Raw genomic sequence first — 230686 nt, forward strand, 5'->3', positions numbered from 1 at the left:
TTATATTAATGCTGCACTCATAGTACCGACTGACTACATGTATTTCTATCGCCACCATGCAGTTTGGAGTAAGTTCACTGAGATAAAACATTTAGGGAATGATTCCCATAGGCAAATTAGTGCAACTATTTCGGAGGGAGGACATGTTTTGTCAAAAGCGGAAGAGGATATGTATCCTAATAACACTTTTGATACTGGTAGTTACAATTCTATTTCATACCCAACATCTTCACGTGTAGAGTTTATAGTTGAAATAGACAAAGGATATTCTATCGAATCCATTATCCTAAACGGAGAAGATATTACAAATACACTGGATAACAATAATAAATTCATCATTCCAAATCTAATGGTTGATTCTCACCTGGAGGTCAAATTCAAAAAAGAAGAAGATCCAACTGGCACAGAAACTATACATATCAATAAGCGTATTTATCTTTCCGGTTCTAACCAACTGGTATTTTCCGATTTCAAAATCGGTACTCATGCCATTGTGTTTGATGCCAGCGGACGTATGATTAAACAAATAACAATACGCAATAACATGGAAAGAATCGATTTACCAGGTAGAGGTATTTATTTTGTACGAGTGGAAAATAAATCGACCAAAATCATTCTATAGCTTATAATTTTTCTAATCTCTCTAATAAAAAAAGCAGCCTGTATGTTTACGATCAAAAACATACAGGCTGCTTTTTTCTATAGCTCATAGTCTATACATTATATACTATTTCATAAACACAAAATACACCGCCAGTACCAGACAGACACAAGCCGCCAGATGGTTCCAGTGAAAAGACTCTCCTTTAAATGCAGTGGCACTAAAGATGACGAAGACAATCAGAGTTATAATCTCCTGAATTACTTTTAATTGCATCAAAGTAAACGGACCACCATTGTCTCTGAAACCGATCCTGTTCGCCGGTACCTGCAGGCAATATTCTGCCAAAGCCAATATCCAGCTAAATAAGATCACACCGATAAGAGGCAAATGAGCAAACCAACTGAATTGCTGCTTCATCTTCAAATGACCGTACCAGGCACAAATCATAAAAATATTGGAACCGATCAATAATAGTATTGTATATAACCCTTTCATTTCTTATTTGTTTTTTGAGGTAGATAATCCGTTTGTATATTCGACATGCTGTTCCAAATGCTGTAACGCGCCTCCGGGTTGATAGCCTCCAACCGTGCCAGCACCTCTTTCATATCCGAACGGCTGGAACCCGATTCATAAGGACAGTTCTTGATCTGTTTACGATATCCCTGCCACTCCGCAATACGGATCAGCTCTTTTTCTTCAACCAGGCACATCGGACGAATGATCTCCATATCGAATTTATCCATCTTCAAACGCGGAGGCATCGTCCCGATCGCCCCCTGATGCGTCATGTTCATCAGCAACGTTTCGATGATATCATCCTGATGATGTCCCAAAGCAATCTTGTTACAATTGTGCTTTTTCGCAATATCGAACAAAGCTTTCCGGCGTGTCCAGGAACAAAGGAAACAAGGAGATTTGCGCGTATCGGTAGAAGCATCGAAACTCGTTTCATGAACGACAAAAGGCAATTCATGTTCGTCGGCACAACTTTTCAGATACTCCATATCCGAGCTGTAAGGAATGTTCGTCATGACAATATGCGCCACAACCACCTCAAAACGAGGATGATATATCTTGGAACGCCGTCCCAACAGATCGACAAGAGCCAACGAATCCTTTCCGCCCGACAATCCGATCAGGATACGATCGCCGTTGGCTATCAGGCCATATTCGTAAATAGCCTTTTTCACCTTCTCTTCCACTTTCCTGAACAGGAGCTCTTCTGCAGTCAACTTTGCCATCTCTATTCTTAAATCGGGCACAAAAATAGATATTTATCCAATGAATTGTATGCTTAACTAAAAATATTATTATCTTTGAATCAGTATAATTATATTATAATAAGAGACATGAGCCGGTTATCTAAGAAACTGTTTTACACAATTGGAATTACATTACTTTGCTGCAGCCTGCAAGCACAGAGCCTGGACCAGGCAAAAAAACTATATAATGAAGGTCAATACGCCGAAGCGAAGCCTGCCTTTGAGAAACTGGTGAAACAAGCTCCCAGTAACTCCTCCTATAATCTTTGGTATGGTGTCTGTTGCTATGAGACCGGAGATATTACCGGTGCGGAAAAATATCTGAAAGTAGCAGTCAAACGTAAAGTGCAGGATGCTTACCGTTACCTGGCAGACGTTTATTATCAGACTTACCGTTTCGATGAAGCAGCCGAAATGCTGGAAGATTACATCGACCTGCTGACGAAAAAGAAACAAGATACACAAGCATTCGAAGACAAACTCAGCCTGGCTGAGAATGCCCACCGAATGATGGAAAAAACAGAAAATGTTCAAATCATAGACAGCATTGTTGTCGACAAAGAGGATTTCCTGACAGCCTATACGTTAAGCGAAGAAAGCGGAACACTGGCATCTTTCAAAGACTTCTTTCAAACAAACGAGCCTGTCACCTCCTCTGTGTATATGAACCAGAAAGGCGACAAGATCTATTATGCCCATGCTACGGACAACGACCGCTACTGTCTTTTCACCCAGTCCAAACTGATCGACAAATGGGGAGACGAGAAACAGTTGCCTATGAACATCAACAGCAACGAAGACGACAACTATCCTTTTGTCCTGTCGGATGGCGTTACGATCTATTATGCTTCCAAAGGGAACGGATCGCTCGGAGGGTATGACTTATTCGTGACCCGTTATAACATCAACTCTGACACTTATCTGGCTCCGGAACAGTTGAGCATGCCTTTCAACTCACCGTTCAACGATTACATGATGGTGTATGATGAAACGAAAGAATTGGGATGGTTCGCTTCAGACCGCTTCCAGCCGGAAGACAAAGTTTGCGTCTACCTGTTCATTCCTAACAACGAACACAGCCGCGTGGAAAATGAAGACATCGAAGTGAAACGTGCCCGTGCCGCCATTACCTCCATTCAGGAGTCCTGGAAACCGGGAAGCGATTACACCAGCCTGATCGAACTGGCACATAAAGAAATTCCTTACGGTGAAGCAAAAATCGAAAAAGACTTCGAATTCGTGATAAACAACAGTTTGGTTTATTATAAGCTAGATGAAATAAAAAGTCCCGAAGCGAAAAGCTATTACGAAAAAGTTGTTTCGCTGAACAAACAGATAAAAGAACTGAATGAAAAGCTGGCTGACCTCAGAGCTTCTTATTCTTCCGGGAATAGTGCAAAAAAGGAACAGCTTAAACCTACAATTCTCGAGGCTGAAGAGCAATTGAACAATCTGCTCAGTCAACCTGACGAATTGGAAAAGAAAGCCCGTAACACGGAGATTAATTATTTAAAGAGTAACAGATAACACAACCACAACTATTATGATCTGGGAAATAACCATTATTGTTTTCTTAATGCTGGTAGCCATCGTGCTTATCCTGCTGGAAATATTTTTACTGCCGGGTATAACGATTGCCGGAATCGGAGGATTCCTTTTTGCTGCCGCAGGTGTCATTTACGCTTATTCGGTGGGAGAAATGGCAGGACACATCACTTTATTCCTGTCATTAGTGACTTTCGGTGGTGCATTTGTATGGTTATTACGTTCCCGATCGTTTCACAGGGTAGCCCTGAAAACGGATGTTGACTCGAAGCTGACTTCCAGCCGCGACCTGGGTATCGAACCCGGTGACGAAGGAGTCACACTTTCCCGTCTCGCTCCTATCGGAAAGGCCCGTTTCAAAGGTATTACCGTCGAAGCTAAGTCAATGGACGAACTGATAGACGAGAATACACCGGTTGAAGTTGTCCGTGTCGACGGTTATAATGTTTTGGTTAAGAAAGTAGAACAAACAGATATTCACGCTTAATTATATTTATATGGAAGAATTGAACTATTTGCCTTTTATCCTACTGGGTGCAGCGGTCTTGCTGCTGGCAATTTTCTTTTACTATGTGCCGTTCCTGCTGTGGATCTCGGCCAAAGTTTCGGGTGTAAACATTTCACTGATACAGCTGTTCCTGATGCGTATCCGTAATGTACCTCCTTATGTTATCGCCCGTGCTATGATCGAAGCGCACAAAGCTGGTCTTAAAACGTTGACTCGTGATGAACTGGAAGCGCATTATCTGGCAGGTGGACATGTTGAGAAAGTGGTTCACGCGCTGGTGTCTGCTTCTAAAGCAAACATCGACCTGCCTTTCCAGATGGCTACTGCTATCGACCTGGCCGGTCGTGATGTATTCGAAGCCGTTCAGATGTCGGTTAACCCGAAAGTGATCGACACGCCTCCTGTGACTGCCGTTGCGAAAGATGGTATCCAGCTGATAGCCAAAGCCCGTGTTACCGTTCGCGCCAATATCAAGCAGTTGGTGGGTGGTGCCGGTGAAGAAACGATCCTGGCCCGTGTCGGTGAAGGTATCGTATCATCGATCGGTTCGTCGGAAAGTCATAAGACCGTATTGGAAAATCCGGATTCTATCTCTAAACTGGTATTGCGTAAAGGATTGGATGCCGGTACAGCATTCGAAATCTTGTCTATCGACATCGCGGATATCGATATAGGTAAGAATATCGGTGCCTTCCTGCAGATGGACCAGGCACAGGCTGATAAAAATATCGCCCAGGCTAAGGCAGAGGAACGTCGTGCAATGGCTGTTGCCCTTGAACAGGAAATGAAAGCCAAAGCCCAGGAAGCCCGTGCGAAGGTGATCGAAGCAGAAGCAGAAGTACCAAAAGCTATGGCTGAAGCTTTCCGTTCAGGAAATCTGGGTATTATGGATTATTATAAAATGAAGAACATCGACGCGGACACTTCTATGCGCGAAGCCATAGCAAAGCCTGCCAATGCTCCTTCAAAACCGCTTAAAGACTAAAAAATGAGAGTTATTCCCGAATCCGAATTAATCATAAATGCAGATGGAAGCGCTTTCCATCTGCATCTTAAGCCGGAACAGCTGGCAGACAAAGTGATCCTGGTCGGTGATCCTGACAGGGTTTCAACCGTTGCTTCTTACTTCGACACACAAGAGTGCGAGGTTTCCAGCCGGGAGTTTCATACCATCACAGGAACCTATAAAGGGAAACGTCTTACCGTTGTTTCCCACGGTATCGGTACAGACAATATAGATATCGTACTGAACGAACTGGATGCACTGGCAAACATCGACTTTGCAACACGCACGGTAAAGCCGGCATTCAAACAATTAACCCTGGTACGCGTCGGAACGTCGGGAGGTCTTCAGCCATTCGTTCCTGTGGGTACTTATGTGGCAGCGGAGAAGTCTGTCGGTTTCGACGGGGTTATTTATTTCTATGCAGATACCGAACGTGTCAGGGATACAGCCTTTGAAGCAGCATTGAAAGAACAGCTGGACTGGAAGCTGTCCGGTCTTTCCCCTTATGTCGTTTCAGCCGATCATTCGCTGATAGAACAGATCACCCGCGACGATATCATTCGTGGTGTTACAATTGCAGCCAACGGCTTTTACGGTCCGCAGGGACGTGAGTTGCGTCTGCCGCTTGCCGATCCCAGGTTGAATGAAAAGATTGAAGCTTTCAATTACAACGGACGGCAAATCACCAATTTTGAAATGGAAAGTTCTTCCCTTGCCGGCCTCGCCGCCCTAATGGGACACCGCGCTATGACAGTCTGCTGTATCATAGCAGGCCGTGTGGATAAGAATATGAATACAAACTATAAAGGTTCTTTAACCGGACTGATAGAAACGGTATTGGAACGTATTTGATCCATCAGTCACAACTATTTATCTAAGCGAAAGACGAACGGTATAATTCCGTTTCTTTCGCTTTCTTTATTTGTAACAAACATAAAACAGCTTACGACTGTTTATATAATATAATGTAAAGAATATCATGGAACGGGAGAGAACAATCATTGATACGTTGGAATGGGGTAAAGAGATTTCCAACCGGGAGGAGAAAGAAAAGGTTGCCGATAAGATAGCCTCTATGGTAACAGACAATGATATTATCGGCATAGGCTCAGGGTCGACTGCTTATCTGGCCCTGTTGAAGATTGCCGAACGTATCCGGAACGAGCGACTTCATATCCGGGCAATCCCGACTTCCCAAGAAATAAAAATGACCTGTGCTAAACTCGGCATACCTTTGACTAGCCTTCTGGAGCACAAACCGAACTGGACTTTCGACGGGGCAGACGAAATAGACTTCAATCACAATATGATAAAAGGACGCGGTGGAGCCATGTTCAAAGAAAAACTGCTGATCAGTTCCAGTCCACGGACATTTATTATTGCAGACTCCTCCAAGATGGTTTCGAAATTAGGCTCCCGCTTCCCGGTACCGGTAGAGATATTTCCGGATGCATTGATCCATGTAGATCAGGCATTACGGTCGTTAAGCCCGGTAGAAATAAAACTCCGGATGGCACAAGGCAAAGACGGTCCGGTCATCACCGAAAACGGCAATCTAATACTCGATGTCCGCTTCGACAATATCCCGGACAACCTGGAAAATGCGATCAAATCCATTACCGGCGTGATAGAAAGCGGGCTTTTCATGCATTATGAAGTTCAGATATTAAGTAGCGAGAAACTATAAGCCAGAGTGATCATCTTCCTTTATTCGCCTCGATGAACTCTTTCGGAGTGCAACCATTCTTTTTCAGAAAAGCACGGTAAAAGCTCGTACGGTTAGAAAAGCCTGATTTGAAGACAATCTCATGAATCGTGCATTTAGACTTCAATAGTAAGTTTTCTGCCACCGCGAGTTTTCCGTCATATATAATTTCCTGTAGGCCTTTATCGGTTACCTCTTTTAATTTACGATATAGGCTACGCACGCTCATTCCTAATTCATTGGCGATAAAATCAGGAGATAGCTTCTCGTTCTGTATGTTCTTATTGATAATCGCATGTATTTTCTTTAAAAACTTCCGGTCTTCCGCATGTTGCAGTTTACCCATATCCAATTCATAAGCGCTTAACGGAGAAGCAAAGTAATCTTTCAAATCTTCCTTACGATTCAGATGGCCTCTTATCGTCGTCTTAAGATATTCACTGTCAAAAGGCTTCGTGATATAGAACTCTGCTCCCGCCTGAATCGCTTCTGTCTGTATCTTAATATCGTGTACGGCAGAGATTATGATCAAAGGGATATGGGAGGTACTTTTATCGGATTTCAACAAGGCAGCCAGCGTAATTCCGTCAATTTCTTCCATCATTATATCACATAATATGATATCAGTATGGTTATTAGACAGGATATCAATCGCCTTAGAAGAGTTGTTTATCGGCAATACATTAAAATCAGAAGACAAGAGATCACATATATACCAAAGCATTTCCGGATCATCATCGATTACAGTGACAGTAGGCCGGTCCTCGATATATTTGTATTTTATCGGAGGTAAAACAAATTCAGGAATAAGAGAGTTACTAATCGTACCCATCGCATTATCTTTTTCTGTTTTAGTAACTTGCAACGGAGGCAAATCAACCGTAAAAGTCGTTGTCTCACCGGGAATGCTCCGGGCGTTAATCTTTCCTGAGAGAAGTTTCACCATACCGGCAGTAATGGCTAACCCTAAGCCGTTCCGCTTCCATCCTTTTTGTTTCCCATAGTTATCCAGAACCGTAAATCGGTTAAAGATATGCCCGATATCCTCTTTGCTGATGCCTTTCCCTTTGTTTACTACTAAGATCCTAAGACTTCCGTTCTCCGTTGAAATGTCGACTGTTACCGGTTCTTCATTACTGTATTTTACAGCATTCGATACCAGATTAATCAGAATTGTAGTCAAAAATTTCTCATCGGAATTCCAAAAGATATCCGGTTCATACTGCCTTATCAGACTGATTTCCGAGCCTGACGTGTCGACCTTAAAGGCTTCGATCACCCGGTCTGCAATCTCTGAAACACTCAAGCTGGTTACCTCTGGCCGTTTATAACCAGATTCCATCTGCTTAAAATCCATCAAATCACTGATCAGTAAATTCATACGTTTTGCATTCCGGTTAATGACATGAACGTATTTTATTGTCTGAGGATTTACATTCTTCTGTTCCAGGATCAGTTTACAAGGTCCTGAAATAAGCGTCAGAGGTGTACTGAACTCATGAGCGATATCCGTAAAGAAGTCAAGTTTGGACTCATATAAGCGTTCTCTCAGTTCGGCTTCAGCCTTTGCCGTATTTACTTTTTTCAACTCCAGGATCAAAGACTCAAATTTCCTCTTATTATACTCAGCACGTATAAGTGTATAATAAAACAACAGGATAGGAAGACAAGCTATCACGGAAACCAGATAGTTCATAAAATAATCCGGTGCATTTAACAGCCGATGTGTATAGAAAACATAGACGATTATGCCTAATACGAAATAGAATGTCCACAAAAGATACTCTTTCAAAAGACCGCTGTAAAATTTATCATAATATATTTCCTTCTCTATGTAGGCATGCATCCGCCAGTTTCCATAATAGAATAATGGAATAGCAATGATCAGTTCCTTCAGGTGTTGAATCGGTATCACCTCCATATTACCCAATGAGAAGTCAATCACCCAATGTATCGATTGCTGACAAACAATAGCCAAAAGAGCCGGTAAAATCCATTTCCGTATATCAGGCATAAAGTTGAGTATCATATTTTCTACGCATCATATTTTCTGCAAATGTATATAAATATCAGACTACAAAATGTAACAGGGAGTGACATTTGTGTTACTATTTGCGCCAAGGCATATATCATAAACACTCCTGTTTTTTTTATGTCAAAGACTTAAATACATTTGCATCGTAATCAATATTCAATCATTTCATTTAACAAGCAAAAACAAGAAAAAGATGAGAACTTTAATAAGAAACTTTTTTAGCGTATTACGCCGTTTCAAGATGGCGACTACACTTAATATATTAGGGTTATCGATAGCCTTTGCCGCTTTTATGATTATCCTGATGCAATTGAATTATGACTGGAGTTTCGACAAGTCTCACAAAAACGCCGATTGCATCTACCGTGTGGAAAGAACGTCGGGTGACGGAGCAACCGTTCCTACGAACCGTCCGCTGGCCGATATCTTTTTTCAATCGTCTCCACATATTAAAGCGGGTGCATTGGTTTCTCCCTGGCAAAAGGAAATCTATTTTACTATCGACAAGAATGGAGAGAAGGTCAGCTATCTGGAACCGATGGTCAGGGTTTATCCCGAATACACCGACGTGTTCGAGTTTGAGATGGTTGAAGGAAAAGCCAATGCTTTGTCAGAACCGGAGCATGTGTTAATACCGCAAAGCATAGCGAAGAAATTGTTCGGAAACGAATCGGCTATAAACAAGCAATTGCGCGCTAACGACATCAATTACACGATTGGCGGCGTATACAAAGATTTTCCTTCCAACACTGTGGTGGCGAACAATATTTATTTCCCTATTCCCAAAGATGAAAATGTACATGGATGGAATAATAACAACTATGAGTTATTCATAAGAGTGGATGCCCCGGAAAATAGCAAGGATCTGATAGAAAACTTTAAAAAGAATTTCGACCTATCCACACTGGACAATAATAATGCCTGGATCAGCTCCGTCGGATTACGGCTAACCCCTCTCAGAGAGATTCACTTTACGACAGATACGACATACGATACCACGCCTAAGGCGAGCAAGAATACCCTGGCGGTTTTATTTGCCATAGCCATCATCATTATTGCTATTGCGGCAATCAATTTCACCAACTTCACTATGGCCTTAACACCCACCCGTATCAAAAGCATAAACACGCGGAAAGTATTAGGCGCCGAAGAAAACGCTCTACGCCTGTCGTTATTGACAGAAGCTATTTCCGTTAGTTTTATTGCTTATCTGTTGTCCTTAATCTGGGTATATATTTTGTCACTTACATCCATAACCGCATTGATGGATGCCGACTTATCATTGAATGCTCACCTTCCTTTATTGGGAGTTACCGCGCTGATAGCTGTTGGTACAGGACTCCTCGCGGGGGTATATCCATCGTTTTATGTGACCTCGTTCCCTCCTGCACTCGTGTTGAAAGGTAGCTTCGGATTGTCGCCTAAAGGAAGAAAGTTACGCAATGCACTTATCAGTGTACAGTTTATCACATCGTTTGCTTTGATTATCGCGGCTTTATTCATGTATCTGCAAAACCATTATATGATGAATACTCCGTTAGGATATGAAAAAGACGAATTAATCGTTATGAATCTGAATAATACGGTGCAGAAAAGCCGTGATGCTTTTACGAACCAATTAAAAACGTTCTCAGGTATAGAAGACGTAACGTATGCAGAAGTATTGTTATCCAGTTCCGACCAATACATGGGCTGGACACGTACATATAAAAATAAGAATATTGGATTTCAATGCCTGCCAGTCGATGTATCTTTTCTTAAAGTAATGGGTATTGACGTTTCGGAAGGACGTAACTTCCGAGAAGAAGACAAGAACACGGTAAACGGTGTTTATATATTCAATGAAAAAGCCCGCGGACAATACGAATTGGAGATTGGCGAAAAAGTGGAGAATGGAGAGATTGTAGGGTTTATTCCCGACATCAAGTTTGCTTCTTTCCGCTCTGAAATAGCACCGATGGCTTTTTATATCTGGGGTACAGAGAATTGGGGCATAACACCTCTATATGCTTATATTAAAGTAAAAAGCGGCGCAAACCTGAAGGAATCGATGGAACATATAAAAGAGACCGCTCAATCCTTCGATCCGGCTTATCCTTTTAATATCCGTTTCTTCAACGAGGTATTGAACCTGCTTTACGAGAAAGAACAAAAGACAACGGCTTTGATAACCCTCTTCAGCATGCTGGCAATCTTTATATCCATTGTCGGCGTATTCGGTCTGGTTGTTTTCGACAGTGAATATTGCCGTAAAGAGATAGGAGTAAGAAGGGTTCTAGGTTCCAGCGCATTGCAGATAATAATCATGTTCAACAAAACGTATCTGCATATCCTTTGCCTTTGCTTTATCCTGGCGGTTCCTATTGCTTATCATGTAGTTGTCCGCTGGCTGGATAACTTTGCCTACAAAACACCGATGTACTGGTGGGTATTTCTCATCACGTTCGTTATAGTATCGGTGATTACAATCATGACCGTAACATTCCAGAATTACTGGGTGGCAAACGAAAATCCTGTGAAAAGCTTAAAGACAGACTAATACCGGGCTCTATTTACCTTTGATTATTTTATAAAAGAGAAAGCCTCTTGCTTTTCGAACCATTCGTCAGCAAGAGGCTTCCTTTATCAGATAAAGTATAAATTACTTCATAAATCCCTGGTCTTTCAATACTTTCAACAACACTTCCGAAAAATATTCATTATTCTTCTTTGTGTAACGAACATCAGTAAAGACCTGTGCCAACGTTTCTTTGTTATTCTCTTTTACAAACTGTTTATTGACTTCAAGCGCTTCCTTTTCACTGTACAGTTCATCGATCGATTCCGGAGTATAATCGACATAGCTCTCCTGATGAACCACTGCGGCCAAAGGCAACCGTTCTACCTGTTCCGGCAGCGGTTGAGCCGGATAACCGACTGTCACCGTAACAATAGGAACGACTAAACGCGGCAGCGACAACGCTTCGATAATTTTATCGGCATTATAAGCCGTCGTTCCCAGATAACAGATTCCCAGTCCCTTTTCTTCTGCTGCATCACAGAAAGCCTGGGCAAATAACATCGCATCGATGGTCGAAGCAATGAACGTTTGCAGATTATCAAAACCGGCATCAGCCTTACGCTGTTCAGCCCATTTCACAAAACGGTTAGCATCAGCACAGAAAGTCAGCACAACCGGAGCCGTCATGATCATCGGCTGATTAAAGTGAGCCGGAGACAGTTTCTCCTTATTCGCCCGGTCACGGGTAACAACGACACTGTACAACTGCATATTTCCTGTGTTGGATGCACGAGCAGCAACTTCCAGCAGTTCATTCAACAACTCCTCGGGGATATCCTGCTCTGTATATTTACGGATAGTCCTCCGGTTCTTCATTATATCTATCATATCTATTTTTTTATAACGTATCAATCAATAACAAAGTCCCAACAACCAGATCGGAAGCTTGTTGTTCTGGCTTTTCGGCTGACCGTAAATGGCTGCAAAGGTATTTTCAGCATCCCTGATCCGTTCGTAATCCATTAAAGGATCGCCCACCATGAACGTATATTTGTCATTCACCAAAAAGTCATTATTATCGAGCAATTCCAATGTAGCAAAGTTCGACAACTGATCGACAAAGAAAGTCTCTCCCATCAGGACACGGTCGTTGACATCTTCTTCAAAAGCCATCAATAAATTGGTATTCCCCGAATAAGTTTTCCGGCAACGGTTTTGCACCGGTCCCCTGCCCGATTGATAATGCCTTATGCATACCGCATCTTTCAAATACTCCAAATATCGTTTTACATCCGCTTGTTCCAGTTTCAGGCGTTTCGCCAAATCCGCCATATCTGACAGCTCCGGAAGCTGACCGGAAACCAACATCATCAACCGCTTGATATCATTCAGTTCCTGATAGCCGGTAGGATAAATAGCCGGCAGATCTATCTCAATCGCATCCCTCACCCGATCTTGCAAACGGAACGGATAAGCATCCGGATCATCCCAGTAGAACGGATAGCAGCCATGCTCCAGATAGTTACGGAAAATAGGAGCCACGACAATCTGGTCGTTAACATTCCTCGATACATCTGCATGGTTCTCCAACAGATCGTCCAGCGACATCGGAGGCAAATCCAGCACACACTCATATGATAGATACTCCCGGAAAGACATGGTACTCAGCGTATAGCAAGACACCTGGTTTTTAAATCCTCTCATTACTTTCGAGACCGGAAGTAACGAAGAAGCGGCAAAAACGATATGTAAATCCGGACAACGCTCCAGTAACTTCCTGGTTTCGCTCATCCAATCTGAATAACGGTGTACACTATCGAGGAACAGATGCGTCCCTCCTTCTTTATAAAACTGCATAGCCACATTGACCATCTTTTCCCGTTGAAAAAGAATGCTGTCCAGATCCAGATACAATGCTTTATCGGAATCATCAAAAGCTTGTTTGATCCGTTGCAATAACAAGGTTGTTTTACCGACCCCTTGTGAGCCCAAAATTCCAATCAGACGATCATCCCACTGTATCTGTTTATAAAGATATCGCTGAAAATTGCATCTTATCCCCTTCAGCAATTGCTGATGGTTTACTTGGTATATGTCCATAAACTAAACTATTTGATACAAATGTAACACTTTATAGCAATAATCACGTAAATTTGCATGACAAAAACCAATAAGAGAATGGACAAATCGAAAGTTTACTTTACCAATCTTCGCACGACTCCATCCAGTAATTTGCTGGACAAAATGGAACGTCTTGTAAAACGTGCAGGCATTACAAACATTGATTTCAAGAATCAATTCACAGCGATTAAAATTCACTTCGGAGAGCCTGGAAACCTGGCTTATATCCGTCCTAATTATGCAGCCCGTATGGCTACATTGCTTCGTACTTTAGGAGCGAAACCTTTTCTTACTGATTGTAACACTTTGTATTCCGGACGTCGTTCCAATGCCGTAGACCATTTGGAAAGTGCCATGGAAAACGGTTTCAACCCTATCTCCGCCAAATGTGACGTGATCATTGCCGACGGTCTGAAAGGAACGGAGTGTCGTGAAATAGAAATAAACGGAGAATATTGCAAAGCACCTAAGATCGGATCGGCTATTGCCGACGCTGATATTATTATCAGTATGAATCACTTCAAGGGACATGAACAGACCGGATTTGGAGGTGCACTGAAGAACCTCGGAATGGGATGTGCCAGTGTTGCCGGTAAGTTGGAACTGCACGGAGCCTCCCAACCACGTATCGATCCGGAAAAGTGTAAAGGTTGCAATATCTGTGTAAAACATTGCCGCCACGAAGCTATCCGCCTGGATGAAAACAGGAAAGCAGTAATCGATTATGACAAATGTGTCGGTTGCGGACAATGTGTGGCTCTTTGCCAATATGACGGTGCCGTACTCGGTTCATGGGATACTTCGGTAAACTTAAATTGTAAAATAGCAGAATACACACAAGCCGTATTGCAGGATAAACCTCATTTCCATATCAGTTTCATTATGAATGTATCTCCCGAATGTGACTGTTGGAATCATAATGATGCGGCTATCGTCCCAGACCTGGGTATTGCAGCTTCATTCGATCCGGTCGCACTCGACAAGGCTTGTGCCGATATAGTTATCAAAGCCCCGATCCTTGAAACAGGCAACCGTCTTTCAGAAACGCCTCATCATGATCATTTGGAAGGTTGTGACAAATTCCATATCATGCACCCGGAAACCAACTGGCAAGCCGGACTGGAACATGCTGAAAAAGTTGGAATCGGAACTCAGGAATATGAACTAATAACTGTATAAGGATATAAAATTTATGATCAATCAGGATACTATCTGTGCCGTATCGACAGCCCCCGGAGCCGGAGGCGTAGCTGTCATCCGTGTATCCGGCACTGACGCCATCAGAATTTGTGACACTATCTTCGTTCCTAAAATCGAAGGTAAGAATCTTCAGAGCCAGAAAGCTTACACTTTACGCTACGGTAGTATCCGTCGCGGGGAAGAGTTGATCGACGATGTACTTGTCGCCCTCTTCCGCGCCCCTCATTCGTTTACAGGAGAAGATACCGTCGAAATCACTTGCCACGGTTCGGTTTACATCCAGCAACAGATCCTCCAGTTACTGATCGAAAAGGGTTGTCGTTCCGCTCTTCCTGGCGAATATACGCAGCGTGCCTTCCTAAATGGGAAGATGGACCTGAGCCAGGCCGAAGCTGTAGCCGACCTGATCGCATCCACTTCTGCCGGAATGCACAAACTGGCTATTAATCAGATGCGTGGGGGCTTCAGTAATGAATTGACTAAACTACGCAGCCAACTGCTCGATTTCACCTCTTTGATCGAACTGGAACTCGATTTCAGCGAAGAAGATGTCGAGTTTGCCGACCGTACCAATCTGAAGCAGCTGGCAACAAACATCGAACAGTTGATACACAAACTGGCCGATTCATTCAGTGTAGGAAATGCCATTAAGAACGGTATTCCGGTTGCCATCATCGGCGAGACGAATGCCGGTAAGTCCACTTTACTCAACCTGTTGGTCGGTGAAGAGCGTGCCATCGTTTCCGACATCCACGGAACCACCCGCGATGTGATAGAGGACACAATCAATCTATCAGGCATCACCTTCCGTTTTATCGACACGGCAGGTATCCGAGAAACCAGTGATACGATCGAAAGTCTGGGAATCGAACGTACTTTCCAAAAACTCCGCCAGGCTTCTATCGTCCTTTGGGTGATTGACCTGACCAGTCCGTCAGAGCAGATCGAGGAATTAGCTCAAACAATCATTCCTCAGACAGAGGGTAAAAAAGTGATTCTGGTATTCAATAAATCCGACTTACTCTCACCGGAAGAACTTGCTATCAAGCAAAAGTTGCTTGGCAAAGTTCCTGCTGACCGGTTATATATTTCAGCCAAACAGCAAGCAAATACTGAAACATTAAAACAGCATCTGATCCAGGCAGCTGCCTTACCCGAAGTATCCCAAAACGACGTAATCGTCACCAACGTCCGCCATTACGGGGCCTTAACAAAAGCCCATGAAGCTATACTCCGTGTAATTAATGGACTGGAAATGAATATTTCGGGAGATTTCCTGAGTCAGGATATCAGGGAATGCATGCATTATCTGGGCGAAATTACGGGGCAGATTAGTAATGATGAGATATTGGGAAATATTTTCGAGAAGTTTTGCATCGGCAAATGATGGCTTGTAAACAGCCATAAGCAACCATAACCATTTAGAATAAAGTCGCTGAAATCCAGCGACTTTTATTTTTATACTCATTCCTGTCAATTCTGACAGAGTGCCGATTTTCAGCATCTTTTTGTACCATAATTCTACCGCCGAACAAATAAGCGGGCTTCTCGCACTCATCATAGCGACATCTTGGGCACGATGTGAGACGCTATGAGAATGAGCGGAACCGCTATAGAAGACACAGCGTGAAACGCTGTGAGAAATTGTGAGATGCGTTGAGACGAAATCGACGAAATTAAAGGCGACCAATATATGGAGGTACAGAGAAAATGCCAGTGGTGCGGCAAACCATTTATAGCACACACGATGATAACACGGTTTTGCAGCAAATCGTGTACAGAAAAAGCGTACAAGGACAAGAAGCGCAAGCAGAAATTGCAGGAGTACGAAGTGAGGCAAAGCGAGCGACCAATGCAGGAAGTCGGCATTGTTGGAAGCAAATCGTTCCTCTCCCCTGCCGAAGCCGCTACCCTTTTAGGCATCAGCCGTGCCACCATCTACCGACACATGGCTGCCGGTATCATTCGGGCATTGCAACTTCGCGGGCGCACCATCATACGTAAATCCGACATTGAAAAGATGTTCAACAATGCGCCCGACTACAAGAAACGCAGCTATGGACGGAAACAGACCGTCCTCTATTACACCACGAATGAGATTCTGGAAAAATACCAAATCCAGAAGAAAACCCTGTATCGTCGTTGCAAACTATACAACATCCCAAAGGTTGAAGAAGGTAGCCGTGTATTCTACAACCGCACCCTCATAGACAAGTATTTTGCCGACCTTGCCGAAGAAATCAATCCGGACTGTTATTACACGCCGGAACAGGTCATGGAAAAATACGGTATGAGCCGTAATGCCGTTGTCACCTTTGCCCTGCGGCACAACATTCCCCGAATCAACCGCCACCACGAGGTGTATTATTCCCGTGCCCATATAGACGCTATCAAAGAAAAGCAGGACAAACTGAATCCCGACTATTATACCTATTCGGAAATCACCGAGAAATACGGGCTTACCAAAATTAACATCAGCTATTATGTCAATAAATACGATATAACTAGGTTCAAGCAAGGAAGCCGGACCATGGTATTGCGCACCGAATTTGACAAGGTATATCGTGAGCACCGGGACGGCACATACATCCCCAAGAAGCGCGAAAGCAAATCCGGTCAGCAGGAACAGAAAGAACCCTTTACAATTCCCGATGGCTACTACTCGTCTGAACAAATTGCCGTCACATATCAGATGACCAAGAAAACCATTTGCAGGCTGTGCCGTGAAAACGACATTCCTAAAATCAGTCACGGAGGATTTAACTACTACGAACAACTGGCAGTAAACCGTTTCTTCGCCAAATACAAAGCTGCTGATAATATCAAAGAATGGATTGGCGCAGAGCAGATGGAAGAAATATACGGTATGAGCAAAGATGCCAGATGCTCGTTTGTGCATCGCCACAAAATCCCCTCACGTGTAGTCTATGGCAAGGCTCAATACTCCAAAGACCACATCGACATTATCAAGAACGGTGGTTTCGACCAACGGGAAAAGTATTACAGCGTAGCTGAAGCGATGGAAAGATATGGTTTGCGTAGGGAGGATGTCTATAACTATGCCCGGTATAACAACATCCGAAAGATGCACCACGGCAAATCCATGTTCCTGTTGAAAGAGGATTTTAATAAGGTGATGGCTGAAAAATCCGTCACCTGAAAAATTATTCCATACAGACAGGAAAATTACTCCTGACGATTATAGGTCTGCATTGAACCATTTCGTTGGTTTGCAGCAAATTATTAACAACAATATAATATAGTAGAGTATGCACGAATGTAAAACTGTAACATTGAGGACAAGACCTCTAAAGAACAAAATGTTGTCGTTCTATCTGGATTATTATCCGGGATATAGAGACAAGGAAACAATGAAAGTAATCCGTCACGAATCGCTTGGCATTTATATCTATGCCAACCCGAAGAACAAACGTGAGCAGAATTTCAACGATGTAATGACCGAGAAAGCCGAAGCCATCCGTTGCCGCAGATTTGAATCTGTCGTAAATGAACGGTATGACTTCTTCGACCGGTACAAACTAAAGGGTGATTTCTTGGAATACTATCGTCAGCAACTCCGCAAGCACGACCAGAAATGGGAGTTCGTCTATCTCCATTTCAAGAACTTCGTACACGGCAAATGTACTTTTGAGGAGATAGACATCGACCTGTGCAACAAGTTTCGGGAATACCTTCTGAACGCCAAGAAACTAAGACGCAACGGACGTATCACACGAAACTCTGCATCAGGATACTGGTCTACTTTCAGAGGATTCTTGAAAATACTATATCGTAATGGGATGATAAAGGCCAATGTCAATGACTTCTTGGAAAAGATTGAAACAGAAGACACTATGAAAGAAGCTTTATCTGTTGAAGAATTGTACCAGTTAGCTGAGACGCCATGTAAAAAGCCTATTGTGAAAATCGCATCGCTGTTTTCCTGTATGACCAGCTTGCGCATCAGCGACATCCTCGCCCTACGTTGGGAAGACATAGTGGACTACTCTGCCGGAGGGAAATGTGTACATATCATCACACAGAAAAACAAAGCGGAAGACATCATTCCCATCAGCGAGGAGGCATTAGGGCTGATAGGATACAGTTCTGAGAAGAAAGGTCTGGTATTCAAGGGACTTATGCGTAGTTGGACACAAGTACCAATGAAAGAGTGGATTCGTTCTGCCGGAATAACCAAGAACATAACATTCCATTCATATCGGAGAACATTCGCAACCCTCCAGGGTGCTGCCGGTACAGACATCCGTACCATACAAAGCTTGATGGCGCACAAAAGCATCACCACCACGATGCGTTACATGAAAGTCGTTGACAGCAACAAGCGTGAAGCCAGCAAGAAAATCACTTTGACACGCAAAGGCTGAACTCCCCTATTTTGCCCCATTACATAGGCTTAGAATATGATTTCCGATGGATTATCATACTCTAAGCCTATATTTTCTTAAAAATTAACCGATTTACTGCACTTATTTATAACTATCTGGAAATGTGCTTATAACTTTGCTCCATCATTTCATCCAAACAACAATAGATTATGACAGATAGTATTCAAATTCACAGGAAAAAGGCAAGTTTCATACTTGCGGTAAGCGTTACTTCATACTCGGTAATCGCCACTTATCTTTACAACTGCCATCAAATAAACCTGATGGAATACACCACACCTATTATATTGAGTATCGTACTCTTAACTCTTTCATGCGCGTTCTCTCAAAGATTTTTCTATCGCTACCTTATCAAGAATAACGCATGTATTTCTTTTGGCAAGCAAAAAGAATCCATCCCACTTGAAATCAAGCAGCCAGCTGATACCATTACCCCGGAAGTAGAAGTTATAGAAATGCCGATTGCAAAGAATGATTATACAGATGGTTATGACGAACGCATAGCTGAAATAGAACGGGAAAAGGCAGAGCAGCAAGCTGACATTATGCGTGTCATGCACGAATATACCACATATAGTATGGCTGAATTTCTTTCAAAAAACGACCTTATTACACTTCACGAAAACATAGAGTGCTTTGCCCATGGGCAATGTGATTTATACAAGCCCATACGTTCCAAATTCGACAATCCATTAAACACTCTCGATATACGGCATTTTGTATGGAATATCGGTATAAGGTTGAATATCTCGGTGGAAAAATGCGCAGAATTCATAAAAACCATATTCCCACACGAATTGAAAAATGCCACTCTGTTTTATCTATCAAAAAATCTACGGACTACAGGTATTTGTAAAATTCCACTTGACATTCCCTTAAAAGGAGAGTATTATTTCAATTGCCTCAAAAAAGCAGACGATGAGACAGTGGTTTTGACCGACTGAAATGATTCCGTCGCAGACAGAAAAATTACTCCCTGATGACGAAGGTCTGCATAGTATCATTGTGTTGGTTTGTAACATGTTTAACAAATAAACTATTTGAATCATGTCTAAGAATCAATTCACATTCAATGACCTTCCCGAAGTGATGGGAGAGTTATGCGACCGAATCGCAAGTATGGAAAGTCTGCTGACAGAGAAACTTTCCAAGCAGAACGAAGTCAAGGAGAACACGCACGTTCCCATGACCGTGCAGGAGGCTTGCACCTATCTCAAAATGCCGCTATCGACCTTTTATTACAAGGTTAAAAAGGACGATATTCCTGTTATAAAACAAGGCAAGCACCTCTACATCTATCGTGATGAGCTGGATAAATGGTTGGAATCATCCCGTAAGACCACCGTTCCGCAAAGTTTCGAGGAAGAGAATGATGCGTTGCTCGCTTCCCATCGCCGTAAACCAAACTCTAAAAACTGGTAGGCTATGGAGAAAACGAACAATAACATTCCGACAGCTGAGGAACTGGCTATTTACATAAAGGAGGCTACCGTGAGCGTAAATACCAAATACGAACAGTCGCCTGTGATTCTGATGGTGGATGACTCCATTATCGGAACATTGGGCAACTTCAGTGCATCCATCGGTAAAGCCAAGAGCAAGAAGACTTTCAATGTTTCTGCCATTGCCGCTTCCGCATTGACCAATGGCACAGTACTCCATTACCGTTCATCGTTTCCGGAAAATAAACGGACGATATTGTATATCGACACCGAACAGGGAGAACCTCATTGCCAAAAGGTGCTACAACGCATTCTATGTTTGGCGGGATTACCAAAGGATGCCGATTCTGACAATCTGATTATGTTAGGTCTGCGGAAATATTCTCCCGAAATGAGACTTGCAATAGTCGAACAGGCCATTGGCACAATTCCGAATTTGGGACTGGTCATTATAGATGGCATCAGGGATTTTATGTATGACATCAATTCTCCGAATGAAGCCACCAATATAATCTCCAAATTCATGCAGTGGACTGACGACCGTCAGATTCACATCCACACCATCCTGCATCAGAACAAGAATGATGAACATGCCCGTGGTCACATTGGCACGGAACTCAACAACAAAGCGGAAACCATCATGCAGGTAGAAGTGGATAAAGATGATAAAACTATCAGTTGTGTCGAAGCCATTCATATCCGAGACCGGGAGTTTGAACCTTTCGCTTTCCGCATAAACGAATGTGCCTTGCCTGAACTAGTGGAATCCTATATATCCAAAGAAAAGAAACTCGGACGACCGACCAAAGAACCTTTTGAGCCATACAAGGAAATCCCGGAGAGCGTACATCGTGCTGCGTTGGATGCCACTTTCGCCGATGGCAATATTACCGGTTACGACAACTATCTAGAGCGACTGAAAAACGGCTACGGGTTACAGGGTGTAAAACTCGGTCATAACAAAGCGGTCAAAGTAGCTACCTTTCTCGGCAATAAACGGATGGTGATAAAAGAAGGGAAAGAATACCAATTTAATCCTGATTACCATTATTAAGTTCAACTTTACTTTAGTGTCGGGGCGTACATATAGGAATAAAGCAAAGTAGCCAAGGATTGCAATATGCAGTATTCATTCCCTACCCTTTTATAGTAGGATATGCCAAATCCTGATTCCAATCCATTTGCCGATTCTGTGTGTACATCCTATACAGCTTGCCGGGAAGCATCAACAGGTAACTGTTGCGAGATATGCCAATGTATAACCTCACTGCGTTACGGTTGTACATTGGTACCCTTGCCTGCTCAGATACTTCGCCGGTGCGGTACTCGCAAGCTCGCACCTATTCACTATTATAATAACGATTTATATGGAACAAAATATTGAGGAACAAACACAATCTCCAGAGGAGAAAAAAGAAACAAGATCCGTCTTTATCGGAGCAAAAGTAACTCCCGGTCAGAAAGAGTATATAAAATCACAGGCTGAGCAATGCGGTATGACGGTAAGCGATTACTTGCTTGCCTGTGCATACAACTATCGACCCAGACCGAGGCTCACAAAAGAAGAAACATACCTGTTGCAGAATCTGGACAACTGTCGGTCAGATCTTGTAAAATACACTTCTGCACTTCGTGGAATGTCCACAAAGCAACGAATGATATTGTTCAATCAGGTGCCGTTCATGGTCGGCTGGCTCAAAGAGCTTGGCTATATTGCTGAAAGCGTCTGCCAATTTCTCAATGCCGTAAAAGAGAGAAATAAGATTCCGTCTAACGAAAAATCCGAAGAAGTATGATAGCAAAAGCTAAAGCAATATCGCACGGCATAAACGCCATCCGTTATATTACCGGCGAATCTCTGAACAAAAAACACCCGGAGAAAATCTATCGGGTATTGGACAACCTAATGCCGTCGCAACCGGACACTCTGGGGATATGGAACTCCATGCAACTGACCTTATCACGTTTCAAACCCATCAAGAACTCGGTCATCAGAATCGAGCTAAGCCCCTCTGCCGAACACACCCGTTTCTTCGACATCGAAGACTGGCAAAAGCTCTGGCAGGATTTCGCTGCGGAGTTTGACAAACAAGTGTTTACCGGCAAGGACGGAAAAGTACGTTCCTACCAGACCAATCTGGCTAACAGCAAATACACAGTTTGGCTGCATAAGGAATCCGATGGCAAAGTTCCCCACCTTCATGCTGCTGTCTGCCGTTTGGATGAAGACGGCAACATCAACAACGACCACAACATTCATCTTCGTGCGCAGCGTGCTGCCGAGCGAGTAGCAAAGAAGCGGGGTTGGACTACTGCTATACAAATCCGATACACCAATATCCATCTGGTGAATCGTGATTGCATGGATGCGCTGAGATCAATGTCTGAATGGTCTTGGGAAGAGTATAAAAATGCCCTCACAAGAAAAGGTTACTCTGTACATGAAAGAAAGGATGCACAACACGTTATCAGGAGTTACGCACTTGTAAACGGTAATACCAAATACAAGGCTTCCGAATTGGGAGTTGCCCGGAATCTGATGATTTCAAAACTTCCTAAAACATGGGATAAACTGCATCATAAGCCGCAAGTTGCCGCTGTTAGCAATCAGCCTAAGGAAACTCAAACGGAGCAAAATCTCAAGCCGTCAGCATCCGCAGAACATACCAGATATAGCACTTATCATCCCGATACTATTCCCTATACACTTAATCATAACGATAAGGAACATTGGTTCTATATTCCGGAAAAAGTGCTTGACTGTTTCAACGATGAGTTTGACTACAGAGATACTGAGAACTGTCAGGAACTTACCGATATGGCTGTAGCTATTTTTGTCGGACTGCTTGAAACGCCAAATGTTGCCACCGGAAACGGTGGTGGAGGTTCTCAAAGCGATTTGCCTTGGAGAGATAAGGACGAAGACGATTTGCAATGGGCACGCAGATGCGCTCGTGCCGCTGGTCGCCTGCTCGGAAAGAAACCAAAATCAGGATTAAAACGATAAGCCAATGAAGCCGAACATGAAAATCGTTTGATATTTCACTTGGGTGAAAATATATCAAACGATTTTCATCGTGAGAGAGAACGATAGTGAACGGCTATCAGACTCTCATAAAAATTTTATAAACCATAATTTTTTTTGATAGTATGAAAAAGAAATTCGACTTTTCCGCAGAAATGGCTGAAGCGGAAGCCATAAAATCCAACCCAAAGAATGAGTCTTTGGAGGAAGAAAACCACCTACTCGATATCAATGTACAAGGACTTGCCAAGCTGAATAACAACGTGTTCAAGTTGAGAACAGAGGTCGAAAGTCTGTCCGGCTCTATCCGAGAGTGTAAGCCTATCATTTCTGAAGAAATGCGGAAGTTGGCAGTAGAATTTGGAGCAAGGCTTCTATGTGATTTTCTCAGTCAGATTGAGAGCAAATGCAAAGAAGCCGAGCGAAGAATGAAGAAATCCGGCAATGCCATCAATATTCCGGCTACCACATTTTACATCACTATTGTAATACTGGTAGCCTTATCTTCTTTTTTCGTCAGCATGATTGTGGCCAATGCAGAAATTTTGTATTCAAACCTGATTTGGAAAGCAGTTGCCATCTGTGCCCTTATTGCAATTTCGGGAACTGTCATGGCTATAGTCGTACCGAAGATTTTGGATAAATGGACGTAATTGGACGCTAGCGAATCTTTAGAACGCAATTATCATTGGCGTTTGTTTGGTCATATCAGAGATTATTTGTAATTTTGTAACCACCGTAACAGTTACGGTGGTTACTATAAATAGCAGGGAATTTACTATGAAGTTTTATAATCGTACATCTGAATTGCAGGAGCTGCATCGCATTCAAAAGCTCTCATTTGACAGTCATTCACGCATGACAGTGATTACAGGTCGGCGTCGAATTGGCAAGACATCGCTTGCAGTGGAAGCCACAAAAGGAGACTACCCTACTGTGTATCTGTTTGTAAGCCGCAAGAATGAGGCTGCTCTGTGTGCGGAGTTCTCACAACTGATTGTCTCTGTTTTAGGCTGTTATATACCTGCAGAGATAAAGAGTTTCCGCTCACTTTTCCAGATGATTATGGAACTGGCAAAGGCACAAAAATTCAATCTCATAATCGATGAATTTCAAGAATTCGAAAAAATAAATCCATCTGTTTTCAGCGATGTGCAGAATATTTGGGACCAATATCGTAAGGGAACTCATGTAAATTTGATTCTGATGGGTTCGGTGTTTTCGATGATGCACCGTATTTTTGAAGGAGCAAAAGAACCGCTATTCGGCAGGGCTGATAACATCATCCGTCTTACCGGATTTGGTACTGATACCCTTAAAGAAATAATGAACGACTACCGTCCCGACTATGATAACGATGAACTGCTTGCACTATATTCAATTACTGGCGGTGTCCCGAAATACATAGAATTGTTGTGTGAGAATACCGACTTGTCCATCTCCGGAATGTTTGACTACATCGTGCGTGATAACTCTCCATTCACAGATGAAGGCAAGAATATTCTGATTGAAGAGTTTGGCAAAGACTATGGTATCTACTTCTCAATACTCAGTTGCATTGCCTCTGGCATAAACAATCAGTCTGATATTGAAGTTACGTTGGGAGGAATAAGTATCGGCGGACAACTCCGTCGTCTGATTGATGACTACTCTCTTATCACTCGTCAGCGACCGATAATGTCGAAAGAGCGCACACAAGCCATCCGCTACGAAATCAACGACAATTTCCTAAAATTCAGGTTCAGGTATTACGACAAAAATCAATCCATTGTCGAAATACGGAATTTCGTGCTTCTTCGGCAGATAATAGAATCGGATTACCCTACATTCTCAGGACTAATGCTCGAACGGTATTTCCGTTTGAAGATGATAGAGAGCCATCAATATTCAGCCATCGGCTCGTGGTGGGAACGCAAGAAAGGTAAAGAAGCCAACGAAATAGACATTATAGGCATACGGGCCGAAGGGAAAAAGGCATTGGTAGCCGAGGTTAAGCGTCAACGATGCAACTACGACCACAAACTCTTCACCGAAAAGGTCGAGCATCTCAAAAACGCCATTCTCTCAAATTACGACATCGAGACTTGCCTTTGGACAATGGAGGATATGTAACTTATTGACCACATTTTATCTGCCACCAACCGTTACGGCGACCATTGACACGGACAATAATTGTCGTAGGCAATGCCTTTAAGGATGTTCTCAAGGAAACACTACCGTTCTGTTCCCTGCTTGCTCTGAATTATGCAATTATTTGCAGCGTTCTGACGTAGGGATAAACATTTTCTGCAGAATAAGCCAAGCGTTCTACGACTTATTTTATTGTTCCTCGACAAGTTTTAAGCCATCTGAGATAACTAATCACACTTACTTAATATATCCTCAATCAAAGAATCAAAATCAACGCCTGTAATGAAAGCTGTTTTTGATATATTGGCTCTATAATCTCCGAGTTTTATTCGTCTGCCAGTCGTATCGCTCTCTGCATTCAATACTGGTGTCATTATCTCTTCTAGTTCCTCACCGATTTTCAAATGCACCTTTGTTTGAGCAAAGATTTCAGCCTCATGTTCTTCGATATACTCAATTGATGAATCAGCAGGAATATTCACTTTTTCCGAATCTGATAAATCTACGCAACAGAGTGCATAGCATTCAGGATTGCTTGCAGCCATTCTTACCTGATTCGTACTCATGTGCGCATAATTGTCATACTCAAAATTCCACTTAGCTTTCACTTCCACATAATACACATCCTTACCATTATAGCTGATGATAATGTCTTGACCATTTTGGATGTCATTTACGGTCATGTCGTCATCAATGTGTTCACGAGTCTTAACTTTTAGCAGCTCATGGCCAAGTCTTTCACGTATTCTATCCTCAATAGCTTTGCCTATCCTGTAACAGAAATGGAATGTACTCTGACGCTCATCATCCAATTCTTTCTGACGTTCCATCTGACTGATGAGGGCCGGCAAAGCACCATTCTCATTAAGGGCGGCAAGGCGGATAATATCCTCATCTTCCATATCCATAATTGAGAATATACCTTTCTGAGCGTCACCACTTGCCATATCAAAGGTGTATTTAGCTTTATTATCATCAATACTTGTAAACCATTTATCCCAGCCTTCACCATTATCCAGTTTCAAGATGATTTGTCGAATGATGCCTTCCCATGTCTTGTCCCTAGCACGTTCACCGTTGTTCACCTCTTTCATATACTTTATCAATTCTGTTTGAATAACTGGAGCTATATCATCAGGCGTTTGTGTAGCATAATCCTTATATAAGTTTTCAAAATCAATATCAATCCACTTTTCATGAAGGTCTTTTCCGATGATTGAATTATAGATGTTAGCCAAATCTGGAATGACACCTTCGTTTTTCAATAGTTCCTTCTTTACGCATAAATATCCCTTCTGACAAGGTATCACTCCGTAGTCATCCAGTTTATCTTTTCTGTTGGTTTCATTACTTTTGGCATATTCTGTCAAGAAGCTCAAGAGGAATGACTTATTACTCTTCACCCAATTTTCGTCTTCCATACTTATTCTGCACAAAGTATATTCAAGAAGTAGGTTGAATGGAGAACTATAGAAATCCTCCTCTCTCTCCTCCTGCTTTTGCAAGAAACTCTTGCAGAATGTCTTGTGGTAATAAGTCGGTAACACTGTCATTATCTTGCCTCTAAAATTTGTGAATTCATCCTGGGAGGTAGCCGAACAGAAATCAATCAAAGCCGTTATTTGATCATCCGTCAATGTTTGTTTCTGGGGTTGAACGAGGGTACTTGACCTCCACTTATTCATTGTGACTAGAATCGCGTTATGCAAATCGTTAACCGTATATTGAGTAAAATTTGCAAGCGAGAGATAGGTTGTATCCAGCATCTTTGCTTTATCATCACCCATCAGAAGAGATGCCAGTTTGTATAACTCGTCAGTCATAAAGTCACCATACCTCAGATTTTGTCGCAAGCATAATTTACCGTCACGATTCGGTATGAGTGCATATTTGTCATACAAAGCTTCGTTACCACTGTCTTTAAGGAACTGAAGAAACTCAAGCAGATTGTCAGATTTATCTTTGATAGCCATACATACATCATCGAGAGTCACAAAAAAACCATCGGTATTCTCACAGTCCCAAGTGTCAACAAGTTCCGACCACTTAATCAAATCTGTTGATGGCAATAGGTATCCTTGATTGTTGTCATCCTTTACGAAAGCCGCATACTTAGCCAAAGTACTTTCATAAAGTTTACGTTTCTCCAAATCAAGATTTACATAGAAGTCATGATGCAGCAATCGCACTCTGCTGTCAGTTATACTTTTTCTTCCTTCTGCTGTGGGAATCACCTTCCAATTTCTAACTTGCGTATTCCACATCTTCTGCATCTCGTTGTAGAATCGTTTTTGCTCTTCGTCCTCAGTTTCTTTAACGAAATCCACTTTGCACAAATCACGTATCAAAGTGGAATCATTTCCTTCTATTTGATAGAAATCAAACAAAGCATGCATCATGGATTTCAGTGTATTTTCATTCTTTTCCCCAGATTCCTTTTTGGATGGCACATCCTCTGGGAGCTGAATATTGTTACGCTTCTCCACAGGGTAGAACTTCTTGGAATGGAAAATAAAATTCACACCAAACTGTTCTGTACCCAACAAAGGAAACCACAAGAATAACGAAGGGATCTTATTGACATCATCACATATAAATGGATATGGCGGTATTATTACCAAATCTTCTTTATCTTTTGACAAAAGGTAGTGACAGCCATAAGATACACTTGTATTCTCAGATGATAGTATATCCACACGATTTACAACCGACTCAATCTCATGCCATCCATTTTCACCAAAAGGTTTATCTAAATTGAGAGTTGTTGATTTTCGAAATACATAATGTTCCTTTCTATGATTATCGCAAACTTCAACCTCTTTTATACGTTCATTTATAACCAAAACAAACGGCAACATTCCAGATACTTTCTTTATTTGATCAGAAACAGTATCAACCAATTCGGTTGTCAGATTATATCTGAATACGGTAGGCGAATCACCTTGGCATTCTTCCGTAGATTCACACATATTCTCAACCTGCATCAGCTCACGATTCATCTCTTTGTATGCTTCCAGAGATGCCGTATTGCTTCGGTCAAGAACCATATGCATATTAATATATTTTTCAACCTCAATCTTACTTTTGCGCACCTCGTAAGGACCACTTACATCCACCACACGATTGAAGGCATGAGTAGTCATAAAACCCGTACCATACTGACCAGCTAAATCCTTGGCAGGATCATCCTTCGAACTATCCTGCTTAACCAACGCTAACAAAGAGGAATACGAGAAAGGTTGACCATAATGCCGGAACACAATGCTATCCTCATTGAGTTCAATACAAATATGACAATCTTCACTCATGTCACGAGCATTCTGAACAAGCTCCCAAAGAGCACGTTCTCCGCTGTTGATAGTTAGATTCTCTATGCCAAGTTTCACCTTCTTACAATAGCCTACAATATCAAGATACTCTTTTTCAATATTCTGAAACTGCTTGGCAGTATCACAACCCAAGTTCCTATCATAAAAATAGTCTTCTAATTGTTGTTCTGTCATAATATTAGTGTGTTATAATTTCGTTTATAGGCAATATAGTATTAAATATCGCAATGGCTATATCTATAACCCGAGAGAATTTTTGATATGTACTATAACCCAATGCGGTACACAAATCCCGAGATAAGTGTTACTAACCAAGTGCAATCTAATATTATCTACGGAACAATCAAAAAGCAGTGATATCGCTTTAGATTGTTTCATTTAGGTACATTTACCTGTACACTGCCTTCTTTTCCATTAATTTAAAAAGTTAGAAACTCAGCTGTGCTATTTCGTATATCTTTTTTAGGGGACATAATTTCAGTTTGTTCCTATTGATAATATATAGAACAAGAAGTTAGAGAACTGATTTTCTGACACCTAATTTCTTATTCTGTATAAATATCTATTAAAGCCATTAGAATTTGCAACTATTGTAAAGATTCCGCATACTCACTAAAAATAACCCTCATAATCTTTTTCCAATTTTCTGGTACCATACTCCAATCTGTCCAATCTTTTACAAATTTATATGCGCAATATGGTTTGTCAGAATTTGGAGAATCATAACCCAATTCTTCTTCAACACAATTATGCATCATTATTCTCTTAGTCTCATCGTTATCTAAAGCGTTTAGTATTGGAGCATTCATTTTTGCAGCACCAACGGTATCTGAATCTTCGTCATGGACCACAAATAGGTTGACATTTAATGCCTTTAAATATTTAATAAACGAAATCATTGTTGCCTTACCTGTAGCTTTTACAACTTGATAATTTTCTTTGATGGCTTTTTTGACTTCCATAGGCATAACATTTATGGTATGTTTGAATACAATATCTTCTGTATCCCCCTCGACTATTATCACTTTTTGAGCAAAGAAAACTCTTGAAACATAATTATCAATTTTTTGAATCATTTTTACACGCATACAATCGTCTTCCACTATCTCTTTAAAAGCTTCAGTCAAATTAAATGCAGTAACAGAAACAAAATCATGATCAATATTTCTAAAACTATTAAGCGTTTGTCGATTTCCTTTGGATAAGTCTATCATATATGGAGAATGTGTTGTAGAAACAATTTGATTACTATCAGACGCCAATTCATATATTATGTCTCTCATCTTTTCCGCTGCATTAGGATGCAAAAACAACTCTGGCTCTTCAAAACCTATAATAATACCTCTATACTGATTTTCTGCTTTTTGCTCTTCTCTCTGTTTGTTATAACGAAGAAGAGCAAACACTGTAGCCCTTATTAACCCTGTACCCTGACGTTCAATAGGCGTTTTCACATTACTAGTAAGTGATGCTGAGAATTTGGCCTTTAGATTTTCAGGTTTTGTCAGTTCTGTTTCAACATTGATTGAAGCTTTATGAAAAACTCCATCGACTACCTTATTTAATTCAGACATTAATTTCCCAAATTCAGTATTAGGATCTGTTGTATCCATTTCCCTTTCCAACTCAGACAATGCATCAACTGCTTTCTGATAATTTGGAGATGCTTCCCTTACTTGACTAAATAATATATCCAGTAAATCATGAAGCGTACCAGATTTATCAGCAGCCATTTCATCACTTAAAACATCTGCCTTAATCTTCAAAAATCGTGGTAATTTTGAAAGCACATTACCTGCAATCCCCCCAGGATTTTCAAACCATTCTTCTCCATCATTAACATCAAACGCCTCAGGACAAATACTTTCTAATTCTTTTTTCTGTGAAGCGTTAATTTTCTTTGTCAAATCACGGCCTGCAAAATAAGACATATCTATCCCTTTATCTATCAATGCCTGATAAGTTTGACAATCATTATATTCATTCTTTAGAGTTACAGTGTGCATTAAAATTTCACGATGTTGTTTTTCATCACTTGAAAGACGTACCCTATATTTGAAAGAATAGGTATTATCTTCTTCATTATATTTTAATCGTGAAGCATTAAAACCTCTTTGTTGCACAATCTCTTTAGGCACATCAATAAACAATCCTTCTATAATAACATCATCTTGGTAATTAATTTCCTCATTACCGTCATCCGTAATAAATCTAGATCTACAACTATTATCCAATTTACTTTTTTCAGATGTTAAAATTTCTATTGCATCCAGTGTTGATGATTTGCCTGAATTATTTGCTCCAACTAAAAAGGTTGCATCAGCAAAGTTTATTTCAACATTATTGAGTTTGCGAAAATTTCTAATACACAATTTACTTAATTTCATACACTTACTTATTTAATATCGTAATTCTTTATCATTCACACTCCAATTAAACATTGCCTACAATAAAATCTTTCAACTCATCAAACGTAGTATTAATAAATGTGTTATCTGCCATTTTACTAGTATTGATAGACTGAATTTCACTATATTGCTTACGTACAAAACGGAGGTCAAAGGCAAGTCTAAGATCATCCTTTGCCTCTTTCCCCCTTTCCCCCTCTATTTGCTTAGCATCTTTCGCTGTAATGGTGCGCATTCCTATTATTTCATACACATCACGTATTCCTTTGCCTTTGAAGTATGGCATGAAATAATGAAGATCTTGCAACGGAATAGTTGTCGGGAAGTGGCTACCTGTATAGTAGAGTGTGGCTTCACCATCCATAAAACTTTGTAGATAACCCTTACGACTGCTGTTTGTCACAAGACCTATCAACACGCGATTACCGACACCAACGAAAGAACCTTTCTGTGGTATTACTTTCGATATGGTTTCATGCGATTTATTTTGAATAAGTACTTCTATGAATTGCTCTAAAAGTAGTCGGTTATGAGTATCCTTGGGACGAAGTGGGAATGCTCCAATATTTACCTCATCTATAGTCTTACGGAACTTAGATACGGCAACATCAGTTGGTTCACCATCACCCGGGAACAGGATATAACCGCCTATCACTTCTTTTTTCAAAGCATCCGATTGGCAATCTTTATAATAGATGGCATCACGGTATCTGTGCATCTGGTTGATTGCATCTTCGGGTGGAACATCGACTCCATTTTTATCCTTTCCATCAATGCGATATTTTGCATCAAACAGGTAAGTCATTTTCATTCCTTCTTGCAAATCGTTTTTGGTAAGCTGCAACACAATGTCCGGTTTCTGAGGAACAGTTGGCACTACTAAGTCAGTTATACCGACTGAATTATTTTCATGTTCAGAACTCTTCGGATTATAGATTAACTCCGCCAGTTCTACATTATCTTTCTTGAAAAGGATGCGCGAATGTTCTCCCTTACCCAAATCCCATGTAAACAGACCATTCATTTCCATACGGTTTCTATGGTCTATATCTTTATCAGATAAGTGCAGCTTTTCTTTTACTATATGGCTTACTTCTATGAAACACCAAATTTCATAAAGCGTTGCTATATCTTTGGTCTGCAAGCGATATATACCATCGTTCAGTGAATAGGAACGTTGGAGTAGGTTCCACGTGCGATATACCTGACTATATCCGGTAGCCTTTTGCAGAACCAAACTTTCTTGATTCATTCCTTTGTAGTTTCCTACAGTGCGAAAAAAAGGATTTCGCTGTAGGTGCTTCAGTGTCGTTAACGTGACTTGCATATCGTCCTTCATCACATCGGAAGCATTCTTCACAGCTTCTATACGCTTCTTCAAGCCTTCATACTTATCGGCAATTTGCCCAAGTGCAAATTTCAGGAACCTGTTTTCTTGTGTATCATTTGTCCAAACATGTTCCTCTACACGGTATAAATGAGCACAGTCATTCCTGTGTTCTGCCAATTCGTTTTCTATGTAAGAGGGGATAAATGTCAGCTTGTCTGCACGTTTGTAAGCATCCTTTCCATGTAGTCGATGCCGTGGGCGGTCAATGATATTTTTACAAGCCTTTATGAATTTCTGTTGTTCATTGGCAAATACGCTCCACCAAATTATTTCTGGGGTATTTCCGCTTGTATCGGGCGAAAAGCCATGAAAGGTTCTTCGCATATAATCAAGTGAAAGCATTCTGTACTCTTGCTCAATATCCTCGATAATGGTTTTCCAATGCTCGTGATAGTTGAGCTTTGTGCTTAACACTTCAAATGAGAAAACAAACCTATGGGTCTCTGTCCCTACTTGATATATGAATTGTATTTCACTGTGCCCAACCTCATTGCCATAATTCAGGAAACCGGCTAATATCTGTCTGCGAAAAGAAAATTTCTCATTTTCATTTTGAAGGATGGAACCGAACTGTGCTTTTTTCACATAGTCCTTGAATTCAATCCAAATAGGATAATCGACATTATCAAAAAATACGGCAGGAGCTTTTTGGCTGTTCTCAATCGTAACTCTTTCTCCAATATGGTTGCTTAGAGAAACAGATACTACTCCCTCCGACCAAGAATAAATAGAGTGTAGTCCTTCTTCTCCCACATTGCTCTTGGCCTTACGCCAAATGTCATCGAACTTTGTACATTCGACAATCATTTCGAAATCCTGATGTTTTATGGTAAGCAGTTCCATCGTCTCTTGCAGATATCTGATAGTTTTAGCTCCAGAAACTTGTATAACCGGATGACAATCGTACTTGCATTTCTTTCAGTTTGGCTATGGAAACAGATTCTATTTTCTTGTCTTCTCCAGTCAATGCCAACAACTGCGTTTCGATAGTGGTAATCAACTTTTCAAGAAATGAATGCTTGACTTTTGTATCGTCTCCTTCAATACGCGACAATATTTTCATGCTTGTTATTTCATCCAATGCAGTTGCTATGACTTCATCCTCACTGAACTCATTTCCGTTTTCATCCTTACTGTATGGCAAGTTGTTTACCACATAAAGCAAAAATTCATTTCTTGTACGATAGGCAATCTTGAACGGTGTACCATTAAGGACATCATTTACTGCTTGCAAATAGGTTAGTACCTTGTTGCAAACCTCCTCATTATCGGCATAGACATCCACTCCTTCTACGGCTGTGCCGATAAGCATATCACTATTTAACTTACCAATGCGTTCATATTTGCTGTCCAATCCGGCATACAAATCTACTTCATTCATTTCTATGGTCATGGCACGGTCAAGTACTTTTCGGGAAAAAGAAAAGGTCGTTTCATCCATATTTACTGTACCAACTACGATTAGATTTTGTGGTATGGTTATGCCTTCTTCCAAGAAACGCGTTCTTAATGCATCATTATCTTCTGTCAGTTCAGCGGTCAATACCCGATACCAATCTTCCGTACTTTTCTTTAGGATGGGATCTGTTGTAATCGTACCATCTTCATTACTTTTGCGAGATTCTATTACGCTAAGAAATTCTGCAAAGTATTGTTCTACAGGAGCAAGATTCATTTCATCCAGACAAAGGAAATAAGGTACATCTAAGTTTTCCCAAGCCTGTGTAATAAATCTTAAAAAATCGCCAATCACATATATGGGGCTTCCACTGACACGACTAACATATCCCATGAGTTCGGTCGAATCGTGCCAATTAGGTTTTACTTGAATCATCTCAAAATTCTTAGGCTTTTGGGCTTTGTATTCTGTGGAATCTTCATCCCAACATGCACGAGCAAGTTCACGAACGATGCGGCTCTTGCCTGTTCCTGAAATACCAGCAAGCAAAATAAAGGGCTTAGTCTTGATGGCAGTAATAATATCCCTATATTTGTAGTATTGAGGATTGGAATCGTCATCTTTCTCTTTATCAAACATTTTGAAAATTTCCTTAGGAGAAATTATTGCTTTTTCTTGGGACATTTCCAAACTCCCATATTTTACAACATATTCAGCGAAATCAGAACTTGTAGGCAATAGTTCGTTCAATAATTCAGTAGAATAGTATTTTGACAAGTTGTTCTTAATTTCAGAAATCCCAATCTTTGAGACACTAAAATTATACATTCTACACAGCCATATAGCAAGAGCTATTTTACAATCTTTATTTGTGACATATTTCTTGATGTTTTTATAAAAGGCTCTATTTATAGACAAAACTCCATTTTGAACATTGAATAATGCCGCATCTTTAGTTCTACGTGGAAAATCATGTAAAACCGTAGGATTTGCAATAGACTCTTTGACAACGTTTACTGAAAAGAAATTACTTCCGACTTTGTAATCTTTTTCGTTTTTTATATCTGTGAAAAAGTTCGATGTATAATAAGAGCCGTCTATACTTACAATATCTCCTACATAATTAATAAATAGCTCTCTATCTTCTTTCTCTTTTGTATCGCAATTCTTGTTACCTTTTAAGACAAAACGATCTAATGCAAATAAATATCTGATGGCACTTATAAATTGAGTAGCACCTTGACTCGAAGGACTACTTGTATTGTGTGACAATACTTTATAAGCAGCCAATAGGGATTTTTTATCAATATAAGCCATATCTATTATTCATTAATTGGAAGAAATCTTAACAAAGCTGTTGCTGTAATCCAACCAAGTATTGGAGGAACAGCATTGCCAATAACTTTATATCTAGCAGCTAAAGGTATTGCGTTGAACAAATAGTCATCTGGAAATGACTGAATTCTTGCGCATTCCCTAACAGAATATCTCCTGTTTTCAATAGGGTGTGTGATTCCACATTTGTCAGGTTGTGCAGAAGCTGTAATTGTGCCACAAATTTCTCCAAAAGCAAATCGTCTGAAGAATTTTGGAGCATGGTAACGCTTCGGATTATCATAGATATTTCTAAATCGTGGAGTCAGCATTTCATAAGGTATATCTTTCCATGATCTCCCTTCCATACAAATTGCTGGTAAATGAGCATGAGAATATCCATCATGAAAATATTGAAATCCTTCAATACCATGAGCACAACTTCCGATTAAATCTACTGTTTGTTGTGTCCCTGGACTATATTCCCATACATCATTATCAGGTAAATTCTCCACACCTTGTAATATCCTACCTAATACCAGTTCCTCAATGTTTCCATAATGTTCGGATGGTATATTGTTTTCCCGAACAACTGTCTCCAATAAGTTGAAATTGAAATGCCCAAGATTCAATTCTCGATCTATTCCAACCATTAGAACACGATAACGTTTTTGGGGGACTCCGTAGTCAGAAGCGCAAACTAATTTGTATGATACGTCATACCCCAAATCTCCCATAATTCTAACTATTTCTTCAGGCACGCTATTGCCATTTGCAACGTGAGATGAAAGAATGCCTCTAACATTTTCAAATAAAAAGGCTTGAGGACGATGTCCTGCTTCAATTTTGGCTGCAATTATTCTATGGCATTCTTCAAATAGAGTACCTCTTCCATTTTCATCATCGACCCCTTGTCTTTTGCCTGCGTTGGAAAATGGTTGACATGGGAAACCTGCTAAAAGAATATCAAAATCTGGTATTTCGTTGGCATTAACGTCTCTAATATCGGCCAAAAGACAGTTAACTCCATCATTTGTTAATAATGGATTGGCATTATAACAAGATTGTGCGTCTTGATCAAAATCATTAGCAAACAAAATCTCAGTATTTAATCTATCGTAATTCTGTCCTCTGAATGTAAATCCTCCTGTAAATCCTAAATCAAGACCACCACATCCAGAAAACAGAGATGCTATTATTTTAGGCATTTGTATCTATTTAATTAAATGTTTTTATTGACCACAATAAGTCTTTGATATCTACTTCAAGTACTTTCGCAATTTCAACTAATGTTTCCAAGTTTGGTTGCATGGTATTTGTACACCATTTTGAAACAGTTCCCGGATCTTTTCCTAACTGTTCTGCCAGCCATTTATTGGTGCGTTTCTTTTCTGCTAAGACCACCTTCAAACGATTTATATCTTTATTCATACGTTCTGTGATATATTTTGAATGCAAAGATAATCATTATAATCGAAATCTTGTTCAAATTATAATGATTTCTCAATAAATATATGTCGAAAAACAACCTTATATTGAAATATAATTCAATATTTATTTTGCCATCTTGGATTCATTTTAACAAAAAAACATGATTTTACCTTACTTATCAAAGACGATATGGTATTTCTGAAGAATAAAAAGTTAATGACTTAAAGTCTGAGGCTTTCTCTTTCAATAATTTTGCGACCAACATCATTTGCCTATTTTTATCTGCGGTTGGCCCTATTGCTACTAACTTTAACGCAGTCAAGGGTAATTTTACCTCTATATAAGGCAATAGCAATCCATTTCGATTACGATAATTAACTTTATTATTAAACTCTCTACAACAAAACCTATATTCATCTTCATATTTATAAGCAGGGTTCTTTATATTGCTTGGGACAAAAGCTCGCAATAACATATAATTATCAAGCGCAATTTTAGTATCAACATTCTCTTGAACTTCTGTTTCCATTTTAAAATTTCCAACAATAAAATTCATATTTGTTTTATATACATGTTTTACGTACTCCTTCCATATGTTCATTTCTTCATCTGCTTTTTGCAGACTATCAATATATTCCCCCACTCCATATGTGATTTTCATTAGTGGTTCCTTATTATTTGAATTCAAGAAATCATTCAATTCATTTAAATCAAAACCAAGACAAACACCGCTGCCGTTTTGTCCATACATATTCCACATTGGCAAAGAATCAAAAGATTTTGAAAAAGAAACAGAATACATATTAGTCAAACTATTTTCCTCAATATTTCTATCCCAAATTAATTCATCTAATTCTTTCCTATCTAATTCTGTGATTCTCTGCCCTATTGGTATCGACAATTCCTTTTCTACATCGGGTAAAACTTCCCACATTTTTCCAACACCATATTCTATTTCTTCTGGATCATTCATATAAGAAATATGTGAAGCCCAAAATGTCATAAGAATTTTTTCTTTTGATGTATTATTAAGCATACTAGCCAATGTTCCTGCATTAGTATAGTGAAAAACGCATGAATCTACTATTCGTTGGATTTCTTGCCAATCCTCTCGTAATTTTTCATCTTTTCTTTCTAACACTTTCGCTAATAACTGTCTATCATCACCGTTCATATTATTTTCTATTTATGTGTTTATTTTTAGCTTCTGATTCGATATGATTTCTTTGCTCAAAATTCCTGAAATTACTATATTCTCGCTCACACATACCTAATCGCATCACCAAATCACTCCATCTTTTCACTGTTTCAATCTTTACCTTCCTCGTATAAACAAGCCCAATCTTTAGCCTGAAACTCTTTTTCAAAGGCTTCCAAATCCTCTTTAAGTCTCTCATGCTGGTCGTCTTCCCCATCATCACCACTCATCACCCAATCTATGCGAGTTGCATATATCTCCGCAATGCGAATTTGTTTGTATGCCTCTTTCATAGTCTCTATAGTTTCATCTGATAACTCCAACACATCAGCGTCATCCGGATAACGGTCATAATAACAATGATGGATTGAGTATAATACCGGAATCTGTTCGCCATCACGAATATCGGACATATATCGCTTTGTTGATTGGAACATTACTTTATCATCAAAGAATTGTCGATCTACATATTTTTGTTCTGCCCTAATGATTGTTTTATCTGACAAAAGAAAAGATTCCGCTTCTTCATAGCTTAAAAAAGACAAATAACCCATATAACTATGGAATGAACCAAAGCTATCTTTCTCATAAATAGTCCAATAATCCTTGTGGATTTTCTCCGGTTTTGGCCGTAAAGCTCTTGCAATATCACGCTCTATAGAATCCGCAATCTCACCAATTGCATATACATTCCTATCAAAATATCCTCCGCTCATAATTATAATTTTTCAATTTACTTTAGAATTAACATTACACCTCTTATCCAACACCCCACTAAACATATCCATTTCTCTCTTGGAAATCTCCAATCGTGTTGCCAGTTCTCTCCACCCTTTCACAACATTAGTAACCTCTGAAATAATCTGTTCAGTCGTTTTTCGGTTAAGCATATAATCTCCACAAGCATCAAGCAAAATACTGAGGTCTGCCTTGTTGGATGTTGCAGAAATAAGCAGACTTTGATATTCATTCTGAGTAGGATTCATATCGTATGCAGGAGAAAGCGTCCAGCCTTTTGCAGCCAAAAGAAAACCATGATTGCGGAAATGGTCATCGCTGTTGCCAATACAGATATTGAAAGCCACGCGACGATAGAGTTCCTGCAAATTGCGCTCTACATCCGTACAGTTCTGAATGATAAAATCAACTATATCCAGATAACCATGCCCTGTAGTCGCATTATCACCGTCATTCAGTCCCAATAAAGTCATTGCGGAAGCGAAATGAATCCTTTTTCCATCTTTGGTTCTGTCAAAACGCACCGAAAGCAATGTATGATATTTTTCGTCTGTGGCAAGAACTTTTGTTTTCGCTGCATTGATACCTGCTTTTACTGCAAGCAGATGGCTAAAATATTCCCAAAGCCCGGCATCATAATCATCTTTACGTGATGGAAACTTAGCAATGTACAGCGTTTTATCTGTATCTATCACACTTGCCTTCGGTCTTGCTCCACCCAATGAAGAACCAGGCTGCACAAGTTGCGTAATCCACTTTCTGTCTGGTAACACATTGTCTTCTTCGCTTCTCTCAATCTCCGCACTGGCTGCTCTCAATTCTCTAATATCTGTAAGAGGTGGAATCTTCAAAAACTCTCTCACATTTATAAATTCTCCATCAAGGTTTTCCTTGAAGCGGAAAGCACCCATCCGGGAGAAGTCATCAATACCGGTCAGGAAATCGAATGAAGACAACCTTTGCACAGGTCGTTTTTCTTCCATTGCTGCAATCTGCTCACGTCGCAATAACAGTGTCCGTCCCCAGCGGTCAGGCAAAGCATCAGAAAAACATCCGAATATATCTTTCTCTGGCTGTGTATATTGTTGTCCCGGATAATTGTTCAAATCATCGCTCAAAAACAAATCGCCATGCTTTTTCAACCACTCATTGCTAAACGCAAAACAATAGCTGTCCGAGCCACGAAGTGACTCATAGCCCAACTCGCCAATGAGTTCTATCTCTTTCAGCCAGTCAAAATCGGCATATACATATAGTTTCTTCATAGCCTACTCCTTTTTTGACGCACGTTCCCTTGTCTTCAAACTCAAATCCTGCAATGCTTTCCCCAATTTATCTTCTTTCGCCAGCCACAAAATATCATCGTCAAGCTGTAAGGCATACAGCACACGCAAATATATACCAATCGCTACAGTCGGTGCGCCTTTCTCTATTCTAGCTACAGTCAACGGAGAACAAGTAGCACGTTCCGCCACCTGAGCCACACTCAGATTCCTTCGTAGGCGAGCCAATTTAATCTGCTCACCCACTATTTGCATTTTTTGCTCTAATTTTCGGGGCAATTTAGTACCCATTGTATTCTTTGCCATAGTCAACTCATCATATAATATGCAAAGATAATGCTTTTTCTTTATTTAATGATATATTACATATAAAAAAACACACATCATTGCATAATTAACCATGCATATAATCCATTTTCAAGAAAAAAATCCCCAAAACCAAGTGCTATTATATTGTTTGTTGTCACTATATATACCTATTAACGAACAAAATATTATTTGTTATACAGATACAATCTGCTCCTCATCACACATCACATCAAAGAACAATTCTGCTTGCCAAAAGAAAAACGACTTTACTTTATCCTTTGTATCCATGTATACGTCCATTAAAGTAAAGTCAAAAAGAGGGAGAAAGAAAGGATTGCCTTATTTTTCTTTTGGTCAGCACCATTATAATACACTACATCATCTTCAACCTTGGAGAAACAACCAGCAAAATAACCGCGAATATCACCACCAACAAAATGCGATGCAATATATCCCATACTTTCCACAAACACACCTCCCAATCAGCCCTTCAAAAATGATTTTGCACAAAGTTTTTCACTTGCTTTCATAATCCGAAAAATGCACTAATTTTGTACTCGTTCAGCGAAGAAAAAGAAGTGCAAAACAGACTTTTCTACCATTTTATTTATAAAATATTGGTAGTCAACTGGTCTAATATGCTGCATCGGCAAGTAAGAGGTGATCACTTATGATTAAGGTATATAATCAACACTTATTCAGGAGTTCATATTTTGAGCGCCTTTTTTTAGTTTTATGAGCGATAGCCATCATTTATATGAGCATTTTAAGGAAGTAACGTTCATTTTATACTTGATTAAGATTACTATATTTTTCAATGTCTCAAGATACGGAGTAGATAATTCTCAACAAATCAAAAAATAAATATTCGCTGACCGAATAAAATGCTTCAAATTATCTATCTTCATAACAAATAAGTTTCATTGATTAAAAGCATTATTAATTAAATCATGCAAAGTTGAATATTGAGCATCGTATCTTGTTTTTGAAGTGTAACCTTTTTTGGTAGAACAAAGACTATTACTATCAATTTCATATTCAGTTATGAAATTCACGAGAATATACATCTCGGATGTGTTTACATTTTTATACACATTTTGTTCTATTTCGTCAGCTGATACAACAGAACAAGTACCCCCTATAGAAAACAAGTGCTGGTCAGTATCATTCCTATGATGAAAGAGAAGATATCCCAACTCACTCAAATGTTCTATTATCTCCATTGACTCCTTTGTATATTTTATTCCAATGGCTATTTTTCCAGTAGGCATGAAATTTAAACTCTTTATATTATAATTTTCCATCATAACCATCAAAACGCCACATTTACCCGAAAGCGATAATGATGGTTTTGATCGTTGGCCTACTTCTGTAAGTATAGTATCGGGATCATCTCCAATCGCTACTTTTTCCACAAAGAAATATTGCCTTAACTCAGTTAACAACGTCTCATTTTCGTTTTTATATTTTAAATCTTTATCTAGCGCCAAAGAAAAATAGTCATCCCTGTGGTATGGTTGATAAAGTTTTCCTAATACCATTTGGAAGTTGACTTTGATGTACTCTTCTCCATTTACTCCTTGGCGTGCTGTCATCGCATAAAACTCAAAACGTGTTTTTAGCATTTCTTGAATTTCTTCTCGGAACCTCTTACGAACCTTTTGTTTCCACAGGTTCTTAGAACTATCACAGTCTTGTGCATAGAGCGAAACAACATATAAGAAATTTACGTCGTAGTGGCTGATAAGCAAAGTATCACGATCAAACAACCGGTTTTCAAAGTGACGTGAAATAAACGACTTCTGCTCATTCTCTGTCGTATAAATGTCCTGGGCATACGAAAGTTCATTATCCATCCTTGCACTGATAAAAAAGTTGGGCACAATGTTATATCCCTCGGTTAGCCGGCTGCGATAACATTTTTCCTCTTCTTTATTATCTAGGAATAGATTCATATTCCACTGTATCACATTTCGTGCATAGGTGTATTGCTTGTAGACAGACTCATCTGAAATGGAATTTCCAAGCTTATAATACTTGCTATCGCCAATGTAGTATATGGTTTTATCGTTCGTATTGGTAAGTCCAACATCCGCATAGATATGGTCTACCCGTTTTCCATCTTCTTGATCTTTAAGGCCTCTTGGAAGCATCTCCTTTTTATCACCCACCAATTCATCAATCATAGCCTCAAACACAATGTTGTAGTTTTGAGCTATTAAATACTCTTGTAGCTCACTGGCAACAGAGATATTATGTGACTTATCGAAAAATGCATAACATAGCCCCCACAACTCTAAAGACTTATCAGAGAAATATTTATATTCAATTTGACGGAGCCGAACCTTACCAAAACCATTTAGATAATTATTAAACTTTGCTCCCGTTATCAAATCAAATCCTACGTTCATGGATACAGGAAAACCATATTTGTCATTGATATAACGAAGAATAGAGAAAAAGATAACCAATAATTCTTCATCAAAATTTATTTGTCGTTTCTTATTTACAGGATTCAAATAGAAAGGAACATTATTTTGTACAATAGTCGTGCTATGAGCAATTGTACGTGTCCAATTTATTTTATTATGACCTGAATGAATATTTTTCAAAACAGTCATAAAGAAGCTTTGATTCTTTCGGTTAAACTCAACCAATGCTAATAGCACCTCTAAATAGGTATTAGTCATATGACGGTGGCTTATACCAGCCTGTGCCATCTGTTTATGGTATACTATATCGTTCTTGGGGTTGTATTTATTAAACACACACAATGAGCGATATATCCACACTGCAAACTCATAGATAAATTTTCTTTCCTCTTCTGTTAGTTCTTCTGCCTTTTCCACATGAATGATTGTAGCTGGGGCTAGATGAGAAAATACCATCCCATTCCTATCAATAAGTACCTTCGGCAAAAAGAAGACGCAATCCCTTATATGCGGGTTATATAGATAGCCTACATAATTTACCACGACTTCATGGCTGACATTTTCCAAGAAGTCGAGTCCCTTTAATGCATCTTTTACATCCGAAGCTTGGTAATGGTAGCCTTCAATCAAAATTCTCATTATCTTATTTTTTCGATTGTTATATCCAAGTTTGCAGCATTTACTTTATTAATAAAGTCTTGAATATTTCCACTGCCAATCTGAGTCGATACATAAATTGATTCTCCATTTGATAATATCACCTGCTTAGCTCTTTGATTCGGGTCAGACGAGCCAAATATTCTTGCTTCAAAATCAGACTGAGTTTCAACCAAATGCCTTATTGTACAATTTAAGCTCATCCATCGATTACGCACAGAATCTGCATTCATATCCGAATGATCTCTGCAGAATAATTCTATAGTACGTTTTACTAATTCTCCTTTACCATATTCACCATCTCCGTTTATAGAATACTTTGAATAGTCTCGTTGTGATGTAGGTATCCCTGCTATTTCATCCATTTCTGTTTCATCAGCAATAGAATCCGTATCTTCCGTTGTTAATGGAACTATTCCATTAGCCTCCATGAATGCATGTAATATCGCTTCACGCTGTAAACCAAAAAATTCCGTAAAGACAACTTTCTTCGTGCCATTTCCCTCCTTAATACGGAAGATACTTCTGTTATCGTCAGCATAATCTTTATAAACATCATTCCATAGGTAGAACAACACCTTTGAAACGAATTGGTCACAACTGATTGAAGTGCCGTTTCCTGCAGGTTTTGCAAACCAATAGCCAATCTTTTTATCTTCCGACCCTGTTATTTCATCTATTTTATTATTGATAACCGAGATAAATTGCCACCAATCATATTTACTTGAGCCTATTTCAATAATAAAATCTTTGTTACCTTTTTCGATTGGCATATATTCCCAATCCCAGCGACGCTTAAATGCACTATCAATAGGAAATAATGATTGGTCGCTGGTATTCATTGTCGCCCAAATATATAGATTACTTGGCAAACGCATCTCAACGCCATTCTTTATCTTTTCAGAAAGATTTACAGAGTCTTTAAATTCCCCAGTCAAAAACCTTTTTATATCATCATCTGGACAAATGGCAAACTTTGACTCACCGTTATCTCCACGGTCTAACAACTGGAATAAATCACCAAAAATCTGAGCACAATTACCTCTATTGATTTCTTCAATGATAAGATAATATGGCGAAGCCTCTCCTTCATTGACCAATCTCCATGCATTAACGTATGCTTTAAGAAAAGCTTGTGGTACATATTTATAAACAATGTGGGATTCATTTGATTTTGCAAGATATTCTTCTCCCACGGCCATTCCTTTATCAAACTCTACTGTGTAGCTGTCAGACATACCGCAAGCGCTCAAAATAGCCTTCTTATCTGCGATACTCAGTTGTTTCAATGAATACCAATACTTCGCTCCAAACTTCTGAGATGAATAAGGGACACCATGTTCTTTAAACTCAGTAAGCTTACTTATTAATTCATCTTTAGTATACAATTTTTCCTCATATCCCTCCATGGTGGGCTTATACGCTCCCACAAATGTGGAGTAATCACTATCAGGGTGAAATGTAGTACGGATACGATTAGTGCCGTTTGTGTATTCTTCTATTTTATTGGATTTTCCCGTACCGGGCGCTCCATAGTAAATTACTTGTAAACAGTCAGCAGAATCTTTTATACTCTCAGAGTGATTTTCACCAATATTACATTGAGGAACAACAATATCATTAAAATAATCAAAGAACACTTTTTTATCCAACTTGTCTGTTGGAACTGGAGGCAATGTTTTTTTTTGATAATTCACCTTTAGCGCAATAGTTCCATCAGCCTCCACAGATATATCAGAGAATAAATTTAGCATATTAGCAATTATATCTGCATTACCAAGCTTGATATCAAAGGTACTTTCTAATGCATCCTTTAATGTTGTTTTTTTACCCGCTTGAATTATATCCATTAACAAAGAGTTTAAAACAAAAATCCCATTATTATCCTGAATACTGTCGGTATATGGGTTTGGTATATAATACCTTCTTACCCAACCTTCAATATAAGATTTAGCCTCATCAAAATTTAAAGCATGATCAAATCGAGGATAAAAGTTTTCAGAATCTTCATAATATAATCCTAGTTGAGATGCTAATTGATACGCTGTTCTAAAAAAGTTCTGACTTCCATCCCACATTTTCCAGTGGTTATTGACATATTCACGCGCAGCATCTTTCTTCATTATAAAATAAGGAAGAATAGCTGTAAATTCACATACTTGTTTAATAGTGACATTTCGCCACCTACAAATTGGATCAGCCATAATTATTTGTCAATTAAATTATTGAAACACCATATTTTGTTATATCTAATTGTCTCAAAATAGCCATTAAAACATTCACTACAATGCTATTGCCCGCTTGTTTGTAACAAGCCGCATCTGACACAACTATTTTAAAAGAATCATCAAATCCCATTAAATTTAAACATTCGCGTGGAGATAATTTTCTATATCTACCTAAATGAGGAATGATTTCATTACTTTCACTCATGTTATATCCCCCCTCACAATCTTTTGTAAGTGCGTATTTTTTTACATTATCCGTCAGATAGTATTGTTCTTCAAAGTCAGAAGTATGGAATACATGATTATCAGTCGCATCAATCTTTTCCGATTTTCCTATTGGATGATATATGAAATCTCCATGCCAATTAAATTGCTGATTTCGTTTCTGACATAATGCTATATCACCATTAACTTGAGTGTAACTTTTAATATGATTTATCGTCCTTGTTACAAAGAATGCTCCTTTTTGCTTAAGGAAATATTTTGTATCAACGCATGATTCCAAAAAATCATACATGCTTTTTGTCAATGGGATAGGCTTAGGGTATTTAAAATCACATTCCGTTTTAAAGCCTATACAAAAAATTCTATCTCTACTTTGCGGAATACCGTATTCTTTACTATTCAGAACTTGATAATAGATCTGATAGCCACAATCTTCCTCAAATGTTTTTCTAATAGTTTTCCATGTTCTACCGTTGTCATGATTCAACATACCCTTGACGTTCTCAAAAATGAAAACTTTCGGTCGACATTCAATCACAATTCTAGCAAATTCACTGAATAAAGTACCTCTAGTATCTTCAAATCCACCTCTTTTACCTCTGATTGAGAATGCTTGACATGGAGCGCCACCAACAAATAAATCTACTTTATCTTTAAATGGCTTTGCATCAAAATCATGAATGTCATCATGCCAACGTTCCTCTAGTAGTTTGTAGTTTGCCATGTATGCTTTCTTACAATCAGAATCAATATCTCCTGCAAATTGAATTTGATAATTCAATCCTAATCTTTGAAAAGCATGCTCAATAGCACCAATGCCACTAAATGAAGTTCCGATACGAATAGTTCGTTCAGGAAATTCAAATGCATGATTTAACCAAGTATAATCATTATCAATATTATCTTGGGTGTTTTGTATATTCGCGTATTTATTAGTCATTATCTACTCCATATTTAGTAATATCCAATTGCTTTAGTATAGAAATTAATACGTCCACAACGATACTATTTCCAGCCTCCATATATGCGGCTGTGTTACTAGTGACAATGTTAAATGTATCACGAAATCCCATTAGTCTATGACATTCTCTAGGTGTCAATTTTCGAATTCCGTTTATACCCTTATTTTTATTAAAAGTGACATAATTATCAACTCCTGCTCTGTGCATTTTATGCATAGAATGCAAAAGAGGTCTTGCTACATCTAAATCTGTTTTTGTTGAAGTCTTAAAATTCTTAGTTCCACCTGCTAAAACATATTTGGCAACTTTTTCAGATAAATAATATTTATCTTCGACTTCGCTAACAGGGAAAGTAAAACGATTAAAATCATGTTCCCCTAATTCTTTACATTTACTTTGTACATTATAGAAACAAGAGTCCGACCAATCTTCTAGAAAATCATACATGCGATATTTCAACTCAATTGGTGCAGGAAACTTAAAGTCTGTTTTTTCTCTAAATCCTATACAAAACAAACGTTCTCTATGCTGCGGAATACCGTAATTTTTACTATTTAATAATTGGTAATGAATATCATAACCACAATATTCTTCAAATGTATTTTTTATAACTTCCCATGTTCTCCCATTATCATGAGTTAGAATGCCTTGAACATTTTCAAAAATAAAAATTTTAGGACAGCATTCTTTAACAACACGTGCAAATTCTCTAAATAGAGTTCCTCGTGTATCCTCAAACCCTCTTCTAAAACCTACCATTGAAAATGCCTGACAAGGTGCACCACCGACAAATAAGTCTATTATTCCGTTATATGGTGTTGCATCAAAATTGTGTATATCCGTATGCCAAGCTTCCTCCCTTAAATCATAATTAGCAAAATATGCTTTTTTACAATTTGGCTCAATGTCTCCAGCAAATAAAAGATCTGTATTTAAATTAAGCCTTTGAAATGCATGTTCTATCGCACCAATGCCACTAAAGGTGGTTCCAATACGTATTATACGGTTGGGGTATTCAAATATCTTATCCAACCAATTTGGACCATTCCAATCAATGTTATCTATTGTGTTTTGAATATTCATTCTACTATCTTTCTTTCTCATCAGTTATCAGCTCCTTCATGTTTACTCCAAGCACTTCACTGATGCGTTGTAGCGTGTCAAGGCTAGGTTGAACACGGTTACAACAATAGCCATTAACAGTGCTAAAGCTTTTTCCTATTTTTTCAGCTAATAGTGTTTGAGACATTTCTTTCTCAACCAAAACGACCTTAATTCTATTCAGTTTCATAAACTTTTGGATTGACGACATTAAAACCTTATACAAAAATAGCTAATTTATTCATAGAATAGTGTGTTTAATACGATATTTATATATTTTAGTAAGATAACACAACGTAAAGCTTGGAATAAGTTTTCAAAACTGGTAGAATCTATAAGTTGATATCTGTTCTAACGTATGTATTTTCATGTTCAAAAAAGCTAGTATACAACTACTCTATACTCAGAGAGAGATTCATTTATATACTTGCTCTAAACAGTATATATGTAATTAAGCCAATAACCAAAATAGAAATAGCCATATTACTATATAGCGGACTCTTCTGCTTGACTTTTTCTTTTTTGCTGTTTGCTGGCTTATCTACTCGATTGTTGTCTCACATTGATAAATTAGATTCTGAAGGCTGTTACCTGTGCGACATGGAGAAATACAATGAGGCGGCAATCTCCGGCTGGTGCGTAATACGCGTGTTGCCGGCAGAACTGCTGACGTTTAAGACTGTGCGGCTCGTTATTCGGGCAATAAAAATCATAACTAAAAAAAATAACAATACAGAATGTCATTACAAAACAAGGGGGTAGATTCTTTTTCGTTGAACATCGATTTTTTCGTTATCGAAAAAATTGCTCTGATTGAGGCAGAGCATGGCTGGAAAGGTTCGCTGATAACATTAAAATTACTTTGCAGAATAGCAAGGAAGGATTTTATTGTCGTTGGGATAAAGATATCTGTCTGCTCTTTTGCCGGAAAGCCGGAATAGAGGTCGATATTCAGTTTATGGATACTCTGTTTCAATCTCTTCTAGAAAGAAATTTCTTTGACACAAATTTGTTTCATAAATTTGGTATATTGACTTCCCGCAGCATCCAAATTCGTTTCTTTGAAGCGACAGTCCGCCGCCGAAAAATAAAGGAAAGTATAGTAGAGGAAAATAAATTTACAACAGCAGCAACACGCGTGCGAGGAGCCGGAAAAAGAACCGGAGAATCTGAATGAAGAACGTGAACAATGGAAAGAAGCCTTGCTGGCGGACGAAGACTGGCAGGCAACGCTGCCGGCACCGTATTCTTCCGGAAATTCCGGTCACCCCGAACGTCCTTCAAGAATCCGGGAACTGATTGAAACCGGTCAGCGTGTCACCGAGATAGCCCTGAAAATCTGTAATTCGCAAGCCGTATGAGTTTGGATAACAGATTACGGCTTGCCGTCGAAGAACGCCGGGTATCGACATACCCGCTACAGGAAATTCTGCCCTACGTGAATCGTATTCTCCTGCAGACATATGCCCTGGTCGGTTTCAAACCTCCCAGCGAGCATGATCTGGGGCTTTTGATAGCCAAAGTCGCCACCGACCAGCAAGAGTCTTATCCTTCTCTGACTTTGCAGGAAGTGGAACTCTGCTTTGAGCTGGGTGCAAAAGGCGAGTACGGCGACTTTATGGGACTGAACCTGCGCACCATCACTCGCTGGCTGAAAACATACCAGACAAGCGAATTGCGTTACCGTGCGGTTGTGGAGCGTGAACGGCAGGTGTTGGTGAAACAGCAAGCGATGGCGATTCTTTTGAAAGAGTTTTTTGACAAAGTGATTGAGGAAGAAGGAGAATTGCTTATGATAACGTAAACCGTGATTCAAAGAATATATTTTATTGGGTTACATTACTGTTCATAAAATCAGGAACTATTTATCTATAGCAACAATTATCTAAAATTATGCATAAAAGCCTACAGGCAGGGAGAAAAATCATACCTTTGTATTAACCCAATAATATTGAACAATATGGCTGCAAAACTTGAACAACGTATAACTCAACATAGAAAGTCAAAGATTGACCTGCAAGATGGGGAGAATAATCAACAAAAACGAAACCATTCGGATAACCCTATATTTCTTTTAATATAAACCGGAATATTCATATGGATACCCTTTCGAAAGAACAACGACACAAAAACATGGCTGCCGTACATTCTACCAATACTAAGCCGGAAATAATAGTAAGAAAGTATCTGTTTTCCCGTGGATTCAGATACCGTTTGAATCACCCTAGGTTACCAGGGCACCCCGACATCGTTCTACGCAAGTACCGCACCTGTATCTTTATAAACGGTTGTTTTTGGCACGGCCACGAAGGTTGTAAATATTTTGTTATCCCAAAATCGAATACAGAATTCTGGACCAAGAAAATCAACCGTAATATTGAGCGGGATAAAAAAGTACGGAAAGAACTTATCAAAATGGGATGGTATTGTATTACCATATGGGAATGCGAGCTAAAACCCAAAATACGCGAACAGACTCTTACCTCATTACTGTTCACTCTTAATCATATCTTTCTGAAAGATCACACAGTGAGCTATCCTATTAATGAAGATGAAGAATCGTCTATGGTGGCAGAAAAGGATATAACATTTTATGAAACAAAGAATAAGAATACGTTTAATTCAAATAAAAAATAGGTAAAAGAAAACTAAAAAAACGGGACTGCCATCTTTCCCAAGACACAATCCCGCTTCAAATCTAGAATAAATAATAGAGAAGGTTTACGGTTACTTTTCTCTTCCGCCACCCAGTGCATGATAAAGGTTTACCACACTCTGTATCTCAGAAAAACGGTTGGCCGTTTGTGACAGTTGCGCACTCAGTAAAGATTGGCGGGCGGTCAGGACTTCCAGATAAGTAGAAGTACCGTGCTCCATCAGCAGAGAGGTGCTTTTCAAGGCCTTTTCCAGCGAAACGATCTGCTTGTCGAACAAGATCGTTTTCTCCCGGCTTGTCTGATAAGCAACCAACGCATCGTTCACTTCGCTTCCGGCATTCAGTAAAGTCTGCTGAAAAGCCAGGCTGGCTTCTTCCTGTTGTGCCTGCGCGATGCGGTATTGGGCAATGACCTGTCCACGGTTGAACAAAGGCTGTGTCAACGAGCCGACTGCCGAAGCCAGGAACTTACCCGGATTGACAATCATCGCCCCTGCCGAGTTGGTCCAACCCGCACTCCCGCTCAGCACTACGGAAGGATAAAAAGAGGCGCGGGCCTGATTGGTTCCATAGAACGCTGCTTCCAGTGAACGCTCTGCCGAACGGACGTCAGGACGGTTGGATAACATCTGAACAGGAACACCTACCGACAAGTCCTCCGGAAACTGTTGCTCATCCAATGTGCCCCGTTCAAAATAACGGGGCGTCTCGGCCAGCAGCAAAGCCAGACTGTTCTCCACCTGATTGATCTGCTCTTTCAGATCGAGGGCGGATGCCTGTACCTGATAATAAGCAGCTTCCATCTGTGACACGGCCGCCTCATCAGCCATGCCCGCATTCATCAGTGCACGGGTAGAAGAAACCGTTTCACGCCATGCCTCCTCCGTCTCACACGTGATGGCAAGCTGTTCATCCAGCATCAACAGCGTATAATAGGAATTGGCGATTCCGGCTACCAGCTGGGTCCGCACGGCCTGCCGGTAATCCTCGCTTTGTGCGTAAACCGCTTTTGCCTGCAGTTTAGCGTTGTGCATACGCCCGAATATATCAAGCTCCCAACTGGCAGTGACAGGCAGCGAATAAGTCTGTGTCGCCTTGCGGGTATCAAAACTGCTCACGGTACCTTGCGGAGACAAGGCAAACGAAGGCAGGAATGCCAGACGGGCGGACATCAAAGCCGCTTCGGCCTCCTTCACACGGAGCTGTGCCGACTGATAGTCAGTATTGTTCTGCAGTCCCTGTTCGATAAGGGCCTGCAACTTCGGATCGGAGAAAAGCTCATGCCAGTCTCTGTCACCTATTCCGGCAGTGTCGGCCGTCTCTATCCCTTCTCCGTACAAATTGTCGGGTACGGCCGTTTCCGGTTTATATTTACTGTATATACCACAACTGCTCAACAGAACAGTAACTGCGGATAACAGAATTATCTTCTTCATATTTTATTATTTTAGTTGTTTATATCAGACGTGCCACGCTCCGCATTACTTCTCTCCTGCTCCAGGGCCACCTGCACATCGGCTTCTTCTTCCATCGGCTTACGGATCTTCTCTTGTAAAAACTCGAAGATAATATAGAACACCGGAACTACGAATAACAACGCCAGCGTTCCGACTGCCATACCACCGACAACACCTGTTCCCAACGAACTGTTACCGTTGGCACCGGCACCGGAGGAGAACATCAATGGAAGCATACCGAAGATCATCGTAAGCACCGTCATCAGGATCGGACGCAGACGGACCTGGGCGGCAGAATAAGCCGACTCGACAATACCCATTCCTTTACGGCGGCGCTCTATCGCATATTCCGTGATCAGAATGGCCGTCTTCGCCAGCAAACCGATCAACATGATCACCCCTGTCTGCAGGTAAATATTATTCTCCAGTCCGAATATCTTAGCAAACAGGAAACTACCCATCAAACCGAACGGCACGGAGAGGATAACGGCGAACGGCACCAGGAAGCTCTCATATAAACAAGCCAGGATCAGATAAATAAGCAAAATACAAACCACATAGATAAACAGCGTTTTCGCACCACCGCTATTCGATTCTTCACGGGCCATACCACCATATTCATAACCATATCCCGTAGGCAGCGTCTGGGCTGCCACCTCTTCGATGACCTTCTGCACCTCACCGGAAGAATAACCTTCAGCCGGATTCACATTTGCCGTGATAGCGCTGTACAGGTTGAAACGGTTAGATACTTCCGGACCAAGCACCTTATTCAATGTCACAAACTGGCTTATCGGCGCCATTTCCGTTCCGTTGCGAACAAACATATTATTCAGCGACTGTTCGTCCAGACGATATTCAGGGGAAGCCTGCATCATCACACGGTATACTTTTCCAAACTGATTGTAATTGGATATATATGCACCACCACAATAACTGCCCAAGGCATCGAGTATGGTAGCCGGCGAAATACCTGCACGCTTACATTTGGCGGCATCGATATCGACCGACACCTGCGGGAAGTTCATCGCATAAGAGGTATATGCCATCGCAACTTCCGGACGCTGATTCAAGGCTCCCAGGAACTGCATAGTCGAGTTGTAGAAAGCCGTCATGTCGCCACCGGTCTTGTCCTGCAGGTTCAACTCGATGGAGTTACCCATACCATAACCGGGGATCATCGCCGGTTGGAAACTGAATATCTGTGCTTCCTTTATCGCATAGAACTGGGCATTCAGGCGGCCAACCACGGCATCCGACGAATGCTCTTCCCCTTTTCGTTCGCTCCAGTCTTTTAAACGAATAACGATCGTACCGTAAGAGGTTCCTTGTCCGGACATAAGTCCGTATCCTGCCACCTTTGCATAATGTTCTATTTCAGGAGTATTTTTCAATATATCCTCCAGTTTGTCCATGACCTTTGTCGTTTCACCTAACGTACTACCCGGTGAAGTGCTGACATTTACCATGATCACACCCTGGTCTTCCTGCGGAACGAGCCCTGTCTTGGTGCTCGACATCAGAAATGCCAGCAAAACAATAGCAGCTGCAGTCAACGTCCATACCATCCAGCGGTGATGGATAAAGAACATGACACCTTTCTTATATTTGCCCAATACAGCGTTGAATGAAGCGTTATAGGCTGCACGAACTCGTCCGTTAAGACTTTTCGCACTCTTATTTCCATCCGAAGGACGCATAAGTATGGCACAAAGTGCCGGACACAACGTCAAGGCTGAAATCATGGAAAGACCGACTGAAGTCGCCATCGTAATACCGAACTGCGTATAGAAAATACCGGATGTTCCTCCCATGAATGTCACAGGGATAAATACTGCCATAAACACGCAGGTACAGGAAACGATAGCCATCGTTACATCTCCCATCGCATCCTTAGTGGCAAGATAGGAGGATTTATATCCGGCATCGAACTTCGACTGCACCGCCTCCACCACCACGATCGCATCATCCACAACGGTTCCGATCGCAAGCACAAGAGCAAATAAGGTCAGGATATTGATACTGAACCCGGCAATCATCAGGCAAGCGAATGTTCCGACCAGCGAGACTATGATAGATATGGAAGGAATCAGCGTACTCTTGAAATCCTGCAGGAAGAAATAAACCACGAGGATTACCAGTAAGATGGCAATGACCAACGTTTCCACCACATTATGGATAGAGGCGAACAGGAAGTCGTTCGAACTCATCATCGTCACAAACTCCGTTCCCTTCGGAAGATCCTTCTCCATTATATTCATCTGAGCAGTGATCTTCTCATTCACAGCCGTTGCATTGGAACCTGCCACCTGGAATACCATGAACATAACGGCAGGTTTACCGTCCATCTCACTCTTGAAACTATAGGAAAGTGTTCCCAGTTCCACGTTAGCCACATCTTTCAGACGGAGCACCGAACCGTCGCTCTGCGAACGGACAACCGTGTTCCTGAATTCATCCACACTCTTCAAACGTCCGCGATACTTCATCGTGAACTGGAAAACATTCATCGAGTTCTCGCCCAACGAACCTGTCGGCGCTTCGATATTTTGTTCACCGAGTACGGCTGTTACATCCGACGGAACCAACCCGTATTGTGCCATCAATTCCGGTTTCAGCCAGATACGCATACTATAGGTATCGCCCAGCTCCATGACGTCGCCCACGCCTTCTATACGTTTGATCTGAGGGATCACATTGATGTCCAGATAATTGGCAAGGAATGTCTGGTCATAATTACCATCCGTACAGACAAACGAGTTGATCTGCAGGAAACTGGTCTGACGCTTCTGGGTAGTCACACCGATCTTGGTCACTTCGGCGGGCAACAATCCCTGTGCTTTGGATACGCGGTTCTGTACATTGACCGCCGCCATATCCGGGTCCGTTCCCTGCTTGAAATAAACCTGTATGGTAGCCGAACCGGCATTGGTAGCAGTAGACGTAATATACATCATGTCTTCCACCCCGTTGATACTCTCCTCCAACGGCATGATAACGCTGTTCATTACCGCTTCCGCATCGGCTCCCGTATAATTGGCCGACACATAGACTGTAGGCGGTGCAATATCAGGATACTGCTCCACCGGCAGTGTAAAAAGCGAAATAAGCCCCACAGCGAGGATCAGCACGGAAATGGATATAGCCATCACCGGCCGTTTTATAAATATATTACCTTTCATAGCATTACTTTTATTTTACTTGTGTTCCTTCACGTACCAACCCGGCACCCTCAGATACAATTTCATCACCGGCCTTCAAACCGGTCAGCACAACGTATTCGCGTCCGTCATTTATTCCGGCTACGGTAATTAACGTAGAAGTTGCTTTTCCGTCTACAACTTTATATACAAGGGTCTTATCCTGCATCTGAACGGTCGCCCCCTGCGGGATAACGATGCAGTCTTTATAGGTGCTCGGCATGATCACACTACCGGATGCCCCGCTGTGAAGCAGGCGCGACTCATTCGGGAAGACCGCACGGGCCACAACCGTACCGGTCTGCCGGTCGATCACGCCACTGATAGATTCTATTTTACCTTTCATCCCGTACAACGAGTTATCATTCAACTGAAGATCCACTTCCGGCATATTCGCCAGAGCATCGTCCATCGTCCCGTGCTGCCGGGTCAGAGCCAGAAGCTGGTTCTCGGTCATGGAGAAATAGACATACATATCCGAATTATCAGACACCGTCGTCAACGGCTGCTGGAGGGTCGGTCCGACCAATGCTCCGGCACGGTATGGCAAAGCTCCTACAACACCGTTCGTAGGGCTCTTCACCTCCGTATAAGACAGATTATTGCGGGCATTCACGACCTGTGCTTCCGCCTGCACCAATTGTGCCTTGGCTGTGAGAAACGTATTTTCAGCCGTTTTCAGGCTAAACTCCGAAACAACCTTCTGCGCATATAGTTCCTTCGAACTGTCATACGTCAATTCTGCTGTCCCCAATCCGGCTTTTGCCGCTTCCATATTGGCTATAGCCGTTTGCAAAGCTGCCTTATAAGGAACCTGGTCTATGATAAAAAGTACTTGGCCCCGACGCACTTTCTCCCCTTCCGACACACAGAGCTTCTCAATAGTTCCCGATACTTGCGGATAGATATCGATATCCTGCCGCCCCCGGATAGTCGCCGAGTAGGAAGTTGAAAGCTCTTTATCAGCCAACGCCACTTTCATCACAGAATAAGAAGGTTTCACTTGTACATCCGGTGTTTGCTTACAGGATGTCATCCACATCGTACAACCGACAATCCCTATCAGTCGTATCCAATTCCCATTTACTTTTAGCATACTATATTATTCTTTATAAAAATTGCATCAAAAGTAGACGATGCCGATAGATGTTTAATAACACAAAATTCCCGAATACTGTCCCATTTTCTGTATTACAGTTTTTTAATAGCCTAAACGTCAATCAGTAGACTTTTGGAATAAAAAAGATGAGAAATAGAATATCCCGGTTACTCATTTAATGCTCATCTTTACACCGATAAATGCAAACAGTATGGATAATAATGTAATAACAACGATAGACGTTGAGGATTTCAAGGACTTTAGTCACATGATAGATTATGTAGACGAGGATGTTGTAGCTGCCCGCAATCTGGAAGATATTTCTTACAATAATATTACCATCAGATTGAATTTCTTCCTTATTATTTCCTGTGTAGAAGGATGTATCCAGCTAGACATGAACAATAAGACCTATTTGCTTAACAAAGATGACATTATTATTTGTCTGCCGACCGCGATACTGAGCCAGACAAAATTCAGTTCCGGCCATAAGCTCAGGATTATGGGATTTTCTACCAACTTTTTACATCGTGTCGTAAAAAGAGAAGAAATATCCAACAATATCTTGTCTCATATTCATAAAAATCCTCTGCGGCATATTGAAGAAAAAGACAAATCGCCGGTTAAACTATATGAGGACCTTATTATAAAGAAAATAAACGATCCGTCTATCCATTATAAGAAAGATGTGTTACATTATTTATTTTCAGCCATATTCTGCGAGATGATGGCCGCAATCTATGAATATTCAGACACCGAACTAGAGAATGAAGAGGAACCGGAAACGGGTATAAAGAGGGCTTCTTATGTTTTCAAATGTTTCATTATGGAGGTATCGAAAGACAACGGATTCCACCGGTCGGTTTCCTATTACGCCGACCGTCTCTGCTATTCGCCCAAATACGTATCCTTTGTTGTCAAGCAAGCCAGCGGACGGACCGCTCTGGAGTGGATAAACGACTCTGCCATAGAACAAATAAAGTATCAATTGAAACATTCCGACAAATCGATCAAAGAGATAGCGGACGACTTCAATTTCTCCAACTTATCTTTCTTCGGAAAATATGTAAAGAAACATTTAGGTGTATCGCCTACCAAATATCGGGATGTGCCGGAAGATATAGGCATTTATTGAAAATGAAGAAAAGAGGCCGCCTGGTTAATGTGCGACCTCTTAAAATAAAAGCCGGATTGTCCTAAAATCCCTTTCCAAACAATCCTACAGTTTAATTATGAATAATAAATGCTTCACAAAGTATAGTGCCCTGCATTAATCCCCTAGTGTGTCTTTATAATCTGATACAAAGATAACGGGGAAACATGCCGGCATAGCAACGAATAGTTCCTCATAAATGTTCCATTTTCTTCCATTTACCATTTTTAAGAAATTTATCCGTACCTTTGAAAGGGCAAACAGGCCCTATAAAACAATGAACTTATCCGATAAAAACGATAGACATTATGGCAGATAATTATCTTGAGAAAAAGTATGAAGAGTTTCAGGCGAGAAAAAACGGAGCTGGTAAGAAAAAGACAAATTCCATTCACAAAATGCGGAGGGTATTCGTGACCGGCGGAGCCGATGGCATCGGTAAAGCAATTGTCAAAGCATTCCGAATGGCGGGTAACCGTGTAGCTTTCTGCGATACCAATGAGGTTTTGGGAAAAGAGACTGCCGAAAAAACAGGGACAACCTTTTATCATGCCGACATTTATGATAAAGAAGCACTTGACAACTGCATGCGCCATATCCTGCAAGAATGGGGCGATCTGGATATCCTGATCAACAATGCCGGCACCATCGGATATTCACCGATCACAGAAAGCAGTGTGGAAGATTTTGAGCGGATTCTGTCAATCAATCTACGCTCGACCTTCCTCACATCGCGATTATTGGCAATCCATCGTCAGTCTCAGGCGACTCCCAATCCTTACGGAAGAATTATCAATATCTGCTCTCCACGCAACCAAAATGAATCCGGAAATGAAGGTTATGCAGCCTCCAGAGGGGGTATTTATTCTTTAACCCAGACACTTGCCCTGTCACTTTCCCCCTATCATATTACAGTCAATTCTATTATGCCGGGTTGGATACAAACGTGCGGTTATGAAGATCTTCGCCCTGAAGATCAAGCCCAGCATCCTTTCGGCAGGGTCGGGAAGCCGGAAGACATTGCACGTATATGTTTAACTCTCTGCCAGGAAGAAAACGACTTTATCAATGGGGAAAACATTACAATCGACGGAGGCATGACAAAAAAGTTTACCTACTTTTAAAAAAACAACAAAACCTATTGAGTTACATTGAAAAACAACAAATCTGACGATTTATTATTTAAAACATCGTACCTTTGTCCCCAACACTAAATATTATGTACATATGAGACTGACACGCAAACAAACAATCTGTAACATCCCCATTCTAAAGATCAGGGATTATTTCGATCACATCAGACCCGCCAAGATTTCACCAGATATGATCCGCGAGCATTTTGAATTAAACCAGGAACAAACTGACGAATTGATACAGGAACTGTTAAATAACGAATACATCGAGCCGTCAGAAGGAAAATACCAACTGACAATTAAAGGGCATGCCCTTTGTGTAGCCCGGTATACCTCTCCCCTTAACAAAGCCAAAGCAGACAAACTTTTTAAGGAATTTATGGAGCGGGTTGAAGAGGTCAATACAAATGAATATTATTTGTATAAAGTATCCAAAATAGTCCTGTTCGGCAGTTATATCGATCCGGAAAAGACAGACTATTCAGACATAGACATTGCTTTCGAACTGAGTCCTAAAATAAAAAATCACAAAGAATTCGATAGACTGAACGACCTGCGCCTTGCCGAAGCCGAAGCTGCCGGAAAAACTTTTACATCTTTTATCGACCAGATAGGATATACCGAACGTGTTGTAATACTTAAACTGAAAAACAAAAGCCGATACATCAGTCTCCACCGTATGGACGACGCTATACTGAAGATTACAAAAACCAAGCAAGTTTATCCCTGAAAATCACCTGATATCTGAGATTCCTTTATATATTTGTTTCCTGTAAATAAACAGTATGTATCATATATAAAGTTCGAAGATCATGAAAACGAAAACATTCATAGCACTGGCACTGATCATTTGCTCCATTTCTTTTTGTAGTTGCGGAAGTTACATGACCAGCAAAAGTGCTATCATGAAGATAGAAAAGGGGATGACCAAAAAGGAGGTTGTCAGTTTACTTGGAGAACCGGATTTCCGGCGCTTCGACGAACAAATGGAAGAATGGGAGTATAAAAAGATAAATGCACTCACGTCGGAAACAACCATTGTCATAGTTGACTTTATCAATGAAAGGGTCAGTAATATGAACTCTTTCAATGGTGACAACTATCCTACTCCTCCTGTAGCCGTTTTCCCTCCCAATGACGGCAATTACGGAGAACCATATCCTCCGCACCCGAATGGTCACGGAAGACCTTCGAGAGCCGTAAATGAAAGAGAGTTTCAGCAACTATACAATAAAGTCAAACAGAAACCTTTTAAAGACGACCAGCTGGAACTTCTCGAAATGGGAGTTTCCAATAAATATTTTACTTGTAAGCAGTGTGTACGTCTTATGTCTATTTATACATTCGATGACGACAAACTGGAGGTATTGAATATAGTTGCTCCCCAAATCATCGACTTCGAAAATCAGGAAGAAATCATCAAATCTCTGAGTTTTATTTCCAGCGAAGAGAAAGCTGAAAAAATACTACGCCGGGCAAGAAAATGAATAAATTCCATCTTTTTTCTTCCGCGGTCACGCATGTACCGCTACCGGAGAAGTTCACCTATCCGTTTCATTACACGCCCCATCCATTATGCAGGATGGCTGCAGAAGAAGTACAAAATTACCTGCAATGTAAAAAAGACTGGGAAAGCGATCTGAAGCAAGGCAAGATGTTCGGTGTCCTGATCGTACAAACATCTGCAGGGGAGGTCGGGTACCTGGCTGCTTTTTCCGGTATCCTGGTTGGAAAAAACCTGCATGAGTATTTCGTTCCCCCCATCTATGATCTGCAGCAGCCACAAGGATTCTTCAGTATCGGAGAAGAGCGGATCTCTGCCATAAATAGCCGTATCGAACAGCTTCAGTCTTCCCCTGATCACCTGGCTGCCTGTCAGAAACTGGACGAAGCTGTTGCTTTGGCTGCCAAAGAGATTAATGTTGCCAAAGAGGAACTAAAGAAAGCTCAGCAGAGACGTGAAGAAAGACGCCTCAACAATCCGGACGAGCACGAACTTTCGGCTATGATACATGAAAGCCAGTTTCAGAAAGCGGAGCTAAAACGACTGAAACAACAATGGAATGAGCGTATTGCTGCCATCCGGACAGAAACGGAGACATTCAAATCTGAAATAGAACGACTGAAAACGGAACGTAAAACCCGTTCGGCAGCTTTGCAACAACAACTTTTTGAACAGTTCAAAATACTCAATGCCAAAGGAGAGGTAAGAGATTTATGTGACATTTTTAAAGAGACGGCACAGAAAACTCCGCCTGCCGGGGCCGGAGAGTGTGCTGCTCCCAAGCTTTTACAATATGCTTATCTGAACCGACTGAAACCGATCGCCATGGCTGAATTTTGGTGGGGCGATTCACCCAAAATGGAAATTCGTCATCACGGATATTTCTATCCAGCCTGTAAAGGAAAATGCGAGCCGATACTGAAACATATGTTGCAGGGATTGGATGTGGAGGATAACCCGTTACTGACAGACTTACACCGCCATACGGAACTTGAAATATTGTTTGAAGACGACTGGCTGCTGGCTATCAATAAACCGGCAGGAATGTTATCCGTTCCCGGTAAAACCGATGCCGATTCAGTTTATCAACGATTAAAAACACGGTATCCCGATGCTACCGGCCCCATGATCGTACACAGGCTCGATATGGCTACATCCGGAATCTTATTAGTTGCAAAAACCAAAGAGGTACATCAGAATTTACAGGCGCAGTTCAAAAACCGGACAGTGAAAAAGCGTTATACGGCATTACTCGATGGTGTAATTGCAATTGATAACGGAATTATCGACTTACCTCTTTGCCTCGACCCGTCAGATCGTCCCCGCCAGATCGTTAGCGAAGAATACGGAAAACCTGCCATAACAGAATACCAGGTCCTTTCCTATAATAAGAATCAAACACGCATTGCTTTTTACCCGCTTACAGGCCGTACGCACCAGTTACGTGTACATGCTTCTCATCCGCAAGGTCTTAATACACCTATTGTCGGTGATGAACTATACGGGAAAGGAGCCGACCGTCTCTACCTGCACGCTGAATTTCTGAAATTCCGGCATCCAATCTCCGGAGAAATAATCCGGATCGAAAAGAAAGCTGATTTTTAATCATTAAGTTATTATTGTATTTCGACAAGAACGGTAATTCCCCACATCCACAGGGATAGTGGGGAATTTCCCCCGTATAGGTGGGGATTTTCGCCCATGTATACGGGGAGTTTTCCCCATTGGGATGGGGAAAAATTTCCGCTACAATGGACTTTCTGTCACCTATAGATTAATTTCGTACTTTTGTTCTCCACATATATATATTCAAAACTAATATGATTTCAGCAAAAGATTACGACGAATTACTACAGTTATGGGAAGCTTCCGTAAGGAGCACGCATCACTTCCTGACAGAGGAAGATATACAATATTACAAACCTCTGATACGTAACGAATATTTCCAGGCAGTAGAACTACACATCATCAGAGACGAACAAACACAGCATATCGCCGCGTTTATGGGGTTAAGTGAAGATTTGATTGAAATGCTTTTTGTCCACCCTTCTCAACAAGGCAAAGGATATGGAAAGAAACTGGTTGAATTTGCCGTACGGAAAAAGAATATCCGGCAAGTAGACGTAAACGAACAGAATGAACAGGCTTTGCATTTTTATCTGAACCGAGGGTTTGAGGTTATTTCCCGAGATGCCATCGACGGTCAAGGGAAACCTTATCCGATCCTGCATATGCAATTAAAACCGGTCCGGTTAAGAAAAGCAGAACCCGAAGATCTTCCGGAACTGCAATGTGTATTCGAAGAAAGTGTCAGAACCTCCTGCTGTAAAAATTATTCTCCCGAACAAATAGATGTCTGGATAAACCGTGCATCCCCCGAACGTTGGAAGGAATTATTCAGTAGCGATCTGCAGTTCGTCATTGCAGAAGAAACAGACTCATTTCGGATCACAGGATTTACGTCATTCAATCAGCAGGGATATTTACACAGTATGTTTCTTTTACCTCAATTCCAGAGGAAAGGGATCGCCACATTCTTATTGGATTATGCAGAAGATTTCGCACACCGGAACCAACTCCCATCTCTTTTTGCAGAAGTCAGCCTCACGGCACGCCCTTTCTTTGAAAAACACGGATTCATTGTTGAAGAAGAACAAGTCGTTAAAATAAAGAATATCGAAATGAGTAATTTCAAAATGCGTAAGTTCTTTACTCTAGATTCATAAATACAAAAAAAGGAAAATCAGAAATGATTTTCCTTTTTTTGTAGTCGGGATGAGAAGACTCGAACTTCCGACCTCCACGTCCCGAACGTGGCGCGCTAGCCAACTGTGCTACATCCCGTTTTTGATTACGGCTGCAAAGGTACAACAATTTTTGAACCCACAAACACTTTTGCTGTTTTTTTTCAAAAAAAAGTGCATTCGCCCCTTCAAATTCTTTTAATACATTTTTTTCGACATTTTTTTCATGAAACGTTTGGAGTGTATCATTTTTTCCCTACCTTTGCACCCGTTAAACAAAACAAACGGTACCATAGCTCAGTTGGTAGAGCAAAGGACTGAAAATCCTTGTGTCCCCGGTTCGATTCCTGGTGGTACCACTGAGAATCAAGCAGTTATCCAAAAGATGACTGCTTTTTTTATGTCTATCAGGTTACCTTCCACTTAATACAAGATCAAGCTTTTCTCATTTCGTCAAGTAAAACCCTCCGTTCGTCAGATTAATTTGAAAGCCCCATTGCTTCAGATTAGTTTTGAACCCGAAATCTAAAAGATAAAATTATGAAATACAACAAAATGTATGCCTTGGTTGTATTGCTGATTCAATCGATCAGTATATTAGCACAATCAGTTATATCAGGTAAAATAATAGACAAAAACGGTGAGCCTATAGCCAGTACAACAGTATTATTACTGAACAATGCAGATTCCACCTATATTACGGGCACAGCATCAGATAAAGACGGACGGTTTGAAATTCCGAAAATCAGACCAGACAACTATATCCTTTCATTTTCTATGATAGGATTTAGAAAAATCTACAGGCAACAGCAAGTCGGACAAAACACAAAGAATGACCTGGGCGATGTAGTCCTGGATGAAGAATCTTACGGATTATCTACTATATACGTTACCGGAAAAAGACCTCCTGTTAAAATTGAAGCTGGAAAAATAACTGTCAACCTCTCGTCTGCCTTATTGAGTACAGATGGCAATATACTCGACGCGTTAAGAAAATTACCGGGAGTCATCGTTCAAAATGATGGGACGATTATATTAAACGGCAAATCAGGAGCAAATGTGTTAATCGATGACAAAATAACTTACCTGTCGGGAGAAAACTTGATCAATTATCTGAGTTCTATCCCTGCCAGTTCAATAGAAAATATCGAACTGATAGCCCAGCCGTCATCCAAATACGATGCCTCGGGTAGTTCAGGCATCATCAATATTCAAAAAAAGAAAATAAAAGAACAAGGTATCAATATAGCTGTATCGACCGCTGTGGAAAGAGGAAAGTATGCCAGAGGAAACGAAAGTTTATCCCTGAACATTCGACATAACAAATTGAATATGTATGTCGACTACTCCAATGTTTGGGGAGAAAATCTCATAGTGCTATCAGTCTCCGGACATTATTTGGATCCGGTAACATCAGAACCGCTTGAACTTCGAAAAGATTTTGTAAGTAATATAGCCAGGCAATCCGTAGGACATAATCTAAAAACAGGGATAGATTATGATTTATCGGACAAGATCACTATGGGAGCCTACTTCTCTTCAAATTGGTATAACAGAGATAAAAATGAAGTGACCATATCGGAATTTTTCAACAATAACAAACCTCAAAGCGACTCCACTTTGACAGCTATAAGTGCAATAGATCACAATTACACCAACATCACAGGAGGAGCTGGAATTGTATACAAATTTGCGAAAACAGGAAAATGGGATGCAGCTTTTGATTACCAGCTTTTTGACCAAAAAGATGACCATCTGTTAAAATCTTCTTTTCTGACACATGTTAATCCGGTAAAAGAAGATACATTATCCGGTAAAACAAAGGGAGATATTAGAATATACAGTGGGCAAACAAATCTGAGTTTCGATATATCCGGGAAGTTCGGTGTCGAAGCCGGACTCAAATCCGTTTTCGTAAATACCGGCAGTAATGCTTTGTATAAAAAACTGATTAACGGCAGTTGGTTAAGAGACAATAATCTCAGTAGCAATTTCAAATATAAAGAAAACATTAACGCAGGATATTTTCAATTAAACGCCAAATGGTCTCCTCGATTTTCAACAGCAATTGGCCTACGACTGGAAAACACATACACAAAAAGTCATTATAGCTCAACTGTTCAGGATACAACCTTCAGTAAAAATACCCTGCACCTTTTTCCTACTTTCATGACGCAATATCAGCTCTCCGAAAACTATGATTTGTCCATGATATATGGTCGTCGTATTATCCGCCCCAATTACAGGAATATGAATCCTTTTGTTGAGGTCAGAGATCAGTTCTTATATGAGCAAGGAAACACTGAATTGAAACCCGAATTGATTGACAATATGGAAATTTCTTTGATATTCAGAAAAATATGTTCATTTAATGTTTTCTACTCACATAGGAGCGATCCTATTTCATTAAGTTTTATGGTCGAGGACAATAGCCGTGTCCTGGTTATGCCGCTGAATTTATCGGGCAACAATTCATTTGGATTAAGATTAGGATTAAATGGCATACCCCTTTTCAACTGGTGGACTGCTCACATAAACGGTTCTTTAACTTATAAAAAATTCGATTGGATGATGTCTGGGAAAACCTTTAAAAATGAGGTAATAACACCCATGATCCATATCAACAACCAATTTACATTACCTTGTGGATGGAGAGCTGAGGCTTTCGGATTTTACAGCGGCAAGATGATTGAAGGACAAACCAAAGTAAAACCTTTATGGACAATGTCGCTCGGTATTCGCAAGAACCTGTTGAATGACAAATTAAGTTTGTATATTTACGCACACGACATCTTCCATTCTAATCGTCCCCATGTATCTGTAGATAGTAACTATCTGTATTATACATCGAAAGAAAAAAGCGACACAAGAATGATAGGAATATCGCTCGGTTATCGATTCAATCGAGGCAGGGAAATAAAAAAATCTCAAACAGGAGATCGAATAGAAGAAAGTAAACGAATAGGTTTGTAACATCAAAAATAAAAACACATGAACTTAAAGCATGAATGGGTCATTCCCTTCTTTTTAGCATTAACGCTTTCAGTCTGCTTATTTATTATTGTGGACATCACCTATGATGAAAGAATATGGGAATTCAGTTTTTTTACTTTAAAAGCCCGTGTTCAGGCTTTTGGGGTAACGATGGTCTCATTTTATCTGGGAAGTTATCTTTTTCGGCGAATAGCTCACTTTTTTATAAATAAGAGCAAAGATGAAAAAAGAGCAAACTGGAAAGAGTATGTGTTTGTTTTTTTGATGAATATCATCCTCTTAAATATCATGCATATATTTATTATGGCTTATATCACTCATATGTTTGATGAGGCTTCTTTCAGATGGAGGGAATCTGCTTTGATCAACGTGATGGGATCTGTCCTTTTACTACTTTACTATACGATAATACGCAATGGGGTTTTATTCAAAAGTTTTATTGAACAAAACCATCAATTGGAAAAGGTTAAAGTAGATCAATTAGAAACCGAGCTGAAATTCCTGAAATCGCAATACCACCCACATTTTCTGTTCAATGCTTTAAACACCATTTATTTTCAGGTAGATGATAAAAACGAGGAAGCAAAGCTCAGTATCGAACAGTTATCAGACCTGTTGCGTTATCAACTCTATAGTATAGAACAGGAAGTGACCATGGAGCAGGAAATAAATTACCTGAGGTCGTACATCGCTTTTCAACAGCTACGAATGAGTGAAAGGCTTGTTTTAGATCTATATTTTGATCCGGGATTGAAAGGGCAGAAAATACATCCTCTTTTGTTTCAGCCTTTGATCGAAAATGCGTTTAAATATGTAAGGGGTGAATACAAAATACAGCTTGAAATGAAATTAAAGGGAGATCAAATCCAGTTCGAGATAACAAATTCTATATCTCCATCCCAAAACTCCAGCAATAAAAAGGGTCAAGGGATAGGAATTGAGAATCTGAAGCGACGGCTCGATCTCCTGTATCCCAACAGATATAACTTAAATATTACACAAACAGAAAATCAGTTTACCACTAAATTGACCATAAATACAGATTGATATGAAAATAAAATGTATTATTACAGATGATGAGCCCATGGCTAGAAAAGGCTTACGAGGTTATATCGATAAAATAGAGTTTCTCACATTGATCGGGGAATGCGAAGATGCCATTCAGCTAAACGCCATGTTGAAGACCAGACAGGTTGACCTGATCTTTCTCGATATTGAAATGCCCGAGATGACAGGAATAGAATTATTGTCAAATCTCACTAATTCTCCTAAAGTGATTATTGTATCAGCTTATGAACAATATGCCCTCAAAGGATATGAATTTGATGTAGTGGATTATTTGCTGAAGCCTGTATCTTTTGACCGCTTCCTTAAATCCGTCAATAGGGTTCATGACCTGTTCCAAACGGAACAAAAGGAAGGCGATGATTATATATTTGTGAAAAGCGACAAGCAGTTAAAGAAAATCATGTTCAAAGATATTCTCTTCATTGAAAGCATGGAAAATTATGTTATCATTCAGACAACCTCATCTAAAGAAGTTGTGTATACGACTTTGAAACAAATCTATGAATCATTACCCTCGAACATTTTTTATCAAACCCATCGTTCATATATTGTAAATATCAACCAGATAAATGCCATTGATGGAAATCAGTTGAACATAAATTCATATAAAATACCCGTGGCCCGAAATTTTAAAGATGAAATCTTTCATTTGATACTCAATAACCGATTAATAAGCAAAAACTAAAAACATTTACTCCCCCAAACGACCGGGATAAAAATAACAAAACAAACAAACGCAATCCGGAGAAAAGGAATGTAAAGTAAATTTTTGAATGTGCTTTGCATATTTGAGTTATTTTAATTTTAAACCCTGATTCAGAAATACAGTACAAAGCTATTCCTCTTTACATTCCTATGCTATTTTTTGACAAACGGTCACTTTCTATTGGTGAACTGTAATTATTCCATCTCAAACATTTCTGAATCGTCGCTTCTATCCCTGCTCTTGCTCTTATCTTTCTTTTTGTTCATATTTCCGAAATTGTAAGTCAGGGTAAAGCCGACACGTCTGCCACCACGCCAGTTTTCAGAGTCTTGCCAAAAACCGTCACCGGAAGTAATCGTACGGAATTTACGGGAATCCAAAAGATCACGGGCATTAACACTCAATGTCAGTTTATCGTTCAGGAACGACTTGCGCAAGCCGAGATCAACCGAGTAATTCGGTTTACGATATCCTTGCGCCATCAGACGTTTGGAATTGTAATTACCTGTCCCCTGCAAAGACACTCCCCACGGCAAACTCAAATTAGCGATCATACGAACATCCCAGGCAAAACTCTCGTCCGTCTCTCCGGTAACCGGTATCGATGCTCCTGCCGGAAGATAAGTAAAGCCATCCAATTTAGAATAATAAAGATTGACCGTTGTCGTCAGATCGAGTATCTTAAACAATTTGTCTTTACCGACGATCTCCAGACCGCTTGCCTGCGATTTTGCTACGTTCTCACTGGTCGTATACATCACATTATCTTCTGTATTCAAGAAACGGATACGCTGGATTACATCATCTGTCGAACGATAGTAACCGGAGAGTGATAACGTATGTCCTGATTCCCATGACTTGATATAGTTCAATTCAAAAGAGTGGGAATATTCCGGAGTCAGTTCCGGATTACCGAAAGAGATATTGGAAGCATCGGAGATATTCCGGAACGAATTTAACTGTCCTCCCCAGGGACGACGCAAACGACGCGTATAATTCACTTGTAATTCATTATTTTTAGGTAAAGAATAAGAAATGAAAGCACTTGGGAACAGTTTAAAATAATCCTTTTCAAAGCTCTCAGAGGGTTTACCGTTAAACTCCTGGTCAAAATCCAGCGAACGGGTATCCACACGCCAGTATTCTCCACGCAGACCAGCCTGATAGCTAAGATTCTCCCACTTGCCACCATACGTCATATAAAGGGCATGTACATCCTGATTATACAAGAAACGATTGTATAATGTCTGATCCTGCTGGATATTTCCGGCAGTCGTTCCGGTATAGGTATCTACCGGACTGGCATTACGCTGGAAAGCTCCTTTATAACCGGCTTCGATACGTGACATTTCGGATATTTTATTGCTGTAATCAGCCTGAACTTCCCAGGTTTTATCTTTTATGTCATTCTCCTGGGTCTGATAGATAGGATCCGCAGACTGGGAGGGATCAGTATATGTTGTCGATTGCTGGAAAATGTCCACTCCGTCGCGTTTCCATTGATTATTACTGACTGTCAGGTCAATATTGCTTTTATCTGAGAACTTATGGACGTAATTCAATTCCAGGTTATACATCTTCATATCCGAGTCTCCATTCGTTGTACGGTCGCTGGTATAAAGCGTATTCCTTTGGCTGTCAGTAGAAATATAATGGATCGTTTCACTATTATCGCCTCCTCCGGTCATACCAGTCACATTTAGCGACAAATCATCGCTTTTAGTCATATGCCAGGTAGCACCGAAACGACCGAACCAGTTATTATGCTGCCGCTTGGAATCGTTCGTCTGATCGAGAAAACTACTATTTGTCGTATTCTCCCGGCTAGTGATACCCCCCCCTTTAAATTCACGATTCCGATAGTTCAGGTTTGCATAAGCATCAACCTTGCTACTGCTATAATTGATATTGCCACTCGCCTGATAACCACCATCCGTATCGGCTCCAGCCTTTACACTTCCATAATAACCGGGCTTGCGGTCATCTTTTAAAATGATATTGATAATACCCGCCGTACCCTCCGGGCTGTATTTAGCAGAAGGGTTGGTAATCACTTCTACCTGTTTGATATCCCCTGCAGGCATCATTTCCAAAATATCTGCCTGGTTATCAGATGTCAGCCCGGATGCTTTACCATTGATCCAAATCGTTACGCTGGAATTTCCCCGCAATGAAACAGACCCCTCATTATCAACTTCCACGGAAGGAATATTTGATAAAAGATCACTGACAGAACCACCTTCGGAAGCAATATCCTGCGTAGCATCGAATACTTTCCGGTCGATCTCAAAACGCATCTGAGGTCTTTTGGCAACAATCTCGACTTCATTCAGCTGGTTGGCATCTTCTTCCAGTGTCAACTCCCCCAAATTAAGCACCTGACTATTATCCCCAATGGATATATTCCTGGATATTTCTCCATAACCGATATAAGAAAAGGTAACGACATATTCCCCTTTCTTCAGCCCGCCAATAGTATAATTTCCGTCACTACCGGTGACAGATCCTTGCAAAATTTTATCTGAACCTTTTGCCTTTACCTGGACAGTTACAAACTCCAGGGGACCACCCAGTTCTCCATCTATTACAGTACCTTTAATTCCTCCGTCTATTGTTGCTCCACTCACAGCCGGTGCCATACACATAAGCATACCGGCCAGCAAAAAACTTACCTTCTTTTTCATCATTGTCTAAATCAATCTTTTTCCCGTTTTATCAATTGTTCAGTTTGACTAAAACAAAAAGAAATGGTTTATTCAGAAAATAATAAAATAAGTAAATATTTGCCACCTTTTGATAGCGTTTCTCAAACACAGCTCCAGTTACTCCTTGTTTTTTAAAGCAAAAAACCGAATCTATAAAATCTGTTTTTCTAATAGAAAAAACAACTTTATTTCATATTTCATTTATTACCAATTGGTAAGTTTTGCCGAAATCTAAAGTCCTACCTTTGCGCCCGTCATTATTAAAAACAAATTGATATGCAGAGGGATAGCCTTGATTTTAAAAGAATGGATGTAGGAAAGTTATTCACCAGACTACTCTTTCCTACAATTTTAGGAATGGCCGCATCGGCACTGTTCACTGTAGTCGACGGCATATTCGTAGGGAACGGGATCGGGAGTGATGCCATGGCGGCAGTCAATATCTCAGCCCCTATTTTCATGTTCATCGCCGGGCTCGGTTTGATGTTCGGAATGGGTGGCGGGATACTCACTTCCATCAACTTGTCACAGGGCAAATACAAAGTGGCCAATATCAATATGACCCAATCGGTCATAGCCTTGATAGTTGTCAGTTTAATTATAACACTGCTGCTTACCCTGTTTCCGCATCGGATAGCGACCCTTTTCGGTTCCGACGAATATCTGAAAGATATGGTTGTAGAATACCTGTTCTGGTTCTCTATCAGCCTGCCATTCACTGTACTCGTTGTTGCTTTGCCGTTTTTTACACGGCTTGCCAATCCGAAAATATCCATGTGGGCAATGCTCGCCGCAACAATTGTGAATATCATACTGGACTATCTGTTCATTTTTGTATTTAAATGGGGATTGTTCGGTGCGGCAATAGCCACTGATATCGGTGAGTTCGTAGGGGCAGCGATCATGCTTATTTATCTGTTCGGACGTTCACGTTTGGTAACCGTGAAATTCGTCTGGCTGAAGATGAGTTTCAAGAGTTTATTGCTGACACTACGGAATGTGGGGTATATGGTCAAACTCGGCTTCTCTGTATTCATCAGCGAAATCACATTATCGGTCATGATCATTGCCGGCAATTATGTCTTTATGGATCACCTGGGAGCTGACGGTGTAGCGGCTTACAGTGTTATCTGCTACCTGTTCCCGATCATTTTCATGGTGTTCAATGCGACGGTACAATCGGCACAGCCTATTATCAGCTACAACTACGGATGCGGACAAATGAAACGGTCGGACAATGCATTGCGTTTATCGATGACATTCACGTTGATATTCGCATTGGTCATCACCGGCTTGTTCGCCTGTTTTTCCCGTAACATCGTATCGCTTTTCATACCCGATACGGCAAGCGACGCATGGAGATATGCAGTAACCGGTCTTCCGTTATTCGCTACGGACTATCTGTTTTTCGGTATCAACATCATCATGATCGGGTATTATACGAGTATCGAACGGTTAAGACGGGCTATCTCGCTGACCATTCTGCGAGGGATATTGCCGGTGGTATTCTTTTTCACATTACCTTTGTTGATGGAGGTCAAAGGTATCTGGCTGGCCGTTGCCGCCGGCGATATAGCTACGACACTGGTAATTGTATGTTTATTAATCATGGATAAAGTACGTGACAATGGAAACATTTATAGAAGGAATCAGCAAACAGTGTGAACTGAAGGAAACGGAAATAACATTGCTCCGCCAAGCACTCCGTACGCTGCATTTCCCGAAAGGGAGCACGGTCATCGGAGAAGGAAAGACAGACGATTCGATCTACTTTATACAGAAAGGTGTGTGGAGAGCTTACATCGAACGCGACGGAGAACAGCAAACGCTTTGGTTCTCCATTCCGGGTGAAACTGTATTTTCTTCCTGGAGTTATTTCCGCGGGCATCCATCCCGCTATACCATCAGTTCATCCAGCGACAGCATTGCCATCGAAATGAGGAACAGTACCATACAAAAACTGTCGGATTCATCTCCGGCTTTTCTGAAATGGATGCAGGAGCTTTTAGTGAATATACTTATCAATGAAGACGATTTGCTGATCGACCTGTCGAGCCCCAAAGCAGAAAACCGGTATCTGGCTTTTATTAAGAAGATGCCGGAACTGTTCAATAGTGTGCCGCTGAAAGAGATTGCAGGATATATAGGCGTCACTCCCCAATCACTCAGCCGGATCCGGGCGGGACTGAATAAAAATAAAAAAGCCATCCTTTAACAGGATGGCTTTTTTATTCTATCTTGGGTGAACGATGGGACTCGAACCCACGACCCTCGGAACCACAATCCGATGCTCTAACCAACTGAGCTACGCTCACCATTTCAGTCTCATTGAGTATTTCTCTTTAAGACGGTGCAAAGATAGATGTTTTTTATTATTCTGCAAGCGTTTTTCAAAGAAAAAATACAAATATTTTACTTATAAATCGCTTTCTTCCCGGCTAACAGCGTGTTACGCATCAAAGAAATGATTGTCATAGGACCAACACCTCCCGGAACCGGAGTAATATAAGAACATTTCGGCGCTACTTCGTCAAACTTCACATCGCCTGTCAACTTATATCCGCTCTTAGTCACACTGCTCGGCATACGGGTAGTACCCACGTCGACGATCACTGCACCTACTTTCACCATATCGGCTTTCAGAAATTCAGGAACCCCTAAAGCGACAATAATAATATCCGCACTCAGGCACATTTCTTTCAGGTTGTTTGAACGACTGTGGCAAACCGTTACCGTACAGTTACCCGGATATGACTTCTGCATCATCAGGGTAGCCATCGGCTTACCTACGATATTGCTGCGTCCCAACACGACACAATGCTTACCGCTTGTTTCTATTTCGTAGCGTTTCAGCAATTCCAGGATACCGGCAGGAGTAGCGGAAACAAAACAAGGAAGACCGATCGACATGCGTCCCACATTGATCGGATGGAATCCGTCAACGTCTTTACGATAATCGATCGCCTCAATAATCTTTTGCTCTGAGATATGTTTCGGAAGCGGAAGCTGCACAATGAAACCGTCTACATCCGGATCGTTGTTCAGTTCATCCACACGACGAAGCAATTCTTCTTCGGTCACATCATCTTCATAACGGATCAATGTAGACTTGAAACCGATCTCTTCGCAAGTTTTCACTTTACTGGCCACATAAGTTTCACTACCTCCGTCATGACCTACCAGAATGGCTGCCAAATGAGGGATCTTACCTCCTGCCGCTTTGATCTGGGCGACTTCTTCTGCCATCTCTTTTTTCATCTGAGCAGAGACCGCTTTTCCGTCCAGTAATTGATAATTATTGTCTTCCATACTATATATCTTTAATGTTTATCTCTTGAATGAAGGAAATTTCTTGCTTCCCGGTTTAGCGGCAGTAAGCATACGCATCATCTTACGTGTTTCATCAAACTGTTTAATCAGTTTGTTTACTTCCTGCACCGTCGTACCGCTACCTTTCGCAATACGCGTACGACGTGATCCGTTCAGGATAGCCGGATTGACACGTTCGTCCGGAGTCATTGAATAGATGATCGCTTCGATGCTCTTGAAAGCATTGTCGTCGATATCGATATCTTTCAAGGCTTTACCGACACCCGGAATCATGGATGCCAGTTCTTTCAGGTTACCCATCTTCTTGATCTGCTGGATCTGAGCGATAAAGTCATTGAAGTCGAACTGGTTCTTGGCGATCTTCTTCTGTAAGCGCTTGGCTTCTTCTTCGTCGTATTGTTCCTGTGCACGTTCCACCAAAGAAACGATATCACCCATACCGAGGATACGGTCGGCCATACGTTCCGGATGGAATGTATCGAGTGCATCCATCTTTTCACCGGTTCCGACAAACTTGATCGGTTTGTCAACGACCGTGCGGATAGAAAGGGCGGCACCACCACGGGTATCACCGTCGAGCTTAGTCAGTACAACACCGTCAAAGTTCAGGCGTTCGTTAAATTCTTTTGCTGTATTAACGGCATCCTGTCCGGTCATGGAGTCCACAACGAACAATGTTTCGTCCGGTTGGATGGCGCTCTTGATGGCAGCGATCTCTTTCATCATCTGCTCATCGATAGCCAAACGACCGGCAGTATCGACTATCACGACATCGTTACCCTTTGCACGTGCTTCACGGATCGCGTTCATAGCGATCTCTACCGGATTCTTATTTTCCAGTTCCATATAAACAGGAACGCCTACCTGCTCACCTACCACACGCAACTGTTCGATAGCGGCCGGACGATACACGTCACAAGCTACCAGCAACGGTTTCTTATTTCTTTTGGTTTTCAGCATATTCGCCAACTTTCCGGAGAAAGTGGTCTTACCCGAACCTTGCAAACCAGACATAAGGATGATGGCTGGTGAGCCTGTCAGGTTGATGTCGATAGCTGTCCCCCCCATCAGGCTGGCCAGTTCATCATGTACGATCTTAACCATCAACTGGCTGGGTTTAACGGACGTAAGTACGTTCTGTCCTAACGCTTTTTCTTTTACCGTATCGGTAAATGACTTAGCCACCTTGTAGTTTACGTCGGCATCAAGCAGGGCTTTACGCACATCTTTCAGCGTTTCAGCCACATTGATCTCGGTGATCTTGCCTTCACCTTTCAACAGCTTAAACGATCTGTCTAACCTTTCGCTTAAATTTTCAAACATAATTTGTATGTGTATTTATTTTTTTCTTTCTAATTTCTAACGTAATAGGGTGCAAAGGTAAGAAAAAGGATGTAATCCTCTAAATCTTTTTATTCTGCCACGCTGCTTTTTTCAAATAAATTACACTAGCCAATAACAAACCACTATAATAAATCACCTCGGTCAGGAAACAAATCGCCACCGGAAGGTGTAAACGCATCCCTGCCACATAAATAAAGAGCGTATAAAAGATAAGCGTCACCACCTCCATCGCAAAAGCCGAACGGGTATTCCCCGTACCTGTCACCCCGTTAAATACGATATTGGCGACGGCAGCGATCAACAAGGCGCCGGAAATAACATAAAGAGAAGGAATGGACGCCTGTACCAAAGAGGCATCATTCGTATAAATCGACAATATAGCCGATGGGAAAATACAGGCGATAAAAACACAGACGGCTACAATTCCTAATGATATACCGGCAATCTTGCGAATGATCGGGATAACCTGATCTTTATGTCCGGCACCGATACTATTACTCACAAAAGAGTTGGTTGCCGTAGATAAAGAATTGACAGGAATTAGCAGGACGATATACACACTGCGGACAATATTGGCGACCGCCAGTTCCCGTTGCCCCAAGTGTTCTACGGCTACGAAAAGCAAAAAGTAAGTACTTAACGATATAAAATACTGCAACATAGTGAATATGGATATATCCAACACACGTCTCAACAATTTGACATCGAACGACCGGAATTGATTCAGTGCATACTTCTTTATATCGACCGTCAAACGGGTATAGACCAAAAAGAAAACAATCGACACTCCTTCTGCCGCCACCGAAGCGATAGCCGCTCCCTTAATGCCCATTTCCGGAAAACCTCCCTTCCCGAATATCAACAGGTAGTCGAGCAACACATTGGTCAAAGCCATCACAATGGCATTCAATGTCAGTACCTTTGTCCGGGTAATACCGATGAACAAGGCACGAAACATCACATTCACAAAAGAGAAAAAGAAACCGAACACACGCCAGTCGAGAAACTCTTCCGTTGCCATCAGGATCGTATCGGAAGAGATCATCACCCGCATAATATCACCCGCAAAGAAACGGGACAAAGCAAACATCACGGCAGCCAGTGACAAAAGGAAAAATACACCTTGTATCATGACCGGTCCCACATCTTTATACCGTCGTTCCCCATTCCTTCGTGCCATCACGATCTGCGATCCGGTACTAAAGCCGAATGCAATTGTAAACACACATATATAGTAGAGTCCTCCCATCGCGGAGGCTCCTAACTCAACTTCGCCTACCCTTCCCAGGAAAGCCGTATCGGTCACATTAATAATGTTCTGTGCCAATAAGCTTAGAAAGATAGGGTAACTGACATTCCAGATTTGTTTGTTCGTATACATACTCTATAATAATTTCAATAAGAAAACACAGGGTCACAAAAAAAGCCCGCCGGCATCCGGCGAGCTTTTTTATTCTTGTTTCTAAAACATTTCAATTGCTGCTCCGATGCTCTATATCAGTCTGTTGGTTGCTGTATCAGGAAACACAACAGCCGGTTTAAATGTTTTGGCTTCTTCAAAATCCATCATGGCGTACGACATGATAATAATGATATCCCCAGGCTGGGCCTTTCGGGCTGCTGCGCCGTTCAGACAAATCACGCCTGAGCCTCGCTCGCCTTTAATGATATACGTTTCAAAACGTTCACCGTTATTGTTGTTCACAATAGCCACCTTTTCATTCGGAATCAGATTGGCGGCATCCAGCAGATCTTCATCGATAGTGATACTACCGATATAATTCAGATTGGCTTCCGTTACCGTCACCCGGTGAATCTTTGATTTAACTACCTCTATAAACATACGATATGACTTTTTTTGTTTCAAATCCACAGATATAGAACTACGAGCCATCTTGTTTCAAATGTTTCCTCCGGACAAAACTATATTTTCTCCTAGAAGAAACTATATTTTCTCCCGCACAAAACAATAGTTTCTTCGGGAGGAAACAAAACAAATCCTATATCAACTTTCAATATTTAATATTATCGATCAGACGGACATCCCCGCAATATACAGTGATACATCCTACCGGATAAGTCGTATCTGACCAATTTTTAATCGACTCCATCGTGTATCCGTCTACGATCTCGTAGTATTCAACACGCATAACAGGATCCGCATTGATCGTATTCACTACATAATCAATCACCTCCTGCACGCTTTTTCCGGCTGCAAAGTTAGTACTTTCTTTTAACGTACGTGCAATCAGGGGCGCTTTTTGACGTTGTTCCGGCGTTAATCGGACATTACGGCTGCTCAGGGCCAGCCCGTCGGCTTCACGAAGGATCGGGCAGGCATTAATTTTTACCGGAATGTTCAACTGTTTCACCATCGCACGGATCACGGCGATCTGCTGGAAATCCTTTTCCCCGAAATAAGCATTATCCGGTTCTACGGCATAAAAAAGTTTGCTGACGATTTGGGCAACACCGTTAAAGTGTCCCGGACGGCGAGCTCCTTCCATTACTGCCGATACGGTTCCAAAGTCAAAAGTACGTGTATCCGGTTCAGGATACATTTCCGCTTCCGTCGGAGCAAATACATAATTACAACCGGCCGGTTCCAATAATGCACAGTCATTATCCAACGTACGCGGATAAGTGGCGAGGTCATTTTTGTCATTAAACTGGGTCGGATTCACGAAGATGCTGACAACGCATACATCGTTTTCTTCTACACAACGCTTAACCAGGCTCAAGTGTCCGTTATGTAATGCTCCCATGGTGGGAACAAAGCCTATTTTCCTGTTATGTTGCCTTTCTTCGGCAAGATAACGCTTCAATTCTTGGATGCTGTTTACTATTTTCATCTTTTTTAGATGCTTATTGACGGTGCAAAGCAAATAAATAATTACCGTAAATGAAAGAAATTTATTATCTTTGTGCCGTCTTTATAAAACTAGTTTACAGAATGGATGCAAAAAAAATCTTGTTTATAGCCCAAGAAATAACACCCTACCTTCCCGAATCTGAGATTGCAACGATATGCAGGAATCTGCCGCAAGGCATTCAGGAGCGTGGTCGCGAGATCAGAACTTTCATGCCCAAATTCGGAAATATCAACGAGCGACGCAATCAGTTGCACGAAGTGATCCGCCTGTCGGGTATGAACCTTATCATTGATGATACGGACCATCCGTTGATCATTAAGGTAGCATCCATTCAGGCCGCACGCATGCAAGTGTACTTCATTGATAATGAAGACTTCTTCCAGCGTAAACATACTGTTTGCGATGAAAATGGGAATGATTATGAGGATAACGACGACCGTTCTATCTTCTATGTACGTGGTGTATTGGAAACAGTGAAAAAACTTCGCTGGATCCCGGATGTGATTCATTGTCACGGATGGATGTCTGCGCTGACTGCATTATACATAAAAAGAATGTACGCAGACGATCCATGTCTTAAAAATGCAAAAATAGTCTATTCTATTTATAATGATGACTTTAATTCACCGTTAAGAAAAGAACTGGCTCACAAGCTGAAAACTGACGGTGCAAAAGACAGCGATCTGAAAGGCATCAAAGCTGATACCAGCTTTGTCGGCCTGACTAAACTAGCTATCGATATGGCAGACGGTGTGATACAAGGCAGTGAAACGATCAACCAGGATATTCTGGATTATATCGCCACTAAAAAGGACACTCCGTTCCTTCCTTATCAATCGCCGGAAACTTATATGGATGCATTCAACGAATTTTACGATGTCGTATTAGATTCTAAATAAGTGAGAGAAAAATGATGAATATCAAGCCTTTATTAATTGGCCTGGGCTTGGGAATAACAATCCTGAGTGGGTGTAGTGATGATTTGAATCTGGTTGGCTCGACAATTCAGCCTGACGGAGACCAAATGCCCGTATATGTAGATACCTTTCAGATGCAAGCGACAACCTTGCTGATGGATTCGGTATATGCAAGAACTACTAATGGACTACTCGGCGAGTTTTATGATCCGTTATATGGTAATGTGAAATCTGATTACATCTGCCAGTTCTACTGTCCGGATGATTTCAAATTCCAACAGAAACCAATCAACGGTCAGATTGACTCTGTCGAATTTAATATTATCTATCAAAACGGAGCTTGGGTGGGTGATTCATTAGCTCCTATGCGCGTTCAAATATATGAGATAAACAAAGAACCGGAAAGGGATTTTTATACAAACTTCGATCCGCTGGAATATTGCGATATGCAGAAGTCACTGGGTATGCAGACGTATACGGCATACGACAACTCGGTGCCCGACAGTGTTCGTTATGCTGTGAATTCACAAGGTGATTCTACTTATATTCCGACCATTACAATCCGAATGCCGAAGGACTTTGGTCAGAAGTTCTATGATGAATCAGTCAATAATCCCGGAACATTCTCCAGTCAGGAAAATTTCAATAAATTCTTCCAGGGCTTATATGTAACAAACACATACGGTAGTGGAAATATTCTGCAGATCAGCTATTCTTCGATTTCTATCTATTACAAATATTCATTGAAGGGTAGCCAGGGACAGGATTCCACGGCACGTGCCAGTGAAACGTTCAATGTAACCAAAGAAGTTTTACAGTTGAATCGTTTCAAGAATACAGATTTGACTCCGCTGTTGCAGCCAAATGATTCGATCACCTATCTGAAAACTCCTGCCGGTGTATATACGCAGTTGACTATTCCGGCTAAGGATATTGTAGAGAGAATTGGAGACCGCGTTATCAATAATATACCTTTGACAATAAAAGCGTTGCCTCAGGAAGACTGGCAATGGGCATTGAGTGCTCCGGCTAATTTATTATTGTTGCCTAAAGACTCTTTAGCAACTTTCTTTGTCAATAATAAAATAGAAGACAGCAAAACAGCATTCCGTGCCAGCTATAACTCCAGCAGTCGTTCTTATTCATTTGGAAACGTCTCTAATTTGATGCAGGAACATATAAAGAACAATCCGGATAAAGATATGGTATTGCTTTTGGTGCCTGTTGAACGCATTACAGCTCAAAATGATAGTTACTGGGGAAATTCCCAACCGTACACAACGGCAATAAACAACTATTTATTGCCTTCCGGTGTAAAGTTGCTTAAAACAGAGGATGCTACACGGATCATTATAACAACAACAGATTACAAGTAGTAATTTTAAAGTCATAAAAAAACGGATAATCTAAAAAGATTATCCGTTTTTTTATAGCATAATTTTATTTTTCAGACTTCTTAGCAAGCTTTTTCTTCAGCTTATCAACTTCTTTCTGAAGCGTTTCGATCTCTATTCCCTGATTCTTGATCGTTGTCAGCAGAGAGTTTAATTCTTCATTGTCCACATCGATCGGATACAGAGCATTGACACGACTTATAAAATCACCCAGGATATTCATATAGTTCGTAAATGCATCGTACGGAGAATCATAAATACCGCGATTCAACCAAATACCCGTATTCTTTGTAGTCATGAAACGGAAATTATTACTTGCCTGCAGATAATCCCAATCTTGCTTGATACGACGATCGTCAGACAGATGGACACGTTCTGCTACACTATACAGCTTATTGAATGCTTCACGCTGCATCACGTTACCTAACCAGCAACTAGTATCTCTTTCTTCATCTATCCATGACATTGGATAAGGTACATCGATCTGATCTACTGATTTCAACTTTGTAATGATATCCGTCGGTGTAGAGAATGTAATACCTCTTTCTTTCGCACATGCCGGCAATGCTTTGATAAAGCTCAATATATTAGAAGACAACGGTTGTGCAATACCCAAAGCACCAAGCTCCATAAAAATATTGATCACCTGCTCTTCTTCAGGAAATGCAGCAACCCAATCCATATATTTATCAGCAAATAACGGATACTCACTCCAGTCAGAATTAGAGAAACGCAGACTGATATCATCCGACAACTTGAAATCACGAAGCAGAAGCTTCAGATTAGGATTGTAAGCGCAATGATATAAATAATGAGCGCTCTTCCAGCCTAATACATGCTTAGCACCTTCCGTCAGCATACCTTTAAATCCCATACTGGCAACCAAGGCACCGATGTCATTCGAATAAATCAAGCTTGAATTACGGAATACCTTCGGAGTCTGTCCGAATACCTGTTTGATCTTTTTCTTCATACGGTCTACTTCCTCCCGGAAACACTCCTCGTTAGCCAATGAAGACAAACCATGTGAATAAGGTTCACACAAAAATTCGCAGCAACCGGTTTCATTCAACTGATGCAACAATTCGATCACTCTAGGAGCATACACTTCCAACTGTTCCATTGCCACACCTGAAATTGAAAATGCCACTTTAAATGCTCCGTTATTTTCTTTTGCCATTTCAAGCAAGGTTGTCAGAGCAGGAATATACGAACGTTCTGCAATATCACTGATACTGCGTTCGTTTTCATAATCATCATAATAGTAATGATCGGTACCTATATCAAAGCAGCGATAACGTTTCAGATGAATAATTTGATGTATTTCAAAATAAAGACAGATTGTTTTCATATCTAGTTATTGTTTTATTATTTACCGTAATTCTTTAAAACATCCTCGTAAAGTGCGCGGATTCGCAAACCGACTTTTTCCCATGTAATGCTGTCGACCTCCTTCTTTCCTTCTTCCTGAAGATATTTGAAAAGAGACTCGTTCGTACAAATAGAATAAATAGCATCGGCCATTGCATTGATATCCCAATAATCCGTTTTAATCACTTTATCAAGAATTTCACCGCATCCGGACTGCTTTGAGATAATAGAAGGCGTTCCGCACTGCATAGCTTCCAATGGAGCAATACCAAAAGGTTCGGAAACGGAAGGCATCACGAACACATCACTGTTTTTATACGCTTCATACACCTGGCGTCCGCGCTGGAAACCCGGGAAATGGAAACGGTCGGCAATACCACGTTCGGCAGCCATATTGATCATGGCATTCAGCATATCACCCGAACCCGCCATTACGAAGCGAATGTTGCGTGAACGCTTCAACACTAAAGCCGCTGCTTCAACAAAGTATTCCGGTCCTTTCTGCATGGTAATACGTCCAAGGAACGTAACCACTTTTTCTTTCGGATGCTCCGGACGAGGTATATCCAGCAATTCCTGCGAAAGCGGATAAACCGCATTGTGCATAGCAAAACATTTACGAGGATCCTGGTGATATTCACGGATAACCGTCTGACGAGTCAGTTCCGATACACACATGATACAATCTGCATGATCCATACCGTTCTTCTCCATCGCATATACGGTTGGATTCACCTTTCCGCGTGAACGGTCGAAATCGGTAGCATGAACATGGATACACAAAGGTTTCCCGCTCACTAATTTGGCGTGTACGCCTGCCGGATAGGTCAACCAGTCATGTGCATGAATGATATCGAATTGCTGCTGTCGCGCAATAACACCGGCTATGATAGAAAAATTATTGATCTCGTCATGAAGATTCCCCGGATAACCTCCGGCAAACTCCATACACCCCAGATCATTGACATGCATGTGAGAGAAATCGGCATAAATATGGTCGCGGAAAGCATAATACTGTTCCGGGGTCATATAATGAGGCAGTCGCGACTTGAGATAATTATAATCAACATCACGCCACACAACAGGTACCTGATTCATACCTATGATGTTCAAAAAGCCTTCTTCTTCTCCGGTCGGCTTCGGAAGACAGAAAGTCGTTTCCACATCTCCCTGCAAACTCAATCCTTTAGTGATACCATAAGATGCAACTGCAAGACCACCATATATTTTGGGAGGAAATTCCCATCCAAACATTAATACTTTCATATTGGCTCCTCCTATTAATAATTGTATTTACTCAATAAATATAACACTCGCAATATTTCTGCCACATTCATAGCAAAAGAAACAGCACCGCGTCCTTTGAAAGGAGGATTACCATCAAACAGTTCTGAAATAGAACCGATACAGTGAGATGACATTTCATCTTCATAACCAATCAAATAGCGTTCAATAAAGCCCAGGGCACTCATTTTATAAATACGAAGATAAGCTTCGAAATAAAAACCTGCCAACCAAGGCCATGCAGTACCCTGATGATAAGCATAATCGCGCTGAATCTGAGCACCTACATAATTCGGATTATAACCTCCGCTCTTCGGGCTCAACGAACGAAGACCTTTTGGCGTAAGCAATTCCTTCGTTACAATATCAAGCACTCCTTTTTTCTGACTGGCATTCAAAGGAGAGTAATCAAAAGCTACGGCAAATATCATATTAGGACGTACACTCCAGTCCATCATATTTCCATCCACATAGTCTAATAAATAACCGTACTCGTTCAAAAATGTTTCCACAAACGACTTGCCGCTTCTTTCTGCCAAAGCAGACAATTCTGTGCTTAAATTTTCATTTCCGGCTTCGCCCAGTAATTCACCGGTAAAGCGTAGGGCGTTATACCATAAAGTATTTATTTCTACGACAAAACCAGTTCTCGGTATTACAGGCCGGTCGTTGACGGTAGAGTTCATCCATGTAACGGCCTTCTCCGTTCCGCGAGCATACAGCAAACCGTTGTCGAGTAAAGACAAATTAGGATGTTTGTTGCTGCGAATAAATGCCATGATATCTTCCAACAATACACCATATTTCTCACGACATGCATCACGCGACACCATTTTAGCATACTGCTGGATACACCACACAGCCCAAAGCAAAATGTCAGGATGCTCCATTTCATAGATTCTCAGGTCGCTTGGCTCATTATTCATGAAAGCATACACAGCTTTACGGGCTGTTTCCATCACGACTTCATATTTAGACTTTTCGTCGATAGCCAGCGTCAGTCCCGGCAAAGATATAAACATGTCGCGAGCGCGGCACTTGAACCAGGGATAACCGGCCAGGATATAATATTCACCACCTTGCTTATTCAAAAATTGGTGGGCAGCATTGATCAGACAATGTTTGAATGTGTCGCGCGGAGTACGCTCTTCCATCTCTTCTTCAAATGTCTTTTTCAACGCACGTGTATTCGTCTCGGAAACACCGCCGGAGAAAACGACACTTTCACCTTTCTTTATATCTACTTCAAAATATCCGGGCACATAGAGATCTTCATTAAAATCATATCCTCTCTCCTGCTCTTTCGGATATTCGATACCTCGATACCAGTCCGGTTGAAAATGAAACTCATTCTTTTTATTTAACTGCATATACAATTCGGGATATCCCGGATACATACATGTCTTGATACCGTTTGTGACAACCTGATACTCACGACTGGCCTGGGCATTCTCGTGCGTATACTGACGTACACTGCGAAACGCCAAAAACGGACGTAAGCGCAACGTTGTAGCAGAATGTGCATCCAGCAGCGTATATCGAATCAAAATTCGGTTTTCGTGATGAACAAAAAGCTTTTCTTTTTTCAAAACAACTCCACCTACCCTATAGATAGTGGTCGGCACTTTCTCACATTCAAACTCACGGATGTACTTATGTCCGTTCGGACTATAATTATCACCCTGATACTTATGAAGACCTAAATTAAATTCAGCCCCATGTTGTATAACTGTTTCATCCAACGATGATAACAACACATGGTTTTCATCATCTAGTTCTGGCACCGGAATGACAAGTAATCCATGATACTTTCGCGTGTTACAATCCGCGATAGTTGTGCAGTGATAGGCTCCCGAACGATTCGTACGAAGAATCTCCCTGGGTAGAGACTCCTCCAGGTTTGTCATAAGAGTCTTGTCAAATTTAAGATAACTCATAATTTTATATTTGGTTTTAAGTTTATGCTTATATAATTAAAATGTCATGATATTCCGATCAAATGTATCACATAAAAACTAAAAAAACAAACTCACTTTCATATTTATTTAGAAACTCCTTTTAAAAAAATATCTAGAAACATTGATAAATAACCATTTAGAAATCAAGCCACGACTCTGAATGTGTTATCAAACACATAAATAAATGTTAAAACAAGAAAAGGCTATACTCAATGAATATCTTAGAGTATCGAAAAAAAGAAGCATTAGAGAGACAACCCGCGAATGAGCACGAGAACTCAAGAGCAACAATTCCCCTGGAAAGGATACAAAATAAAGGATCTAAACAATATTTTCTGCTGATATAACTGGTTGTCGATAATTGTGGGCAAGCCTGTCGACAACTGTCAACAAGCCTGCCCACAATTATCGACAACAAATTATATCGAATTATAAATCTATAAATCCATAGATGTTTGTTTCGTCAAAACAGGTATTTTTTTCCATCTTTGTACCCACAAATAAACTATTCATAAGAAGAAACGATTATATAATATATAATGTATAAGAAATATGACACAGACAGTAAATAATCCATTCTTTCAAAGATATAATACCCCTTTCGAAACTCCGCCTTTCAACGAAATAAAGACGGCTCATTACGAACCGGCTTTTGAGGAAGGCATCCGGCAACTGGATCAGGAAATACAGGATATTGCCAATAACAGCCAACCTGCTACTTTTGAAAATACAATTGTAGCCCTGGAACGTAGCGGCAAACTACTGGAAAAAGTGAGTTCGGCCTTTTTTAATATACTCAATGCAGAAGCAGATGACGAAATGATGGATATTTCACAAAGAGTATCCCCAAAGCTGTCGGAAAGCTCCAACAATATATTTCTCAATGAAAAATTATTCGCACGGGTAAAAACTGTTTACGAACAGAAAGAACAACTCGCTCTTTCGCCCGAAGATGCTAAATTACTGGAAGATACTTTCGAATCATTTTCTGTTCGCGGTGCCAACCTGAGCGCGGATGATAAAGAGAAATACCGCAAACTCAGTACAGACCTGAGCGTACTATCCCTGACTTTCGATCAAAACGCGCTAAAAGATAAAAACAGGTATGAATTACTCCTTACCGATGAAAAAGACCTGGCAGGACTGCCCGAAAGCATACGTGAAGCTGCGGCCCACCGGGCAAAAGAGAAAGGGAAAGAAGGTTGGCTGTTTAACCTGACTGCTCCCAGCTACGTTCCATTCATGCGCTACTCGGCTTTACGCCCGTTACGCGAAACGATGTACCGGGAATATATGAGTGTCGGAAACAAAGGCGATGAATATGACAACAAAGAAATCATTCGCCGGATCGTCAATATCCGGCTGGAAATAGCCCGGCTGATGGGACACAGCACATACGCCGAATATTCGCTTAAAAGAACAATGGCTAAAACGCCAGCCAATGTTTACCATTTACTGGAACAATTGCTGGAGGCCTATAAACCGGTTGCCGTCAACGAATACAATGCCGTTCAAGGTTTTGCCATGGGAGCTGAAAAGGAAAACATCACCGTTATGCCCTGGGACTGGAGCTATTATTCCGAAAAACTGAAAGATATCCGTTTCAATGTAAACGATGAGATGACGCGCCCGTACTTCGAACTGAACAATGTTAAAAACGGAGTATTCGGACTTGCCACACAGTTATACGGTATCACTTTCAAGGAAAACAAGGAAATACCCGTTTACCATCCGGAAGTCGATGCCTACGAAGTATATGATGCCGACGGTAAGTTTCTCTCCATCCTGTATACCGACTTCCATCCGCGCGACGGGAAACAATCGGGAGCCTGGATGAACAGCATCAAGGAACAATATAGCGAGGCCGACGGTAATGACAGCCGTCCCCAGATCATCATCGTGATGAACTTCACGCGCCCGACGGAGACCAAACCGTCTCTATTGACTTTCGATGAAGTAAATACACTTTTGCATGAATTCGGACATGCCTTGCACGGAATGCTGGCCAAAGGAAAATATGCCAGCCTTTCCGGAACCAATGTGTACCGTGATTTTGTCGAACTCCCATCCCAGTTGATGGAAAACTGGTTGACGGAAAAAGAATTTCTGGATCAGATCGCCGTACATTACGAAACGGGAGAAAAGATACCGCAGGAACTTATCCGTAAACTGGTCGATGCTTCTAATTTCAACACAGGGTATTTCTGTTGCCGCCAGTTAAGTTTCGGCATGCTCGATATGGCATGGCATACACAGACGGAACCGTTTGAAGGAGATGTGATCGCTTTCGAAAAACAGGCATGGGCACACACCGTTATTGTCCCTGAAGTCCCGGGTACATTGATGAGCAGCAGTTTCGGACATATCTTCTCCGGAGGATACGCTGCCGGGTATTACGGATACAAATGGGCCGAAGTACTGGATGCCGACGCATTCTCCGTCTTCAAGAAAAACGGGATATTCAACCGCGAAACAGCCCGGTCATTCCGGGAAAATATCCTTTCCAAAGGAGGAACGGAAGACCCGGCAGTCTTGTATAAACGTTTCCGCGGACAGGAACCGACCATCGACGCACTGCTTATCAGAAACGGCATCAAACAGGCTGAACCGAAAGCGAATGGCAATTGATATAAAAATAGCTAAACATACAATAGTTAAATCAATTATATTTACCTTTGCCAGCTAAAATAATAAGTACAAAATCAGGTAAACCATGTGCGAAAAAACAGAGAAGCAATATGAACTGGATAAACGTTATCTGAGAATGGCTGCAGTCTGGGCCGAAAATTCATATTGCAAACGGCGACAGGTCGGTGCACTGATAGTTAAGGACCAGATGATTATTTCCGATGGATACAACGGAACACCTGCCGGTTTTGAAAATGTCTGTGAAGATGAAAACAATGTAACCAAACCCTATGTGTTACATGCGGAAGCGAATGCCATTACAAAAGTGGCAGCATCTTCTAACAGCAGCAAAGGAGCTACGATCTACGTGACTTCGGCACCTTGTATAGAATGTGCCAAACTGATCATCCAATCGGGCATTAAGCGTGTTGTATATTCAGAAAAATACCGGATGGAAGACGGATGCAATTTATTGCAGCGCGCTGGTATTAGTATAGATTATATTGATATAAACGAATAAATATACGTTTTTATGGACAAAAACAGAAGGTTAACCATTTGGTTACCTGTTATCATTGCAGCAAGTATTGCCCTCGGTATCTTTATCGGGAACAATTATCTTTCTCTTACTCAACATGGCAAACGCCGGATGTTTTCCAGTGGAAATAAAATAAATGCCATACTCGATATTATCGACGAACAATATGTCGATACAGTCAATATGGGGAAGCTGGTGGAAGGCACAATACCTAAAATATTCAGCGAACTGGATCCTCACTCCGTTTATATTCCTGCCGAAGATGCAACGATCGTAAACGAAGACCTGGAAGGTTCATTCAGCGGTATCGGGGTTTCATTCAATATGCAGACAGATACTATCCTGGTGATCAGCGTCATCCCTAAAGGTCCAGCCGAAAAGGCCGGATTATTGCCGTTTGACCGTATCATCACGATTAACGACTCTATTTATTCCGGCAACAATACCAGCCAGGCGAAAATCATGCGTACCCTGCGCGGTGCGAAGAACAGCACGGTTAAGTTAGGCGTAAAGCGTGGAGGCGTTCCCGACCTGCTTTATTTTGATGTGACACGCGGCGATGTTCCGGTTAATTCCGTGGATGTTTCTTACGAAGTCAGCAAAGGTATCGGGTATATCAAAGTCAGCAAATTCGGACGGACAACCTATAACGAGTTTATCACGGCAATTGCCAAGCTGAAAGAAGCAGGATGCAGCTCCTTCGTTATCGACTTGCGCGGAAACACCGGAGGTTATATGGATGCTGCCATCAATATGGTCAACGAGTTCATGCCGGAAGGACGGCTCATCGTTTACACGGAAGGTAAAGCTTTCCCTAGAAACGACGTATATACCAATGGAACCGGCACCTGCAAGGAAGCTCCGATCGTTGTCCTGACAGACGAGTTCTCGGCTTCCGCCAGCGAAATCTTCTCCGGAGCTATTCAGGATAACGACCGTGGACTGATCGTCGGCCGCCGTACCTATGGAAAAGGCCTGGTTCAATCGCCGATCAAACTCAGCGACGGCTCTGAGATCAGGCTGACCATCGCCCGTTACTATACACCGTCGGGACGAAGCATCCAAAAAGATTATAAATTGGGAGACTCTGCCGACTATGACCAGGATTTGTATAACCGTTTCATTCATGGTGAATTTGATTCTGCCGACAGTATTAAAAATACGCACACAGAAAAGTATCACACCATGATCGGACGAACTGTATACGGCGGCGGCGGTATCATGCCGGATATTTTCATTCCGCGTGACACAAGTGGAATCACAACCTATTTCACCAGCATTGTGAACAGCGGAACACTTTACCTGTATGTTTTGGAATATTCTGATCAGAATCGTGAAAAGTTATCATCATTCAAGACTTATCAGGATCTGTACAAATATTTACAGTCTCAACCCTTGTTGTATGACTTCACGAACTTTGCAGCATCCAAAGGTATCAAGAAACGTCCGAACCTGATCAACATCTCCGGCAAACTGATTGAAAACCAACTGCAGGCCTATATCGTACGGAACTTCTTCGACGAAGCCGGATTCTATCCGATCTTCCTGAAAGACGATCCGACCTTACTTCGTGCCATCCAAATCATAAACGAAGGGAAATCCATTCCTACTTTAGAGAAAAAAGATGCAGACAAAGGAATTGCAAGAATCCAAGCAACACCTTCGAAAATACATAGCCTCGCTAAAGAGCTCGTACGAGAAGACTACACTGCTTGATTTTTCAGATAAAATACAGAAGCGGCTGGAAGAGACTGAACTCTTCCGGCAGGCTCGCTGCATCGCTTTATACAATGCCATTCCCGGAGAAGTGCAGACTGCCGGTTTACTCGAAAAATGGTTTGATAAAAAACAACTTCTCCTGCCGTTAGTTGTCGGTAACGATCTGCGTTTATTACCTTACAAAGGTCTCGATACTTTAAAACCCGGAGCTTTTGGCATTTTGGAACCGATCGATCCGAAAACGACAGTCCCGGAAACGGATATCGATCTGATTATTGTACCCGGCGTGGCATTCGACCGCCAATTGAACCGCATGGGACGCGGCAAAGGATATTACGACCGGCTATTATCGACTTTACAAGTGCCTAAAATTGGAATTTGTTTCGACTTTCAGCTACAGGACATGATTCCAATCGAACCTTTCGACAAGAAAATGGACATGATCATTACAGAAAAGGAAGTTATTACCGGATAATGATATCATGGATAACAGTTGCGCCGGCATATTCATTCAGGCTCTTCACCAGCCGCTCACGGCATAAAGTAAGCTCACTCCTCAATACGGCAGAAGTCAGCGATACATATAATATATGATCGCGTACATATATATTGCGCGTATACTGCATAACCATCGGTCCGAGCACCTCTTTCCAGGCACGTTCAACCCTGATCTCCAGGATCTTTTCATACAGTTCCGTATTATCTTCAAAGAAATCTCTCAGAACTTCACCGATTGCTTGTGTATTCTTCCGCTTCATTCCGCCTCCTCCATAGGTTGCACTTCACCTTGTTCTACTTTGAACAAAGCATAGTCATGATTCATCGCCTGCAATATTTCATCCAGATATTTACGGTTCGTATCCGTAATAAATATTTGCCCGAAACCATCGCCGCTCACCAGCTTAATGATCTCCGCCACACGTGAGGCATCCAGTTTGTCAAAGATATCATCCAGCAACAAGATCGGAGTCGTATTCCCTTTCTGAGCCAGAAAAGCAAACTGAGCCAACTTCAAAGCGATCAGGTACGTCTTATTCTGTCCCTGAGAACCGACCCTGCGAATCAGGTTCTCATCCAAAGTCATTTCCAGCTCATCCTTGTGTATTCCATTGGAAGTATATCCTAAAATCCGGTCACGTTCCCTGTTGGCAGCCAGCGATTCCGACAAATCTTTCTCCTCCAACTGCGAGATATAATGCAAACCGACCCGTTCCGTCGAACGGCAGATCGTCTGGTAATATTCATTAAAGATAGGAATAAAACTCTCGACCAGCAACTGCCTCTTTTCAAAAACCATCCGTCCGTACATTCCCATCTGCATTTCCAACACTTCATACAACGAGGCATCCATACTTTGATTTTTGAGAAGTACATTCCGTTGGAGCAACGCTTTGTTATACTGTATCAGGGCATGCAGGTATTGTTTGTCCTGTTGAGAAATGATCAGGTCCAGAAAGCGGCGGCGTTCATCACTCCCACCCCGGATCAAATCCGAATCCGCCGGTGAAACCATAACCAAAGGCAGCAAGCCGATATGTTCGGACAGTTTATCATATTCCTTTTTATTCCGTTTGAACTGTTTCCGCTGCCGACGACGGATAGCACAGAAGATTTCCTCCGTCCTTCCCTCATAATCATACGCTCCCTGAATGACACACATATCCTGATCGTTGTTGATGATCTGTGTATCAGGCGTATTTATATGGCTCTTGCAAAACGAAAGATAATGGACCACATCCAGCAGGTTCGTCTTCCCCATCCCATTATTTCCAAAGAAACAATTCATTTTGGGTGAGAAAGCGACTTCCGCCTGAAGAATATTTTTATAATTAAGAATAGAAAGCTTTTTGAGTATCATCTGTACCGTATTAATCGTACAAAATTAAAAAATATACTTCTAAGTATAGATTATATCAGTAAAAAAAACTACTTTTGCGCTTTGAATTGCCATTGGCATAAATCAGTAGATAAAAATAATAAATAACTATAACACATTATGGCTACTAAGGAAAAAAACACCAACACGGAGTTAGAAGTAGAAGAAATTGTTTCGAAGTCGGAACAGTTCATTGAAAACAATTCAAAAAAGATCATTTACGGAATTATAGCTATCGCACTCGTTGTTGGAGCTGTTTTAGGAATTAAACACGGTTATTTGATTCCCCAGGAAAAGAAAGCAGCCGCTGCTATGTTTAAAGGAGAACAGTATTTTGCTAAGGACTCTTTCAATTTGGCATTGAACGGTAATGGCGCCGACTTCGACGGTTTTGAAGGAATCATCGACCAATATGGAAGCACGACTTCCGGCAATTTGGCAAAAGCTTATGCAGGTATCTGCTATTTCAAAATGGGTGATACGGAAAAAGCTCTTGACAAACTGAAATCATTCAGCGGAGACGACAACATGATTTCTCCGGCTATCATCGGTCTGATCGGTGACTGTTATGTAAACATGGGTAACATCAAAGAAGGTATCAGTTATTTCGAAAAAGCAGCCAAGAAAGCAGACAACGAAGTGATCAGCCCGGTTTACCTGAAGAAAGCCGGTATCGCTTACGAAAACCAAAAACAGTATAGCGATGCAGTTAAAGCATACACGACTATCAAGGAAAAATATTTCAACTCAATGGAAGCAGCCGATATCGATAAATATATCGCCCGCGCTTCTGCTGCCAAATAATATAATTCACACGATATAAACTATATAAAAGGATGTCCCGTCAAAAAAGGCATCCTTTTATTTTAAATATAGAGTTATGGCTACAGCTTATCAAAATTTATCAGATTACGACTTCAACAGCGTTCCGGACGGCTCAGAAATGACCTTCGGTATTGTAGTCGCAGAGTGGAATAAGCACATCACAGAGAAATTACTGGAAGGTGCCTGCAACACACTGGAAAAACATGGTGTGAAACCGGAGAATATATATGTTAAACGTGTACCGGGTAGTTTTGAACTGACTTTCGGTGCAAAACGTATGGCTGAAACAAAAGATGTGAACGCTGTGATCGTTTTAGGATGCGTCGTGAGAGGCGACACTCCGCATTTTGATTATGTTTGCTCAGGCGTTACCCAAGGTATTACCGAACTGAATCTGATGTATGATATTCCATTCATTTTCGGTCTGTTAACTACCGACAACATGCAGCAATCGGAAGATCGTGCAGGCGGTAAGTACGGAAATAAAGGGGATGAAGCAGCAGTGACAGCATTAAAAATGATACATTTTTCTGACTAAACGCTTGCAGGTTTCAAAAATAATCGTACCTTTGCATCGCAATTGAAAATAATAGGGGCAGTTACCAGAGTGGCCAAATGGGGCTGACTGTAACTCAGCTGTCTTTCGACTTCGGTGGTTCGAATCCATCACTGCCCACAACTAAGGAACAATCTAAAAAGCAGATTGGTTCGTGAAAGAATTAAAATTGCGGAAGTAGCTCAGTTGATAGAGCATTAGCCTTCCAAGCTGAGGGTCGCGGGTTTGAGCCCCGTCTTCCGCTCTCAAGAAAAGGATAATCGAAAGGTTATCCTTTTTTTGTATATAAAAATCCCGACTTTCACAAGCCGGGATTTTCCGATTTAACCAAAATACTTATGAAAAAATACGAAAATCAAGTTGAGCAACCATTATCAAAACGCAAACCTTTCCATAGATCCCACTCTCTTAGAAAAAGTAGTCCGACAAACGTCTTTATCGGACTACCTGAAAGAAGAATCACTTCTTCTTTCTTTCTTCATAGATAAGGTATGCCTATCTATTTAAGATGCGTTATACCTCCTTTTTCGCTTCATCTATTTCTCTGATGCAAATAAAGAGCAAAAAAAGACATCCGCCAAAGAAAAACAAAGCGTGCAAGCGACAAAATCGTTTCATCGATAAGACAAAATCGTTTTTGTCCGTTCCAAGAACAATTTACCAGTCAATCAAATATTCTTTAACCCGTTACGACGACGGTATTCGCTTGGCGTCATATTATACACAGCCTTGAAATTACGCACGAATGTCCGGGAATTATTAAAGCTGGCTTCTGATGCTACGACTTCAATCAACTTATTAGAGGGATCCAATAAAAGAGTGGATGCATAAATAACGCGCTGCCTATTTATGTATCCATGAAAAGCTACATCATCTTTTAGTCGAAGAATTTTATTCAATGACTTCTTTTTGACATCGCATTGACGAACAATAATATTTACATTTATATCTTTATCCAGAAAATGCTTTTCTGTCACCACATATCGATGAATCTTATTATATATTTCTACGTATTCTGTATTGTCTGAAGGCTCAGATATTTTATATTGCGGTATATGCCAGTTCAATATTAGTACACAAAAATAGTTGTCTGAGACTTTAATTCCCCAAAAACGAAATTCTATTTTTTCATTCATATGTTCACCATGTTAATCAGAAAATTTTAAGGGCAGACCCAGTATAGCTTATAGTAAACACTACATACTAATATTAGATTTAGGTTTAGCGATAATAAATTCATACCCTATGACTAAAACAAATATAATATTTAACATCTTTATTTCCAAAGAAAATATCTAAATATCATTCTATCCCATATTTTCGTAGTCATTTTGCTTTTTATTTATAACTTTGGGGCAACATAAATATATTAATAATCTACGGAGATGAACGAACAGATAAAACAGATAGCTGAGCGTCTGGCGGGATTGCGGGACGCACTGGAGATTACTCCTGAAGAGATCGCCAAGGTCTGTAACCTGACCACAGAGCAATACCTGGAACTGGAAAGCGGCACAGTCGATATTTCAGTCAGCCTTTTACATCAGATTTCACAGGCATACGGGGTGGAACTTACTACCTTGATGTTTGGTGACGAACCTAAAATGAGTTCTTATTTTATTACCCGCAAAGGAAAAGGTATCGCTGTTGAACGTACCAAGGCCTACAAATACCAATCGCTGGCCGCCGGATTTGCCGGACGTAAAGCCGACCCGTTCATGGTTACCGTTCATCCGAAACCGGAAAATGAGCCTATCTATCTGAATTCGCATCCCGGGCAGGAATATAATCTGATATTAAAGGGCCGCATGCTCCTGCAGATCAATAACAAAGATTTGATCCTGGAAGAAGGAGACAGTATCTATTTTAATTCCGAACTACCTCATGGTATGAAAGCGTTGGACGGAGAAAAAGTCAGTTTCCTGGCTATCATTTTATAAATACAAAAAGTCATGTTAGAAAGATTCTTAGATCAGACGAGCTTTTCGTCGCAGGAAGATTTTATAAATAACTTCAAAATAAAAGTACCCGAAAACTTCAATTTCGGATATGACGTTGTAGATGCATGGGCCGCAGAAGAGCCAGGAAAAAAAGCTTTGTGCTGGACTAATGACCACGGCGAACATATTGATTTCACTTTCGCTGACCTGAAAAAATATACAGATCAGACGGCTGCTTATTTTCAATCTTTAGGCATCGGACATGGCGATATGGTCATGCTGATCTTGAAACGCCGTTACGAATTTTGGTTTTCGATCATCGCACTACACAAGTTAGGGGCAGTCGTTATCCCGGCCACTCACTTGTTAACAAAAAAAGATATTGTCTATCGCAATAACGCAGCCGATATAAAAATGATCGTTTGTGCCGGCGAAGATATTATCACCAAACATATTATCGATGCACTGCCGGAATCTCCGACTATTGAGAAATTAGTTTCCGTAGGTCCGGAAATACCGGAAGGTTTCGAAGATTTCCATAAAGGGATCGAGAATGCTGCGCCATTCGTTCGCCCGTCTCATCCGAACAGTAATGATGATATTTCATTGATGTATTTTACATCCGGAACGACAGGTAATCCGAAAATGGTAGCACACGATTTCACTTATCCGCTGGGACATATCGTAACCGGTAGTTTCTGGCACAACCTGCATCGTGACAGCCTCCATCTGACTATCGCCGATACCGGTTGGGGAAAAGCCGTTTGGGGAAAACTATACGGACAATGGATTGCCGGAGCGACCGTATTCGTTTACGATCATGAGAAATTCACTCCTGCCGATATGTTGCAGATGATCCAGGATTACAAGATCACCTCTTTGTGTGCACCTCCTACGATCTTCCGCTTTCTGATCCGCGAAGACATGACGAAGTACGATCTGTCTTCCCTGCAATATTGTACAATTGCCGGCGAAGCACTGAACCCTGCCGTATTTGAAGCATTCTATAAACTGACAGGCATCAAATTGATGGAAGGATTCGGACAGACGGAAACGACATTGACAGTTGCTACATTCCCATGGATGGAACCGAAACCCGGTTCTATGGGTGTACCTAATCCACAATATGATGTAGATCTGATCCGACCGGACGGAAGTCGCGCAGAAGACGGCGAGCAGGGACAAATCGTTATCCATACGACCCAGGGCAAACCGATCGGTCTGTTCAAAGAATATTACCGCGATGCCGAACTGACTCACGAAGCCTGGCATGATGGCATGTATTATACAGGCGACGTTGCCTGGCGTGATGAAGATGGTTATCTGTGGTTTGTCGGCCGTGCCGACGATGTGATCAAAAGTTCCGGTTACCGTATCGGACCGTTCGAAGTGGAAAGCGCACTGATGACACACCCGGCTGTTGTCGAATGTGCGATTACAGGGGTACCCGACGAAATTCGCGGACAGGTGGTAAAAGCGACGATTGTACTGGCGAAGGATTACAAGGAAAAGGCAGGCGAAGCATTGATCAAAGAGTTACAGGATCATGTAAAACGTGTTACAGCTCCGTATAAATATCCCCGTGTAGTTGAATTTGTCGAAGAATTGCCTAAAACCATCAGCGGAAAGATCCGTCGTGTGGAAATCAGGGATAAAGATAAGAAATAGAAGATTACACGAAAATGACATATCAGTTTACACGGATAGCAGTAAAGATAGGAAGTAACGTACTGACAAGAAAAGACGGTTCCCTCGATGTCACGCGCATGTCGGCATTAGTCGATCAGGTTGCGGAACTGCATCGACACGGGGTAGAAGTGGTTTTGATTTCTTCCGGAGCAGTAGCCTCCGGAAGAAGCGAAGTGAAACCCGGAAAGAAGCTCGATGCCGTCTCTGCCCGCCAGCTCTATTCAGCAGTAGGACAGGCTAAATTGATCAATCGTTACTTCGAGTTATTCCGCGAACATAAGATCGCTTGCGGCCAGGTTCTCACGACAAAGGAGAACTTTGGCAGCCGCACGCATTACCTCAACCAGAAACATTGCATGGAGGTAATGCTTGACAATAAGGTGATACCCATTGTAAACGAAAACGATACAATATCCGTTACAGAACTGATGTTTACCGATAATGACGAATTGTCCGGCCTGATCGCTACTATGATGGGGATGGATGCGCTTATTATCCTGAGTAATATCGACGGTATCTACAATGGCAATCCGGCTGATCCGACAGCAACGGTTATCCGGGAGATTGACGGTGGCAAACAGGATCTTTCAGAATATGTACAGACCAGCAAGTCTTCTTTCGGACGCGGCGGCATGTTGACCAAATGTTCTATTGCACAGAAAGTAGCTGACGAAGGTATCACTGTGATCATTGCAAACGGCAAAAAGGAGAATATCCTGCCTGCGTTACTGGCCAAAGGTAGTCAGACAGTATGCACACGTTTCATACCGGCAGCCAAACCTGTCAGCAGTGTTAAGAAATGGATCGCCCACTCCGAAGGCTTTGCCAAAGGAGAGATACATATCAATCGGGGAACAGAAGAAGCCCTGACCGGCAGCAAGGCCACCAGCCTGTTACTGGTAGGTGTCACCGCTATCATCGGAGACTTCGAGAAGAATGATATTGTAAAGATCATCAATGAAGCAGGCGTACAGATCGGTGTCGGGTGTGCCGGATACGATAGCCGGGAAGCTACCGGTCTGATCGGTCAACGCGATTTGAAACCGCTTGTTCACTACGATTACTTATATCTGGATTAACAGATTATGACTGAAAGTAACCTTTCCCCTCTTGAGAGGGGGTAGGGGGTGTGTTATTTTCAGGCAAACAAACAAATATTACACACCCCCTTTCCCCTCTCAAGAGGGGAAAAGTTACAACCGGTTAATAAACATGACATGGTAATCAATCACTTATTAAAGCAAAGCGTTACAGCATCCCGTCAACTTATCACGTTAAGTGACGAAGCGATAAACCGTATACTGACTGATACAGCAGACGAGCTGATGAACAGGCAGGCAGAAGTTCTTACGGCAAACGAGAAAGACCTCGCCCGTATGGACCCCACCAACCCAAAATACGACCGTCTGAAACTGACAGCCGACCGTCTGGCCGGCATTGCCGGAGACATGCGGAATGTAGCCTCACTCCCCTCTCCGCTCGGTAAAGTGATTAGTAAAGCTACCCGTCCGAACGGCATGGTGATCCGTAAAGTATCGGTACCATTCGGAGTGATAGGCGTTATCTACGAAGCACGTCCGAACGTCACTTTCGATGTATTCTCTTTATGTTTCAAAAGCGCAAACGCCTGTGTACTAAAAGGTGGTTCGGATGCCGACGACTCCAATCGTGCACTGGTTGCTATCATCCATTCCGTATTGGAACGCCACGGTATCAACCCAGCCGTTTGTACTTTATTGCCTCCCGAACGGGAAGCGACTACGGAATTGTTGAATGCCGTCGGCCTGGTAGACCTTATCATTCCCCGTGGCAGCAGTTCGCTGATCAATTTCGTACGCGACAATGCCCGCGTGCCGGTTATCGAAACAGGGGCCGGTATCTGTCATACCTATTTTGACAAGGACGGAGATAAAGAAAAGGGACAAGCCATCGTAAACAACGCCAAGACCCGCCGGGTAAGCGTTTGCAATGCATTGGATTGTCTGATCATCCATCAGGAACGGCTCAACTATCTTCCCTTTATCTGTGACAAACTGAGAGATAGTAATGTCACGATCTATGCGGATGAGCAGGCTTTCACCGCTTTGTCGGGACAATATCCGTCAGCACTGCTGCAACCGGCCAACAAAGACAGTTTCGGCACCGAGTTCCTCGACTACAAGATGAGTATCCGTACCGTAGCATCGCTTGAAGAAGCACTGGAACATATCGCCCGTTACAGTTCCAAACATAGTGAAAGTATCGTCAGCGAGTCATCCGAAGCTATCCGCCTGTTCCAGCAACAGGTAGATGCAGCCTGTGTCTATGCCAACGTATCGACCGCTTTCACCGACGGCGCGCAGTTCGGTTTCGGGGCCGAAATCGGTATCAGTACGCAGAAGTTACATGCCCGTGGACCGATGGCTTTACCGGAATTGACTACCTATAAGTATATTATTGAAGGGGACGGACAGATAAGGAAATCCTGAACCTAGAAATACCTTTCCTCAGATCAATACGACAACTTCTCCCTTACCCGGACTATTTCCTCTTCCAGCTAAGGGAGATTTACTTTTATCTTACGACTAACATCATATCTCAATTTCTATCCATATATTTGCTATCCCGAGGCACTAGTAAAGATATGGATTATTATATGCAGACATCCCACATGATATTCTACCGGTTCGTCTTGTCCGGTTTATTATTACTTATTTCTTATACGCCGGGATATAGTGAGGAATCTCGTCTGTCACAACCAGTCGACACACTCTCTTTCCACCTACCTGACGTTGTAGTGACCGCCATTGAAGGGAAAGGAGTGGGAAGTGTGTCGTTGTTGCCTCCCTCTGCCATAGAACATGTACAACCTTTCAGCGTCGCTGACCTGATGCAGCTCCTACCGGGAGGACTGACGATCAATTCTTCTTTTGGTCAACCTCAATACTTTGCAATCAGGGAAATTACACTGAACAATGGACTGAATAACCTGTACCCTCAGGATGCTGAACAGGTACAGATCGTGCTTGACGGTTCACCACTACATAGCAATACGGACATTGGAAATCCGTTCAGCGGTGCAGATACCCGTTTCCTTTCCATGAATGAAGTAGAGCAGGCAGAGGTTGTCCGTGGTATTCCCTCGGCCCGTTACGGAAATCTCACCAATGGAATGTTGTTGCTAAAAACCCGTAGTGGTAAAATGCCTCTTACTGCCGGTATACGCTACAACCCAAACATGAAGCAATACACAGCAGGAAAAGGCTTCGTCATTTCTCCTCCCGGACACACGTTGAACCTGCTGGCCGACTATACTGCACAAGGTAATTTCCACACCGGAGGGCTTCGTTTGGCTAATACCTACCACTGGCAACCGGGAGGTCATCCGCTAACAGCACGATTCGATTATTACGTAAGAATAGGTAATCTAAAAAGCTATGCCAGCGAAGAAAACCATATCCGACAAAAATTGCAAAACCACCGGTTGACCTTCAACGGAGAATGGAAACCCGGTAAACCATTACTCGAAAGTCTTTCATTCCGTGCCGACTTCTCTGCCTCTAAAACGGTGGAGGACAAATATTACGTACCGTTTGCCCAGCAAGTCTACACCCGCTCGACCGTCACTGGTGAAAGCGTAGCACAGGTATTGCCTGCCCGTTACATCTGTCGCGAACTACGCGAAGGGCTACCGGTCTATACCGAAATGGAAATACATGCCATCACACAACGTCCTTTGCCTTCATCCGGAAGCCGGATAGAGCTAAGCACCGGAATCACTTGGCGCAGCGAAGGTAACCGAGGTAACGGATTACAATTCGACTTCGAACGCCCGCCGAGCGACTCCCCCCGTCCCCGTTCCTATAAAGAAATACCTTTCTTGCATAGCGGTGCGGCTTTTGCTGAAGCAGTCTTCCACGGACCTTATGCAACGGTACAGGCCGGAATACGTTACCACGGCCTCGGGTGCAAGGATTACGGCTGGCTGGGAAGTGTCGAACCCCGCCTCAACCTATCGTGGACAGCCTTTTCTTCATCCCGCTACCAACTACGACTGAAAGGGGGCGCCGGACTGATGGGATATATGCCAACCAACGAAATGCTCTATCCCTCGCCGGTTTACAACGACCGTACAAGTTTTTACTATAACGATCCAAAGGAAGGCAACTCACTCGCCATTGTCTATACCCATGTATCGGATGATAGAAAAAACACCAGTCTCCGCCCCACGATCAACCGGAAATTCGAGACCGGTTTCATTCTCGGATCTCCCCTAGTAAATCTCGACCTGACAGGTTTCTATGAGCGGAAAACAGGAGGTTTCACCTTTATGACCGATTACCGGCCTTATACGTACCGGGCGTATGAATACCAAAGCGAAACAGGACTTCATCCCGAATACCGTAACGGGCAGGTATGGGTAAACGGGCAACCGGTTCCCTACCGGAACCGACACAGCTTTACAGCCGTCAGCACCCCGGCAAATGCAGAGACAACAACCAAGCATGGTGTCGAAATGACCGCCGACTTCGGTACGTTCCATCCCCTGCTTACCTCTCTGGTTATAGACGCGCAATGGCTCCGTATCAGCAACAAAACCGACCTGTTGACGGCCCATACCGAATCAGGCGAGATTAACGGAGAAAGTTATGCATATGTCGGCTATTATGATAAAGGATACAACTCCAAAGGTAATAAGTTGATCACTGAACAACTCAGCACCAATTGCCGTTTCATTACCCGCATACCCCGTATTGGGCTGGTGACGACACTTACCCTGCAAATGGTTTGGATGCAACGTTCCCGATGGTACTACAACGATGGAAACGAAACAGAAATCTGGCCCGTCTACTGGTGCGGAGCGGACGGTATCCGCCACCCGTTCACCGAAACAGAGAAAGCCGATCCCGATTTCTCTAAATTACTCATAATTGGTAATCCCAATGATTTTTTACAGGATACATACAAACCCTACGGTTTGATCAACCTCCGTGTCAGCAAAGAGTTCAGCCGCTATGTCACCCTGTCTTTCTTCTCCAACAACCTTGGGGATATGCGCCCGGTGCGCCTCGTTGCTAGCACGGGAAATTATCTGCGCCAAAATCCTTCTCCTTTCTTCGGATTGGAAATGCAAATAAAACTATAAATATAGAGATATGACAACACAACTCAAATACATAAAACTATGCCTGCTTTTCCTACTGCTTACAGCAGGATGTTCGGAAGTCCCTTTCGATAGCCGGGTCATACACATCCGCCTCGTGACAACGGACAATACTCCGGAACTTCCGCTCAATAATATCCCGATCGTCATAAAAAACCAAACCATCGGCAACTCATACACGCAAGCGACCGACATTGACGGGAAAGCAGATATTAAGATCTCTCCGGGAATCTGTTCCGTCAGTTTCTCCCACCGATTGACAAAAGGCATGACTACCTATAACCTCAGTGGAGGATTGGCAAGTCTCACGGTAGAGCCTGGAAACCAGGATCTATATCTGGAACTACCAGTTTCTCAGACTACCGCCCCACAGCTGGTGATAGAAGAACTCTATTTCAGCGGTTGTATGCGAATTGACGATAAAACCCATTATACTTCCGATCAGTATCTGGCGATTGCAAATAACTCCGACCAGACCGTTTACCTCGATGGCCTCTGTATCGCTCAGGCCGCTCCTTACACGACAGCAAAACCGTCAAGCTGGATGCAATTGACTGACATGAAGGAGATTCCTCTCGCGATGATGTGCTGGCAGTTCCCCGGCAACGGTACCGACAATCCGCTCGAACCCGGTCAGCGACAAATTATCGCTACAAATGCAGTCGACCATACTTCCGGTCCGGCAGGTGTTGCCGCATCACTGGACCTCTCGCATGTAGAATGGGCCTTTTGGAACGCTGCCTTGACCTCGAGCCAAATCACCGCCGGTGTACGCCCTCTGAATCTAGTCTGGCATGGCAGTGCAAAAGTATATGCCCTGACAGTCAGTGGTCCGACCGTACTGCTCTTCCTGCCCCAAAGTGATATGACCGCCTGGGTTGCCGACAACAGTCACATAGGAACTGAGCCGGAGACTACCTCCAAGTTACAATATTTATATATCCCAGCCGAATGGGTAATCGATGTCGCCAACTTCGTCACCTCTGCGGTACAGACAGCCAACAGTCGTATCCCCCTCACGATGGACCCGTCCCCCGGCTTGGCCGGCCCTACCGGTAGCGGTTTTGCCTGGCGAAGAGAGCACCGGAAAGAGGGAAACCGTACCGTTTGGGAAACGGGAAGAGGAACCTCTCGTGACTTCAGTCGGCAACAACCAAGTATGAAAGACAATTCCGGTACAAACTAAGTAACAACTTTTTACGATGACGACCAGACAACTACATAAACTACTATTTTATTGCCTGCTTACTATAGCCTCACTATTTACGGCAAGAGGACAGGACAATTCGACCGAACAATCTGAATTATCTGAAATTACTTGCACAGGCATCAGCTACCGCAAACATTTCAACTCCTGGGAAAGCTCTCTCAACCCGGCAGGAATCCAGTATACACCCATCGACAGTTTGTTGGAAACCCGGATCATATACAGCAATCGACATCATGTACTTGCAGCTGTCGATCAACCAGACAAGACCATGCAATACGGTGGAACGGCAGAAGGTTACAAACGATTAGGCAAGTTACAACTCTGTGGAGGTATGGGTTGGCAACAAGATCGCCTGAAAGGACAAAGCTGGAACTACCTCGTATACCCCGGCAGCTTGGTTACGGCAGGCGACTCCTTGAGTGTTCCACACCACTTCGAGCAATACAGCATCTACGGAAAGGCAGCTTATGCCTTCTCCTCCCGACTCCTGGCTGGGCTGAGCGGTGCCTACACTGCAACCAAGAACAAAGATGCCTCACCGGAAGGACGATACAGCGGCAATGCATATATAACCACCTTCTCGATCGGCCTGATCTATACCGTGCAATCCGTCCGTACCGGTCTTTCAGCCTCTTTTGAACACCGGACAGAATCATTCAGCTCCGGTAGTGACAACAATAAACGCCTCTACACTTTCCCGTCGGGTTATTTCATTCCTATGACAGAATTCAGTTTCGGAACCAAGGGAACATCCGGAAGTTCTACAAAGAGCACAGGTCAATATCGCAGCATAACCAATGGAGGGCAAGCTGCTTTACAAGCGGAATGGATACAAGCCAATCGGAAATGGTTCAACGAGCTGAATGCCGGATATGAATGCCGCAGTATAAGTCCTGATTATACGTCCTTCCTGTACGGTTGGAAAGAGCAGGCCATTACATTTGGTTACCACAGCAGACTGGCGATACCTCACGGACGATGGATCCATCTCCTTACCCCTGCTCTTTCCCTGCAACGTACCCGATCTGATCGTATCCTGCAATCATCGACCCTGCTTCGTTTCGCCGCACGCCATACGGCAAAAGTATCGGTCGGTTATGAACTGGCACACGATTACACTCCGGACGGTCCTTCCCGCGCCTGGCAACTGACAGCCTCCCTGATGGATCTCCGTGACAAATATTACAGTTATCCTTACACGATCGCCCAACTTACCGGCACCATCCGGATCGAAACAGCCTTCCTCCGCCATCTCGACCTGCCGCATGCAAGACATCTGATGGTACGCCCATCCGTATCCTTACAGACAGGCTACGGTACAGAAGAACACATCACCCGAGAAGAAAATAAAGCCGAAGTTGAAATGGGAACCCTCCGCAATTACGAACGTGTCAGTTCCCGTTTCGCCGCCCTCACCGCTACACGTTTACAACTAGGTATGTTGATGGAATACCGTCGCCCACTGATAGACAAAACAGACGGAGGATTACGCATACAGGCGGAGATTGAACAGATCATCCGAAATAAAACCAATTACCGGACGGATAAAACTGGTGGAGGCATTACTTTTTCGCTTATCGTCTGGATCTGACACTTCCCCTCCCGGCACAGAAGTACCACATCGTTCATAATTAGTTCCATATCGTCCGTATCTCACAGACACCTTAGGAAACTTGCTTCGGGTGTTCATACCTTTGAAGAGTGAAATTTGTATGATACATTGATAAGCACTTAATAAACTATGGACAAAAAGACGAATTCACTCTTTGTGATGCAACGCTTGTATGCACATATATTAAATGTTATGGAAAATGAAAAGCCATACCTCGACCCTGGGTTGACCTTAAGGAAACTGGTACGTCTTATCGGAACAAACCGCACGCTCCTCTCAACGACTCTGAATAGCCAATCGCAGATGAATTTCAATAAATGGCTAGCAACTTACCGGGTAAACCACCTGTTGGAAACAATTCGTTGTACCCCTGATAAAAGTATTGACGAACTATATCCAAAGTCAGGATTTACCTCCCGAACGTCCTTTTATCGCCAATTTCATCTTGTTACCGGACTGACACCTAGAGAATATCTCAAAATGCAAGAAGAAAGAACGCCCCCAAATCATTTATAATCTATACTACATTGTATACATATCATTTCCTGTTGCTTTTTATATGTTTCTTTTCACCACGCACTCTTCTCCGAATATCTATATATTGTAGTCTGCTCCTCCTTACCCTACCGTCGCAGGCCAAACAGATAAGAGAAAGTAACCGTGCCGATTCCGTTATGCATCTCGTAATAGCCAATGCCACCGCTTACGAAAATGCGGTGGCATCCTATGAAACCGAAGTATATGTGAAAGGGTACACAGCGGTACAAAAAAAGAATATCCTTATCCACTTTTCCAACCTGATCTTTCCGGTCGAATCTAACCCAAAAGAGACAGTTTTCGAAATGGTGAGCAACTTCCGGTACGATGCTCCCAATAATTACCGTCATAATATCGAGGCGATGAACAGTAACCGTCCGGTCAGAACTGCCAAACAAAAGGAGGTACTGTCGTTCATCAACATGAACATTTACTCGCCTACCATTTATAATAAAGGGATCATCATGCCTGTTGCCCGGGAAGCTTTCCGTTACTACAACTTCAGCCTGGAGAATGTGGAGGATACGGCCGGCATCCGCATTTATACCATTCGTTTCACCCCGAAGCAGTGGAGTCAGAAACTGCTGGACGGACATCTCTACATCGTAGACGGAAGCTGGACAATAGACCGGGCGGAGATGAACGGACACTCCACCCTCTCGGAGTTCACCCTCCGGATGCGTTTCAACCGTGACCGTCGCTACTTCCTCCTACCGGAAGAAGCGAACCTGAAAGTCCGTTTCCACGCAGTGGGTAACAAGCTGGCAAACTACTACCATGCGACTTACCGTTACAAATCGGTCACCTGGATAGAGGAGAACAACGAACCACCTCAGCGGAAACCGCTTGACCAAACACGCTACTTCAGCCTGTCGTCCGACACGATACCTGTCATCCACGATACGGCTTACTGGCAGGCCAAACGCAATACAGGTCTTACACCCGATGAATTACAGGTCTACCACCTTACACCCCAACAGCCTGTGACCAACACCAACAACTTCACTCCTTACCTGAAAATCACCGAACGGCTGACAAATACTATGAACCTCGACTACAAAACCACTCGTGTCAAATACTCGGGTCTGCTCAACCCTTTCCAGCTGGGGTATTCGGGAAACAACGGCTTCACCTACCATCAACGATTACGTATCAGCAAGACCTTCGACCGTGACCGCCAACTGCGCTTCCGTCCCGAACTGGGTTATCTGTTCAAGCGACGACAGCTATTCTTCAAACTGGCGGGGGATTGGGAGTACCTTCCCGAGCGGCAAGGTATTCTCAGCCTGACCGCCGCCAACGACAACCCGAGTTACCCTGCCGGCGTGATACAACGGATCGGGCAACAACTACAGGACAGCTCTTTTCTGACCACCGAAAACCTACACAACAAATTCAGGCATTATTACATAGAGCTCAGGAATAATATCGAGCTGGCAAACGGGCTGAAACTGGCTGCCGGTCTCTCCTTTCACCGGAGAATACCGGCGGAGAAAAATAAGCATGCCTTTCACGACTTCACACCGGCGGTCGGTCTGACGTATACCCCCCGGCAATATTACTGGATGGATGGTTATCGGAAAGAGTATCTCTACTCTCGTTACCCGACCTTCTCCATCGAGGTGGTGCAGGCCATCCCCGGGACAGGTCGCAACGCGGGTAATTACGGACGGGTAGAAGCCGATATGCACCAAAGTATCCGTATCGGCCTGTCGCAACGATTCAACTATCACCTGAGCGGCGGGGGATACTTCAACCGGAAAGCACTCTATTTCGCGGACTTCCGGTACTTCACCCGGCATTATTTTCCCGAGTCGTGGAACGATAGCTTCGGTGGTGTATTCTATCAATTGCCAGGCATACACTACAATATATCCGACAGCTATGCCCAGTGTCACCTGATGTTCGAAAGTCCGTTGCTCCTGTTTCAGCTGATAAAAACCAGACATGTCCGGTATGTCGTTTCCGAACACCTCTATTTCAGTCAACTCTGGACACCGGATCTTCCCTGCTACACCGAGCTGGGATACGGTGTGGGCAGCGACCTGTTTAATGCAGGTCTCTTTGCCGGATTCGAACGGGGGCACTACCACAGTATAGGGGTGAAGTTCACCCTGGAGCTATTCCACTAAAGAAAAAGACAACCGAATACCGCCCTATACCAAATCATCCGAACAAAGTACCAGATCGTTCAAACTTCACCTCCTCTATTGCTTATCAATCTCTTCTGTAATACATTTACTGCAAAATCAGACAAACACCCAGCATTAGTATGAATACACATTACCCGGACAAAATCCGCCGAAAATTACCGTTACTGGCAATTACCGTCCTTTCACTCCTTCAGATGCCCTGCTTCGCATGGGATTTCGCCGAACACCGTAAGATAGGCGACCGTGCCATGAGCCTGTTGCCCGCACGACTGGCCGAAGAAGGTATTTTTGCCAATGAAGCGGAAGCAGACAAGGCTATACTTTCCATATTGAACATGTCGCACATGGAAGGAACGAATGCCTATGCCATGAACGAGCTGACACAGTTACCCAACATCGTAACCTACGGTACGCTGTGCGGACTGGCAGGCGACCATGTTGAAAACCCTCTCTTGCTCGAAACCGGTCTGCAAACCCATTTCTCCAAGACGAACCGGACATTGGCTCTTGAGTTCAAGGCCATGAACGAGTTCCTGACCGGTGCTTCCAGCAAAGAATTACTCGATATCAACCTGGCTTACGGCCTGCTTGCCATTAAAGACCTCTCTCATTTCTACGCGTATGGGAAAGGGCTGAACGAACACCTCCGTATGATAGACCCGGAACTGATCCGCCGATTACGGAAACCTTCGGAGGTGAACGATGTCTTCTCCAGGCTAAACCATCTACCTTCGCTCTCGAAGTACTTCTGCATACATATCTTTGCCGCTTACCTCGCAGAAGAAGCAGGCAAACAGTTATACGCAGGCAACCGAACAGCCTCGAACGACCTTATGTTCTATGCCACCCTCTATGAAGCCTTTGCCGAACACTTCCTACAGGACTCGTTCGCATCGGGCCACCAGATGGTGCGCCGCGGCTTCTCGGCATCGGCTGTCTCCAATAATAAGAGCTTGCACGACTTCTACAATACAATTCCCGTACAAACTGCCAATATGAAGGGTGAAACCTGGTCGGCCTACGGTGATAAGCGACTGAACCAGAATCCTATGAACTATAGGAATGCGGATGACTACCTGAATATCCGCGTTACCAAACGGCATGCCTATACGCTGGATAAGGGTGACAGCTATGAACGTGAAACACAAGTGTTCTATCAGGTAGTTACCGCTACCTGCCAGTCGTTGACGGAAGTATGGATGGCATATCATAAAGCATCTTCGGGGAATAGCTATAACATACTGGAAAAACTACCCGCAAACGGTAAAGAGCTGCCCGATTTTATATATACCAACTTCCCGGTTGTGCGCCAGTTCCCACTCCCGTTCGGTACGGATATCAACAGCCTTCCGATAAACGATCTGACAGACCAACGCAAAGAGGAATTGCAACTGATAGTACAAGAGCCTTTCACCCGTAACTTCATCCGCTCCAGGGTAGCCAACTCATTCATGTTCCTTATCGGTGTGCCAATCCATGTAAACCGACAGGGGGTAATGGCGTACGGAGCACGCCTGAACGCCAGTATGTTCAACTGGCACAAATTCGGGAACGGAACAACGATGGTCATGAAACCAGGCGATGTCGCCCAATGGATCAACCCAACAATATCCGGCTATTATATGCATGCCCCCACTGGCTCTTATATGATGAAAAACTGGAACATCAAGGCGGGTGTAAACTATGCCGCTGATATATTTGTTTCTCCCCGCCGTTTCCTCGGTCTATATGGCTATATGGAAATGGGTGCCGACCGTCGTAATAATGAAACTCGTTTTCTGGTAGCGCCCTCTGCCGGTATACAGTTAGGATCGTTGATAGGACTACATGAATTCAATATGCCGGGATGGCTACGTATCCCTTTGGGGATCATTCTACCTTTGAAATTCGCCGTCACCTGCAACAAAGCAGCAGGGCGTCCTGTGGAATGGATCAGTAATATGGAGGTCGATATTCTGTTTTAAGCGGCAGGCATTTTATAATGTTACGTTATATAGCACGCCTGTGTTCCCTCTGTTAACACAGGCGTGCTGATTTAGATATAATGCTTATATTTGCGATGATGAAATACGGTCACTGCATATTACTCCTGCTGCTTATAAGCCTTCTTTGTGCCTGCCACCCACGACGATCGGCAGAAGAAGGGGAACGTTTTCTTCAAAAAGAAGAAAACTATAATTCCCGTAATAAATATCCCGCAGATACTTTCCTTATCAGCCGTTATTCCAATCTTCTGGAAGCTGAACAGCTTTACAACTTCACTCCTACTCAACAACTACGGCTCAAACTATTGCAACTATATCTATTTAATGGATATAATATTCCGCAAGCAACACGAATAGCTGACAAAGTAGATGATTTAGCTCTCCGTATAGGTAATGATACGCTTTTATGCACTGCCCGGATACAGATCTTCCTGCTGGCTCAGGGCAACGGAGATACGACCCGCATGCTCCATGTCATCAGGCAACAAGAGCAATTGCCTCCTTCCCTCCACCACCTCAAAGATATGGGATTTTATTATATGGGTATGGCTGTCTACTACCAGAAACAAGGCGAATGGCAACAGGCTCTTTACTGGCTCAAGAAAGCTCGCCCGCATGTAAAGTCGGTATATGCCTGGTATTTACAGATGTGCCAGTCGCTTCTGAAGGTGAAAGCCTACTCCGAAGCGCAGCTATACACGGACAGTATCCGGATCGTATTCCCTGAAAAAGTAACGAAAAGTAACACGCCCTATTTCGACTTCCACGGTCAGGTACTCATTCATACCAACCGCAAGAAGGAGGCACTCGACTGGTATGCCAAAGCAACTGAACAAATAGAAACCGTCCATAAACAAAAAGGCTCCGCAACATACAGCAAACAACAAATACAGACAATCTACCATGCCGCTCTTTTGCATCATCAACAAGGACAAACAGACTGGGCGATCAGACATCTGGAAGAGTTACAACCGCACAAGTACCCAATATTATATACTTCTAAAAACAATCTATACAACGATACATTATTGTTACCAAACTGTTTACACCTCTTAAGCGAATGCTATGAGGCAACAGGACAATTGCAGGCTGCCACCCGCTGTCTACAAACACTCGATTCTATTCAACATACAGAAATCAAACGGGGTAGTATATCTTTTATAAACTATAAGCACGAATTACGACGAAACACCATGCTCAGCAGTAACCTGGTAGAGCTGGAAAAGGCAGCCGTCCATACCCGGCAAATACAATATCTGCTTTATGCTATCATAAGTTGCCTGCTGATAGTGATCATTGCCGGTCTGCTGGCATGGCAGCGCCATCAGCGACGGCTTCGCCAGTTATACGAGGTATTGATGGAACAGCATACTATCTGGTTGCAGGCGCATGAAACCGAGGATATTCTCTCCCCCGGCATACTACCCCTACCCGTTGAACCGACCTCGGAGAAAAGTAAAGAACCGGAAGCACCGGAAATACCTGTTATAGATGTAAGGCAGCCATCCCAGCTCTTCCTCAGCATCCTCCATCTGATGGATACCCGGAAACCTTACCGCGATCCGTCATTCGACCTGGTAACTCTGGCACAACTAGCCGCAACAAACCGTTCCCAGCTATCCTCTTTAATCAACCGGGAAACACCCAACGGTTTCAGCTACTGGTTAGCCGAATACCGTGTGAACGACCTAATCCAACAAACTGAACTTTTCCCGGACAAAAGTATGGATGAACTATACGTGCTTTCCGGCTTCCCCTCACGAACCACCTTTTTCCGCCAGTTCCGCCTGGTAACCGGACTTACCCCCAGGCAATACAAGACACAACGGAATCGCCCTTGTTTCATAAAGTCCGAATAGAGTACCAAATCGTCAATATTTGAGTCCACCCATTGCAGAACTATCAACGGATTGATACATTTGCCACTTAAACAATCATAATCAAGGCACAATGAAGAATCGGACACAACCGGGATGGCTATGGCTGTTCCTATGCTTTCTCCTATATATGGGAACTGCATGTCAAGACAAAAATGAAGCAGAAGATGAACAACTTACCAGTGGGTCTTACTATGACGGAGAGCTGCGATTCGTAGATTTCCACAGGAAGATGGCACCGGGAGCCTATGAATGTTACTTCACCAACCAGGAAGATAAATCAGAACTGGTAGTAGCTGCTATAGTCTATTCCGAAGAAGGAGAAGTGGTCTTTATCCCCGAGTCGCCTGTACGTACCGGCGATTATTACTTCAACCGAGCCGTATTGGTAAAAAGCGACTTGCCGGCTAATGAAACGGAAATTGGATTTGATGTTCCCCTGGGATGCCAGGTTAGTATAACCAATGAATCCTGCATCCTCAAGGAAGAGACGGTAGATGAAAACCTGGAATGTTTTGGTTCAGGGACAAAAGATGATCCTTACCGTATATCTTCTTATGTGCATTTGGAGAACCTGATGACTATGATCAACTCCACAGAGGAAAATAATAAGAAGTATGGTGATAAATACTATATACAAACAGCCAACCTCTCGTTGAAGGTGCCTTGTGCCAACCTCAACAACGGCTGGAACTCGATCGGTAACCATATCACCCGACCTTTTGCCGGGCATTATGACGGGCAGGGTTACAAGATTAAGAATATGACGGTCAAACGTACGGGCGACATCGTGCCCCAGCCGGCCGGATTGTTCGGCATCATCATCAACAGCAGTATCTGTAATGTGAAGTTGGAAAGCTCGACGATCGAAAGCGATTTTGCCGTAGCAGGTATGCTGGTCGGTGCCGTAGTGTCGACAGGCGATATGCGCCTGACCTCCGGACTGAGAAACTGTAGCGTATCGAAAGATTGTAAGATACAGGCACCTTACCTGGTAGGCGGACTAGTAGGCGGTGTCAACCAAAATGCGCGTTTGGTAATGAGCGAGTGCACGAACAATATGCCGGTATCAGCGGCTCACCAGGGAGTAGGCGGGCTGGTCGGAGCCGCATTCTTTGCCTCTTCCGTTACACTCGACGGTTGTTCCAATACGGCAGCCATCAGTGGAACTTCAGGAATCGTAGGCGGACTGGTCGGATCGGCTGACACACTTCTGATCAATGACTGTAAAAACTCAGGAAAGATAACCGGCGGATACAGCTCTATCGGCACCGGCGGACTGGTCGGCGGCGGTCTGAATGTCATAACGAGTTTCAGTGAAAACCGAGGTATTGTAGAAGGCGATCGCGAGGTAGGAGGCATTATCGGCTCGACCGCTCGTAACTCATCGCAAAAGGTATATGGCGACACGCATATCTATGCGTCCGGTAATTATGGAACGATAACAGGGAACAGCGAAGTTGGTGGTCTGGCGGGAGCCGCCCAGATATTGATTTCAGGCAGTTACAACTTTGCAACCGTACAGGCGTCTCAAAAGAATGTCGGCGGACTGGCAGGACTGGGTCCGATGGCAATCATCATCGGTTCGAGTAACGATGGCGATGTTACATGCTCCGGATCGGACAAAGATGGTTTTACGGGAGGTGTACTGGGTTCAGCTCAAGACTACGTGATTACCGGTTCCAACAACTTCGGGACTGTCAGCAACCCCAACGGAAAAGGTACGGTTGGCGGTATCCTGGGCGGATGCGACCTGCTGGGTATCGTTTCTTATTGCGGTAACTTCGGGACCATCAAGGCGAAGGAAGGTTCGGCTGGTGGTATTATCGGTCGCGCCGGTAAACCGAAGAATATGACAGACAAGATGATTGCAGACATGGTACTGGGTACAGCCTTAAGCGTGGCTTCCATAGGCATGTCGGCCTCTGAAATACCCGGCGAAACCGGTAAAAAGAAAAAAACAGCCAAGATGGAAGCCCAAAGTTTGCGGATAGGCAATGCCAGCAAAGTACTCAACACTTTTGTCTCGGTCAACGACCTGAGTTGGACGATCGCCAATGGCGTCATGAAAGAAGCCGACCTCTCACCGGAAGCATTAAAGCAGTTGGAATATAAATCAAGTCAAGCACTCGAAAACCACCACTACAGCAGGATACAGACCATGCAGTTGGGACGAAGCGAAACGTTGAATCTCTTCAATACCATGGAACAACAACAGAGGCAACAAAAAGACTTCCTCACACGCATCAGCGGCGAAAAGAGCCCATACCAGGATAATCTGAACGAATGGCGTAATGATGTGGAAGACAAGATGCACAGCCGTGAAGAAATGCGCGAAGTGGCAGGACATGTCGGTGAAACGATCGCTTTCATCGGTGATATCATCGGATTCTGCAAGGTACCCAACCCAGTAAGCATAGTAGTGACCGCTATAGTAGCCATCTACAACCTAGTGATGAACTTGACGGACTATAGCTACAACCGCGTCGGCATCCTCCAGTCATACAATTACGGTGAAGTGCAGGGAGGAGACAGTTACTACTCAGGAGGTATCGCTGGCGAGTTGCACGACTACGCCCGTATCCTCGATGCAGCAAACTTGGGTACGATCAAAGGGAAACAGGCCGGAAGCCTCTTCGGCAAAGGAGGACACCTCCCTGCCGTAGAACATTCCGTCAATCTGCAAACACAGAGTATCCCTTTCTATAAAGAATGTATCTTCCATGACACGGTAAAGAACAACCTCGACATCTCCGGCAACGACAAAGAATTGAACACTCAAAGCACATACAATATGCTTGACTTCAATAATCGTTGGACCTGGAACACCAGCGTCCGACTGCCCCTCTTAAACAAATCGCAATTCGAATGAACGGAGAAAATAACAAATGTTCAACCCATAAACAGTCTATCAAATATGAAAGTAATCAATAGCAATATAGAGAAACTTCTCACCTTTACCCTCCTTTCAGGATGCCTGCTATTAAGCGGATGCAGCAAGGACGACGACGATACGGATATCCCCGGCCAACCGAACGAAAAAAACGAGATTGTGCTGACCCGCAATGTATCCGCCTCCATCCCACTCTTCTCGGCAACCAGTGCGACACCTCCGGGCGACTGGCTGTTCTGCTTGGCTGACGAGGATGACAACGAATATCTGATTCCCGGATCGGCCGGTGAAAAAAAAGACGGTACCTACCTTCACCTGGATTTTTCAGAAGGCGACAAATGCATCACCTATACCGTCAAGTACGTCACCAATCCGGAACAGACGGAAAGCTATGATCTGGGGTTCACTATCACACTGGATGCCAGCGGAACCATCACTTGTGAAGATGTATGGGACGAAGATCTGGAACTGTTCGGTAAAGGAACCAAAGAGTGGCCCTATAAGATCAGTTCGCTGAAAGACATAGCGACAATCTCCGGTTTCTGTGATGATACGAAATGGGAAGACACCTGGTTTATCCAGATATGTGACATCAAATGTGACGAAGGCATAAACAAAACATATAATGAGAAGAACGGAGGGATCAAACCGATCGGGTTCTCATCTTCTTTCAAAGGGCATTACAACGGGAAAGGTTACACGATCAACAAACTCAAGTTCATCGCTTCCGGCACGACAGACAATATCGGAATGTTCAGTGTAATCGACGGCAACGCAACAATCGACAGTCTACGGATAGATGCGGTCACTATAGAGAAAGCACATGAGAATATAGCTGCCCTGGTCGCTGTAATGCGAGGCAATGCTTCTGTTACAAACTGCTCCGTCACAAATGGCAGGATCAGTGGCATTAAGAATGTCGGCGGACTGATCGGACGGATGGAAAGCGGCACTGTGACTAACTGTGAGAGTGACGATTGCGATGTGATGTCGAACATGCAGAACAACCCTTACACCGACTGTATCGGCGGTATGATCGGAGCCGTACAAGTACCCCAGGGAGCAACGATACATATAAAAGATATCCGAAGCAATTCCAAAGTTATTGGGAATGAGAATATAGGAGGTGTGATCGGCTTCATCAGTTCCTCCGATGCTTCCTATTCACTGACGTTGGAAAATCTGGCGATGGGACTGATGAATATAACCGGAGAAAGAAGCGTTGGCGGTATCATCGGCGGATGTACCCTGCCACTCACATTGAAGAATTCAAGTAACCGCTCTATCATCGATACACAAGGAAACGACCGAAGGGATTTCGGAGGTATCGTGGGAGCCATCTCCACCACAGGGGCTGTCCTTCTCGATAATTGCCAGTCGGGTAAAAACAAAGCAGGTACCCAACCCGACCCATCGCAGAAATATATAGACGGCGGCTCGCATACGGGAGGACTGATCGGCTACGTACGTGCCGGACAAGGTGTCAAGCTAATCAACTGCAGTCTCACTTCCAACACGTATGGCTTCGACCAGGTAGGCGGTCTGATCGGTCTCTGTGCATCTGAAGTAACCATTGAAAACTGCAGGAATGAAGGCGGTAATATTCAGGCATCGGGCATGTGTGCCGGTGGATTGATCGGGCAGGCTACCGAAAGCGTCAGCTTCAACAGCAGCTGTGTGAACCAAGGGAACGTAACGGCTACCGGCAGCTATGCCGGCGGCTTCATCGGACAGGCTAGCAAGATCAAGTTGTCAGGCGGACGTAGCCAGGCAAACGTGACAGCCGGTAAGAAATACAGTGGCGGATACATCGGGTATGCAGCTGACCTGACGGCCCAACTAATTGACCAGCCCACCATTGCCGGTACCGTATCCGGCAACGAGGCGATAGGCGGACTGACCGGATATGCTGTCAAGGCCTCGGTGAGCGACGTAAAACTAGGGTATATCGTAGGAGAAGCGGCTGCGACGACTAAATATACGGGTGGTCTGATTGGTTTGCTCGACAATGGCGAATTCAGTCAATGTACCTTCACCGGTTCCGTACAGGGAGGCGAAAAGACAGGCGGCATCGTCGGTTATCAGAAAGGGGGCAAAATCGAGAACTGTACAACCCGTTCGGAAAACCGCATACTCTGTAACGAAACTGGAGAAGTAGGTGGCATAGCCGGCAGCATCACCCATACGTCCATCACCGGATGCAATAACTATACGACCGTGACCAATACCCAACAAGCACACCTGACAGGCGGCATTGTCGGTTACGTAGACAAGCAGCCGGACGACCTGCAGATAAGCGGCTGTAACAATCACGCATTAGTAACCGGCGGCGACCAGACAGGCGGTATCATCGGAGGCCACCGCAGCGACAAAGACTCGAATATCCAGGTTGCCAACTGTCATAATACCGCGAATATAACCGGAAAAGACGAGGTGGGTGGTATCGTCGGCAGCCTCATCCAGGGACAGATTTACCGCTGTTCCAACAAGGCAACCATCACCGGAACTCGTAGCGCAGGCGGTATTTCCGGTTGTATATACGGTACGGAATCTTATTATCCCAACGGACTCGTCAACGAATGTTTCAACACCGGGCGGATAAATGCGCCGGATAAAGTGGGTGGGATTGTCGGACGCTTCTTTGGCTGGAGCCATGCCACGGTTAAAAATTCGTATAACAAGGGAGAAATCGGACACGACGGATCCACAAGTTGTGCCGGCATCGTCGGATGTATCGATAACAATGCATACAGTCGTATCGAATACTGCTACAGCGGCGGGACACAGCGTACCGGCTGGGGTATTGCCGGACGCTATTTCACGATGGTAGGTTCGGAAGTGACCTTCGTTAAATGCCATTACTCAAAGGAAAGTGCCACCACCGACAAGCTGGATAACTCGGACTGCACGAAAAACTCCAATGCCGGCCTGGGTACGCAAAGTAACTTCAAAGGCTGGGATTTCACCAGCACATGGGTGATGAAGTCGATGCCTGAGCTTCAAGAAAATAGGGAGACGAATCAGTAATTAACAGAAAGACTAATAGTATGAAAGACTGTATCACGAAGAATATGATCCGGGAAGAAGCCAACCGTTGCTGGATGTGTCATGCTCCGGTTTGCTCTGCTGCCTGCAAAAGCGGAATGCAACCGGCACGCATGCTCCGCTCCCTTCGTCTGGAGAATGAAGCCGGTGCCACCCGTCATGCCCGGCAGATGGAGGGCTGCCTGACTTGCACGGCCCGTGCCTGTGAAAAAGCCTGCCTGCGCGGACGTAACGGGCAAGCGGTGAAGATACACGATATATTCAGTTACCTGTATAAACAGGGAGAGAGTTCATCCGAACAAAAAGCGACCGACTCTCTTCCTACCGGAAAACACTCTCTGCCCGATCTGTCTCTCGACTTCTGCGGTATCCGTTGTGAGAATCCGTTTATTCTCGCCTCCTCCCCAATAGCACACAACTACGAAATGTGTGCCCGTGCGCTCGATGCAGGCTGGGGCGGTATCTGTTTCAAAACCATATCCTATTATCCGGTGGAAGAAGTTTCACCACGCTTCGACCAGGTGCAACAGGGAGGAGTCCCTTTTATCGGCTTCAAGAATATGGAACAACTGTCGGAAGCACCAATCCGCACAAACTTCGACATACTCTATCGTTTAAAGCAGCACTATCCCGACAAACTGATCATCTCATCCATCATGGGACGGACGGAAGAAGAATGGACTCACCTGGCTCATTTCTCCACATTGGCCGGAGCGGATATCATAGAGTGTAACTTTTCCTGTCCTCAAATGACCAGCGAAGGGATGGGATGCGACGTGGGGCAAAACCCGTCGCTGGTACGCAGCTTCACAGCCGCCGCCTGTCGGGGAACACATTTACCCGTGATCGCCAAAATGACACCCAATCTGACTCATATCGTACCGGTAGCCCGGGCCGCCTGCGAAGGTGGAGCAACCGGTATTGCCGCGATTAACACGATCAAAAGTATTACCCGTATCGATGAAGAGGCGATGACCGCCTTACCCGTTATCAATGGAAAAAGCAGTGTGTCGGGTTATTCAGGAAAAGCAATACGCCCTATCGCCCTCCGCTTTATACACGAACTTGCGTCCGACCCAATTATCGGACAAGCACCTTTAAGCGGGATCGGAGGAATCGAAACATGGCGCGATGCGCTCGATTTTCTGTTACTGGGCTGCACGAACCTTCAAATATGTACTTCGGTCATGCAATACGGCTATCGTATCATAGACGACCTACGTGAAGGATTACAACTCTACATGCAACGGAAAGGCTATACCAACCTGTCACAACTGACCGGGCTGGCGGTATCGAACATCGTACCACCCGAATCGCTCGACCGCACGACAATCTGCCGTCCCGTGATCGACCGGGAACTTTGCATTGGTTGCGGCCGATGCTACATTTCCTGCCAGGACGGAGGACACCAGGCGATCGTTTTTCCTCCCTCCCGCCGTCCGGCTATCGATGAAGCACAATGTGTAGGTTGTTTATTATGTAGCTTGGTCTGCCCTACAGGAGCGATCCGACAGGGAGAGCGGATAGGGAAAGTTCATTCATAACAGTTACATTCTCTTCCCGAAATAGGTATAAATCCGTCGCGAGTCGCTATCTTTGTCCGGTCAAACAATAACGCGACAATTATGAGACATTTCACTTGTGTACAGGATTTAGGCGACCTGAAACAGGCGCTTAACGAAGCTTTCGAGATCAAGAAAGACCGCTTTCAGTTCACAGAACTTGGCAAGAACAAGACGCTGTTAATGATATTCTTCAACTCCAGCCTGCGTACGCGCCTCTCTACCCAGAAAGCCGCGATGAACCTGGGGATGAACACGATGGTTCTCGACGTGAACCAGGGAGCATGGAAACTGGAAACCGAACGCGGCGTCATCATGGATGGAGACAAACCGGAACACCTGCTGGAAGCTATTCCGGTCATGGGTTGCTACTGCGACATCATCGGTGTACGTTCTTTCGCCCGCTTCGAAAACAAGGAAGACGATTACAACGAAAAGATCATCTCTGAATTTATCAAGTACTCCGGTCGTCCGGTATTCAGTATGGAAGCGGCTACCCGCCATCCGCTGCAAAGTTTCGCCGACCTGATCACAATCGAGGAATATAAGAAAACAGCTCGCCCGAAGGTGGTTATGACCTGGGCACCGCATCCCAAGTCTCTTCCGCAGGCAGTTCCCAACAGTTTTGCCGAATGGATGAATGCCACGGATTATGAATTTGTGATTACCCATCCGGAGGGCTATGAACTGGATCCTAAATTCGTAGGCAATGCCCGTGTGGAATACGATCAGAAGAAAGCCTTCGAAGGTGCAGACTTTATCTATGCCAAAAACTGGGCCGCTTATACCGATCCGAACTACGGCCAGGTATTAAGCAAAGATCGCGCCTGGACTGTCGATACGGAAAAGATGGCACTGACCAACAATGCTTATTTCATGCACTGTCTGCCGGTTCGCCGTAACATGATCGTTACCGACGACGTGATCGAAAGCCCGCAAAGCATCGTGATCCCGGAAGCCGCCAATCGTGAAATTTCGGCACAGACGGTACTGAAAAAGATATTGATGGGATTATAATATCTATGGTTCTACCAGACTCATTTTCAATATCAACTATCATACCATCATAAACCGACACAAACATCACTTATACAATATGTTAGACTATGACAGTTACTATTTTGAACCATCATTCATCTATCATAGAACTATCATAACCTGCGATAAAAACAGGAAATATACTGCCTTTTCTCACTAAGTATATTACTAAAACTCAAGAAGATAAGGAATAAAGATGTTTACCACCCGGGTCTCGAAGACCTCGACACCCGGGTGTGAGTATCGTCGGGACCCGGGTATAAAACCGATCAATACGGGCATGTCGGCAACAAAAAGTAAGCATTCCCACGAAGTTAAGTCATAGTTTTCTGAAAAAAAGGTAGGCAGGAAACGATTAAATTGAGCGATACCTATCGGTTACAGCCCCTTTTTAACGGATAAAGCAGTTCTATTTTCGTTCAAAAAAGAGGTAAATGAGGATTTATGATAGTTCTATGATAGATGAATGATAGTTCAAAACGTCAACTATCATAGCCATACACATTGATATACATGATATACGAGCGAATAATGATAGTATGATAGTATATTTTAAATTATTTCAATAGGATAAGAAACACTCAAAGTAAGAGCTACTACCGAACTTCCATAAACCTCTTTATTATGACGCCTTACCTTCAAACTTATCTGTTTATGAATTGTTTTATAAGAAAAGTGATTCATAAAACAATAACATCATGGGCTTCAACATTGCAAAAACAGATAAGAAACGGGTTGTTATTATTGGTGGTGGTTTTGGGGGATTAAAGCTGGCCAATAAACTGAAAGGAAGCAACTTCCAGGTAGTCTTGATAGACAAGAACAATTTCCATCAGTTCCCGCCCTTATTGTATCAGGTAGCATCATCCGGTCTGGAGCCGGGATCAATCATATTTCCTTTCCGAAAGATATTCCAAAAACAGAAAGACTTCTACTTCCGAATGGCAGAAGTGAAAGCCGTTATCGCCGAACGGAACCTGATCGAGACATCGATCGGTGAACTGAGCTACGACTATCTGGTGATAGCCTCCGGTACCATCACCAACTTCTTCGGTAACAAGACTATTGAAGAAAAAGCATTACCGATGAAAACGATCCAGGAAGCTCTCGAACTAAGGAACACCCTGCTTTCAAACTTTGAAAAGGCTACAATCTCTACCGATCCGGAAGAAAAACAAGCACTGATGAATGTGGTCATCGTTGGTGGTGGAGCCACTGGCGTAGAGGTTTCCGGAGTACTGGCTGAAATGAAAAGATTCGTTATGCCGAAGGATTATCCGGACCTGAAACAGTCGGATATGAATATCTATTTGATAGAAGGTTCTCCCAGGTTACTCGGAGTAATGTCTACCGAAGCATCCGAGAACGCAGAGAAATTCCTGAAAGAGATGGGCGTAAACATCATACTGAATAAACGGGTAACAGACTATCAGAGTTCAAAACGTCAACTATCATAGCCATACACATTGATATACATGCTATACGAGCGAATAATGATAGTATGATAGTATATTTTAAATTATTTCAATAGGATAAGAAACACTCAAAGTAAGAGCTACTACCGAACTTCCATAAACCTCTTTATTATGACGCCTTACCTTCAAACTTATCTGTTTATGAATTGTTTTATAATAAAAAGAATTCATAAACAATAACATCATGGGCTTCAACATTGCAAAAACAGATAAGAAACGGGTTGTTATTATTGGTGGTGGTTTTGGGGGATTAAAGCTGGCCAATAAACTGAAAGGAAGCAACTTCCAGGTAGTCTTGATAGACAAGAACAATTTCCATCAGTTCCCGCCCTTATTGTATCAGGTAGCATCATCCGGTCTGGAGCCGGGATCAATCATATTTCCTTTCCGAAAGATATTCCAAAAACAGAAAGACTTCTACTTCCGAATGGCAGAAGTGAAAGCCGTTATCGCCGAACGGAACCTGATCGAGACATCGATCGGTGAACTGAGCTACGACTATCTGGTGATAGCCTCCGGTACCATCACCAACTTCTTCGGTAACAAGACTATTGAAGAAAAAGCATTACCGATGAAAACGATCCAGGAAGCTCTCGAACTAAGGAACACCCTGCTTTCAAACTTTGAAAAGGCTACAATCTCTACCGATCCGGAAGAAAAACAAGCACTGATGAATGTGGTCATCGTTGGTGGTGGAGCCACTGGCGTAGAGGTTTCCGGAGTACTGGCTGAAATGAAAAGATTCGTTATGCCGAAGGATTATCCGGACCTGAAACAGTCGGATATGAATATCTATTTGATAGAAGGTTCTCCCAGGTTACTCGGAGTAATGTCTACCGAAGCATCCGAGAACGCAGAGAAATTCCTGAAAGAGATGGGCGTAAACATCATACTGAATAAACGGGTAACAGACTATCAGGATGGGAAAGTCATACTGGACGACAACTCCACTATCACAACCAAAACCCTCGTTTGGGTCAGTGGTGTAACCGCCACGCATTTTGATCATATCGATAAAGAAGCATTGAACCGGGGTGGCCGGATCACAGTCAATGAATTTAACCAAATGCCAGGGATGACAAACGTATTTGCTATCGGCGATGTTTGTTTCCAGACAGAAGAAGAATACCCGAACGGCCATCCGCAAGTAGCCCAGGTAGCTATCCAACAGGGAAGTCTGCTTGCAGATAACCTCAAACGCCTGGAATCGGGGAAAACATTGAAAGCCTTCCATTACATAAATCTCGGAACACTGGCTACCGTAGGACGCAACAAAGCTGTCGCCGATCTGAAAAAACTGAAGTTACAAGGGTTTATTGCCTGGATGGTGTGGATGCTGGTTCATTTACGTTCTATCCTGGGGATCAAGAATAAGTTGATGGTACTGATAGAATGGGTATGGAGCTACTTTACTTACGACCAATCTATTCGCCTGATACTTTATATACCCAAAAAGAAAAAGGATACGATATAAAATGAGGACAAGAAAGTGTGTCAAAAGACGATATTTACCAGACGCAAATCTCGCAGACGATAAATATCGTCTTTTGACACATCTTCGATTATAAACTATAGGTAAGCGTTAACCATGTAACCCGTGCATCCCGATTACGGATTTGCTCCATATGCATTTTACTCGTATCGATAATCGTTGTCTCCTCCAAACCGTCGAAGATATTATTGATACTTAAGTTAGCACGCAATTTACGATTCATAAAATACTGTGAGAGTCCGGCATTCACACTGCTATGGCTCTTTATTTTTCCCTGCGGTGTCAACTGATCTGAAATAAAGAAACCATCCAACTGAAACTCGGTGGTCGGTGTTATGGCAATGCTTACACTCCCCTTCCAATCCGTGCAAACCATCGATTTCTTTTCATCATAGCCGACCGTACGCCCGTCGATCTCATCTTTATAGACATTTCCGGAAAAGCCGATATTCAGTATACGGATAGGATTCCAGTTGCCGGACAGTTCAAAACCGAATGACTGGCTGTGTCCGATATTCTCTTTCTGCCAGACAGACTCATCATTCACCACTTCCATGATCCGGTTCGATTTATTCCGGTAATAAATAGCCGGAGAGAAACGGAAACGATCCGCCACCAATAAATAAGACAACTCCAAAGAATGAATGAACTCATCTTTCAGGTCAGGATTTCCCTGTGTCAAATGCGTCGGGTCGCCATACTGAATGAAAGGATTCAGATCCGCTCCGTAAGGACGGATCACCCGTTGCAGATAACTCAACGACAGGCTACTGGATTTACTGGTTTGCAAAGATAGTTTCACGCGTGGATAGAGATGGAAACGAGTATGACTTCTTTCCGAATCCGAAGTCTCCGACTTATCCACTTCCGGGACATAAGTCTTAAACTCCTGTGCATTTATCTCCGCCTGTAAACCAGCCTCGGCAGAAAAACGATTCCATCGCTTATCTACAGAAGCATACAACAAATGAGTATTCCGGTTGAAAGAATAATCGTATGTCTTATTATCTACCGGAGTCCAGATACCGTCATCCAAACTGATATCATTCGTCTCAGTCCTGTACTTTTCATCTTTTATACGTCCGATATAACCGGCTTTGAAATACCAGTCGTTTGTAAACAATTTACTGAATGCGGCAGATAAATAATAATTATGTTTGTCCTGATTGGCGAACATATTATCTTTCTTCAGGATATTTCCAGTGCCCGGCTTTTCATTCTCATACTGATTATCCTCGTCGTAACTAAAATCATTGTAATTGAATGTCACACTTAACTGGTCCAGCGGATTGGCAAAACGATGATTCCATCTCGCTTCCACAGCATAAGCATCTTGCCGCTGGTCGTTGTAACGGTGGCGCGTCATCTGATTCTTCACAGTCCCGTCCGGATTCAATACCTTATTATTGATCCCGCCATAACGGCTGTAATCCATTAAATGATACAGTCCATATACCGTCAGCAAGTCATTTGAAGTCAGATCGTAACCAACGCTCAAATCCGCCAGATGAACATCGGGACGTGCCTTCGCATTGTTGTTCATCAAGGTCGTACCCGCCTCCGTCCATGTAGTCTTATCGAATGAACGTTCACGGTACTCCTTACGATAATTATATTTTCCGACGATATGGAATTTACCCGGATGCAGATTTACGACCGCACCGACATTATACCGTTCCTGTAACCCGGCCCCCAATGTAACCGTCAAAGGAGAATCGGATTTCGTATAGTTGGCAGAAGAAAGATTCAGTACACCGGCATCACCGTCGGGAACCAGCGAGATGTCGGGCAGGGCAGACATGGAGATACGGTTGAAGAACAAAGCAGGCAACTGGATCAGGACATCTCCGCTATATTCTTCCAGCAATCCGTAAGGAATACCGTTGATCAGCATCCCCGCCTTACTGGAACCGCGATAAGTCACTCCCCCTTCAATATCAGTGACCAGCGAAGGCATCTGGCGAAAGGCTTCCGAGACAGTCCCCGTCACACTACTCAGGTTCTTATCGACCTGCAGACGTTTGACCTCTCCCCCGTTCAAGCCGGAAAAACGCTTTCCCTGTATTTCTACATTTTGTAACAACAGATTCATGTCGACCGGATTCTGTGCTGACATCGCATGGCTGAACAACGCGACAACTGGGATAATGAGTAGATTTCTTTTCATATTGATATACCGTTATAAACAAAAAAAGTCTGTATGTGTAAGCATACAGACTGTCCTTCTAACTGTTTACTGAATATTATTCAGCAGGAGCAGCTTCTGTTTCAGTAGCAACAGCAGTTGAATCACCTTCAGCAGGAGCAACTTCTTCTGTTACTGTTTCTTCTTCAACAACTGCAGGAGTTTCTTCTACTGTAGTTTCTGTTTCAGCAACTTCAGCATTTGATTCTGCAGATTTGTTACCACAAGATGTGAAAGAAACGGCTGCAACGATAGCAGCAAATGCAACTAACTTTTTCATTTTGTCTTTAATTTAAACGGTCTATAATATCTTCTTGTCTTAAAACGATGCAAATGTATGTATTAATCAAATATGTTGTACAACATAAGAGACTTTTTTTTCAACTATTTTTTAGTATAGCCGCAATTAACTGTGTTTCAATACAAATTCCATAGCTATTTTATTCATATGTACCTTAACCTAAATTCTACGGAATACTTAATGGCTCCACTGTATATAAGGCTATATTCATCGACTTGATTTGTGTTTTGATATTTGATGGAATATTATTATCAGTCACAACTGTATGGATTTTGTTTACGGGAGCTATAAATACAAAATTACGTTTATTGAATTTACTTGAGTCTAATACAGCAATGACCTCTTTTGACATAGAAAACATAGTCTGGTTAATATTAGCTTCTTCAATATCATGTGTAGATAACCCAAATTCAATGTTAAAACTATCCACTCCCAAAAAGAGTTTGTCACAATAAAAAACTTTCAGGTTTGATTCAGCTAAAGGACCGACAGTAGAATGCGAGACTTCGCGTAAATGACCTCCGAGCAAGATTACATTAAATCTTTTATACTTTAAGAGTTCAATTGCAGTATCAAGAGCATTCGTAATAACTGTCAAATGTTTTAAATGATGAAGATTTTTAGCAATTTCGAAAGTTGTGGTTCCTGAATCAAGCAAAATAGTCTCGCCATCACGAATCAAAGAAGCTGCAAATTTTCCAATGGCCAATTTCTCTTTAAAATTATACAATCCCTTTAATTTTAAGGATGTTTCATTATTTTTTCCGTTGGTATTTGGTAACCGGATCGCACCGCCTCGAGTACGTAACAAAAGATTTCGTTCATGAAGAATATTCAAATCCTTTCGAATGGTAACTTCCGAAACCTTAAATTTCTTACACATACTTTCGATAGAAATCTCTGGATTCTCATTCAATTCCTGTAAAATAGTAGCTCTACGCTCTTTTGCCGACCCTATTGATTTCATTATTATTACAATTTTTGTTGTTAGAAATAAGACTTATTTGCAAAAATAATAATTTTATCGAGCAAAAAGAACAAATACAATATTAATTTCGAAACATTTCGAAATGTTTTTATTTTATCGAACAAAAACGACCAACACACACATTAGCAACACATTATCGTACAAACAAAAGGGATTGTTTAATTTTTCGAAATAAAAAAACAAATGTTTTGCCTCTTCTGCTGTAAAGAAATGAAATATTTTTGCCCAAAAGAAAACAATAATAAAAAGATGAAAGACAATCAATTTTTTACTTACAAAGAAATTATGCAACAACCAAAAATGTGGTTGAAAGTATATGAATTAGTATTGCAACAACGTGTGGGGATCGAGTCTTTTATTTCCCAATATACCGACCGGAACTACCAGATTATCTATACTGGTGCCGGAACATCAGCCTATATCGGGAATATCTTAGAGATAGTCTTGTCGGAAAGTAATTTTCGGGGAGCAAGATCAGTTTCTACCACAGATCTTATCACTAACCACCATGCTTACATTAATGAAAATCAACCTGTTTTATTGATTTCATTTGCCAGATCAGGAAATAGTCCGGAAAGTGCAGGAGCGATCAAAATTGTAAATACACACTGTAAACATACGGCACATATTTACATTACATGCAACAAAGAAGGGGAACTTGCAAAAAATGCAGACAAAGAGAATACTTTGCTCCTGTTGTTACCTCCCGAAACAAACGATTTGGGCTTAGCGATGACCAGCAGCTTTTCAAGTATGCTCCTCACAGCCCTGCTAGTCGCAAATATACAACATATAGATACCCAATTGCCCTATATCCAGTCACTGACCCTAAAAGCTCAAAAAGTACTGTCCACTTATGCTCCGATTATCCGGGAAATCATGAAACGTGAATTTTCACGTGTAGTCTTCTTAGGATCAGGAGAGTTGAAAGGAATCGCAGAAGAATCACGACTGAAACTACAGGAATTAACCGATGGAAAAATTGTTTGCCAATTCGATTCTTTCCTTGGCTTCCGTCATGGACCAAAAGCTATTATTAACAAAGAAACGGTCCTGGTCTATCTATTTTCCGGAGATGAACATATCCGTCGGTATGAAACCGACCTTGTGAAACAAATCAACACAAATAATAAAGTGACGGCACAGATTATAGTTTCGGAAACACCGGTAAAGACAACAGGTATAAAATCTGATCTCGAAGTGATTTTCAGTGAAGGCGATAGTCCATCCATATACGACTGTATTCCGTACGTTATCGTAGCACAACTGATGGGATTCTACAAATCGCTTGAAATCGGCCTCAACCCCGACACTCCCTCTGTTTCCGGAAATATTTCAAGGATCGTGGAAGGAGTTATCTTGTATGACAACCTATAATAAAAACTAATATGACAAAGACAGAACATTTATTAAACCAGATTTCAGAACTCGAACAGCAGACAGGAGTTAAACGAACAATTTTCGCCGTATGCCCAAACTCAACAGCAGTTATTAAAGCTTCTTTTCGCTCGGCCAAACGGAATAATGCTCCAATCTATTTTGCAGCAACCCTAAATCAAGTAGATAGTGACGGAGGTTATACCGGTCTAACCCAAAAGCAATTTGTAAAACTTCTCGCACAGGAAGCCGCTGCTGTCGATTACGACGGTACCTATATTATAGCGATCGATCATGGAGGTCCATGGTTGAAGGATATCCAATCCAAAGAACACTGGAGTTTGGAAAAAGCGATGAATGGCGTTAAAAAATCGTTTGAGGATGCTATATTGGCCGGCTACGATCTGATCCATGTAGATCCTACCGTCGATATTTTTCTCCCGGACGGAGAAGCGATCGATATAAAAGTCGTTGTCGAACGGACAGTGGAACTTATTGAGCATACGGAACGATTCCGACGTGCCCGATCTTTACCTGCAATATCGTACGAAGTAGGAACTGAAGAAGTACATGGAGGATTGGCAAACGAAGCTGTTTTCGATACTTTTCTTGAAAATCTGAAAGCAGGTCTGGACTCTTGTGGTCTTTCTGATGTATGGCCCTGTTTTATTGTCGGCAAAGTCGGTACAGATCTGCACACCACTACCTTTGACACATCCGTAGCCCGTAAACTCACAAAAAAAGTAAGACCACTGGGTAGCTATATAAAGGGGCATTATACTGATGGAGTTTCAAACCCGGAAGCATACCCATTAGCCGGGGTCGGAGCAGCAAATGTCGGACCCGAATTTACAATCAGTGAATATGAAGGGTTGGCAGAGCTGGAACAAATAGAGAGAGCACGGGATAAGGAGGGACAGATCGCTCAATTATCCAATATAACTTCAACACTCGAGCGTTTGGTTGGAGAATCCGGTCGTTGGCAAAAATGGCTTCAGCCCGAGGAAAAACTCTGCAGTTTTAAAGAGCTCCAAGCAGACCGCCGCGCGTGGATCATAAAAACCTGTTGTCGATATATCTGGCAACACCCTGAAGCCTTTATGGCCCGTCAAATTCTTTTCGATAACTTGACACGTCTTGGCATGGACCCACATACGACCCTCTCCTGCCGTATTGAACATGATATGGATAAATATTTTCAAGCTTTTAATTTGGTAAACCTAAATAACTCATTGTTATGAAAAAGTTTGATATAATAGCGATTGGTGAACTCAATGTAGATCTGATTCTAAATCATATCCAAAGCATGCCAGTTATTGGCAAAGAAATATTTGCAGACGATATGCTCCTTACGCTGGGCAGTTCCACTGCGATTTTTGCAGCCAATGCTGCTTCCCTAGGCATGAAAGTAGCTTTTGTGGGAATGATCGGGAAAGATAACTTTGGCGAACTGGTAAAAACAAGCCTAGAAAAACGATCTGTCTCCACCCGTTATTTAATCGAAACAGACCAATACGCTACCGGAGCGACGATTGTCTTGGCGTACGCAGAAGACCGGGCCAATATTACCTATCAAGGTAGTATGGACACAATGGGATTCAATGATATTGATCCATCGGTTTTCGAAATCACGAAACATATCCATATCTCATCGATATTTATTCAATCAGGGCTCAAACGCGATTTGCTTCGCATACTCAAGCTAGCAAAAGAGCGCGGCATAACTGTTTCACTCGATACCCAATGGGACCCAATGGAAAAATGGGACCTTGATTACACTGAGATTTTGCCTTATGTTACACTTTTTATGCCAAATGAAACCGAATTGAAAGGTTTGGCTGGTACTTCAAACTTACATGAAGCAATCGAAAAGATCCGTCCATATATTGGAGAAGCCTGTATTGTAAAATGTGGTAGTCAAGGTTCCATTCTGTTCCAAAAAGAGGGAACAACCCTAGAAGCATCTTCTTTCCTCAATACAGAAGTGATAGATACGATCGGTGCCGGCGACAGTTTCAATGCAGGCTTTGTTTACAGTTATGTAAAAGGATATTCTCTGGCAGAATGTCAGCAGCTGGGAAATCTGACCGGAGCGATCAATACAACCGCAGCCGGTGGCATTGGAGCCTTTACCGATAAAAATGAGATCGAAAAAAGAGCTTTGGAAATCTTCGGTCAAACCATTCAGTTATAACTTTTATTTTCCACAAAGAAACATGAAAAGCAGCATACAGGAAACACTGAAAACATGCCGGCAAAACCGATCAGCTGTTTTGGCTACCAATTTCTATAATTACGAAACATTGTGGGCTATTCTGCAAGCGGCATCCCAAATGCAGTCGGTTGTTATTTTACAACTTACTAAAAGCTCGATCGACTACATGGGACTTGAGATGGCTGTTACGATGGGACGCCAGGGACTTGCCGATTTCGGTTTGCAAGGATGGTTACATTTGGACCATGCCAATTCCGTTCCCTTTATAAAAAGATGTCTTGATGCCGGATTCGATTCTGTGATGATCGATGCCAGTGAAAAAGATTTCGATGAAAATGTAGCCCTTACCAAGACTGTAGTGGCAATGGCCCAGCCGTATGGTGCAAATGTAGAGGCGGAACTGGGGTATATTGCTAAACTCGGGCAACCGCGACAAGGTGGCTTCACTATCCCCGAAGAGGCCCGGAAATTTGCAGCACTTACAAAAGTTGATGCACTGGCGATTGCGATTGGTTCAGCGCATGGATTTTATAAAGAAACACCACAGCTTGCAATCGACAGATTAGCCGAAATCCGTGAGGCGACAGAAGTTCCACTTGTTTTACACGGAAGTTCCGGCATCCCTTCTGTACAGGTAAGAGAGGCTATTCGTCACGGAATATGCAAAGTAAACCTGGCTACCGAAATAAAAGACCTTTTCATGCAAGCACTCAAGCGAATTTTACCGGACAGTCAGGAAATAGATTTACGTAAAGTATTTCCTGCAGCAGTAGCACCGGTAGTCGAAATGTTGAAAAAGAAATACGAAATGGTAAACCTTCGATAATTAACAAGAAATGAAATACAGATTTTTTATGAATAAAACTATTTGGATTTTTTACCTGCTGATTATAGTGCACCAGGGGGTAGTAAGGGCACAGAATGTGGAGAACCTGCTACTGAAAGATTACCGTCCGGTTTCTGCATTCCGCATACCACAGGTAGAAGTAAAGAGAGCCCGATATCCGGTGATAGATGCCCATTCGCATGATTATGCCAAGAGTAAGGAAGAGGTAGATGAATGGGTCAATACCATGGATTCGGTAGGCATCGCATTTACTCATATTATGAGTTGCAACTGGATAGGTGAACCGATCGATGTTTTTATGGAACGATATCGTGATTATCCGGATCGTTTCGGCTTTTGGTGTAGTTTAGATTATACAGGATTCGATGAGCCGGGTTGGGAAAAAAGAGCAATAGCTTCACTAGTACACTACCATAAACTAGGAGTGATCGGCGTAGGAGAAATGGGAGATAAAGGAGAGGGCGACCTTTATGGCTATCCTGTAGAAGGGCGAGGTATTCATATAGACCATCCACGATTGAAGCCATTGCTTGAAAAATGCGCCAGCCTTGGTATGCCAGTCAATATTCATGTGGGCGAACCGATATGGATGTACCTGCCGATAGATGCAAACAACGACGGATTAATGAACTCTGCCAATTGGCGGATCGATACTACTAAAACAAATTGCTTGGGATATGACGGCTTAATGTTACATTTCGAAAATGCATTGAAAGCAAACCCGAAAACAACCTTTATCGCCTGTCATTACCTGAATATGAATCATGATCTGCCACGTTTGGGACGACTACTCGACCAGTACCCCAATCTCTACCTCGATATTTCGGCCCGTGTATCGGAATCGGCAGCAACCCCTCGTGCCACGCGCGAATTCATTATCCGATATGCCGACCGCATTCTTTTCGGTACGGATAACGGCCGACGTGCACAGATGTATCGATCAGTATTTCGAATACTGGAAAGTAACGACGAACATATCATCACTCCCGGCAACAGCCATTACTGGCCGTTGAGTGGTTTCGGGCTGCCCGACGATGTACTGAAGAAAATTTACAGAAGTAATGCTGAAAAACTTTTTAAAATTAAATCATTATGAGAATGCTTTCAATTAAGTTATTTATCTGTGCCCTATTAGGGGGGTCCCTGAACCAAATATCGGGTCAGGATGTGGAACATTTGTTGTTGAAAGACTACAAACCGGTTTCCGTATTCAATATTCCTGCAACCTTTCCTCAAAAGGCCAAGTATCCAGTATTCGATGCGCATTCGCACAATTATGCGAAAGATAAAAAAGAAGTTGCGGAATGGGTAAAATCCATGGATGCTGCGGGAGTTCAAGTTACAAGTATCCTCAATAACAGCAAGGGGGAAGCATTCGAGGTATTGGTCGAAAAATATAGCGATTACAAAGATCGCTTTGCATTATGGTGCAGTTTCGATTATACAGGTTTTGATGAACCGGATTGGGAAAAAAGAGCTATACAAGCACTGGAAAGAAACCATCGTATGGGAGCTGTCGGAATCGGAGAAATGGGTGACAAAGGTGATGGCGACCTTTATGCCTTTCCGACAAAAGGGAAGGGCGTTCATCTGGACCATCCGCGGCTGAAACCTTTGCTCGAAAAATGTGGAGAGCTCGGTATGCCAATCAGCATTCATATGGCTGATCCGATTTGGATGTACTTACCAATCGACAAAACGAATGACGGCTTAATGAACGCTTCACGGTGGAAAGTAGATACGACTCAGGTAGAATTAGGATACGAAGGACTGATGCAAAGTTTTGAACGTGCCGTAGCAGCAAATCCGAAAACGACTTTTATTGCCTGCCATTATCTCAATATGAGTCACGATCTGTCGCGCCTCAGTGCACTGCTCGATAAATATCCCAACCTGTATGTCGATCTAGCGGCCCGTGTATCGGAATCGGCAGCCACTCCGCGAGCAACCCGCATATTTATCCTGAAATATGCCGACCGGATCCTGTTCGGTACCGACAACGGAATGAGCGTAAACATGTATCGCTCCGTCTATCGGATACTGGAAACGGCTGATGAACACATCATCCGCCCTGGAAACAGCTATTACTGGCCTTTGAGTGGATTTTATCTGCCCGACGATGTCTTGAAAAAGATCTATTGGGAGAATGCGGTTAAACTATTAAAACGAAAACAACAGTAAGAGTTTTAATAATATGAAGAATCGTAAATGGTTGTTATTCATCTGTATCACAATGATAACATGGGGTATCTGGGGAGCATTCAGCGAAATTCCTGAAAAAGTGGGATTTCCTGCCACTTTTACCTATATTGCCTGGGCTTTGGCCATGATCCCATGCGCCATTGGTGCCCTTTGTATAGCTAAATGGAAATTCGATTTTAATGCCCGGTCAATTCTACTCGGCTGTATGATCGGTTTCCTCGGTGCGGGTGGGCAATTACTTCTTTTCGAGGCACTCCGTTTCGGCCCTGCTTATATTGTCTTTCCTTTTATATCCATGGCTCCTGTAGTGACGATCACGCTTTCGATGGTTTTCTTAAAAGAACGAGCGGGCCGTATACAATTATTCGGTATTGCAGCAGCACTCTGTGCAATTCTTTTCCTTTCGTTGCAGGGTGAGAAGTCCGATAGTCACATAACCGGTTATCTATGGCTGTTTTTTGCCTTATTGATCTTTATCATGTGGGGTATTCAGGGATTTACAATGAAATTCGCGAATAAGACCGAAATGCAGGCCGAAAGTATCTTCGTCTATATGGCCCTCACCGCTATATGCCTAATTCCTGTCGCTTATTATATGACCAATTGGCAAGCAGAAGGGATCAACCTCAGTTGGGAATGGGCGATAAAAAGTTTTTTAATCCAGTTACTCAATGCCATTGGTGCGTTAACACTAGTTTATGCTTATCGATATGGAAAAGCCATTCTAGTTTCTCCAATGGAAGGCTTGGCTCCTTTATTTACCATGGTATTGTCACTTATCATATATGCGGTGGTTCCGGATATCGTCACACAGATTGGCATGGGGCTAGCTGTTTTAGCGATGATTACTATGTCGATAGAATAAAGCGCTTTTTAGTCCTCCGGTGATGTATTTAAGAGAACAAACAGAGATAAAGCAAACAAATTAAAAAGAATAAATCATGAAAGAACAACGAAGCATTATATCGCTTTTATTATTAATAGTGCTATGTACAGGTTGTAGTAAAGGCGTAATAATAAAAAACGGCGACTTGCAACTGGAGATAGATGAGATGATGAGAGCCAGGTTAACATCTCTCAATAATTCGACCTCATCTTTTCATAATAAATTCATCGAATCAGATGCTTTAATAGCCGCAGAGTTTACAGCCTCACTCTTTAAATTAACAAATGTATCAGAATTTAAAGAAGGAAATACGTCCGGCTATTCATTAACAGGAACTTATAACAAAGATGGCTTTTGTATCGAAAAACATCAAAAAATAACTATTCCGGAAAATTTAGAAAAAATACTCCTGATCGAAACCTATTACATAAACAGAGGGAGTAAAGATATTACTGTAAATGGCTGGAAAATGAATGAATTACATATAGATGTAGCCGATACATCCGTTTGGTCATTCCAACCGACATCCACCAGTCGTCGAATGGATTGGATTCTAGAAGTAAAACCCGGATATTACAAAAAAAATTTCCTGGGAATGAACGATTCTGATTACGGAGGTGGTATACCAATGATCGATCTCTGGCGTCGTGATGGTGGTATCGTAACAGGATTGACTGAGAAAACATTGAAAATGATATCAATGCCTGTCCAATGGCTCACTCATGATAATCATGCATCTATTGCGTTAACTTACGAATCAAAAGAAGGACGTGAAATACTTGCTACTGGTGATACCCTACAGACTTACAATTCATTTATCGGCATTCACACCGGAGATTTTTACGAACCTCTGGATCGTTTTTCCCGTTATATGGAAACTCAAGGCATAGTCTTTCCCAAGCCCGAACCTGAAGCTTATGAAGCAGTTTGGTGCGCATGGGGATATGAACGCACATTTACTATTGAGGAAATAATCGGGACTCTTCCTAAAGTTAAGGAATTAGGATTCAAATGGGTTGATGTAGATGACGGATTTCAGATAGCAGAAGGAGACTGGGAAACAAATTCTCGTTTCCCAGGAGGTGACAAAGACATGCGTCGAATTACCGATGCAATACATCAGTATGGAATGAAAGCCAAATTATGGTGGGCTCCCTTAGCGGCAGACCCGGGAACAAAGGTTTTACAAGAAAACCCGGGAATAAAACTTAAAACCCAATGGGGATCTCCACAATATATCACATGGTGGGATAGTTATTATTTATCTCCTATTAATCCTATAACGGAGAAATATACAAACAATCTGTTAGAACGTTTTATTGTTACATGGAACTTTGACGGTCTTAAACTCGATGGACAGCACATGAATTGTTGTTTACCGGATTACAATCGCACCAGCAAACTGGAATATCCGGAACAATCGTCTGAGCTAATGCCTACATATTTCCAAAACATTTACGAAAAAGCACGAGCATACAAACCCAATGCAGTCGTACAATTTTGTCCGTGTGGTTGTGCAATCAACTACTTTATGATTCCATTTATGAATCAGGCAGTATCATCAGATCCTACATCCAGTTGGCAAATACGGCATAAAGCAAAGACCTATAGAGCGATTTCTGATAAACTGGCATACTATGCCGATCATGTCGAATTGAGTGACAATGGAGATGATTTTGGTACCCAGATCGGAATCGGAGGTGTTATCGGTTCAAAATTTACTTATCCCAAAGATAACCCCAATGTTCATAAAAGTTACGTTCTGACACCAGAAAAAGAAAAGTTTTACAAAAAATGGGTAAGTATTTATAATGACAAAATGATCTCTACAGGAAACTATATCAACCTGTATGATATTGCATATGATAAGCCGGAAACCCATGTAATTAATAAAGATGGGAAAATGTATTACGCATTTTATGCCGATCAATGGAATGGCGAGCCTATCGAATTACGTGGTTTGGAAAAACGTAAATATACCGTTTGCGAATATACTTCCGATGAAAAGAAAACTTACGAAATTGACGGAGAAAATCCTGTGATAACCCCCAATTTCACTAGAAACTACCTGATAGAAGTATATTGATACAATACATCCTTATCATAAAATCCGAGAATCAATTATTTACTTTATTTATAAACCATCTAAATTTAATACCATGGATCTACAATTATTCAGAAAAGTGCATTTAATTTGTATAGGAATTCTTGTCCTTACAATCGGAACTGCATTTGCCCAGAAAACTGTAACAGGAAAGGTAACTTCGTCCGATGGAAACGAAACCTTACCCGGAGTTAATATTTTAATTAAAGGAACCTCTTCTGGAACAGTTACAGATATTGACGGAGGATACACACTCAGTGATGTACCTTCTGATGCGACATTAGTCTTTTCATATGTCGGATACACTACAGTCGAAGAAATCGTAGGAGACAGGACTACAATCGATGTAGTCATGGGGTCCAGTGAAGTTCTGGATGAAGTTGTCGTTATCGGATATACAAGCGTAAGAAAGGCTATAATGACAAGTTCGGCAACCACATTGAACAGCGAAGCCATAACTGACAACGTTACATCAGACTTCGGCTCAATGCTTCAAGGCAAAGTCTCAGGATTGATGGTAACCAACAGCAGTGGTGCCCCTGGTTCGGAGGCCAATTTAGTTATTCGCGGTGTGGGAACTATTACCGCGGGGAAAAGTCCCTTATTCGTAGTCGACGGTATCCCGGGGGGTACCTACGATCCCAACGACGTAGAAACAGTAACAGTCTTAAAAGATGTCGGTTCTACTGCCATCTATGGAGCAGAAGGAGCAAACGGTGTTATCGTAATTACGACCAAACAAGGAAAACGGAATCAGACACCCAAAATAACAGTAAGAGTGAATGCTGCCCTTACTCAAGCTCTTTTCGGCAGATTCAAGCCCATGGATGGAGAAGAACTCTACAATCTATGGGAATCATGGGGGATACCTAATTTCGAAGCAGACTTTCCACAAACTCTCAAACAACGGAATTATGATTGGTTAGGTAACACATTCAAAACAGGTAATGCCCAGGATTACTATGCCTCAGTTACAGGTGGAACAAAAAACACCTCGTATATGGTCAGTCTCAATCATTACAATCAAAAAGGGACAATGCCCGGTACATCCTATAAACGAAGCAACATACGTTTAAATTTCAACGCACAACTTTCCAGTACTCTTGATCTAAGCGTTCGCATGAACATGCGTGAAAACAAAAAAAACAACCTTTGGTCAAACACATTCAGTGAAATGGCTTATCGCGGTATTCCCTGGGATAACCCATTTGACGAAAACGGCGATCCTGTCAATATTGCAGGGATACCGACAGCAGACCAAAGATGGTTTTATGCGAACCGCCAGAATCCCTGGCATGGTTATCAATATAATTATAACAAGGAAGGCGGCACGCGTATGAACCTTGATCTTGTGCTTAATTGGCATATTTTCCCATGGTTAACAGCGACCAATACCGTACGTTTAGAACGGGCACAACGTTGGGAAAAAGTTTATTATGATTCACGAGATGCCAGCCAGACTTGGAACGGTATCACTCAAGGAAGTCACATAGAAGATAACTCCTCCTATCCGCTAGGTGGTTATAAAAACACAACGCTCCTCAAAGCTTCACATCGCATAGGAAACCATGATTTGGGAGGTCTTGTAGGATATGAGTTCAGTGAAGACAAAGGGGATTATAGATTTGGAGCAACTGCCGATCAACAACCAATAGGAATGGAAATTGTATCTGCTGGTGCGGCAACCACTATGCGTGCAACAGGAGGTTATGCAACTCCGAGAGCAACCTGGTCTGCCTTTGCACAGTTAAACTACTCTTATTCCGACAAATACATCGCAACAGCATCATTTCGTGCAGATGCAAGCAGTCGTTTTGCCCCCAATAATCGTGTCGGTTTCTTTCCATCCATGAGTGTCGGATGGCTAGCCTCCAACGAAAAATTTCTAAAAGGGAACAAAATTTTGACATTCCTCAAAATTCGCGGAAGTTTTGGTTTAACAGGTAATGCCGATATTGGTGATTTTGCCTATATGGACGCTTACACATTTTCAGGTGTTACTTATCTAGGTAATCCGGGAGCTCAACCCTTGAGCCTTGCAAACCCAGACCTTGGATGGGAAAAATGTTTAATGACATCAGGAGGTATAGATTTTAAACTTTTCAACTGGCTTGAAGGTAGCATCGATCTTTACAGAAACCTCAATTCGGATCTTCTGTTTAGTGCTCCAGAAGCTCCCAGCACTGGTTTTTACAGCTACTTAAGAAATATAGGAAAGATCTGCAACAAGGGTATTGAAGTTCAATTAACCAGCACAAATATTGAAAATAAAAACCTAAAGTGGACAAGCTCATTCAATATCGGGTTCAATAAAAACCGAGTGGAAAAATTACCCGGAGGTGAACCAGGAAAACCCGGTACACCTATCATGGTCGGTGCGGCAGACGCTGCACGGCAACGATTGGAAGAAGGACACGAATTATATGGTTGGTATATGCCGGAATGGCGTGGAGTAGACCCAGCTAACGGAGATCCCCTTTGGACTGCAGAAGATGGAGGCGTGACCAATGACTATTCAAAAGCTAAAATTGATTGGCTGGGCTCTTCTCCTACTCCTAAATTTTCAGGAGGTTTACTAAATAACTTATCTTATAAAGGCTTCACTTTCGGTATGAACATTTTATTCGTATATGGAAATAAGATTTATAACGGAGCACGCGCTTCCATGGATAACGACGGTCGTCAAGCCCAATATAATCAGATGTCATTAGATAATGGTTTAGGATGGAGCAGATGGGAAAAAACCGGAGATATTGCCACTCACCCGCTACCGGTTTATGGAGGTAACAAAAATTCCACAAACCCCTCATCCCGTTTCCTGGAAAATGGAAGTTATTTACGTATACGTAACATCAATATTGGGTACAATATACCGGAAAAGGTATTAAGCAAGTTGTATATCAAAAATGCCAGAGTATTTCTCAGTGGTGATAATCTACTAACATTCAGCAAATTCTCAGGTCCTGATCCGGAAACAGATCTTACAGCAAGTGGTATTTCCGATGTCGCAGGTTCTATTAACTATATATACCCGTCTAACCGTACCTTTTCACTCGGTGTTGAATTAAATTTCTAATATAAACTAAAATGATCATTTATCATGAAAAATAAATTTTTAATACTAGCAACCACTATTTTAGGCATATCCTTGTCATCTTGTGTGGATATGGATTTGACTCCTGAGTCAACTATGACTTCAGACCAATTGGCGAATGATCCGACAGGTATCGAATATGCTACTATAGGTGCTTACAGATGGTTCAAAACAAATCGTTCGGGAATGGCCGGCGGTTCATCCAGTAGAGACGTTTATGCAAGAAATTGGTTTCAAATGAACGAATTCCGTGGTGACAACGTTTTTATCGCCGGAGTTACCACCGACCCTTTTATGAAATCATATGAATATACGGATCAGAATACTGAAGCGACATGTCGTTATATGTGGTACTCTTCTTATTCTATACTGAATATTTTAAATACAAATATTAGAATAGGAACAGAAGGACTGTCCGAAAAAAATGATCATATTCTTGGAGAAAACTATTTTCTACGCGCCCTAGTATATATGAATCTTTGCGACCTGTTTGCTCGTCCATATTCCCAAGGCGCAGACAATCCCGCAGTCGTACTTCGTACAGAAGAACCTATAACCGGTGAAATTACAAGAGCATCTATTAGAGAAGTTTATGCCCAAATCGAAAAAGATCTTAATAAGGCAATTCAACTAATGGGTAATTATCGTCGTTCAGACAATACAAGTTACGCATGGAAAGGTTCTGCTCAAGGTCTTTTATCCAGATTATATCTCTATATGGGCCGAAATCAGGATGTTGTAAATATCGTAAATGAAATGCTAAATGGTAAAACTCCGGAAGACGTTCTCGATCCTGATCTTGCCACTTACTTCACACGGACACAAACCTCACGGGAAACACTTTGGTGCATTGGATATCTTGCCAACGAAACTCAAGGGAACAGTTCTGTAGCCTCCATGTATCTCAATGATCCGGTAAGTGGTGCCGGTTGGGGTGAGATTTACCCGTCTGATCCTATGTACGAATTATTCAACCGATATGCAGACGATGATATACGTTGGAAAGACTTCCATCTTTTCCAGCCGATCCCAACTCCTGGAGTTACTTTCAATGGTGAAAACGTCAAATGGATGGCCAATTGGCCGGTTCCAAATCCCACTAGTTGGTATTATGGGTCTCAATATCGTTATCTCGCAGAAGATGCCAAGGGAAAATATATTATCTTCAGTAATAATCCCGGTTTAAACAATCCTGTCCCTGATGATTATTTCACTAACACTAGTGCTAAAATATATATTGAGGAAGAAATAATAAATACTTATCCCAAATATTTCTTCACATACAATGGGAATAAGATTAATGTAACGATTACCCCTGTAACCAATAATCGTATGAGCTACAGAAAAATATTCAACACGAAGTTCTCATATCAGGATGGTGACGCCATGTTATGTTCTTATCCAATGATCAGATGGGGAGAAGTGATATTAAACCGAGCAGAAGCTTATGCAAAATTGAACAATTCCACAGCTGCATTAGCTGACGTGAATGCAATTCGTAGCCGTGCCGGTCTTTCCGGCGGGCAATTAATGACAACCAGTAATATGACGGTTCGGGGATATACGAATATATTGGATGTGGTTCTTGACGAGCGTCGCCTTGAACTAGCTTATGAGGGGTTCCGCTGGAAAGATCTTTTCCGTAATAATAAACCGATGGATCGTCGTTACGCCGGTACACATCCCTGGGAGGTTATCCAGCCAAGCGACTTACGAATACCACATCAGATATCCGGAGACGAGACACTGATCAATCCCGGTGTCTTACCTAATCCCAGATAATACTGAGAGGTAAATACATAAAAAAGAGAGTATCTTAAAAATTTATATCAATAAGAACTTTTAAGCATACTCTCTTTTCTATAAAATCCAAACGAATATATTAGATGCAATTATCCTGAATATTTATCAATAGTTACTGTATAAATATCTTTTAATACTTTTCTTCGGAGTCTTCTCAAACTCGGTCGGGTATAACTGTATTTCAGATACCACTTCATAGGAAGCCAGCTGCTTGTTCAACTCAATCCGGTTCTGTTCCATAATGACCGGCAGATCGGTATGAGAAATACCGGTTCCGTCCACCGTATCATAATCAGGATAAACCAAAGCCACCAACTTACCGTTTTTCTCGATAACGATACTTTCCATGACAAAAGGCAGGTTGTTTATCTTCGATTCGATCTCTTCCGGATAAATATTTTGTCCGCTTGCTCCTAGGATCATTGTCTTACTACGGCCACGGATAAAGATACGATTATCGTGGTCGATCGTTCCCAGGTCGCCGGTATGAAGCCAGCCATCTTCGGTAAAAACATTTTTAGTCGCTTCTTCATTCTTATAATAGCCTTTCATGACGTTCTCACCACGAACCTGAATCTCCCCTACCTTATTATACGGATCATCAGAATCGATACGTACCTCCATAATACCTTTCAGTATCTGCCCGCAAGAACCTGGTACATATTCGCGATTATTGTCATAGCTGATCAGCGGTCCGCATTCCGTCATACCGTAACCGATCGTAAACGGGAACTTGATCTTATACAGAAAATCACTTACTTCCTGGTTCATGGCAGCTCCACCAACAATCACTTCACGGAAACGGCCACCCATAGCATCCACCAGATGTTTACGGATCTGTGCATAGATACGGGAATCCAGCAAAGGGATATTCAAAGCCAGCTTCATCGTCGTCTTACTCAACTGAGGAAGAATCATTTTCTTATAGATCTTTTCCAAAATCAGCGGAACGGTCAGGATCAGGTTCGGCTTCACCTCTTCGAATGCTTTCAGCAAAATCTTCGGAGAAGGAACTTTCCCTAACATATATACATGTGCACCGACAGCCATCGGTACCAGGAAGTTGAACGCACAGCTATAAGCATGCGCCAACGGCAGGAAACACAATTCGCGGTCGCCACGGAACAAAAGATCCAGCGTCTTTGCATAAGTAACATTACCGGCCAGGTTGTTGCCGGTCAGCATAACGCCTTTACTGAAACCGGTCGTACCGGAAGTATAGTTCAGCAGGACAACCTTATCGTTATCCAGTTCCGCATATTTAATATCGTTCTTGGAAAATCCGTTCGGATATTTCTCTGCCATCTTTTCATCCATCGACTTCATCAGCTTCTGAATACTTTCCCCGTCACGCTGATGCAGGCAACGGAAATCGGAAAGAGAGAATACACCGCGTATCTCTTCGATCTTATCTTCTTCCAACGAATCCCAGATACGGTCGCTGACAAACAGGAATACCGACTCGGAATGGTTGATAATATGATGCACGTCATTCGGATTAAAATCCTGCAGGATCGGCACTATGATCGCACCATAGGTTACAGCCGCCATATAGACAATACACCAGCGGGCACTGTCTTTTCCGATCAGGGCAATCTTATCCCCCCGACGTATCTGACATTCCTCAAACAGAATATGGATGCGTGCAATCTCCTTCGCAACATCTTCAAATGTAAAAGTGACATTCTTGCTGTAATCTGTTAAGGCGGGTAACGACCAGTTTTCCTTGAAACTGTTTTCGTATATCTTAATGAAGTTCTCTTGTATCATAGCACAGATGCTTAAATTTCGTGCAAAAATACAGACTATCCGGCAGATACACAACAGATAGGGAGAGTTTAACCCTTAACCGCTACATTCATCTGCCGGTTTATATTCTTATTTTTTGTACTTTGCCAACATAATCACCGGATTGGCTTCCTCATCCAAACCCGCTGCAATTTCTTTCAGTTTGCCTTTCAGCTGTCCTTTCTCATAAGCCTCGACGAGGTCAGGAGCCTGCAAAGACTGGCTGATTGCAATTTCGGAGTTGCGGGGTTTAAAAAGGAATGAAATCGATCTCTTATTTGAATAATCACCATTATACATGGTAAACTGAGAGAGAGTCTTTTCCTGTTTGTCATAGAACAAATCGGTACCAGGGAATCCTCTAAACGTTTTGAAGTCAAGTTCTTTCTTCATAGCCCGCATAAAATAATAACGATCGGTAATAACGGTCGGGAAAAGAAAGACTTCGGTTTCCATGGTATTGATGGAGGGAGTCCGCACAATGATAGGATACATATTGCCATCAGCCAAATAGTTGTACAACGTATCGGACGAGGTGTTCACAAGTATCCAATTATTCTGATTGGGGAACATCAAGTGAAACTCAGGCACAACCGTCATATCATCTTTCGTAATGACCGGTGTCTTATACGCTTTAAAAGGAATTCGGATTTCACGGGTGACACTTCCGTCTTGCTTGGAAACAAGCAAATGGCATGCCTGTTCATCTTCTTTCGGTGTCGAATATTTCTTGTAACAAATCAAATGATCACGATCATAATTGAAGATATCGTCATAATAGCCGGTATCTGCATACTTGAAACTTCTCTTATAATTTCCGGACAGGTCATACACCGATATTTTTCGTGCGGGATAGTCAGAGACAAACATTTCACTGTTATCTTCATCCAATATAATAGAGTTAATCCCTGAATATTCCTCGGCACCTTGTCCAAAGCGGTTTATCTTCTTTATCCCTTTCCCGGTCGCCCTGTCATAAACGAAAATATTCCCGTCCCGCATATTCCTTACTACTATGACCTTCTTACCGATAGCTTCCACAATGCCCTGCGTAATAAATTCGTCATTTGTTTCCAACGGAACATATTCCACATCCATAAAATCCTGTAGAACCAGTTCCTTCTCGGGATAACTGGCGCTGACATCCACTGTGATAAGATCGTCATGTTGGCTACCGGACTGCTGGCATCCTGTGAATCCTGCCATTGAAAAGAGAATCATTACCAGACTTGCATTTAACTTTTTCATTTCTTTCTGTTTGTTATAATAAAATACTACGAACACCTTTACACTTATACGGATATTTCGTACGAAATGTACGTACTATTCGAAAAACAAACAACTTAATCCCTGTTTCACTCGCAACCTTTAACAATCTTTATTGTTAGACTTACCTCATCACATCATAAAGAAGTCTCTCACTCCTCACGCAAGAAACTTTATCCGAATATTTTCGCTAAATTTGCGCGATAATTCAATCGCAATGATAGACAAAACCGTATTTGAAAATAAAATAGCTGCTTATTATACCCTGGGCTGCAAGCTCAACTTCGCAGAGACCTCCACGATAGGAAAGGTCCTTGCCGAACAGGGGGTACGCAAAGTCCGTACGGGTGAGAAAGCAGACATCTGTGTTGTTAATACCTGTTCCGTGACAGAGCTTGCCGACAAGAAATGCCGCCAGGCCATCCGCCGGATCAGTAAACAACATCCGGGAGCCTTTATCGTTGTAACGGGTTGTTACGCACAGCTCAAGCCGGAAGAGGTTTCTCATATAGAAGGTGTCGACCTGGTTCTCGGTGCCGAACAGAAACTGGATATATTAATGTATCTGGACGACCTGAAGAAAAAAGAAGAAGGCGGTGCAGTAATCGCCTCACAAACGAAAGATATACGCACATTCTCCCCTTCCTGCTCGGCAGACGATCGTACACGCCATTTCCTGAAGGTGCAGGACGGATGTGATTACTTCTGTTCTTACTGTACCATTCCCTTTGCTCGCGGACGGAGCCGCAACGGTACTATCGCCAGCATGGTGGAACAGGCACAGGAAGTAGCCCGCAAAGGAGGTAAAGAGATTGTACTGACGGGAGTCAACATCGGTGACTTCGGTAAATCGACCGGTGAAACATTCATCGACCTGATCCGTGCACTCGACGAAGTGGAGGGTATCGTGCGTTACCGCATCTCTTCCATCGAACCGAACCTGATCACAGATGAAGCGATCGACTTCGTCGCTTCCAGCAAACGATTCGCCCCTCATTTCCATATTCCCCTGCAAAGCGGAAGCGATGAAGTTCTGAAACTGATGCGCCGCCGTTATGACACGGCCCTTTTCCGCCATAAGATCGAGAAGATCAAGGAGATCATGCCGCACGCCTTTATCGGTGTGGATGTGATCGTGGGTACCCGCGGAGAGACGGACGAGTTGTTCGAAGAGGCACGCAGCTTTATCGACAGCCTGGACATCAGTCAACTGCATGTGTTCAGTTACTCGGAACGTCCGGGAACACAGGCTTTGAAGATCGCCCATTCGGTAGACCCGAAAGTAAAACATGCCCGCAGCCAGCAACTGCTGGACATTTCCGACAGGAAACTACATGCTTTCTATGATGCCCATACCGGCAGTCAGGCGGAAGTTCTGTTCGAACATACCCGGAAAGGAGGCATGATGCATGGCTTCACGGAAAATTATATCAAAGTAGAGATACCTTACGACAGTTCGCTGGTAAACGAAACCCGACGGGTAACATTGACCGGCTGGAATGAAGACCGTACCGCACTGAATTGTGAATTAGTAACAAACAGCTGATATGTGGAATAAAATTCAATACGGATTGATCTATTCATGGGCCAAAGTTCATGCTTTCCTGCCCATGCCGGTATTATATGTACTGTCAGATATCCTGTATGTACTTATCTATAGGGTAATCCGTTACAGGATAAGGGTAGTCCGCCGCAATATGGAAGCCTCCTTTCCCGAAAAGTCCAAAATAGAACTTCGCAGGCTGGAGAAAGCCTTCTATCATCACTTTTCCGACTATATTGTCGAGACGATCAAACTGGCGCACATATCGCCGGAGGAAGTGTTACGCCGTGCCCACATCAAGAACCCCGAAGTCGCAACCAAGCTACAGGCGGAAGGACAAAATACGGTTATGATGTTGATGGGACATTACGGAAACTGGGAATGGTTCAGTGCCTCCAGCCTGGTATATACGGAATCCAGACTATGGCAAATCTACCGCCCCCTGAACAATAAGGCAGTCGACCGCCTGTTCATCTTTCTCCGCACCCGCTTCGGTTCGTATGGTATGAAAAAGAATGACACGGTACGCGACATGATGGCATTGAAGCGCGAAAACAACAAGAACATCGTGATCTTCATTGCTGATCAGACCCCAAGCAAGGCGAACCTGCATTACTGGACAAACTTCCTGAACCAGGACACTCCGATGCTGAACGGCGCCGAACGTATCGCACGAAAACTGGATCTGCCGGTTATCTTCCTCGATGTACAAAAAGTGAAGCGCGGATATTACACGGTTGAAATGAAGTTAATGACAGCCCATGCCAAGCAAACTGCCGAAAACGAGATTACCGAATCGTATGCCCGCATGACGGAGAAGATGATCCTTCGTAATCCGGCTTATTGGCTCTGGACTCACAAACGTTGGAAATACAAACGAGAAGATGCATAGTAATTCAAAAAAAGTCGCTATTGTTATATTGAACTGGAACGGTTGCAAGCTGATGGAGAAATTCCTTCCGTCCGTCATCGATTACAGTCCTTCCGAACTATCTGAAGTAGTCGTTGCCGACAATGGCTCTACCGATGCCTCTATTGTTATGCTGAAAGAAAAGTTCCCGTCCGTACGAATCATTCAGCTCGATAAGAATTACGGCTTCGCCGAAGGATACAATCAGGCAATCAAGCAGATAGACAATGAATACACCGTTCTACTGAACAGTGATGTCGAAGTTACGCCTAGTTGGCTCGATGCCCCTCTGGCAACTCTTGAAGCCGATCCGACAATAGCAGCCGCTCAACCAAAGATCAGGGCACAGCGTAATAAGGAATATTTCGAATATGCCGGAGCTGCCGGAGGTTATATGGACATTTACGGCTATCCTTACTGCCGGGGCCGTGTACTGCATATTGTAGAGAAAGATAATGGCCAATACGACACACCTGCCGATATCCTTTGGGCTACGGGTGCCTGTCTTTTCATCCGTACAGCTATTTATAAGGAGGTAGGCGGACTGGATGCCGGTTTCTTCGCCCATCAGGAAGAGATCGATATGTGCTGGCGCCTGCGTTCCCGCGGGTATCGACTGGTATGTACGCCCGGATCGGTTGTTTATCATGTTGGAGGTGCTACCTTACAGGTGGAAAGTCCCCGGAAGACCTTCCTCAATTTCCGAAACAACCTGCTGATGATTTACAAGAATCTTTCCGAAAAAGACCTGAAGCATGTGATGCGTGCGCGCTTCTTTCTGGATTATATTGCGGCCACCAAATTCCTGCTATGCGGGCATATTCAGAATGCCAAAGCGGTATATGAAGCCCGGAAAGCATTCTTCGAAATGAAGCCGGATTATGTTGTCAAAAGGAAAGAGAACCTTGCTAAAACAACACTAGCTACTATCCCGGAACTGATGCGCAACAGCCTTATTCTCTCTTTCTACCTGAAAGGGAAAAAGAAGTTCACCGACCTTTAGTCCAGGCTTAGGGTAGCAAGGATATCACATCCCATAAAGAATCGACGGTAAAAAAACGAGGGCTGACAACGGGCTCATCTACCTTTTCGTGCGCCCAGGTCGTTTGATAAGGTACGTGGATGGCATAGCTTCCCAGTTCCAGCGGAGGAAGGATATCTGAACGGACAGAGTTTCCTATCATCAAGAACTCTTCGGGTTGTATGTCGAGATGTTTCAATAACAGACGATATTCCCTGTCGGTCTTGTCACTCATAATCTCTACATGATGGAAAAGATGTTCGATCCCCGAACGGCGTAACTTTTGCTCCTGATCGAGCAGGTCACCTTTCGTTACCACAATAAGGCGGTAGCGGCCCACAAGGGCATTCAACGTCTCCTCCACTCCGTCCAGAAGTTCTACCGGTTTGGACAGCTGTTCTTTTCCCAAAAGAAGAATCTGCTCCAATACGTTTGCCGGGACTTTCCCGTCCGTGATACGGATCGCCGTTTCCAGCACAGAAAGGATATAAGCTTTCACCCCATAACCATAAAGAGGCATGTTCCGGCTTTCCGTCCTGAAAAGTTCGGCCGAAACAGTTTCCCCATCCACATAAGGAGCCAATAAAAGACGGAGTTTCTGCTCCGTCTCCAGGAAATAAGTTTCATTCACCCAAAGCGTGTCGTCGGCATCGAAGCCGATCACCTGTATTCCTTCAATCATAAATTAGCTTGTTGCAGTATATCGATCATTATGGGTTTGAAACCGCTTACAAAGCATTCCACGGCAATAACCATCAGGATAAGGCCCATCAGACGCATCATCACGTTGTTGCCCGTTTCTCCCATATACTTATTCAGCCGGGTGGATGCCCGGAGGATCAGGAAGGTGATAAAGTAGACGGATGCGATCACACTGACCAGCAGTATCTTCTTTATCAATGTATTCGCATCTTCCATCAGCATGATCCCGTTGGCGATAGCGCCCGGACCGCAAAGCATCGGGATGGCAAGCGGAGTAATAGAGATATCGTTTACATAGGTTTTCACCTCCTCGTCTTTGAGTTTTGCCTTGGAATAACGTGCCTGAAGCATGTCAAATCCGATGGTAAAGATAATAATACCTCCGGCAATACGGAAACCATTCGTAGAAATACCAAAGAATTTAAAGAGGAATTGTCCGGAGAAGGTAAAGACCATCAGGGTGATAAACGACACGATCGTGGCACGGCGGACGATGGTTTTACGTTCGTCGTCACTCATCCCGTTCGTCATGGTCAGGAAGACCGGCATAGTGCCCAACGGGTTTGTCAGTGTAAAAAAGGAGGTGAAGCACAAAAGGGCGAAAGGGAGTAAGGTATCCATAATAACAATGATTTAATAGGTTTATGTAGGGGCGGGGTTTGCCCGCCCTACGTATGTTTATTCATCCCACACCAAATAAGCGGAAACCAGCCAATGGTTGAGCTTGTTGCCGTCTATCTCCTGAGCTTCGGGGATGCTGACCGTCAATGTATGTTCGCCCGGTTGGATATCCGACAGTTCCACTTCTTCGGGAACGACATCGGAACCCGGACACCAGTTGGAACGGGAGAAATCGGAAGAAGCGACCGGCTCTTCCACCTCTTTTTCGGCATATCCTTTAGGACCGATATAAGAAGCCAGACGTTTCTCCAGCCAAACACCTGTCGCCGGATTAAAACGGCGGAAAGAGGCACAGTCGTTACGCCAGGGGATGAAGTTCAGAACTTCCTCTCCATCTACCGAGATAACATTCTGCTTTTGGACAAACTCGTCACCACCGTTATGACCGCCATGCCCAGTTACGATATATTTCAGGCGGACGTTCTTTGCACCTTCCGGGATAGTAAAACCGGTCGAGACGTCTTTACGGGCAAAGATATCCGGATAAGACTGGCCGATATAATAAACCGTATTCATTAACGGTTCTACATGCCTCTTCGTCAAAGCATCACAAGTGATATCCGACTCGTCCACATCGATTGTCACGCTGGCAATATATCCCTCGGCCGTCCAGGTATCGATAAAAACACCGACATAAGCGCCACCTTCCAGCAAAGGATACAGGTCGGTGATATTCTGCTCCCAGCTCACGCTGTCGGCCCACTGGTCGATATAAACAGGTTTACGCTTGCTGCTCAGACTGTCGTCCGCACTGCTGTAATGACCTACACCGAACGGAGTCATGAAACGCATCAGCTCGACGGTCGGTTCATAATCTTCTCCGGAAACGATACCGATCATATTTTCCAGCTTCGTACTGTCTACAGCCGGAAATTGTTTCTCTCCTTTGGCGATATTCAGCAAATTGATCGCTGACTCTTTCGGCAGGATAAAGCAGGAACCCGACTTATCCCAACGGTCGCCGTTGGATGCGATCGTCACTTTCAAGTTGACGGAAACATTGCGCTTATAGTCAGGCAACGTGACCTTCTTCAGAATGATACGTCCGTTTACCAGATGATAGATACTATCCGGTCCCGGCTCACTATAACCGGCATACTGATCCGGTGTGAACTTCACCGGCGTGTCATGGAATACCTGCACGGAATAGTCACCCATTGCCGGTAGTTCGCGGTGCCCGCATGCCGTCAGCAACAGGGCACCTGCCAATGAAAATGAGAATAAGATTTTCTTTGTCATTGTTGTTTAGAATTTAGTAAGTTCTTTGATCAGCTGTTTCTGTCCCGCAACCTTATCCGCATGAATGCAAGGACCGGTTACACAACCGCCTTCGCAAGCCATGACTTCGATAAACTGTGCCGGGGCTTTGCCTGTTTTGGCATAGGCACGAAGCAGAGCGACATTCTTTTTCGTCAGGTTGGCTACCTGTACGGCGTTCACCTGTTCCTCTTTCAGATACACTTTTACGGCATTGATAACACCGCCACTCTGGGCAAAGCCATGCGCTTCACGCACAGAATTATAGAGAACGGAGAAGGGTTTTGCTTCTTCTACCTTGATATCCAGTCCTTCCAAAATAGAACCAATCTCTTCGAATGTCAGTGTGAAATCGACTGCCGGGTCCATCTTCACCTCCTTACGCTTGGCTACGCACGGACCGATAAAGACAACCTGGGCATTGGGGTATTTCTCTTTGACGATGCGGGCGGTATAATACATGGGGGAACCTGTAGAAGAGATATATTTCTTCAGATCCGGAATATGTTTCTCCGCCAACTGCACATAGGAAGGACAGCAACTGGTCGTCATAAAGGGTTGTCCTTCTTCCAGTTTCTCCTTCAACTCTTCTGCTTCCCGGCGGGTCGTTTCCATCGCTCCCTGGGCTACTTCAACAATCTCCGTGAATCCCATCGCCTTGATCGCACCATATACATTTTCCACCGGCGCACTGAATTGTGCCAGGATGGAAGGAGCTACAATGGCGATCATCTGCTCCTTATTACGCAGGCGCTGCAAGACATCGAACACCTGCGATATCTCGAAGATGGCACCGAAAGGACAAGCATTCACACATTTACCGCAATAGATACATTTCGATTCGTCGATATGCTCTACGCCATATTCGTCCTTACTGATCGCCTTCACCGGACAAACTTCTTCACAAGGGATCGGAATATATACGATGGCATGGTAAGGACAGTTCTGATGACATTTACCGCAACTGATACAGGTATCATGGTCTATCCGCGCCTGTCCGTTCTTCTTGAACTGGATGGCGTCTTTCGGACAGTTCATATAACAGCTACGTGCCACACAACCACGGCATAGGTTTGTAATTTCATAGTTTACCTGTACACAGGAAGAACATGCCTCATCGACAACGCACATCAGGTTTTCCTTCTTGTTTTCCGGACGTAACAGAGCCTGTTTTGCATACTCGGACAACGGAGTCAGTTCGTCTATTTCATCCTGCATATCGAATCCCAGCAGAGGAAGTGTCTTGTATTTCCAGACAGCACGCTCCTTATGTACACAGCAACGGCCTATCACTTTCGATTTACGGGGACTTAATTCTATGGGCAAACGGTCAATCTCGTCCAGGAGACGATTCTCTTTCCAAAGTTTCACTAACTTCGCCATCAATCCGTGGCGCACAATCATTACGTTGTTGGTAAATGCCATGGTGTTTTGTTTATTTGTGCTTTAATTATGCAAAGATAGAGAAAGTTCTCCAAAAACTAACTGTAGGTCTCTCTAAGAATTACAGAGGCACTGTAAACATCTCCGCCAAAAGGGGGATTCAGTTTGGAGAGTTTCAGTTCAATCATAAGAAGTTGGGGGAACGTTTCCTTTAATGCCGCCAGGATACGTCCGGCAGCATGTTCGATCAGCTTGGATGGAATTGCCATCTCTCTCTTAACAACCTCGTAGACAACGGCATAATTTATCGTATCTTCCAGGGTATCGTCGGCTACCGCTTTTTCAAGAGGTGCCGTTAAAACAAGGTTCACCACGAACGTATTACCAACCCGTGTCTCCTGTGGGGCGACACCATGGTAAGCGTAAAAATTCATGGCCTCCAGCTCTATTTGTACTGTCATTTTTCGTTATTTTATCTGTAAAAGTAGATAAAGTAAACCTTTCTGCAAAAAAATAGTCTATATTTGCGATTCAAGCAACAAAGTATCATGATGGGAATAAAACAAAAAGACGAAAACTCTGCTGGTGGCCTACATAACACCCTTGCCACCGGAACAACCGTAAAAGGTAATATTATTACAGAAACCGATTTCAGATTAGACGGCCAGGTAGAAGGCGATATCAGTTGTAACGGCAAGATCGTTGTCGGACCGAAAGGACAAGTCATCGGTAATATTGTCTCTTCCAATGCCGAGATCCTGGGCGAAGTAGAAGGTTCCGTACGTGTCAGTGAAAAATTAGTCCTGAAAGCTACGGCAAATATCAAAGGGGATGTGTTTGCACAGTCGCTTGAAATAGAACCGAATGCCCGTTTCAACGGAGTTTGTAATATGTCAGGGGAAAAAGCCTGAACCGATCACATCTACAAAAATAAAAGGGTATGCCCAAAACACCTTCCGGTGTCCGGCATACCCTCCTTATTTCATGCTGCTTCGTTTAGAAGTCTACCTAATTCATAAGTTTGAAAACTTCTCTTTTGATCAGTACAAAATAGACGCCTTTCGGGAGATCCGTTTCGGTGACGTGTCCTAAGACGGTCAACGTCTTATGGAGGTGGCCGTCAAACGTGATAATCCTCGCAACTACCTTCGTTTCGCTATACAACCTCAACACGCCCTTATGACTCCAAACCCGTACGGGCATATCGACATTGACATTTGAAGTCGGATGATCAGGCGTGATGCCGGTGATCGAGATCGTCAGGTCGCAAGAGACATCCGCAAGCGTGTAGCGACCATCGGCATCGGACTGCAATGTCTCGTTGCCTGCTTTCACAACTGGGGCGGATTGGCTGTATTCGGAATCCAAAGTCAGAGTGAAACTGAAGCTGCTTCCCTCCTCTACCGTATAATCTCCGGCAACCGGATCAGTCGTGGCACCGACCACAGACGGCAAGGTGATCGTGTAACTGTCCACCGTGGGCGTGGGATCAGGTACAGGATCCGGCGTGGGATCAGGTTCCGGCTCCGTTTTCGGTTCTACCGTCACCGTGCCATAAACGCTTAGCGTAGTAGAGACTGGTTTTTCGCCAATTACTTCCCGTTTAATCAGGCAGCGATACTCGTAAGTGCCCGGAGCGTTCAAAGCCTCACTGTAATTATTCGTATAGGAAACGGCCTCCGGTTCGGCATCAAGCGTCATTGCTCGCATAACCACCGGAATCTGTTCCGGGCAGGTCGTTGATTCTCCGATATCTGTCCATGTACCAGCGCTTCCGCGTTGCCATTGGAAAGTGACAGTTGCATCGGCTGGAACGGTTGCTTTCGCACTTAAAGAGGCGATTTCACCCGATGTGATGTTTTTATCCGCTTCTTCTTCTTTTAGCACGGAAAGAAGCGGAATTTCGTCTTCACCGAGAACTTCCGTGATCAACCCGGTGTTGTCGATTAATGTACCGGTATTGATGACCTTGGCTGCCAATGACACTTCTGCGGCATTATCACCCTTTTCGATGGTCACACAGCCATTATTGGTGAGCGTTCCGAGGTCGTTCGTTCCCGACAATTTGAGGATGACGTTCGCATCCTCGGTGATGGTCGTTTTACCCTCGGGGGTTTCGCCGTCTCCGCCATCCTCTTTCGACTGGACGGTTACGTTGCCGATTTCCACAACTGCCGGTTTATTTTCCTCCGAGCCGGATGCGGAGATTTCCACCCTGTCTACGCTTGTGATTTCATCCGATCCGCCCAATACGGTGGTATCATTTTCGATATACAACGTGTCGAGACGGAACCGGGCAACCAGTTCAATGGATCCTTGTGCCAGGAACTTGTACTCTTCATTCGTCTTTATCTCCACCTGCGGAATGGAATCCAGCTTCTCTACCCCCTCTTCCAATTTCTTCACGACTTTCACGACATCCACCAACGTTGCCCCCTTGCCGGGCTTAGGCGTAACGTGGAAAGTTCTTGCATTTGTAAAAATGATCGTGGTGTCGGCCTGGAAATCATGTTTTTCTTGCTCTTCCTCTTCTCCCGTCAGATAATATCCTTCGAATGTGCCGGGGCCTTCCGCTTTCAGGGTGAGGGGAAATTCGATGACGGACGGTTTGTTCTTTTCTCCCAGGATCGGGAAACCGTCGTTTCGTTCGTCTTTGCATACCCAGTATTTCCATGGGATCTCACCTTGAAGAGACTTGTGCGCTTCAACTCCATTATTCAAGGCATCCAATGCATCTTTCGAATCCGTGGCTCTGAAACCATCAATGGTTCCATCTCCCGGTTCGGCAACCAGCTCGCCGATAAGCGGATCCTTTGTGATTGTCAACTCAGGAGAAGTGCACTTCTCCTCATGAAACACAGGCTTGAAAAGATGAGAATAAGTATTCTCGATGCAAGCACCCGAGCGACAATTAACCGCAATCTCCCCTGCCCTGATAATTCCTCCGACATTATTACTTCCATCCCAACTGGGTTTCGTATATGTCTCCTTCATACTTATCTCTCCGGTAAAATAGCAGTTTTGAATAACCTTGTCGTTAAACACCACCAATCCGGCACTACTGACAACGGAAGGATCTGTGAAGTTAGAGGTCAACTTGCTTTGTTCCACACCGCAGTTGACGATATATCCATTCGTATTGTTGCAAACAAGCCCGGAAGAACCGGAGTTTATCCTGCTATTATATTTTGTGTCTTTACTGTTGAATGTACCATTGACCACGAGATTAGCCAGAGTAGAAGCCGGTCTACTCGAAGAGCCTAGTTGTTGCATGAAAGTAGCACAAGTCTGATTCACTTTCAGGTTATAAATGCGGTGGTTCTGCCCATCCAAAAGCGCAGCAGAGAATACAAAGATAGGAACCCATTCATATCCGGCCATATCCAGGTCGGCGGTGATTTGGATTTCCGAAGCCTGGTTTATTTTATAGTAATCTGTCTGGGGAAGTTCGACCTCGAAGTCTTTATTCCAATAACCATTAATCGCAGTCATCAGCCAAAGCAGCCCTTCCGGCGTATTGATCTCATAATTGTATGGAATTTGCGTCCCGAAGACTGTCACATCTTTGCCATTCGGTCCTACGTCGGCCTTCAAAGCCTCTTCCCTGCCATAATCCGCGGGGGATTCGCTATCAAGAGCCTTGACTTGTATCCTATCATATTTTTGTATGGCATCGTTTTTGTATTGCACGTCCGGCTGTAACTCCTGTGTCAATGTAAAGTAGCCATATCCCTTCTCCAACATGCTTTCTGGTGTGAGACCGACCGACGGGTCAATGTGGAAAGCACAATTATTATAAACACCTCCGCTAAGCTCAACCTCCGCATCTGCCAGGATCTGTATAGCCGCACGGACCGATTCATGTTCGGCAGCCGTAAATTCTCCACCTGTGATTGTCAGATTGCCCCCTTCAATGATGATAGGCTTGTTGATTTTCTGTCCACTTATAGAGTAATCTGTAGCGTTAAAGTTCCCGCCATTTATGGTTATTTTCCCATTTTTCGACTGAAGCCCATAGAAAGTCCCCCCGTTAATAGTCAATTCACTACCTTCCACTGGAATAGAACCCAAAAAGACTCCGTCATCGATAATCAAGCTACCACCTTCCGAGACATGAAAAGGGAAAGGAACCAGTCCGGAAAATGTCTTCCCGAATGTTCCGCCAGATATTTTCAATGTACCACTTTTTGTAACATTGAATCCACCTGCCTCTAGTGTCCCGGCATCTTTATTCAAGTTGCATGTCCCTCCTTCCGTCTGGACGATATTCTTCGGGTAATAGGATTCCAAACTATTGATCGGCCTGAAGTTACAATTTCTGAATGTCAGTTCCCCTCCAGTTTGGAGGATAGCACAAGAAACTGTTTCCTTATCCAACGAGTGCGAATAACTGACAGATTTCATTGTCACCGTACCACCTTCCATTAATATTGTTTTATTGGGGCTGATAGTTAGGTTCGACAGGGTGACATTTCCGCCTGATATAACCATATCATCAGACAGATAATCACAAAAGATTTCGCCTTGCCTTGTTATTTCGACATTCCCATTCACTGCCAGCTTAGAAATGGTAGGATTAAAATAATTAGTTTGGGGGTTTTGGATCTGTATAATTCCACCTGTAGCCGTAACAGATGCCAACTGTAGAATACCATTTAAGATCAGGGTTCCACTGTTTAGTTGGATATGGCTGATGGTTCCTTCATACCTCTGAATGAGATTACCATCAGTATCAAATGTCTCTTCGGTATGGCGAGTGGAATTGATGGTTACCGTGCCTCCATCGATCGTACAAGAAAATGTTCCATCCTGACCATATACCCAGTTGCCAAATACCTGCTGGCCCCATGCCCTATCAGGCAAAAGCATCATCGCCCCCATCAGACAAAGCAGCCAGAGTCGGTATTTCTGTATTATTTGTTTCATAAGTAAATGCTTGTTTAAATTGTATAAGTTCTTTGATATTTGCGCAGGTTACGTAAATTGATCCGTTTCGTACCGCGCATATACGATTGTCGTATGCGCTCGTATACGGACATCGTATGCGCTCGTATACGGACATCGTATGTTCCCGTATACGACGGTCGTATGTGAGAGGATACGATCATCGTATACGAGCGCATACGGTGATCGCATAAAAAGTGTCATTCAATTACAGGGCGGTCATCCTCGCCGGTATCCCCTACTGTCAGCAGGTAAGGGAAACGGTTACGGCGTACGTCTTTCAACAATTGTTTGGTGTTGCCGCCATATTGGGAAGCTATTTCCAAATAGTATTTACCATCGGCCAATGCCGGGATAATGAAAGAGAAATAAGAAGGATCATTACGCGAAACGGCTGTCATCGGAACGGCTGTTTCTGCTTCGGTTTCTGAGTTGATAAAGAAAAAACCTACGGTGTTACCTTCAGTTCCCACTATCTTGACGCGCTTACCTTCACCGTTGAGAGTGTTGCCCGGGGTGATTTTAGCATTTATAGAACCGGAGAATACATCAGTCAGTTTAGTGACGGTCGGAAGTCCTTCCACTACTTCACCTACGATCACGTTGATACCTTTCAAATCCATTTTCACTTCTTTAATAGGCGTGCTGCGAAGGGTTACATTATTCTTTGCCGGATCGAATTTGGCTTTCGGACCAATAAAGGGGCCGTCTATTCCGAGCGAGTTGTTTGTCAAACCGAATTCTACGGTAGAACCTGAGTATAATTCTTCTTTGGCTACCGCTTTCAGATCGTTGTGGGCGGCTAGTAATTCGGACGCTGTAAACTTACTTTTTCCGCTTGCTGCAATATTGCAGAGATCTTCAATAGAGCGATTTGCCACGTAAGTGACGTTGGCAGTGAAGTCGTCTTCACGCTCTGTCAGCATGTTAGCTACCAAGGTAGCAACGATACTTCGTTTTCTGGGTTCATTTGTTGCCATAGGCTTTATTAGTTTTAATGAGTTCTGTATGAACTCTGGCGTCTACCTTGAAAATTAAGCTTAGGAAGTATCAATTTCTTTTGAAAGTCCTATGAACATGAATAAGGCCAATTCATATAAGTATGATACGATTTACTTCATGATACCATAACAGTACTTTCGACAGGGAAAAAACAGATAAATAACTGTTCTTTTTTACAGGGACCTTGATTATTCGCTATTATAAATGTAGTATTTGTCGATAATTCTTATCTTTGCCCCAAACAACCAGAGTTCATACAGGACTAAGCTATTTTTACTAAAAATCAAATTTAGTGGATACCACCACACGAAAGAGGAAGTCTTGGCTGGTTTCAAACCATCAAATGGCACGTAAAGGTTATTTGAAAGGTACACCTATTGAAGATTGATCTATGAATTATAACATAAATCTTATATCATAAAGTATAAAAAAAGAACTGTGTCGAAAGCGTTATTTAGCACTTTTCGATACAGTCCTCTGTAAGATGTTTTCCGACGTTTATCGCCTTTCAGACTTTCTAATCAATTCCGCTATTTTGTTGTTCAGACTGTCTGCCTCGATTAGTTTTTCCAACGGGATATGCATCCGGTAACGCCAGTAATGATTGGAATTGGCAGGTACATTGATCCGCTCCGATTCGATATCTTTCCTTTTTACCGTATCGTCGATGGCAAACCAATCCTGTAACGGGATAATGGTCAGCATGGAGTTTGTCGCCAGATGATTTTCCACAATACGGGAAGCAATCTCCGACGAACATTCTTCCGGTGCCTGTCCCTCATAATGTAATACATTATTATAATAGCGTTGTATCTTTTCCCGGTCTTCTTTCCACCAGTTCCGGAGTGGCGACATATCATGCGTCGATGTCGTACAAACGGAATGATAAGGCAGATTATGCATATCGGTGAACTCACTCTGCGGACTCTTGGGCATCCGTTCTATTTCGAGACTAAGGATCTGAAGTTTGTTCATGACATCGGGTACGGAATCAGGTATCATTCCCAAATCCTCACCGCACACCAACATATTGGTACTTCCAACCAATGGCGTCAGACGCTTAAATGCCTGTGCTTTCCAAAAATCGTTATGACGGTGATAGAAGAAGTCCCAATACAACTGGTCGAATGCATACTTATCGGAAGTATTCAACTCACCGTACATATAAGAATGACTGGCGGAAATACGGGGATGATACTTTTCCTTTTCCTGCGGATCACGCAAAAACAGAACTTCATTGGCTATGGCAAACAAACCCTGTTTTATCCGCAAAGAAACACCGTCTGTTTTACCGGAAAACAGGGTTTCAATCTTTCGTTGTGTATCGCAGAACGATTTCAAGACAAAATGATTGGATGAAGACTGGGCCAGATAGGTTCCCTCCACTTCTTCAGCTAAATCGCCAAATAGTTCGGGCAGGAACTTCCGGTTAATATGCGGTGTCGTAAACCGGGCTTCGTTGAATACCATACCATATTGTTCTATCTCGTCCTCGGTAAGAGGTAAAGCCGGATTAAAATGACCGCAAAGTCCCTGGATATAATCCAACGGCACTTCCCATATACGGAAGAAACCTAATATATGGTCGATACGGAAGCAATCGAAATAGTCGCTCAACTTACGGAAACGTTTCTTCCACCAGGAGAAATTGTCTTTCTCCATGATATTCCAGTTATAAGTAGGGAATCCCCAGTTCTGTCCGTCCATAGAGAAGTCGTCGGGAGGTGCTCCGGCCTGACCGTTCATATTAAAATACTGCGGCTCCGTCCAGGCATCGATACTGGTCCGGTTCACTCCGATCGGAAGATCACCTTTCAGGACAATACCGTTTTTACGAGCATAGTCGGACACCGACTTGAATTGTACATGGAGTATATATTGCAGAAAATAATAGAACGATATTTCCGGATATGCTCCACTGTCTTCCGAACATAATTCACGTATCTGAGATTTATTATAGATCGCATTCTTATCCCATTTGTTAAAGTCGGACGTTCCATACTTTTCACGCAGATAGCTGTAAGCAGCATAAGGGACCAACCAGGATTGGTTCTGTTCAAAGAACTCCTGATATTCCGGAGTCGACAGAACAGACTGTCCTTCCTGACTGAAGAACTCACGGCAATAAGCCAGCTTATATCCTACTGCAACTTCATAATCTACGAAGTCTTTTGCATTCAGTTCCTCTTGTTTTGCTTTATAGAAAGCGACACGACCTGCATCCTTCAGCTCTCCCAACTGCGGCAGACAGATATACATCGGATGAAGGGCATACACGGAGATGGCACTATACGGATAAGAATCCATCCAGGTATGACTCATTGTCGTATCATTCATAGGCAATACCTGAATAATACGCTGGCGGGTTTTCTTCGCCCAATCGACCAGCATCCGCAAGTCTCCCAGATCACCGACACCGAACCCTTGTTCGGAACGTAAAGAAAATACGGGGATAACTGTTCCCGCACACCGCCATAAAGGCAAATTATCACGGAAATACAATCCGGAGATCATTACCGTTTCTCCGAAATCCTGCGAAGGCAAGTCGAGTTTCCGGTTCTCATCTTCCTCCCAGTATAAAGGTTGATGTTTATCATTGTCATATACCAGGAATTTATATTCCAACGGATAAGTGATGTCATTCGCATCCAGGTCGATATGCCAGTCAGGAAATGTATCGCAACTAAGTATCAACGCTTTATCCGGATGCCAGTTTCCCAGACATTCCTGATTCCCGGTAATGGCAATACTTTGCGATTTCTCAACACGAGGGGCAGATATCTTAATGGTCAGTTTCTTTCCGCTTTTTACAACTCTTTCATATGTATTGCAGGGATGTGCAAACAGGCTTTTGGTAAAAGCCGAAGAGTAAAAGGCCAGATTAGCCGGACGTATCTGCCAGTAATCATATAGCGTATAATGATTGGCATGTCCTTCAAATGTTACCTGATGATTTTTCTCCCATTCTTCAAATATCTGTTTGTCGTTTATACTTAAAAAGTAGCGATATTCTATGGTCTGCTGAGGCGATGTAAGTTCCAGCTCAAGCTGCCAGTTTCCATCCCCTTTGTAGTTCATTTCTTTCGCCAAAGCAGGCTCCCATGAGCCAAGCTCGGGAATAGATCCAACCACACATAACTTCTGACCCCAAACGGTATGGAAGTTTATATTAAAGGTGACTTTCATGTGTATCAAATTTAGTTCCGGCCACGAAGATATGAAATTAATTGAAAATTGAGAATTGAAAATTGAAAATTAAAGGAAGAAAGCACCTTCTTCTCTCATTTTCAATTTTCAATTTTCAATTCTCATTTCCATCATCCGCACTTTGAAGCTCCGCAGTTTGTACAGATCAGGCACCCTTCCTGATAGATAAGGGTTTCCAGACCGCAGTTCGGACATTTCTGTCCTTTTGCTTCCGTACCGTTCGGCAGATATTTCTTCAAGGCACGTTCAACACCGTTCTTCCAGGTATTGATCGATTCATTATTCAGTTCCATTCCCTGAACCAGCTTGATAACCTGGTCGATAGGCATACCGTAACGTAATACTCCGGAGATCAGTTTTGCATAGTTCCAAAACTCAGGATCGAACTTTCCGTCCAAACCTTCGATGGTCATCTTATAACCACGTTTATTCTTGAACTGGAAGTCATAATGTTTCTTTCCATCTTCATCGTAGCTCTTGATGATCGTACCTTTAGAAACATTCTTCGGCAACATAATACCTTCATCATCATCTGCAAGCCCGGTAAAGATCTCATACGGACGACCGTTCAGCAAACCGACGAAAGCGATCCACTTCTCACGATTATTCTGGAATTTAACCACATCGGCTTCCAGTTCACGCGGACGTGTTGAAACGATCACCGGCGGTTCCATACAGTTGCAATCGTCTTTCTTCTTCTTTTCGGTTGCCAGCAATACACCGGAACGTGAACCGTCACGATAAACCGTACAGCCTTTACAGCCGCACTTCCATGCTTCAACATACAGAGAATCCACCAATTCTTCCGACACGTCAGCCGGCAAGTTGATGGTTACACTGATAGAATGGTCTACCCACTTCTGAATACGTCCCTGCATGCGGACTTTCTGCAACCAGTCCACATCATTCGATGTAGCCTTATAGTATGGTGATTTAGCAACCAGCTCATCAATTTCCTCCTGGGAATATTTCTTAGTAACGGAATAACCGTTGGCCTGCATCCAGGTAACAAACTTATGATGGAATACTACATATTCTTCAAATGCATCTCCTGTCTCATCCACAAAATCGACACGGGCTTCCGCATCATTCGGATTTACTTTCCGACGGCGTCTATATACCGGAAGGAATACAGGTTCGATACCGGAAGTTGTCTGTGTCATCAAACTGGTCGTACCAGTCGGAGCAATCGTCAGACAGGCAATGTTACGACGACCGTATTTCAGCATATCGGCGTACAGTTCCGGATCAGCCTCACGCAGACGGTTAATGAACGGATTTTTCTCTTCACGTTTTGAATCGTAAATTTCGAAAGCTCCACGCTCTTTCGCCATCATTACCGATGAACGGTAAGCTGCCAAAGCTAATGTTTTTTGGATCTTCTCTGCACATTCCGTAGCCTCTTCTGTTCCGTAACGCAGACCTAAAGCGGCAATCATATCGCCCTCAGCTGTGATACCCACACCTGTACGACGTCCCTGCAATGTCTTCTTCTGGATCTTTTCCCACAAATGACGTTCAGTTTCCTTCACTTCCATCGATTCCGGATCAGAGTCGATCTTTTCCAGGATCTTTTCGATCTTTTCTGATTCCAGATCGATAATGTCATCCATAATACGCTGTGCCAGTTCTACATGCTTTTTAAACAGATCATAGTCAAAATAAGCATCTTTTGTAAACGGATTCACAACATAAGAATAAAGATTGATAGCCAGCAAACGGCAGCTATCATACGGACAAAGAGGTATTTCACCACAAGGGTTCGTAGAAACCGTACGGAAACCAAGATCTGCATACGAATCCGGAACTGATTCACGAAGAATTGTATCCCAGAATAATACACCGGGTTCAGCAGACTTCCATGCGTTATGGATAATCTTCTTCCACAAAGCCGGTGCGTCAATTTCTTTCACCGTTGTCGGATCATTCGAATCGATCGGGTATTGTTGTTTATACGGACTGCCGCTAACCACAGCATTCATAAAATCATCGTCAATCTTTACAGATACATTGGCACCTGTGACTTTGCCTTCTGTCATTTTTGCATCGATGAAAGACTCCGAATCCGGATGTTTGATCGATACACTTAACATTAACGCACCACGACGCCCATCCTGTGCAACCTCACGTGTCGAATTGGAATAACGTTCCATAAACGGCACCAATCCTGTCGATGTCAATGCAGAGTTCTTCACAGGAGAGCCTTTCGGACGGATATGAGACAAGTCATGTCCTACACCTCCGCGGCGCTTCATTAACTGAACCTGTTCTTCATCAACACGGATAATTGCCCCGTATGAGTCTGCTGATCCATCCAATCCTATAACAAAACAATTAGAGAGTGAGGCAATCTGGTAGTCATTGCCAATTCCCGTCATCGGACTTCCCTGAGGAACGATGTAACGGAAATGATCAAATAGGTCATAAAGTTCCTGCTCCGATAATGGATTAGGATACTTTTTCTCAACACGAGCAATTTCATTAGCTAACCTATGGTGCATATCTACGGGAGATTCCTCATAAATATTCCCGAATGCATCCTTCAAGGCATACTTGTTTACCCATACTTTAGCGGCAAGCTCATCGCCTGTAAAGTACTCCAGTGAAGCTTTAAAAGCTTCATCGAATGTGTAAGTTTTATGGTTCACGATAAATACTGTATTAATAATAGTGCAAGTTTAAGAATACTTTATTTATTGACCAAATTATTCAAGAACTAAAATCAAAACAAATATAAGGTTTTCCATTTCATTTTATACACCATATGATTATCAATAAAATAACTTTTTACATCATCAAATTTATTTTCCAAAAAGAAAACATCGACAAATCCTATGTTTTCCAAAACAGAAAAGGATGCTATAAAAATAACATCCTTTTTAATCTTTATATGTAGAGATTTATTAGCCTCTCAACTTCACTTCGATCTCTTCTACTGAAGAACGAAAAGATTTACTCGTTTCCATCTGATCTTTGATCGTTTTACATGCATGCAGTACAGTTGCGTGATCTTTCTTTCCGACAATCTTACCGATGTGAGAGAATGAACAATCCGTATATTTTTTGGCAAGATACATCGTTATCTGTCGAGCCTGTACTATTTCGCGTTTTCTGGAACGGGTCTGAATAACCGCCTGGTCCAAATTGAAATAATTACAAACTATCTCCTGGATCATCTGAACAGAAAGCTGCTTCTTTTCCAAGCGAACAGCCTGACTAACGACACGCTTAGTCAAAGGCAGATCTATTTCCTTATTATTGATAACAGCATTTGCCATCAACGAAACAAGAATTCCTTCCAGGTCACGAACATTTTCCGTTACATTATTTGCAATGAAGTTAAATACCTCATCCGGAATAACGATACCGTCATGGTTGATCTTATTCTTTAGGATTTTCTTTCTAAGATCCAAGTCCGGACGACTTAACTCAGCAGTAAGTCCCCATTTCAGACGGGTGATCAATCTCTCTTCCATACCCTGCAGGTCGACAGGAGCCTTATCCGAAGTAAGGATCAACTGCTTACCTAACTGATGGAGGTGATTGAATATATGAAAGAATGTATTCTGAGTCTTATCCATACCGATCAATTCCTGGATATCATCCAGCAACAACACGTCGATATTTTGATAAAAATTCAAGAAGTCATTCGTCGTATTTTTACGGATCGCGTCAGTAAACTGTACACGAAACAAGTGGGAAGAAACATATAACACCTTCTTTTCCGGATGGAGTTCGCGGATACGGGTTCCTATAGCATGACACAAATGTGTCTTTCCAACGCCAGACGGTCCGAAAATGAACAGCGGATTAAATGTTGTTTTTCCGGGATTCTGAGCGACGGCTTCACCAGCTGTACGCACCAACTTATTACTGGTTCCTTCAAAATAGTTATCAAAGTTATACTTGGGATTCAATTGAGGATCTAAATCCTGCGGTGCAGTTTGAATAAATGGATTAGGAGCCTTATTTGCATCTTTGGGAGTTATTTTCTTTACTGCTACTGAACCATTTTCTGCCGGATAATCCACCGTACCACCAGTTGTCTTATCTACCATCACACGGTAGTTAAGTATTGTACCCTGACCAATCACACGATACAATGTAACTTTCAGTACATTGACGTATTTCTCTTCTAGATATTCATAAAAGAACTGGCTTGGCACCTGGATCGTGAACTTATTATCCTCGTAGGATAACGGGACGATCGGCATGAACCATGTGTTAAAAGCGGCCTCCGGCACGATGTCTTTTATGACAGCGAGGCATTTATTCCACAATGTCTGATATTCAGTTTGCATGATTTATTACTCTCCCAACTATACTTTTTTATTTTTCCGACTACAAAGTTTAGAAATTAATTCGTAAAAAAAAAGTGCCGAATTATTTGGTTCTTTTGAATGTTTAATATCCCATTTACTTTCAAGCAGTTATAAAAATAAAACTGATTTACAGCCACTTACATACTTATCTATTCACGAAGCCTTTATTTTGGGGCACTTTTATTAACTACGCTATCCCACTGTTTTCCATGCAAAAGGACCTATAGAGTAAGTTACTTTCCTCTATCTAAAGGCCTTATGCATGCCTACAATTATGTATATATATATTTTTCCTTAATTGGAAAATTTCTAAATAAGATTAGACTCTTTAATCATCTTTTTGGTCAAAAAACAGAAAAATGAACATATCTTTTCGGATTCTGCTTCAGATCCAGCAACAACCTGGAAGCATTCAGCATCGTACTATCCAAATTATTATATAAACTCCTGTCATTCAACAATAAGCCCAATGTATTATCCTTCTGATTCAGCTTGTTTGTAGTTAGTTGCAGGTTCGCCAAAGTTGCATTGATCGAATTGACCGTGGTGGCCAAATCCAGCTCCTTCAATCCGGAACTCACTTCATTAAAATTACCGGTTATTACTTTCAGGTCAGAAACGATACCCGGAACATCTTTACTCAGCAAACTATTCAGTTGGCGGGTGGAAACCTCCAGATTCCCTGTGGTCTTCGCAATATGATCCAGGGACTGAGATATTGCCGGATGATTGATCAAGGCCTGTAAGCCGCCCAATATCGAATCCAGCTTAGGCAAAAGCACTTCTACCCCCGGCAAGATCTTTTCCTGTACGGCCTGCATCATATCCTCCTCCATGCGCCCCTCGATTGTAGCACCTGGTTTCAAATAGTCTTGTACATATTTATTTAGATGAATATGAAGCTCTCCACCACTTAAAAGCGTCTTTATAATAGTTATATAACTCCCTGAAGTCAACCGCATCTCATCGTCAAGGCTGATCTCAACCGTTATTTTATCAGTATTCTCATAATCATAAACAATACTTCTCACCAACCCCACTTTAAAACCGTCAATGAAAACAGGACTAGAGACTGTTACATCTTTTACATTATGAAATGTGACAAAATAATGATTTACCGGTTTAAATAAATTTATACCTTTCAGATAATTAATCCCGAAATAAAGCAATGCCAGACTGACTATACTCACAAGTCCGATCTTTGCCTCTTTGGTCAATATACTTTTCATCCCTTTAAATTATATGTTTCTCTTTAATATTTCACCTTTTTGCCATCTTTAAAAGCTACGATAAACGCATCTTTAAAATCTTTAGCTACCTGCCTGCGCAACTTCCTGATCGAATCAAAATCAGTCGTTTCACCACAAGTATATTTATAGATTCCTTTCTCCACGAAGTAATCCACATTCTTATATCCTTTAAACACTTTTGCCCCCGAAGAAAGTTTTTTATCCGAGGTAAGAATTTGCACTTTATAGACAATTTTACCTGTTGTGACTGATTTTGTTCTCGCAGCGGTAGTTGTACTCTGCCTTTTTTGTGAAGAGACGGAAGACTTCTTCTTTCTATTTAGAATATCCTGTTCGCTACCGGGTGCTCCCCCTTCTTCTACTTGCTCATCTGCAAAATAAGAAATTTCTACCGATGTCGTTACGCTTCCGGAAGAAGAACTTCCTCCCGATACTCCTCCTTGCTTTCGGTCATATTCTTTTTTATATCGAGTAAATGCATCGAACAAAGCATTTGCCAGTTTATTTTGTCCATCTGATGATTTCATAAAATGTTCCTCATCGCGATTCGAAATATATCCCAGTTCTACCAATACACTCGGCATACTCGTTTTCCTTAAAACCAAAAAGCCAGCCTGTCTTACCCCTCTGTCAGCCCGTTTAGCAGACACAAAACACTTTTGTATCTCCGAGGCAAAACCTATACTTTGTTCCATATGCTTATTTTGCATAAACTCAAAGATAATATAGGATTCAGAAGAATTCGGATCAAAGCCTTCATACTTTTGTTCATAGTTATCCTCCAGTAAAATAGCCGAATTCTCACGCATAGCCACCGCCAGATTTTCATCAGTACGAGCCAAACCCAACGTATATGTTTCCGTTCCCCGAGCTGTACTACCCTTTTTAACTGAATTTGTATGGATAGAAATAAAAAGATCCGCCTTATTCCGATTCGCGATATTTGCACGTTCATCCAACTCAATAAAGCGATCTGTCTTGCGGGTATAAATAACTTTTACATCATCGTGGCTCGCAGATATCTTATCTCCCAATTTCAAAGCTACTGAAAGATTGATTTCTTTTTCATTGATAACCGTACCTCTCGCTCCCGGGTCCTTTCCGCCATGACCAGCATCAATCACGACAGTAAACGTTTTCTCCCTCGCCTGAAGTACAGGCTGGGTCAAAAACAAGACCATCAGCAGATTAATACATAGAAAAGATATCCTAGCCATTTTACAGTATTTTTATGCAAATTCGGGGCAAATGTAGTATTTTTTTGCTGATTAAGCGAAGTCTTTTTCTATAAATAATTGGTCGTCTCTTGTTTACAACAAAGAGAATCCAATATTAGAAAACAAATTTAGCCCAATAACATGAAAGCAACAAATCAGTTTTATAAAAAGAAATGACGGAAAATAAAAAAGGGCAAATCCCGAAGGACTGCCCTTTTCACTTTATATCGTTTACTGAATTATTCAGAAACTACTTCGAAAGGAATTTCTACAGAAACTTCTTTGTGAAGTTTAAGGATTGCTTTGTAGTTACCTACTTCCTTAACAGCATCCTTAATATAGATGATCTTACGTTCTACTTCAAAACCAGCCTTTGCCAAAGCTTCAGCAACCTGAATATTTGTAACAGAACCGAAGATTGTACCTGTTGAACTGGTCTTTGCACCGATAGTCAATGCAACGCCTTCCAACTTAGCAGCCAATGCCTGAGCATCTTCTTTGATCTTAGCCAATTTGTGAGCACGCTGTCTCAGGTTTTCAGCTAATACTTTCTTAGCAGACTCAGAAGCGATTACTGCCTTACCCTGGGGGATTAGAAAGTTACGTCCGTAACCGTCTTTTACTGTTACGATATCGTCTTTGTAACCTAAGTTGATTACGTCTTCTTTCAAAATAACTTGCATATTCTGTCTCCTCTCTTTTTATTATTTCATTAAATCGGTTACGTAAGGAAGCAACGCCAGGTGACGAGCTCTTTTTACAGCCTGAGCGATACGACGCTGGAACTTCAAAGAAGTACCAGTGATACGACGCGGAAGAATTTTACCTTGTTCGTTCAGGAATTTCTTCAGGAATTCAGGATCTTTGTAATCGATATACTTGATACCGTTCTTTTTGAAACGGCAATATTTCTTTTTCTTAACGTCTACTGAAGGCGGAGTTAAATATCTGATTTCTGATTGAGTTACTGCCATGATTAATTCTCCTTTACTGTTTCTTTAGATGATTTCAGATTTCTTCTCTTAGCTGCATATTCTGCTGCATATTTGTCCTGACGGAATGTCAAGAAACGGATCACACGTTCGTCACGACGGAAGTTAACTTCCAGTGTAGCGATAGTTTCCGGATTTGCCTTGAATTCAACCAGCTGATAGAAGCCTGTTGTTTTCTTGTCGATAGGATAAGCTAATTTGCGCAATCCCCAATTTTCTTCGTTCACGATTTCAGCACCCTGTTCTTTCAGAATGTTCGTGAATTTTTCTACCGCTTCCTTCATCTGTGCGTCAGACAAAACGGGAGTTAAAATGAAAACGGTTTCATAATTGTTCATAAAACGCTGTTTTATATTGTTAGTACTTAAAAATTTGCGGGGCAAAGGTAAGGAGTTTTTTTTATTCTGCAAACTTTGTTTCAAAAAAACTACATTCATACTCAGGATTAAGCATTGTAGGAATCGGAGCTTCTACCTTTTGTTTCCATACCTGCAACCAATCGAACAATTCATCTCGCTTGTCTTTATTCTGCAAAGCCAGATTCTCCTTTTCAGACACGTCCGTCCGGACATTATACAGTTCAACATTCCCAGTCTCATAATTTTCAATTAGCTTCCAATCATCCACTCGGATCACAGAAACCGGTCGTGTGCGGAAACCATCATTACCAGTCTCAACCGTTTCTTTTTCATTCCCTTCTAAATAAGCAGGAAAATGCCAGAACAACGGCCTCCCCTTAAAACCTGTTTCATTCCCCGCCAATAACGAAAGAAGACTGACTCCATCCAACAGTAAATCAGACTGTCTTACTCCGGCTATTTCCAAAAATGTGGGAAACAAATCGAGCTGCATGACCGGTATATTACAAATTTCCCGTTTCTCATATTTACCTTTCTGATAAATAACCATCGGTATTCGAATTCCTCCTTCATAAAAAGAACCTTTTCCTGCTCTTAAAGGCCACTGACGTGATATTCCATATACTCCTCCATTATCTGAAGTAAATACAATAAAAGTATTTTCCTCTATTCCCAAAGCCTGTACCTCATCAAGTACTCTTCCGATATTCCAGTCCATATTCTCCACCATAGCGGCATAAACTGGATTATCGTGAGCCGATGTCGACGGCTTTTTTCTATATTTATCAATCAGGTCAGCTTTTGCTTGTAAAGGAGTATGCACTGCATACGTCGCATAATATAGAAAGAATGGTTTACTCTTATCTACTTTCCGAAGATAATCAACAGCTTCCAAACCTAACCGATCCATCAAATATTCCCCTTCCGGACCATCTGTCAAATCTTCATTATAATAAGGAGAAAAGTAGCTTTTAGGATGTCCGGCATGATTTCCTGCAATATTAATATCAACACTATTTAGTAACGGATTTTCAGTTACATGCCATTTCCCTATATGGCAAGTCTGGTAACCGAAATCTTTTAATACTTCCGGAAGAAGCCGGATACCCGGTTCCAATGATGTCCGGTTCGGAATTGCAACCAATTTACGTTTACTGGCATCACCACGGTTAGGTTCCCCGACCGTATAAATACCATGCCGAGGTGTATACCTTCCGGTCAGTAAACAAGCACGACTGGGAGCACTGTTCGCTGCACCAGCATACGCTTCATTCATCCAGATACCTTTTTCACGAAGACGGTCGATATTTGGAGTTTCATAATATTGGCTTCCGTTATTACTCATATCTGTCCATCCCAAATCATCTATATTGATCAATATGATATTCGGACGATCGGATGCTACTGCGAGACTAGGAACCGCAGCTAAAGAACAGACCCAGAAGTACAAATAAGGGTGTAAAGTATTATTTATTCCCATAATATTAATTTGTATAATAGTTGACTCTTTACCAAACTGGCATTCTAAATCCCTCAACAACCGGTTCGGTATGTTGTGAACGGAATATGTTTAACGCCTTTTCTACCAAATCAGGATGTTCAGAAGAAACATCCTGCTGTTCGCGGGGATCTTTCGTCAAATTATATAATTCTATGTTCCGATTTCCTTTCTTTATATCACCAACAAAAGCTTTCCATTCTCCCATACGAACAGCCCGTTGACCTCCGGACTCCGGAAATTCCCAGTAAAGAAACTCATGCTTTTTCTGTTGTTCAGTTTTTCCGGTCATTTCCGGTAACATGCTAATGCCGTCCGTCGGCGGACAGTCGACACCGGCTATCTCACACATTGTCGGCATCATATCCCAAAATGCAGACAACAGATCAGAAGTTACCCCCGATTCTATATGTCCGGGCCATACAGCTATCATCGGCACACGGATTCCACCTTCCCGCAAATTAGCCTTACCCCAGCCTGCTTCACTTTTAAAAGGCTTGGCACTATCGAAATAAGGAGAGTCTGCTCCGCCATTAAAAGTCGGTCCATTATCACTGGTAAAGATAATTACTGTGTTTTCATATATACCCAACTCCTTCAACTGCCGGACCAGACCACCAATCTGTTCATCCCAATAGCTGATCATTGCTGCATACGTCGCATGTGGGTAACGGCATGGATAATAACCAGCCTCTCCCAAATACGGTTTCTCATCTCCCCATTTGTCCACATAATACTTTACCCAACGTTCCGGAGCCTGCAAAGGAACATGCGGAACCGGCGTTGTCCAAAACAATGCGAAAGGTTCACTTGCCGAATGTTCCACAAAGTTCAGTAACTCATGATACATCAGATCCGGAGTATACTCCGACTGCGTAAACTTACGATAATTCTCTTCATTCAATACATCTGCTCCTTCATCCAGTTTAGTACCAGGAACTACTAACTCGTTATCTATATATTCCCTGGATTCATTCCGATACAAGAACGGAGGATAATACGTATGCGCCATCCGCTGACAGTTATACCCATAAAAGAAATCGAATCCCATTTTATTGGGTGTACTTTCCGACCCGGGCCAGCCTAGCCCCCATTTGCCGATGCAAGCAGTGGCATAACCAGCTTCCTTCAACTTGCGGGGGATCATGATTGTGTTTGCAGGAACAGGCCGTTGGCCTTCTAAAGTCGAATCTGCGACCATCGCTCTATAATTCCAGACATCTCCGCGTGAAGCGACCGGATCATTGCCGCGAATATAAGCATGACCGGAATGGAGTCCTGTAAACAGGGAACAACGCGATGGTCCTGATACAGCCTGTCCGCTATAATGGTTCGTAAAACGCATGCCTTCAGCAGCCAGTTGGTCGATATTCGGAGTTTCTATTTTTTCCTGTCCAAAACACCCCAACTCTGCATATCCCAGATCATCGGCAAGAATATAAATAATATTGGGTTTAGTTTGTTCACTTTCCTTTAGGTCAAGAGTATTACATAACACACCGGAAGGAACTAAACCGGCAATAGCCGTATAGTATAATATGTTTTTTTTCATGGTAATAATTTTTACAGGCAGATATGATTTAGTACATATCTGCCTGAATTTTATGGTGCATAACTAAAACCTCAGCTTATATCTTAATTTTTCCATGCTTCCTGAAATCCTTTTTGCTTTTCTTGCTCAAGTATCTTTTTGAAAGCCGAGACTTTTTCAGGATACTGAGACGAAAGGTTGTTCTTTTCACCAATATCCTCACGAAGATTATAAAGCTGATCTTCTTTTGAATTGCCAAGTTCCGTATTTGTCAGCTTATTATATGCAGGCCCATTGTTCGGGGTAATGTATTTCCATTCGCCGTCACTGATAGATAATGAACCGGAAGATTCGATTACATATTCACGTCCCTTCTGGCTCTTGCCGGTCAATACCGTCAGGTAGTCATGGCTATCCGATCCAGCTTCCGCGCTCATCTCCTGACCTGTCAGCTTTTCCATCGATGCGAACATATCGATATGAGAAAACAAGGCATCGGACACACCCGGTTTCACTTGTTCGGGCCAGCAAACGATAAATGGAACACGTGTTCCTGCTTCAAAGTTACTATATTTACCACCGCGAAAATCTCCCCACGGACGATGATCCCCCAATAGTTCCACTGCACGATCCGCATATCCGTCATCGACAACAGGACCATTATCGCTCGTTAGTACAATCATCGTGTTTTCATAAATACCGGCAGCTTCAAGTGCTTTTATAATTTCACCGACAGTCCAGTCGAATTGCAGGATTGCATCCCCCCGATACCCCATGCCGCTTTTATCACGAAAACGTTCATGCGGATAGCGCGGAACATGGACATCATTCGTTCCGACATACAGGAAGAAAGGAGCATCCTTATGCAGGTCGATAAACCGGACAGCCTTAGTCGCAATCGAATCGGCAATATTTTCATCTTCCCAAAGAGCCGTACCGCCTCCCTTCATATAACCTATACGAGAGATACCGTTCACTATCGCCATGTCATGCCCATGGTTAAGAGAAGGTTTCAACTTGGTTAAAAGCTCCGGATGATCTTTACCTAAAGGTTCTCCGGGGAAAGGCTCTTTATAACTGACAGATATAGGAGCCGACGGATCATAATTGGCGACTTTCTGGTTTTCCATCCACACACAGGGGACACGGTCGCCTGTTGCAGCCATCAAATAAGAATAATCAAAGCCCAGATCACCCGGTCCGGGTGTCACCGTGCCGTTCCAGTCCTGCGTACCGGCTTCTGCTCCCATCCCTAAATGCCATTTACCGATCGCACCGGTAGTATAACCGGCAGACTTGAATATATCGGCAACTGTCGTTTGTTCCGGACGAATGACCATACCCGCATCTCCTGTCGCAATCCCGGTATCGTTGCGACGCCAGCTATAAAGCCCTGTAAACAAAGAATAACGGGAAGGAGTACTGGTCGATGCGACCGCATGTGCATCTGTAAAACGTAACCCATCAGAAGCCAGCCGGTCTACATTCGGCGTACTGATACGATGGGCACCATAGCAACTCATATCACCATATCCTAAATCGTCAGCCACAATAAAGATCACATTGGGTTGTGTTTTCGCCTGCTTACTTTCACCGGATTTGGAAGCTGAACCACCACAGCCTGCAAGAGAGACCAAGCTTAATCCGTATATTAACTCCAATTTAATATTCATACTATCTCTATTTTTTTATTCGTATTTCTTTTCTTTATAATCAAAAGGCCGTCCCACTCTCATGAGACAGCCTTTGATTCCTATCATCATCCAAAATCAGTCTTCAAAGGTGTCAACGTAAATTCGGATTAATATTCTTTTCAGCCAATGGGATCGGCCAGATATCCTGTCCTTTCTGGAAACTACGTGTGTTTACATACCAACGGTTATACGGATCCGGTTGCCCGTCTTTCATCTTCATCAAGCTCTGATCCGACACATAAAACGGCGAACCGTAAATATCGGCATTCAACTTCTCTTCAGCAATACCCCAACGGAACAAATCCCACAATCTCCATCCTTCGAAAGCCAGCTCAACCATTCTTTCTTTCTGAATCAGTTTAAACAGCTTATCCGGATTCGTTTCTGTCAATGCCGGCATACCTACACTCTGACGTCCCCGAACTGCATTGATCGTCTGATCCAACAACTGCTGCGTGATCGCTTCACCACCACGAACTTTGGCTTCAAGATACATTAACAAGACATCGGCATAACGCGCCAACGGAACATTCACACCATAAGAGTTTACATTTCCACTCCAGGACTCGTCCAGATATTTACGTAAAAGATATCCCGTTTGCGTTGTCTGTCCCGGTCCGATTTTATCAGCAGTCGTGCTCTCCGGATTACAATGATACACAGTACCTCTAAAAGTAGCACCTTCATAATAAAGCGTATAATCCAGACGAGGATCACGATTCGCTCCGAAATTAGCCTTGTTGAAACGTGCATCCTCGTAGCTGAAAGGCGTTCCATCCAGAAAATCGTATGCTTCAAACAAATGGTTCGAGATATTTATCAAACACCAACCACCGTCTTTGATCGGATAAGCATGCTGCGGCAAACCCGTTCCGGCAAGATCGTCGACAAACTGAGTCGCGAAAATATGTTCGCTGCTACCTTCTCCGGACTGATAGAACAAAGTTTGATAATTCGAATCCAGCGCATTATCACCCCAGGAGATAATCTGTTCGCAAGCAGCCGCAGCATTCGTAAAATCTTCCATCACAAGATAGGTACGTGCTAGATAGACCAATGCAGCCTGAGCCGTAGCCCGTCCCTGTTCCGAAGAAGGCAAATCTTTATGACGGGGCAGTATTTCAGAAACAGCTTTCAGCTCATCTGCCGCATATTTCAGAACCTCAGCCCGTGCAGATTTTGTCACGCTATTTGCTTCCTCCAGGGTCATTGTTTTAGTTACAAGAGGAACATCATGATAAAAAGAAGCCAGATAAAAATACTGAACCGCACGGATGAAACGAGCTTCAGCTTTCATTCGTTCCATCTCTGCATTCTCATTGGTTAGTGCATCCAAACCATCAATAAAACGACAACAAGCACTTATTCGCTTATAAGGTTTCTGATAAAGATTGGTAACCCATAGATTGGTTTCCGTAATTGTTCCGGCAGTCAACTGTCCTATCGCATTATTAAAACCGCGACGATCATAACCGATATCGGATATACCATCCAAAAGAATCGTTGCGCTATATGCCCACCAGTCAGAGACATTGTAATCAACTCCCAAAGTAATACCTCCGCGATATAAACCATTCAAAGCTAATTTTACATTCGCCTCATCATGGTAAAAAGTCTCTTCACTAAAACTAGTCAACGGATAGCGATCCATGTCACAACCACCCAGCAATAACAGAGAAACTGCTGCCAGACCAATCGTTCTTATTATTTTATTTGATTTAATCATTGTATACATACTCATAACCTCCATTAAAATTTAAGATTCACGCCAAATGTAAAATTACGCAAGACAGGATAGAATTGTCCACCACTATAAGCATCGTCTTTAGCCGAGTTAATTTCAGGATCCCAGCCATCCGGATAACTATGGAATGTAAATGGGTTTTCTGCAGCCGCATAAATGCGTAAACTTGAAATCACCGAATTTTGCAACAACTTCTTCGGGAGCGTATATCCAAGCTGTATATTTTTGATACGCAGATAAGATGCATTACGAACCCAATAGTCAGAAGTCTGTGTATTATGTCCACCCGCAGTTCCGATATTTTCCAGACGTGGGTACTTCGCATAACGATTCGGATTTTCCGGATCGAAAGCTTCTTCCATCTGCCATTTCTGTACATTACCTTCTGAGAAGAATGCCCAGGCAGAATAATTATTCAGCATACCTTTCACACCGGCAACACCCTGTAAGAAGATATTCAGGTCAAAACCTTTATAAGCTGCATTCAATGAAACACCAAATGTATATTTCGGAATTCTGGAACCCAGATAAACACGGTCATAGGTCGCATCCACTTTTCCATCAGGAACACCGTCCGGACCGGAAATATCTTTGTAACGAATATCACCCGGCTTCGTATTTGCCTGGTTTCTACCGAAAGCAGACTGGTCTGTATGAGCAAACCATGCATCGATATCAGCCTGGTCTGTAAATACGCCGTCAGTCAGATAACCGTAATACATTTGCATCGGATACCCGATGAACAGATCAGAACCGTTACCAACCATGCCATTCGGTTGATCCACATTACCCACTCCCAGTGATTTCACTTCGTTATTGATAACACTAAAATTAGCATTTACGCCGTAGCTGAACTCACCGATCGTATTCCTGTGTCCTACTTCAAACTCCCAACCATGATTGAGCGCTTCACCTGTATTGACTTCGCTCATATTAAGTCCGAAAATGGAAGAAGCACTGGCATTCGGCTTAAACAAAATATCGTATGTATAACGATGGAAATAAGAGATATTGGCGCTTAGCAAGCCATTCCACAAGATAGACTCGAAACCGGCATCGACCGTACGTGTTGTTTCCCACTTCAGTTTAGGATCCGTATAGTTGACCAACTGTGCCCCTTGCTGTATAACACCTCCAAGCGGATAGTTATATTCATTACCCAGCACATACACAGAATGGTAAGCATAATTACCTATATTATTATTACCCAGGATACCAACAGAAGCTTTCAACTTCAGGTTACTAATGAACGATAGTTTTTCATTCTCCTTCATGAAATTTTCTTCCGAAATACGCCAGCCAATAGCCCCCGAAGGGAAAAATGCATAACGGGAATCCGACGGGAAACGGGAAGAACCGTCATAACGCATGGTTACTTCTGCCAGATAGCGTTCCGCATAGTTATATTGAGCACGTCCGAAAACAGACTGGATCACCCAATCTTTACCACCGCCGGTATTCGTCTGTACATCCGGTGAACCAACCGTCAGATACGGATAGTTGTTGTTCGGGAAGTTCTGACGTCCAGCTTCCAGGTCACGTTCTCTTTCGTCTTCCCAGGAATAACCGACCAATACATCCAGGTTATGCAATTCATTAAAAGTCTTCACATAATTAGCTGTCGCCTGGAATGACTTATATTCCGTATTTGTATTCTTCTCCTTCAATTTAGATGGGCCTAACGTATTGATCGTCCCATCAATATTCACCGGAAGAGTTGCTTTATAATCTTTCTCCTGTGCATTCGTAAAATTATATGCACCGGTAGCAGTCAACTTCAAACCTTTTATCGGTTCATAATCCAGACTGACAGTAGCGTTAAAGCGTTTAACGGGTTTTTCCGAAAAAGATTCGGAAGCCAGCCAGGCTTTCGGAGTACCAAAGTTTTTAACACCCGGCCCCCAGGTCCCGTCGCTAAGCATGGAGGGACGATATCCAGGGAAACGTAATCCCTGCTGGATCAGCAACAACATTCCGTCGCCATCGATAGCACCTGCCGTACCCGGCTCTTTGGTCGTTGCATGATCACCACGCATGCGGACCGTCATTTTCAAATTGTCAGTCAAATTGGAAGTCAGGTTTACACGAGCCGTATATCGGGAATAGTTGTTTCCCGGAACAATACCATCCTGACTCAAATAGCCGAATGAGGTAAAATACTGGCTGCGATCGTTACCGCCCGTAACAGATATATCATGACCGGTTTGAATACCGTTTCCGGAGAAAATATCATCGACAAACTTCTCATTAGCCCAACGGTCCGGTTGGCTGCCGTCACGCATGGCCTGGATATCTGCATCGGTAAAGCGGGTAATACCTTCAGCCTGATTCAACAAGCGGGCATAATCCCATGAATCTACATATTGAGGCAGTTCCGTCGCCCGGTTAAAACCGACATAACCGTTATAGGAAATCGCTACTTTCTGTTCTTTACCCAGCTTAGTCGTCACCAACACAACGCCATTCGCCGCACGTGCTCCATAGATCGCAGCCGTAGAAGCATCTTTCAGGACAGAAACCGATTCAATATCATTCGGATTGATGTCTGTCATATTACCAGGAATACCATCGATCAGTACCAATGCATCCGGTGTCGCACCAAAAGAACCGACACCACGCACACGGATCGTACCTGTATTATCGCCCGGACGTCCTCCCGGCTGGGTAATCGTTACACCCGGCATCTGACCGGTCAATGCGGAAACGACAGAAGAAGTTGCACGATTCTCCAGTTTCTCAGCACCTACCATCGCAATAGAACCGATCACATTCACCTTTTTCTGTGTACCGTATCCTACAACTACGACTTCATCCAATGCCTGGGAATCTTCCTTCAGAACAACGGCCAATACAGACTCATTGCCTACTTTCATTTCCTGCTCTACGTAGCCTATATAAGTAATGGATAAAACAGCTCCGGCCGGAACTTCAAGGCTAAACTTCCCGTCCAGATCCGTTACCGTTCCGTTCGTTGTTCCCTTTACAACTACATTCGCCCCGATCACAGGATATCCGGTCTGGTCGACAACTGTTCCGGTGATCTTACGGTCCTGTTGGGCTGCCTGTGCGGAAGCATCCTCATCTCTTTTGGATAAAACGATATTCACGCCCTCCAACTTAAAGGTCAACCCTGTATTTTTCAAAATAGTTTCTAAGACTTCACGGACAGAAACATCCGACACATTCACTGATACATTCTGTTTCAAATCGATGTTTCGATTTGAAATAAACAGATAGTCTGTTTGACTTTCGATAGCTTCAAGAACTTCGCTCAAATGAGCCTGTTGCTTGTTCAAACTGACTTTTGCATTTTGGGAGTTTGCCGGATTAGCAAACGTAAAAGCTGAACATAATAACAAAAAACCTGTCGTTAACTTCATAACTCTACCCGTTTGTTTTCCTCCCGAATCTTTTTCTTCCAAAGACCCAGATAAAAAAAGTTTTTTCATACCTTTGTTTACGATTTTAAATTAGTAAGTATATTTATAAATGTACTGCTTGACCGGTGGTTGTTGGCGCAACTGCCGGTCCTTTTTTTCAGCGTGTTTTTTCATGTTCTTTTCCTCATAGGCAAATCCTTTTTTTATTAGTTAATATATATAATGTTAGTTTCTTCATCGCGCTTATAGGTGAATGGGAAATCGTTCTGCAACACACGTAAGGCATGGTCCACTCCATCCGAAATACGCAGCTTCCCATTATATCCGAGATCACCGACTTTCTGGTTATTTACCACAATCCTGACATCGTAAAATTTCTCAAACAATTCCATAACAGCATCAAACGATTTATTCTCAATATAAATCAGACCGTCTTTCCAACGGCAACTATTCCCGTCGGTTGTAGAAGATACTTCCAGGCGGCCTCCCACCAACTGAGCCGTTTGTCCGGGCGAGAGAAAAACGGTTTCGGGATCTGTCGAATTATATAGTTTCACTTTTCCGTTGTAAAGCATTGTCCTAAATGCCGGCTTATCGGTATAGGCTTCTACATTGAAAGTCGTACCCAACACCTCTACATTATATTTATCTGTTTTTACAATGAAAGGTTTCTTGTCTTTTACCACCTCAAAATAAGCCTCTCCATCCAATATGATTTCTCTGTTTTTAGAAGAGAATGCGATGGGATAACGCAAAGTCGTATTGGCATTCAACCAAACACTCGTACCATCCGGCAATATAATGTTTGTCCGGTTACCGACAGGAACATGCACTGTCTGGACTGCATGCAGCAATTGTTCGTTCCGATAGGTGTCATAAGCATAGAAACCTCCCAGCAAAAACAACACCGATGCAACAATCCCCACATAACGGATGACCCGCGGAGAAAGATGAAAATGCTTTTTACGGGTCAATGCCTGTTCGTCTACCAACAAAGAAGCATCGAACCGAATCCTTTCGCTGATAAAAACCTGACGATTGGCTTCATCGCTTTCCAGCCATTGTCGTATCTCTTCTTTTTCAGCCTCCGGGCTTTGTCCTAAAAAGTAACGTGTCAATATATGTCGATCCATTTGCATCTATATTCTTTTGTGTGTACAATAATAGAGCAACCGACCGGGCAAAAATCCCAAACGACAATGGAACTTTTTTCAAAAAAAATTCAATTAAAGAATAAAAGGAGAAAGGGGACGTAGTCTTTCAGGCGATGTTTAAGATGGTCATTCGCCTTATTTATATGGTAATCGATCTTCTGCTGGGAGACACCCAACAGTTGGGCTATTTCTTTCCTTGGTTTATTTTTCAGCCTGTTTAACAAGAAGATCTCCCTGGTTTGTTCGGGTAACTCAGCCAGGGAGTCTTCTACTATTTTGAGAATATCTTTTGTGAAAATAGTTGCATAGCTTTCACTCTCCAACGTCTGGATACGCATATCGATCTCCCAGTCGTACAGATTGGCGTAATTCTTACTATACTCCCATTCTACTTGCACATGCTTCAGGTAATTAAGGCATTTATTCTTTACCGACTGAAGTATATAACCTAACACATCCATGTCTGCGGCCAGCTTATGCCGATTTTCCCAATAATAAAGCAATGCATCATGGGTCATGTCTTCAGCTGTCGGTTCATCATTCACATAATAATAGGCATACCGTACAAAACGCTGATGATACGTATTGTAAAACGTTGCAAAGTTCATTTCAGAATTGACTTCCAAAGGATTTATTATGTGTCTATAGGTACTCAAAGATGTATTAGTTTTCTCACTATGCAAAAATAACAATTTTTATGACAATTACTACTAAACCGATCAAAGTTGTTAGAAGACATCAGAGAAGAACGGTTTCAGCGGATTACCCTTTGCATCCTCCGGATAAAGTGCCCCTTCAGCTTCAAGCTGGGCACTCATGGCTTGCACCATAGCCTTCACACGACTTTTGTCACGAAGCGAGAGATCAAGCGTTTCGCCCGGGTCCTTCTTCAGGTTATATAAACGGTAACGGGGCTCGGCGGGCCTTTCCGGATTATAATAATAAATCAGTTTCCAATCGCCATCGATGTAGGTCGTGAAATAACTTCCGCGATGTTCGTGGGGAAAATGCATCAATACCTTTTCCGAACGGATATTGTTCTTTTTTCCTTCCAGCTGAACGCGCAAGTCCACACCGTCAACCGCATGTCCTTTGGGATTATCAGCTCCGGCAAGGGACAAAACAGTCGGATAGATATCCATCACCGTACCCAGCTGGCGTTGAATGCCGCCTATTTCAATCGGTAGTTTCTTTTGATTCGAATTTTGAGAATCCGGCTTTCCCCAGCAAGCAATGAACGGAACACGGACACCGCCCTCATACTCCGTGCCTTTCTTTCCACGCAACGGAGCAGAAGAGGTATAGCCTTTATCGTCTCCGAGAGGAGCATCGGAACCGTTGTCTCCCAGGAACAGAATCAATGTATTTTCTGCTATTCCCAGCTCTTCCAGGTGATCCATAATATCGCCCAACGATTTATCCATGCCTTCTATCAGCGTAGCGAAATCGGCTGCCACCTTCGGTTTTCCCGTATACCGGTAATGTTCGGCAAAACGCTTATCGGGTTCAAACGGACCATGTACTGCGTAATGAGACATATACAGGAAGAAAGGTTTCTTCTCGCCTACCGCTTCATTGATCTGTTTGTTAGCTTCCAAAGTCAACGCCTCACTCAAAAAGACATCCGTGCCATGATATTTCTCCAGTCCCGGCACGGCACGGCTTTTATTTCCTTTGATGTTTCCGTAACCGTTCTCTCCGTAGTAACTTCCCGGTTGTCCGATTGAAGAGCCTGCGATATTCACGTCGAAGCCGATATTGCGGGGATTTTCCCCCTCACTGGCCTGGCAGCCGAAATGAGCCTTGCCGACATGGATCGTCTTATATCCGGCATCATGCAGAACACGGGGTAAAGTAACATCACTTTTCGTCAGCCCTTTCCAATTCCAACCTTCCGGTCCGAACGGAGTTTTGTTGTTACTTTCCGAATTGATCCAGTTGGTCGTACCGTGCCGGGTCGAGTTTTGTCCGGTCATAATAGAGGCACGCGACGGCGAACTGACGCTTTGAGCATAGAAAGTCGAGAAACGAATACCCTGACGCGCCATTCGTTCCATGTTGGGTGTCTGATACCAGTCGTTCAACGGATGACGAACCGGATTACCCTCCGCATCTGTCAAGAAAGGCAGCGAAGTATCCATCAATCCCATATCATCGACCAGGAAAACAATGATGTTCGGACGCTCCTGAGCCATCATCGGCTGGGCGCCCAAAAGCAATAAAGTTGATACACAAAGAGTTTTTTTCATACCATTTGATTTATATGTCTATTTTTGTAACCAGCGATTCAAATGATTTCCGGGAGCCGCCACGACGAACTTATAGAGCTTCGAAGAGGGCAAGGTTTGCAGATCGACCGTATATTTCGTCGCTCCGGCAGGAAGCTCGGCTACCTTTATCCACTCGTCTTTGCCGCCCTCCTTAAATTTGTTTCCGGCAGCGGCATAGACCGTAACAGGGACGTTTCCGGAATAAGACTTCCAGGATAGTTCCACCGTATTGTCATAAGGCATAGTCTGTAAATCGTAAATATCCGCCTTACCGATGAACGGCATGCCATCCTGTTCCCAAAGGACAGCCTGCGGGACTTCGAAGCCCAGGTAACGACAAATGGAAGGGGCAATGTCCGTGATAGCCAATCCGCCTGCCGTGAAATGGCTGTTTACCGGAACATTCGTCGAAATCCAGGTAGTACGTTCGCGCCAGGACTGCCCACCATGTCCGTGACCGTTCTCGCCACGGCCGTGATCGGTCGTTACGACGATCATCCATTCTTCATCGAAATTGGCTTCGCGATACTTGACGGCTTCCCAAATACGGGCAACCTGGTCGTCCGCCTTCCGCACATATTCATCGAAGAAAGCGCCGTTGCCGGCAATATGTCCCGCATCGTCGGTGTACCACAAATACACCCAGCTCAGATCGGGTGCATCCTTACGGATTCCTTCCGCGGCATCTTTCGAGATTTGTTCGTCGATGTCGAAGATATGCAAGTCCTTCTCCTTCTTCGGGAAACGGATCGTATCCAGGTCGTAGCCGTCTTTCACATAATCTATTTTCAGATGGTTTGTTTCCTTCTTTCCCTCTCCGATCAGGACTGTACGATTGTCCGTCCAGCTGGAATAGATGGCTGTTTTATAGTCTTTCGGCTGTTCTTTGGCAATCCGGAAGATAGTCCAGTAGTTATAATTGGGCTGCAGGTCGGAGTTACCGCCTACATTATGTTTGTTAAACCAAGTGGCTGTCAGCAAATTGGTATAGCCGATAGCAGAAATCGTTGCCGTTTGAGAATATTGTCCTATCTCACCGCCCGTATAAGCCCTCGCATACGCTCCCCTGGAAGCGATATCGAATATGGCGGGCGTGTGAAGCCGCTCGATCTGATCGGCAGGAACCCCGTCAATGATTATATACACGGCTTTCTTGGTTTTCGCAAACAAACTGGTGCAACACAGGCATACCAGCAACAAATAATAAATACGTCTCATAACTATCTCCCCTTAATGTTTACTAATGAAGTCCTAAAAGTACACATTTCTTTTGTTTAATGAAATAAAGAGCAGGACTTATCAAACTAACCGGCAGGATACGACTATTTAATTCGCTTATCGTATACTTTTACAATTTTCCTCCTCTATTTTTTTGCTTTTGAGCTAGCTCAAAATTAATTTCGGGCTAGCATAAATTTAATTTCGAGCATGCTAAAAATTAAATTCAAGCATGCCAAAACGAATAAAAATACGGGAGGAAAGAACTACTTAGTCGTATCTAAAAGATTAAAATATCAGCATCTCCGTTCTAATTGTTTGCCTACCTTTGTGTCCGGAACAATGACATACCGATCACGGTTATAAAAGGAAAACGATTATGAGACGCAAACTGTTTTTTACGACCTTACTTATTTCATTGGCTATCAGCATTTATGCACAATACGTACCCGATGTGCTGGGAGACGGATACCTGCGGCGTACGTTTCAGATGCCCGACGATTATGAAGGGAAAGTGGTCTGCACATTGGTAAAAAAGCCCCGGCTGACGGATGTGAAACAGGCAGTATTATATATCCACGGTTATAACGACTATTTCTTCCAAAAGCAGTTGGGAGACAGCGTGAATGCGCATGGTTACAACTTCTACGCGATGGATCTGAGGAAATACGGGCGCTCGATCCTGCCGAACCAAAATCCTTTTTTCTGCAAAAGCCTTACGGAATATTTCGCCGACATCGATACGGCACTGGCAACCATACGGTCGGAAGGGAACGACAAGATACTGCTGATGGCGCATTCAACAGGCGGATTGATCACCCCGCTCTATCTGGATAGTAAAAAAGGAAACCTCCCGGTAGACGGACTGATACTGAACAGTCCTTTCCTGGACTGGAACTTCGGTTGGTTTATGGAGAAGGTGGCTATTCCGGCCGTCGCATTTATCGGGCGGTTCTTCCCTAACCTGACCGTACAGGGCGAAGGCGACGCATCATACGCACACAGTCTCCTAAAACAATTCAAAGGGGAATGGGAATATGATACAAACTGGAAAATGATCAACGGACACCCTAAAAAGGCGGGGTGGATAAAAGCGATCCAGGAAGGACAGCAGAAAGTCCGGAAAGGGCTGAAGCTGGATTGCCCGATCCTTGTGATGTCGTCCAACCGGTCTTATCCGGAGACAGAGGAGTGGCACAACGAATACCTGTCGTCCGATATCGTGCTCAATGTGCATGATATTCAGAAGTATGCGCCTAAACTGGGAAACTATGTCACACGCGACACGATCGTGGGCGGCATACACGATCTGATCCTCTCGGAAAAACCTTCCCGTGATCATACTTACCTAACGGTATTCAGCTGGATGACGGAAAAGAACTTCTGATTATTTTCTTCGCAAAGCGGATATGTGCTGCTTGCTCAGATTGTTCATATCTTCCAGGATATAACGGTTGACATAGCTAAAGCTGAAACGGAAGAAATAATCGCGCAACGTTCCGGTATTGGCAGGAGAAGCCAGGCTGTGGAGGTGGTTCAAAGCGATGAAAGTATAGCCCTCACGAGGGATACGGTTGTAAAATTCGATCTTGGTGCGGTCCAGGGCAATGATATCTCCGTCACTTTCCGCGAAACCGTTCATGGCTTCCTCCCAGGTTATCTGCGTATGGTCTTTATAAACGGCCCAGCGGTATACGTCCTTGCCGTTCACCTTTTCCGGCAAGGTGTTCGAATGGTGGACCAGGATATAGTCGTTCCGCATGTCATTGTCGCTATGAATCCAAATATCCAGCACTTTATACTGGGCGGAGTTATCGAACTTGATATATCCGTTCTTGCATATCTGCGGGGAAAAGATATTCCGCTCCACATCCGTAAAGTAAATCAGATTGCTGCCGAAAAAGTCTTTTCGGGATACAAATTCGGAGAAGAGCTTGTTGATCTTCGTCTGGTCGGAGCAATGGACAAACTCAGGCAGTTCCTTAGGAAAGTTCTTCCTGCATATCAGGCTGAACTCTTTCAGCAACTCGTTCGGATCGCGCTCTTTCTGAATCTCGACGAAAGACAAGATCTCATCTACCGAACGGAAGCGCCGGCTGCTATCTTCGGTCAGACAGCGTTCCACAATCTCATCATACATCTTCAAAGACGGAAATACCTTGCTTACGGCTGCGTCATTACCGGTATTGCCAAAGGCATACCATTGCAGCACCTCTCCTATCGCGGTAATGTCGGAACAACCGGAATCACTGCTTTCAACAATAGAGACATCGGTCAATACAAACTCATGATGATCGTCCACCAGGATATTGCGCGGTCTGATCGCCCCGTGGCAGATTCCCATACTATGTAGGAAATGCACAGTATTGGTCAGAAAGCGGAACAGCTTGAGAAAGGTATCCACTGAAAGAATATTCCTGTATTCTTCCAGCGAACATTTATACAACTTCATGACCAGGACGGGAATCTCCTCTCCGTGTATGGTCACAATATCAAAGTCGGCATACTGTACAATGTTATTTCTTGTTTCCAAAAGAGAGAGTGTCAGATATCGAGCTTTAAGCTTATTTAACCATATAACCTTTCCCTCATCATCTCCTTTGAATAAAAAGAATTTCAAGGCAACGTCGTTTCCATTCATTCGGGCTTTGAAGACTATGCCCGTTTCCCCCTTTCCCAAAGGCAGGGAATCTAACTGGCATTCTCCCAAAGATAATGAAATTCTATACTTTTCAAGTTCCAGAAATTCAAAAAATAGTTGCTTATCATCCATATTAAACGTTGTAAATCAAGCTGTGACAACAAAGATACAATTATATTTGTATTTTTATAATGCTTAAGCTTCTTTTTTAAATGCGCCTGTAGCAGCATTATAATTATCATTACCTTTGTTGCGGACAAAATTTAATTAGAATGAAAGCCTTACATAGCATATTAGCCGGAATAATTTTGCTCAGCATTTCAGCGCATGGTTATTCCCAAATCAACAAGACGCAAGATTCCACCATTTATAAAGTAGAGCTGTTCGGTTCTGCCGCCACCAGTTCAAACACGCCGTTCTGGATGGTTAGCAACCGGTACGGAGTTGTCCCTCTAGATGCAGGGAACGTTTTTTTAGATGCCGGAGTGTTCCACAATCAGCATTTTGGGAATAAGTTCCGCTGGGGTGCCGGACTGGACGTTATTGCTGCCGTCCCGCGCCATCGCAATGTGTTTATTCAGCAGGCTTATGCGGAAATCGGATACCGGAGTTTACTGCTTAGCGTCGGTAGCAAAGAACGCTATAATTCGTTATGGGACCGCAATCTGAGCTCTGGCGATATGGTACAATCTCCCAATGCGCGCCCTATTCCGGAAGTCAACCTGAGCATGCCGGAGTTTACCGTTGTCCCCTGGACAAAGGGTTTGCTGCAGGTCAGAGGGGATTTTGCCATGGGCAGATCGTTCGATACCGATTATCTGGAGGATTTTGCCAATGTAAAACAAACGTATGTAAAGAATGTGTTATGGCATCATAAATCCTTTTTCCTCCGCATCAAGGATACAAGAAATGATTTCCCGTTGTCTTTCACGATGGGTGCACAACACTTCGCCCAGTGGGGAGGGACATCGACCAATCCCAAGATAGGTAAACAGCCTCAGTCTTTTAAAGACATGATACGTGTCATTTTCGGACAAAAAGGAGGAGAGGACGCCACTCTGTCGGATCAGATCAATGTATTGGGAAGCCATTACGGTTCCTTCGATTTCAAATTAAGTTACACGACAAAAGATTGGGGAGGACATTTTTACTACCAACATTACTTCAATGACAAATCAGGCATAGAGTTTGCCAACAAAAGCGACGGGCTATGGGGGATACAAATAGATCTGCCGGCTACTCCGTGGTTGAGCAAAATAGTCGGTGAATATCTGGTTACGATGAACCAAAGTGGTCCTATGCATTTTATCGATTTTGACCACGACAAATGGGAAGGCGGACGCGGAGGCGGAAACGATGATTATTATAACAATGGGGAATATCTGACAGGTTTCTCCTATTTCAACCGGGGAATAGGTTCACCGTTGATCCCTGCGCCTGAATATAACGAAGATGGTATTCTCGGTTTCAAGAACAACCGGGTTAAAAGCTGGCATATAGGAGCTGAAGGTTCTATTAATGCGCTTCTCTCCTACCGTGTATTGTTCACGGCGATGAACGGTTGGGGCACCTCCTACTTACCGTTCTTGAACAAAAAGTACGGCACTTCCACTCTGATAGATATCAACTACACGCACCCGCAGTTAAAAGGCTGGTTGTTCACCGGCTCTGTCGCTGCTGATTCCGGAACGATGATAGGGAAAGGTGTCGGTTTCAGTTTGGGCGTGACTAAAACCGGCCTGCTGAAAGCCTGGAAGTAATTTCATTTATACTTATCCCATAAAGCGGAAGCAATAATCTCCTGCGTATGATCCGCAAACTGCTGCATGCTTTTATGGGATGAATCCATATCGTTTGTCGAAATAGCCGGATGGATCACCATTTCCATCTTATGACGGTGTACATTCAGTGAACCGATCGGCAGGACATCGAAAGGTCCGTTCAGCGTGATCGGCAGGATAGGCAAATGCTGGTCGAACGCCATCTGATAGGCCCCTTTCTTAAACCGGATCATTTTGCCGGTATACGTACGCGATCCTTCCGGAAATACGACCACCGAAGCACCGTTCTTCAGACAACGTTCGGCTTCCTGTACACTACGGATAGCGGCTTTAGGGGTTGAGTTATCCACAAAAATAAACCCGGCAGCCCGGCAGGCAGCCCCGACAAAAGGAATCTTTCCAATGCCTGCTTTCATAACCCATTTAATGGGAACTCCCAAAAAACCATAAATCAGAAAAATATCAAATGCTCCCTGATGGTTCGCCACGAATACATACGATTGCTTACGGTCTATATTCTCCCGTCCCTTTACTTTCACCGGACAAAGTGCCAGATAACATGTCAGTCGCGACCAGATCATCCCCGGGTAATAAGCGAAAATCTTTTCTCCTCCCAATAGACAACCAATAATAACGGTTAAGGCTGTAACGATAGTAAGCACCACAAAGACAGGTACGAAAAACAGCCATAAATAAACCAAGTAAAGTATTCGTAGCATATATAACTGTATTGATACTACAAATATAGGAGCTAAATTCGATGGTTTCATTATTTTTATTCTAAAATATTTTTGCAATCGGGTTATTATTACTTTATTTGCGGTAGAAAAGAAAATAATTATAAAAACATCTATAACCATGAACGAATTAGTTAAAAATCTTGGGGTAATCGTGCTCTTAATCGGTGTAATCATTCTTGCTGTACCGGCTATTACCGGAGGTGTAACTAACACTATCCTTATTGCAGGTTTGGCTATTATCATCATTGGTTACATCGGTCACATTGTTATCAACAAGAAAGTGCAGTAACACACAAGCTCAAAAATTAAAAAAGGGATCGTTTCTATTATCAAGAAACGATCCCTTTTCTTTTGGGAAGAAACTATAAATCAAGCTTCTCCCTGAACACCACCCATCGGCGGCATAAAATCTTCGAAGTTAGCAGTCTTATTATTGCCACCTTTCAACTGTTCTTCATATTTTGCCAGGTTATCCTGCAAAGCAAAAAACAATCGTTTAGCATTATCCGGAGTCAGGATGACACGGCTTTTCACCTGTGCTTTCGGAGCGCCCGGAACCACGCGGATAAAGTCGAGTATAAACTCAGATGTTGAATGTGAGATAATTGCCAGATTAGCATAAGTACCTTGTGCCATCTCTTCAGACAGTTCTACCTGTATCTCGTTAGACGTTTTTTTATCGTTCTCCATTTTCTTTATGTTTTAAGTTTAACTAATTCGGGCACAAATATACAGATATAAGAAATATCCATGAAATATATTGCAAATAAAAAGGGCCACCTTCACAGGCGACCCTTTTCCAGTTGTGTTTTTAATTCTCAATTCTTTAGACCAATGTAAAAAAAATACCTTATTGTGTTTAATATTTATTATCCTGACTTTTAGGCTAAGGTTTTTCAGTTCAAACGCACATCTGCATCATGAACGCAACAAAGATACAAACTGTACAAAAAACCTCCAAACACAAAGTTGCTATTAACTAATATTTCTCCGATAATTAACAAAATAAAACATCTATAAAAATAGATATAAATGGAATTACTCCAAAGTACATTTACTTATAGACCAATATATTCTATTTAATTAGCAAAGTGGCAATAACCGGACAATGATCGGACGGATAAAGATGGTTGAGCGTATCGGTTAAGACACCATTATTCAGGACCTTTATGTCACCTTTTACAAATATATAGTCAATCCATTCCCGCCTTTCCAGGGAAATTCGTCCGTAATCATGGAACGTCCATTCCGGACCGTATTTCAAATCTGCAATCTCACGTGTATGGGTAACGTGCCGGGGATCATTTACATCTGTCAGCACTTTGATAGGGTCATCATCCGGAGTTGCATTAAAATCACCTGTCACAATAACGGGCAGCCCCTTGGATAGCTTATGGGCTTCTTTCAGAACCAGTGAAGCACCTTCATGGCGGGCCACTTTCCCCATATGGTCCAAATGGGTATTCAGGAAGAAAAACTGTTTGCCGGATTCTTTATCTTTAAAGATACCCCAGGTAGCAACACGCTCACAGGCGGCATCCCAACCTTTCTTGCCTACAGCATTCATATCTTCTGCCAACCAGAAATTACCGCTGTCCTCTAGCACAAAACGGTCTTTCTTATAGATGATCGGGGCATATTCGCCTTTTGTCTTGCCGTCTTCCCTGCCGACACCGACATAAGCATACTCGGGTAAACGGCTCAAAAGATCATTTAGCTGGTGATTCAGCACTTCCTGTGCACCGAATATATCCGTGTTATAGAACTTTACCAAATCAGCAGCCAGATCCTTCCGGTTACTCCACTGATTATCTCCGTCATCTTTTGTATCCATTCGGATATTGAACGTCATTACCTTCAATGGTACATCCGGTTGCTTAGCCGACAGGAAACCGGCAAACAATAAAACAGAGAGAATACTCAATAAAATCTTTTTCATGATATTTATATGTTTAGTTATTATAGGCGACAGACAAAAGTAAACTATCTATACTGATTAAACAAATGAACAAAAACAAAAAAAGGCTCCCGGAATACCGGAAACCTTTTTTTATATTATCAGACGAGCTTTTTACTCATCATCTTTATCCATTGTATTGAAATCAACAACATTCTTACGGTTAGCGAAGATGCGTTCGAACTCATCTTTAGCACCGACAACCAGTTTGTCGAAGTCTCTCTGACCTGTACCTGCCGGGATCAAGTGACCGCAGATAACGTTTTCTTTCAAACCTTCCAAACGGTCTACCTTTCCATTGATAGCAGCTTCGTTCAACACCTTGGTTGTTTCCTGGAATGATGCAGCCGACATGAAGCTAGTTGTTTGCAGTGCAGCACGTGTAATACCCTGAAGGATCTGATTGGCAGTAGCAGGAACAGCATCACGAACTTCTACAAGTTTCATGTCACGACGTTTCAGCATACTGTTTTCATCTCTCAACTTACGGGCAGTTACAATCTGACCAGCCTGTAATGTCTGAGAGTCTCCCGGATCCAAAACAACTTTCTTGCCCCAGATACGATCGTTTTCATCCATTACTTCCAGCTTATCAACAATCTGCTGTTCCAGGAAGCGAGTATCTCCCGGATCAACCACTTCTACCTTACGCATCATCTGACGAACGATAACTTCGAAGTGCTTATCGTTGATCTTCACACCCTGCAGACGGTAAACATCCTGTACTTCGTTCACGATATATTCCTGAACAGCCGTCGGACCCTTAATTGCAAGGATATCCGAAGGAGTAGTAGCACCGTCAGACAACGGCATACCTGCACGAATATAGTCGTTTTCCTGAACCAAAAGTTGTTTTGACAGAGGCACCATGTACTTCTTCACTTCACCCAGCTTAGAGGTTACAGTGATCTCGCGGTTACCACGTTTGATCTTACCGAAGCCAACCTCACCGTCGATTTCAGAAACGACAGCCGGGTTAGACGGGTTACGAGCTTCAAACAACTCGGTAACACGGGGAAGACCACCGGTGATATCACCTGCCTTACCAACTGCACGCGGTATCTTAACAAGAACTTCACCGGCTTTCACCGAATCACCGTTCTCTTTAACTACGTGAGCGCCCAAAGGCAATGAATAGTTCTTCAGGTAATTTCCGTTTTCATCTACGATATGAGCAGCCGGAGCTTTTGTCTTATCTTTAGATTCGATAATGATCTTTTCCTTCAAACCTGTAGTTTCGTCACTTTCCACTTTGTAAGTAACACCTTCCACTACACTTTCGAATTCGATCTTACCGGAAACTTCCGATACGATAACGGCATTGAACGGATCCCATTCGATGATTACGTCACCCTTACTGATCTTGTCTCCATTGTTAAAGAACAACTTAGAACCGTAAGGTATATTGTGAGTCAGCAATACGATCTTCGTATTCGGATCAACGATACGCATTTCAGCCAGACGGCTTACAACAACCTGATACTTCTTTCCGGCAGTTGCATCGTCAGCATCTACTGCACGAAGTTCGTCAATTTCCAGGATACCATCGTATTTAGATGTAATGCTGTTTTCTGTTGCAATGTTAGAAGCGATACCACCGACGTGGAATGTACGCAGTGTCAACTGTGTACCCGGCTCACCGATAGACTGGGCAGCGATAACTCCGACAACTTCACCTTTCTGAACCATGCGGCCTGTTGCCAGGTTACGACCGTAACACTTAGCACAAACACCTTTCTTCGATTCACAGGTAAGTACTGAACGGATTTCCACACTTTCAATCGGAGAATCCTGAATCATCTTAGCGGCATCTTCGCGAATTTCTTCACCGGCAGCTACGATCAATTCACCAGTCAACGGATGCTGAATATCATGTACTGATACACGGCCAAGGATACGTTCGTACAGAGAAGCAATCACTTCTTCGTTATTCTTCAATTCTGTACAAATCAGACCACGCAATGTACCACAGTCTTCTTCATTAATAATCACATCATGCGATACGTCTACCAGACGACGAGTCAGGTAACCAGCATCGGCAGTCTTCAAAGCGGTATCGGCCAAACCTTTACGAGCACCGTGGGTAGAGATAAAGTACTCCAACACAGACAAACCTTCTTTAAAGTTTGAAAGGATCGGGTTTTCAATAATCTGACCACCTTCAGCACCACTCTTCTGCGGTTTTGCCATCAAACCACGCATACCAGACAGCTGACGGATCTGTTCCTTAGAACCACGGGCTCCGGAGTCCATCATCATGTATACAGAGTTGAATCCGTCGTTATCAGCAGTCAACTGCTTCATCAGGATATTAGACAACTTACTGTTGACATGTGTCCAGGTATCGATAATCTGGTTGTAACGTTCGTTGAAGGTAATGAAACCCATGCTATAGTTAGCCAGGATCTGTTCCACTTCATCGTAACCTTCTTTAACCAGTTCGTCTTTTTCAGGCGGGATAAGTACGTCGGCCAGATTAAACGACAGACCTCCCTTAAATGCCATATAGTATCCTAAGTTCTTAATATCATCCAGGAACTGAGCCGTACGAGCAACACCGCAAGTCTTGATTACCTTACCAATGATATCACGAAGTGCCTTCTTTCCCAGTACTTCATTGATGTAACCGACCTCGAAAGGAACAAATTCGTTCACCATCAAACGACCGACAGAAGTTTCGATCATTTTCTTTACAAGTTTTCCGTCTTCTTCTACGTTATCGACGTAAACCTTGATGGGTGCGTGTATATCTACTTTCTTTTCATTGTATGCGATAGTCGCTTCTTCCGGACCGTAGAATACGAGACCTTCTCCCAGCGTTCCCTTACGCATTTTAGTGATATAGTACAAACCAAGCACCATATCCTGTGAAGGAACGGTAATAGGCGCACCGTTAGCCGGGTTCAAAATATTGTGAGAAGCAAGCATCAACATCTGTGCTTCCAATACAGCCTCATTTCCTAAAGGCAAGTGAACAGCCATCTGGTCACCGTCGAAGTCGGCGTTGAATGCCGTACAAGCCAACGGGTGCAACTGGATAGCTTTACCTTCGATCAGTTTCGGCTGGAATGCCTGAATACCCAAACGGTGCAGTGTCGGTGCACGGTTCAGCAACACAGGGTGACCTTTCATTACATATTCCAGGATATCCCAAACAACCGGTTCTTTACGGTCAACGATCTTCTTTGCAGACTTAACCGTTTTTACGATACCGCGTTCGATCAATTTACGGATAACGAAAGGTTTATAAAGTTCGGCTGCCATATTCTTCGGCAGACCGCACTCGTGCATCTTTAATTCCGGACCTACAACGATAACCGAACGGGCAGAGTAGTCAACACGTTTACCCAACAAGTTCTGACGGAAACGGCCTTGTTTACCTTTCAAACTGTCGGACAGTGACTTCAGCGGACGGTTAGCATCTGTCTTAACAGCACTCGATTTACGAGAGTTGTCGAACAGAGAGTCCACAGCTTCCTGAAGCATACGTTTTTCATTACGTAAGATCACTTCCGGAGCCTTAATATCAATTAATCGTTTCAGACGGTTATTACGGATAATAACACGACGATACAAATCATTCAAGTCGGAGGTTGCGAAACGTCCACCATCCAGCGGAACCAACGGACGCAGTTCGGGAGGAATAACAGGAACAACCTTCACGATCATCCATTCTGGTTTGTTACGACCTCTGGATGCACGGAAAGATTCAACCACCTGCAAACGTTTCAAAGCTTCGTTCTTACGTTGCTGTGAACCGTCTGTACTTGCACGGTGACGCAGTTCGTAAGACAGAGAATCCAGGTCCAGACGAGCCAGCAAATCATAAACGGCTTCAGCACCGATCTTTGCGATGAACTTGTTAGGATCTGTATCTTCCAGCATTTGGTTTTCCTTTGGCAGGTTATCCAGGATCTGCAGGTATTCTTCTTCCGAAAGCAGGTCTAATTCAGCAACAGTGTCTACACAACCCGGCTGAATAACCACATAACGTTCATAATAAATGATAGAATCCAGTTTCTTGGTAGGCAAGCCTAACAGATACCCGATTTTGTTGGGTAGAGAACGGAAATACCAGATATGAGCGACAGGAACAACCAAATGAATATGTCCCATACGTTCGCGACGCACTTTCTTCTCTGTAACTTCTACCCCGCAACGATCGCAGACAATACCTTTATAACGGATACGTTTGTATTTTCCGCAATGACATTCGTAATCCTTGATCGGACCGAAAATACGTTCGCAGAAAAGACCGTCACGTTCAGGTTTGTACGTACGATAGTTAATCGTTTCCGGTTTCAACACTTCGCCGCTAGAGTTTTCAAGAATCTCTTCAGGAGAAGCCAGACCGATGGTTATTTTTGAAAAGTTACTCTTTATCTTGTTTTCTTTTCTAAAAGCCATATTGTTTATTTATAAAGAGTTATCAATAGATAAAGTAGATGAGCCGAAACCCACCTACTTATATTGTTGTTGAATTAATCCAGAGTAAAGCTTAAACCTAAACCTCGCAGCTCGTGAAGCAATACATTCAGAGATTCCGGAATACCCGGTTGCGGCATCGGATCACCTTTTACAATAGCCTCGTAAGCTTTAGAACGTCCTACAACGTCATCAGACTTAATAGTAAGGATTTCCTGAAGAACATGTGCGGCACCGAAGGCTTCCAGTGCCCAAACTTCCATCTCTCCGAAACGCTGACCACCAAACTGAGCTTTACCACCCAGAGGCTGTTGAGTAATCAGAGAGTACGGACCGATTGAACGGGCATGCATCTTATCGTCAACCATGTGACCCAGCTTCAGGAAGTAAGTAACACCTACTGTTGCCGGCTGGTCGAAACGCTCACCGGTTCCACCATCATACAGGTAAGATTTACCATACCGGGGAATACCGGCTTTGTCAGTCATTTCATTCAAGTCATCCAAAGAAGCACCGTCGAAAATCGGAGTCGCAAACTTAACATCCATTGTTCTACCTGCCCAACCTAATACAGCTTCAAAGATCTGTCCCAGGTTCATACGAGAAGGCACACCCAGTGGGTTCAAACAGATATCAACCGGAGTTCCGTCTTCCAGGAACGGCATATCTTCCTGACGAACGATCTTGGAAACAATACCCTTGTTACCGTGACGACCGGCCATCTTATCACCTACCTGAATCTTACGCTTCTTAGCAATATAAACTTTAGCCATCTGAACAATACCAGTAGGCAGTTCATCACCGATAGTAAGGTCGAATTTCTTACGTCTCAGTTCAGCATCCAGTTCTTTATATTTCTTCAGATAGTTCAGGATAACCTGCTTGATAAGTTCGTTCTTATCTGCATCGGCAGTCCATTTACTTACCTGAACAGCATTATAATCCAAATCTTCCAGTGCTTTACGAGAGAACTTGGCTCCCTTCGCAATCACTTCTGTATTCATATAGTCTTTGACACCCTGAGAAACTTTACCGTTAGTTAGAGTTAATAATTTCTCTACCAATAGATTTTTCAGGTCGGCCATCTTCATTTCGTATTCTTCATCCAACTTCGGAAGAATAGCCTTATCTGTCAATCTCGACTTACGTTTCTTAACAGCTTTAGAGAATAAAGCAGTATCGATAACAACACCACGAAGAGACGGAGTAGCTTTCAGTGAAGCATCCTTTACATCACCAGCCTTATCACCGAAGATTGCACGCAGCAATTTTTCTTCAGGAGAAGGATCTGATTCACCTTTCGGAGTAATCTTACCGATCAGAATATCACCCGGTTCGATGCGAGCACCTACACGAACGATACCTCTTTCATCCAAATCCTTAGTAGCTTCTTCACTTACGTTAGGAATATCAGATGTCAGCTCTTCCATACCACGTTTTGTTTCACGCACTTCAAGAATATATTCATCCACGTGAACAGAAGTAAAGAAGTCTTCACGAACCATACGTTCGTTCAGTACGATAGCATCCTCATAGTTGTAACCCTTCCAAGGCATATAAGCCACTTTCACGTTACGTCCCAAAGCAAGTTCACCATTTTGTGTAGAATAACCTTCAGTAAGGATGTCTCCAGCTTTTACACGCTGACCTCGATGGCAGATCGGACGAAGGTCGACGGTCGTACTCTGGTTAGTCTTACGCCACTTCGGAATAACATATGTCTTAACCGCATCTTCGAAACTTACGAAATCTTCATCTTCAGTGCGGTCGTATTTAATCTTGATACAAGTTGCATCTACAAATACAACTTCACCGTCACGTTCAGCCATGATCTGTGTACGTGAATCGCGGGCAACCTGTGCCTCGATACCTGTACCGACGATCGGAGCATCCGTACGCAACAAAGGAACTGCCTGGCGCATCATGTTAGATCCCATCAATGCACGGTTCGCATCATCATGTTCCAGGAACGGAATCAAAGATGCAGCAATTGAAGCGATTTGCTGCGGAGCCACGTCCATCAAGTCTATTTCAGAAGGTGGCACAACAGGGAAGTCTGCTTCGAAACGGGCCTTTACTCTTTCAAGAATAAACTTGCCGTTTTCATCCAGCGGAGCATTACCCTGTGCAATAGTCATTTCCTCTTCTTCCTCCGCAGTGTAATATTGCAGGCTTTCGTTAGCAAAGTCAACCTGACCATTCACAACCTTACGATACGGAGTCGAAATGAACCCCAGATCATTGATCTTCGCATATACACACAAAGAAGAGATCAAACCGATATTCGGTCCTTCAGGAGTTTCAATAGGACAAAGACGACCATAGTGTGTATAGTGAACGTCACGAACCTCGAATCCGGCACGCTCTCTTGACAAACCACCCGGTCCAAGGGCAGACAGACGACGTTTGTGAGTAATCTCAGCCAACGGGTTTGTCTGGTCCATAAACTGCGACAAAGCATTTGTACCGAAGAATGAGTTAACGACAGAAGAAATAGTCTTCGCATTAATCAAATCGATCGGAGTAAATACTTCATTATCGCGAACGTTCATACGTTCACGTACAGTACGTGACATACGAGCCAGACCGATACCAAACTGGTTGTATAACTGTTCGCCTACAGTACGTACGCGACGGTTACTCAAGTGGTCGATATCATCCACAATAGCTTTCGAGTTGATCAACTCGATAAGATATTTGATGATCTCGATTATATCTTCTTTTGTTAAAACCTTTACATCATTGCTGGTAGTAAGGTTCAACTTTTTATTGATTCTGTAACGGCCTACTTCACCTAAATCATAACGTTTTTCAGAGAAGAACAGGTTCTGTATAACTTCACGGGCACTTGCTTCATCTGCAGGTTCTGCATTACGCAACTGACGGTAAATATATAGTACAGCCTCTTTCTCAGAGTTACTCGGATCTTTCTGAAGCGTATTATAGATGATTGCATAATCTGAAAGATTCTGATCTTCGCGATGTAATAATACATTCTGCGTACCAGATTCCAAAATAGCTTCAATACTGTCGCTATCCAAAACCGACTCGCGGTCGATGATAACGTCATTACGTTCAATAGAAACAACTTCGCCAGTATCTTCATCCACGAAATCCTCTACCCATGTTTTCAATACACGTGCAGCCAGCTTACGACCGATCAGTTTCTTCAGATTTGCTTTCGAAACTTTTACTTCTTCAGCCAGGTTAAAGATTTCAAGAATATCTTTATCGCTTTCAAAACCAATAGCTCTTAATAGGGTAGTTACAGGTAATTTCTTTTTACGGTCGATATAAGCATACATCACATTATTAATGTCTGTTGCAAATTCGATCCATGAGCCTTTGAACGGAATGATACGCGCTGAATACAATTTTGTACCGTTAGCATGTGTACTCTGACCAAAGAATACACCCGGAGAACGGTGTAACTGTGAAACTACAACGCGTTCAGCACCATTTATCACAAAAGTACCACGTTCCGTCATATAAGGAATCGGGCCTAAATATACATCCTGGATAACAGTATCAAAATCTTCATGATCCGGGTCTGTACAATACAGTTTTAACTTTGCTTTTAAAGGCACACTATAGGTTAATCCACGCGCAATACATTCATCGATTGTATAACGGGGCGGATCGATATAGTAATCTAAGAACTCCAACACAAAGTTGTTTCTGGTATCTGCAATAGGGAAATTCTCTGCAAACACCTTATACAATCCCTCCTTCTTTCTCTTTTCAGGAGGTGTGTCAAGTTGAAGAAAGTCTTGGAATGACTTCAATTGAACTTCGAGAAAGTCCGGATACGGAAATTGATTCTTAATCGAAGCAAAATTAACTCTTTGGTTTTCAGCTGTTGAAGACATCTAGTAAGGAATTTATTGAACTTATTGAAATTATAGACACAAAAAGGTTAAGAATCCCCTTTAGGGAGACTCTTAACCAAATCACCTGGAAACCAGGTTATAAATACTATTTAAGCTCAACTTCAGCTCCAGCTTCTTCCAGCTGTTTCTTTAATCCTTCAGCATCAGCTTTAGCGATTCCTTCTTTAATTGCGCTAGGAGCACCATCAACTAAATCTTTAGCTTCTTTCAAACCAAGACCAGTTAATTCTTTTACTGCCTTAACAACAGCCAATTTATTAGCACCAGCTGCTTTCAATACAACATCGAAAGATGTTTTTTCTTCTTCTGCAGCAGCAGCGCCACCAGCAGCAGGACCAGCAACAGCAACAGCTGCAGCAGCAGGTTCGATACCATATTCTTCTTTAAGGATTGTAGCCAGTTCGCTTACTTCTTTTACGGTCAGGTTTACTAATTGTTCTGCAAAAGCTTTCAAATCTGCCATTTTTGTATGATTTAAATGATTGTTTACTGTAAAATATTAAATAATTATCTTTCTTCCAAAGTCTTCAACAGACCATGGATAGTTTGTCCTGATGACTGAAGAGCAGAGATAACGTTCTTCGCCGGAGATTGCAACAATGCAATAACATCGCCGATAAGTTCGTTTTTGCTCTTGATATTTACAAGGGCTTCCAGGTTTTCAGCACCGACATAAAAACTTTCCTGTACATAGGCAGCTTTCAATACCGGTTTAGCTATTTCGCCTTTCTTTGCACCTTTAGTAAATTCTTTGATCAGACGAGCAGGAGCATTCGCTGTTTGTGAAAACATAACAGCTGTATTGCCTTTCAAAGCAATCTGCAGCGGTGAAAAATCACCTTCTACATTTTCCAGTGCTTTTTTAAGCAAGTTGTTCTTTACAACAACCAACTTTACGTCCTGTTTGAAACATTCTCTTCTCAATTTGCTTGTCTTCTCAGCATTCAATGCTTCGATATCAGTCAAATAGAAATTAGGATATTCCTTTACAGTTTCTGTAAGCTGGCTTATTACTATGCCTTTATCTTCCTTTTTCATTGTGCAATAATTTTAATTAGTTTTCTTCAACTGATTTCGGGTCAATTTTAATACCCGCGCTCATTGTACTTGAAAGATAAATGCTCTTTATATATGTGCCTTTAGCTGCAGACGGTTTCAACTTCAAAAGAGTTGAAATAAATTCCTTAGCGTTGTCACGAATCTGATCGGCATTGAAAGATACCTTTCCGATTGATGTATGAACGATACCGGATTTGTCTACTTTAAAGTCGATCTTACCTTGCTTAACTTCCTTCACTGCATTGCCGATCTCATTGGTAACCGTACCACTCTTAGGGTTAGGCATCAGACCACGAGGACCTAATACGCGACCTAAAGCACCGATCTTACCCATGATTGAAGGCATAGTGATGATAACGTCAATATCAGTCCAACCACCTTTAATCTTATCGATATACTCATCCAAGCCAACATAGTCAGCTCCAGCAGCAGTTGCTTCAGCTTCCTTGTCCGGCGTACATAATGCGAGAACCCTAACCTGCTTACCAGTTCCGTGAGGCAGTGAAACAACACCTCTCACCATTTGGTTAGCCTTACGAGGATCAACACCTAAACGAACATCCACATCTACTGATGCATCAAACTTAGAAGTAGTAATTTCTTTTACTAATGCTGATGCTTCCTTCAATGTATATGCTTTCCCAGCTTCAATCTTGCCTAAAGCTAACTTTTGATTTTTTGTCAGTTTACTCATTTCAATTGAAGTTTATTAATTATTACCCGGGAATGTCCCTTTAACTGTGATACCCATACTTCTAGCTGTTCCGGCAACCATTCGCATGGCAGCTTCAACAGTAAAACAGTTCAAGTCGACCAATTTGTCCTCTGCAATAGTTTTTACCTGATCCCAAGAGATTTCAGCAATCTTCTTACGATTCGGCTCAGCAGAACCACTCTTCTGTTTGGAAGCTTCCAATAACTGGATAGCAACAGGAGGGGTTTTAACGACAAAGTCGAAAGACTTATCAGCATAATAAGTAATTACCACAGGTAATATCTTACCAGCCTTGTCTTGGGTTCTGGCATTAAATTGCTTGCAAAACTCCATAATATTAATACCCTTAGAACCTAAGGCAGGTCCTACTGGGGGAGAAGGGTTTGCTGCTCCTCCTTTAATCTGCAATTTGATTTGTCCAGCAACTTCTTTAGCCATTTTTCTAAAATTTAGATATATAACATCAATAACAGAAAGAAAACACTTCTCGTAACAAAAGCGTTACTCTTTCTCAACTTGCATATAGCCCAACTCAAGCGGTGTTTTACGCCCGAAGACTTTTACCATCACTTTGAGTTTCTTTTTCTCGGCGTTGACTTCTTCGATTACACCCGTGAAACCGCTGAACGGTCCAAAAGTGATCTTCACACTCTCACCAACATAAAATTGGATATCCAGTTCTTCCTGCTGATCCTGCAATTCGTCAACCGTACCTAAAATACGGCTTACTTCTGAAGGACGCAACGGAACAGGGTTATCAGACCCACCCAAAAATCCAATTACATTGGGAATGTTTCTCAATCGATGAGCGACTTCTCCAACCAATGCAGCCTCTACCAAAACATAACCCGGTAAGTAAGCTCTTTCTTTCATCACTTTCTTACCATTACGTACAGTAAAAGTTTTCTCCGTAGGAATCAAAACCTGGTTGACATATTCACCCAGATCCGTATTCTTCAACTCAGCCTCGAGATATTCCCTGACTTTATTCTCCTTACCACTGATGGCACGCAGAACATAAAATTTCTTTTGGATATCAGACATATCTAAAACTGATTAAAAGATTTTCTCGTAGAAGAAACGCATTACGCTTTCGAAGCCTAAGTCTACAACAAAGATTACTGCTGCGATTATAAGGGAAGCAAACATAACAACCACAGCACTATTGGAAAGCTCTGTTCTAGTAGGCCAAGAAACTTTATAAACAAGTTCGTTATAAGATTCCTTAATATAAGTAATTATCTTTTTCATCGAATCTATAGATTTTTAGCACGGAACGAGAGGCTCGAACTCCCGACACCTGGTTTTGGAGACCAGTGCTCTACCAACTGAGCTAGTTCCGTAAAATAGCCAGTCTTGTTACAGACTGGCTACGATTATTTGTTTTTTGAATTAGTTTTCTAATTCTGTGATCTGACCAGCACCTACTGTACGTCCACCTTCGCGGATAGCGAAACGAAGACCAACGTTGCAAGCAACCGGATAAATCAGCTCAACGTCGATTGTTACGTTATCACCAGGCATTACCATTTCAGTTCCTTCCGGAAGAGTGATTTCACCTGTTACGTCCAATGTACGGATGTAGAACTGAGGACGGTATTTGTTGTGGAACGGAGTGTGACGTCCACCTTCTTCTTTCTTCAGGATATAAACCTCAGCTTTGAAACGAGAGTGTTCTTTAACCTGACCCGGGTGGCAGATAACCATACCACGTTTGATTTCGTTCTTGTCGATACCACGCAGCAACAGACCTACATTGTCACCAGCTTCACCCTGATCCAACAGTTTGCGGAACATTTCAACACCTGTAACAACAGATTTCTTACCGTCAGCACCCAAACCGATGATCTGAACTTCTTCACCAACTTTTACGATACCTGTTTCGATACGACCTGTAGCAACAGTACCACGACCTGTAATAGAGAACACGTCTTCAACCGGCATCAAGAAAGGTTTGTCAACTTCACGCGGAGGCAGCGGAATCCAAGTATCGCAAGCTTCCATCAGTTCCATTACTTTATCTTCCCATTTTGCATCACCGTTCAATGCACCCAAAGCAGAACCACGGATGATCGGAGTGTTGTCGCCGTCGAAATCATAGAAAGAAAGTAATTCTCTCATTTCCATTTCAACCAATTCCAACATTTCTTCGTCGTCAACCATGTCGCATTTGTTCATGAATACAACCAGTCTCGGTACGTTTACCTGACGAGCCAACAGGATGTGTTCGCGAGTCTGAGGCATAGGACCATCAGTTGCAGCAACTACGATGATAGCACCGTCCATCTGAGCAGCACCAGTAACCATGTTCTTTACGTAGTCGGCGTGACCCGGACAGTCTACGTGAGCATAGTGACGGTTTGCAGTCGAATACTCTACGTGAGAAGTGTTAATAGTAATACCTCTTTCTTTTTCTTCAGGAGCGTTGTCGATAGAATCGAATGAACGCAGTTCTGAAAGACCTTTCTTTGCCAATACTGTTGTGATAGCAGCTGTCAAAGTTGTTTTACCGTGGTCAACGTGACCAATCGTACCAATGTTCACATGTGGTTTCGATCTGTCAAATTTCTCTTTTGCCATAACTTAATTGTTCTTTATTTGATTAATGATCATGTTCTAAATTCATCATTTGAGCCGGTGCCGAGACTTGAACTCGGGACCTCTTCCTTACCAAGGAAGTGCTCTACCGCTGAGCTACACAGGCGAAATAAAAAGAGCGGAAGACGGGGCTCAAACCCGCGACCCTCAGCTTGGAAGGCTAATGCTCTATCAACTGAGCTACTTCCGCAATTTTAATTCTTTCACGAACCAATCTGCTTTTTAGATTGTTCCTTAGTTGTGGGCAGTGATGGATTCGAACCACCGAAGTCGAAAGACAGCTGAGTTACAGTCAGCCCCATTTGGCCACTCTGGTAACTGCCCAATATGTCAAAAACTTTTCTTTTGAGCCTCTTGTCGGATTCGAACCAACGACCCCGAGATTACAAATCACGTGCTCTGGCCAACTGAGCTAAAGAGGCAAACCTTCTTTTCTAAAAGAAGCCGTTTCGTCGGGTAGGCGAAACGGCTGCAAATTTAGATATTATTTCTTACATACCAAATTTATCTACCGTTTTTTTTATTTGGCTCTGATTTTTTCCTTGAATTTAACTAATTGCTTTTCCAAAGCTTCAACACATTCGTCAATAGACGCTTCAAAAGTGTCGTTTATCTTCTCCGCAAAGCAATCGCCATTCTTTATTTTCAAACGCACAGCAGCTTCTTTATTCTTAGCTGATTCAGGCTTCACAACCTTCAACGTTACTTCTGCTAATATTATGCCGTCGAAGTATTGCTCCAACTTACTAACTTTCTTCTGAATAAACGCTTCTAACTGAGCTGTTGCGTCAAAATGGATTGCTTGAATTCTAATGTCCATAATTAACCTCCTTCTTTTTTAGCTCTTGGATGAGCATGATACACTTTTTTTAATTCCTCAAAGGTTGTATGTGTGTAAACGCTGGTTGAAGCCAAACTGCTGTGTCCTAACAATTCTTTCACAGCATTCAGCTCTGCTCCATTATTCAACATACTTGTTGCAAACGAATGTCTCAATACATGAGGGCTACGTTTCGCCAATGTTGGGATCTCCGACAGTTTCTTCTTTACTATATTATAAACGATACCTGCCGATAATTGTTCCCCGTTTTTTCTTACAAAAAACCATCCGCTCTCCGAACCAACTTCACGATTTCGAACTTCAGTGTATGCCTGTATTAAGTCATTTAATCCTTCTGCAAATGGAATCAACCGCTGCTTATTACGTTTACCTGTCACGCGTATCTGCATTGTTTCACAATCGACATCGGAATCATGGATTCCGATCAATTCCGAACGACGAATACCCGTATCATATAACATTTCAAGTATCAGGCGATTCCTTACACCTTCAAAATCCTCATCAAACCCATCTCCATCCAACAAGAGTTCCATTTCCTTATCTCTGACGAAATAAGGCAACGGCTTCTTTGTTTTAGGCCCGGTAATTAACCTTAACGGGTTTACAGAGATGCTTCCCTGCTTCATAAGGAATTTAAAAAAAGACTTCAAAGAACTTAATTTCCGATTGACCGATACAGGAGATATCTTCTCGTCCATCAAAGAGACAATCCAACATCTGACTAAATCTGCATCGACTTCCTCCGGAACAAATCTGTTATCCTTATTCATTTTCACATACTCTTCAAACTGACGCAAATCTTTTGAATAAGCCTCTATCGTATAATTGGAATAATTCCTTTCATACCGAAGATAATCTAAAAATGAATCTATCAACATATCTGCGTTGCATCAACTTTTATGCAACGAAAATAGGAATAAGAATTCAATAAAACAAGCCTGGTAGGATATTTTATTCTTCTACCTGCTGCAATTGCTGTACGTAAACCGCACGCATTGTTTGTTTTCTCTTTTCAACAGAAGGTTTTATAAAAGCCTGACGACTTCTCAGTTCTTTAACCACACCTGTTTTTTCGAACTTTCTTTTAAATTTCTTAAGCGCTTTCTCGATGTTTTCGCCTTCTTTCAATGGAACTACGATCATAATTTAATTATTTATTGTTTTTAATTATATCCTCAAAATGGGCAGCAAAATTACTGATTCTTTCGTTATTAGCAAAACTTTCGGAGAATAATTCGTATTTTTTCTTTTTCTATGAATGCTTTAACATACAGAAGCTCTGCAGGCTACAGCTTTAGACTCTCTTCGAACGGAGGATAGGCAATCCCTTTTTCCGTAATAATAGCCGTTACCAGCTCATGAGAAGTCACATCAAAAGCCGGATTATATATATGTATATCATCCGGAGCCATCCGGTGTGTATACCACATCTCGGACACCTCTTCCGGAGCACGTTCTTCTATAATGATGGACTTTCCGTCCGGACATTGTTTATCTATTGTAGATGTAGGCCCCAATACATAAAAAGGGATACCATAATGACGGGCAAGTACGGCCACTCCCGAAGTCCCGATCTTATTCGCCACATCTCCGTTCATCGCTACCCGGTCACAGCCGACAACAACCGCCTGTACCCATCCTTTCTGCATGACAGACGAAGCCATATTATCACAAATAAGCGTAACATCCACGCCGGCGCGGTGCAACTCGTAAGCCGTAAGCCGGGCACCCTGCAATAAGGGACGTGTTTCATCTGCAAAAACCTTGAAACCATAGCCTCTCTCCTCCCCCAAATAAACCGGAGCCAATGCTGTCCCATACTCAGAAACAGCCAGATGCCCTGCATTACAATGGGTCAGAATCCCCATACCCGGACGCAATAACGACAAGGCATATTCCCCGATACGCCGGCAAGCAGCAGCATCTTCTTCACGGATAGTTATCGCCTCATCGTGTAACAACTCTACCAACGTGGAGACTGTTGCCGAAACATTGTCAAGTACAACCTTTTCCATCCGCTCCAGGGATGCCACCAAATTAACTGCTGTAGGACGGGCTCCTGCCAGATACTCCTTTATACGGTGAAACTCCGTATAAAACTCATCAAAGGACGCAGCCTGTATCTGCCTGCTGCAAACATATATTCCATAAGCGGCTGCAACACCGATCGCCGGTGCTCCGCGTACTTTCAATTTATAAATCGCATCCCATATCTCTTCCGCCGAAGAAAGCTCCAAATAAGATTCTTCAGCCGGTAGTCGGGTTTGGTCCAGTATCACGACAGCATTCAGGTCATCTCTGAGACGGACAGTTTTCAAATCTGTTATATTCTTCATTTATATATAATGGTTTTAATACCCATTGGGGGCTAACGTCGATTCTATGACGATACCGGCAGCTCCGATCGCTACTGCACCGACAATCAGACCGGCATTCGCACCCTTCACATTATGAACATAAAAAAAGTCACCGGCTTGTTTCTTTCCGGCATCAAAAGATGCAGGTGTCACATTTCCGGTCTTGATCAGTTGGGATACATAGAAACTACTTTCAAAAGTAGAGTATTTTCTTTTCCCACCATCATGATCAGCAGTATAAAGGCTCAAATAGCTTCTGAAAGCTAACGGAGTATTTTCTTCTGTAAATTTCTTTACTCTCACATTTACCACACTGGAGTTCGATTTTGCAAATTTCTGCTTGCTGTACTGATCCTTCGGTATACGGTCAAACGGGAAATTCGACAATCTTAAAGGTGTAGATTCCACTTTCGACTTAGGAGGAATAAAACTCACTCCCTTAGGCAATGCGATTTCACCGGCAAACGATCCGCCGGAATAACCGTCCGAAATGCTGTAGTTTCTGCTCCATCGATACGTATCTCCGGAATAAGAAGACTCCGTCTGCCCCTGGATAGGTGCTTTTTCCTGATAATAACTGGTAGCCACATCGTCTATAATCAAAGCGGAACGCTGCCAGTCTACAAACAAAGGCTCATCCGTCTTATTATATACGGTAATAGAGATCGGTGCATTTTCACCGTAGAAACAATAAGAGATGAATACACTGTCATTTTCTATGACAAAATCTTTGTCTTCATTTTTCTCACCTATCGTATCATTCGATTCCAAAACAGAATAATAGTACGAAGAACAGGAGCTCATACAAAACAGAGCAACAACGCTTAACGCCAACAACATTCTTTTCATGACCATCCGATTAAGTAACATCCAACAAATATATCATTTTTATATTTAATAGACAGCATATAGGTCCAAAACCCCTACTTTTATTTGAACTATCTCCAGTCAGGGACAACCTTTTTTATTACTAAGCATAAACCGAGTCAACCTATTTTATATATTAGACAGAATGCAGTCAACTAAAATCGTGAAACTACAGCAAGAATAGTTCCATATATTGTGAAACTAAAGTTCCATATATTATGAAATAAAAGTTTCGTATATTGTGAAACAAAAGTTACATATAATATGAAACTCTTCCGGAACTAACTCTTCGGAACAACTCTTCCCGATATGCCTTATCGGGATTTCCAGACTAAAAAAACTATTTCTCCGATATTTTATTAACTTTGCCAATAGTAACGTTGACTAAAACAATAATGCGATGAAAACAAACATTCAGGAACGTATCGCCGCTCTTAGAGAAGCGATGAAAGAAAAAAATATAGATGCTTATATCATTCCCAGTTCAGATCCTCATCTGAGCGAATATCCTGCCGACCGCTGGAAATCACGCGAATGGATTTCCGGTTTTGACGGTTCAGCCGGAACTGTGGTCATAACCGCAGATAAGGCTGGATTATGGACTGACTCCCGCTATTTCCTGCAAGCCGGCATCCAACTGGAAGGGACTGGTATCGAACTTTATAAAATGGCTTTGCCGGAAACGCCGACTATTCCCGACTTTCTGCTCCACGAACTACAAAACGGACAAACAGTCGGAATGGACGGACAAACCTACAGCGTGACCGATGCCGCCCAACTGGAAAGGACACTGAATCGGAAAGGAATCAAACTGGAAGCATCCTACGATCTGATCGATCAGGTATGGAAAGACCGGCCTGCCATCCCCGGCAATCCGTTATTCGAAATGCCGGTAGAACTGAGCGGTAAATCCGTTCGCGAAAAACTGGATGAAATCAATAACCAGCTACGTAAGCAAGGAGCCGACAGCCTTATCATTGCTGCCCTCGATGAAGTTGCCTGGACGTTCAATATACGCGGGACAGATGTCACATACAACCCCGTGGTGATCAGTTACGCATTTGTATCGGAAGAAGAGAGCGTACTTTTTATCGATCCCCGAAAGATCACAGCGGAAGCAGCAGAGCATCTCAAAAAAGAGGGAGTCACTTTGGCTGATTATACGATGATACAGAAATACCTTTCCCGGCTTCCGGAAACAAGCTCCGTATTCATCGATCCGTCTAAAACGAATCTCTCACTTTACAATGCATTACCTAAAGGTTGTAAAATAGTAGAAGACATCACACCTGCCAATCATCTGAAAAGCAGTAAGAATGAAACTGAAATAAAAGGATTCCGTAATGCCGTAGTGAAAGACGGTATTGCATTGACCCGTTTCTACATTTGGCTGGAAAAGAAATTAGCAGCAGGAGAAAAAGTAACCGAACTCAGCGCTTCAGCCCGCCTGACGGCTTTACGGGCAGAACAACCGCAGTATATCATGGACAGTTTTGAAACGATCTGCGGATATGCTGACCACGGAGCAATTGTTCATTATGCAGCCACACCCGAAACCGATTCGGAAATAAAAGCTGACAACATGCTCCTGATGGATTCCGGAGCCCAGTATCTGGACGGAACCACCGACATCACCCGTACAATTGCTTTAGGCGAACCGACCGAGCAAATGAAAAAAGATTTTACCCGTGTTTTAAAAGGAACAATCGGCATTGCCAAATGTAAATTTCCGGCAGGAGCGAAAGGCGTACAACTGGATATCCTCGCGCGGAAAGCATTATGGGATGCAGGTATTAATTACCTGCACGGAACAGGGCACGGAATCGGTCATTGCCTGAATGTACACGAAGGTCCGCAGAGCATCCGCATGGAACTGAATCCTATCCCGCTAAAACCGGGTATGGTAATCAGTGACGAGCCCGCCATGTACAGAACCGGCGAATACGGTATCCGGACAGAGAATATGGTACTCGTTCGCGAAGACAGCGAAACGGAATATGGCAAATTCTACGGATTCGACACGCTGACCCTATGCTACATCGATACGAAACTGATCATCGTTCCGATGTTGTCCGTTAGAGAACGCGCCTGGATAAACAAATATCACCAAATGGTGTACGACTTGTTAAGTCCGCATCTGAACGAAGATGAAAAGACCTGGTTAAAAGAGAAAACAGCAGAAATCTAATCAGTTGACAATGGATAATTGACAATTGACAATTAGTTGTCGCTGTCTTTTCATTGTCAATTGTCCATTGTTAATTGTCAATTGAATAATTATGGCAATAATAAAATCAGTCAGAGGCTTTACCCCCAAGATCGGTAAAGACACATTTTTAGCAGACAACGCCGCCATCATCGGCGATGTCGAAATAGGAGACGGTTGCAGCATCTGGTTCGGTACCGTACTCCGTGGTGACGTAAATTCAATCCGTATCGGCAACGGAGTGAACATACAGGATGGTTCCGTCCTGCATACACTGTATGAGAAATCGACCATCGAGATCGGCGACGATGTCTCGGTAGGACATAATGTAACTATCCACGGTGCCAAAATCTGTAACGGTGCACTGATTGGAATGGGGTCTGTCGTGCTCGATCATGCAGTGATCGGTGAAGGGGCGATTGTGGCTGCCGGATCAGTCGTTCTGAGCAAGACAATCGTTGAACCGGGCAGTATCTACGCCGGCGTACCGGCTAAATTCGTAAAGAAGGTAGACCCGGAACAGGCCAAAGAGATCAACCAAAAGATTGCAAAAAACTACCACATGTATGCAAGCTGGTATAAAGAAGATTCAGAATAAATGAAAAAGACAGGATGGGCAATACTACTGGCTCTATGTTGTATCGGAGGCTATCTGGTATTGCCCTCCAATTATTATCTGCGGCGTGCCCTTATTCACCTGCTCCCGAAGATCGACCAGTATCCGATCTTTGAAAACCGGACAGTGAAAGCTAGTAACCCACATCCCTGGGCGGAGGCGGAAGCATACAATAAATTATCCATTCCGGAAAAATACCTGCCCGTGTTCGAAGACCTGGGAACCGTAGCCTTTGTCATCATCAAAGACAGTTCCTTACTTTTTGAACAGTACTGGGAAGGTTATTCCCCTCAATCGCACAGCAACTCATTTTCTATGGCCAAAAGTATCGTATCGCTGGCCATCGGATGTGCCATAGACGACGGTTTTATTAAAAATGTAGATCAGCCGGTCAGCGACTTCTACCCGAAATTTAAAGGTTACAACGGCAAGACGTTAACACTCCGTCACTTACTGACAATGAGTGCGGGTGTCGACTTTGACGAGGCTTATTCTTCCCCCTTCTCTCCCACTACAAAGCTGTATTACGGGGATGACCTGCAAAAGATCGCTTTAGGTATGAAGGAAATAGAAGAACCGGGTGTCAACTTCATCTATCAGAGCGGTGTCACGCAGTTACTGTCCCTTATCGTCGAAAAAGCGACCGGTGAAAATATAAGTTCATATGTTTCAAGAAAATTATGGACTCCGATAAACGCAGAAGAAGATGCCCTTTGGAGCCTGGATAAAAAAGAGGGTATCGAAAAAGCATATTGCTGCTTCAACAGCAACGCCCGCGACTTCGCCCGTTTCGGTCAACTGATATTAAACAAAGGAAGCTGGAACGGAAAACAGCTCGTTTCCGAATCATACATAAAAGAGGCTACAACACCGGATACCAGTCTGGTATTTAAAGAATACAATGAAAAGAACCATTGTTACGGTTTTCAGTTCTGGCATCTGACTTATAAGAATCTGGAAATTCCTTATATGCGGGGTATTCTGGGACAGTATATTTTTGCCATCCCGGAACTGAATGCCGTAGTCGTACGCCTGGGGCATAAACGCAGCGACACACGCACTTCCCAACATTACCCGGACGATATCGACACATGGCTGGGAGCTGCTATGGAGATCATTCAAAAGTCAAATAATAAATCAGAATAAACATACTAAATTAAACAACAAATGAAGAAAACAGTTTTTACTGCGCCAATGGCAGCATTGTTACTCCTTTCTTGTGCACAAGCGCCACAGGAGAAAGGAAAAGAGATTACTTACACGCCGCAGGCTCCTTACAATCCTCCGACGTATGTATGTTATAAAGCGCCGGCTCCGATCAAGATAGATGGAAAAATGTCCCCCGAAGAATGGGATGCCATCCCCTGGACTACGGACTTTGTCGATATCGAAGGCGACAAACGCCCCAAACCCCTCTTGCAGACACGGGCCAAAATGGCTTACGACGACAAGGGCATGTATTTCGCAGTCCTGATGGAAGAGCCCCACGTATGGGCTACGATCACGGAACACGATGCCGTAATCTATCAGGATAACGATTTTGAGATATTCCTCAATCCGACAAACGACACACACAATTATCTCGAATACGAGGTAAATGCTTTGGGAACGGAATGGGACCTGTATCTGAGCAAACCGTATCGCGACAATCCACAAGTACTGAATAACTGGGAATTTGCAGGTATGAAATCAGCAGTTTACGTAGATGGCACACTGAATAATCCGAAAGACACCGACAAATCGTGGAGCGTAGAGGTCTTTATTCCCTGGTCATCGATTTATCAGGTAGCAAGAGGGAAAAAGGCTCCTACTGCTGGTGAACATATCCGCACAAACTTCTCCCGTGTAGAATGGACCACAGAGGTACAGGACGGCAAGTATGTAAAAGTTCCCATCAAAGGGGAAGACAAAATACGCGAATACAACTGGGTATGGGCTCCGACCGGTGTTATCAATATCCACATGCCTGAATACTGGGGATTTGTACAGATCTCGGATAAGGTTGCCGGAACAGGTGAAACTCCATTTGTTACAGATCCGAATGATGAAGTAAAATGGCTTCTACGTAACCTGTATTACCGTCAGAACGAGTATGCAGCGACATTCGGCGAATATGCTCCATCTGTAGCAGCTCTCAAACCCGAAGAATTATGTCCAGCTGAACAAGCAAAGCAGATCAGTCTGTTCAATACTCCTTCCATGTATGAAATCACATTACCCGGCACAGACGGTACTATTTGGCATATCAGACAGGATGGCTTGGTTTGGGCTTCTAAGAAATAAATAAGTAATGATTTAGAAAGATATGAACTATTTTAATAAGAACCAGGAACTCGGATGACGCGGATTAGGCGGATCAAAACGGATTAAATGATCCGATCCGTTCAAATCCGCTCAATCCGCGTCATCCGAGTTCCTGGTTCTTTTATTGTGACAAATAGATTCAAAATTGACAATAAATGAAACAATACAAATATCTCCTTTTCGACCTCGACGGTACAATCACCGACTCTGAAACCGGAATCACGCGTTGTGTTGAATACGCACTAAACCATTTCGGCATTCAGGTAAATAACTTACGGGAATTAACCCCTTTCATCGGCCCTCCCCTTCTTGACTCGTTCAAGGATTTTTACAACTTCACCGATGAACAAGCAATCATTGCCACCGACAAATACAGAGAAAGATATGCCGACAAAGGTATTTTGGAAAACGAATTATATCCGGGAATCAAAGAATTACTCGCTGATGCTCAAAAAAACGGCAGAACAGTGATACTGGCCACTTCCAAACCGGAAGTCTTTGCCAAACGTATCCTCGATCATTTCGGGTTGAGTAACTATTTTTCCTTTGTTGCCGGTAGCGGACTGGATGGTTCTCTTCATACTAAAACAGATGTTATCAATTACATCTTACAATCGAACAATATAACCGATCTGAGTTCTGTTGTAATGATAGGCGATCGAAAACACGATATCATCGGAGCAAAAAACACAGGAATTGACTCTATCGGTGTCTTATACGGCTTCGGTGATTATAAAGAACTATTAAAAGCCGGAGCAGACCATATCGTAGAAGATATTCCGGCACTCCGTAAATTACTGCTATAAGAGTAATTTACGGAATATATCGATTTGTTTTTATCAAAAGTAAAAAACATCCCCCTAGAAGAAGGATACCGATAAAAGGTCCTTTTATTTCCTGAAGCCCGAAAAGTTCCAATAAAACCGATCCTATTATGAGGCTTACTCCCATACCAACCAGCCAGCTACGGATTAAATGGCTTAAGCCTTTTATATCCACCTTCTCTTTCTTTTCCTTGGGCAATATATTATAACCACTTATCAACATAGGAAATGGCACCGCCAAAAGTCCAATGATGATTAGAGTTATCCCCACCCCAAAATCAAATAACATTTGCACTCCTCAGTAACTTTGATTATATATTAATAACACAAACCAATCAAATAACGGCAAAGAATATCCCCACCAAACACAGCCACACAATAGAGAATACCCAACGAATACCCTTTCAGATTACAGGAGACCTTCAACGCTTTAAACATCCAGACTAATACCCAGACCAGAAATATCACACCGATCAATGAAAGCCATATTCCTACCAGAAAACCTGGTTGCGCCAACAATTCTGTCGGCGGCACATTCATATCTACTTTTGCCAGATTTTGCATCGGAGGCAACATATTGAACAAATTCATAAAAATGAAAGGAATCTGAGCAAAAGCGACTGTCCCCAACACATCGATCATTCTGATCCGGGAACGCGACAAGATCAATCCGCCCAAATAAAACAGAGTAGCCGGTACAATCCAAACCACCAAATGTTCAACAGCATAACACCACCAGGCTGGATTCGGGGCCGGCCCAAAGTGCAATAAACCATGATAATGCCATCCGGAAAGATAACTGATAACAGTGGAAACAACCATTCCTAAAAGCCCCCACCCTAACGCCTGAAAACCGGCAATCCATTCAAACGGATTAACAAGAAAATTCAACCATTGTTTCTTCATAACTATTCAATCTTATTTAATTTATCAATCAGATCATCCAGGATATTCCTGACAGTCGGATAACTCACCCCCATATTTTTCGCCATATCTTTCAAACTGCCGCTCGACTTGATAAAATCAACGATAAACAGTTGCTCCTTCTCGGTCAATCTTGCCAAAGGAGGCAGCTCAAAGTTTCCACAGACCTCTGTATCACATTGTTCACAAAACAACCGTCCCACTCTCAGAGGAGAATCACAGGCCGGACATTGCAAGGGTAATCGTTTCTTTTTCTCATCCATTTTATTCAATCTTTACGCAACAAAGATAATAACATATTCAATATTATCAATTATAACATAAATATTATTCATATATAAATAAATATTATTACACAACACTATTCTATTACATGTAATCTCCGGTTCGAATAAATGCTTCTCTTATTTAGATTGATTAATCTACTTTATCACCTTTTCTATGAAAATATCTTCCCGATAGGAGAAATGTTGGGTTATTCATCTTATTTTTGCAAAGGATGGAAAACAATCAAGAATCTCTTATGGTAAATATTATAGACAAGATAAACTCTTCATACCCAATTTCCGATACAACGATACAAACATTAAAAGAACATGTTACTTTATGCCATTTCCCTAAAAAGTATCAGTTGATAAAGGAAAATATGTTTTGCAAATCGGCCTACTTCATCGAGAAAGGCATGACTCGTTCCTTTTGGCTGGTGAACGGAGAGGAAATAACGACCTCCTTTGCCCATGAAGGAAGCATTGTCTTTAGTATGGACGAACTATATTATAATAAGGTAAGTGAAGAGTTTGTAGAAACACTCGAAGATGTAGTAGCCTATCAAATATCATTGACCGATTTACTTCAGCTTTTTCAAACCAATATTGAATTGGCGAATTGGGGAAGAGTTATTCATCAAAACGAATACAGACGCTTGCACCGTTCACATAAAGAACGTCTTACGTTATCAGCAAAAGAAAGATTCGAAGAATTCAAACGACAATTCCCAGAAGTTTATCAACGAGTACAACTGGGATATGTCGCATCCTATCTGGGAATTACCCCCTCTACACTCAGCCGCCTCAGAGCACAGAAATAATCATTATCCGGTAAAATTTGATATAGGACAAATTTTAGGACGCATAAGTTTTATAATTTTGGAGCTTCATTAGTTACACGTAGTAATAATCTAAATAATAAACTCTTATCATGCAAAACATTTCTTCCGCTGCGTTTACAGACAGTAAACCTCATTACGATCTTCTCGACGGATTAAGAGGAGTAGCAGCACTTTTAGTCGTATGGTATCACGTCTTCGAAGGCTACGCTTTCGCCGGAGGCACTACCATCGACACTATCAATCATGGTTATCTGGCAGTGGATTTCTTCTTTATCCTGTCCGGTTTCGTTATCGGCTATGCCTATGACGACCGCTGGTCGAAGACGCTGACTATGAAAGATTTCTTTAAACGCCGTTTGATCCGTCTCCACCCGATGGTTATCATGGGAGCGGTTCTGGGAGTTATCTCTTTCCTGATTCAAGGCAGTGTAAAATGGGACGGGACACACGTCTCTATCTCCCTGGTCATGCTATCCCTACTTTGTTCATTGTTCTTCATTCCCGCGATACCGGGAGCCAATTATGAGGTCAGAGGAAACGGTGAAATGTTCCCACTGAACGGTCCCAGCTGGTCGTTGTTCTTCGAGTATATCGGCAATATTCTTTACGCTCTGTTCATTCGCCGTTTGTCAACCAAAGCATTGACTGTTGTCGTCTTTTTGATGGGCGCGGCACTGGCAGCATTCGCCACCCTCGACGTATCCGGCTACGGTAACATCGGAGTCGGCTGGACATTGGACGGCGTGAATTTTGTAGGCGGATTATTACGCATGCTCTTCCCCTTTTCTATGGGTATGCTTTTATCCCGTAACTTCAAACCCATCAAAGTGAGAGGCGCATTCTGGATCTGTTCGATCATATTACTGGGATTATTCTCTGTACCCTTCGTGGAAGGGACAGACCCGATTTCCATGAACGGACTTTATGAATCCGTTTGTATCATCCTGATTTTCCCTATTCTTATCTGGATAGGTGCATCGGGAACCACTACCGATACGAAGTCGACAAAGATATGTAAATTCCTGGGAGACATCTCCTTCCCACTCTATATCATACATTATCCTGTGATGTATCTGTTCTATGCCTGGTTGATCGACAAGGAACTTTACACGCTTGCCGAGACCTGGCAGGTAGTTTTGTGTGTTTGTGCATTGAATATAGTTTTGGCTTACCTATGCCTGAAACTATATGACGAACCGGTAAGAAAATGGTTAAGTAAGAAGTTCCTGGCCAGAAAACAGGCATAAAAGGAATTACCGAACGCAGATGACGCAAAAAACGCAGAGTCTCGCAGACTTTTATTATTAAATTATCTGCGATATTCGGCGCTTTCTGCGTCATCTGCGTTCGGTAATACAAACATTTAATACATCTCCTTTCGTTTTTTCCGGCTATTTATCGTAAGTTTGTGAACCAATATAAACTTACAAACTAAATATATCATGAAACAAAACAACCTATGGATAACTGCCCTCGCATTGGGTATTACGTTATCCGCCTTCGGACAGCAGGCCGACAAAGGAATCTCTCCGGAAATGCTGCAACAGATCAAACAATCGTACAAAGGAACTCCTACCGACAAGGCTATCCATAACGCCATCAGTAACAACGACATCAATAAGCTGGCAGTAAATGCCGACAGCAAAAACAATTTCGATACTTACTTCTCTAATAAAGTAAACAGTAAAGGTATTACCAATCAAAAGTCTTCCGGCCGTTGCTGGTTGTTTACCGGTTTGAACGTATTCCGGGCACAGGCGATCGCGAAATATAATATGGGAGATTTCCAATTCTCACAGAATTATTCCTTCTTCTGGGACCAGTTGGAAAAAGCCAATCTGTTCCTGCAAGGGATCATCGACACACGCGAGAAACCGATGGATGACAAAATGGTGGAATGGTTATTCAAAAATCCGCTTAGCGACGGAGGACAATTCACCGGCATATCCGATATCCTGGGTAAATATGGCGTAGTTCCCGCTGACGTAATGGTGGAAACCCATAGTAGTGAAAGTACGGGAAGAATGGCCAACCTGATCGGTCTTAAGTTAAAAGAGTTCGGCCTGCAATTGCGCGATCAGTCTGCCAAAGGAGCCAAAGTGGCTGCATTGGAAAAAGACAAAACAGAAATGTTGGGAACCATTTACCGGATGCTGGTCCTCAACCTGGGTGAACCGCCTACGAAATTTACCTGGACTCGCAAAGATGCACAAGGCAACCCGGTTGAAACAAAAGAATATACTCCTAAATCATTCTTCGACGAATATATCGGCAAAGACCTGACAAACAATTATGTTATGCTGATGAACGATCCGAGTCGTGAATATTATAAGTTATATGAGATCGATTTCGACCGTCACCGTTATGACGGAAAGAACTGGACTTACGTAAACCTGCCGATCGAAGAGATCAAAGAGATGGCTATCGCCTCTATCAAAGACAGTACAATGATGTATTTCTCTTGCGACGTAGGTAAATTCTTCGATCGTGAACGGGGTCTGTTGGATGTGAACTATTACGACTACGGTTCACTGATGGGAACTACTTTCGGTATGGATAAGAAACAGCGTATCCAAACATTCGCCAGCGGTTCGTCACATGCCATGACCTTGATGGCTGTCGATCTCGATGCAAACGGTACACCTAGAAAATGGATGGTAGAAAACAGCTGGGGACCGGGAGCCAACAGTGGCCACCTGATCATGACCGACGAATGGTTCAACGAATATATGTTCCGTCTGGTAGTCGAAAAGAAATATATCACCGACAAAGTGAAAGACGTTCTCAAACAAACACCGACCCGCCTTCCGGCCTGGGATCCGATGTTTACAGACGAAAATTAATAGTTGTATTGGAAAACTAAAAAACAAACCCGGCAGGCCAATCTGCCGGGTTTGTTTTTTATGTCTCTAATTACTTCTTTTTATTGTATTTACTTCCGATCCAAGTTCCTTGTTTCCACAAATACTCCAAGGGCCCTTGTTTATGGCGTGACAACCAATAACGGCTGAATAGCCATTGAGCGGAGAAAATAAACAATCCGATAAGCAAAGTCGCTGTAGCCCCGGTAACACGATACAATCCCAAGCCAAATCCATAATAAATACATACTCCTATAATAGACTGAGAAATATAGTTTGTCAGGCTCATACGCCCATAAGGTATAATAAACTTTTGCCAGTTACACCCATTCTCCTTTTTAAACCAAATCAGCACAAAGATCGAAACCAAAATTAGCATAAAAGCAAAATTGCTAAGAGATTGTGTTATTATCTTATATGGAAGCAATACGGATGGATTGCCTATATGTTCGGGGACAAAAACCCGAAGCAGATAAAGTGGAATGAATGCCAATACACCTATACCCAAGATACGTTTCCAGAAACCAATTGTACGATCACTCCTTATGAAAGATCCATTACGTCCTAATAACATTCCAAACATAAACAAGGCCGATGTCTGAAACAACCGTCCATTTTCTACTTGCCAGAAATTACTATATAATTGTCCATCCCATATATTACTATGCAAGACCTCCCAAAAAGAACCATTCATAGTTACCCCTCCTACCCGTTCTGAATAGATCATGAATCTATTTCCGATAGCGACATAATCCGGGTCAAATAACGCATACAACATTCTGCCCCATTCAAAAGGCTGAAGCAGCAGACAGACGGCGATCCAAAAAACAATTTTATCTTTCAGTTTACATACCGGAATAAGGACAAAACCAGCAACGGCATAGAGTACCAGGATATCACCATTATAAAATAAGGCATGAAGCTGGGCAAACAAGAACAACAGAACTAACCGCCAGGCAAAACGTCCCCGAAAATCGATCCCTTTTTGTTCCGCATGATGAAACTGAATATAGAAACTGAAACCAAAAAGCAAGGAGAAAGTAGCATAAGCCTTTCCACTGAACAGAAAGAAAAAGCTATCCCACATCCATTTGTCCAGAACCTGCAACCAAGCCGGCTGAAATTCCGGAATGAAATAAATATTATAATGTTCAAGATTATGCAACAACACAATCGCCAACAAAGCAAAACCGCGAAGCGCATCTACTACACTCAAGCGTTCGGATTTTTGAATAGTATGTATCATTTCTTATTATGTATCAGATATTCAATATATATAAGTCTTTGTCTCATTTTCCCCAATCCGAAGGATTTGCCCCCATCTGCAATACCAACGTTCCGCCCTTCATCAGGTCGGCATGCGTCAGATAACATTTATTGTAAGGATTTCCATTTAAAGTAGCCTGCTGGACATATATATTTTCAGGGCTATTATTGCGAGCTTCAATCACAAATGTTTTTCCCTCAGCATAGTCCGGATCCAAATTGAAAACGATCTTCTCAAATACCGGACTGGTTATTTCATAACGCTGGTCACCGGGACATACCGGATGTAATCCACTAGCTGCCAATACATACCAGGCAGACATCTGCCCGACATCTTCATTTCCGACTAGACCCAAGACTGAATTTTTATAAGCATTCCGACAGATATCCCGCGTCCATTTTTGAGTAAGTTCGGGAGCACCCAGACGGTTAAACAGGAACGGAACATGATGAACCGGTTCATTAGCATGGTTATAATATTGATTCCAGAGATAACCTTCGGGAGTCTGTTCAAACATATCCGTCAGATCGGCCAGCACTTTTTCACGCCCACCCATCATTTGAACCATACCTTCCACATCGTGTGGAATGAACCAACCCTGCTGGTATGCATTACTCTCCGTACAACCATATCCTTCCGCCAGTCTTCCCGCTTCGGGTAAAGGTTGAAATTCACCTTTTTCATTACGTGGCCTGAACCAACCATAATCGGTATCATAAATTGTTGAATAGGTCATAGCCCGGCGGTCAAAATATTCCTTATCGGTATCCTTGCCCAACCATTCAGCCAGACGGGCCATACACCAATCATTGTATGCATATTCCAATGTATGAGAGATAGACCCCGGCGTATATCCTTCTTTATTATTACCAAACAACCGGGAAGTATTTAAAGCATAACGGTATGCCTTATCTATATCATAAGAACGGATTCCTTTTGAATAAGCGTCACACAAAACAGACAGAGCCGGATTACCCAACATACAACCGGAATAGGCATTCAACAATTCCCATCGCTCCAGATATTCGTTTCCACTCTGATCGGCAATCTCCACCAACGAGTTGAGCAGGTCATTGATCAGGGTTGGATTAATAATAGTTTGCAAAGGCATCTGGCTACGGAAAACATCCCATCCGCTAAAAATAGTTCGTTTAGTGAACTGATCCGTCATATGCGCCTTCTTGTCCGCTCCCATATATTCCCCGTTCACATCACTACAAATCCTCGGGTCGATCATAGTATGGTAAAGAGCAGTATAAAAGATATGTTTTTCATCCTCCGTACCTCCGGTCACAGTTATTTTGGACAGGGCATCGTCCCATAACCGGCGACAGTCAGCCAGTGTTGCGTCAAACTCCCAGGCATTCATTTCCGAATGCAGATTCTCTTCTGCATTCTTCATACTGGTAAAAGAGATCCCACTTTTCATGAGGATCTGTTCTCCTGCATCGGTATCGAATTCCGCATAAAAGCCCAAATGCTTTCCGGTCAACGACTTCACATCAGGGATAATGCGGGCATTCCGAACAACTTCATGATAACGTTCGCTCTCGATATCTTCCCGTTTTCGTGTCCACCCGTCCGGTATGTCGGCCGACCATACGCCATGCGATCGGAAAGGACGGGAAAATTCAGCATAGAAATAGACTGTGTAATCAGATTTTCCTGCACCATTTCCCCAGCCGCCACCTTCGGGAGGACATTTCATTTCACCTCTGATCGTATGGTCATTGATCACTTCGATCGCCTGCCAGGTAGAAGTTCCTCCTACCCTGCGTGCCAAGTCTATTTGTATACGAGCCTCTTTACTCTCCGGGAATGTAAAACGCAACATACCGCTATGAGGAAGGGCCGTCGCTTCCGCTTTTATCTGATAATCGGTAAGCATCACGGAATAATAACCTGCAGAAGCCTTCTCCGATGCTTTATCATACCGGGAACGATAACCATTATCCGGATCTTCCAACGTTCCCGAAAAAGTATGCAACTTACCGACTGTCGGCATTACCAACAAATTCCCCAGATCGCCATACCAGCCGATCCCACTCATTTGTGTAAAAGCAAAACCTTCAATAGAAGTATGTTCATCACTATAACCCGGTCCATTATCACCACCTGTTATCGTATTAGGACTCACCTGCACCATTCCAAACGGAGCAGTCGCCCCCGGAAACGTTTTACCCAAACCATGATAGGAACCGCCAGCATCCATGCTGGTCGATGCTCCGATAAAAGGATTTACATAAGAAGAAAGAGAAGCCTCCTCCGGCTGGTCTTTCACTGATCCACAGGAAAAGAGCGCACCGAGAACCAAAAAACACAAACTAAAGACTTTTTTCATACACATTCATTGATTAATTAAGAACGGAAACAAAGATAACATTTCATAAAAAAAGCCACCCCATAATGAGGTAGCTTTTCTCTATGAATTATTTATCTGTTAAATTATTCTTTTATTATCCCAAAGGAATCTCCTTTAATATTTTATCAGTCGATCCCGCATTACCGCTAACAAAACGTCCCGCACTATCTCCCGCAGCTTCCAACACTTCATGATAGGTAAGCAGTTCATCCATCTTATCGCAGAAAGCCTGTTTATCCGATACGGAAAAACCGCCACCGACTTTGATCAGATCACGGGCTTCCTTAAATTTCTGGTATCTGGGACCGAACAGAACCGGAATGCCATAAACAGCCGCCTCCAACGTATTATGTATACCGGCACCGAAACCACCACCGATATAAGCGATCGTGCCATAACGATAGATCGAAGACAATAGTCCGAAACTGTCGATAATCAGGCAATCTTTACCTTCCAGCAAAGACGGATCCTGTTTCACATCCGATAGACGGACGGAAGGACGCTTCAACAGCGATTCGATATACATCAGATGTTCGCGGTGTATCTCATGTGGAGCAATGATCAGCTTCATCTCCGGATGTTCATTGAAATAAGGGATCAGAATTTCCTCATCCTGCGGCCAGGAACTTCCGGCGATAAGAGTAAGGTGTTTTTCTTCCCCTCCTTCACAAACAAAACGTTCTACATTCGGTAATTCGCGTGCCTGATTACGGACATCCAGCACCCGGTCGAAACGGGTATCACCGGTAACCGTCACATTCTTTATTCCGAACTCATTCAGCAATGCAGCCGACCGATCGTCCTGTACAAACAAATGCGTGAAACAATAAAGCATCTTCCGGTACGGATAGCCGAACCATTGAAAAAAGAGCTGGTCGCGACGGAAGATGGCAGAAATAATATAAACAGGAACATCCCTGCGCTTCAACTCATGCAGGTAATTTCCCCAAAACTCATATTTGATAAATATGGCAATAGCCGGGTTTGCCAGATTCAAGAACTTTTTAACCCGGTAAGGCGTATCGAAGGGCAGATAACAAATGACATCCGCCCCATTATAATTTTTACGAACCTCATATCCCGAAGGGGAAAAGAAAGTAAGCAGTATTTTATACTCCGGATGTTCCGCCTTGATCTTCTCCATCATCGGACGGCCCTGTTCGAACTCGCCCAGGGAGGAAGCATGAAACCAGATATACTTTGCATTCCGGTCGATCTTCTCACGAAGAATAGAATTGGTCCTCCACTGACCCAGACGCATGATCCGGGCCTTCTTATGGAATGGAGATATCAGCGCAATAATAAATGCGTAAAAGTGGATTGCCAGACTATACATAACTTATTTAAGCACTTCAATCGCTCTTTCGATGCGGCGAATAGATTCTTCTTTTCCTAAAGCTTCTGTAATATCAAATATATGAGGACCTTTTCCTTCACCAACCAAAGCCAGACGGGTAGCATTCATGATATTTCCCAAATGGTATCCTTTGCTTTCGATCCAGGCTTTCACTTCTTCTTCCGTTCCTTCGATATCGAACGGCTCACGAACGCGCAGCACTTCGATCAATTCTGCCAACTGGGCAGCAGAATCGGCTTTCCAACGTTTCTTCGTTGTCTTCTCGTCATATTCGGTCGGGGCAACAAAGAAGAAAGCACATGCATCCCATAAATCCTTAATGAAGGAAACACGGTCTTTCATCATTCCTACCACTTTCTCCACATAAGCCGGTTCGGCTTTTACGCCGTGGCTTTCAAGGATAGGCATGAACAAGGCTGCCACTTCTTTATTGTCTTTTTTCTGGATATACTGATGGTTGAACCATTTCCCCTTTTCATAATCGAACTTGGCACCAGCCTTGCTGCAACGGGTCAGATCAAAATATTTGATCAGCTCCTCCATGCTCATGATCTCCTGGTCGTTACCCGGATTCCATCCCAACAGGGCAAGGAAGTTCACGACTGCTTCCGGCAGGTAACCGCTTTCACGATATCCCGAAGAGACATCACCGGTTTTAGGATCATGCCATTCCAACGGGAAGACAGGGAATCCCAGACGATCACCGTCACGTTTGCTCAGTTTACCATTTCCTTCCGGTTTCAACAACAGGGCCAGGTGGGCAAACTGCGGCATTGTATCCGCCCAACCCAAATAACGGTATAACAATACATGAAGAGGGGCACTCGGCAACCATTCTTCACCACGGATCACATGGGTCACTTCCATCAGATGGTCATCCACGATATTTGCCAGGTGGTAAGTAGGCAATTGGTCTGCCGATTTATATAATACTTTATCATCCAAGATAGAAGAGTTGATCACCACTTCGCCACGGATAATATCGTTTACATGAATATCTTCGTTCGGTTCGATCTTGACACGGACAACATACTGATGACCCGCATCGATCAAAGCCTTTGTTTCCTCAGCAGAAAGAGTCAATGAATTGCGCATCTGAAGACGGGTAGATGCGTCATACTGGAAATTAGCTATTTCCTGACGTTTGGCATCCAGTTCCTGCGGTGTATCGAAAGCGATATAAGCCAGACCGTCGTTCAACAACTGATCGACATATTGTTTGTAAATAGCTTTCCGCTCACTCTGACGATAAGGGCCCTGTTCGCCTCCAAAGTTCACACCTTCGTCGAACTTGATACCCAACCAGGTAAGCGCTTCAATGATATACCCCTCAGCTCCCGAAACAAACCGTTGAGAATCGGTATCTTCAATACGTAAAATCAAATCTCCGCCATTTTGTTTGGCAAACAAATAATTGTATAATGCAGTACGAACACCTCCGATATGCAGCGCCCCTGTCGGGCTGGGTGCAAAGCGGACTCTAACTTTCCTTTGAGTCATAATTCTTTCATTCTATAATAATGCGGCAAAAGTAGCCCTTTTTTTTCTCTTAATAAACTTTTTTATGTACATTTCGCCCTCAAATAAGAAACTTATGAAACTAAAAAACTATAGCATACATCCCGCCGTATATTTCATAGTAGCATCGCTGTTGATTGCTTACTTTTTTCCACGTGAAGGAAAATTCCGTTATCAGTTCTATGAAGGCAAACCCTGGAGATACGGATTACTCACCGCTCCAAGCGATTTCCCCATCTATAAAACCGATGCTGAAGTCGAAGCTGAAAAAGACAGTGTACTAAAAAACTTCGAACCTTATTTCCGTATGGATGCAACGGTGGAGAATACGGAAGTGGACAAATTGCGGACAGCCTATAACAAAGAGCTGAACAAGAAAGCGACTCCGGCTTATATGCAATATATCGAAAACAGCCTCGTCAGTTTATATAAAAACGGAATCATAGCTCCCCAGGAACTGGAGAATCTGAAAAAAGACAATTATGCACGTGTCAACCTCCTGGAAAATAATGTCGCACATTCACGGTATGCCAGCGACTTCTTCACGGTGAAAACAGCTTATGAGTTCATCATCAATAACTGTCCGTCGCGCCTGGACAAATCGATCTTACAGTCTTGTGACATCAATAACTACCTGAAAGAAAACATAGCGTATGACGAGGCTATGTCGGAAAAGGTCAAAGACGATATGCTCCGGAGCGTAGCATTGGCCAATGGCATGGTGCAGGCGGGAGAACGTATTGTAGACAGGGGAGAAATTATAGACAATCACACTTACAACGTATTGCGTTCCCTGAAGATCGTACACGAAACGAAGTCGGGAGGCGCCCAGCGACAGAGCATTATCCTCGGCGGGCAATTCGTACTGGTATTCGGTATTATCTTCTGTTTCTGGTTATACCTGTGGTCTTTCCGGCTAAAGATATTGCATAACCGACGGAACGCCCTGTTTCTCGTCCTGTGCATATTTGTCAGTTGCATATTGACGGAACTGTGTGTGACCTACGCCTTGTTCAATATTTACATTCTGCCTTATGCGATCGTGCCCATTGTTGTGCGGACCTTCTTCGATTCGCGGACAGCCCTGTTCACACATCTTGTCATCGTCCTGATCTGTTCGCTGATGGTTCCTTTCCCCCATGAATTCTTGTTGTTACAGATCATTGCGGGGATGGTGGTCACATTCAGTCTGAGGGATTTGTCAGAACGTTCACAACTGATCCGTTGCGCATTCTTGATCTTTATGTCCTATACGCTATGTTACATCAGTCTCGCTCTCTATCAGGAAGCCGATTTCAACAAGATCAACTGGCTGATGATCTTATATTTCGGTATTAATTTCATCCTGTTGATGTTTACCTATATCCTGGTCTACATGCTGGAAAAGACATTCGGATATGTATCGAGCATTACGCTGGTAGAATTATCCAACATCAATACGCCTATCCTTAAAAAGTTATCGGAAACCTCTCCGGGGACGTTCCAGCATTCTTTGCAGGTTTCTATCCTGGCATCCGAAGCGGCTGCCAAGATCGGGGCAAACGCGCAACTGGTACGTACGGGAGCCATGTATCATGACATAGGAAAGATGGCAAACCCGGCTTTCTTCACCGAAAACCAAAGTAGTGTGAATCCACATAGCCAACTGACTTTCGACCAGAGTGCCAAAGTGATCATCAACCATGTCACCGACGGAGTAAGAATTGCAGAAAAAGCGTTGTTGCCTAAAGCGGTTGTCGATTTCATCCGAACGCACCACGGACTGGGTAAAGCCAAATATTTCTATAACTCATTCAAAAACCAGTATCCGGATAAAGAGATCGACGAAAAGGTGTTTACCTATCCGGGACCTAACCCGTTCTCTAAGGAGACAGCCGTGTTGATGATGGCAGACTCAGTCGAAGCTGCCTCCCGCAGTCTGAAAGAACATACGGAAGAAAGCATCAAACAGCTGGTGGATAAAATTATCGACGGACAGATCGCAGACGGATTACTGAAAAGTGCTCCGCTGACTTTCCGGGATGTGGAAACGATTAAAAGTGTTTTTGTCGACAAGCTGAAAACGATGTTCCACACCCGTATCAGTTACCCAGATCTGAAGAAATAGTCTCCAGTAATCCCCCGCAGGCGTCTTCCAGTAAATCGAGAACCAACTCAAAGCCGGAAGCGCCTCCGTAGTAAGGGTCGGGCACATAATCGTATAATTTATTACAGGAATATTCCGTCATCTGGTGTATTTTGGCAATAGATTCCAGGTCGGGAGCTTTTTGTTTCAGATCATCTACATTGCGGTCATCCATTCCGATGATCAAATCGAAATCGTAGAAATCGGAAGTACGGACAGGACGGGAGATAGAATCGAGCACATATCCTCGTCGGGCAGCGTGACTACGCATCCGCTGGTCGGCACGCTCTCCTTCATGATAACCCAGGATACCAGCCGAATCTATTTCGATAAAATCTTCAAGACCGGCATCCTTTACCAGCTTCTTCATCACCGCCTCAGCCGAGGGAGAACGACAAATATTTCCGAGACATACAAATAACAATCTTATCTTTTCCTGCTTCATTATAATGGTTATTTAATTGTTTTTTTAATGTTTACGCCGGGTCCACATCATAGTGCACTATCAACTGTTTAAAAGGAAGATAGCGCTGCATCTCCGAATGAATCGCGTCCAGGATTTCCCTGACAGGGGCTATCGCTGCAGCTATCTCAATCTTTAGAACGATCTTTTTGATATGCAATGTCTGTACACGGGTCACAGGCGGAGTGACAGGTCCCAATACCCTTTCCCCCAGACGAACACGTAATTTTTCCGCATATATTGCTGACATTTCCTGCAAGACCGTCTCATTACGGCTCCGGAGCACCAGGACAATCAACCGGTAATAAGGTGGATACCGAAACATACTCCGTTCGCTCAGTTGCAGACGGACCATTTCCTGATAAGCAAAATGCTGTACCATCCGTATCAAAGGGTGTTCCGGCTGGGAAGTCTGCAAGACAACCGTACCCCGCTTATCCCTTCTGCCTGCACGCCCACTCACCTGCACCATCAACTGGAAAGCACGTTCGTGAGCCCGGAAGTCCGGATAGTTCATCAGGTTATCGGCATTCAGTATACCGACAACACTCACATTTCCAAAGTCCAACCCTTTCGACAACATCTGTGTTCCGATCAGTATCTGCGTCTTTCCTTTCTCGAAATCCGAAATAATACGTTCGTAAGCCGTACGGGTACGGGCGGTATCAAAATCCAGCCGCTCTACTTTGGCTGCCGGAAACAGGGAGGCAATCTCCTCTTCCACTTTCTCCGTACCGAATCCCATCATTTTCAACTCCGAACTCTGACATTCCGGACAATGGGGCGGCAACTGGATCGTATATCCGCAATAATGGCAAACCAGTTGATTATGATATTTATGGTAAGTCAGACTGACATCGCAATTCACACAATGAGGCACCCATCCGCAACTCTTACACTCGATCATCGGAGCAAACCCACGTCGGTTCTGAAACAGGATAGCCTGTTCACCACGTGCGATAGCGGCATTCACCTTTTCAACCAACAAAGGAGAGAAAAGCGTATCCTTCATAATCTTTTTACGCTTCAGCTCCTTTATATCCGCCGTGATAATCTCCGGCATCAGACAGTCGCCGAAACGGGTAGTCAGTTCGACCAGTCCATATTTGCCGGTCGTTGCATTGAAATAGGAATCGATCGAAGGAGTAGCCGATCCCAGTAAAGTCTTTGCCCCATGCATTCCAGCCAATACGATCGCGGCATTACGGGCATGATAGCGCGGTGCCGGGTCTTGCTGTTTGTAGGTGTTTTCGTGTTCCTCATCTACGATAATTAGTCCCAGATCCTTAAACGGGAGAAAGAGAGAGGAACGAACACCCAATACGACCATGGGCTCGCCCCCGTGAAGAAGTTTGTTCCAAACCTCCACACGTTCATTATCAGAAAATTTAGAATGATATACCAACAGTTTGTTTCCAAACAATTTAGCCAGCCGCTCCGTGATCTGGGTAGTGATGGCTATCTCCGGAAGCATATATAAAACCTGCCTGCCCATCTTCAGGACCTCGTCGATCAGTCGGACATAGATTTCCGTTTTTCCGCTCGAAGTAACGCCGTGAAGCAGACAAACCTCTTTAGATGTAAATACATCGTGTATTTCGCCGTACGCTTTTTCCTGTGCCGGACTGAGCGGACTGAGCGATTGCAACCGGCATACCGGCACCTGCAAGCGTCCGACTTCTTTTTCATAGCTTTCCAAAACACCCCGCTTCAGCAGCCCGTCCAATATGGCAGCAGAACAGCCACTGTGTTCCAGCAGCTCCTTTCTTGAAACTTCCTTACTCAACGACGGATTTAAGGCATGACTCAAATCCAAGAAACAGACCAGCAAAAGTTCCTGTTTCTTTGCCCGCTTAAAATCAGCAAAAACCTCTTGCAAACGTTCCTCGCTGGCATATTCCTGCGACAGCCGGATAAATGTCTGCATCTTCGGTACAAATCCGCGTTTCATCTCTTCGCTGACCTCGACAGCGCCACGCGCCATCAAGGAAGCCACAATCGGCACGACATTACGCAAACCGGTTCTTTTCTCCAGTTCGGATACGGTCAGTTTGAGTACGCCTTTGAAGGCATCCAATACAGCCTGCTCGTTAGGACGCAAAGGACCGTCAGCCACAAAATCGGCATTATAAGTCACCGCTGTCTCACTTTCCAGCTTCAGTCCGGAAGGTAAAGCCGCCTTATAGACATCCCCTAATTTACACATATAGTAAGAGGCAATCCATCTCCAGAAACGGAGCTGCGGCCTGCGCAATACCGGACTGGCATCCAGCAAGGCATAGATATCTTTCGTTTCAAAGTCCGTATTCGGTTTACGCTCATGCACCTCCATTACAATAGCCGTGTAATAACGTTTCTTACCGAAATGAACAATGACGCGGCAACCGGGAGTTACGGCAGCCTCCAAATCCGCAGGGATACTATAGGTATAACTATTTTCCAGCGGCAAGGGTAGTATGACATCTGCATATTTCATTTACGAAGTCAAAAGTAACAAAAAAGGCCGGACTGTTAAAGCCCGGCCCTCCATATCTTCTTTCTGTTATCAGAACAAAACCGCTGCAGTAATGGACCAGCCGCGATTCTTCGCCTTCATATCGAACTTATCCGAGCTGTAATTATCAGTCAGTCCCAAGCCATAATTGATGCCGACCTGCAAATGGCTGATCAGTTCCGCTCCTACACCGAAGTTAAGGCCTGCGCTAAAGTTTTTCGCTTTAATCTGTTCACCCAAAACATTCCAAATTTTATCTCCTCCTACACGGAAACCTACATACGGACCTGCAGAAAGATAGGCTTTTACCAAAGGAATACCGAACTTCCACTTCAAATTGACGGGGATATCCAGATAATCTGTTTTCATACTTGTCGAGGTAACTGTTCCCTCCGTTTTCATGTCGACTCCTTTCTGTGAATAGAGAATGGCCGCATCCAAGCCTATGCCTATCAACGGAATAGTAGTCTCGATCATCGGACCGATCTGGAATCCTGTCACATTATCCGCTTTCAGGATATCGGAATTCATATGAACGGATGATATGTTCAAACCACCTTTTACCCCAAACTTCAACTGGGATTTTGCCGGTACGGCTATGAATACCATCAAAATAACCAAAACTAAACCTGTAACCTTCTTCATATTGCCTGTTGTTAATTAATTATGTTTGTAAATAAACGCACTTTTCCTATAATAAACAAGTATTACTGTCATCCTGTTCATTCATTAAAAAGGAAAGCATGCACCGGTTACGGAGCTCATCCCGCAAACCGATCCATGCCTCTTTTCCTAATTATTATGGCAAAATAATTAAAAACAAAAACGTTCAGACAGCCAGACGGGAAACGGGAGTAAGAATAGTGGAGACGACAATCTGTCTCCTGTTCTCTTCCGGCCTTTCCTCGAAGCCGTCGAAATAATATGCCTTGCAGGTCTTCTGACTTACTTCCGGTTTGAGCGCCTTCCCAACTTTTCAGTTGACAGTTGATAGTTGACAATTGACAGTTAAACTGTCCACTGTCCACTGTTATCTGTCAACTTCTCCGTCAGTGGCACTAGTGTTGCCCAATCCGTTATGAAGCTTACAGCAGCGGGACTGTCCGGGATTTTCACCCGATTCCCTTTTAATCCTTTCCTGCGGATACAGGTCCGGAACAATGCATGTCGCAAATATAATACATTTTTACTAGATTTGTACAAAATCTTTATTTTCTTGTTGGGGTGATTAGAACCTTATCTGCCAATCGCTGATAGTATGTCGCTCCCGGTCGAAACCGATGGCAACTTTCACGACAGGCAACCCGCACAAAGCAAAACGTTCGGGATAATTCCGCAAATCTATCTGGTTCATGGCTGCATCCGCCGTTTTATCGAGTTTTAGCTCCACGACATAAAGCGTCGTTTTCGTCCGCATCACCATATCCACACGACCACGGGGGATACGTACTTCCACATCCACATACATACCA

Annotated in this window: 176 protein-coding genes, 10 tRNA genes, 2 pseudogenes and 1 riboswitch (2 of these 189 only partly in view); of the genes and pseudogenes, 87 read left to right on the forward strand and 101 right to left on the reverse strand. The window is 42.8% G+C overall.

The features are described 5' to 3' along the window. On the forward strand, nt 1-622 hold the end of the coding sequence (locus DXD68_RS14670) for a leucine-rich repeat domain-containing protein (RefSeq protein WP_122362311.1). It extends 3824 nt beyond the left edge of the window; only the last 622 of its 4446 coding nucleotides appear in the window; its start codon lies off the left edge, out of view; the stop codon is at nt 620-622. A 105-nt stretch (nt 623-727) separates the two neighbouring features. On the opposite strand, the gene DXD68_RS14675 is transcribed toward DXD68_RS14670, so the two are convergent. Continuing rightward, complete coding sequence (locus DXD68_RS14675) at nt 728-1099, reverse strand: DMT family protein (protein ID WP_122362312.1); 372 nt, start codon at nt 1097-1099, stop codon at nt 728-730. Then, entirely contained in the window at nt 1096-1848 is a 753-nt protein-coding gene (locus DXD68_RS14680; RefSeq protein WP_122362313.1) for an ATP-binding protein, read from the reverse strand. The genes DXD68_RS14675 and DXD68_RS14680 overlap by 4 nt, the downstream gene beginning before the upstream one ends. Nucleotides 1849-1956: 108 nt before the next feature. Between DXD68_RS14680 and DXD68_RS14685 the strand changes: the two genes are divergently transcribed. From DXD68_RS14685 to rpiA, 5 genes are all read left to right on the forward strand, one after another. Next, the gene (locus tag DXD68_RS14685; RefSeq protein WP_122362314.1) at nt 1957-3396 is read left to right on the forward strand and encodes a tetratricopeptide repeat protein; all 1440 of its coding nucleotides are present in this window, start codon (nt 1957-1959) and stop codon (nt 3394-3396) included. A gap of 16 nt (nt 3397-3412) precedes the next feature. Continuing rightward, nucleotides 3413-3901 carry an NfeD family protein gene (locus DXD68_RS14690; protein ID WP_122362315.1) on the forward strand — a complete coding sequence of 163 codons (489 nt, stop codon included), beginning with the start codon at nt 3413-3415 and terminating at the stop codon, nt 3899-3901. Between the two features lie 10 nt (nt 3902-3911). Continuing rightward, nucleotides 3912-4907: a flotillin-like protein FloA gene (floA, locus tag DXD68_RS14695; protein WP_028727014.1), complete on the forward strand. Its 996-nt coding sequence runs from the start codon at nt 3912-3914 to the stop codon at nt 4905-4907. A gap of 3 nt (nt 4908-4910) precedes the next feature. After that, nucleotides 4911-5780 carry a nucleoside phosphorylase gene (locus DXD68_RS14700; protein WP_122362316.1) on the forward strand — a complete coding sequence of 290 codons (870 nt, stop codon included), beginning with the start codon at nt 4911-4913 and terminating at the stop codon, nt 5778-5780. A 127-nt stretch (nt 5781-5907) separates the two neighbouring features. Then, nucleotides 5908-6615, forward strand: a complete 708-nt coding sequence (gene rpiA, locus DXD68_RS14705; protein WP_122362317.1) for a ribose 5-phosphate isomerase A — start codon at nt 5908-5910, stop codon at nt 6613-6615. 10 nt (nt 6616-6625) lie between these two features. On the opposite strand, the gene DXD68_RS14710 is transcribed toward rpiA, so the two are convergent. Further along, entirely contained in the window at nt 6626-8662 is a 2037-nt protein-coding gene (locus tag DXD68_RS14710) for an ATP-binding protein (RefSeq protein ID WP_122362318.1), read from the reverse strand. Between the two features lie 199 nt (nt 8663-8861). Between DXD68_RS14710 and DXD68_RS14715 the strand changes: the two genes are divergently transcribed. Then, nucleotides 8862-11207, forward strand: coding sequence for an ABC transporter permease (locus tag DXD68_RS14715; RefSeq protein WP_122362319.1), 2346 nt, complete (start codon nt 8862-8864; stop codon nt 11205-11207). A 102-nt stretch (nt 11208-11309) separates the two neighbouring features. On the opposite strand, the gene DXD68_RS14720 is transcribed toward DXD68_RS14715, so the two are convergent. Further along, nucleotides 11310-12056, reverse strand: a complete 747-nt coding sequence (locus DXD68_RS14720) for a nitroreductase family protein (RefSeq protein WP_122362320.1) — start codon at nt 12054-12056, stop codon at nt 11310-11312. Nucleotides 12057-12080: 24 nt separating this feature from the next. Next, complete coding sequence (locus DXD68_RS14725) at nt 12081-13268, reverse strand: AAA family ATPase (RefSeq protein ID WP_122362321.1); 1188 nt, start codon at nt 13266-13268, stop codon at nt 12081-12083. A gap of 78 nt (nt 13269-13346) precedes the next feature. Here DXD68_RS14725 and DXD68_RS14730 point away from each other — a divergent pair, with 78 nt between their 5' ends. The 11 genes from DXD68_RS14730 to DXD68_RS14790 all read left to right on the forward strand — a co-directional run bounded on the left by DXD68_RS14730 (nt 13347) and on the right by DXD68_RS14790 (nt 25474). Next, nucleotides 13347-14468 carry a DUF362 domain-containing protein gene (locus DXD68_RS14730; RefSeq protein WP_122362322.1) on the forward strand — a complete coding sequence of 374 codons (1122 nt, stop codon included), beginning with the start codon at nt 13347-13349 and terminating at the stop codon, nt 14466-14468. A gap of 16 nt (nt 14469-14484) precedes the next feature. After that, nucleotides 14485-15876: a tRNA uridine-5-carboxymethylaminomethyl(34) synthesis GTPase MnmE gene (gene mnmE, locus DXD68_RS14735; RefSeq protein WP_199715703.1), complete on the forward strand. Its 1392-nt coding sequence runs from the start codon at nt 14485-14487 to the stop codon at nt 15874-15876. A 306-nt stretch (nt 15877-16182) separates the two neighbouring features. Beyond that, the gene (locus tag DXD68_RS14745; RefSeq protein ID WP_122362324.1) at nt 16183-17649 is read left to right on the forward strand and encodes a helix-turn-helix domain-containing protein; all 1467 of its coding nucleotides are present in this window, start codon (nt 16183-16185) and stop codon (nt 17647-17649) included. A gap of 109 nt (nt 17650-17758) precedes the next feature. Beyond that, the gene (locus DXD68_RS14750; protein ID WP_122362325.1) at nt 17759-18874 is read left to right on the forward strand and encodes a tyrosine-type recombinase/integrase; all 1116 of its coding nucleotides are present in this window, start codon (nt 17759-17761) and stop codon (nt 18872-18874) included. Nucleotides 18875-19044: 170 nt separating this feature from the next. Then, nucleotides 19045-19839: a hypothetical protein gene (locus tag DXD68_RS14755; RefSeq protein WP_122362326.1), complete on the forward strand. Its 795-nt coding sequence runs from the start codon at nt 19045-19047 to the stop codon at nt 19837-19839. Nucleotides 19840-19942: 103 nt separating this feature from the next. Continuing rightward, nucleotides 19943-20317, forward strand: a complete 375-nt coding sequence (locus DXD68_RS14760; RefSeq protein WP_122362327.1) for a helix-turn-helix domain-containing protein — start codon at nt 19943-19945, stop codon at nt 20315-20317. A gap of 3 nt (nt 20318-20320) precedes the next feature. Further along, nucleotides 20321-21391, forward strand: a complete 1071-nt coding sequence (locus DXD68_RS14765) for an AAA family ATPase (RefSeq protein ID WP_122362328.1) — start codon at nt 20321-20323, stop codon at nt 21389-21391. A 313-nt stretch (nt 21392-21704) separates the two neighbouring features. After that, entirely contained in the window at nt 21705-22133 is a 429-nt protein-coding gene (locus DXD68_RS14775; protein WP_122362329.1) for a plasmid mobilization protein, read from the forward strand. After that, nucleotides 22130-23344, forward strand: coding sequence for a relaxase (locus DXD68_RS14780; RefSeq protein WP_122362330.1), 1215 nt, complete (start codon nt 22130-22132; stop codon nt 23342-23344). Before DXD68_RS14775 ends, DXD68_RS14780 begins: the two co-directional genes overlap by 4 nt. Before the next feature lie 143 nt (nt 23345-23487). Continuing rightward, a complete protein-coding gene (locus tag DXD68_RS14785; RefSeq protein ID WP_122362331.1) occupies nt 23488-24015 on the forward strand; it encodes a hypothetical protein in 528 nt (175 codons plus the stop codon). Between the two features lie 127 nt (nt 24016-24142). Further along, nucleotides 24143-25474, forward strand: a complete 1332-nt coding sequence (locus DXD68_RS14790; RefSeq protein WP_122362332.1) for an ATP-binding protein — start codon at nt 24143-24145, stop codon at nt 25472-25474. Nucleotides 25475-25719: 245 nt separating this feature from the next. On the opposite strand, the gene DXD68_RS14795 is transcribed toward DXD68_RS14790, so the two are convergent. The 16 genes from DXD68_RS14795 to DXD68_RS14870 form a co-directional block, all read right to left on the reverse strand. Continuing rightward, nucleotides 25720-28995, reverse strand: coding sequence for a sacsin N-terminal ATP-binding-like domain-containing protein (locus tag DXD68_RS14795; RefSeq protein WP_122362333.1), 3276 nt, complete (start codon nt 28993-28995; stop codon nt 25720-25722). A gap of 413 nt (nt 28996-29408) precedes the next feature. Beyond that, nucleotides 29409-31208: an ATP-dependent nuclease gene (locus tag DXD68_RS14800; RefSeq protein ID WP_122362334.1), complete on the reverse strand. Its 1800-nt coding sequence runs from the start codon at nt 31206-31208 to the stop codon at nt 29409-29411. Nucleotides 31209-31254: 46 nt separating this feature from the next. Further along, on the reverse strand, nt 31255-33462 hold the full coding sequence (locus tag DXD68_RS14805; protein WP_122362335.1) for a DUF2357 domain-containing protein: 2208 nt from the start codon (nt 33460-33462) through the stop codon (nt 31255-31257). A gap of 25 nt (nt 33463-33487) precedes the next feature. Then, nucleotides 33488-35335 (reverse strand): McrB family protein, encoded by a 1848-nt coding sequence (locus tag DXD68_RS24530; protein ID WP_233577166.1) that lies wholly within the window; start codon nt 35333-35335, stop codon nt 33488-33490. Nucleotides 35336-35340: 5 nt separating this feature from the next. Then, nucleotides 35341-36540 carry a DNA cytosine methyltransferase gene (locus DXD68_RS14815; RefSeq protein WP_122362336.1) on the reverse strand — a complete coding sequence of 400 codons (1200 nt, stop codon included), beginning with the start codon at nt 36538-36540 and terminating at the stop codon, nt 35341-35343. A 10-nt stretch (nt 36541-36550) separates the two neighbouring features. Further along, nucleotides 36551-36763 carry a helix-turn-helix transcriptional regulator gene (locus tag DXD68_RS14820; RefSeq protein ID WP_122362477.1) on the reverse strand — a complete coding sequence of 71 codons (213 nt, stop codon included), beginning with the start codon at nt 36761-36763 and terminating at the stop codon, nt 36551-36553. Nucleotides 36764-36941: 178 nt separating this feature from the next. Then, a complete protein-coding gene (locus DXD68_RS14825; RefSeq protein ID WP_122362337.1) occupies nt 36942-37937 on the reverse strand; it encodes a DUF2971 domain-containing protein in 996 nt (331 codons plus the stop codon). 134 nt (nt 37938-38071) lie between these two features. After that, the gene (locus DXD68_RS14830; RefSeq protein ID WP_122362338.1) at nt 38072-38677 is read right to left on the reverse strand and encodes a hypothetical protein; all 606 of its coding nucleotides are present in this window, start codon (nt 38675-38677) and stop codon (nt 38072-38074) included. A 12-nt stretch (nt 38678-38689) separates the two neighbouring features. After that, nucleotides 38690-39964, reverse strand: coding sequence for a type II toxin-antitoxin system HipA family toxin (locus DXD68_RS14835; protein WP_122362339.1), 1275 nt, complete (start codon nt 39962-39964; stop codon nt 38690-38692). A 3-nt stretch (nt 39965-39967) separates the two neighbouring features. Next, entirely contained in the window at nt 39968-40288 is a 321-nt protein-coding gene (locus tag DXD68_RS14840) for a helix-turn-helix domain-containing protein (RefSeq protein WP_122362340.1), read from the reverse strand. A gap of 302 nt (nt 40289-40590) precedes the next feature. After that, nucleotides 40591-40749, reverse strand: a complete 159-nt coding sequence (locus DXD68_RS24115) for a hypothetical protein (RefSeq protein WP_158585891.1) — start codon at nt 40747-40749, stop codon at nt 40591-40593. A 462-nt stretch (nt 40750-41211) separates the two neighbouring features. Continuing rightward, a complete protein-coding gene (locus DXD68_RS14850; protein ID WP_122362342.1) occupies nt 41212-43362 on the reverse strand; it encodes an LlaJI family restriction endonuclease in 2151 nt (716 codons plus the stop codon). Continuing rightward, entirely contained in the window at nt 43362-45584 is a 2223-nt protein-coding gene (locus DXD68_RS14855; protein WP_122362343.1) for a hypothetical protein, read from the reverse strand. The genes DXD68_RS14850 and DXD68_RS14855 overlap by 1 nt, the downstream gene beginning before the upstream one ends. A 13-nt stretch (nt 45585-45597) precedes the next feature. Continuing rightward, entirely contained in the window at nt 45598-46773 is a 1176-nt protein-coding gene (locus DXD68_RS14860) for a DNA cytosine methyltransferase (protein ID WP_122362344.1), read from the reverse strand. Then, nucleotides 46766-47899, reverse strand: a complete 1134-nt coding sequence (locus DXD68_RS14865; protein ID WP_199715691.1) for a DNA cytosine methyltransferase — start codon at nt 47897-47899, stop codon at nt 46766-46768. The genes DXD68_RS14860 and DXD68_RS14865 overlap by 8 nt, the downstream gene beginning before the upstream one ends. Next, nucleotides 47883-48086, reverse strand: a complete 204-nt coding sequence (locus tag DXD68_RS14870) for a helix-turn-helix domain-containing protein (protein ID WP_122362479.1) — start codon at nt 48084-48086, stop codon at nt 47883-47885. Before DXD68_RS14870 ends, DXD68_RS14865 begins: the two co-directional genes overlap by 17 nt. 547 nt (nt 48087-48633) lie before the next feature. Between DXD68_RS14870 and DXD68_RS14880 the strand changes: the two are divergent. The 4 genes and pseudogenes from DXD68_RS14880 (at nt 48634) to DXD68_RS14890 (ending at nt 50533) form a co-directional block, all read left to right on the forward strand. Beyond that, a pseudogene (locus tag DXD68_RS14880) lies at nt 48634-49073 on the forward strand (DUF4373 domain-containing protein). A 25-nt stretch (nt 49074-49098) separates the two neighbouring features. Beyond that, nucleotides 49099-49257, forward strand: a complete 159-nt coding sequence (locus DXD68_RS24120; RefSeq protein ID WP_158585893.1) for a hypothetical protein — start codon at nt 49099-49101, stop codon at nt 49255-49257. Continuing rightward, complete coding sequence (locus DXD68_RS14885) at nt 49254-49700, forward strand: hypothetical protein (protein WP_122362347.1); 447 nt, start codon at nt 49254-49256, stop codon at nt 49698-49700. Before DXD68_RS24120 ends, DXD68_RS14885 begins: the two co-directional genes overlap by 4 nt. Before the next feature lie 293 nt (nt 49701-49993). Beyond that, nucleotides 49994-50533: a very short patch repair endonuclease gene (locus tag DXD68_RS14890; RefSeq protein ID WP_122362348.1), complete on the forward strand. Its 540-nt coding sequence runs from the start codon at nt 49994-49996 to the stop codon at nt 50531-50533. A gap of 90 nt (nt 50534-50623) precedes the next feature. On the opposite strand, the gene DXD68_RS14895 is transcribed toward DXD68_RS14890, so the two are convergent. Genes DXD68_RS14895 through DXD68_RS14905 form a run of 3 tightly spaced genes read right to left on the reverse strand, consistent with a single transcriptional unit; the run spans nt 50624 to nt 56305 of the window. Continuing rightward, nucleotides 50624-51988, reverse strand: coding sequence for an efflux transporter outer membrane subunit (locus DXD68_RS14895; protein WP_122362349.1), 1365 nt, complete (start codon nt 51986-51988; stop codon nt 50624-50626). 11 nt (nt 51989-51999) lie between these two features. Next, a complete protein-coding gene (locus DXD68_RS14900; protein WP_122362350.1) occupies nt 52000-55191 on the reverse strand; it encodes an efflux RND transporter permease subunit in 3192 nt (1063 codons plus the stop codon). 10 nt (nt 55192-55201) lie between these two features. Continuing rightward, nucleotides 55202-56305 carry an efflux RND transporter periplasmic adaptor subunit gene (locus DXD68_RS14905; protein WP_122362351.1) on the reverse strand — a complete coding sequence of 368 codons (1104 nt, stop codon included), beginning with the start codon at nt 56303-56305 and terminating at the stop codon, nt 55202-55204. 214 nt (nt 56306-56519) lie between these two features. Here DXD68_RS14905 and DXD68_RS14910 point away from each other — a divergent pair, with 214 nt between their 5' ends. The 6 genes from DXD68_RS14910 to DXD68_RS14935 all read left to right on the forward strand — a co-directional run bounded on the left by DXD68_RS14910 (nt 56520) and on the right by DXD68_RS14935 (nt 62824). Beyond that, the gene (locus DXD68_RS14910; protein ID WP_122362480.1) at nt 56520-57443 is read left to right on the forward strand and encodes a helix-turn-helix domain-containing protein; all 924 of its coding nucleotides are present in this window, start codon (nt 56520-56522) and stop codon (nt 57441-57443) included. A 326-nt stretch (nt 57444-57769) separates the two neighbouring features. After that, nucleotides 57770-58585 carry an SDR family NAD(P)-dependent oxidoreductase gene (locus tag DXD68_RS14915; protein WP_122362352.1) on the forward strand — a complete coding sequence of 272 codons (816 nt, stop codon included), beginning with the start codon at nt 57770-57772 and terminating at the stop codon, nt 58583-58585. Between the two features lie 103 nt (nt 58586-58688). Then, entirely contained in the window at nt 58689-59324 is a 636-nt protein-coding gene (locus DXD68_RS14920) for a nucleotidyltransferase domain-containing protein (protein ID WP_122362353.1), read from the forward strand. Nucleotides 59325-59406: 82 nt separating this feature from the next. Then, the gene (locus DXD68_RS14925; protein ID WP_122362354.1) at nt 59407-60081 is read left to right on the forward strand and encodes a DUF4476 domain-containing protein; all 675 of its coding nucleotides are present in this window, start codon (nt 59407-59409) and stop codon (nt 60079-60081) included. Continuing rightward, nucleotides 60078-61703, forward strand: a complete 1626-nt coding sequence (locus tag DXD68_RS14930) for an RluA family pseudouridine synthase (protein ID WP_122362355.1) — start codon at nt 60078-60080, stop codon at nt 61701-61703. Before DXD68_RS14925 ends, DXD68_RS14930 begins: the two co-directional genes overlap by 4 nt. 215 nt (nt 61704-61918) lie before the next feature. Beyond that, entirely contained in the window at nt 61919-62824 is a 906-nt protein-coding gene (locus tag DXD68_RS14935; RefSeq protein ID WP_122362356.1) for a GNAT family N-acetyltransferase, read from the forward strand. 44 nt (nt 62825-62868) lie between these two features. Here the strand turns inward: DXD68_RS14935 and DXD68_RS14940 are convergent. Next, nucleotides 62869-62942, reverse strand: a tRNA-Pro gene (locus DXD68_RS14940). Between the two features lie 186 nt (nt 62943-63128). Between DXD68_RS14940 and DXD68_RS14945 the strand changes: the two genes are divergently transcribed. From DXD68_RS14945 to DXD68_RS14960, 4 genes are all read left to right on the forward strand, one after another. After that, nucleotides 63129-63201: transfer RNA gene (locus DXD68_RS14945), tRNA-Phe, on the forward strand. Nucleotides 63202-63382: 181 nt separating this feature from the next. Continuing rightward, nucleotides 63383-65815, forward strand: a complete 2433-nt coding sequence (locus DXD68_RS14950; protein WP_199715693.1) for an outer membrane beta-barrel family protein — start codon at nt 63383-63385, stop codon at nt 65813-65815. Nucleotides 65816-65833: 18 nt separating this feature from the next. Next, complete coding sequence (locus tag DXD68_RS14955) at nt 65834-66883, forward strand: sensor histidine kinase (RefSeq protein ID WP_122362358.1); 1050 nt, start codon at nt 65834-65836, stop codon at nt 66881-66883. Nucleotide 66884: 1 nt separating this feature from the next. Further along, complete coding sequence (locus DXD68_RS14960) at nt 66885-67589, forward strand: LytR/AlgR family response regulator transcription factor (protein WP_122362359.1); 705 nt, start codon at nt 66885-66887, stop codon at nt 67587-67589. A 215-nt stretch (nt 67590-67804) separates the two neighbouring features. Here DXD68_RS14960 and DXD68_RS14965 read toward each other — a convergent pair whose 3' ends face one another. Next, nucleotides 67805-70297: a TonB-dependent receptor domain-containing protein gene (locus tag DXD68_RS14965; protein ID WP_122362360.1), complete on the reverse strand. Its 2493-nt coding sequence runs from the start codon at nt 70295-70297 to the stop codon at nt 67805-67807. Between the two features lie 294 nt (nt 70298-70591). Here DXD68_RS14965 and DXD68_RS14970 point away from each other — a divergent pair, with 294 nt between their 5' ends. Together DXD68_RS14970 and DXD68_RS14975 are read left to right on the forward strand one after the other, a co-directional pair. Continuing rightward, the gene (locus DXD68_RS14970) at nt 70592-71980 is read left to right on the forward strand and encodes an MATE family efflux transporter (RefSeq protein WP_122362361.1); all 1389 of its coding nucleotides are present in this window, start codon (nt 70592-70594) and stop codon (nt 71978-71980) included. After that, nucleotides 71943-72530, forward strand: coding sequence for a Crp/Fnr family transcriptional regulator (locus tag DXD68_RS14975; RefSeq protein ID WP_122362362.1), 588 nt, complete (start codon nt 71943-71945; stop codon nt 72528-72530). The genes DXD68_RS14970 and DXD68_RS14975 overlap by 38 nt, the downstream gene beginning before the upstream one ends. Before the next feature lie 26 nt (nt 72531-72556). On the opposite strand, the gene DXD68_RS14980 is transcribed toward DXD68_RS14975, so the two are convergent. From DXD68_RS14980 to panC, 6 genes are all read right to left on the reverse strand, one after another. Further along, nucleotides 72557-72630 (reverse strand) — tRNA-His (locus DXD68_RS14980). 97 nt (nt 72631-72727) lie between these two features. Next, a complete protein-coding gene (gene folD / locus DXD68_RS14985) occupies nt 72728-73624 on the reverse strand; it encodes a bifunctional methylenetetrahydrofolate dehydrogenase/methenyltetrahydrofolate cyclohydrolase FolD (RefSeq protein WP_122362363.1) in 897 nt (298 codons plus the stop codon). An 18-nt stretch (nt 73625-73642) separates the two neighbouring features. Continuing rightward, the gene (gene ffh, locus DXD68_RS14990; protein ID WP_122362364.1) at nt 73643-74968 is read right to left on the reverse strand and encodes a signal recognition particle protein; all 1326 of its coding nucleotides are present in this window, start codon (nt 74966-74968) and stop codon (nt 73643-73645) included. A gap of 79 nt (nt 74969-75047) precedes the next feature. Continuing rightward, a complete protein-coding gene (locus tag DXD68_RS14995) occupies nt 75048-76370 on the reverse strand; it encodes an MATE family efflux transporter (RefSeq protein ID WP_122362365.1) in 1323 nt (440 codons plus the stop codon). Nucleotides 76371-76481: 111 nt separating this feature from the next. Then, on the reverse strand, nt 76482-76832 hold the full coding sequence (gene panD / locus DXD68_RS15000) for an aspartate 1-decarboxylase (protein WP_122362481.1): 351 nt from the start codon (nt 76830-76832) through the stop codon (nt 76482-76484). Between the two features lie 169 nt (nt 76833-77001). After that, entirely contained in the window at nt 77002-77841 is an 840-nt protein-coding gene (panC, locus tag DXD68_RS15005) for a pantoate--beta-alanine ligase (RefSeq protein WP_122362366.1), read from the reverse strand. 101 nt (nt 77842-77942) lie between these two features. Between panC and DXD68_RS15010 the strand changes: the two genes are divergently transcribed. Next, a complete protein-coding gene (locus DXD68_RS15010; RefSeq protein WP_122362482.1) occupies nt 77943-78761 on the forward strand; it encodes a glycogen/starch synthase in 819 nt (272 codons plus the stop codon). A gap of 14 nt (nt 78762-78775) precedes the next feature. Beyond that, the gene (locus DXD68_RS15015) at nt 78776-80155 is read left to right on the forward strand and encodes a DUF4270 domain-containing protein (RefSeq protein WP_122362483.1); all 1380 of its coding nucleotides are present in this window, start codon (nt 78776-78778) and stop codon (nt 80153-80155) included. A 64-nt stretch (nt 80156-80219) separates the two neighbouring features. Here the strand turns inward: DXD68_RS15015 and DXD68_RS15020 are convergent, their stop codons facing one another. From DXD68_RS15020 to DXD68_RS15030, 3 genes are read right to left on the reverse strand one after another with little or no spacing between them, the layout of a single operon-like run. After that, nucleotides 80220-81524: a glycoside hydrolase family 57 protein gene (locus tag DXD68_RS15020; protein WP_122362367.1), complete on the reverse strand. Its 1305-nt coding sequence runs from the start codon at nt 81522-81524 to the stop codon at nt 80220-80222. Nucleotides 81525-81541: 17 nt separating this feature from the next. Further along, complete coding sequence (locus DXD68_RS15025) at nt 81542-82810, reverse strand: glycosyltransferase family 4 protein (protein WP_122362368.1); 1269 nt, start codon at nt 82808-82810, stop codon at nt 81542-81544. Between the two features lie 14 nt (nt 82811-82824). Further along, nucleotides 82825-84765: a glycogen debranching enzyme N-terminal domain-containing protein gene (locus DXD68_RS15030; RefSeq protein ID WP_122362369.1), complete on the reverse strand. Its 1941-nt coding sequence runs from the start codon at nt 84763-84765 to the stop codon at nt 82825-82827. A gap of 573 nt (nt 84766-85338) precedes the next feature. Between DXD68_RS15030 and DXD68_RS15035 the strand changes: the two genes are divergently transcribed. The 4 genes from DXD68_RS15035 to DXD68_RS15050 all read left to right on the forward strand — a co-directional run bounded on the left by DXD68_RS15035 (nt 85339) and on the right by DXD68_RS15050 (nt 90146). Beyond that, nucleotides 85339-87414 (forward strand): M3 family metallopeptidase, encoded by a 2076-nt coding sequence (locus DXD68_RS15035; protein ID WP_122362370.1) that lies wholly within the window; start codon nt 85339-85341, stop codon nt 87412-87414. An 85-nt stretch (nt 87415-87499) separates the two neighbouring features. After that, nucleotides 87500-87934, forward strand: a complete 435-nt coding sequence (locus DXD68_RS15040) for a dCMP deaminase family protein (RefSeq protein ID WP_007654099.1) — start codon at nt 87500-87502, stop codon at nt 87932-87934. Between the two features lie 12 nt (nt 87935-87946). After that, nucleotides 87947-89668 (forward strand): S41 family peptidase, encoded by a 1722-nt coding sequence (locus DXD68_RS15045; protein ID WP_122362371.1) that lies wholly within the window; start codon nt 87947-87949, stop codon nt 89666-89668. Next, a complete protein-coding gene (locus tag DXD68_RS15050; protein ID WP_233577181.1) occupies nt 89661-90146 on the forward strand; it encodes a 5-formyltetrahydrofolate cyclo-ligase in 486 nt (161 codons plus the stop codon). The genes DXD68_RS15045 and DXD68_RS15050 overlap by 8 nt, the downstream gene beginning before the upstream one ends. Here DXD68_RS15050 and DXD68_RS15055 read toward each other — a convergent pair. Both DXD68_RS15055 and recF read right to left on the reverse strand, forming a co-directional pair. Continuing rightward, on the reverse strand, nt 90136-90429 hold the full coding sequence (locus DXD68_RS15055; protein ID WP_007654102.1) for a DUF721 domain-containing protein: 294 nt from the start codon (nt 90427-90429) through the stop codon (nt 90136-90138). The genes DXD68_RS15050 and DXD68_RS15055 overlap by 11 nt on opposite strands. Then, nucleotides 90426-91529, reverse strand: a complete 1104-nt coding sequence (recF, locus tag DXD68_RS15060; RefSeq protein WP_122362373.1) for a DNA replication/repair protein RecF — start codon at nt 91527-91529, stop codon at nt 90426-90428. The genes DXD68_RS15055 and recF overlap by 4 nt, the downstream gene beginning before the upstream one ends. 138 nt (nt 91530-91667) lie before the next feature. Between recF and DXD68_RS15065 the strand changes: the two genes are divergently transcribed. From DXD68_RS15065 to DXD68_RS15080, 4 genes are all read left to right on the forward strand, one after another. Then, nucleotides 91668-92351, forward strand: coding sequence for a tetratricopeptide repeat protein (locus DXD68_RS15065; RefSeq protein WP_122362374.1), 684 nt, complete (start codon nt 91668-91670; stop codon nt 92349-92351). A 76-nt stretch (nt 92352-92427) separates the two neighbouring features. After that, the gene (gene ribH, locus DXD68_RS15070) at nt 92428-92910 is read left to right on the forward strand and encodes a 6,7-dimethyl-8-ribityllumazine synthase (RefSeq protein ID WP_122353820.1); all 483 of its coding nucleotides are present in this window, start codon (nt 92428-92430) and stop codon (nt 92908-92910) included. Between the two features lie 55 nt (nt 92911-92965). Further along, nucleotides 92966-93048: transfer RNA gene (locus DXD68_RS15075), tRNA-Tyr, on the forward strand. Nucleotides 93049-93099: 51 nt separating this feature from the next. Beyond that, nucleotides 93100-93172 (forward strand) — tRNA-Gly (locus tag DXD68_RS15080). A 424-nt stretch (nt 93173-93596) separates the two neighbouring features. Here DXD68_RS15080 and DXD68_RS15085 read toward each other — a convergent pair. After that, the gene (locus DXD68_RS15085) at nt 93597-94064 is read right to left on the reverse strand and encodes a helix-turn-helix domain-containing protein (RefSeq protein ID WP_122362375.1); all 468 of its coding nucleotides are present in this window, start codon (nt 94062-94064) and stop codon (nt 93597-93599) included. A gap of 249 nt (nt 94065-94313) precedes the next feature. Here DXD68_RS15085 and DXD68_RS15090 point away from each other — a divergent pair, with 249 nt between their 5' ends. The 17 genes and pseudogenes from DXD68_RS15090 to DXD68_RS15170 all read left to right on the forward strand — a co-directional run bounded on the left by DXD68_RS15090 (nt 94314) and on the right by DXD68_RS15170 (nt 122561). Continuing rightward, nucleotides 94314-94868, forward strand: coding sequence for a helix-turn-helix domain-containing protein (locus DXD68_RS15090; protein WP_122362376.1), 555 nt, complete (start codon nt 94314-94316; stop codon nt 94866-94868). A gap of 12 nt (nt 94869-94880) precedes the next feature. Further along, complete coding sequence (locus DXD68_RS15095; protein WP_122362377.1) at nt 94881-96536, forward strand: AMP-binding protein; 1656 nt, start codon at nt 94881-94883, stop codon at nt 96534-96536. A 14-nt stretch (nt 96537-96550) separates the two neighbouring features. Next, on the forward strand, nt 96551-97636 hold the full coding sequence (gene proB, locus DXD68_RS15100; protein ID WP_122362378.1) for a glutamate 5-kinase: 1086 nt from the start codon (nt 96551-96553) through the stop codon (nt 97634-97636). Between the two features lie 138 nt (nt 97637-97774). After that, on the forward strand, nt 97775-99025 hold the full coding sequence (locus DXD68_RS15105; protein ID WP_122362379.1) for a glutamate-5-semialdehyde dehydrogenase: 1251 nt from the start codon (nt 97775-97777) through the stop codon (nt 99023-99025). A gap of 155 nt (nt 99026-99180) precedes the next feature. Continuing rightward, nucleotides 99181-101682, forward strand: coding sequence for a Plug domain-containing protein (locus DXD68_RS15110; RefSeq protein WP_233577167.1), 2502 nt, complete (start codon nt 99181-99183; stop codon nt 101680-101682). Nucleotides 101683-101692: 10 nt separating this feature from the next. Next, on the forward strand, nt 101693-102886 hold the full coding sequence (locus tag DXD68_RS15115) for a DUF4876 domain-containing protein (protein WP_122362380.1): 1194 nt from the start codon (nt 101693-101695) through the stop codon (nt 102884-102886). Nucleotides 102887-102902: 16 nt separating this feature from the next. Beyond that, entirely contained in the window at nt 102903-104501 is a 1599-nt protein-coding gene (locus DXD68_RS15120) for a DUF6850 family outer membrane beta-barrel protein (RefSeq protein WP_122362381.1), read from the forward strand. 213 nt (nt 104502-104714) lie between these two features. Continuing rightward, entirely contained in the window at nt 104715-105038 is a 324-nt protein-coding gene (locus DXD68_RS15125) for a helix-turn-helix domain-containing protein (RefSeq protein ID WP_233577184.1), read from the forward strand. Nucleotides 105039-105196: 158 nt separating this feature from the next. Continuing rightward, nucleotides 105197-107191 carry a DUF5686 family protein gene (locus tag DXD68_RS15130; protein WP_122362383.1) on the forward strand — a complete coding sequence of 665 codons (1995 nt, stop codon included), beginning with the start codon at nt 105197-105199 and terminating at the stop codon, nt 107189-107191. Between the two features lie 140 nt (nt 107192-107331). Beyond that, nucleotides 107332-109176: a hypothetical protein gene (locus DXD68_RS15135; protein ID WP_233577168.1), complete on the forward strand. Its 1845-nt coding sequence runs from the start codon at nt 107332-107334 to the stop codon at nt 109174-109176. A gap of 95 nt (nt 109177-109271) precedes the next feature. After that, on the forward strand, nt 109272-111056 hold the full coding sequence (locus DXD68_RS15140; RefSeq protein WP_158585894.1) for a helix-turn-helix domain-containing protein: 1785 nt from the start codon (nt 109272-109274) through the stop codon (nt 111054-111056). Nucleotides 111057-111147: 91 nt separating this feature from the next. After that, nucleotides 111148-113946 carry a hypothetical protein gene (locus tag DXD68_RS15145; RefSeq protein WP_122362385.1) on the forward strand — a complete coding sequence of 933 codons (2799 nt, stop codon included), beginning with the start codon at nt 111148-111150 and terminating at the stop codon, nt 113944-113946. A 45-nt stretch (nt 113947-113991) separates the two neighbouring features. Next, the gene (locus DXD68_RS15150) at nt 113992-116994 is read left to right on the forward strand and encodes a hypothetical protein (RefSeq protein WP_122362386.1); all 3003 of its coding nucleotides are present in this window, start codon (nt 113992-113994) and stop codon (nt 116992-116994) included. Nucleotides 116995-117014: 20 nt separating this feature from the next. Then, nucleotides 117015-118556, forward strand: coding sequence for an NAD-dependent dihydropyrimidine dehydrogenase subunit PreA (gene preA / locus DXD68_RS15155; RefSeq protein ID WP_122362387.1), 1542 nt, complete (start codon nt 117015-117017; stop codon nt 118554-118556). Nucleotides 118557-118637: 81 nt separating this feature from the next. Then, complete coding sequence (locus tag DXD68_RS15160; protein ID WP_075558714.1) at nt 118638-119591, forward strand: N-acetylornithine carbamoyltransferase; 954 nt, start codon at nt 118638-118640, stop codon at nt 119589-119591. Nucleotides 119592-120310: 719 nt separating this feature from the next. Further along, nucleotides 120311-121054 (forward strand): annotated as a pseudogene (locus DXD68_RS15165) (NAD(P)/FAD-dependent oxidoreductase); the annotation flags it as partial. 217 nt (nt 121055-121271) lie between these two features. Continuing rightward, a complete protein-coding gene (locus DXD68_RS15170) occupies nt 121272-122561 on the forward strand; it encodes an NAD(P)/FAD-dependent oxidoreductase (protein ID WP_122362388.1) in 1290 nt (429 codons plus the stop codon). An 88-nt stretch (nt 122562-122649) separates the two neighbouring features. Here DXD68_RS15170 and DXD68_RS15175 read toward each other — a convergent pair whose 3' ends face one another. From DXD68_RS15175 to DXD68_RS15185, 3 genes are all read right to left on the reverse strand, one after another. Continuing rightward, nucleotides 122650-124746: an outer membrane beta-barrel family protein gene (locus tag DXD68_RS15175; protein WP_122362389.1), complete on the reverse strand. Its 2097-nt coding sequence runs from the start codon at nt 124744-124746 to the stop codon at nt 122650-122652. 76 nt (nt 124747-124822) lie between these two features. Beyond that, entirely contained in the window at nt 124823-125044 is a 222-nt protein-coding gene (locus DXD68_RS15180; protein WP_028726975.1) for a hypothetical protein, read from the reverse strand. Between the two features lie 187 nt (nt 125045-125231). Then, entirely contained in the window at nt 125232-126032 is an 801-nt protein-coding gene (locus tag DXD68_RS15185; protein WP_122362390.1) for a DeoR/GlpR family DNA-binding transcription regulator, read from the reverse strand. A 270-nt stretch (nt 126033-126302) separates the two neighbouring features. On the opposite strand from DXD68_RS15185, the gene DXD68_RS15190 reads away from it, so the two are divergent. The 10 genes from DXD68_RS15190 (at nt 126303) to DXD68_RS15235 (ending at nt 140560) form a co-directional block, all read left to right on the forward strand. After that, nucleotides 126303-127430, forward strand: a complete 1128-nt coding sequence (locus tag DXD68_RS15190; protein ID WP_158585895.1) for an SIS domain-containing protein — start codon at nt 126303-126305, stop codon at nt 127428-127430. Between the two features lie 11 nt (nt 127431-127441). Further along, complete coding sequence (locus DXD68_RS15195) at nt 127442-128671, forward strand: class II D-tagatose-bisphosphate aldolase non-catalytic subunit (protein WP_122362392.1); 1230 nt, start codon at nt 127442-127444, stop codon at nt 128669-128671. Next, nucleotides 128668-129624, forward strand: a complete 957-nt coding sequence (locus tag DXD68_RS15200) for a carbohydrate kinase family protein (protein ID WP_122362393.1) — start codon at nt 128668-128670, stop codon at nt 129622-129624. Before DXD68_RS15195 ends, DXD68_RS15200 begins: the two co-directional genes overlap by 4 nt. Before the next feature lie 22 nt (nt 129625-129646). Further along, nucleotides 129647-130471, forward strand: a complete 825-nt coding sequence (locus tag DXD68_RS15205; RefSeq protein ID WP_122362394.1) for a ketose-bisphosphate aldolase — start codon at nt 129647-129649, stop codon at nt 130469-130471. 28 nt (nt 130472-130499) lie between these two features. Further along, a complete protein-coding gene (locus tag DXD68_RS15210) occupies nt 130500-131588 on the forward strand; it encodes an amidohydrolase family protein (RefSeq protein ID WP_158585896.1) in 1089 nt (362 codons plus the stop codon). Beyond that, nucleotides 131585-132673 (forward strand): amidohydrolase family protein, encoded by a 1089-nt coding sequence (locus tag DXD68_RS15215; RefSeq protein WP_233577169.1) that lies wholly within the window; start codon nt 131585-131587, stop codon nt 132671-132673. Before DXD68_RS15210 ends, DXD68_RS15215 begins: the two co-directional genes overlap by 4 nt. 13 nt (nt 132674-132686) lie before the next feature. Further along, nucleotides 132687-133559 (forward strand): DMT family transporter, encoded by an 873-nt coding sequence (locus DXD68_RS15220; RefSeq protein ID WP_122362397.1) that lies wholly within the window; start codon nt 132687-132689, stop codon nt 133557-133559. A 76-nt stretch (nt 133560-133635) separates the two neighbouring features. Further along, on the forward strand, nt 133636-135666 hold the full coding sequence (locus tag DXD68_RS15225; protein ID WP_122362398.1) for a glycoside hydrolase family 36 protein: 2031 nt from the start codon (nt 133636-133638) through the stop codon (nt 135664-135666). 73 nt (nt 135667-135739) lie between these two features. Then, complete coding sequence (locus DXD68_RS15230) at nt 135740-138760, forward strand: SusC/RagA family TonB-linked outer membrane protein (RefSeq protein ID WP_122362399.1); 3021 nt, start codon at nt 135740-135742, stop codon at nt 138758-138760. A gap of 90 nt (nt 138761-138850) precedes the next feature. Beyond that, nucleotides 138851-140560 carry a RagB/SusD family nutrient uptake outer membrane protein gene (locus DXD68_RS15235; protein ID WP_158585897.1) on the forward strand — a complete coding sequence of 570 codons (1710 nt, stop codon included), beginning with the start codon at nt 138851-138853 and terminating at the stop codon, nt 140558-140560. A 126-nt stretch (nt 140561-140686) separates the two neighbouring features. On the opposite strand, the gene DXD68_RS15240 is transcribed toward DXD68_RS15235, so the two are convergent. Together DXD68_RS15240 and DXD68_RS15245 are read right to left on the reverse strand one after the other, a co-directional pair. Next, nucleotides 140687-142351 carry an AMP-binding protein gene (locus tag DXD68_RS15240; protein ID WP_122362401.1) on the reverse strand — a complete coding sequence of 555 codons (1665 nt, stop codon included), beginning with the start codon at nt 142349-142351 and terminating at the stop codon, nt 140687-140689. 108 nt (nt 142352-142459) lie between these two features. Next, entirely contained in the window at nt 142460-143617 is a 1158-nt protein-coding gene (locus tag DXD68_RS15245) for a 6-bladed beta-propeller (RefSeq protein WP_122362402.1), read from the reverse strand. Between the two features lie 235 nt (nt 143618-143852). On the opposite strand from DXD68_RS15245, the gene mtaB reads away from it, so the two are divergent. The 3 genes from mtaB to DXD68_RS15260 are packed head-to-tail and all read left to right on the forward strand — an operon-like array spanning nt 143853 to nt 147091. Beyond that, nucleotides 143853-145181, forward strand: coding sequence for a tRNA (N(6)-L-threonylcarbamoyladenosine(37)-C(2))-methylthiotransferase MtaB (mtaB, locus tag DXD68_RS15250; protein ID WP_122362403.1), 1329 nt, complete (start codon nt 143853-143855; stop codon nt 145179-145181). Between the two features lies 1 nt (nt 145182). Further along, nucleotides 145183-146070 carry a lysophospholipid acyltransferase family protein gene (locus DXD68_RS15255; protein WP_122362404.1) on the forward strand — a complete coding sequence of 296 codons (888 nt, stop codon included), beginning with the start codon at nt 145183-145185 and terminating at the stop codon, nt 146068-146070. Further along, on the forward strand, nt 146063-147091 hold the full coding sequence (locus DXD68_RS15260; RefSeq protein WP_122362405.1) for a glycosyltransferase family 2 protein: 1029 nt from the start codon (nt 146063-146065) through the stop codon (nt 147089-147091). Before DXD68_RS15255 ends, DXD68_RS15260 begins: the two co-directional genes overlap by 8 nt. A gap of 7 nt (nt 147092-147098) precedes the next feature. Here the strand turns inward: DXD68_RS15260 and DXD68_RS15265 are convergent, their stop codons facing one another. The 5 genes from DXD68_RS15265 to folB are packed head-to-tail and all read right to left on the reverse strand — an operon-like array spanning nt 147099 to nt 151593. Beyond that, entirely contained in the window at nt 147099-147788 is a 690-nt protein-coding gene (locus DXD68_RS15265; protein ID WP_122362485.1) for an HAD family hydrolase, read from the reverse strand. Then, the gene (locus DXD68_RS15270) at nt 147788-148432 is read right to left on the reverse strand and encodes a MarC family protein (RefSeq protein ID WP_010800468.1); all 645 of its coding nucleotides are present in this window, start codon (nt 148430-148432) and stop codon (nt 147788-147790) included. Before DXD68_RS15270 ends, DXD68_RS15265 begins: the two co-directional genes overlap by 1 nt. Nucleotides 148433-148489: 57 nt before the next feature. Further along, the gene (locus tag DXD68_RS15275; RefSeq protein WP_122362406.1) at nt 148490-149731 is read right to left on the reverse strand and encodes a PNGase F N-terminal domain-containing protein; all 1242 of its coding nucleotides are present in this window, start codon (nt 149729-149731) and stop codon (nt 148490-148492) included. Between the two features lie 6 nt (nt 149732-149737). Next, on the reverse strand, nt 149738-151174 hold the full coding sequence (locus DXD68_RS15280) for a monomeric [FeFe] hydrogenase (protein WP_122362407.1): 1437 nt from the start codon (nt 151172-151174) through the stop codon (nt 149738-149740). 56 nt (nt 151175-151230) lie between these two features. Further along, nucleotides 151231-151593: a dihydroneopterin aldolase gene (gene folB / locus DXD68_RS15285; protein WP_122362408.1), complete on the reverse strand. Its 363-nt coding sequence runs from the start codon at nt 151591-151593 to the stop codon at nt 151231-151233. 90 nt (nt 151594-151683) lie between these two features. Between folB and DXD68_RS15290 the strand changes: the two genes are divergently transcribed. Beyond that, the gene (locus DXD68_RS15290) at nt 151684-152043 is read left to right on the forward strand and encodes a polymer-forming cytoskeletal protein (RefSeq protein ID WP_199715695.1); all 360 of its coding nucleotides are present in this window, start codon (nt 151684-151686) and stop codon (nt 152041-152043) included. A 97-nt stretch (nt 152044-152140) separates the two neighbouring features. On the opposite strand, the gene DXD68_RS15295 is transcribed toward DXD68_RS15290, so the two are convergent. From DXD68_RS15295 to DXD68_RS15385, 19 genes are all read right to left on the reverse strand, one after another. After that, a complete protein-coding gene (locus tag DXD68_RS15295) occupies nt 152141-156058 on the reverse strand; it encodes a hypothetical protein (protein WP_122362410.1) in 3918 nt (1305 codons plus the stop codon). Nucleotides 156059-156276: 218 nt separating this feature from the next. After that, complete coding sequence (locus DXD68_RS15300; protein WP_122362411.1) at nt 156277-157056, reverse strand: DUF4469 domain-containing protein; 780 nt, start codon at nt 157054-157056, stop codon at nt 156277-156279. Between the two features lie 520 nt (nt 157057-157576). Continuing rightward, complete coding sequence (locus DXD68_RS15305; RefSeq protein WP_122362412.1) at nt 157577-160264, reverse strand: 4-alpha-glucanotransferase; 2688 nt, start codon at nt 160262-160264, stop codon at nt 157577-157579. A gap of 131 nt (nt 160265-160395) precedes the next feature. Beyond that, the gene (locus DXD68_RS15310; protein WP_122362413.1) at nt 160396-162933 is read right to left on the reverse strand and encodes an adenosylcobalamin-dependent ribonucleoside-diphosphate reductase; all 2538 of its coding nucleotides are present in this window, start codon (nt 162931-162933) and stop codon (nt 160396-160398) included. 255 nt (nt 162934-163188) lie between these two features. Beyond that, the gene (dnaA, locus tag DXD68_RS15315) at nt 163189-164586 is read right to left on the reverse strand and encodes a chromosomal replication initiator protein DnaA (RefSeq protein WP_122353847.1); all 1398 of its coding nucleotides are present in this window, start codon (nt 164584-164586) and stop codon (nt 163189-163191) included. 365 nt (nt 164587-164951) lie between these two features. Further along, nucleotides 164952-165836 carry an MlaD family protein gene (locus tag DXD68_RS15320; protein ID WP_122353848.1) on the reverse strand — a complete coding sequence of 295 codons (885 nt, stop codon included), beginning with the start codon at nt 165834-165836 and terminating at the stop codon, nt 164952-164954. Between the two features lie 23 nt (nt 165837-165859). Continuing rightward, nucleotides 165860-167074 carry an N-acetylmuramoyl-L-alanine amidase gene (locus tag DXD68_RS15325; protein ID WP_122362414.1) on the reverse strand — a complete coding sequence of 405 codons (1215 nt, stop codon included), beginning with the start codon at nt 167072-167074 and terminating at the stop codon, nt 165860-165862. A gap of 239 nt (nt 167075-167313) precedes the next feature. Beyond that, nucleotides 167314-167757, reverse strand: coding sequence for a 50S ribosomal protein L9 (gene rplI / locus DXD68_RS15330; protein ID WP_122362415.1), 444 nt, complete (start codon nt 167755-167757; stop codon nt 167314-167316). A 21-nt stretch (nt 167758-167778) separates the two neighbouring features. Continuing rightward, nucleotides 167779-168048, reverse strand: a complete 270-nt coding sequence (gene rpsR, locus DXD68_RS15335; RefSeq protein WP_008152409.1) for a 30S ribosomal protein S18 — start codon at nt 168046-168048, stop codon at nt 167779-167781. A 2-nt stretch (nt 168049-168050) separates the two neighbouring features. After that, the gene (rpsF, locus tag DXD68_RS15340) at nt 168051-168404 is read right to left on the reverse strand and encodes a 30S ribosomal protein S6 (RefSeq protein ID WP_028726943.1); all 354 of its coding nucleotides are present in this window, start codon (nt 168402-168404) and stop codon (nt 168051-168053) included. Nucleotides 168405-168465: 61 nt separating this feature from the next. Continuing rightward, complete coding sequence (locus DXD68_RS15345) at nt 168466-169905, reverse strand: sulfatase (protein ID WP_122362416.1); 1440 nt, start codon at nt 169903-169905, stop codon at nt 168466-168468. Nucleotides 169906-169933: 28 nt separating this feature from the next. Then, nucleotides 169934-171475, reverse strand: a complete 1542-nt coding sequence (locus DXD68_RS15350; protein ID WP_122362417.1) for an arylsulfatase — start codon at nt 171473-171475, stop codon at nt 169934-169936. A gap of 83 nt (nt 171476-171558) precedes the next feature. Further along, the gene (locus DXD68_RS15355; protein WP_122362418.1) at nt 171559-173127 is read right to left on the reverse strand and encodes a sulfatase family protein; all 1569 of its coding nucleotides are present in this window, start codon (nt 173125-173127) and stop codon (nt 171559-171561) included. A 112-nt stretch (nt 173128-173239) separates the two neighbouring features. Beyond that, complete coding sequence (locus tag DXD68_RS15360) at nt 173240-174874, reverse strand: RagB/SusD family nutrient uptake outer membrane protein (RefSeq protein WP_233577173.1); 1635 nt, start codon at nt 174872-174874, stop codon at nt 173240-173242. 23 nt (nt 174875-174897) lie between these two features. Then, nucleotides 174898-178272, reverse strand: coding sequence for a SusC/RagA family TonB-linked outer membrane protein (locus tag DXD68_RS15365; protein WP_122362487.1), 3375 nt, complete (start codon nt 178270-178272; stop codon nt 174898-174900). Nucleotides 178273-178478: 206 nt separating this feature from the next. Continuing rightward, nucleotides 178479-179405 carry a FecR family protein gene (locus DXD68_RS15370; protein ID WP_158585898.1) on the reverse strand — a complete coding sequence of 309 codons (927 nt, stop codon included), beginning with the start codon at nt 179403-179405 and terminating at the stop codon, nt 178479-178481. An 89-nt stretch (nt 179406-179494) separates the two neighbouring features. Then, nucleotides 179495-180052, reverse strand: a complete 558-nt coding sequence (locus DXD68_RS15375) for an RNA polymerase sigma-70 factor (RefSeq protein WP_233577175.1) — start codon at nt 180050-180052, stop codon at nt 179495-179497. Nucleotides 180053-180154: 102 nt separating this feature from the next. Beyond that, nucleotides 180155-181675 carry a sulfatase gene (locus DXD68_RS15380; protein WP_122362420.1) on the reverse strand — a complete coding sequence of 507 codons (1521 nt, stop codon included), beginning with the start codon at nt 181673-181675 and terminating at the stop codon, nt 180155-180157. Nucleotides 181676-181693: 18 nt separating this feature from the next. Continuing rightward, nucleotides 181694-182914, reverse strand: a complete 1221-nt coding sequence (locus DXD68_RS15385) for an alkaline phosphatase family protein (RefSeq protein WP_122362421.1) — start codon at nt 182912-182914, stop codon at nt 181694-181696. A gap of 379 nt (nt 182915-183293) precedes the next feature. On the opposite strand from DXD68_RS15385, the gene DXD68_RS15390 reads away from it, so the two are divergent. Beyond that, nucleotides 183294-184301 (forward strand): alpha/beta hydrolase, encoded by a 1008-nt coding sequence (locus DXD68_RS15390; protein ID WP_122362422.1) that lies wholly within the window; start codon nt 183294-183296, stop codon nt 184299-184301. Here DXD68_RS15390 and DXD68_RS15395 read toward each other — a convergent pair whose 3' ends face one another. After that, nucleotides 184302-185687 carry a protein kinase domain-containing protein gene (locus DXD68_RS15395; protein WP_122362423.1) on the reverse strand — a complete coding sequence of 462 codons (1386 nt, stop codon included), beginning with the start codon at nt 185685-185687 and terminating at the stop codon, nt 184302-184304. It lies immediately after the preceding gene. 140 nt (nt 185688-185827) lie between these two features. Here DXD68_RS15395 and DXD68_RS15400 point away from each other — a divergent pair, with 140 nt between their 5' ends. After that, nucleotides 185828-187315 (forward strand): capsule assembly Wzi family protein, encoded by a 1488-nt coding sequence (locus DXD68_RS15400; protein WP_122362424.1) that lies wholly within the window; start codon nt 185828-185830, stop codon nt 187313-187315. A gap of 2 nt (nt 187316-187317) precedes the next feature. Here DXD68_RS15400 and DXD68_RS15405 read toward each other — a convergent pair whose 3' ends face one another. Further along, nucleotides 187318-188055 (reverse strand): lysophospholipid acyltransferase family protein, encoded by a 738-nt coding sequence (locus DXD68_RS15405; protein ID WP_122362488.1) that lies wholly within the window; start codon nt 188053-188055, stop codon nt 187318-187320. 139 nt (nt 188056-188194) lie between these two features. On the opposite strand from DXD68_RS15405, the gene DXD68_RS24310 reads away from it, so the two are divergent. Further along, the gene (locus tag DXD68_RS24310; protein WP_199715697.1) at nt 188195-188365 is read left to right on the forward strand and encodes a hypothetical protein; all 171 of its coding nucleotides are present in this window, start codon (nt 188195-188197) and stop codon (nt 188363-188365) included. 80 nt (nt 188366-188445) lie between these two features. Here the strand turns inward: DXD68_RS24310 and DXD68_RS15410 are convergent, their stop codons facing one another. The 21 genes from DXD68_RS15410 to DXD68_RS15510 form a co-directional block, all read right to left on the reverse strand. Continuing rightward, nucleotides 188446-188766 carry a DUF3467 domain-containing protein gene (locus DXD68_RS15410; protein WP_122362425.1) on the reverse strand — a complete coding sequence of 107 codons (321 nt, stop codon included), beginning with the start codon at nt 188764-188766 and terminating at the stop codon, nt 188446-188448. Between the two features lie 385 nt (nt 188767-189151). After that, entirely contained in the window at nt 189152-190015 is an 864-nt protein-coding gene (locus DXD68_RS15415; protein ID WP_122362426.1) for an endonuclease/exonuclease/phosphatase family protein, read from the reverse strand. Nucleotides 190016-190147: 132 nt separating this feature from the next. Continuing rightward, on the reverse strand, nt 190148-194440 hold the full coding sequence (gene rpoC / locus DXD68_RS15420; protein WP_122362427.1) for a DNA-directed RNA polymerase subunit beta': 4293 nt from the start codon (nt 194438-194440) through the stop codon (nt 190148-190150). A 74-nt stretch (nt 194441-194514) separates the two neighbouring features. Continuing rightward, on the reverse strand, nt 194515-198327 hold the full coding sequence (gene rpoB / locus DXD68_RS15425; protein WP_122362428.1) for a DNA-directed RNA polymerase subunit beta: 3813 nt from the start codon (nt 198325-198327) through the stop codon (nt 194515-194517). 106 nt (nt 198328-198433) lie between these two features. Next, nucleotides 198434-198811, reverse strand: a complete 378-nt coding sequence (gene rplL / locus DXD68_RS15430) for a 50S ribosomal protein L7/L12 (protein WP_122362429.1) — start codon at nt 198809-198811, stop codon at nt 198434-198436. A 44-nt stretch (nt 198812-198855) separates the two neighbouring features. Then, entirely contained in the window at nt 198856-199386 is a 531-nt protein-coding gene (rplJ, locus tag DXD68_RS15435; RefSeq protein WP_122362430.1) for a 50S ribosomal protein L10, read from the reverse strand. A 16-nt stretch (nt 199387-199402) separates the two neighbouring features. After that, entirely contained in the window at nt 199403-200101 is a 699-nt protein-coding gene (gene rplA / locus DXD68_RS15440) for a 50S ribosomal protein L1 (protein ID WP_007654180.1), read from the reverse strand. Nucleotides 200102-200116: 15 nt separating this feature from the next. Continuing rightward, complete coding sequence (gene rplK, locus DXD68_RS15445) at nt 200117-200560, reverse strand: 50S ribosomal protein L11 (protein WP_122362431.1); 444 nt, start codon at nt 200558-200560, stop codon at nt 200117-200119. Between the two features lie 63 nt (nt 200561-200623). Beyond that, entirely contained in the window at nt 200624-201166 is a 543-nt protein-coding gene (nusG, locus tag DXD68_RS15450) for a transcription termination/antitermination protein NusG (protein ID WP_075558757.1), read from the reverse strand. A gap of 12 nt (nt 201167-201178) precedes the next feature. Beyond that, nucleotides 201179-201373 carry a preprotein translocase subunit SecE gene (gene secE / locus DXD68_RS15455; RefSeq protein ID WP_007654183.1) on the reverse strand — a complete coding sequence of 65 codons (195 nt, stop codon included), beginning with the start codon at nt 201371-201373 and terminating at the stop codon, nt 201179-201181. A gap of 19 nt (nt 201374-201392) precedes the next feature. After that, a tRNA-Trp gene (locus DXD68_RS15460) sits at nt 201393-201465 on the reverse strand. 49 nt (nt 201466-201514) lie between these two features. Next, complete coding sequence (gene tuf, locus DXD68_RS15465) at nt 201515-202702, reverse strand: elongation factor Tu (RefSeq protein WP_122362432.1); 1188 nt, start codon at nt 202700-202702, stop codon at nt 201515-201517. Nucleotides 202703-202754: 52 nt separating this feature from the next. Continuing rightward, a tRNA-Thr gene (locus tag DXD68_RS15470) sits at nt 202755-202826 on the reverse strand. 11 nt (nt 202827-202837) lie between these two features. Continuing rightward, a tRNA-Gly gene (locus DXD68_RS15475) sits at nt 202838-202910 on the reverse strand. A 51-nt stretch (nt 202911-202961) separates the two neighbouring features. Continuing rightward, nucleotides 202962-203044: transfer RNA gene (locus tag DXD68_RS15480), tRNA-Tyr, on the reverse strand. A 24-nt stretch (nt 203045-203068) separates the two neighbouring features. Next, nucleotides 203069-203142: transfer RNA gene (locus DXD68_RS15485), tRNA-Thr, on the reverse strand. Nucleotides 203143-203240: 98 nt separating this feature from the next. Next, nucleotides 203241-203540 carry a ribosome hibernation-promoting factor, HPF/YfiA family gene (gene hpf, locus DXD68_RS15490; protein ID WP_122362433.1) on the reverse strand — a complete coding sequence of 100 codons (300 nt, stop codon included), beginning with the start codon at nt 203538-203540 and terminating at the stop codon, nt 203241-203243. A gap of 2 nt (nt 203541-203542) precedes the next feature. Next, on the reverse strand, nt 203543-204439 hold the full coding sequence (locus DXD68_RS15495) for a tyrosine-type recombinase/integrase (RefSeq protein WP_122362434.1): 897 nt from the start codon (nt 204437-204439) through the stop codon (nt 203543-203545). A 73-nt stretch (nt 204440-204512) separates the two neighbouring features. Continuing rightward, on the reverse strand, nt 204513-204704 hold the full coding sequence (rpsU, locus tag DXD68_RS15500; protein ID WP_122356288.1) for a 30S ribosomal protein S21: 192 nt from the start codon (nt 204702-204704) through the stop codon (nt 204513-204515). Between the two features lie 143 nt (nt 204705-204847). Continuing rightward, on the reverse strand, nt 204848-205897 hold the full coding sequence (gene mtnA / locus DXD68_RS15505) for an S-methyl-5-thioribose-1-phosphate isomerase (protein WP_122362435.1): 1050 nt from the start codon (nt 205895-205897) through the stop codon (nt 204848-204850). 15 nt (nt 205898-205912) lie between these two features. Next, on the reverse strand, nt 205913-206767 hold the full coding sequence (locus tag DXD68_RS15510) for a hypothetical protein (protein WP_233577177.1): 855 nt from the start codon (nt 206765-206767) through the stop codon (nt 205913-205915). Between the two features lie 418 nt (nt 206768-207185). On the opposite strand from DXD68_RS15510, the gene DXD68_RS15515 reads away from it, so the two are divergent. From DXD68_RS15515 to DXD68_RS15535, 5 genes are all read left to right on the forward strand, one after another. Beyond that, entirely contained in the window at nt 207186-208973 is a 1788-nt protein-coding gene (locus tag DXD68_RS15515; RefSeq protein WP_122362437.1) for an aminopeptidase P family protein, read from the forward strand. A gap of 91 nt (nt 208974-209064) precedes the next feature. Further along, nucleotides 209065-209589 carry a gamma carbonic anhydrase family protein gene (locus tag DXD68_RS15520; protein WP_122362438.1) on the forward strand — a complete coding sequence of 175 codons (525 nt, stop codon included), beginning with the start codon at nt 209065-209067 and terminating at the stop codon, nt 209587-209589. After that, complete coding sequence (locus tag DXD68_RS15525; protein ID WP_122362439.1) at nt 209590-210753, forward strand: serine hydrolase domain-containing protein; 1164 nt, start codon at nt 209590-209592, stop codon at nt 210751-210753. Nucleotides 210754-210774: 21 nt separating this feature from the next. Continuing rightward, on the forward strand, nt 210775-211890 hold the full coding sequence (locus DXD68_RS15530; RefSeq protein WP_122362440.1) for a carbohydrate-binding family 9-like protein: 1116 nt from the start codon (nt 210775-210777) through the stop codon (nt 211888-211890). A gap of 176 nt (nt 211891-212066) precedes the next feature. After that, a complete protein-coding gene (locus tag DXD68_RS15535; protein WP_122362441.1) occupies nt 212067-212717 on the forward strand; it encodes an HAD family hydrolase in 651 nt (216 codons plus the stop codon). 7 nt (nt 212718-212724) lie between these two features. Here DXD68_RS15535 and DXD68_RS15540 read toward each other — a convergent pair whose 3' ends face one another. Genes DXD68_RS15540 through DXD68_RS15550 form a run of 3 tightly spaced genes read right to left on the reverse strand, consistent with a single transcriptional unit; the run spans nt 212725 to nt 213922 of the window. Continuing rightward, nucleotides 212725-213024: a DUF3784 domain-containing protein gene (locus tag DXD68_RS15540; RefSeq protein WP_122362442.1), complete on the reverse strand. Its 300-nt coding sequence runs from the start codon at nt 213022-213024 to the stop codon at nt 212725-212727. A 29-nt stretch (nt 213025-213053) separates the two neighbouring features. Beyond that, nucleotides 213054-213641, reverse strand: coding sequence for a YIP1 family protein (locus DXD68_RS15545; protein ID WP_122362443.1), 588 nt, complete (start codon nt 213639-213641; stop codon nt 213054-213056). A 2-nt stretch (nt 213642-213643) separates the two neighbouring features. After that, nucleotides 213644-213922, reverse strand: coding sequence for a DUF2089 family protein (locus DXD68_RS15550; RefSeq protein ID WP_075558769.1), 279 nt, complete (start codon nt 213920-213922; stop codon nt 213644-213646). Nucleotides 213923-214182: 260 nt separating this feature from the next. On the opposite strand from DXD68_RS15550, the gene DXD68_RS15555 reads away from it, so the two are divergent. From DXD68_RS15555 to DXD68_RS15565, 3 genes are all read left to right on the forward strand, one after another. Further along, nucleotides 214183-214746 carry a Crp/Fnr family transcriptional regulator gene (locus DXD68_RS15555; protein ID WP_122362444.1) on the forward strand — a complete coding sequence of 188 codons (564 nt, stop codon included), beginning with the start codon at nt 214183-214185 and terminating at the stop codon, nt 214744-214746. A gap of 110 nt (nt 214747-214856) precedes the next feature. Further along, nucleotides 214857-216014, forward strand: a complete 1158-nt coding sequence (locus tag DXD68_RS15560) for an acyltransferase family protein (protein WP_122362445.1) — start codon at nt 214857-214859, stop codon at nt 216012-216014. Between the two features lie 195 nt (nt 216015-216209). Further along, a complete protein-coding gene (locus DXD68_RS15565; RefSeq protein ID WP_122362446.1) occupies nt 216210-217610 on the forward strand; it encodes a C1 family peptidase in 1401 nt (466 codons plus the stop codon). Between the two features lie 70 nt (nt 217611-217680). On the opposite strand, the gene DXD68_RS15570 is transcribed toward DXD68_RS15565, so the two are convergent. From DXD68_RS15570 to gltX, 4 genes are all read right to left on the reverse strand, one after another. Next, nucleotides 217681-218874 carry a DUF418 domain-containing protein gene (locus DXD68_RS15570; protein WP_122362447.1) on the reverse strand — a complete coding sequence of 398 codons (1194 nt, stop codon included), beginning with the start codon at nt 218872-218874 and terminating at the stop codon, nt 217681-217683. 43 nt (nt 218875-218917) lie between these two features. Further along, nucleotides 218918-221236: a GH92 family glycosyl hydrolase gene (locus tag DXD68_RS15575; protein ID WP_122362448.1), complete on the reverse strand. Its 2319-nt coding sequence runs from the start codon at nt 221234-221236 to the stop codon at nt 218918-218920. Between the two features lie 115 nt (nt 221237-221351). Then, nucleotides 221352-222593: a 3-deoxy-D-manno-octulosonic acid transferase gene (locus DXD68_RS15580; protein ID WP_122362449.1), complete on the reverse strand. Its 1242-nt coding sequence runs from the start codon at nt 222591-222593 to the stop codon at nt 221352-221354. Nucleotides 222594-222596: 3 nt separating this feature from the next. Beyond that, a complete protein-coding gene (gene gltX, locus DXD68_RS15585) occupies nt 222597-224114 on the reverse strand; it encodes a glutamate--tRNA ligase (RefSeq protein ID WP_122362450.1) in 1518 nt (505 codons plus the stop codon). A 94-nt stretch (nt 224115-224208) separates the two neighbouring features. Between gltX and DXD68_RS15590 the strand changes: the two genes are divergently transcribed. Further along, nucleotides 224209-226239 (forward strand): HD family phosphohydrolase, encoded by a 2031-nt coding sequence (locus tag DXD68_RS15590; RefSeq protein ID WP_122362451.1) that lies wholly within the window; start codon nt 224209-224211, stop codon nt 226237-226239. Here DXD68_RS15590 and DXD68_RS15595 read toward each other — a convergent pair. The 4 genes from DXD68_RS15595 to DXD68_RS15610 all read right to left on the reverse strand — a co-directional run. Then, nucleotides 226214-226702, reverse strand: coding sequence for a low molecular weight protein-tyrosine-phosphatase (locus DXD68_RS15595; RefSeq protein WP_122362452.1), 489 nt, complete (start codon nt 226700-226702; stop codon nt 226214-226216). The genes DXD68_RS15590 and DXD68_RS15595 overlap by 26 nt on opposite strands. Before the next feature lie 31 nt (nt 226703-226733). Beyond that, nucleotides 226734-229196 (reverse strand): primosomal protein N', encoded by a 2463-nt coding sequence (gene priA, locus DXD68_RS15600; RefSeq protein WP_122362453.1) that lies wholly within the window; start codon nt 229194-229196, stop codon nt 226734-226736. A gap of 69 nt (nt 229197-229265) precedes the next feature. Next, nucleotides 229266-229859: a porin family protein gene (locus tag DXD68_RS15605; protein WP_122362454.1), complete on the reverse strand. Its 594-nt coding sequence runs from the start codon at nt 229857-229859 to the stop codon at nt 229266-229268. Nucleotides 229860-230126: 267 nt separating this feature from the next. Then, nucleotides 230127-230392, reverse strand: a riboswitch (cobalamin riboswitch). A gap of 50 nt (nt 230393-230442) precedes the next feature. Next, nucleotides 230443-230686 carry the 3' end of an ATP-binding protein gene (locus DXD68_RS15610; protein ID WP_122362455.1) on the reverse strand. The gene runs 1319 nt beyond the window's last position, so only the last 244 of its 1563 coding nucleotides appear in the window; the start codon falls outside the window, past its right edge; it ends in the stop codon at nt 230443-230445.

The organism is Parabacteroides sp. TM07-1AC, from assembly GCF_003480915.1.
In the GTDB taxonomy this organism is placed as follows: Bacteria; Bacteroidota; Bacteroidia; order Bacteroidales; family Tannerellaceae; genus Parabacteroides; species Parabacteroides chongii.

Bases quoted from the DNA above. Each gene is read 5' to 3' on its own strand.
- DXD68_RS14675 (WP_122362312.1), bottom strand. From the start codon at position 1,099: ATGAAAGGGTTATATACAATACTATTATTGATCGGTTCCAATATTTTT.
- DXD68_RS14680 (WP_122362313.1), bottom strand. From the start codon at position 1,848: ATGGCAAAGTTGACTGCAGAAGAGCTCCTGTTCAGGAAAGTGGAAGAG.
- DXD68_RS14685 (WP_122362314.1), top strand. From the start codon at position 1,957: ATGAGCCGGTTATCTAAGAAACTGTTTTACACAATTGGAATTACATTA.
- DXD68_RS14690 (WP_122362315.1), top strand. From the start codon at position 3,413: ATGATCTGGGAAATAACCATTATTGTTTTCTTAATGCTGGTAGCCATC.
- floA (WP_028727014.1), top strand. From the start codon at position 3,912: ATGGAAGAATTGAACTATTTGCCTTTTATCCTACTGGGTGCAGCGGTC.
- DXD68_RS14700 (WP_122362316.1), top strand. From the start codon at position 4,911: ATGAGAGTTATTCCCGAATCCGAATTAATCATAAATGCAGATGGAAGC.
- rpiA (WP_122362317.1), top strand. From the start codon at position 5,908: ATGGAACGGGAGAGAACAATCATTGATACGTTGGAATGGGGTAAAGAG.
- DXD68_RS14710 (WP_122362318.1), bottom strand. From the start codon at position 8,662: ATGATACTCAACTTTATGCCTGATATACGGAAATGGATTTTACCGGCT.
- DXD68_RS14715 (WP_122362319.1), top strand. From the start codon at position 8,862: ATGAGAACTTTAATAAGAAACTTTTTTAGCGTATTACGCCGTTTCAAG.
- DXD68_RS14720 (WP_122362320.1), bottom strand. From the start codon at position 12,056: ATGATAGATATAATGAAGAACCGGAGGACTATCCGTAAATATACAGAG.
- DXD68_RS14725 (WP_122362321.1), bottom strand. From the start codon at position 13,268: ATGGACATATACCAAGTAAACCATCAGCAATTGCTGAAGGGGATAAGA.
- DXD68_RS14730 (WP_122362322.1), top strand. From the start codon at position 13,347: ATGGACAAATCGAAAGTTTACTTTACCAATCTTCGCACGACTCCATCC.
- DXD68_RS14745 (WP_122362324.1), top strand. From the start codon at position 16,183: ATGGAGGTACAGAGAAAATGCCAGTGGTGCGGCAAACCATTTATAGCA.
- DXD68_RS14750 (WP_122362325.1), top strand. From the start codon at position 17,759: ATGCACGAATGTAAAACTGTAACATTGAGGACAAGACCTCTAAAGAAC.
- DXD68_RS14755 (WP_122362326.1), top strand. From the start codon at position 19,045: ATGACAGATAGTATTCAAATTCACAGGAAAAAGGCAAGTTTCATACTT.
- DXD68_RS14760 (WP_122362327.1), top strand. From the start codon at position 19,943: ATGTCTAAGAATCAATTCACATTCAATGACCTTCCCGAAGTGATGGGA.
- DXD68_RS14765 (WP_122362328.1), top strand. From the start codon at position 20,321: ATGGAGAAAACGAACAATAACATTCCGACAGCTGAGGAACTGGCTATT.
- DXD68_RS14775 (WP_122362329.1), top strand. From the start codon at position 21,705: ATGGAACAAAATATTGAGGAACAAACACAATCTCCAGAGGAGAAAAAA.
- DXD68_RS14780 (WP_122362330.1), top strand. From the start codon at position 22,130: ATGATAGCAAAAGCTAAAGCAATATCGCACGGCATAAACGCCATCCGT.
- DXD68_RS14785 (WP_122362331.1), top strand. From the start codon at position 23,488: ATGAAAAAGAAATTCGACTTTTCCGCAGAAATGGCTGAAGCGGAAGCC.
- DXD68_RS14790 (WP_122362332.1), top strand. From the start codon at position 24,143: ATGAAGTTTTATAATCGTACATCTGAATTGCAGGAGCTGCATCGCATT.
- DXD68_RS14795 (WP_122362333.1), bottom strand. From the start codon at position 28,995: ATGACAGAACAACAATTAGAAGACTATTTTTATGATAGGAACTTGGGT.
- DXD68_RS14800 (WP_122362334.1), bottom strand. From the start codon at position 31,208: ATGAAATTAAGTAAATTGTGTATTAGAAATTTTCGCAAACTCAATAAT.
- DXD68_RS14805 (WP_122362335.1), bottom strand. From the start codon at position 33,462: ATGGAACTGCTTACCATAAAACATCAGGATTTCGAAATGATTGTCGAA.
- DXD68_RS24530 (WP_233577166.1), bottom strand. From the start codon at position 35,335: ATGGCTTATATTGATAAAAAATCCCTATTGGCTGCTTATAAAGTATTG.
- DXD68_RS14815 (WP_122362336.1), bottom strand. From the start codon at position 36,540: ATGCCTAAAATAATAGCATCTCTGTTTTCTGGATGTGGTGGTCTTGAT.
- DXD68_RS14820 (WP_122362477.1), bottom strand. From the start codon at position 36,763: ATGAATAAAGATATAAATCGTTTGAAGGTGGTCTTAGCAGAAAAGAAA.
- DXD68_RS14825 (WP_122362337.1), bottom strand. From the start codon at position 37,937: ATGAACGGTGATGATAGACAGTTATTAGCGAAAGTGTTAGAAAGAAAA.
- DXD68_RS14830 (WP_122362338.1), bottom strand. From the start codon at position 38,677: ATGAGCGGAGGATATTTTGATAGGAATGTATATGCAATTGGTGAGATT.
- DXD68_RS14835 (WP_122362339.1), bottom strand. From the start codon at position 39,964: ATGAAGAAACTATATGTATATGCCGATTTTGACTGGCTGAAAGAGATA.
- DXD68_RS14840 (WP_122362340.1), bottom strand. From the start codon at position 40,288: ATGGCAAAGAATACAATGGGTACTAAATTGCCCCGAAAATTAGAGCAA.
- DXD68_RS24115 (WP_158585891.1), bottom strand. From the start codon at position 40,749: ATGGGATATATTGCATCGCATTTTGTTGGTGGTGATATTCGCGGTTAT.
- DXD68_RS14850 (WP_122362342.1), bottom strand. From the start codon at position 43,362: ATGAGAATTTTGATTGAAGGCTACCATTACCAAGCTTCGGATGTAAAA.
- DXD68_RS14855 (WP_122362343.1), bottom strand. From the start codon at position 45,584: ATGGCTGATCCAATTTGTAGGTGGCGAAATGTCACTATTAAACAAGTA.
- DXD68_RS14860 (WP_122362344.1), bottom strand. From the start codon at position 46,773: ATGACTAATAAATACGCGAATATACAAAACACCCAAGATAATATTGAT.
- DXD68_RS14865 (WP_199715691.1), bottom strand. From the start codon at position 47,899: ATGAGAAAGAAAGATAGTAGAATGAATATTCAAAACACAATAGATAAC.
- DXD68_RS14870 (WP_122362479.1), bottom strand. From the start codon at position 48,086: ATGAAACTGAATAGAATTAAGGTCGTTTTGGTTGAGAAAGAAATGTCT.
- DXD68_RS14885 (WP_122362347.1), top strand. From the start codon at position 49,254: ATGAGTTTGGATAACAGATTACGGCTTGCCGTCGAAGAACGCCGGGTA.
- DXD68_RS14890 (WP_122362348.1), top strand. From the start codon at position 49,994: ATGGATACCCTTTCGAAAGAACAACGACACAAAAACATGGCTGCCGTA.
- DXD68_RS14895 (WP_122362349.1), bottom strand. From the start codon at position 51,988: ATGAAGAAGATAATTCTGTTATCCGCAGTTACTGTTCTGTTGAGCAGT.
- DXD68_RS14900 (WP_122362350.1), bottom strand. From the start codon at position 55,191: ATGAAAGGTAATATATTTATAAAACGGCCGGTGATGGCTATATCCATT.
- DXD68_RS14905 (WP_122362351.1), bottom strand. From the start codon at position 56,305: ATGCTAAAAGTAAATGGGAATTGGATACGACTGATAGGGATTGTCGGT.
- DXD68_RS14910 (WP_122362480.1), top strand. From the start codon at position 56,520: ATGGATAATAATGTAATAACAACGATAGACGTTGAGGATTTCAAGGAC.
- DXD68_RS14915 (WP_122362352.1), top strand. From the start codon at position 57,770: ATGGCAGATAATTATCTTGAGAAAAAGTATGAAGAGTTTCAGGCGAGA.
- DXD68_RS14920 (WP_122362353.1), top strand. From the start codon at position 58,689: ATGAGACTGACACGCAAACAAACAATCTGTAACATCCCCATTCTAAAG.
- DXD68_RS14925 (WP_122362354.1), top strand. From the start codon at position 59,407: ATGAAAACGAAAACATTCATAGCACTGGCACTGATCATTTGCTCCATT.
- DXD68_RS14930 (WP_122362355.1), top strand. From the start codon at position 60,078: ATGAATAAATTCCATCTTTTTTCTTCCGCGGTCACGCATGTACCGCTA.
- DXD68_RS14935 (WP_122362356.1), top strand. From the start codon at position 61,919: ATGATTTCAGCAAAAGATTACGACGAATTACTACAGTTATGGGAAGCT.
- DXD68_RS14950 (WP_199715693.1), top strand. From the start codon at position 63,383: ATGAAATACAACAAAATGTATGCCTTGGTTGTATTGCTGATTCAATCG.
- DXD68_RS14955 (WP_122362358.1), top strand. From the start codon at position 65,834: ATGAACTTAAAGCATGAATGGGTCATTCCCTTCTTTTTAGCATTAACG.
- DXD68_RS14960 (WP_122362359.1), top strand. From the start codon at position 66,885: ATGAAAATAAAATGTATTATTACAGATGATGAGCCCATGGCTAGAAAA.
- DXD68_RS14965 (WP_122362360.1), bottom strand. From the start codon at position 70,297: ATGATGAAAAAGAAGGTAAGTTTTTTGCTGGCCGGTATGCTTATGTGT.
- DXD68_RS14970 (WP_122362361.1), top strand. From the start codon at position 70,592: ATGCAGAGGGATAGCCTTGATTTTAAAAGAATGGATGTAGGAAAGTTA.
- DXD68_RS14975 (WP_122362362.1), top strand. From the start codon at position 71,943: ATGGAAACATTTATAGAAGGAATCAGCAAACAGTGTGAACTGAAGGAA.
- folD (WP_122362363.1), bottom strand. From the start codon at position 73,624: ATGGAAGACAATAATTATCAATTACTGGACGGAAAAGCGGTCTCTGCT.
- ffh (WP_122362364.1), bottom strand. From the start codon at position 74,968: ATGTTTGAAAATTTAAGCGAAAGGTTAGACAGATCGTTTAAGCTGTTG.
- DXD68_RS14995 (WP_122362365.1), bottom strand. From the start codon at position 76,370: ATGTATACGAACAAACAAATCTGGAATGTCAGTTACCCTATCTTTCTA.
- panD (WP_122362481.1), bottom strand. From the start codon at position 76,832: ATGTTTATAGAGGTAGTTAAATCAAAGATTCACCGGGTGACGGTAACG.
- panC (WP_122362366.1), bottom strand. From the start codon at position 77,841: ATGAAAATAGTAAACAGCATCCAAGAATTGAAGCGTTATCTTGCCGAA.
- DXD68_RS15010 (WP_122362482.1), top strand. From the start codon at position 77,943: ATGGATGCAAAAAAAATCTTGTTTATAGCCCAAGAAATAACACCCTAC.
- DXD68_RS15015 (WP_122362483.1), top strand. From the start codon at position 78,776: ATGAATATCAAGCCTTTATTAATTGGCCTGGGCTTGGGAATAACAATC.
- DXD68_RS15020 (WP_122362367.1), bottom strand. From the start codon at position 81,524: ATGAAAACAATCTGTCTTTATTTTGAAATACATCAAATTATTCATCTG.
- DXD68_RS15025 (WP_122362368.1), bottom strand. From the start codon at position 82,810: ATGAAAGTATTAATGTTTGGATGGGAATTTCCTCCCAAAATATATGGT.
- DXD68_RS15030 (WP_122362369.1), bottom strand. From the start codon at position 84,765: ATGAGTTATCTTAAATTTGACAAGACTCTTATGACAAACCTGGAGGAG.
- DXD68_RS15035 (WP_122362370.1), top strand. From the start codon at position 85,339: ATGACACAGACAGTAAATAATCCATTCTTTCAAAGATATAATACCCCT.
- DXD68_RS15040 (WP_007654099.1), top strand. From the start codon at position 87,500: ATGTGCGAAAAAACAGAGAAGCAATATGAACTGGATAAACGTTATCTG.
- DXD68_RS15045 (WP_122362371.1), top strand. From the start codon at position 87,947: ATGGACAAAAACAGAAGGTTAACCATTTGGTTACCTGTTATCATTGCA.
- DXD68_RS15055 (WP_007654102.1), bottom strand. From the start codon at position 90,429: ATGAAGCGGAAGAATACACAAGCAATCGGTGAAGTTCTGAGAGATTTC.
- recF (WP_122362373.1), bottom strand. From the start codon at position 91,529: ATGATACTCAAAAAGCTTTCTATTCTTAATTATAAAAATATTCTTCAG.
- DXD68_RS15065 (WP_122362374.1), top strand. From the start codon at position 91,668: ATGGCTACTAAGGAAAAAAACACCAACACGGAGTTAGAAGTAGAAGAA.
- ribH (WP_122353820.1), top strand. From the start codon at position 92,428: ATGGCTACAGCTTATCAAAATTTATCAGATTACGACTTCAACAGCGTT.
- DXD68_RS15085 (WP_122362375.1), bottom strand. From the start codon at position 94,064: ATGAATGAAAAAATAGAATTTCGTTTTTGGGGAATTAAAGTCTCAGAC.
- DXD68_RS15090 (WP_122362376.1), top strand. From the start codon at position 94,314: ATGAACGAACAGATAAAACAGATAGCTGAGCGTCTGGCGGGATTGCGG.
- DXD68_RS15095 (WP_122362377.1), top strand. From the start codon at position 94,881: ATGTTAGAAAGATTCTTAGATCAGACGAGCTTTTCGTCGCAGGAAGAT.
- proB (WP_122362378.1), top strand. From the start codon at position 96,551: ATGACATATCAGTTTACACGGATAGCAGTAAAGATAGGAAGTAACGTA.
- DXD68_RS15105 (WP_122362379.1), top strand. From the start codon at position 97,775: ATGGTAATCAATCACTTATTAAAGCAAAGCGTTACAGCATCCCGTCAA.
- DXD68_RS15110 (WP_233577167.1), top strand. From the start codon at position 99,181: ATGGATTATTATATGCAGACATCCCACATGATATTCTACCGGTTCGTC.
- DXD68_RS15115 (WP_122362380.1), top strand. From the start codon at position 101,693: ATGACAACACAACTCAAATACATAAAACTATGCCTGCTTTTCCTACTG.
- DXD68_RS15120 (WP_122362381.1), top strand. From the start codon at position 102,903: ATGACGACCAGACAACTACATAAACTACTATTTTATTGCCTGCTTACT.
- DXD68_RS15125 (WP_233577184.1), top strand. From the start codon at position 104,715: ATGGAAAATGAAAAGCCATACCTCGACCCTGGGTTGACCTTAAGGAAA.
- DXD68_RS15130 (WP_122362383.1), top strand. From the start codon at position 105,197: ATGCATCTCGTAATAGCCAATGCCACCGCTTACGAAAATGCGGTGGCA.
- DXD68_RS15135 (WP_233577168.1), top strand. From the start codon at position 107,332: ATGAATACACATTACCCGGACAAAATCCGCCGAAAATTACCGTTACTG.
- DXD68_RS15140 (WP_158585894.1), top strand. From the start codon at position 109,272: ATGATGAAATACGGTCACTGCATATTACTCCTGCTGCTTATAAGCCTT.
- DXD68_RS15145 (WP_122362385.1), top strand. From the start codon at position 111,148: ATGAAGAATCGGACACAACCGGGATGGCTATGGCTGTTCCTATGCTTT.
- DXD68_RS15150 (WP_122362386.1), top strand. From the start codon at position 113,992: ATGAAAGTAATCAATAGCAATATAGAGAAACTTCTCACCTTTACCCTC.
- preA (WP_122362387.1), top strand. From the start codon at position 117,015: ATGAAAGACTGTATCACGAAGAATATGATCCGGGAAGAAGCCAACCGT.
- DXD68_RS15160 (WP_075558714.1), top strand. From the start codon at position 118,638: ATGAGACATTTCACTTGTGTACAGGATTTAGGCGACCTGAAACAGGCG.
- DXD68_RS15170 (WP_122362388.1), top strand. From the start codon at position 121,272: ATGGGCTTCAACATTGCAAAAACAGATAAGAAACGGGTTGTTATTATT.
- DXD68_RS15175 (WP_122362389.1), bottom strand. From the start codon at position 124,746: ATGAAAAGAAATCTACTCATTATCCCAGTTGTCGCGTTGTTCAGCCAT.
- DXD68_RS15180 (WP_028726975.1), bottom strand. From the start codon at position 125,044: ATGAAAAAGTTAGTTGCATTTGCTGCTATCGTTGCAGCCGTTTCTTTC.
- DXD68_RS15185 (WP_122362390.1), bottom strand. From the start codon at position 126,032: ATGAAATCAATAGGGTCGGCAAAAGAGCGTAGAGCTACTATTTTACAG.
- DXD68_RS15190 (WP_158585895.1), top strand. From the start codon at position 126,303: ATGAAAGACAATCAATTTTTTACTTACAAAGAAATTATGCAACAACCA.
- DXD68_RS15195 (WP_122362392.1), top strand. From the start codon at position 127,442: ATGACAAAGACAGAACATTTATTAAACCAGATTTCAGAACTCGAACAG.
- DXD68_RS15200 (WP_122362393.1), top strand. From the start codon at position 128,668: ATGAAAAAGTTTGATATAATAGCGATTGGTGAACTCAATGTAGATCTG.
- DXD68_RS15205 (WP_122362394.1), top strand. From the start codon at position 129,647: ATGAAAAGCAGCATACAGGAAACACTGAAAACATGCCGGCAAAACCGA.
- DXD68_RS15210 (WP_158585896.1), top strand. From the start codon at position 130,500: ATGAATAAAACTATTTGGATTTTTTACCTGCTGATTATAGTGCACCAG.
- DXD68_RS15215 (WP_233577169.1), top strand. From the start codon at position 131,585: ATGAGAATGCTTTCAATTAAGTTATTTATCTGTGCCCTATTAGGGGGG.
- DXD68_RS15220 (WP_122362397.1), top strand. From the start codon at position 132,687: ATGAAGAATCGTAAATGGTTGTTATTCATCTGTATCACAATGATAACA.
- DXD68_RS15225 (WP_122362398.1), top strand. From the start codon at position 133,636: ATGAAAGAACAACGAAGCATTATATCGCTTTTATTATTAATAGTGCTA.
- DXD68_RS15230 (WP_122362399.1), top strand. From the start codon at position 135,740: ATGGATCTACAATTATTCAGAAAAGTGCATTTAATTTGTATAGGAATT.
- DXD68_RS15235 (WP_158585897.1), top strand. From the start codon at position 138,851: ATGGATTTGACTCCTGAGTCAACTATGACTTCAGACCAATTGGCGAAT.
- DXD68_RS15240 (WP_122362401.1), bottom strand. From the start codon at position 142,351: ATGATACAAGAGAACTTCATTAAGATATACGAAAACAGTTTCAAGGAA.
- DXD68_RS15245 (WP_122362402.1), bottom strand. From the start codon at position 143,617: ATGAAAAAGTTAAATGCAAGTCTGGTAATGATTCTCTTTTCAATGGCA.
- mtaB (WP_122362403.1), top strand. From the start codon at position 143,853: ATGATAGACAAAACCGTATTTGAAAATAAAATAGCTGCTTATTATACC.
- DXD68_RS15255 (WP_122362404.1), top strand. From the start codon at position 145,183: ATGTGGAATAAAATTCAATACGGATTGATCTATTCATGGGCCAAAGTT.
- DXD68_RS15260 (WP_122362405.1), top strand. From the start codon at position 146,063: ATGCATAGTAATTCAAAAAAAGTCGCTATTGTTATATTGAACTGGAAC.
- DXD68_RS15270 (WP_010800468.1), bottom strand. From the start codon at position 148,432: ATGGATACCTTACTCCCTTTCGCCCTTTTGTGCTTCACCTCCTTTTTT.
- DXD68_RS15275 (WP_122362406.1), bottom strand. From the start codon at position 149,731: ATGACAAAGAAAATCTTATTCTCATTTTCATTGGCAGGTGCCCTGTTG.
- DXD68_RS15280 (WP_122362407.1), bottom strand. From the start codon at position 151,174: ATGGCATTTACCAACAACGTAATGATTGTGCGCCACGGATTGATGGCG.
- folB (WP_122362408.1), bottom strand. From the start codon at position 151,593: ATGACAGTACAAATAGAGCTGGAGGCCATGAATTTTTACGCTTACCAT.
- DXD68_RS15290 (WP_199715695.1), top strand. From the start codon at position 151,684: ATGGGAATAAAACAAAAAGACGAAAACTCTGCTGGTGGCCTACATAAC.
- DXD68_RS15295 (WP_122362410.1), bottom strand. From the start codon at position 156,058: ATGAAACAAATAATACAGAAATACCGACTCTGGCTGCTTTGTCTGATG.
- DXD68_RS15300 (WP_122362411.1), bottom strand. From the start codon at position 157,056: ATGGCAACAAATGAACCCAGAAAACGAAGTATCGTTGCTACCTTGGTA.
- DXD68_RS15305 (WP_122362412.1), bottom strand. From the start codon at position 160,264: ATGAAAGTCACCTTTAATATAAACTTCCATACCGTTTGGGGTCAGAAG.
- dnaA (WP_122353847.1), bottom strand. From the start codon at position 164,586: ATGCAAACTGAATATCAGACATTGTGGAATAAATGCCTCGCTGTCATA.
- DXD68_RS15320 (WP_122353848.1), bottom strand. From the start codon at position 165,836: ATGAAAAGTATATTGACCAAAGAGGCAAAGATCGGACTTGTGAGTATA.
- DXD68_RS15325 (WP_122362414.1), bottom strand. From the start codon at position 167,074: ATGGCTAGGATATCTTTTCTATGTATTAATCTGCTGATGGTCTTGTTT.
- rplI (WP_122362415.1), bottom strand. From the start codon at position 167,757: ATGCAAGTTATTTTGAAAGAAGACGTAATCAACTTAGGTTACAAAGAC.
- rpsR (WP_008152409.1), bottom strand. From the start codon at position 168,048: ATGGCAGTAACTCAATCAGAAATCAGATATTTAACTCCGCCTTCAGTA.
- rpsF (WP_028726943.1), bottom strand. From the start codon at position 168,404: ATGAACAATTATGAAACCGTTTTCATTTTAACTCCCGTTTTGTCTGAC.
- DXD68_RS15345 (WP_122362416.1), bottom strand. From the start codon at position 169,905: ATGGGAATAAATAATACTTTACACCCTTATTTGTACTTCTGGGTCTGT.
- DXD68_RS15350 (WP_122362417.1), bottom strand. From the start codon at position 171,475: ATGAAAAAAAACATATTATACTATACGGCTATTGCCGGTTTAGTTCCT.
- DXD68_RS15355 (WP_122362418.1), bottom strand. From the start codon at position 173,127: ATGAATATTAAATTGGAGTTAATATACGGATTAAGCTTGGTCTCTCTT.
- DXD68_RS15360 (WP_233577173.1), bottom strand. From the start codon at position 174,874: ATGATTAAATCAAATAAAATAATAAGAACGATTGGTCTGGCAGCAGTT.
- DXD68_RS15365 (WP_122362487.1), bottom strand. From the start codon at position 178,272: ATGAAGTTAACGACAGGTTTTTTGTTATTATGTTCAGCTTTTACGTTT.
- DXD68_RS15370 (WP_158585898.1), bottom strand. From the start codon at position 179,405: ATGGATCGACATATATTGACACGTTACTTTTTAGGACAAAGCCCGGAG.
- DXD68_RS15380 (WP_122362420.1), bottom strand. From the start codon at position 181,675: ATGAAAAAAACTCTTTGTGTATCAACTTTATTGCTTTTGGGCGCCCAG.
- DXD68_RS15385 (WP_122362421.1), bottom strand. From the start codon at position 182,914: ATGAGACGTATTTATTATTTGTTGCTGGTATGCCTGTGTTGCACCAGT.
- DXD68_RS15390 (WP_122362422.1), top strand. From the start codon at position 183,294: ATGAGACGCAAACTGTTTTTTACGACCTTACTTATTTCATTGGCTATC.
- DXD68_RS15395 (WP_122362423.1), bottom strand. From the start codon at position 185,687: ATGGATGATAAGCAACTATTTTTTGAATTTCTGGAACTTGAAAAGTAT.
- DXD68_RS15400 (WP_122362424.1), top strand. From the start codon at position 185,828: ATGAAAGCCTTACATAGCATATTAGCCGGAATAATTTTGCTCAGCATT.
- DXD68_RS15405 (WP_122362488.1), bottom strand. From the start codon at position 188,055: ATGCTACGAATACTTTACTTGGTTTATTTATGGCTGTTTTTCGTACCT.
- DXD68_RS24310 (WP_199715697.1), top strand. From the start codon at position 188,195: ATGAACGAATTAGTTAAAAATCTTGGGGTAATCGTGCTCTTAATCGGT.
- DXD68_RS15410 (WP_122362425.1), bottom strand. From the start codon at position 188,766: ATGGAGAACGATAAAAAAACGTCTAACGAGATACAGGTAGAACTGTCT.
- DXD68_RS15415 (WP_122362426.1), bottom strand. From the start codon at position 190,015: ATGAAAAAGATTTTATTGAGTATTCTCTCTGTTTTATTGTTTGCCGGT.
- rpoC (WP_122362427.1), bottom strand. From the start codon at position 194,440: ATGGCTTTTAGAAAAGAAAACAAGATAAAGAGTAACTTTTCAAAAATA.
- rpoB (WP_122362428.1), bottom strand. From the start codon at position 198,327: ATGTCTTCAACAGCTGAAAACCAAAGAGTTAATTTTGCTTCGATTAAG.
- rplL (WP_122362429.1), bottom strand. From the start codon at position 198,811: ATGGCAGATTTGAAAGCTTTTGCAGAACAATTAGTAAACCTGACCGTA.
- rplJ (WP_122362430.1), bottom strand. From the start codon at position 199,386: ATGAAAAAGGAAGATAAAGGCATAGTAATAAGCCAGCTTACAGAAACT.
- rplA (WP_007654180.1), bottom strand. From the start codon at position 200,101: ATGAGTAAACTGACAAAAAATCAAAAGTTAGCTTTAGGCAAGATTGAA.
- rplK (WP_122362431.1), bottom strand. From the start codon at position 200,560: ATGGCTAAAGAAGTTGCTGGACAAATCAAATTGCAGATTAAAGGAGGA.
- nusG (WP_075558757.1), bottom strand. From the start codon at position 201,166: ATGTCTGATATCCAAAAGAAATTTTATGTTCTGCGTGCCATCAGTGGT.
- secE (WP_007654183.1), bottom strand. From the start codon at position 201,373: ATGAAAAAGATAATTACTTATATTAAGGAATCTTATAACGAACTTGTT.
- tuf (WP_122362432.1), bottom strand. From the start codon at position 202,702: ATGGCAAAAGAGAAATTTGACAGATCGAAACCACATGTGAACATTGGT.
- hpf (WP_122362433.1), bottom strand. From the start codon at position 203,540: ATGGACATTAGAATTCAAGCAATCCATTTTGACGCAACAGCTCAGTTA.
- DXD68_RS15495 (WP_122362434.1), bottom strand. From the start codon at position 204,439: ATGTTGATAGATTCATTTTTAGATTATCTTCGGTATGAAAGGAATTAT.
- rpsU (WP_122356288.1), bottom strand. From the start codon at position 204,704: ATGATCGTAGTTCCATTGAAAGAAGGCGAAAACATCGAGAAAGCGCTT.
- mtnA (WP_122362435.1), bottom strand. From the start codon at position 205,897: ATGAAGAATATAACAGATTTGAAAACTGTCCGTCTCAGAGATGACCTG.
- DXD68_RS15510 (WP_233577177.1), bottom strand. From the start codon at position 206,767: ATGAAAAGAATGTTGTTGGCGTTAAGCGTTGTTGCTCTGTTTTGTATG.
- DXD68_RS15515 (WP_122362437.1), top strand. From the start codon at position 207,186: ATGAAAACAAACATTCAGGAACGTATCGCCGCTCTTAGAGAAGCGATG.
- DXD68_RS15520 (WP_122362438.1), top strand. From the start codon at position 209,065: ATGGCAATAATAAAATCAGTCAGAGGCTTTACCCCCAAGATCGGTAAA.
- DXD68_RS15525 (WP_122362439.1), top strand. From the start codon at position 209,590: ATGAAAAAGACAGGATGGGCAATACTACTGGCTCTATGTTGTATCGGA.
- DXD68_RS15530 (WP_122362440.1), top strand. From the start codon at position 210,775: ATGAAGAAAACAGTTTTTACTGCGCCAATGGCAGCATTGTTACTCCTT.
- DXD68_RS15535 (WP_122362441.1), top strand. From the start codon at position 212,067: ATGAAACAATACAAATATCTCCTTTTCGACCTCGACGGTACAATCACC.
- DXD68_RS15540 (WP_122362442.1), bottom strand. From the start codon at position 213,024: ATGTTATTTGATTTTGGGGTGGGGATAACTCTAATCATCATTGGACTT.
- DXD68_RS15545 (WP_122362443.1), bottom strand. From the start codon at position 213,641: ATGAAGAAACAATGGTTGAATTTTCTTGTTAATCCGTTTGAATGGATT.
- DXD68_RS15550 (WP_075558769.1), bottom strand. From the start codon at position 213,922: ATGGATGAGAAAAAGAAACGATTACCCTTGCAATGTCCGGCCTGTGAT.
- DXD68_RS15555 (WP_122362444.1), top strand. From the start codon at position 214,183: ATGGTAAATATTATAGACAAGATAAACTCTTCATACCCAATTTCCGAT.
- DXD68_RS15560 (WP_122362445.1), top strand. From the start codon at position 214,857: ATGCAAAACATTTCTTCCGCTGCGTTTACAGACAGTAAACCTCATTAC.
- DXD68_RS15565 (WP_122362446.1), top strand. From the start codon at position 216,210: ATGAAACAAAACAACCTATGGATAACTGCCCTCGCATTGGGTATTACG.
- DXD68_RS15570 (WP_122362447.1), bottom strand. From the start codon at position 218,874: ATGATACATACTATTCAAAAATCCGAACGCTTGAGTGTAGTAGATGCG.
- DXD68_RS15575 (WP_122362448.1), bottom strand. From the start codon at position 221,236: ATGAAAAAAGTCTTTAGTTTGTGTTTTTTGGTTCTCGGTGCGCTCTTT.
- DXD68_RS15580 (WP_122362449.1), bottom strand. From the start codon at position 222,593: ATGTATAGTCTGGCAATCCACTTTTACGCATTTATTATTGCGCTGATA.
- gltX (WP_122362450.1), bottom strand. From the start codon at position 224,114: ATGACTCAAAGGAAAGTTAGAGTCCGCTTTGCACCCAGCCCGACAGGG.
- DXD68_RS15590 (WP_122362451.1), top strand. From the start codon at position 224,209: ATGAAACTAAAAAACTATAGCATACATCCCGCCGTATATTTCATAGTA.
- DXD68_RS15595 (WP_122362452.1), bottom strand. From the start codon at position 226,702: ATGAAGCAGGAAAAGATAAGATTGTTATTTGTATGTCTCGGAAATATT.
- priA (WP_122362453.1), bottom strand. From the start codon at position 229,196: ATGAAATATGCAGATGTCATACTACCCTTGCCGCTGGAAAATAGTTAT.
- DXD68_RS15605 (WP_122362454.1), bottom strand. From the start codon at position 229,859: ATGAAGAAGGTTACAGGTTTAGTTTTGGTTATTTTGATGGTATTCATA.